Source organism: Actinoplanes sp. CA-142083, from assembly GCF_050942195.1.
Classification (GTDB): Bacteria; Actinomycetota; Actinomycetes; order Mycobacteriales; family Micromonosporaceae; genus Actinoplanes.
This window is the reverse complement of the sequence record NZ_CP192076.1, coordinates 10,478,612-10,705,320: the sequence shown is the minus strand read 5'-3', so window position 1 is coordinate 10,705,320 and position 226,709 is coordinate 10,478,612. Positions and strand designations below refer to the sequence as shown.

The following is a 226,709-nucleotide window of genomic DNA, read 5'->3' as shown; positions in this document are numbered from 1 at the left end:
GAAGAAGAAGGTGAACCCGCTCGACAAGGACGGGATCACCTACATCGACTACAAGGACACCGCGCTGCTGCGGAAGTTCATCTCCGACCGCGGCAAGATCCGCGCTCGCCGGGTGACCGGGGTGACCTCTCAGCAGCAGCGGCAGATCGCCCGCGCGGTCAAGAACGCCCGCGAGATGGCGCTCCTGCCGTACACGGCCACGGCGCGCTGAGGAGGATCCGCGACATGAAGATCATCCTCACCCAGGAAGTGTCGGGTCTCGGCACTCCCGGCGACATCGTCGAGGTCAAGAACGGCTACGGCCGTAACTACCTGCTGCCGCAGGGCTTCGCGATCCAGTGGAGCAAGGGCGCCGAGAAGCAGGTCTCGGTCATCAAGCGGGCTCGCGATGCCCGTGAGATCCGCGACCTGGGCCAGGCCAACGAGGTCAAGGCGCAGCTGGCCGGCCTCAAGGTGACGCTGAGCGCGCGCTCCGGCAACGGCGGCCGCCTGTTCGGCTCGATCACCCCGGCCGAGATCGTCGACGCGGTCAAGGCCGCCGGCGGTCCGGTGCTCGACCGGCGTCGCCTCGAGCTGCCGGGTCACATCAAGACCACGGGCGCGTACAACGTCCAGGTCAAGCTGCACCCCGAGGTGACCGCGACGTTCCCGGTGAACGTGGTGTCCGCCAAGTAGGTTCCGACTTACGTGCTGACGGCGCGTCGGGCTTCGTGCCCGGCGCGCCGTTTGTGTTGTGACAAAGCAGGCGATCTGTCCGCCTTAAGGATGGGCTGCGCGGCGACTTCAATTCGAATCGAGACCGACCGTGGCACGCCCCAAGTTGACCGGCTCGGATCAACCGCGGCCGGGTGTGCCAATCTCCGGTCGAGGTTTCTGCCCGCGACGACGGGTGTCCTGAAATGTCTCTGATGCTCGCTAAGCGACGCTCACGCTGAGCCGGCCGCTCGCCTTTAACTGTCGGGGGGTTCTGCGATCCTCCTTCCAGGTCGGAAGGAGGTGAGATGAGAAAAGATCTAGTCGTCCGGGCAGACTCAGCGCCCTCGGAAGAACAAACCAGGGCGGAGGAGGTTCCGGAGTCCCATGGGCGCGGATCCCATTGGTCCAGCATCCTCGTGAACGTGCTCTACGCGATCGCGGCGCTGATGGGTTCCGTCGCCGCGGTGATTACGGCCCTGAGTGGATGGGACCACCTCTAGCGCCTGCAAGCTGCGGTCCCATCCAAACGCCTATCACTCCTACCTAGGCAAGTCGGCTCGCTTTCCGCTCTTCGCAGGATCCGGGGAGCGAGGCCGTCTTTTCTTGATCAGGCGTGACTTGCTGTCACGACAGTAGTCCTCAAGTCTGACAACTTCGCGGGCGCCCAAACTCAAATCTAGGCTCTGACCTGCAAGGAAACAACCTCCGCAAAGTGGATCAAGGCTGGCGGCGGCGGCGCTGTTCGAGGCGGCGACGCGGCCGTCAGCCTGATTAGCTCAGGCTGTTGCCGGTGATGGCGGAACTGAGCACTGTGGCCAGTCCGCCGCCGACGACCGCGGCGGCAAGGCCGACGCTGATGGCCTTCCAGGAGCTGCTGAACTTTCGCAGGCCGAGTGCCACGATCACGCTCAGGACCAGCGAGATGATGAACTGGGGGGCCGCCTTCGCGAGGGTGTCGAGGGCGTGCGACTGCGAGCCGGTGTTGACGACCAGCATGTACACGACAAAGAGGACAATCGGCACGCCGTACCAGATCACGGTGTAACCGACCGCGGCGAGTGGCCCGCCGGTGTCCTGATCATCCTCCGCATCGTCCGGATCGAGCAGGTCGCTCCTCCGGCTCGTCGGGAAGCCGCCGGTGACCGGCCGGCGCTCGTAGGAGCCGGTGAGACTCTGCTGCATGCCGTTGCCCGCACGCTGCGGGCGGACCATCGGATCGCGCTGCTCGCGGGGAACCGGCGAGATCAGCGACGTCGACGTCATCGATAGGTTCGAGGATCGCGGGGCCTCTGCCGCCCCGCTCGCCCGAAAGGGCACGAAATCCGAGGTGCCGAAGCGCCGGGATTCACCCTCGGCGAGATCGCTGCTGTCCGACAGATCCCGCCGCCAGTCGTCGCCGCCGCTCTCGCGATAGGTGGCCGAGCCGCGGCCGCCTCCCTCGCTCTCGGCGGGTTCGGCGAACTCGCTGCGCCAGTCGCCGGGCTCGGGCCGCTGCCATGCGTCGGACGCGGCCCCGCCGGCCCAGGGTGGGCTTTCGGGCGCTGCGCCGAGGGCCCGGCTCTGCCACGCGGGCCCGGTGCCGGGATCGCGGCCCACCGACTCGTCATAGTCCGTGGCGGCGCGGCGGCGACCACCCCCCAAGGGCGGATCGTCATCGTCGCGGCGACGGACGCCGGCACGGTAGTCGGACGGGCCGCCGTAGGGCGTGCCACTGCGGGGAGAGCTGCTGGGGTCTTCGCCGCGGAGCCCGCCGCGCCCACCGCCGGGACCGTCGCCGTAGGGACCGCCACCGGGACCATCGCCATAGAGGCCGCCGGCGGGGCTGTCGCCGTAGAGGCCGCCGCCGCGCGGCGCGCCTCCCGGACCGTCGCCGTAGGGTGCGTCACGGCCGTCACGGTTGCCGTAGGCCGGGCCGCTGCCCGGGCGCTCGCCGAAGGGCCTGCTGCTGCGAGGGGCGTTGCCGGGGGTGTCGCCGTAATACGGATCCTCGCCGGGGGCACCGCCGCTGCGGAAGTCGGTCGCGTCGTCCGGCCGGGAGCGGCCGCTCGGAAGCGCACGGCGGGCGCCGTAGGCGGGACCGCTCGGGGAGGCGCTGCCATAGGCCGGACCGCTGGCCGGGGCGGCGCCGAAGCCGTTGTCGTCCGGTCGGGCGCGACCGCTCGGTAACTCGCGGCGAGGGCCGCCGTAGGCGGGACCGCTGGCCGGGGCATTGCCGTAAGCCGGGCCGCTGGCGGGACGGTTGCCGTAAGCGGGACCACTCCCGGGGCCGTCGCCGTATGCCGGGCCACGTCCGGGGCCGTCGCCGTATGCCGGGCCACGTCCGGGGCCGTCGCCGTAAGCGGGGCCGCTCGCGGGGGCGGCGCCGAAGCCGGTCTCGTCGGGGCGTGCGCGGCCGCTGGGGAGCTCTCGGCCGCTGGGGAGCTCGCGTCGGGGCGAGCCGTAGGGAGTTCCGCTGCGTGGCGCCGGGCCGGGCTCCTCGTCGGGCCGGTTGCCGTATGGCGTGGCGCTGCGCGGAGCGTTCGACGGCATGCCGCTGCGCGGTGCGGCGGGCATGGCGCTACGCGGCGAGCTGGACGGCGGGGTGCGCCAGTCGTCGGCGGGCGCCTCGGGCTTCGCGGGGCCGGCGGGAAGCTCGCGCCGCACCGGGGCGGCCTGGCCCATCGCTTCGCGCCGGGCGGCCTCGTCGCGCCAGGCCTGCACGCGGGGATCGTCGTCGGAGCGGCTCCACTGGCCGGTGTCGGGATCGCGCACCCAGCTGCTGGTGTCGGGCTCGGCCACCCAGGAACCGGTGTGCTCACGCCAATCGTCGTCGTGACCCTCGTTGTAGCGGGCCTTGCCGCGACCGGACCCGCGCTGCTCCTCGCCACGGCCACGACGACCACCACCGGCCGCCGCACCGCGGTCATCGCGTGCGCCGCCGCCGAGTGCGCCGGGCGTGCTGCGGGCATCATCACCGAACGCGCGGGCGTCGTCACCGAATGCGCCAGGCCCACTGCGGGCCCCGCGCGCCTCATCGCCGAATGTTCCGGGTGCGCCGCCGAACGCGCCGGGACGCCCGCGCCCACCTGCGCCGCGGCCGTCGTCACCGATCCCGCCGCGGGTGCCTGTGCTGCGGGGGTCGGCGCCGGGTACGCCGCGCATTCCTGCGCTCCGCGGGTCAGCGCCGGGCGCGCCGCGCGTGCCGGTGCTGCTGGGGTCGGCGCCGAACGCGCCAGGTGCGCCGCGCCCACCTGCTCCGCGGCCGTCGTCGCCGAACGCGCCAGGTGCGCCGCGTCCCCCTGCCCCGCGGGGGTCGTCGCCGAATGTTCCGGGTGCGCCGCCGAATGCGCTCGGCCCGCCGCGGCGCGGGTCGTCGCCGAATGTTCCAGGTGCGCTGCCGAAGGCGCCGGGTGCGTTGCGGGCGTCCTCGCCGAAGCGGCCGGGCGCCTCGGCGTCCGCGCGGCTGCGACGGCGGCCGGCCCCGGGAGGCGGCTGGTCGGTGGGGTAGGCCGCGCCCCGCCCGAAACCAGCGGTCGGAGAGGCCGCCGGCGGCTCGGTGCCCCGCCCGAAATTGGTCGAAGGGTCGGCCAGACCGGCGCCGCGCCCGAAGCTCGAGGTAGGTGCGGCGGGTGGCGGCTCGGCGGCACCACGGCCGAAGCCGGGAGCCGATGGCTCGGCCGGACCGGCGCCGCGTCCGAAGCTCGACGTGGGTGCGGCCGGCGGCCGCTCACCCCGGCCGAAGCCGGTGGTGGGCGCGGAGGCCGGCGGCTCGACGGGGTAGCCGGAAGCCGCGCCCCGCCCGAAGCCGGACCCGGACGGCGCCTCGGGAGGGTAGGCCGCGCCGCGCCCGAAACTCGATGTCGGAGCGGCAGGTGGCGGCTCAGCGGGGCGACCGAAACCGGAGGCCGGCGCGGCGGACGGCGGCTCGGCCAGGCCGGACCCGCGACCGAAGCCCGAAGCCGGCGCGGCCGACGGCGGCTCGGCGTAGTTGCCACGGGTGAAGCTCGTGGTCGGCGACTCGCCCGCATACCCGCGCGGGGTCTCGACCGGCGGCGCGTCGTCGGCATAGCGGCCGCGACGGGGGCCGGGCGGCGCGGGATCGGCGGCGTGGCTGCCACCGGGACGGGTGTCGTAGCTCAGCGGCATCGGGGCCGACGCGCCGCCGCTAGGGCGGGTGTCGTAGTTGAGCGGCATCGGGGCCGACGCCGCGCCACCGGGCCGGGTGTCGTAGTTGAGGGGCGCCGACGCGGCGCCGCCAGCCGCCGGGTCGATGTGCCGACTGCGACGGCCAGGCTCTTCGTAGGGCGCGGAACGGCGCGAGGTGTCGTCGTAGCCGCCACCCTCATACGGGGTGGCCGGGAGCGCCCTACGACCCGTGGAGTCGTCATGGCGGCCGCCGGTGCCGTCGTCGTAGCGCCGGGCGGCCGGGTCGGCTCCGGCCCACGTGGGCGTGGTGGGCGCGGCCGGGTCGGCGAAGAGCGGGATGTTGCCCGTGTCGGTGTGACCGGCCCAATGATCAGGATCGGAGCGCGTGGCCCAGCCCGTACCCCCTGATGGTCTTGAAGATCCACCCTCGGGAGCCCGGCGGCGGCCGACCGGCGGTGACCCACCACCCAGCTCGGCGTCGCGTCGCCAGGCGGCGCGGTCGTCCTCGCGGACCAGATGGCGTCCGTCGTCGCGCGGCGTCTGCCAGCTCGGGGTCTCGGCCGGATCCTCCATGCGCAGCCAGCTCGACATGGACTCCGGATCCTTTGTGGAGCTGCTGGCCGCGGCCGAATCGTTCCAGGTCGCGGTGCCCTCGATGGCGTCTCGCTGCCAGGGCTGCCGGGCCGGTTCGGTGGCGCCGCCGTCGACGAGCTGCTGCCAGGAGGCGTTGCTCTCGGCCGGTGGACGCGGGGCGGGCTGCTGCCAGCTCGGCGTGGATTGTTGCTGCTCCCAGGGCTGCGCCGGCTCGGTGAACTGCTGCCAGGCGGGCCGCGAGTCGTCGGCGGCGGAGGCGGACGCGGACGGGGAGGCGGAAGCGGGCGAGGACCAGGCCGTGCTGGAGATCGCCGGCTGCGAGTTGGGCGTCTCGTCCGACGGCGTGTACGAGCTGTTGCCGCCGGTCTGCCAGGCCTCGGTGGTCGAGCGCCAACCGTGCGAACCGGTCGTGGAGCGCCACTCGGTGGTCTGCCGCCAGCGCGCGCCGGTGGCCCGCCACTCGGCCGTCTCGGTGCGCCAGCCCACGCCGTCGGCCGGGAAGGTGGGGCGACCGGTCGAGGCCACGTCGGACCATCTGTTCGCGGGCTCGACCGCCTGCGAGTCGGACTCGGCCTGCTGCGCCCACGCGTCGGCGCGCTCCTGCCAGGCCTGCGCCTCGGGGCTGGGCTGCATGCTGCCGGTGTCGGTCAGGGACGCCCATTTCGGTTCGGGCTCGACGAAATCGGTACGCTCCGGACTCGGGGATGGCCACGGCTGCGCAGCGCGCCTGTCGCGCGGCATGCGTGTGCCGTAGTCCCATTCCCGTTGGTCCACCCAGAAAGCGTGACGTGCAAGAGACCGAACCGCAACGCCTCCGGGCGATGGCTTGCTCACGCGGGGCAGCTTTTTCTTTTCTCCACAGGTGTTGATGACGTTATTCCTGCTGGATAAGGCACACGTCAGCGGTTGTGCACAGGCTGTGCACAGGGCTGTCCCCAGGATGTGCCGAGATGTCCACAGGTTGTCCAAAGGCTCGTCCACCGGGCTGCTTGGGCAGGTGGTGCGGCTCTTCGTAGAGTGATCCCGCCTCGTGATCGGGCCAATTTTTCGATCATGGGTCTGGTTCAGCCAAAAGTGTCATACCCGGGCTGTTGGATCACGAGATAGACGTACGGCGAGCGGAGGGGGTCCGGGTGTCGATCACCGACGACGCGCGGCCGGAGTCGCGGCCGCCGGCCCAGCCATCGGCCGGTGGGCCGCCGCGCGGGGGCGGCGGCGACGGGCCGGGCGGCGGTGCCGGCAGTGGCGGCTTCGACCGCTCCCCGCCGCAGGATGTGGCGGCCGAGCAGGGCGTGCTCGGCGGCATGCTGCTCTCCAAGGACGCGATCGCCGACGTCGTCGAGATCATCAAGGTGCAGGACTTCTACCGTCCGGTGCACGCCACGATCTACGACGTCATCCTCGATCTGTACGGGCGGGGCGAGCCGGCCGACGCGCTGACCGTGGCCGCGGCCCTCTCCGATGCCGGTGACCTGCAACGCATCGGCGGCGTTCCGTACCTGCACACCCTGATCGAGAGCGTGCCCACCGCGGCCAACGCCTCCTATTACGCGCGCATCGTCTCCGAGCGGGCGATCCTGCGCCGGCTCGTCGAGGCCGGCACCAAGATCGTGCAGCTCGGCTTCGGGGCCAACGGCAATGGCGGCCGCGACGTCGACGACATCGTCGACCTGGCCCAGCAGGCCATCTACGACGTCACCGAAAAGAGGGTGAGCGAGGACTTCGCCGCCCTCGGCGACATGCTGCAGCCCACCCTCGACGAGATCGAGGCGGTCGGCGCTTCCGGCGGCATGATGAGCGGTGTGCCGACCGGCTTCGGCGACCTCGACCGCCTGCTCAACGGCCTGCACCCCGGTCAGCTGATCATCGTCGCGGGCCGCCCCGGTCTCGGTAAGTCGACCGCGAGCATGGACTTCGCTCGTAACGCCGCGATTCGCCACAACTGCGCGAGTGCCATCTTCTCGCTCGAAATGAGCAAGATCGAGATGGTCATGCGCCTGCTCTCCGCCGAGGCCCGGGTGCCGCTGCACGTCCTTCGCTCCGGCCAGCTCACCGACGACGACTGGAGCAAGCTCGCCCGCCGCATGGGCGAGATCAGCGAGGCCCCGATCTTCGTCGACGACACCCCGAGCATGAACCTCATGGAGATCCGGGCCAAGGCGCGCCGCCTCAAACAGCGGCACAACCTCAAGCTACTGGTGATCGACTATCTCCAGCTGATGACCTCGCCGAAACGCACCGAGAGCCGTCAGCAGGAGGTCTCCGAGCTCTCCCGTGGCCTCAAGCTCCTGGCCAAGGAGATCGAGTGCCCGGTGATCGCGGTGTCCCAGCTGAACCGTGGTCCCGAGCAGCGCACCGACAAGCGCCCCCAGCTGTCCGACCTGCGCGAAAGTGGATCTATCGAACAGGACGCCGACGTGGTCATCCTGCTGCACCGTGACGACTACTACGACAAGGAGTCACCGCGGGCGGGTGAGGCCGACTTCATCATCGCCAAGCACCGAAACGGCCCCACCGACACCGTGACCGTGGCCGCCCAGCTGCACCTCTCCCGCTTCGTCGACATGGCGATCGTCTAAACCGCCGCTGTCCACTGGCCGGGGCCGTGGTAGGGCAACGGGGCCGGGCGGCCCCGCGCGTCCACGACCAGGGCGTCCATCGAGACGACATTGCCGGCCGACGCGGCGCCGCGGTGGTGATAGAGCGGCTCGTCCTCGCTCAGCAGGCCCATCTGCGGGTCCAGAAAGAGGATCGCGTGGCTGTGGTTCACCGCCGCCCAGACGTGGCAGCCACCGCCGGCCAGGTCGGTGAGGATGACGGCGAAGGCGCCGTGGCCCGAGTTGTGCAGGTGATTCGCCAGGTTCCGCATGGCGGCGTCGACCGCGGGCTTGGCGGTCTCAGGGCCGGCATCGCCCAGGAAGGGACACAGGTTCTGAAAGGAAGCGCCGGTCGCCTTCTCGATGCGCCGCACACCCAGCCACTCGCCGCCGATGGGCCGGTCGGGCTCGCCGTGGGCATAGGAGTCGAAGGTGCGCGGGGCAGCCACCCGCCGCCTGCCCTGCAGATAGGTGTCGTAGAGGGCCAGGACGGCGTCGACGCAATTGAGGCCGCGGGTGGGATCGGATTCCGGTCCGCCGCCGTTGATCAGCGCAAACCAGTCGCCGTGGCGCGGATCGGCCAGGCGGGACGCGCCCGGCGGCATGGCGTTCTCCAAAGCCTTCTGGTGTACGGCCAGGGGCGCGCGCTGCAACGGCACGGTGGGCCGCCCGCGGGCCGGGATGATGACGGTCCGCGTCCCGGGCTCCGCCCGCTTCGGCCGCGGCGCCCCGCCGAGCTCCGCCACCAGCCGCCCGAAGATCTCCAGCACGGTGATTCGGGTGGACGCGACCAGCCCGTCCGCCGCCGGCGTCGCGGCACCCATCGACAGCGCCGCCGCGACCCGCATCCCGGTCAACTCGGTCAGGAACAGGCCGATCTCGATCCACGCCCGGAGCTTCGCGGCTTCGAGCGCCCGGCCACAGTCCTCGACGAGCGCCCCCAACGAGTCCGCGATCTCGACCAGCGCGTTCAGCGGCGCCGTGGAATCCCCGGCCAGCTGCCGCCACGCGTCCCGGAAGCCCTGGTTGTCGATCTGCCCCGCCGCGGCCACCGCCTCGTCGTGCGGCCCGGCTAGCGCCCGCGCCGCCGCGTACCAGCGATCCGCGATGTCCCAGATTGCGACCTCGTCCCCGGTCGGCCACTCGCGGCCGACCACCGAGGAGAGCACCTCGGGAAGGCCGAAGTCGAGCGGGTGCGGAACGGGACTCGGCAGGACCGTCACCGAGCATCGTCCCCGAGGCGCTCGACGTACTGCGCGAGCTGCTCCCAAGCGCCCAGGACCTGCGACTCCACCTTGCGGTAGCGGCCCTCGAAGGCCCGGCCGGCCTCGTCGTCGCCCCACGGTCGCGTGGCGGACGCGGCGGCCAGCGCAGCCCCGGCGTTGTCGCGCTGGACGCCCAGCATCCGGCCGGCCTCGCTGATCCGCCGCCCGGGCTCATCCCGCGTCATGGTGGCCCAGCAGCGAACGAAGCTCGTTGTCGCGAAGGAACTTCACCGTGCCCGACTCGGCCGGCAGATAGCCGGAGATCATCTCCTCGATCTGCCCGGCCGTTCGCGCCGCCGCCTCCCGCGTCGTCGCGACGATCGTGCGGGCCAGCCGATCGCTGTCGGCTTCCCGATAGATGCCCCGATCGAGGCTCAGATCGACGAGTTGACCGCGCGGCCCGACCGTCGCACGCACCAGCCCGTCGTCGGAGACGCAGCTGACCCGCAGCGAGGCGAGCCGTCTCTGCAGATCGTCCAGATCGGACCGCAGCCGGGCATATTGCCCGTAGACCTCGGCCAATCGGTCCCGTAATCCCTGGTTGGCATCGCGGTCCGCCGTTTCTGCCACCGTTGCCACTCCGTTCGCCGCCATCGAACTTCGTGACAATACCGGGCTTCGCCACGAAGCGTGGTTCGGTAACTTCATTCCGCACAGAGGAGGCGAAAATCCACGATGATCACGCGGGTGGAGGCCGAGGCGATCGCCGCGCGCTGGGCGCGTGGCGAGAGCGAGCAGCGGGGGTACGGGTGTGCGCCCGCGATCGCGGAATTCGACCTCGGCTGGGTGATCTGGACCCGCCCGCCACCCGGTGTGCTGCCGCTCCCCGGCGACGGCGCCCGCACGGTGATCGACCGGGAGACCGGCGCGCTCTCGACGTGGCCCGCCATTCCGTACGAGACGATCGCCGCCCTCTACCGCACGCGCCGTCCCCGGCGGTCCGCGACGGTCGATCCCGCGGTGGCGTTGCGCCGCGCGACCCGTCGACGTCCCAGCCCGACCACGGCGGCCGAGGTCTTCGTCGAGGGCCGGCTGTTCCGCGCACAGGGTGCCAAGGGCGATCAGCAGATCAACCTTCATCCGCGGGTGGCAGCGGCGCTGGCCGGGCTGCCGCCGCCCGCGCGGGTCCGCGGCGCCGACCGGCACGCCGAGATCATCGCGGTTTCCGACGCGCTGCACGAGACGGGCCAGGTGGGTGGTGGGTTCCGCGCCTTTCGCGTACGAGAACAGGCCGATCCCGAAGCCGGCAGCCCGTCCCCACCCTGCGAGTCCTGCCTGGCCGTCCTCGTGGATCTCGGTGTTCTGCCCCGGTCCGAGTTGACCTACGCCTCCGATTGGCGTCCGGGCCACGGCCCTGTCGCCGGTCGGTTTCCACCCGAGGTCGGTGAGGTGCTCGCCGATGGCGGCTGGCTCGGCGTGCAGTCGCCGGACGTGCCGGCCATGGTGGAGGCGTCGCGCGTTTCGGCCCTGCCCACATTCGAGGCCGCGCGGCGTGCCCTGGCCGAGTTCGCCGGTGTGCGCTGCGCGCGGCGTGGCCCGGGCCGGCGACGGGCGATCCGGCCGCTGACTTTCGATCCGCTTCCCGGTGCTCGTCAGGCCGGCGCGCTCACCGAGTTCGCCGAGCTGCTCGGCGTTCCGGTGTTCCCGCTCGGCATCGAGGCCGGCGACGCCTACCTGGTGATCGACGAGCCCGGCCGAGTGTTCCTGCTGGACCAGGCGGGCGAGTGGTTCGTCGGCGCTTCGCTCGACGAGGCCGTGACCGCCCTGCTGACCGGCGACGGCCCGGCAGAGCGCCTCCACGACGACGGCTCCTGGCCCTCAGCAGCCGGCTGAGGCAAGCACCAGGCGCGACCGTGCGCGCGACGAGCCAGGCGTGACCGTGCTCGCGACGCATCGAGCGTGACCGTGTCCGCGCGTTGCGGGCGGTCGGTGGCGGCCTACGCGGGCACGGCGACGCCTGCCTGCCGTGGCCTGCGCGGTGCGGGCGCGGCGAGCCTCTTGCGCGTCGTCGGCATCGGCGGAAGACAGGCGCGCCCGCCGTCTGCGCCCGCAAGCGGAGACGGCGGGCGCCAAGCCCGTCAGTCGAACAGGTCGTGCAGGAAGCTCTTACGCCGGCGGTAGTGGCCGTGGTGGCCGGCGCCATGCGCCCGGTAATGGCCGTGGTAGTGCCCGTGGTGGCCGTACGCAGGGGCCGGGGGATATCCGTGGGCGACCGGCGCGCCGTAAGCCGGAGGCGGCGGAGCCGCGTAACCGCCGTGGGCCGGAGCGCCGTGGGCGGGCGGGGGCGGCGGGGCGTAAGCGCCGGGCGGCGGGGTGGGCGCCGCGGGGCGGGGCGGGGCCTGCCGCGTGTTGAAGTTCGCCTCGGCCTCAAAGAGTTTTTCGAGCTCACCGCGGTCGAGGAAGATGCCGCGGCATTCGGTGCACTGATCCACCGTTACGCCGCTGCGCTCGTACACCCGCATCTCGCCGTGACACTTCGGACAGGTCATCTGCATCTCACAGACGGTACAAGGCCGTGTCACTCTTCCGGGCTTTGTCAGGCTGTGTGCTTGCTGAATGCTCGGTGGGAAACGTCGGACTTCAAGGCCGGCGCCCAAGCCAGGAACGCGATCGGATAGAGCAGGTAGCCGAAGCGGGTCGACGGGATCAGCAGGATCGCCGCGAGCAGCCCCCAGCCGCAGATCAGCGCCGCGCTGGTGGCCGTCCGCGGCGGCCGCCGAACCAGCTGCACCCCGATCACGACGGCCGTCGCAACAAGCAGCCCGGTAGCGAGGAGCCGGCCACCGGGCAGGTTCTGAGCGATCAGATAACCGGGAAACGGTGACTGCGCCGGGCTGGTGACCAGACCATGCCCGAGCGGAAAGCGCACGACGTTCTCGAGAAAAGCGTCCGCGTCCACGAGAAACGGCGGAATCAGCACAAGAACCGGCAGCCCGATCGCGCCCGGCAGGAACGACCGCCATCGCCCACTGACAACCGCGAAGACCAGGAGCACCACCACCACCGGAAAGGCGAACGGCTTGCAGGCCGCCGCCGCCCCGACAGCCACACCCGCCCATCCCCACCGGCCGGTCGCCGCGAGCGCCAGGGCGAGCAGGCAGAGCGCCAGCACCGGCAGATCATCGCCTCCGGTGGCGAGCGTCAGCGCGCAGATCGGCACCACCGCGACCGCCTGCACGGCCCGCACGAGAGGCGGCGGCATGACCGCAGCGTCCGCCATCAGCAGCCGAACCGCCACCGTCAACGCCCCGACGGTCACCACCGCGAACCACACCCGCGCGTCCGTCCACCAGAAATCTCCGAAAGCCGCCCGCGGCAGCCCGAAAACCGCCATCCCCGGCTGGTAGGGGCTGTATCCCATCAGCCGCTCATCCACCGGCAGCGCCGCGATCGCGTCCCGGCCCAGATAGGGCGTCCCGTCGTGCAGCAGCCGTTCGCCCATCCGCTCGACGACCAGCACTTCCTCCTGCGCCCGGTCGCTGCGCCCGCCAGCACGCTGCGCCGCCTCCACCACCAGCGGCAACAGGGCCGCAAAAACCCCGGTGGTCCAGGCGAGCGTTCCCCTCCCGCTCACCGAGCGACGCATTATCTGTACGACGACCAGCACGGTCGCCGCGGCATACGGCCACATCGCGATCGCGCCCCAGGCCCGGTGCGGCAGCAGCGTGGAGGTAAGCGCCGTGATCAACGCAAAGGCAGCCGCGATCGCGTAGAGGAAGAGGTCGGCAGTCAGCCCCCCGCCCGCCCGATCAACGCGCTGAAGCAGGCGAACGGCACGCTTGGTCACGCGCGCAAGTGTGGCAGAGCACCTCAGCCCCACCCCCACGCCCGCCGCAAGCAACCCGCCACGCAATGTCGACACCCCGCGACCCACCCCCGCGACGCTGCCCCGCGACGGAGCTCGGCGACGCTACCCCGCGACGCAGCTCGGCGACCCAGCTCCGCGACGCCGATCCCGCGCGTCATCCATTCAGTGCGCCGTCCCGCGCCGGCCAGTTGTCCCGCGCGGCCCCATTCCGGTGGCCCATCCACGGCTCAATTTCGCGTGCGGTGAACGGCGTGCGGGGCCGGCGCATGTGGCGGGCAGCGCCCGGCGGTAAGACGCGCCTGACCGGACCGCGCGTCATGGCGCGCGGCGCGGAGTGGGTCAGCTCGACTGGTGGGGCAGGGCGGAACGGCCCGTGCCGGGTGGGCGGCGGCGTGGCAAGCGCACCACCGAGCCGGCGTCGTGCAGGGCGGCGGCCAGTGCGCCGGGACGGCCGCCGGAGCCGCGCTGGAGGGTGCCCAGCAGGCGGGCCGACGACATCGGGCGGGCGAAGAGGTGGCCCTGGCCGGCGGCGCAGCCCAGTTCCCACAGGGCGTACCGCTGCGGCTCGCTCTCGACGCCCTCGGCGACCACCGTGAGGCGCAGGCTGCGGGCCAGGTCGACCGTTGAGCGGATCACGGCGGCGGCCTCGGAGGACGTCTCGACGGCGGTGACGAAGTCGCGGTCGATCTTCAGCTGGTTGATCGGGATGTGCGAGAGGACCGAGAGCGACGAGACGCCGGTGCCGAAGTCGTCGAGGGCCAGGCCGACGCCGGCGTCGCGCAGTTCGGTGAGCGCGCGGCCGACCGTGTCGAGCTGGCTGATCGTCAGGGTCTCGGTGAGCTCGAGCACCAAGCGGTCGGCGGGCACGTCGTGGCGGGCCAGGCTGGCGAGCACAGTGGACGGGAAGCGGGCGTCGAGCAGGCTGCGGGGCGACACGTTCACCGCGACGGGCAGGTCGAAGCCGGACTCGCGCCACACGCCCGACGCGGCCAGCGCCTGGTCGAGCACCGCCTCGGCGAAGGCCGGCAGCTGGCCGGAGCGCTCCACCGTCTCGAGGAACTGCATGGGCGTGAGGTAGCCGTGCTCGGGGTGCTGCCAGCGGGCCAGCGCCTCGGCCGAGATGATCTCGCCGCTGCCCAGGTCGACGATCGGCTGGAAGTCGACCACGAACTCCTGCTCGGCGACCGCGCGCTGGAGCTCGCCGCCGAGCATCAGGCGGCCGACGTCGGCGGTGTCGAGCGAGTGCGCGTACGTCGCGGTCGGCTGGCCGGCGCGCTTCGCCTGGTACATCGCGACGTCGGCGCGACGCATCAGCTCGTTGATGCCGCCGCTGCCGGGCGCCAGCGCGATGCCGCCGGCCGCCTCGACCGTGATCTGCATGCCCTCGACCTCGAGGGTCGCCTCGAGCGCGCTGAGCATCTGCTCGGCGCGGTGGGTGGCCAGGGCGGGGGTGACCAGGTTGACCAGCAGCACGGCGAACTCGTCGCCGCCGAGCCGGGCCACCAGGTCGCCGGGGGCGGCCGCGTCGTCGAGCCGCCGGGCCACCTCTTGCAGCACCGCGTCGCCGGCGCCGTGGCCGAGCGTGTCGTTGACTTCCTTGAAGTGGTTGAGGTCGATGAGCAGCAGCGCGACGACGCCGTCGTCGGTGCGGCCCGCGAAGTACTTCATCGCCCGCTCGTACAGCTCACGGCGGTTGGCCAGCCCGGTCAGCGGGTCGTGTGCCGCCTCCCACGCGTTCTGCTCGTTGAGCCGCTGCAGCTCCGCGTACGCGGTGGCGTTGCGGATCGCGGTGCACAGCGCGGACGCGAACGTCTTGAGCTTGTACCGCTCGAACTCGGTGAGCTTGATCTTGCCGTTGAAGTCGAGTACGAGCGCGCCCGCCTGGTAGCTGCGGTCGCGGGTTTCCAGGTCGGTGGTGATTGCCGTGTCACCGCCGAACTTCCGCGGGCCGGGGCCGTCGTAGGTGACGCCCTCGGCGCGCGCTCGCACCACGCGGTCGACGCCGGTCGCGGTCAGGTCGATCTCCACCTCGTCCGCCGAGAAGAGCCGCGCACCCTGCTCGGCGGCGTGGTAGAGCACCTGGTTGAGGTCGACCGAGCTGAGCTCGTCGGTGGTGTCGGCGAGCCGCCGCCAGGACTCGCGCTCCTCGGCCGTGCGCAGCCGCCGCGAGTGCCACAGGTGCAGGCACGCGACCACCAGCGGCACGAAGCCGAGCAGCAACGGGCTCGCGCCGCTGACCAGCACGCCGACGATGTAGACGATCGTGGCGAGTTTGGCGGCGATGTCGAGCAGATCGGAGACGAGGGTGGGAAGTAACAACTGCCGGATGCTCGAATGCGACGCGACCGCGATGATCGGGAGGAACAGCATCTGGTCGACGACGTTCATGGCGAGATAGGCCAGCGCGACCGCCCAGACGGCGACCTCGGGATGCATCAGGTCGGGATGGGCGCCGGAGAGGATCAGCACGGCCCCCGCCGAGCTGACCACAAGAACGAGCTTGGCCAGCGCGAACATTGACTTCTGCGCCGACCGTTGGGTGGGAATCTTGGCGACCGCCATGCCGGCCGTGGCGCACAGCACGACCCACGGCATCGGGGCGAGGACCAGCCCGATCATGATCGGGATCTCGCTCCAGTTCGTGGCGTTCCGACTGGACTTGACGCGTACGTAGATCTTCACGCGTTCGCCGACGATCGTGCCGAGGAAGATCAGCAATAGCAGGGCGGGTTGTGGCGTCGGCTGGTCGGTGGTGATCGCGTACCAGACGTTCAGGAAAGCGGCCCCGCACGCCAGAACGACGACGAGACCGATGAGCAGCCAGAGCTGCCGATCGGTCGCGTCGTCGTTGGAGCTTCGTACGGTTGACACCGGATCATCCTGTCGCCGAGCTCAACGGGTCGTCATCCCGGGCTCAAGCGTATGCAAGGGGCGCCCATAGGCGCACTGCCTCTTAGTCCCAGTCCTTGAGCCGCATTGCTCACTCCTCGCGTCGGAACCCGGCCCAGTCCGGGTCCTAAATGATCTTGTTGCGTCGCGACGAGCCGAACGTTATGCGATGATCCGCGCAGCGGTAACCCTTTTGTGTCGGTATGCGCAGAAAGCGATAATCGGGCGAGCGGTCGTTACTCGCTGTCCAAAGAACGAAACTCTGTGCAATGTGATTAGTCGATTTGGACGCAGTGTCCGTATAGCAGAGGGTGCCGTTCTTATAACGCAACGGATTGACAAAGCAACTCGCTTATCCGTAACGTCGGCAGGCTCCTGAGCAGCGGATAGATCATGAACATTGAACAACTTTCAATGGTGAACCGCATGTCTGGATTGCGCTGCAGGACGCCTTCGGCGAGCGTTCTATAAACTCCCGTTATGCCCGAGAAATCGCTGCTCAGTCACGTCGACGAGACAGGCGCCGCGCGCATGGTCGACGTTTCCGCGAAGGCGGTCACGACCCGTCTCGCGGTCGCCGCCGGCCGCGTCGTCACGACCCCCGAAGTCATCGCGTTGTTGCAGGCTGAAGGCCTGCCGAAGGGCGATGCGGTGGCCGTCGCGAGGCTCGCCGGCATCATGGGCGCCAAGCGGACTCCCGACCTCATCCCGCTCTGCCATCCGATCGGCTTGCACGGCGTCGTCGTCGACCTCGAGCTGACCGCGAATGCGATCGAGATCACGGCCACTACCAGGACCGCAGACCGCACCGGCGTCGAGATGGAGGCGCTCACGGCGGTCGCGACGGCCGGCCTCGCGATGATCGACATGATCAAGGCCGTGGACCCGGCCGCGAGCATCGAATCGGTCCGTGTGCTGCGAAAAGAGGGCGGCAAGACCGGCGACTGGGTACGCCCTGAGGACCGCCCGTGAAGGCCCGGGTGATCGTCGCCAGCAACCGCGCTGCCGCCGGCGTCTACGCCGACACCAGCGGCCCGCGCCTGGTCAGCGGCCTGCGCGAGCTCGGCTGCGAGGTGGGCGACCCCATCGTGGTGCCGGACGGCGACCCGGTCGAGCGGGCGCTGCGCGAGGCGGTGGCCGACGGCGTCGATGTGGTGCTGACCAGCGGCGGAACGGGTGTCACGCCCACCGATCGCACGCCCGAGGCAACCCGCGGCGTGCTCGATTTCGAGATTCCCGGCATCGCCGAGGCCATCAGGGCGTACAGCCGGGACAAAGTGCCGGCCGCGGCTCTGTCCCGAGGTATTGCGGGAGTAGCGGTACGAACACTTATAGTGAACTTGCCAGGATCGACCGGCGGAGCCAAGGACGGCCTGGCGGTACTCGCGCCCCTGCTCAGGCACACGATTGAGCAGATCAACGGCGGGGATCACCCGCAGGTGTAGCCCGCGAGTACTAGACCTGCGGGCGTACACAAAAAGTCCTAGACGCATGGTGCAAAGTCGGACACTGCTCGGCGTCCACATTGTGGGAAACTTGGCGCCCGGATACCTGGGCGGGGCGCGCGACGATCGCGCTGGATAGGCTCGGGCGGTGAGCGAAGAGATCCCGGTCGACTGGGAGCAGGCCCGCGCCCTTGCCTACGAGGCGGGCCGGCGCGCCGCCGGGCCGGCCGAGTCGATCTCGCTGCTCGACGCCGACGGCCGCACTCTCGCCGAGCCGCTGCGCGCGCTCACCGACCTCCCCGCGTTCCCCACCTCGAGCATCGACGGCTGGGCGGTGCGCGGCCCCAAGCCGTGGCGCGTCGTCGGCCGCGTGCTGGCCGGTGGCGTGGCCGGCCCGCTCGACCAGGACGGCACGTGCGTCGAGATCGCGACCGGCGCCATGGTGCCGGCCGGCGCCGACGCGCTGATCCGGGTCGAGGAGTCCACACGCGACGCCGACGGCCTGGTCAGCGGCGAGCCCCGGGCGATCCCCGAGTGGCGGCTGCCAGGCGAGGAGGCGCACCAGGGCGAGGAGCTGCTTCCCGCCGGCACGGCCATCGACCCGGCCGTGATCGGTGTCGCCGCCACTTGTGGATACGAAACGCTGGGCGTGCGCCCGCGTCCCCGGGCCGCTTTGCTGGTCTTCGGAGACGAACTGCTCACCGCGGGCACGCCGGGCGCCGGCCGGGTGCGCGACTCGCTCGGTCCGCAGGTGCCGGGCTGGCTGCGCCGCGGCGGCGCGGTTGTCGATCCGGGCGCGGTTGCCGGCCCGGTTCAGGACACTCTTGAGGCGCACCTCGAGGCGGTGCGGGGCGCGCTGGCCACGGCCGACCTGGTCTGCACGACCGGCGGCACCATGCACGGCCCGGTCGACCACCTGCACCCGACGCTCGCCAAGCTCGGCGCCGAGTACGTGGTGAATACCGTCGCCGTCCGCCCCGGCTTTCCGATGCTGCTGGCCCGCGTCCCCGGCCCCGACGGCCGCACCCGATTCCTGGCCGGGCTGCCCGGCAACCCGCAGTCCGCCGTGATCGCCCTGATCACGCTGGTCGCACCCCTGCTCGCCGGGCTGCAGGGCCGCCCCGCGCCCAAGCTCACGATGGTCGAGGCGTCCGCCGCCGTACCGGGCCGCGGCGCCTTCACCCACCTGGCGCTGGCCCGCCTCGACCACGATGGACGGTCGGCCACTCCGGTCGGCCACGTCGGCTCGGCGATGTTGCGCGGCCTCTCCAACGCCCACGGTTTCGTCGTCGTGCGCCCCGGCGCGCAGGCCACGCCGGGCGATCTCGTGCCGTTCCTTCCGCTGCCACTCGTCGCCGGGGAGCGCCCATGACCGGGGTTGTCGTGACCGCCGAAGTGCGGGACGTGCCGCTCGACCTGGCGGCTCACGAGAAAGCGGTGTCCGAGGCCCGGGCCGGCGCGGTCGTCTCCTTCCAGGGCGTCGTCCGCGACCACGACCACGGGCGCGGCGTGACCCTGCTCGAATACGAAGGTCACCCCACCGCCGGCGCGATCCTGCGAGAGGTGGCGGCGGAAATCGCCGAAGACCCCGACGTGTACGCGGTGGCGGTGTCGCACCGGATAGGCACGCTGGCGATCGGCGACGTCGCGCTGGTGGCGGCGGTGAGCACGGCTCACCGGGCAGCGGCGTTCGCGGCATGCGCCCGCCTGGTCGACGAGGTGAAGGCCCGCCTCCCGATCTGGAAACGCCAGGTCTTCACCGACGGCACCGACGAGTGGGTCAACTGCCCCTGAGCGGTAAATGCCGAAATTTCGGGCATGGCGCGGCGATGCCGGGCGGCGAGCCGCAGCGGCAACAGACCGCGGAAAGCCGCTCACCAGCCGTGGGCGGGGATGGGGCGGAGGGCCGCCGATCGCCTGTGGGCGGGGAATGGGCGGAAGGCCGCTCATCGGCCGCGGGGGCCGGGAATTGCCGGGGCCTGGCGTATCGGCTGCGGCCGACGGCGCACGGGCACCGCTGGAGCGACTCCGGGCCGCCACGGCAGGGAGTTCAGCAGCAGGATCAGGATGAAGGCGTAGCCGTTCCAACCGACCATCCATCGTGGACCGGCCACCAGCATCACGTAGGTGAGCAGCGCCGCGGCCGCGAAGCCGGCGCCTGGGAAACGGCGCGTCTGGGGGCGGCGGATGATGACCCAGCGGCGGGCCGCGGCGTCGACCAGGATCAGCACGGCCGGCAGCAGCCAGATCAGCGAATGGACCCGGCTCACCGGGCCTACGGCGGCGCCGGTCAGGCCGATCAGTGTGAAAGCGGTGATCTCGTCGCCGTCGGTGTGTGCGGAGCGGGCGCGGATCATGCCGACCGCGATCAGGAGGCCGGCGAACGAGAGCCAGATCAGGACCGGGGTGCTCGTCGACTCGTAGAGGCGGGCCAGGACGCCGGCCAGCGACTGGTTGTCGGGCACATCGAACGGCCCGGAGCGGGCCAAGCCGGGCAGGATCGGCGCCGGGCCGGGCGCCACCAGCAGGGCGGCGCCCAGCAGGGTGAGGGCGGTGACGGTCGCGGTCACGGCGGCTCGCCATTGCCGGGTGACCGCGAAATACACGATGAACAGGCAGGGGCCGATCGCCACGGCGGTCGCGATCCCGGTGCCGAAGCCGGCCCAGGCGCCGGTCGCCCAGATCTTGCGCAGGCGGGACGATGAACGGTCCGGCCACCAGGTGGCGCGGCTGCGGGCCCAGGCCGAGCGGCGCAGGGCGATCACGTCGGCGGTGATCAGGCCGAACAGGATCAGGTCGAGGCAGCCCAGGCCCAGCGTGGCGCGAACGGGGGCGGCGAGCAGGGCCAGGGCCAGCGCGGCGAGGACAGCCGGGAAGCGGGGGCGGCCGTATCGGCGCGCGACCGGGCCGGCCAGCGCGATCAGCGACAGGAGCAGCGACATCACGCCGGTCGCGGCCACCAGTAGGGCCGCGGCACCGAGCGGGAGCAGGCAGAGCGGAGACACGAGTACGGCGGCGGGGGCGGTCAGAGGAGCGGTCAGCCGGCCGCCCGCGTGCCAGTCCCGGACGGCCGCCAGCGACGCGGCGAGCGTGCTCACCCCGTACGCGCGCTGAAGTAAAAGGCCGGCGGCGACGCACGCCAGAATGACCACAACGGACCTTGCGTGCTTCGCCGGCATGGCGCGACCCCCGTCGCTCTCGGAAGGCGCAGACCAGCCGCGCGGCCCTCGTCCGCTTTAACGCGGAGACCGCGACAAGGTCACCCGGAGGATCAGCCGGGCATCTTCCGGGCGGCGGCGGCCGACATCGCGGCGATCTTGGCGTCGCGCTTGGCGGACCTGGCGGCACGCTTCACGGCGCGCGACGAGCGATCGACCGCGTGCGTCGTGCGGTAGCGCAGGCTCGGCCGGCCCTGCGTGTCGGCCGCGGCCAGCAGCAGGCCGCCGATGAGACCGAGATTCTTGAGGAGATCGGCCGGCTGCTTCTCCTTGGCGAAGCCGGCGGCCGTCGTCGGCACGAGACCGGCGGCCAGCAGCGCCGCGGCGGGCCGGGTGAAATGCCCGGTCGCCAGCGCCAGGCCGGCCACCACATCGGTCGCCGCCTTGGCCCGCACGACCGTCCGCGGGTCGGTCGGGATGCGCGGATCGGCCTTCTCGAGCTGGGGGCCGACCTTGTCGAGGACCCACCGCGCCGTATCGATCTTGAGCTCCGGGTTCATCAGGTGGCGGATGCCGTCGACCACGAAGATCGAGGCGAGCATGGCACGGGCCGCGGTGCGTACGGGTCTCATGAAAATGGTTATACCCGCCGGGCGGGCCTCATACCGGCTGGGTGCGCAGGTATCGGCCGAAGTGCGGCACCGTGAACGCGACCGTGCCGCGCTCGCCGGAGTAGATCAGGCCCTTTTTGATCAGGGCATCGCGGGCCGGGGAGAGGCTGGCCGGCTTACGTCCGAGGGCGGTGGCGATCTCGGCGGTGGGCACCGCGGCGTCCATGTCGTTGTCGGGCTCGCCGGAGAGCGCGGCCATGGCGCGCATGTACTCCCGCTCGGCCGGCGTGGCCCGCTCGAACCGGGAGCCGAAGAATCCGACCGCGAGCTCGGCCTCGGCCTCGGGGGCGGCGACCCGCACGTCGGCGTCGGTCACCGGGGATTGCGGCGCGTGATCCCAGGTCGCCTTGCCGTAGGCCTGCACGAAATACGGATAGCCGCCGGACTTCTCGTAGAGCAGGTCCAGGGCCTTCGCCTCGTACTCCACCTCCTCGCGGGCGGCGGGCGCGCTCAGCGCCAGGTCGGCCGAGACCCGGTCGAGTCGGTCGATCCGCTGATAGCGGAAGAGGCGCTCCGAGTACGACTTCGCCGCGGACAAAACGGCCGGCAGGTGCGGCAGGCCCGCGCCGACCACGATCAGCGGCGCGCCGAGCTGCGACAGCTCGTGGCAGGCGGCGCAGAGCGCGGAGACGTCGGCCGGCCCGAGGTCTTGCATCTCGTCGATGAACAGGGCGATGCCGGTGCCGACGTCGGTGGCGATCGACGCCGCGTCGGTGAACAGCTCGACCAGGTCGATCTCGATGTCGCCGGAGTCGGCGCGTCCGCGGGCCGGCGGCACGTCGATGCCGGGGGACCAGCGGTCGCGGATCTTGCCGTTCGGATCGTTGACCCGCAGCGCGAACGCCTTGAGCACGGCCAGCACCTCGTCGACCCGGTCGGGGTCGCGGTGGTGGGGCGCGAGCTCGCGGATCGCCATGTGCAGGGCGGCCGAGACCGGGCGGCGCAGCGACTGGTCGGGACGGGCCTCGATCTTGCCGGTGCCCCACAGCCGGCCGATGGCGGCCGAGCGCAGGGTATTGAGCAGGACGGTCTTGCCGACGCCGCGCAGGCCGGTCAGGACGAGGCTGCGCTCGGGGCGGCCGCGCGCGACCCGCTCGAGCACCACGTCGAAGGCGTCGAGCTCGCGGCCGCGCCCGGCCAGCTCGGGTGGGCGCTGGCCGGCGCCGGGGGCGTAGGGATTCCGGACCGGATCCACGCATTGCACCGTATCGGGTCATCTAGCGAAATAGCTAGAGTCCGCTAGCAAAACCTCGCGAGTGTCTTCTACACCAATCTTGGAAAATTCCTAGAAGACTCTAGAGCGCCTTATGCTCCTTCAGGCAGAGCACGAAGTCGAGGTCGTCGAAGGGGCTGTCGTAGAAATACCACTTCGTGTAGCCCTGGACCTTGGCGCACTTGGCCTCGGCGTCCTTCTCCCCCGTCGTCTTGCCGTCGACGCGCTTGAGCACCTGATACGTGCCGGAGATGCAGGCGGTCGCGCGCATCTCGGGCTGCTCATCGGTGCCCTGGTTGACCACGCAGTCGCCCTGCTTCACGTTGAACCGGGCGTCCTCACTGCCCAGCGGCACCGGCCCCGGATTCGTCGCCGCGTCGGACGGCGACGGTGACGCCGCCGGCCGGTCGGCCCGCTCCTTGAGCAGCCACGCCGTCGTGCCGAGGCCCACGCAGATCAGCACGCCGAGCGTCACCACGAGCGCGACGATGGGCGTGTTCCTTTTCGGCGGCGAGGGTGGCGGCGTCGGCTGACTCCACAGCGACGAGTGGTACGACGACTGCTGCTGCGGAATCGACTGCCCGCCCCACGACGGATCGGGCGGAACGGCGGCACCCTGATCACCCCAGGGATCGGCCGGTTCGCCATAGGACTCGTCGGAGCTCCCGTGCGACCATGGCGGGCCGGAATGGGGGCCGTTCTGCGACATGGGGGATTTTCCTCCCGATGCGGTCTGCGCTGCCTGCCACCGTAGCGTGCGGGGGTGACACAAACCCGCACGGAATCGCCGCGGTTGTCGGCAACACGACCCGCGGAGCGTGCCGCCGACCGATACGGTCCACGGTCGTGTCACCAGTCCTCGTGATCTTCGCGGCCGCCTTCGGGGCCACGTCCGCAGCCTTTCTCCCCCGGCTCGCCCACCGTCTCGCTGTCGGCTACGCCGACGAGCCTCGACGCGACTGCGCGGTTTGCTCACGGCCGTTCAACCCGGGCTTTCCAGGATGGGTACGGGTCGGAGCGGCGTGTTCCTGCTCGGGCGGCTCCGCGTGGATCGTCCTCGCCGGAGCAGCGGCGGCCGGGGCATTGGCGGTCGTGATCGGGCAGTCGCCGCTGCTCCCGGCCTATCTGCCGGCGGCCGTCCCGGGGGTGCTCCTTGCCGTGATCGACCTGCGCTGCCTGCGACTGCCCGATCCCGTGGTGGGGCTCGTCGCGGCGACGGCAGTGCCGTTGGCCGTGCTGAGGCCGGAGCGGATCGGGACGGCGCTCGCGGCGGCGGGTGCCGTGCTCACCGCGTACGGAATCATGGCTCTGCTCGGAGGTCTTGGGCTCGGCGACGTGAAGCTCGCCGCGGTGCTCGCCCTCGTCCTGGGTTTCGCCGGCTGGCCGGCGGTGATCGCCGGCGTGCTCGCGCCCCACCTGATCAATGGACCAGTCGCGCTGTTCGTGCTGGTCACGCGGCGGAAGAGGGTGCTGCCGTTCGGTCCGGCGCTGCTCGCCGGCGCGCTGATCGGGCTTACAGCAGCCTGAGCTGGCGGTCCTTCGGGCGGGCCGGGACGGTGTCGCCCAGGCGCTCGAACAGCCCCGAGTCGATCGCCTCGAGGAACGGCGTCGGGCTCTGCTCGCGCTCGCTGCCGTGCCGGAACCGCCGCGCCGCGTGGCTCACGTAGAGGCGGTCCTGCGCGCGGGTCAGGCCGACGAAGAACAGGCGTCGCTCCTCGGCGATCTCGTCGTCCGCCGGCTTGCTGCCCGGCCAGCGCATCGGGAGCAGGCCGTCCTCGCAGCCCACCAGGAAGACGACCGGGAACTCGAGGCCCTTGGCGGCGTGCAGGGTGAGCAGGTTGACCGCCTCGGCCCGCGGATCCAGCGCGTCGACCTCGGCGCCGGTCTCGATCTCCTGGAGCAGGCCCGGGAAGTCGTCGCCCATCCGATGGGCCAGCGGCATGAGCAGGTCGGCCGCGGTCCAGATGTCCTCGGGCGCGAGCTGCTCGGCGTCCAGGGTCGGCGCCGCGAAACGCTGGGCCAGCACCTGCGCCGTCAGCTTGACCCGGGCCGCGAGCGAGCCACCGAGGCCGCCGGCGTGCCGCAGCTCGCGGGCGATGACCTGCACGCCGGCGCGGTCGCGGAGGCGGTTGTGCGAGCGCTTCTGCACCGGGACGCCGGCCCGGGACAGCGCCTCGACGATCGGGCCGGACTGGGCGTCGGTGCGGTAGAGCACCGCGATGTCCGAAAAGGACAGGTTGCCGACGGGGGCCGACCGGGAGTCGACGCGGCCCGAGTCGAGCGAGCGGTGCGATAGGCCGCCGACCAGCTCGTCGATCGTGCGGACCACGAAGTCGGCCTCGTCGGCGACGCTCCCGGCCGGGTAGCGGCCGACCAGCGGCGACTCGGGGTCCAGCCGGGCGGGATCGAGGCGGCGGCCGCTGACCAGGGTCGACGGGGCGATGGCCTGGACGGCGGCGGCGAGGATCGGGGCGCTCGAGCGGTAGTTGCGGGTCAGGCGGACCAGCCGGGCGTCGACGAAGTCCTCGTTGAAGCGCAGGAAGTACTTCACGTCGGCGCCGCGGAACGAGTAGATCGCCTGGTCGGGGTCGCCGATCGCGCAGAGGTTGCCGTCGGCCGGGCTGAGCAGGCGCAGCAGCTCGTACTGGACCTCGTCGACGTCCTGGTACTCGTCCACGAAGATCCACTGCCATTGCCTGCGGTACTTCTCGGTCAGCGACGGCTCGTCGCTCAGCAGGTCGACGGGCAGCTTGATCAGATCGTCGAGGTCGACCAGGTCCTGCTGGCGGAGCAGTTTCTTGTACGCGAGGTCGTCGTCGCCGGCCTGCTCGCGGGCGGCCTTCTGCTCGGCTTCCTCGGCGATGCGCCAACTCGGGCCGAGGCCGGCCGCCTTGGCGTTCTCCTTGAGGATGGCCAGGCCCACCGAGTGGAAGGTGCCGACCGTGATGTCCTCGGCGCCGTCGCCCAGGAGGGCGTCCAGGCGCTCCTTCAGCTCCGAGGCGGCGCGCCGGGTGAAGGTGATGGCGAGGCAGCGGTGGGGGAAGACGCCCAGCTCGGCGCAGAGGTAGGCGATCCGGTGCGTAAGGGTCCGGGTTTTCCCTGTTCCCGGGCCCGCGACGATGAGGAGGGGTCCGCCGGGGGCGCTGGCCGCCACGCGCTGCATGGCGTCGAGGCGGTCGAGGAGGCCGGTGCCTACCTCTTCCATGCCGGCCAGCATCGGCTCGAACGGCTCGTGCGGGCTGGGTGGGGTGGCCAGCGGTGGGGCGGGCGGGGGCCACGCCGCCGGCCCGGCGGCTCCGCCCGCTCCTCCCGCCGGATTTTTCGTGTCTTTGGGCGATTTGAGCGGCTTCTTGACTGCCTTTTCCGGCCGGCGCTGCTGAGGGACGTCGAACATCGCGAGGTCGAAGAGCGCCTCGGTCTGCGGGGCCGACGCCTTGTTGCGCAGCTCCCCCGGCTCGAAGAGGGTGATGACGCCGTACTCGCCGTCGTAGCCGGGGATGCGGCGGACCTCGCCGCGGCGCAGCCGGCCGATCGCCTCCTCGAGCTCGTCGCCGCCGGCCTGCCCGATCTCGTCGAGCGGGATCTTGCGGAGGATGTCCAGCTCGGCGCCGAGCGTCGCGACCAGGTGGTTGAGCTGCGCCTCCACCGTCTTCGACTTCGGGCCGACCCCGTTGATCTCGCCGAGGATCTCGTGCAGCTGGATGAGGTGCTCGACGTGGCCGTCCCGGTGGTGGCCGACCGGCCGGTCGGCGAGATCCTCGACCCGGCTCAGGACGCCCACGGTCAGCGGCTTGCCGCACTCGGGGCAGCGCCCGCCGGCCTCCCGGGTGCGCTGCGGCTCCCAGTTGACCCCGCAGGCCCGGTGGCCGTCGGCGTGGTACTTGCCCTCTTCCGGGAAGAACTCGAGGGTGCCCTTGATCGTGGCGCCGCTCTTGACGGCCTCGTAGTCCGGTTCGCCGGTGAACAGGGTCGCCTCCCGGGCCAGGGCGGCCGGCGAGTGGGCGTCCGAGTTCGAGACCAGGCGGTATCTGTCCAGGCTGGACACCCGCCAGTTCATCTCCGGGTCGGAGGAGAGGCCGGTCTCGACGGCGGTGACATGGTCGGCGAGGTCGGCGTAGCAGTCGGCGATCGCGTCGAAGCCCGACTTCGAGCCGAGCGCCGAGAACCACGGCGTCCAGATGTGCGCGGGGATCAGGTATCCGCCGGCCTCGAGGGTGATCTCCAGTAGATCGCGGGAGTCGAGCCCGAGGATGGGCCGGCCGTCGGCGGTGAGGTTGCCGATGCGCCCCAGCGCGGTGTTGAACCTCGTCGCCGCCGCGAAGTCCGGCATGTAGATGAGGTGGTGCACCTTGCGGGTGCGGTCGTCGCGCTTGTAGATCGTCGAGATCTCGACGCTGAGCATGAACTTCGCTTTTTTCGCGGACTGGAGCGAGCCCGGCAGGCGCTGTGTGACCTCTTCCTCGTCCCGGTATCTGAAGAGGCCGGCATCGTCTTCCACCAGGCTCTCGCGCAAGTGGTCGAACCACGCCGGGTGGGTGAAGTCGCCGGTGCCCAGCAGCGCGATGCCCTTGCGGCGGGCCCACCAGGCCAGGTTGGGCAGCGTCAGGTCGCGGCTGCAGGCGCGCGAGAACCGGGAGTGGATGTGCAGATCCGCGACGTATGTGTCCGCGGCGACCGAGGACCCTGCGTTGTCCGAGGGCACGCGCTGCATCCTGTCATGCCCTCCGGTTCCACGACCAATCGCCACGCGCTGACAAACTTACGGATCTTGATGCCTGGTTTTTCACACCGCCCGCAATTCGACGACTGTCACTTGCGGCGGCGCGCCCACCCGTACCGGCGGGCCCCAGAACCCGGCGCCGTTGGTCACGTAGACCGGCACGCCGTCCACGTCCCCGTAGCCGGACACCACCGGCTGCTCCAGCTTGACCAGCAGGTTGAAGGGTGCCATCTGACCGCCGTGCGTGTGCCCGGAAACTTGCAGATCGACCCCGAACGGGGCAGCGTCGCGCGCCGCGGCGGGCTGGTGCGCCATCAGGACGACGGGTCGTAAGGGGTCGCGGTCGCCGAGCGCCTTGGCGAAGTCGGGACCGTCGTCGTACTGGGCGCCGCCGAGGTCGTTGACGCCGGCCAGGTCGAGGCCGTTGATCTCGACCCGCTCGTTGCGCAGCGGCCGCAGGCCCAGCCGCGTGACCTCCTCGATCCAGGGCTCGTACCCCGAGTAGTACTCGTGGTTCCCGGTCACGAAATACGCCCCATACCGCGACTCGATGTCGGCGAGCGGTGTCGCGAACCGCCCCAGCTCCGCCACCGTCCCGTCAACCAGATCTCCGACGACGCACACCATGTCCGCTTGCACCGAATTGATCAGCTCGACGATCCGGCCCACGTGCCGGGTGCCGGTGAGCGGGCCGAGGTGGATGTCGGAGACCACGGCCAAGCGGGTGCCGTCCATCGCCCGCGGGAGCTTCGCCATCGGCATGCTCCAGCGGTCGAGCCGGGGTGCGCCGAGGGCCGTCCTGACGCCGTACCCGGTGATGCTTGCGGCAGTGAGGCCCGCGAAGATCGCGGTTCCGCGGGCCAGGAGCAGTCGCCGCTCGATGCCTTCTCTGACTGGGGGCTCTTCGGCCTTGGGCGCTTCTTTTTCCGTGGACCGCCACCACAGGCGGACGCCCGCTCGTGGGATCTCCAGGACCGCCAGCGTCACGAGCAGATAGAACATCAGCGCCAGCCAGAGGTAACCCGGCCAGGCGAGCCACTCCGCGTGTCCCGTCCGCGTGCCGATCAGCGTGGCCGGCACGAGCAGCGCTAGGACAACGGCGACGATCGCGCCCGCTCGCCGCGCCTTGCCCGGCCGGAGCGGATCCCGGGCGAGCCTCTTCCACAGATAGAAATGAATCAGGCCGATCACGACGAAGATCAGCCCTACGAAGACCAGCAAGCCGTCTCCTCGCGGCTCAGCCGCCCGCGAACGGCGGCAGCACGTCGACCGTCACTCCGGCCGGAAGCGGTCCCTGGCGATCATGGCAGGCGAGACCGTCGACCAGGAAGCTCGCCGACTTCAGCACCAGCCCCAGCCGCTCGCCGTGACGGTCGGCGAGCAGCTGGATCAGCTCCTCGATCGACGCCGCGTCGGCCGGCTCGGCGGACACCCCGCCCACCGCGGCACGCGCTCCCGCGAAATAGCGCACGGTGATCACGTCAGCCCCCGATCGCCGACATCGGCCGCGCCGGCTGCAGGAAGCTCGGATCGTCTATCCCGTGGCCCGCCCGCTTGCCTCTCATCGCCACGCGCCACGCCTCCGCGATCTCCGCATCCGATCCGCCCGAGCGCAGCAGCTTCCGGAGGTCGCTCTCCTCGGTGGCGAACAGACAGTTCCGGATCTGGCCGTCCGCCGTCAGCCGGGTGCGGTCGCAGTCGCCGCAGAACGGCCTGGTCACGCTGCCGATGACCCCGACCCGGGCCGGCTCTCCGGCGGCGTCGACGTGCCCCGGAACCAGCCAGGTCTCGGCCGGCGCTGTTCCACGTGAAACAGGGTCGGGCCGCAGGCCGAAGGGCTCCAGCGCCGCCAGGATCTCGTCGGCGGTCACCATCGTGTGCCTGTCCCACTGGTGCTGAGCGTCGAGCGGCATCTGCTCGATGAACCGCAGCTGATACCCATAGGTCAGCGCGAACTTCATCAGCTGCGGCGCCTCGTCCTCGTTGATCCCCCGCATCAGCACTGTGTTGATCTTCACCGGCGTCAGGCCCGCCGCGGCCGCCGACTCCAGCCCGCGTAGCACGTCGTCCAGCCGATCCCGCCGGGTCAGCGCCTTGAACCGCTCCGCGTCGAGCGTGTCCAGCGAGACGTTGATCCGATCGAGGCCCGCCTCCTTGAGCGCGCCCGCGACCTTTTCGAGCCCTATCCCGTTGGTCGTCAGCATCAACGAGGGCCGGGGCGTCAGCCGCGCCGCCGCCTCCACGATCCCGAGCAGTCCCCGACGCAGCAGCGGCTCCCCGCCCGTGAACCGCACCTCACGGATCCCGAGATCCTCCACCCCGATCCGGATGAGCTGGCCCACCTCGTCATCGGTGAGCTGCTCCTCCCGGGGCAGCCAGGCCAGCCCCTCGGCGGGCATGCAGTAGCTGCACCGCAGATTGCATCGATCGGTGAGGGAGACCCGAAGATCGGTCGCCACCCGCCCAAATCGGTCAACGAGCCCAGTCACCAGCGACTCCCCGCCGCCGAGTCCAACCTCGTCACATCTGCCACCTCACGAATCTATCCGTTCCCGCTCCGAGTCGCCGCAAGCGTTTTTGCTCACGGGACTTCGGGCGGAATTGGGTTGATCGTCATGGGCGGCATTGGGAGGGTTCGGGCATGGCGACATTCGAAGAGCTCGTGGCGGAGGGACTGTCGGTCCCGGTGGAGGGCTGGGACTTCTCCTGGTTCGCGGGCCGGGCCACCGAGGAGCGGCCGTCCTGGGGTTATGCCCGTCTGATGGGCGACCGGATGGCACAGGTCGGCCGGGCGCTCGACCTCCAGACCGGCGGTGGCGAGGTGCTGGCCTCGATGCGGCGCGCCCCGCAGAAACTGGTCGCCACCGAGGGCTGGCCGCCGAATGCCGAGCTGGCTCGCAAGCGCCTGGCGCCGTTGGGCGGGCGCGTCGTCGAGGCCGGCGAGGACGACGACCTGCCGTTCCCCGACGGCTCGTTCGACCTGGTCGTCAGCCGCCATCCGGTGACGGTCCACTGGTCCGAGATCGCGCGGGTGCTGGCCCCGGGCGGCACCTATCTGTCGCAGCAGGTGGGCGCCGGATCGCTCCGAGAACTCATCGACTTCATGATGGGCCCGCAGCAGGTCGGCGACGCCCGCGACCCGGAACGCGCCCGCCGCGAGGCCACGAACGCCGGCCTGACCGTGGCTGACCTCCGCAGTGAGGCCCTCCGCATCGAGTTCTTCGACGTGGCGGCCGTAATCGTCTTCCTGCGAAAAGTCATCTGGACGGTGCCGAACTTCACGGTCGACGCCTACCGCGACCGGCTCGAGGCCCTGCACACCCAGATCGAATCGACGGGCCCGTTCGTAGCCCATTCCCAGCGCTTCCTCATCGAGGCCCACAAGCCTTCTTGACCACCCAACCCCACTTCGTCGCCGTGCCCCAACTCCGCCGTGCCCCAACTCCGCCGCGACCCAGCCCCGCCGCGACCCAGCCCCACTGGGCGTCGCCCCACTGGGCGTCGGCCCGCTGGGCGTCGGCCCGCTGGGCGGCGGCCCGCTGGGCGGCGGCCCCGCTGGGCGGCGGCCCCGCTGGTCACGTCCGCTGGGTGGCGGCCCACGCTGGGCGGCGACGTGCGGGTTGCGCGAGATCCGGCCGGCCGCGACGCACTAAGCCCGCGGTGGTGGGACGCGCGAGCTGAGCGGCGACGCGCAGGGGCGGCTACCCCGCGCGACCTGCGTCGGGTGGGACCGCGCCTGCTGGACGTCGGCCCAAGCTCACCGGCGACCGGCGACCGGCGACCGGCGACCGGCGACCGGCGACCGGCAACCGGCGACCGGCGACCGGCGACCGGCGACCGGCAACCGGCGGGCGTCGGGAGGCGGGAGGCGTCGGGCGGGAGGCGTCGGGCGGTCGGCGTCGGGTGGCGTGCTCGGCGCGGGTGGCCTTTGCCCTTTGGGGCGCTGGGCCGGTCGGTCGCGGACGGCCTTGTGTTGCAGTAGCTGGGGCGCGGCGGCGGGTTCGGGGCTTGTGTGGTTGGGGGCCTCTTTCCTCGTACGTTATGGGGGTCTCAGGTAATCGCTCGCAGTGCTGCCTCGGCGGCCGTGACCACCGCGTTTCGATAGGCGGCGCCGAAGGCGGCGGTGTGGACCAGCAGCAGGTGCAGCTGGTGCAGCGGGACTCGGGCGCGCCACCCGTCGGCGAGGGGATAGGCCTCGTCGTAGGCGGCCAGGATGCGGTCCAGGTGCGGGGCGCCGCCGAAAAGCGTCAGCTCGGCGAGGTCTGTTTCGCGGTGGGCGCCCTGGGCGGCCGGGTCTATGAGGTAGGCGTGGGTGGAGGACCACAGGATGTTGCCGGGCCACAGGTCGCCGTGGGTGCGGCTCGGGGGCTCGGGGTCGCGGTATCGGGTCAGCGCGGTCAGGACGTCGTCGAGCAGTGCGGCGTCGGCGAAGCTCAGGGCGGCTCGGTCGACGGAGAGTCTGAGGTAGGGGAGCAGGCGGTAGGTCGCGAACCATGAGGGCCACGGGCCGGCGGACTCGGTGTTGTCGAGCGGGAGCGGGCCGATGAAGCCGGGCCACGGCGCGCCGAAGGAGGGTGCGCCGGTGCGGTGGAGGGCGGCCAGGTCGCGGCCGAGGCGGTCGGCGGACTCGGGGGTGGGGTCGCCGTGGTCGATCCAGGCGGTGGCGAGCAGCTGGGGGAGGGCGACGAAGAGCTCGGGGACGGGTGCTCCGGCCTCCGCGAGCCATCGCAGGCCGGCGGCCTCGGCCTCGAAGAATCCGGCGGGGGGATCGCCGGCGGGCCAGGTCTTGGCGAAGAGCGAGGTGCCGTCGTCGAGCGTGAGCCGGCTCGCCGTGGAGACGCTGCCGCCGCCCACCGGAGTCTCGCGGATGCGCTGGTGGGTGAGAAATGTCGGGAGATGCTCGGGGTGCGCGCGTAAGTACGCCTGGTCCACGGGCTTATCTTCCACTTCGGCTTACGGACGTCCGGAATCGGAGTCAAAATGTCGGCATGAGCCCTGTCACAGTGCGTTCGTACCGTCCGAGTGACCACTCCGCGGGTCGTCGACTGTGGGCCGACCTCACCAACCAGCACAACCGGATGTACGGCGAGCCCACCGAAGACGCCGGCGAAGGCTTTGAGGAATACCTGACTCGGCTCGATCTCTGCGGGCTGTGGGTCGCCGACCATGCCGACGACGGGGTGATCGGGCTGGTGGGTCTGACCATCCGGGGGCGGACCGGCGTCGTCGAGCCGATCGTCGTGACGATCTCTCATCGGCACAAGGGGGTCGGGCGCAAGCTGCTGCGGCACGTGGCGACGGAGGCGCGCAAGCGGAACATGACCGCGCTGACGGTCTCGCCGGCCTCGCGCAACGTGGACGCCATCCGCAGCCTGCACGCGGCGGGGTATGACGTGGTGTCGTCCATTGAGCTCACCCTCGATCTGGAGCGGAACCCGCACGAATGGCAGGAGGACGGGTTGGAGCTGCACGATATGCAGTTCCGTTCCTAGATCGGGCAAGTTTTCCGCCGCCTGTGGATAACCGGGCTTCATCCACAGGCGGGCGAATTGGCACTCGCGCCGAGCGCCGGCGCGGCCACCATCTCGGGCATGAACCAGCACTGCTCGATCACCGCATCCTCCCCGGCCGAGGCCGTCGCCGTGGCGCCCTACCTGCTGGGGTTCCATCCCACCGAGAGCTTCGTCGTGCTCGGCATGGTCGATGGCACTGTCGACTTCGCCGTGCGCTACGACCTGCCGCCGCCGGGGCCCGTCGACTTCGACGAGGAGGCCGTGCTGATCGCCCGGCAGGGTGTCCAGCGGGTGATGCTCCTCGGGTACGGCTCGCCGAAGCGGGTCACGTCGGCGGTGCTCCAGGTCGGGTATTCGTTGCGCGTGGCCGGCGTGCGGATCGCCGACGTGGTCCGGGTGGCGGACGGGCGATGGTGGTCCTATCTCGGCGGGCCGGCCGACGGGACACCGTGCGCGCCCGGGCTGGCCGCCGAGGCGGTCTACCAGGGCATGGTGGCCCTGCCCGACCGGCGGGCGCTGGTGGCCAAGGTGGCGTCGGTCGGGGGTGAGGCCCGCGAGCAGATGGTGGCGGCCACCGGGCGGGCCCGGTCGCGGGCCACCGATCTGGCGGCCGGCGATCTGGAGGCAGGGCGGTCGGGGCTGTGGATGCGGCGTGCCGGGCGGGAGGCCGTGCGGCAGGCGGAGAAGACGGCCCGGGCGGGGCGTGCGCTCGGCTCCGATCAGGTCGCCTGGCTGGGCGTGCTGCTGGTCAACCAGGTGGTGCTCGACTATGCGATCGACCGGTCGGGTCCGGAGCCGTGGCGCCTTCGGCTGTGGACCGAGGTGACCCGCTGGGTGGATCCGTCGCTCTCGGCGGGGCCGGCGTGCCTGCTCGCGTTCGCGGCCTGGCAGGCCGGGGACGGGTCGCTGGCGCGGGTCGCGGTGGATCGGGCCCTGCGGGAGGACGTCGCCCATCGGCTGGCGGGGACGCTCGATCGGCTGCTGGCGGCGGGGATCCGGCCGCGTCCGCTGGTGAAGCTCGTGCTGAGGCCGCATGTCGCCGGCGCAAGCAAGAGACCTGGCACCGGTCGGGGTCGTGACAAAGCCCGCCGCCGGCCCAGGTGAGGAACCGGAGGTGGCGGGATGCTCAGACGGTGACGCGCTCGGCGGCGGTGTAGACGTTCATGGTCTCGCCACGGAGGAAGCCGACGAGCGTCATGCCGGCCTCCTCGGCGAGCGAGGCGGCGAGCGTGCTCGGCGCCGACACGGCCGCGAGCATCGGGATGCCGGCCATCCACGCCTTCTGCGCCAGCTCGAAGCTCGCCCGGCCCGAAACCAGAAGCACATGCCCGGCCAGCGGGAGCCGGCCCGCACGCGCGGCCCACCCGATCACCTTGTCGACGGCGTTGTGCCGCCCGACGTCCTCCCGCAGCACCACCAGCTCGCCGTCCGCCGTGAAGAGCCCGGCCGCGTGCAGACCGCCGGTGCGGTCGAAGGTGCGCTGCGCGGCCCGCAACCGGTCCGGCAGCTCGGCGAGCACGCGAGCCGGCACCGAAAGGGGGTCACCCGCCACGTCGAACGCCGATCGGGTGCGCACGGCGTCGATGCTCGCCTTGCCGCACACCCCGCAGGAGCTGGTCGTGTAGAAGTTGCGGGTCGGATCGGTCACCGGCGGCGGCACCGACTCGCCGAGCACCACGTCGACCACGTTGTAGGTGTTGGGTGTGTCCGTTCCCGCGCACAGCTGGGCGGTCACCACGTCGCCGGCCGACGTGATGATCCCCTCGCTGAGCAGGAAGCCCATGGCGAGGTCGATGTCGTGCCCGGGCGTGCGCATGGTCACCGCGAGGGGCTGCCTGCGCACCCGGATCTCCAGCGGCTCCTCGGCCGCCAGCTCGTCCGGCCGCCGCCGGGGCTCCCCCGCCGCGAGGTTGATCTTCAGGACCGGTCGCCGGGTGGTGGTGCGCGCCATGACGGAAGCGTATGCCCGCGACCAGGAAACGGCCCACGGCCGATAGTGATCTGCGTCCGTGAAGTGAGCGCGCGGTCACGCTCGACACGCGGTCGGGATACGGTACGTACGTGGGAGGGTTTGCGGCGGTGGTGCTGGCCGGTGGTGCGGCACGGCGGATGGGCGGCGCGGACAAGCCGACGCTGCCCGTCGGTGGTCAGTCCATGCTGACCCGTGTGCTGGCCGCGGTGCATGACGCCGATCCGCGCATCGTGGTCGGCCCGGTGCCGCCCGATCTGCCGGTGCCCGTGCACTCGACCCGTGAGGAGCCGCCCGGTGGCGGTCCGGTGGCGGCAACCTCGGCCGGGCTCGCGCTCGTGCCGGACGACGTGACCTTTACCGCGCTGCTCGCCGCCGACCTGCCGCTGCTGACCGGCGAGGCGATCGACGTGCTGCGGCTGACGGCCGAGTCCGCGCCGATGCAGGGCGCGGTCTATCGCGACGCCGAGGGCCGCCGGCAGATGCTGTGCGGGGTGTGGCGCACCAAGGCGTTGCGCGAGGCGGTCGATCGCCTCGAGGAGCGGCGTGGCGACCTGCGCGGCGCGTCGGTCCGCGAGCTGATGGACTTCCTGCGGGTGGCCGAGGTGTCCTGGCGCCGCCCGGGCCCGCCGCCGTGGTTCGACTGCGACACCGACGACGACCTGCGCGCGGCCGAGGAGTGGGCCCGATGAGCGAGAAGCAGACTGACGACGACCTGCTCAAGGCCTGGGTCGAGGCGGCCGGCCGCGAGCTGGGCCTGGACCCCGCCGAGGTGCCCACCAACGCCGTCCTCGATCTCGCCCGCGACGTGGCCCGGGGCGTGGTCAGGCCGGGCGCGCCGGTCTCGGCGTACCTCATGGGGGTGGCCGTGGGCCGCGGAGCGGACCCCGCGGATGTAGCCGATCGTCTCAGTGAGCTCGCGTTGTCGTGGCCGACACCGGCGCCCTGACGAAGCTCGATAGGGTGACGGGGACGGAGGTGCGATCATGACGGCAACCAGCGCCGCGGGCGAGTCGAACGACAACATCCTGCTCGACGAGCCGACCACGGCTGACCTGCGGGCCAAGGTGACCGAGGCCTGGCGGGAGTTCGCCGGCGCCCTGGCCAAACTGCTGCCCACGCTCACGCCGGGCGCGCACATCGACCTGACGCTCGACCCGACCGCGTCGGGCACCGGCATGGCGGTCTACTCGGTGAGCATCCGGGTGCTGCCCGACGGCGTGGTCGAGGCGCTCGCGGTCGGCAACGCCGGCCTCCCCGAGGGGTACAGGATGGATCGCGCCGCGGTCGCCGACCTGGTGGCGCTCGGCTGGTCGCCGCCCGGCGTGCTGGCCGGCTCCGGCGACTCGTTCGGCCTGCGTTCCAGCCAGGACAAGGCCAACAGCCTGGCCACCGTCGTCTCCCGCACGCTGCGCGACGTCTACGGCGCGCCGCACCCCGCCTTCCTGGTCTACCTCGTGCACGACGAGGAGGACGAGCCGATCGAGACCGCGCCGCTGGCCACGGCTCGTCACGAGCCGGGCCTCGACCTGGACGATCTCGACGACCTCGACGCCGACGGCGAGCTGACGGCCGCGCTGGCCTCGGCCGCCGAGGACGTGCCGCTCGAGGAGCGCGTGCGCACCGTGGTCGCCACCATGACCAAGACCGAGGTCGACCAGCTGCAGGTCGACACCGACGGCGACATCGGCATCCGGGCCGGCTCGGCGATGGTGTTCGTCCGGGTTCGGGAGAATCCCCCGCTGGTTGACGTCTTCTCGCCGATACTCACCGAGGTCGAGCCGACCGAGGAGCTGTACGTGAAGCTCTCGGAGCTGACCAACCGCATGCCGATCGGCCGCCTCTACTGCGCGAAGGACACGGTCTGGGCGTCGATCCCGGTCTTCGGCCGCAACTTCCAGGCCACCCACCTCATGCTCGCCGTGCAGGTGATGACCGGCCTCGCGGACGAGCTCGACGACCGGCTGCACGGTGAGTTCGGCGGCAAGCGCTTCTTCGGCGAGGGCGACAAGCCGACGCCGGCCAAGCAGGACACCGACGATCACCGCACCGGCATGTATCTCTAGTTGAGAGATAGCCACCCGATCCGCTCCAAGGTGGACAGGTTCGCCACCCCGAGGCCGGAGTCGCCGAGCGTCCAGAGCTGATCCCCGATCACCAGCGATCGGCGGATCGGCTCGCCGGCGAGGTTTCCGGCCGGTTGGATCGTCCGGTTCCGCACGTGCACGGCCACGGCGCCGTTGGCGTTGCCGCTGACCGGCACCACCAGGAGCTCCGTTTCGGGCCACCACAGCAGCGCGTGCGGGTCGAACTCGGCCTCCGATGTGGAGTCGGCCACCACGTGCTGGGCGAGTCGCCTCGGGTCGGCCGGGTTCTTGACGTCGAAGAGCGAGATCAAGAGTCCTTCTCGTACGCCTTGAGCACTGGCCTCCTGGCCCACGCCGACCACGAGATCCTCCCCGACCGGCTGCAGGTGCGCCGAATAGCCCGTGATCTTGAGCTCGCCGGTGACCGCCGGCCGGGACGGCTCGGAGAGGTCGAGGGTGTACAGCGGATCGACCTGCCGGAAGGTCACCACGTAACCGCGGTCCCCGATGAAACGTACGGCGTAGATCCGCTCGCCCTTGCCGAGCCCTTCCACCTTGCCGATCTCGTCGAGCTTCCCGCCGCGCTGTTCGAGCACCCGCACCGCGGACTCCCGCTCGGCCAGGTCGGTCGTCGCCACCCGCAGGCGGCCGTCCCATTCGGACATCGAGTACTGGTTGAGCAGCCGGCCCGGCACCGCGCCGCTCGCCTCGAACACCGGCTTGCCCGCCGCCGGCAGCGCGAACTTGAAGATCTCGGTGTCCGGGGGGTTCTTCTCGCCGAACGCCTCGATCCGCCAGCGCTGGTCGTTCGCGATGTAGAGGCTGCTCGGCGTGCCGTAGACGATGTCGCCGTCGGCCACGACCGAGACCGGGCTTCCGTCGGTCAGCGCCGGCGCCGCGAGGTCGAAGGTGAGCACGGTCAGCATCGCGGAGCCCGTGAACGAGTCCGGCCGGCTGACCGCGCCGCAGTCGACCTGCCCCTCGGTCGTGGTGCCGCCGGTGGTGACCTCCCACGACGGCAGCCACGCGTCGACCTTCGCCCGGTTCACCACCTGCTTGTTCAGCTGGAGCCGGCTCTTGTCGTCGCCGTCGATGTACGGGAAGTCGAGCTTGGTCGCGCTGCTCAGCACGACCCGTGCCACGCTGCCGGTCTGCCGCGCGTCGACCATCCGCCCGTCGCCGCGGTACCGGCTGATGATCCTCGGCGGGCCCGACAGGTCGACGAGAACCACCCCGGCGCCGATGGACGGGTACTTGGGCGCCATCCGCGTCGTCGCCGCCATCGACACCGCGCCGTAGCCCAGCACCAGCGCGCGATCGCCGGAGAGCAGCAGCTGGGCGCCGCCCTCGACGCCGAGCGCGAGCCGGCCGGTCTCGCGGCGGCTGGCGGCGTCGATCACGTGCAGCGTGCCACCGGTGATCGTGACGATCCGGCGTCCGTCGGTCTTCACGATGTCCGGCTCGTCGGCGCCCTGCTCGTGCACGTTGGTTCCGGAGTACTTCGGCGCCGCGGCGGCGGGCGGGGCCGCGACATCCGCGGCGCCGCCGGCCATGCTCCGGGCCGCCGCCGCCTCGGGCACGGCGTTGTGCAGACCGTACGGGGTGAGCCCGCGCAACGTCGCGGCCCGCAGCTCCTTGAGCAGCTGAGCGCAGGAGTCGAAGGCGACGAGCTTGAAGGGCGGAGCCGCCACGGGTTTCTCGACGGGTGGAGTCGTGGGCTTTTCCGTGGCGGAGGTGCAGCCGGCGAGCGGCAGCACGGAGAACATGACGCAGAGCCAGAGACGACGGCGCATGTGCGGTTGGACGGCGCCTTTCGCGAGCCGGTTCCCTATGTCGGCGCCGGGACCACCGTCGGGGTCTCGACCAGCCGGGACAACACGATCATGCTGCGCGTCGAGGTCACGAACGGCTCGGCGCGCAGCCGTTCGAGCGCCTGCTCGAGGTGTGCGATGTCGGCCGCCCGCAGGTGCACGAGGGCGTCGGCCTCTCCCGAGACCGTGTACGCCCCCACCACCTCGGGGTGCCGCCGGGTCGCCACCGTGATCTGGGCCGGCGTGGTGCGGCCGGTGCAGTACAGCTCGACGAACGCCTCGGTGGTCCAGCCGACGGCGGCCGGGTCGATCACGGCGGTGAATCCCTTGATGATCCCGCTCGATCGAAGGCGATCGACGCGTCGCTTCACCGCGGGCGCGGACAACGCCACCTTTGACCCGATCTCCGCGTACGACGCGCGAGCATCGGCCACCAGTAGCGCAACGATTCGCTGGTCAACCGCGTCCATCTGCAACGATTCACCTCCAACACACAAGATTTCTTGCTGTTTCGTGCACCGAAGCCTACCTACGCTCTACCTCATGAGCGACACGGAGCGCATGCCGCGAGTCAGGACATATCTGATGTGTCCCCCGGAGCACTTCACTGTCGAGTACGCCATCAACCCGTGGATGGACACCACTGTCCCGGTCGACGCGGCGCTCGCGGTGAAGCAGTGGGAGCTGCTGCGCACCACCCTGATCGACCTCGGACACACCGTGCACCTGCTCGACCCGGTCGTGGGCTTGCCCGACATGGTCTACGCGGCCAACGGCGCCTTCTCGGTCGACGGCCGCGTCTACGGCGCCCGCTTCCGCTACCCCCAGCGCGCCGCCGAGGCCGTCGCCCACCGTGGCTTCTACCGGAGCTGGCAGTTCGCCGACCCGGAGCACGTCAACGAGGGCGAGGGCGACTTCGCCTACCTGCCCGGCGCGCACGGCGGCCTGATCCTGGCCGGCTACGGCTTTCGCACCGAGCCGTCGGCACACGCCGAGGCCCAGGAGGTCCTCGGCCGCCCGGTCGTCTCGCTCCGCCTGGTCGATCCGGCCTTCTACCACCTCGACACGGCGCTGGCCGCGCTCGACGACCACAACATCACGTACTACCCGGAGGCGTTCTCGCCCTCCGCGCGGCGGGTGCTCGCTCAGCTCTTCCCCGACGCGGTGATCGCCGACCGGGCCGACGCCGAGGCCTTCGGTCTCAACCTGGTCAGCGACGGCCGGCACGTGATTCTCAACACCGAGGCCCTCGCCATGGGCGAAAAGGTACGTGCCGCGGGATATACACCGGTGCACGTGGAGCTCACCGAGCTCAAGCGTGGTGGCGGCAGCGTCAAGTGCGCGGTGGCCGAGCTACGCGCTTGACGGCCCGTGCGGGAAGATGGACCGCATGACCGACGACAATCGCAACCCGGAGAACGAGCAGGACGGCTCCGTCATCGTGGTCGGGCCCGACGGGCGTCCGATGGGCACGGTCGAGCCCGACGGTTCGCTGACCCCCGAGGAACCGGGCAACCTGATCGAGCAGCCGGCCAAGGTCATGCGGATCGGCAGCATGATCAAGCAGCTCCTCGAGGAGGTGCGGGCCGCTCCCCTCGACGAGGCGAGCCGCGGCCGGCTTCGCGAGATCCACCAGCGGTCGATCGTCGAGCTCGAGGACGGCCTCGCCCCCGAGCTGCGCGAGGAGCTGGAGCGGCTGTCGCTGCCGTTCGAGGGCGACGCCCCGCCGAGCGAGTCCGAGCTGCGCATCGCCCAGGCCCAGCTGGTCGGCTGGCTCGAGGGCCTGTTCCACGGCATCCAGGCGGCGCTGGTCGCCCAGCAGATGGCGGCCCGGCTCCAGCTCGAGCAAATGCGTGGCGGCGGCGGCCGGCCCGCGCTGCCGATGGGCCCCGGCGGCTTCGGCCAGAGCCTGCCCGGCCAGCCGGGCCAGGGCCAGGGCGGCCCCGAGGGCCGCACCGGGCAATACCTCTAGAGCCCGAAGACTTCCTGCAGGTAGATGGCCACCCCGTCCTCGTCGTTCGTGCGGCCGATCTCGTCGGCCACCTCGCGAACGGCGGGGTGGGCGTTGCCCATCGCCACCGAGTGCCCGGCCCAGGTGAGCAGCGGGATGTCGTTCGGCATGTCGCCGAAGGCGATCACCTCGCTCGCCTGGATGCCCTGCCGCTCGCAGAGCCAGGCCAGCCCGGCCGCCTTGGTCACGCCGGTCGCCGAGATCTCCACGAGCGCGCTCTTCGACGAGTGGGTCGTCTCGGCCACCCCGGCCAGGGTTTGACTGATCAGCTCGAAGAACGGGCCCGGCTCGTGGTTGGCCGAGCGGGCCAGCAGCTTCACCGCCGGCGCGGAGGTCAGCTCCTCCGGGGTGGCGAGCACGCGGACGTTGTCGTTGTCCGCCTCCCAGCGGACCGGCCAGGTCTCCTCGTACCAGAACTTCCGGCCGTCCTCGACCTCCACGGCCAGCGCGATGTCGGGCACCGCCTCGCGGAGCCGCTTGCTCACGTCGAGCAGCAGGTCGATCGAGAGCGGATCGGCCCGCAGGATCTCGTCGGTGTCCGGGTCGTAGACGACGGCGCCGTTGGCGCAGACCGCCGGGACCGGCTCCGGCATCTGGTCGTAGAGCTGCCGGAGCCAGCGCACCGGTCGCCCGGTCACGAGCACGAGCGGCACGGGAAGGGCGTGGATGACGTCGAGAGTGCGCCGGCTGAGCGTCCCGTCTTCACGGATCAGCGTGCCGTCGATGTCGCTGGCGACAAGGCGATAGGGAGGCATCACCTCGACAGTAACTTGTCGAGGTACACCGCCACCCCGTCCTCGTCGTTGGTGAGCGTCACCTCGTCGGCGACCGCCAGCAGCTGCGGGTGTGCGTTGGCCACGGCCACCCGGCCCCACCCGGCCCAGGCGAACATCGGCAGGTCATTGGGCATGTCGCCGAAGACCAGCACGTCCTGCGGGTCGACGCCGACCGACTCGGCGACCACCGCGAGGCCGGTGCCTTTGTTCACATTCGCCGGGCAGATCTCCACGTAGTTCAGGCCGGCCTGGGTGACCGATGCCACGTCGGCCGGGACGATCCGGCGGGCCACCTCGAGCAACTCGTCGACGTGGTAGTCGAACGAGCGGGCGAACGCCTTGATCACGTCGCCGGTGAGGCACGCGGCGCGGGGGCGCCGCTCGACGACCACCGGGTAGCGCCAGGTGGGGTCGTAGTCGCCCCACAGCGGCGCGTCGTCGTGCTCGAGCGCCTCGACCATCACCGACAGGCGGCCCACTTCGGCCTCGAGGCGGGTCAGCGCGTCGGCGAGCATCGGGCCGGGCAGCCGCGACTGCAGCAGGTAGGACGACTCGGCCTGGTCGAGGACCCAGCCACCCTGGGCGAGGACGAGGAAGTCGGCGACCCGGATGTCGTTACGCGTGAGCGACGTCAGGCGCGGGCCGCGCCCGGTGGCGCCCACGATCCGGATGCCGGCGGCCCGGACCCGATCGAGGACCTCGTGGGTGTACGCGGACACCGTGTCGTCGCTGCGGACGAGGGTGCCGTCGAGATCCGTCGCGATCAGCTTGGGCAGTCCAGGCTTGACCATCGATACCTCCGAGGGTGGGGCTGACCCCCGCGGAGGGCGGAAGGAAAACGGTACACCTGCCCAACTACCTGCGGCTATGACTTCTGGTAGCGGGCAGATGTATTACCCGTTAGCGGACCGGTTCGAGAACGTCACGGCCACCCACGTAGGGCTGAAGCGCCTTCGGCACCCGCACCGAGCCGTCCGGCTGCTGGTGATTCTCCAGGATCGGAATCAGCCAGCGGGTGGTGGCGAGCGTCCCGTTCAGCGTGGCGGCGGTCTGCGGCTTGCCGTCCTCGTCCCGGTACCGGATGTTGAGCCGGCGGGCCTGGAACGTCGTGCAGTTCGACGTCGAGGTGACCTCGCGGTAGCGGCCCTGCGATGGCACCCACGCCTCGCAGTCGTACTTCCTCGAGGCGCTCGAGCCGAGGTCGCCGGCCGCCACGTCGATCACCCGGTAGGGGATCTCGACTTTGGCGAGCATCTCCTCCTCCATGGCCAGCAGGCGCAGGTGCTCGTCGGCGGCGTTCTCCGGCTTGCAGAACGAGAACATCTCGACCTTGTCGAACTGGTGCACCCGCAGAATGCCGCGCACGTCCTTGCCGTACGACCCCGCCTCACGGCGATAGCACGACGACCATCCGGCGAAGCGTTCCGGTCCCGCGGCGAGATCCAAGATCTCATTCGAGTGGTACGCCGCGAGCGCGACCTCCGAGGTGCCGACGAGGTACAGGTCGTCGGCCTCGAGGCGGTACACCTCGCTGGCGTGCGAGCCGAGGAAGCCCGTGCCCTCCATCGACTCGGGCTTGACCAGGGTCGGGGTGATCGACGGGGTGAAGCCGTGCTCGACGGCCTGGGCGATGGCCATCTGGAGCAGGCCGAGCTGGAGCAGCGCGCCCACCCCGGTCAGGAAGTAGAAGCGCGAGCCCGACACCTTGGCGCCGCGCTCGGTGTCGATCGCCTTCAGGCCCTCGCCGATCTCGAGGTGGTCCTTCGGGTTGTCGATCGAGGGGCGGTCGCCGACCTCGCGCAGCACGATGAAGTCGTCCTCGCCGCCGGGCGGGACGCCGTCCTGCACCACGTTGGGCACCGCGAGATGGGCCTCGCGCAGCGCCTCGTTGGCCGCGCTCGCCGCCGCCTCGGCCGCCTTGACCTCGGCCGCCAGCTCCTTGGTGCGGGCCAGCAGGGTGGCACGCTCGTCGGGCGACGCCTTCGGGATGCGCTTGCTCAACGCGTTCTGCTCGGACCGGACGGCCTCGAACCGCTGGGTCGCGGCCCGGCGCTCCTCGTCGGCGCGCAGCAGGGAGTCGACCGCCTCGACGGGTTCGCCGCGCAGTCGCTGGCTGGCGCGGATCAGCTCGGGGTCCTCGCGGAGCAGACGCAGGTCAATCACGTTGAGGAGCCTACCGGCGGGCCTGGACCCACTTCACCCGGATATCCCTCGGCGTCACGAAGAGCCGGGCTTGTCGCGGTCGTCCCCGAGCGACGTGAACGGCTTCGCCGGGCCGACCGTCAGCTCGAGCGGCTGGTCGGCGGGCCGCTCCTCCTCACGCGGGGACGGCGGGCGCCGCCAGCGCCAGGCCGACTCGTCACTCGCGGCGGGCGGCTCGGCCGGGGTGTAGGCGGCGGGTGGCGCGGGCTGATGCCGCTCGGCGAGGTAGAGGGCGGCCATCGCCAGCAACACCCCGGCCACGGCGCACCACAGCCCCCGCCCGTACACCACCTGAACTTGATCTTTGTCGAACTGGAGTGTGTAGAGGTTGGGAACCGTGCGGCTCTGACCGCCCAGCGACGAGGCGGTCGCGAAGAGCAGGGCCAGCATCGTGCCGGCGACGCTCATGCCGGCGAGCCGTGCCCAGCGCCGGCCCGCGGCCGGGCCGAACATGGTCAGCACCACCGCGCACACCAGCGGGAAGAATCCGACCAGGTAACCGGTGCCGAGGGCGCCGAGGTCGGTGACGTCGGTGGCGAGCGGATGCGCGCCGACCTCGCCGCCGAACACCTCGGAGTCCACCGTGGTGACCTGCCACTCGGAGATCAGCGAGGCGAGCAGCGCGACCGCGCCGAGAACGGCAGCCAGCGGCACGACGCGGCGGTCGGTGATCAGGGACCGGCTGAGCCCGGCCGTGCTCCAGCGACGCCGCGCCGGGCGTGCGTCGCCGCCGAACTCGACCACGTCGTCGGCGGGCGGGACAGCGGGCGGTACGTCGAGATCGATCGGCCGATGCTCGAGGGGCATGTGACCCATGATGACCGGTGCCCGGTCGCCCGGCCAGCGGGCGTCCGATGGACTAGCGTTCTGGACATGCCTATTCGCACCGCTACGGCCCGCTGGGAAGGGAACCTCACCGAGGGTTCCGGCACGATCAAGACCGGTAAGGGCGGTTATCAGGGGAACTACTCGTTCAAGTCGCGCTTCGAGGAGGGCGAGGGGACGAACCCCGAGGAGCTCATCGCCGCCGCGCACTCCGGGTGCTTCTCGATGGCGTTCTCGAAGGGCCTCGCGGACGCCGGATTCACCCCGACCTCCGTCGAGACCGTCGCGAAGGTCCACCTCGACAAGGGCGACGCCGGCTTCGGCGTGACCCGCATCGACCTCGAGACCGTGGGCAACGTCCCCGGCATCGACGACGCCACCTTCCAGAAGATCGCCGAGGGTGCCAAGGAGAACTGCCCGATCTCCCGGCTGCTCTCCCCCGGCGCCCAGATCACGCTGAGCGCCAAGCTCGCCTGATCCGCACCGCCTGCAAGCCGATGCGGCCGGGACCCGACCACCCCGACCGCGTCGGCTCACCCGGTTGCGCCCCGGTGTGGGCACAATGGTCGCGTGCCGGTCGAGATGAGTCGTGAACGCTTCGAGGAACTCGTTGGCGAGGCGCTCGACGAGGTGCCGGTCGAGCTGATGTCGATGATGAACAACGTGGTCGTGCTCGTCGAGGACAAGCCGCCGGACGGCAGCGACGACCTGCTGGGCCTCTACGAGGGCACGGCGCTGACCGACCGCGGGTGGGACTACGCCGGCGTGCTGCCCGACCGCATCACGATCTACCGGCTGCCCACGCTGCGCATCTGCGAGACCGAGACCGACGTCGTCGACGAGGTCGCCATCACCGTGGTGCACGAGATCGCCCACCACTTCGGGATCGATGATCACCGCCTGCACGAGCTGGGTTGGGCCTGACCTCTACCCTGAGATCACATCTGATTCAGGAGGACAGGCTTCATGCGCAGCGAACTTTTTTCGGCTGAGAACCTCGAGAAGGAGTCGGCCCAGCCCGGTCTTCGGCTGCAGAACTCCAAGCTGCTCAAGGCCGAGCTGAACGGCGAGTTCATGGCTCGGCAGGGCTCGATGGTTGCCTACCAGGGCAACGTTCAGTTCGAGGCGCTCGGGTCCGGCGGTTTCGGCAAGTTCATCAAGCAGAAGCTCACCGGCGAGGGTGTGCCGCTGATGCGCGTCCGCGGCCAGGGTGACGTCTTCCTCGCCGACCGGGCCGCCGATGTCCACCTCATCGACCTCGAGCAGGGCGACGCGCTCTCCATCAACGGGACGAACGTCCTCGCGTTCGACTCGACCCTGCAGTACGACATCAAGATGGTCGGCGGCGCCGGGATGATGTCCAACGCCGGCCTGTTCAACTGCGTCTTCAGCGGGTACGGCCGGATCGCCGTCACCACCAAGGGCAGCCCCGTGGTGCTCACCGTCGACCAGCCCACGTACGTCGACCCGCAGGCCGCGATCTGCTGGTCGGCCAACCTGCAGACCGGTTACCACCGCGCTGAGCAGCTCGGCCTCGGCACGCTGCTGGGCCGCACCACCGGGGAGCGCTACACGATGAGCTTCGCCGGTCAGGGCTTCGTCGTCGTGCAGCCCTCCGAGGAGTTCATCGGCGGCATCGCCGGCGCCGGCGCGGGCCAGCAGTCCGGCCAGAGCGGTGGCCTGCTCGGCAACCTGCTCGGGAACTGAGCCAGCTGGCTCCGCTTCGCTCCGCGGGCAATCGCCCCTTCGAGGCAGATGAGGAGCCAGGCGATTTTCCGGCGCCGCAAACCCCCGCGGCGACGAAAAACCGACTGTCTCCTCATCTGCGGGGCGATTGCGGGCAGTTACCTGATTCCGCGCTCACCTCAATGTGCGTCTCCGGCTCGGAGGCGTGCCAGCCACGCCGCCGAGTCGGCGAAGTCGGCATCGGTCAGGCCCGGGACGCCCGGGGCCGGCTCCTCGTGGACCTGCTGGTGGCGGGGGTAGCTGCCGAGGAAGCGGACCTCGGCGCAGATCCGGCGCAGGCCCTGCAGCGCCTCGCCCATCCGGGTCTCGGCCACGTGGCCGGTGCAGTCGAGGAAGAAGAAGTACGTCCCCAGCTGCTCGCCGGTCGGGCGGGACTCGATGCGGGACAGGTTGATGCCGCGCACGCTGAGCTCGGTGAGCACCGCGAGCAGCGCGCCCACCTGGTCGCGCCGGATCGAGACGGCCAGCGAGGTGACGTCGTCGCCGGTCGGCTCGCCGACCGGGCCGGGCCGGCTGAGCAGGGCGAACCGGGTCACCGCGTCGGCGTGGTCGGCCACCTTGTCGGCCAGCACGGTCAGCTTGTTGCGCGGCACGCCGATCGGCGCGCACAGGGCCGCGTCGTGCTCCCCGGCGGCGGCGCTGATCGCGGCCGCGGCGTTGGAGAGCACGTCGACCACCACCGCGTCGGGCAGGTGGGCCAGCAGCCAGTTGCGGCACTGGGCGGAGGCCTGCGGGTGTGCGGCCACCGTGCGGATCGAGGCGAGCGGGGTGAGCTCCCGGGCGGCCAGCACGAACTCGACCGGGATCACGACCTCGCGGGTGATCACCAGCGGGCTGCCGGTGACCAGCTCGTCGAGGGTGACCGGGACGGCGCCGCCCACCGAGTTCTCCAGCGGGACCAGGGCCGCGTCGGCGTCGCCGGCGCGCACCGCCTCGAGCGCCTCGGGAACGCTGCGCGCGGGCGTACGGATCCCGCGCTCGGCGGCGGGCAGGGTGCGAAGGGCCGCCTCGGTGAAGGTGCCCTCCGGACCGAGGTAGACGAAGCGTGACGGCGGCGTTCCCGGCATGGGCGCAGTCTAAGCCGTCAGTAGCCGCAGGCCAGGACTCGGATCCCCGGCGGCGCGGTGGTCTGCACCCGGTTGATGCAGACGTCGGAGCCGGCCGTGACGAACGCCAGCGTCGCGTCCTTGCCGGTGGCGACCACCATCAGGGGCTCGAGCTGGTCCTCGTTCGAGCCGGCGACCTCGACCGTCGTGAACGACCAGTCGCCCGAGCAGTAGGGCCCGGAGTCGACCTGGAGAGTCACCTTCGGGACGCCCTTCTGGTTCTTGATCAGCGCGAGGATCTGCGGGCCGGTGGGCGAGCCGCTGCAGAGAGCGGCGTGCGATGGGGTCGGCGTCGGTGACTTGGTGGTCGCCGGCGTCGTGTAGGTCGGGTAGGCATACGTCGGGTATGTCGGATAGGCGCCGAACGTCGGAGTGACCGCCAGCGTCGGGGCGGTCGTCGTGGCGGGCAGGCCGGGCAGGACGGACGGCGGGAGCGACAAGGGGGCCGCGCTCTGGCTGACGAGGGGCGGCGACTTGAGCGGCGGCTGTGGTGGGGTGCCACAGGCGCTCAGTAGCGTCAGGGCGCCGAGAAACAGGGCGCCCAGGGGGATGAGGAGCGTGCGGGGGGACACGCCGCACATGGTAGGCGTGCCTGGGTCAGGAGGCGATGCGGTGCCCGGCGGCGAGCAGGGTGTCTACCGCCTCCGACAGCCGCACGGAGGGCACCAGAAGGTAGTCGGTCGAGTACGTCGAGAAGGTCACGATGTTGACCCGGGCGTCGGCGAGCGGCTTGATCAGCGAGGCGAGCACCCCGGACAGCGCCAGCTCGACCTGACTGGCCACGCGCAGGCATCGCCAGGCCGTGTCGGCCACCGCGCCGTCCGGCACCCGGTCGGCCGGGCAGATGATCGACAACTCGTCGGGCGCCCAGCTCAGCGCGATGACGCTCTTGTCGTCCGGACCCGCGGCCAGCGAAGCCGGAATCGGCGAACCGGCCGGCAGCCGGCACACCGCGTACTCCTCCGGTAGCAGATCTAGATCGAGCATGAGGGCAGACTACGGTTCGAGATCAGCCCTTGCCCAACCCCTAGAGGTGCGGTAAACGCCACATCGGCGGAAATCAGCGCACGGAAGCAAAGAAAGTCAGCGAACCGGCGACTCTCTCGGCGTTCAGGAGTGGCGTGGTGATGGCGTCGACGGTCAGCGGGGGCTCGCCGGGGGTGGGCACCGTGCGCAGCAGACCGCGGGCCAGCCGCTCGCTGCGGATCGCCAGCAGCGGCGGGATCTTTTCCACGTCGGTCTCGTCGAGCTCGCCGGCGCCGGCCGTGAAGTCGATGAGCCGCAGGGCCGAGCCGAGCGGCTGCCCGGTCACCTCGGCGGGCTTACCCAGGCCGAACAGCTCGCAGCACGAGGCCGACACGGCCAGGATCGTGGTGGACGTGTCGATCACCAGACACGGCTCGGCGGCCTCGGCCACCGCGACAGTCCACCGTTCGAGACTGGTAACGAACTCGGCCTCGGCCGGTGTGCGCGCCTGGGGCACGAACGCTCCCGACAGGGAGAGCTCGACGTGTGCCACCCGGTCCTCCTCGCTCCTTCGGCTCGGCGGGCGACGCCGCCGCGTCAGCGGCGGCGACCCGTCGAGTACACCGGAAGGAACGTTACCGGCGTGCTGTCCGCTTGTCAGCGGCCGTTTGTCCGTCGGGGTGCCACCGGTAGTCACCGGCCGGGCGATAGGGCGCGTTTGCCCAGGTACCAGGGTGGTTGGCGACGGCTGAGAGCTTGCTGGCGGTGGCCGGCGAGATGCGCGCGCCACCCGCGATGAGCAGGCGGTCGAGCTCCTTGTCGGTCGAGACCAGGACCTCCTTGGGGAGGCCGTGCACGCTGATCACGCCGTTGCCGACGAAGGTCAGCACGGGGGTCACCGGCACGCTCAGACCGACGGCGGCGGACAGCGCCTTGCTGGCGCGGCGGGCCTCACGGCGAGCCTCCGCGATGTACTGCGGGCGCTTGCCGTTGATCTGGACGACGTCGCCGGCGATCAGCACGCGGGCGCGGCCGTGGTCGGCCACGGTCACCGCGTACACACCGCCGGGGCCGATCGCGAGGAAGCCGGCACGGTCGTCGGCGAGGTCGGGCTCGTAATAGCCCTGCGCATCGGTGCGCGGCCAGTCGACGATGTGCCAGTTGGGCCCCAGCCGGTCGAGCCGGGTCAGCGCGCGGTTTCCGGCGGCCTCGAGACGGCGGGCGTCTCGTTCGGCACGGCGGCGGCGGGCCCAGTCGGCGGGCGTGGTGCGGGAAGTGTCAATAGCGGTCGCGGCCGCGGGGCGGCGGCTTATCGCGGGTGGCGCCTTGACGGGTACGGGCAGAGCAGGGCGCGGGAAGACAGTCACTGCGACCTCCGGCAAAAGGTCTCTTCGGGCTCTCTAGTCACTACCGTACGTGCTCGCCCCCACACGGAAGCAAGACATCGGGGTGAAAGAGAGGCGAGTGAGTGGGGATGAATCAGACATTCATGCACCGCGACTTCTTGCGGATGGTGCATCTTGCGTCGTCTCCCCGGTTCGGCAGCTTCAAGCACAAAGTTAGCCTCACCTTCGCTCTCGTGCACCGATGTCCCATGATCTAGTCAGAACGTCATCGGTCAAACGCGAGGAGTACCGAGATGGTTCACTACGTCGACAGTGAAGTGAGCCCTCTCCGGACCGCCCTGCTGCACCGGCCCGGAGCCGAGCTCGCCCGCCTGACACCCCGGAACAACGACTCCCTTCTCTTCGACGGCATCCCCTGGGTGGGACGCGCGCAGGAGGAGCACGACGCGTTCGCCTCGGCCCTGCGCGAGCGCGGGGTCGAGGTGCTCTACCTCGGCGATCTGCTGTCCGAGACCCTGACCATCCCCGAGGCGCGGGACGAGCTCACCGAGGCGGTGCTCGACGACCGGCGGCTCGGCGACACCCTGCGGAGCGGCGTCCGGAGCTACCTCGCCGACCAGGATCCGAGCCGGCTCGCCGAGGTGCTGATGGCCGGCCTCGCGCACGGCGAGCTCAAGCCGGGTCCGCGAGGGCTCGTGTACGAGCTCATGGACCCCCACGACTTCGTGATCGACCCGCTGCCCAACCTGCTGTTCACCCGCGACTCCTCGGTCTGGGTGCGCGACCGGGTCGCGGTCACCAGCCTCGCCATGCCGGCCCGCGCCCGGGAGACCACGCTCACCAGGGCGATCTACCGCTACCACCCGCGCTTCGCCGGGGTGGAGCTGCTGTACGAGCCGTCGCTCGAGCACGTCGAGGGCGGGGACGTGCTGGTGCTGGCGCCCGACGTGCTGGCCATTGGGGTCGGCGAGCGCACCACCCCGGCCGGGGCCGAGCGCCTCGCCCGGCGTGTATTCGAGGTGGCGGCGATGCGCACGATCCTGGTGGTGCCGATCGCCCAGGAGCGGGCGACCATGCACCTCGACACCGTGTGCACGATGGTCGACGTCGACGCGGTCGTGATGTATCCGAACGCGGCCGACTCGCTGCGGGCGTACACGGTCATCGCGGACGCCGACGGTGAGCCGCACGCCGGACCGCCACGCCCGTTCCTGGAGGCCGCCGCCGATGCCATGGGCATCGAGCGGCTGCGCACCATCGAGACCGGCCTCGACCCGGTCACGGCCGAACGGGAGCAGTGGGACGACGGCAACAACACGCTCGCCATCGCGCCGCGGCTCTGCGTCGCCTACGAGCGGAACATCGAGACGAACGCCCAACTCGAGCGGGCGGGCATCGAGGTGGTCCGCATCAGCGGCAGCGAGCTGGGCAGCGGCCGGGGCGGCCCGAGATGCATGAGCTGCCCGATCGAGCGAGCACCCCTCACGCGGGCCGCGTAACGGCCGTCTATTTGCGGCCGAGGACGATGGCGACGCCGAGCGTCAATGCCGCCACGGTGGCGATGATGGTCACGAGGACGGACCTGGTTGCCAGGAACACTCCGCTGACACCGACCAGCATGCCGTTCACCGACGTGGCGACGCTCCGCGTCGACCATTGGTCGCGGGCCGGGCGCGCCTTCTTGCTGGTGCGCTTGGGTTTCGGGCGGGGGTCATTTTGGGAGAGCGCGAGAAGACAGTCACTGCGACCTCCGGCAAAAGGTCCTTCCGGCTCTCTTGTCGCTACCTTATGTGCCTGATCCGCTACGGAAGCAAGACGCCGACAAGGAGAAGAAACGGGTATTGGCGGACGAATGCCACATTCACCCACCTCTTGTCTTGCGAATGGCGCATCTCGGATCGCCGTTCCCCGCTGTCCGGGACTTCACCGACGAAGTTAGCCGAGCCTTAGCCGGCACGCACCGACGTCCCATGATCTACCGTGACGTGCGAGACGATCAGCTCGGGGGTCGGAGTTTCCCCCGGGACCGCTTTGTCGGGAAAGTCGAAGACCGCGATCTCCAGCTGGACCGGGTAGTCGGGCGCCTGCGGCACCTCCTTCACCACCGAGCCGTCGACGGTGAAGGACAGGTGATCAGGGCGCCAATCCACGCCGTACGTGTGAAAGGCCTCGACGTCGATCGCTAGATCGACCACCGACCAGTCCTCCGTGAGCCGGGGATCGCGGAAGCGGTGCAGGCCCATCCCCACGCCCTGGGGACGGGTGCCGAAGACCTCCATCACGCAGATCTCGCCGGAGCGTTCGGGGAGGTCTTCGATGCCGGAGAGCCAGAACGCGACCATCGAACGGGGCGTGATGATGCCGCGCATGCGGATCTCGATGTGGCCGTAGAGCGGCGTGCATCCCCAGAACTCCGGCTGCTCCTCGCGGACCTGCTGGTTGTCGAGGAACGGCTGGCCGCCGATCGTGCTGCCGACCGGGCCGGAGAAGTTGGCGCTCTGGATGGCGGAGACCCGTAACGGTGTCTCGTGCACGCCCTCGGCCCACAGCGGCTGATCAGGCGGAATGCTGAGGCGCATTTCGCCCGCTTCGATCCGATATGTCGCTGCGGAAGCGGCTCGCGAGCTCCAATGTGGCAGGTACCAGGGCACCCAGACGGAGCGGTCCAGCTCATCGGAGGTGAACCGCTCCGCGAGGATCATCGCAGCGTCAGCTGCCGGCCGATCAGGCCCTGCTTGGCGCGGCGGGCGTCGGCGTCGAGCGGGCCGGTCTCGGCGAGGATGTCGGCGTAGCGCTTGGCGAAGTCGGCCAGCGGCGCCTCCCAGTCGGGCGCCTCCGGCTCGCCGGGGATGTCCCAGACCGGCACCAGCAGGCCGTGCGCGCGGAACATGCCGGCGAACTTCGTGTTCTCGCCCAGCAGCAGGTCTCCCGAGGCCGAGAGCCGCGCCAAGGCGTCCAGCGCGCTGTCCTCCGGCTCGGGCAGCACCCAGCGCACGTGGCCCTTGTCCGGCGCCACCCGGCACCAGTACGCCGCCCGCGCCGCCGCCAGACGCACGGTCGGGTAGATCGACGCGTTCGCCCGCTCGAGGGACGCCTTCACGGTCGGGTCCTCGGCCTGGTCGGCGTCGAGCCAGTACTCGAAGCCCTCCTGCATGGTCACGTCGAGCGGGCCGTCGACCAGGATGTCCTGCAGGCGCGGGCCCTCGCCGGGCAGCGCGGGGACCGACACGGTGTCGCCGGGCTCGGTGCGCAGCGCGCTGAGGATCGCCACCGCCAGGTCGCGGGAGACATCGCCGGACTGCACGTGCCGCTGAAGGCCGATGAAAACCCGCCCATCCGTACGCGTCATCGCGGGCCACGCCATCGGCAGCACCGTCGACAAGGTGATCGGGCGGTCGCCGTACTCCTCGAGGATCTCGGGCTTGAGGGTCAGCGGCGCCGAGGCGGCCGGGACCAGCTCGCGCAGGGCGATCCACTCCGGCTCGTCGGCCAGGCCCTCGAACGGCCGGGCGACGAAGATGTCGCGCACCTTCTCGCGCTTCGGTGCGGTTTGGCGTTGGTTGCGACGCTTGCTCACGGCGAGACAGCCTAGGCGGTGTTTTCGGCTTCGGGCCACTCAGGCGCGCGGGAGACGCACCTCGGCTGTGGTGCCGCCGCCGTCCCGCGGCCGCAGCGAGACCCACCCCTGCTGCCGCTCCACCAGACGGCGTACGAGGTAGAGCCCCAGCCCCGCACCGGGATGACGCCGCCGGTCGCCCGCCTCGGCCTGCCAGTACCGCTCGAAGGCCCGCTCGACGTGCTCGGGCCGGATGCCGATGCCGCGGTCGGACACCCGGAAGCGCAGGGTCTCGCCGTCGGCCGCCGCGCACAGCTCGATCGGGGAGTCGGCCGGCGAGTTCTTTTCCGCGTTCGTGGCCAGCTCGGTGAGGATCGTGGCGATCGACTCGCGTTCGCCGTACGCCTTCGGCAGCTCGGCCGGCAGGTTGCCCAGCACGATCCGGCGGCGCAGGTCTTCCGGCAGCTCCTCGACGGCGTTGCGCAGCGTCTCGGGCAGCTCGAACGGGCCGGGCGTGCCGCCGCCGACCTCGCCGTCGTCGCTGGTCGCCGACAGCAGGCGGTCGACCAGCCGGGCCAGCTCGCCGGAGCGAGCGCCGATCACGCGTACGGCCTCCTGGCGACCCTGCTCGCCCAGCGACTCCCAGTGGTTGGCGAGCGTGTCCGCGTACCCCTTGATCACGGTCACCGGGGTGCGCAGCTCGTGGCTGGTGACCGCGAGCCAGAGATCGCGATTTTCCTGCCGGCGGGCCTGATCGGGGTCGCGTCGCTGCATCGCGTAGATGTGGCCGAGGTAGCCCGCTAGGAGCTCCAAAACCTCTTCGTACGAACTGTCCGCTTTGTCGGGCAGATACACATGGATCGAGCCGCCCTCGCTCCGCGCGCCCAGCACCCGGTGGATGTCCCCGCCCGCGACCTGCTTCGCGAAGATCTCGTTGAGCTCGTGCAGGGGCGCCGGATTTCCGGAGACCCGGCGGCCGATCGCCTGGACGCACGCCCCAGTGGCGGCGACCACCCGGCCGTGGTCGGCGGCGTACTCGACGAAGCCCGCGCCCTCTGCGCCCAGCACCTCCTGGGCGAGGCGGACGATTCGCTGCACCAGGGGCAGCCCCACCTCGCCGGCTTTGAGCCGATCCAGGACCGCGATCTGACCACGGGTCAGCGCGGCGTAGTCGGGACGCTCCGGCATGTCTGCGAGTCTGCCTCGCTTCCTGTGTTTTGGGCAGATGGTTGCATGCGGATCTTGGTGCGATTCACCGTACCGTGTGTGACGTCACATCTCGGCCAGGCGTTCCAGCACGAACTTCGGGCGGTCGGTGATCACGCCGTCCACCTGGTGCTCGAGCACCATCTCCAGGTCCGGGGGCTCGTTCACGGTCCACACGTACACCTGGTGGCCGGCCTGCTTGATCGAGGGCACCAGGGCCGGCCGGGAGCGGACCAGGCCGACGCCGGGACCGGCGATGCGCGCGCCGAACGGAAGCCGCCCGCGTCCCACCCCGGGCGGCGGGATCTCCAGCAGGTAGACCGTCGGCACCTCCGGCGCCTGGGCGCGGATGCGGCGCAGGGCGAGCGCGGCGAACGACATCACCGTGACGTGCACCCGCTCGTCGGGCAGGTGGTGCCGGCGCAGCGTCTCGACGAGCTTGCGCTCCACCTCGGCGCCGTACCGTGACGGATGCTTCGTCTCGATGAGTAGCCGCACCGGCCGGCCGCAGTCACGCAGCGCTTCCAGCAGCCGGTCGAGCGTGAGCAGCCGGCTCAGGTCGGGCAGCTCCTCGTCGCTGGGATAGCCCGGGTGCCAGGAGCCGAAGTTCAGCTGGTCGAGCTGCGCCAGGGTCTTGCTGCTGACCAGGCCGCGGCCGTTGCTCGTACGGTTGAGGTTGCGGTCGTGCACGCAGACGAGATGCCCGTCGCGGGTGAGCCGCACGTCGCACTCGAGCCCGTCGGCGCCCTCCTCGATCGCGCGGAGGTAGGCGCCGAGCGTGTGCTCGGGAAGCGCGTCCGCGCCGCCGCGGTGCGCGAAGACCAGGGGCCTCTTCATAGAACTTGAGCGGGTTTCCCGTTCTCGCTGACGACGTCGCGCCCGACGGCGGCCCACACCTGCATGCCGCCGTCGAGGTTGCGTACGTTGTCCCATCCGTTGCCCATCAGGTACGACACCACCTGGCCGGAGCGGCCGCCGGAGCGGCAGACCACGACGACCTCCTGGTCGGCGGGGATCTCGGCCAGCCGGGCCGGGACCTCCATCATGGGCAGGTGGTGGGCGCCGGGGGCGTGGCCGGCCTCCCACTCGTCGGGCTCGCGCACATCCAGGAGGTACGCGTCGGGGGAGACCTCATCGGGGGTCACGCTGGGAACCTGTGGTCCGAACACGGCTCTCAGCTTACGAGGTCGGCTTTTTGAGGTTCGCCGCCATCCACTCGCTCATCTTGTCGTCCTTGACCGCCTTGTAGAGGGCGATCGCCTTCTCCCGGTCGGAGACGACCACGGACTGTCCCGAGATGGTCTCGCTGCCCTTGTTGGGGCTGGTGATGAAGGTGAGGTTGCTGCCGCGGATGCTGCGCAGGTTGACCGCCATGTCGCTGAGCGAGAAGTCCTGGTCGACGGTGACCGCGGCGGTGACCGACTTGAGGAACTTGTCGAGCTTGCCGGGGTTGGTGATCGTGCCGGTGCTCGCCGCCTTGTCCATCAGGGCCTTGAGGAACTCCTGCTGGTGCCGCACGCGGTCGAAGTCGCCGCGGGGGAACTGGTAGCGCTGGCGCACCCAGTCGAGCGCCTGCGCGCCGTCCATGTGCATCATGCCCTTGGTGAACACCCGGTGCGGCTTGTGGATCGACGTGATCGTCTTGTCCACGTAGAGGTCGACGCCGCCGAGCGCGTCGGTGACCTCTTTGAAGCCGCCGAAGTCGATGGCCATGACGTGATCGACTTTCACGTCCGTGAGGCACTCGACCGTGTGCACCGCCCGCGGGAGCCCGCCGAAGGCGAACGAAGCGTTGATCTTGGCGCGGCTGCCGTCGCTGCACGCCGCGCTGTTGCTCTTGGGGACGACCACCCACAGGTCACGCGGGATCGACACCAGCTGAGCCGATTTGTGGTCGGCCGGCACGTGCATGAGGATCAGCGTGTCGGCCCGCCAGGCGTTGGCCTCGTCCTCCTTGGCGTCCGGGTCACGCGAGTCGCTGCCCACCAGCAGGATGTTCAGCGCGCCGTCGACCGCCTTGGCCGGCCGGTCCCCGGTGATCCCGGAGAACGCGTTGGTGCGCTTGAGGTCCTTGTCCAGGCCGTTGGCGTACCCGTACAGCGAGATACCGGCGATCACCGCGATGATCAGCACGGCCAGGCCGCCCAGGAGAGCGATGCGGCCCCAGCGTGGCTTCAGCCGGGGCCGCTTCGCGGGTGGCGGACCGTATGAGGGTGGTTGCACCGAGGCTCGTCCGACGGTCGTAGACATGGAATCCAGGTTACGGAGCGTCGGCCATCGCGCCCGGGTATCAACACCCGTTCGGCACAAAGAGGGGAGTAATCCTCCTAGTGCGCTCCGTAGCCGGTCAGGGACCGGACCTCCAGCTCGGCGTACTTCTCGGTGTCGTCTTCCTTCGAGATGATCGTGCCGATGTAGCCGCAGAGGAAGCCGATCGGGATCGAGATGATGCCCGGGTTGGACAGCGGGAACCAGTGCCAGTCGCTGTCCGGGAACATCGCGGTGGGGCTGCCCGAGACGACCGGCGAGAAGAAGACCAGCACCACGGCCGAGATGAGGCCGCCGTAGATGGCCCACATCGCGCCGGAGGTGTTGAACCGCTTCCAGAACAGGCTGTAGAGGATCGCCGGCAGGTTGCCCGAGGCGGCCACGGCGAACGCAAGCGCCACCAGGAACGCCACGTTCAGGCTCTGCGCGAAGATCGACAGCACGATCGCGACGGCGCCGATGACCAGGGCGGAGATCCGGGCGACCCGTACCTCGTCCCGCTCGGAGGCGTTGCCGCGCTTGATCACGTTGGCGTAGAAGTCGTGCGCCACGCTCGACGAGGACGCCAGCGTCAGGCCGGCCACCACCGCGAGGATCGTGGCGAACGCGACCGCCGCGATGATCGCCAGCAGCACCGCCCCGCCGGTGTCACCGCCGAAGTAGTCGATGCCCAGCGCCTGCGCCAGCTGCGGGGCCGCCGTGTTGCCGGCCTTGTCCTGCGCGGTGATCGCCTTGCCGCCCACCAGGGCCGCCGCGCCGAAGCCGAGGGCCAGCGTGAACAGGTAGAACGTGCCGATGATGCCGATCGCCCAGAGCACGCTCTTGCGAGCGATCTTGCTGGTCGGGACCGTGTAGAAGCGGGTCAGGATGTGCGGCAGGCCCGCCGTGCCCAGCACCAGCGCGATGCCGAGCGAGATCAGGTCCATCTTGCTGTAGAACGTCTTGGCCGCGTCGCCCGCCGTCTCGACGCCGTAGCGCAAGCCGGGTTCGAGGAACGCCGAGCCCTTGCCGGACTGTGCCGCGGCGTCCCCGAGCAGCGAGGACAGGTTGAACTTGTAGTGCCAGAGCACCAGGAACGTCATGACCAGCGCGCCGAGCATCAGCATGAACGCCTTGACGATCTGCACGTAGGTGGTGCCCTTCATGCCGCCGACCACCACGTAGACGATCATCAGGGCGCCGACCAGGATGATCGTGGCGACCTTCGCGGTGTCGGCGTCCATGCCGAGGAACGTCTGGCCCGGCTTGATCCCCAGCAGCAGCGAGACCAGCGCGCCCGCGCCGACCATCTGCGCGATCAGGTAGAAGATCGACACGACCACGGTCGACAGGCTGGCGGCCGACCGCACCGGACGCTGGCGCATCCGGAAGGCCAGCACGTCTGCCATCGTGTACCGGCCCGAGTTGCGCAGGTACTCGGCGACCAGCAGCAGCGCCACCAGCCACGCGACCAGGAAGCCGATCGAGTAGAGGAAGCCGTCGTAGCCGAACAACGCGATCAGGCCTGCGATGCCCAGGAAGGACGCGGCCGACATGTAGTCGCCGCCGATCGCCATGCCGTTCTGGAAGCCGGAGAACTGCCGGCCGCCGGCGTAGAAGTCGGTGGCGGTCTTGGTCTGGCGGCTGGCCCAGATCGTGATGCCCAGCGTGATGGCCACGAAGATCAGGAACAGCGTGATCGTCAGCCCGCGGGAGGTGGAGGTCGAGGCCTCGGCGGCCAGCAGGTGCGACTCCATCACTCAGCACCCTCTTCCATCTTGTTGCGGATGCTGTCGGCGATCGGGTCGAGCTCGCGGTTGGCGTACCGCGAGTAGTACCAGGCGATCAGGAACGTCGAGACGAACTGCAACAGGCCGAAGATCAGCGCGATGTTGATGTTGCCGACGACCTTGGTGCTCATGAAGCCGCGCGCGTACGCGGACAGGATCACGTAGAGCAGGTACCAGAGGAAGAACGCGACGGTCATCGGGAAGATGAAGCTGCGCACCTTGTGGCGCAGCCGCTGGAAATCCTCGGACCGCTGGACGGCCTGGTATCTCTCGGTGGAGGACTCGGAAGGCACTTCTGTCGTCACCGGGATTCACCACCTTCGTGGGGATGGGCTTTTCCGGCAACGTACGAAGCCGCGGATCCCGGCGGAGGCGCCCGGTCGGACCCTGCGCCGAGTGGCGGTCTGACTGCGCCCAGTGGGTCAGCGGTCGATGTATCGACCGCGATAGTGGATCAAGGGCGGGGTGTTCCGATCGAAGGAAATCGTTTCGATCACGCCCTCGACGAGCAGCGCCCAGCCACACTCCCGGCTGCTCTCCAGCCGGCAACCGGCCCACGCGCCGGCCGAGGCGAGCACCGGACCGTACGCAGTGGACACCCACTCGCCCGACGCGAAGAGTCCGCCCGGCGCCGGCATCAGACCGGCAAATCGGTCGGCGAGCCGGCGGTCGTCCGGCTCGAGCGGCATGACGGCGAAACGACCCGATTCGGAGATGGCGTCCCAGAGGTCGCTCTCCTCGTCGATCAACCCGAGCACCCGCCCGGGATCGCCGTCCGCGACGAGCATCGACGACACGGTCAGTCCCCGCGGCCCCGGCGCCGTCCAGAGCGTGACGGGCGCCGCCAGCCGGCCGCGCAACCGCCGGACCGGGGACCGCTCGTCCTCCGGGGTGGCGAAGGGGTCGCTGGAGTGGATCCGGCCGCCGGGCGCGTCAGCTGTCACGGTCATCATTCTGGCCCGTCACCTTTCGGGTACAAGCCATAACGCAACTTGTGTAACGTAATCCGATCCGTAGTCGTGCACGTACAGGGCGATATGGAAAGGGATGCGGATGGCTGAGGCGTTGCCGCAACCCGGCGACGTCCTCTACGTGGGAGGTGCGGCGAGCGTCCAGTTCCAGGGCGACCGCGCGCTGACCTTCCGGGTGATCCGCATCGACCCCCGACGCACGTACGACGGTTGGTTGTGGATCGACGGCTACGTGCTGGGCCCGTCCGGCGAGGCCATCGAGCGCCGCGTCATCTTCGTCCGCCGCGACGGCTTACGAAAAAAGCGATGAACGCTCACGTACGCGGTCCGTTGTGCTTGCCGACGTAGCCGGACCGCCGCCGTACCAAGAAGAAGAACGCCACCAGCAGAACCAGGCCGCCCACCAGGAGGAGCAGGTTCGTTCCACCGCTCTTTCCGGTCTCGGCGGCGGCGGCGGATTTTGTGGACTCGGGTGTTGCCCGACGGGAAGCCGGTGACGCGGCGAGGGCCGAACGCGAAGGCCGCGGCGTGGCCGTAGAGGTCAGAAGCCTGAGGTAGACCGCACCGACGGCCGCGCCGCTCAGCTTGGCCGGCGTCAAGGCCAGCGTGCTTCCACTGCCGGCCGTCCCGATCTGCGCCGGAGCCGACGACTTCGGGTGCCATTCGAAGACGACCGGCGACACCCGCTGCGCGGTGGCCGACGCCGCGATGTGGAAGCCCGAGAGCGCGTACGTGGCTCCCGCATCAACCCGCTGTGGCAGCGAGCACCAGGCTCCGGCCAGGATGCCGTCCTTGTAGTACCGGCAGTTGGTGAACTCCCGCGGCAGGGTCAGCCCACCCGACACCCGGATGTTGACGACGACCCCGTCCACCGCCGATCCGCCGGTGTTCCGCACGCCGACCGTCAGCGGGATCGTCTGCCCCGGCTTGATGGACGGCGCCGTGGACGAGGAAACCGTTATGAGAGCCGCAAAGAGGACAAAAGCCAGCACTCACCCGAATCTAATCAACATCCGAGTCCGGCGGAGGGTTAATGATCATCTGAGGACCGGCGCCGCGCGACGCCAGCCGGTCGGCCGGGTTGATCAGATTGCATCGCTGCAGCGAGAGGCAGCCGCATCCGATGCACCCGGTGAGCTGGTCGCGCAGCCGCTGCATGAGCAGGATCCGTTCCTCCAGCTTGCCGCGCCACCGCGCCGACAACCGCGCCCAATCCGCCTTGGTCGGCGTCCTACCCTCCGGCAGCTCCGAGAGCGCCTCGCGGATCTCGTCCAGCGACACCCCGACCTGCTGGGCGATCTTGATGAAGGCCACCCGCCGCAACTCGGAACGCAAATAGCGGCGCTGGTTGCCGGTCGTCCGTGTGGACCGGATCAAACCCTCGCGCTCGTAGTAGCGCAACGCGGAAGGCGCCACGCCGCTGCGCGCCGCGAGATCACCGATGGCTAGCGTCGTCTCCATCACAAGCCTTGAGTTGAAGTGCACTTTAAGTTGCAGCCTATCGGCATGACCGTGACAGCACTCCCCACCGACGCGCTGCTGAGCCTCATCGCGCGCATGACCGGGGACGAAAAGCACGCGCCCAGCTCGTACTCGACGCTCGACGTGCTCTGGGTGCTCTACGACCGAATCCTGCGGATCGACCCGGCGTCGCCGGACGCCCCGGACCGCGACCGCTTCCTGCTCTCCAAGGGCCACGGCCCGGCCGCCTACTACGCGGTGCTGGCCCGCAAGGGCTTCTTCCCCGAGGACTGGCTCGACGACATGGGCGGCTGGAACAGCCGGCTAGGCAATCACCCCGACCGCGCGAACGTGCCAGGCGTCGAGATCGGCACCGGCTCGCTCGGCCACGGCCTCGGCATCGGTGTCGGCATGGCGCTCGGCCTGCGCGCCCAGGGTTATCTCGAGCCGCGCGTCTTCGTGCTCCTCGGCGACGCCGAGCTCGACGAGGGCTCCAGCCACGAGGCGATCGCGTACGCCGCCGCCACCCACCTCCCGATCACCGCGATCGTGATCGACAACCAGTCGGCGACCCACGGATGGCCCGGCGGGATCGCCGCGCGCTTCCCCGGATGGATCACCTCGGTGATCAACGGCCGGGATCACGAGCAGATCGAGCACGCTCTGGCACGCCGCCATGCCGACCGTCCGAACCTGGTCGTCGCCACCGTCGAACCGAAATGGGGCTGAGCACGATGATGCGGGAAACGTTCGTCGCCACCACCACCGAACTGCTCGCCGAGAATCCGCGGACCGCGCTCGTGCTCGCCGACATCTCGGCCGACGCGTTCGAGCCGGCCATGCGCCGCCACCCCGACCGGGTCGTGAACGTGGGCATCCGCGAGCAGCTGATGACCGGAGTCGCCGGCGGGCTCGCGCTCACCGGCCTGCGTCCGATCGTGCACTCGTACGCCCCGTTCGTGGTCGACCGGGCCTACGAGCAGATCAAGCTGGACCTCGGCCACCAGGACGCCGGCGCGGTGCTGGTCAGCATCGGCGCCTCCTACGACGGCGCCGCCTCGGGATACACCCATCAGTCCCCGGGCGACGTCGAGCTGCTCGACACGCTCGAGGGGTGGACCGTGCACGTCCCCGGCCATCACGACGAGGTGGCCGCGTTGCTGCGCGATGCGGCCCGCCACGACGACCGGGTCTACGTCCGGCTTTCGCTTCAAGAGAATCGGCACGCGTACGGCGACAGCACACGTCTCCGCGTCATCCGGCGAGGCGGTCCCCTGATCGTGGCGGTCGGCCCGATGCTCGACCCGGTCCTGGAGGCCACCCGCGACCTGGACGTAACGGTGGCGTACACCAACACACCGCGGCCACTCGACGCCGAGGGCCTGCGCGCGCTGGCCGAGGGCGAGGTCGTGATGGTCGAGCCGTACCTGAGCGGCACCTCGGCCCGCCAGGTCGCCGAGGCGCTCGGCGGCCGCCCGCACCGGGTGCTGCACCTGGGCGTGGGCCGCGAGGAGGTGCGCCGCTACGGCTCGTGGGAGGACCACGCCCGGGCGCACGGCCTCGACGCGGCCGGTCTGCGCGGCCCGATCAGTGAGTTCCTGTGGTGATCAGGCGGCGATCGCCGGACGCGGCGTCCGGAACACGTGCTCGAGCAGCGAGTCGAAGTGCCACACCGCCTCCGGCTCGCCGACCCGCAGCCGGAACCGCTCGCGAACCCCGTCCACCGCCGTGGCCGCCACCTCGACGGCCGTGCGGGCCACGTCCGGGCTCCAAGTCACGTTGCTCAGGTGCCGCAGGTTGGCGTTGAGGTGCAGCCGCAGCCGGTGGAAGACCTTGGTCTCCTGGGTGACGACCAGCCGGCGGTAGGTGAGCAGCAGCAGGTACTCGCCGGCCATCGGGGCCTCGGGGCGGTGGCAGCGGCTGACCAGCACGGTGGTGTCGTCCGGCTCCACACAGCGCCGGAAGATCGGCATGTGGCGGCTCACGGTCGGGATGGCCACGCCGGCTTCGGCGGCGGCGGGCAAGAACGTACGGGAGAACACGTCCATGTGGCGTTCAACGGAGGCCCCCGCCGAGAGGCATCGGCCGTCACCCGATGAATGTCGAATTACATCGGCTCGACAAATGTTGCGTGTTCCATTCCCCTGCCATAGTTGGTGCGTGCAGTGGCGCATCAGGCCGGTCCTGCCGGTCACCAAGCTGATGGGCGCGGTCGCCGTCGTGGTGCTCGCGGTCGCCTTCGCGGGCAACGACGCGATCCGGTGGGCGATCGCCGGGCTCGCGGCGATCCTGCTGGCGTTGTGGGCGCTGCGCGACCTGATCGCGCCGGTCCGCCTGGCGGCGGACACGACGGGCGTCACGGTGGTCGCGGGATTCGCCCGCCGCCGGCATCTGTCGTGGTCGGAGATCGAGCGCGTACGGGTCGACCGGCGCACCCACCGGGGCCTGCGCAGCGAGATCCTCGAACTGGACACGGGCGACGCGATCTACCTGCTCAGCGCGAACGATCTGGGCGCCCTCCCCGAGGATGTGGTCGCCACCCTCGCCGACCTGCGCTCCGGCTCGCCTGCCTGAATGACGATCGAGCTGGTGACCCGCTTCCACGTCGACGACCGGCAGCTCAGTGCTTTGCATGCCCGAGCGTTCGGCGGCGAGACGAGCGTCCTCCAGCCGTGGTCGCGGCGTCTGGAACGGCACGCGCTCACCTGGGTCGGCGCCTTCGACGCCGATCGGCTCGTCGGCTTCGTCCAGGTCTGCTGGGACGGCGGCAGCCACGCCTTCATCCTCGATACCGCGGTCGACCCGGACCGGCAGCACCATGGCCTCGGCACCCGCCTGGTCGGCGCGGCGGCCGACGAAGCCCGCGCCGCCGGATGCGAATGGCTGCACGTCGACTTCGAGCCGCACTTGGAACACTTCTACCTCGACAAATGCGGCTTCCGCAGCACCGCGGCCGGCCTGATCCACCTGTCGCCGTCTCCGTAGCCCGCCGCGCGAGATCCGGTACGCCCTCGCCGCCGGTTGTGAGGGCGGCGAGGGCGTCGAGGCTCATGAGCCGACGTGGATGATCTTTGCGACGCTGGGCACGCCCTTCGCGTCGAGCGCGAAGAGCATCCAGTAACCGGGGATCGCGACGCCGCTGTCGGCCGGGATGGTCAGCGTGTAGGCGCCGTCGTTGCCGGTGGACGGGGCCAGCGACAGGCGGCGCTGGTCGGTGTCGACGGTGTGGGTCGCGGTGCCCATCCGGATGATCGAGAAGGCGGTGACGGCCCGGTCGGTGGTGATGGTGACCTTGCCGCCGTTGGCGACCGCCGAGTCCGAGATGCTGGTGATCGACGGGCGGGAGGCGGCGGTGCCGTCCTCGTTGAGCAGGTACGGCGGGGTGAAGGTCTGGCCGTCGAAGTGGTTGGTGGCGCAGCCGGTGCCGCAGAGGCCGCCGCCGGCGCTGAGGACGCGGCCGTCGGGCAGCAGCAGGGCGACGCTGTGGTACGTCCGCGGCACGGCCATCGAGGCCATCGTCGTGAACTGCTCGCTGACCGGGTCCCACAGCTCGGCGTTGAGCACCGCGGTGTTGTCCGAGAACGGCACCGCGAAGTTCTCGCCGCCCATCACCAGGACCTTGCCGTCCGGCAGCACCACGCTGTTCTGGAAGCTGCGCGTGTTCGCCATCGACCCGACCTGCCGGCTGGTCACCGTGTTGTCGGCGTTGATGGTCAGCACCCGCGCGTCGGCGGTGGCCTCGGACTGCTCGTAGCTCGGCGAGCCGCCCAGCGTGAGGATCTTGCCGGTGTCGTACATGACGGCGCTGCCGTTCATCGCGTCGTCGCCGCCGCGGTTGCCGGCCGACTCGGTCGAGCCGTCGCCGTCCACCGAGTACCAGTTCATCTTCTTGCTCGGGCCGGCCTGCAGCACCTTGTTGCCCGACCACGCGAACAGCCAGGCGTGGTTGTCCTTGCGGTAGTCGCCGAGCTGGTTGGCGTCGGCGGTCAGCATCGGCGCCACGTCGGCGCCGGGCAGCGCGCGCCAGCCGGAGTCGGCCGACCAGACCTCGCCGCCCTTGTGACCGACGCCGTCGGTGCCGCCGACCGGGCCGCTCCACGAGCCGCCGATGGTGAAGATCTCGCCGTTGCCGAGGGTGACGCTGGACTGATAGCCACGGCCGACCGTCATGTCGGCGCCGGCGGTCCAGGCGTCCGTGGCCGGGTCGTAGATGCTGGTCTTCTTGTTGGTGTTGCCGCCGGTGACGACCACCCGGCCGTCCGGCAGCACCGAGATGCCGGGGCAGAACATGTCGTGCCCGGTCTCGGTGACCTCCCGCTGGGTGACCACGCCGGTCGCGGGGTCGTAGGTGGCGGTCATGGTCAGGACGTGGACGCCGGGGTCGGCGTTGGAGAAGGCGTCGGTCTTGTACGCCGACCAGGTCAGCACCTTGCCGTTGGGCAGCAGCGCCGCCGCGACCGGGACGAGCGGGAACCCGACCGGCGCGCTCCACGAGCCGCGCTTGGGGGAGACCGAGCCGCTCGCGCCGAGCACGTTGAACTCGGCGACCGACGTCCAGGGGCCGCGGTTGCCGGCCTCGCTGGTCGCGATCAGCCGCACGTACTTCGCGTCGACCGGCGGGAAGACGACGGTCTGGAGGGCGGCGCTGTCGGCGAACTTGCCGTCGGTGATCTGGTAGGTCCAGTGCGTGCCGTCGACCGAGGTTGCGATCTTGTAGTTGCCGATCCGTCCGTTCTTGGAGGCCGACGGGCGCGGCAGGACGGATACGCCGCCGACCGCCTGAACCTTGTCCATGGTGACGTGGAGCGTGTGCGGCAGCGGCTTGGCCGGGGCCGGGTTGTACTGGCTGTGGAAGAACGTGGAGTAGTTGCCGTCGATCGCGAGGGCGGCCCGGCCGTCCGCGCTCTTGGTCTCCTGCGAGTCGGCGGCGGCCCACCAGCCGGTGCGGCTCAGCGTCGGGTCGGTCCGGCCCAGGACGTTGATCTCGGCGGCGCTGCTCCACGGGCCGCGGTTGCCCGCCTCGGAGAGCGCGGTGAGTCGCACGTACCGCGCGATCTGCGGGGCGAAGGTGACCGACTGCGCGGTCCTCTTGGTGGTGCTGAAGGCGCCGGTGGCCACGACCGGGGACCAGATCGTGTTGTTGAAGCTGGTCTCGACCCGGTACTTGCCGATCATGCCGTTCGGCGAGGTGTCCTGGCGCGGCAGGTAGCTGAGGCCGGAGACCAGGTTGACCTTGTGCATGTCGATGGTGATCCAGTGCGGCAGCGGCTTCGGCGGGTTCGAGCTCCACGCCGAGTGCCAGAACGACTTGGTGTTGCCGTCGATCGCGTTGATCGCCGCGGCCGGCTGCTTCGCCGTCTCCTGGCTGTCGGCGGCGACGGTCCATCCCGTACGCGGGAGGGCCGGGTCGGTGCCGCCCAGCAGGTTGATCTCGGCGGCGGAGACCCAGTTGACCCGGCCGCCGGCCTCGCTGATCGCGGTCAGCCGCACGAAGCGCGTCACCACGGTGTTGACGGTGATCGTCTTGACCAGCTCGTCGTCGGCGAACGTGCCGGTGGCGACGTTCGCGCTCCAGGTGGTGCCGTTGTCGCTGATCTGCACGGAGTACTGGCCGATGCGGCCGTTCGCGCCGTCGGAGGGGCGGTAGGTGAGGCCGCTCAGCGCGATCCGGTTGTGCGTGTCGATCGTGATGGTGCGCGGCAGGCCGGCGGCGCTCTTCCAGGAGCTGTCCGGGTCGTTGTCCAGCACGTTGGAGGCGGGGGACTGCGCGCTCGCGTCGGTCGCCGTCCAGCCGCTGCGGGGCAGGGGCGCGGCGGTGGTCACCGCGACGGGCACGGCCTCGGCCTCGGGCATGATGTGGCCGAGATGGGGGTCGGCGGCCGCGCCGGTGGCAGGCGCCCCGGCGCTTCCCGAGTGCTGCTGGTGGAGCACGACGGCAGTGCCGGTGAGGACACAGAGGACGGCCGTCGCCGCAGCTCGGGACCAGTGGTGGCCGCGCAGGTGCATGCTTGTTCCCCCATGAGGATTTCCGCCGGAGCGGAAACACTCAACGTGGAACCATCGATCGACAACATCGACCCGACGACATGAGAAATCCGCCGTACGGCCTAGTTACGGCGGTCTGTGCGGCGGATAAAGTGCCGCACTCGATTCGGATGTTTCCGGCCTTGCCCTGAGAAATCGGGTTTATCCGGCTAGGTGATGTAGCCGCATTCGTCGGCCTAGACCGGATTTGCGGATTAGGCCGCGTTTCATGGAAAACGTGTGACGATTTGATTACGACGACGCAACGTAAGCGCAAGTGCGGCGTGGCGTCACAATCTCGACATTCCAGATAGGACGATGCGGAGACCGTACTCGAAATTCGCGTCGGTGTCCTCGTCGTAGAGATCGCCCGCCACGCCCGCGGTCAGCGGATAGCGTTCCGCGTCCACCCGCAGGCCCCCGGCGTACGGATTCCGCTCGTAGGCCGTGCCCGCCCGCGCCTGCTCCTCGATCGTGAAGCCGATCGTGTAATGCAGGATCACCGGGAACGCGCGCGCCGCCGTCGCCGGCTCGAAGCCCGCGTCCTGAAGCGTGCGCAGGATGAGCTCGATCGTGCGTAGGACGGCCGGATGCGCCGAATAAGCGCCCGCCGCCACCCGCGCCCCGTCCCGATAGCGCAGCAGCGTGTGCCGGTTACGGACGGCCATCGCGATCAGCCACTCCTGCCACGTCTCGTCGCGCCGCGGCGCTTCGAGGCCCTCCGCCGCCTCGGCCGCGAGCAGGTCGGCCATCGCGTCGAGCAGCTCCTGCTTGTTTTTCACGTGCCAATACAGCGTCGGGGCCTGAACGCCCAGCTCCTTGGCGAGCACCCGCATGGTCAGGCCGTCCAGCCCGACCTCGTTGAGGGCCTTGAGCGCGGCGCGGGCGATGGCGTCCGGAGTGAGCTTCACGGTTGACAGCCTACCAAAGTTCGAGGTATCCCTAACTTAGTTAGAGAGAAACCGGAACTTGGTTAGGGAGGCGGGGGAGCCATGGAGCAAGTAGTGATCGTCGGAGGCGGCCCGACCGGGCTGATGCTCGCCTGTGAGCTGCGGCTCGGCGGGGTCGACCCGCTCGTGCTCGAGCGGCTGGCCGGCCCGAGCGGCGAGTCGCGCGCGGGCGGCATCCACGCCCGCACCATGGAGATCCTCGACATGCGCGGCATGCTCGAGCCGTTCCTGGCCGAGGGCCGCCGGCTCCCGCGTGGGCATTTCGCGGGCATTCCGCTGGATTTCTCCGGCCTGCCGACCCGATACCCGTTCTTGCTGAACATCCTGCAGCGCCGCATCGAGCGGCTCCTCGAGGCGAGGGCGCGCGAGCTGGGCGTCCGCGTGCGGCGCGAGATCGCGGTGACCGGCCTGCGCCAGACCGCCGACCAGGTGACGATCGAGACCACCCAGGGTGAGTTCGCCGCCCCGTTCGTGGTCGGCTGTGACGGCGGGCGCAGCACGGTCCGCAAGCTCGCCGGCATCGACTTCCCCGGCACGCCCGCCACGATGACTGCGATCCTCGGCGACGTCGAGCTCGCGTCGCCGCCGGCCGATCCGGTCTTTCAGCAGCGAACGCCGTACGGCAACTGGTCGGTGCTCAACTTCGAGCCCGGGTGGTACCGCGTGATGACCAACGACTTCGACCACGTGGCCGACCGCGACGCGCCGATCACCGTCGAAGACCTGCGGAAGTCGCTGCTGCGGCACGCCGGGACGGACTTCGGCCTGCACAGTCCACGGTGGATCTCGCGGTACAACGACGCCGCCCGGCTCGCGTCCCGCTACCGGTCGGGCCGGGTGCTGCTGGCCGGCGACGCCGCGCACATCCACTACCCGGCCGGCGGCCAGGGCCTCAACACGGGGGTTCAGGACGCGTTCAACCTGGGCTGGAAACTCGCTCGTGCGGTCCTTCACGACCAAGATCTTCTTGACACGTACGAGTCGGAGCGCCGGCCCGTGGCGGAACGGGTCCTCGCCAACACCCGCGCGCAGACAGCGCTCACCCGGCCGGACGCGCAGACCTCGGCGCTACGCGGGGTGCTGACGGACCTGAGCGCGCTCGGTGACGTGAATCGCTCGTTGAGCGAGATGCTGGCCGGGCTCGACATCTCCTACGCCGGCGTCGGTCCCCGGGTCGCCGACCGGGATCTTCCCGACGGCACCCGCCTCTACCAGCACTTCCACTCGGGGCAGCCGGTTCTGCTGGGTCGCGACGACTCGGTCGCGTGGGACGGCCCGGCCATGCTGATCCGCCCCGACGGACACGTGGCGTGGTCGGAGTCGATGGGCGAGCCCGCCCTCCGGGAGGCGCTCGACCGCTGGCAACTTTAACGAGTAAGTTCGGAGGCGTGACGACAACCGACCTCGACCTTGCCCGGATCGAGCGGGCCAAGGTCGCGGTCGCCGCCACCTTCGTGACCAACGGGCTCGCCTTCGCCGGCTGGCTGGCCCGCGCCCCCGCCGTCCGCGACGACCTGCACCTGTCGGCGGCCGGCTTCGGCCTGCTGCTGCTCTGCATCTCGGGCGCCGCGATCGTGTCGATCCCGCTGTCCGGGCCGGTCGTGCAGCGGCTCGGCCCCGCCCGCACGATCATGGTGGCCAGCAGCGCCATGGTGCTCGGCCTGGCCGGGCTCGGCACCGGCACGCTGACCGGCTCGGTCCCCGTCGCCGCGGCCGGCCTGGTGCTGGTCGGGGCGGGCAACAGCGCGTGGGACGTCTCGATGAACGTCGAGGGCGCCGACGTCGAGCGCCGCCTCGGCCGCACGATCATGCCGCGCTTCCACGCCGGCTTCAGCCTGGGCACGGTGCTGGGCGCCGGCATGAGCGCGCTGGCGGCGGCCTCCGGCCTGCCGATCTGGGCGCAGCTCTATCTCACCGCGACGCTCACGGCCGTGGTGACCTTTCCGACCGTACGGGTGTTCCTGCCGCACACCCCGCCCGCCGAGGACGAGCCGCGCCCGGTCAGCGTCAGCCAGGCCTGGCGGGAGCCTCGCACCATCCTGATCGGCCTGATCATGCTGGGCTTCGGCTTCACCGAGGGCACCGCCAACGACTGGTTCGCGATCAGCCTCGTCGACGGCTACGGCGCCAGCGAGACGGTGGGCGCGATCGGCTACGGCACGTTCGTCACCGCGATGACCCTGTCCCGCCTCTTCGGCGGCGAGGCCCTCGAGCGCTGGGGCCGCGTGCGGGTTCTGCGGGCGACGGTTGTCTGCGGCCTTGTGGGCCTGCTGCTGGTGGTGGCCGGCATAGCCGTTCCGCTGGCCCTGCTCGGCGGCCTCCTCTGGGGCGCCGGCGCTTCCCTGGGCTTCCCGGTCGGCATGAGCGCCGCCGCCGACGACCCGGTCCGGGCCGCGATCCGCGTCTCGGTGGCCGGCTCGATCGGCTACGCCGCCTTCCTGGCCGGCCCGCCGTTGATCGGCGTCCTGGCCCAGCACCTGGGCGTGCTGCACGCCCTCTTGTGCGTGCTCGGCGCCCTCTTGATCGGCCTCCTGGCCTCAGGCGCCGCCAAGCCCTTGCCCACCCGCTGACCCTCCACCAGCCTTGATGACTTCCCGCGCGCCCTCAACGCCAAGTCATCAATGATGAGTTGCGGCGCGCTCCGAGCGCCAAGTCATCAGCGATGAGTTGCAGCACGCTCCGAGCGCCAAGTCATCAACGTTGAGCTGCAGCACGCTCCGAGCGCCAAGTCATCAGCGATGAGTTGCAGCACGCTCCGAGCGGCAAGTCATCAACGTTGAGCTGCTGCGCGCTGCGGGCGCTAAGACGCTCCTATAGATGTCAAGCGGCGGGTTCGTGGGTGTTGGTGGTGATGAGTTGGTAGAGCTCGCGGGCTATGTAGCGTTTGAGGCAGCGGATGATTTCTTTTTTGGACAGGCCGTCTTTGGTGCGGCGTTGCGCGTAGGCGCGGGTGTTGGGGTCGCTGCGGAGCCGGACGATGGCGACGCGGTGGAGGGCGGCGTTGGCTTGGCGGTCGCCGCCGCGGTTGAGCCGGTGCCGGCGGGTTTTGCCGGACGAGGCGGGGATCGGCGCGACGCCGCAGAGCATGGCGAACGCGGCTTCGCTGGTGAGTCGCTGGTGGTTCTGGCCGACGGTGACCAGTAGTTGACCGGCGATGTCGGTGCCGACGCCGTGGGCGGCGGTCAGGGCCGGGTTGATCGCGGCCACCAGGGGTTTGAGCAGGCTGTCCAGGTCGGTGATCTCGGCCGTCAGGTGCTGGTGGCGGCGGGCCAGCGAGCGCAGGGCGATTTTGGTGGCGGTGGCCGGGCTGGCGGCGTCGGCTCGGTCCGGCCGCAGGTTCGCGCAGGTGCCGATCAGTTCTTTGACGCTCAGCTCGCGGAGCCGGGCGCGCAGCTGGTCGTCGGCGGTGACGATCAGGGCTTTGATCTGGCGTTGGGTGTCGGCGCGCTGGTCGATGGCGCTGCGCCGGGCCAGCCGCAGGTGGCGCAGGGCCTCGACTGGCCGTCGCGTTGTTTCGGCAGGCCGGTGCGTTCGCCGGCCAGGGCGGTCTTGGCCGCGGCGATGGCGTCGATCGGGTCGGACTTGCCCTGTGACCGGCGGGTCTTGCGGTCCGGGCGGTCGACCTCGATCACCTCAACGGCCGCGGCGCGCAGCCGGCGGGCCAGCCCGGCACCGTAGACGCCGGTGCCCTCGACGCCGACCCGCCACAGCCGGCCGTGCCCGCGCATCCAGGCCAGCAACGCCTGATAGCCGGCCGCCGTGGCCGGGAACTGCTCGGTGCCCAGGACCCGCCCGACCAGGTCGATGACCGCCGCGGTGTGAGTGTCCAGGTGGGTGTCGACGCCGCCGACGACATCGAAAAGGGCCGGGTCAGGTGTAATGGAGGGCATCGTCGTCCTGTCGTTCGTGACTGTGGGCAGGGCGGCACGCACCGGCCGGGCAACGATGGACAAGACAGAGATGGGGCCTCTGGCCAGGCTCCTATGAAGTCACAACGCCACGACCCGGCACGTGCACGAGCACCTCCCGACCGGAGCCGACAAGTCTTACGAAGGACCCGAAGTCAGTCATCAAGCGGGTCAGACCCCGGCGGGAGGTGCTCACCCACCATCATCTCTGTCATCAAGATTGGCGTGCGGCGGGGCCGGGCGGGAGGGCGCGGGCGTCGGGCCGGGTCAGGCGAGGATGGCCTGGGTGCGGATCACGGCCGCTATCAGGAGGATCAGGAAGAAGGCGCCGGAACCTGCCGCCTGGACGAAGGTTCGGCGGTTCGCCGGGGCGTACGCGATGATGATCGCCACGATCGCGCCCCCCACCAGACCGCCCAGGTGGCCCGCCACCGAGATGTTGGGCACCGTGAAGGTGAACAGCAAGTTCACCACCAGCAGCGGGATCAGCGTGCTGATGTCCAGCTTCAGCCGGCGGTTGATGATGATCGCCGCGGCGAAGAGGCCGAAAACCGCGGTCGAGGCGCCGGCGGCCGGCTGGTTGGGGGCGGTGAAGACGTAGGCCGCCACGTTGCCGGCCAGGCCGGCCAGCACGTAGAGGCCGATGAAGCGGATCGGGCCCAGCCGGGTCTCGAGATAGCGGCCGAGCTGCCACAGCACCCACATGTTGAGCAGCAGGTGCAGCACGCCGTAGTGCAGGAACATGGCGGTGAACAGCCGCCACCACTCGCCGGCGGCGATGCCGTGGACCTCGCCGCCGATCGTGTACGGCGCGTAGCCGAGAACCTCACCCCAACGGGTTACCGCGGTCTGGTCGCCGAGCAGGCCGAACCACCCGCCGGAGCCGCCGATCGCCCGCGCGCCGCCCACGATGGCCGACAGGACCATCACGGCGACGTTGATCGCGATCAGGGTGCGGGTCGCATAGCCGGCGTGGCCGGCGCGGCTGCCCCCAAAGGCAGTCCGCGCCGGACGCTGGCTGCGCTTGCCCTCCGCGACGCACTCGGGGCACTGATGGCCGACCGACGCCTCGTGCATGCAGTCGGGACAGATCGGCCGGTCACACCGGGTGCAGCGGATGTAAGTCTCCCGCGACGGATGGCGGTAGCAGACCGGAGCCGTCGAGGGAGCCTCACTCATACATTCAAAGGTACCTTCAGTCCTGGACGCGCTCGATTTCCACGCGCTCGATGACGACGTCCTCGACCGGGCGGTCGCCGCCGGCGGTCTTCGTGGTGGCGATCGAGTCGACGACCTTGGCGGACGCCTCGTCGGCCACCTGGCCGAAGATGGTGTGCCGGCGGTTGAGGTGCGGCGTCGGCGCGACCGTGATGAAGAACTGCGAGCCGTTGGTGCCGGGGCCGGCGTTCGCCATGGCCAGCAGGTACGGCCGGTCGAACGACAGCTGCGGGTGGAACTCGTCGGCGAACTTGAAGCCCGGACCGCCGCGACCGGTGCCGGTCGGGTCGCCCATCTGGACCATGAAGCCCGAGATCACGCGGTGCGAGATCGTGCCGTCGTAGTACGGCGTGCCCTTGCCGGGCTGGCCGGTGCGCGGGTCGACGTAGTCCTTGGTTCCCTCCGCGAGCTCCACGAAGTTGCGCACGGTCGCCGGGGCGTGGTCCGGGAAGAGCTGGAGCCGGATCGGGCCGTGGTTGGTGTGCAGGGTGGCGTAAAGCTTCTCGGCCACGGGTACTCCTGTCTGTGTCGCGGTCGCCCCTGGTGTACCTCGTAGGGGCGATGGGACAGTTTCTTTTGTAGTTCGGATCCTCCCCCATGTGTCTGATCCGGCCACGCCGGGGTACCAGTTGAAGGCACGATGACGGTGGGAGAGAACCACAGGAGGTGGGCACTGGTGTTCGCAACGATGCGCCGCAGGAGCCGGAGCCGGCGGATGAAGAACGAGCTCGGCCAGAGCGTTGACCACTTCAAGCGCGCGGCATCGCTCGCGGCTCAGGAGACCAGCGCGACCGTGGGCCCCCGTGTGGCCGCCGCGGTCGACAAGACGCGCCCCGCGGCCGTGAAGGCCAAGGACGCCGCGTCGAGCGGCTGGGACAGCGCCCTGGCGACGATCACGCCGCTGGTCAGCGCCGCGACCGACAACGTGCGGCAGACCGGCAAGGTGAGCAAGCGGCAGGCGAAAAAGGCCGCGAAGCAGAACAAGAAGTACGCGAAGCAGCTGCGTAAGAAGGTCGACAAGCGGTCCGACAAGCGCCGCGGCTCGCGGATGCTGGGCTACGCGCTCATCGGCACGGCCGTGGGCGTGGGCGCGGCCTACATGGCCAAGCGCCGTCGGGCCAGCCAGTGGGACGAGTACGACCCGGCCGCCCCGACCAGCTCGTCGTCGCAGGTCGGCGGGGCCGACGACGCAGCGTTCGAGCCGACGGAGCCCTCGGCGTTCACCTCGCCGAACGGCACCGTGCCGGACTCGGCGCCGCAAACCCCTCGGTAGTAGCGACCGAACACCGTACGGGCGGGCAGGCCGAGAGGCGGCCCGCCCTGAGGTGTGTCTACTGCGCGTCGGCCTGGCGGGCGCGAGCCGGGTCGAGCGAGGGGCCACGCGGCAGCATCGAGACGAGCTCGGACGGGATCTGGGCGAGCTTGACCCCGCCGTACCCCAGTTTGGTGATCAGTGACCGGTTGGCCAGCGGGAAGCTCTGCCCGGTGTCGGTGACGATGCTGACCGTGCCGGTGCCGGCGGGCGCGCTCGGCGAAGCCGCGGCCGTGGCGAGGACGCCCTTGCCGCGCGCGATGTGCACGTAATCGGCGAGCACGGCGTTGGGCGGGGCGGCGCCGGCCTTGACCGCGACGCCGGACGGCACGGTGGGGTCGATGCGCAGGCCGTCGCCGGATTTCGTGTCGACCGGCAGCGTCATGCAGGCCTGGGCGGGTGTCGAGTCGTGCAGCTTGGGCACGGTCACCGGCAGGCCGTTGGGGTCGCCCTCGTCGCTGACCCGCTTTTTTGACGGCGGCACCCGGATGAAGGCGTTGCCGATCGCCTGCGGCTTCTCCACACCGGGGACGGTCTGCAGCAGCTTCGCCTGCACCTCGGTGATGGCGGCCGACCCGTCGGCGAGGATCACCGCGAAGTTCTGCCCGGAGTCGGTGATCAGGTCGCCGATCTTGAAGCCGTCGATCGACGACGGGCCGCCCATGTCGGCAATCTTGGGGGCGACCAGGTCGCTCGCGAGCGGGACCGCGTTGGCCCAGGCGGTGGCGACGGTCCAGGGCTCCTTGGACGCCCAGCCGAGCACCCGCTGCGTGGCGACCAGCTGGTCGGCCGGGATCGGATACCGCTTGTTGCCGAAGACCAGCGCGCTGCGCCCCTCGGGCTCGCGGATGAGCAGCGCCTCGCCGATCTTGGCCGAGACCGTGCCGTCGGTGAGCTTGTCGCCGATCAGCAGCGTGCTGCGGGGAGTGTTCTCGTCACCGCGGTTGTCGGTGCAGATCGACCAGCGCTCGGTGACCAGCGCGTCCTTGGCCGGTAGCGAGTCGGGCGCGTCGGGGATGCCGAGCGGGGGGCCGAGCGGCACCGAGGCCAGCTTGTCGGACGAGATGCTCTTGAGCTCGGGCGCCTCGGCGTTGGCCAGCAGCAGGCCGGACGCGTAGTTCAGCACCGGGTGGAGGTTCTTGTCGGACTCCAAGTAGACGAACCGGGCGCCGGTGCCCTTTTCCTGGAACACCACGTTGGGGTTGCGGGGATCCACATTGCTGTGTCCGGTGAGGAGGCCGTAGATCGCGGCGCCGCCCACCGCGAGGCTCGCGATCAGCAGGCTGATCAGGGCCGTCGTGCCGGCCCGGCGCAGCGGTGAGCGCGACGGGTCGGGGTCGTGCGTGACCAGCGCGGCCACCACCCGCTGAAGCGAGTACTGGTACGAATGCAGCTGGTCCTGACGCGACGGCACGCTGTCACTCTAGAGCCAGCCGTTGCGGCGGAATGCCCGGTAGAGGACGAAGGAGATCAGCAGGATGATCGCCCACCACGCCGGATAGCCGTACAACCAGTCCAATTCGGGCATGTGCGTGAAGTTCATGCCGTAGATGCCGGCGCCGGCGGCCCAGACCGTGGCGATGCCGGCCCACGCGGCGATCTTGCGCATGTCGTTGTTCTGATCGACGGTGACCTGGGCGAGCCGCGCCTGGAGGATCGAATTGAGCAGGTCGTCGTAGGAGGAGACCTGCTCGACCGTACGCGTCAAATGGTCCTGGACGTCGCGGAAGTACTTGCCGATCCGCTTGGGCACGATGGCGACGATCGTGGCGAGCGGCCGCTGCAGAGGCACGACGGCCCGGCGGAACTCCACCAGTTCCCGCTTCATCTGGTAGATGGCCTGAATCGGGCTGCCCGCGCCGCGCGAGAACACGCCCTCCTCGATGATGTCGAGGTCGGCCTCGACCTGGTCGGCGACCAGCACGTAGTGGTCGACCACCCGGTCGGTCACCGCGTACGCCACCGCCCAGGGGCCCTGCTCGAGCAGCGCGGCCCGGCCGTTCTCCAGGTCGGCGCGGACCGAGCCCAGCTCCGACGCGTCGCCGTGGCGCACGGTGATCACGAACTGCTCGCCCACGAAGATCATCATCTGGCCGGTCTCGACGACCTGGGACGTCTCGGTGATCTCGCTGTGCGGCACGTAGCGCGCGGTGCGCATGACCAGGAAGTGCACCGAGCCGAAGTTCTCCAGCTTGGGGCGCTGCTCGGCCTTGACCGCGTCCTCGACGGCGAGCTCGTGCAGCCCGTACGTCTGCGCGATCGCCGTCATCTCGCTCTCGCTGGGCTCGTGCAGGCCCAGCCAGACGAAGCCGTCCTCGTGCGAGCAGGCCTCGCGCAGCGCCTCGTCGGGGGAGAAATCGCCGGCCAGGCGCTTGCCGGCCACATAGACCCCGCAGTCGACCACCGAGCTGACGGTGGTCCGGGTGCGGGGGCCGTCGAGATGCTCGCCGGGGGTGGCGAAGATGCGATTCATCGCGCGCCGGGGCGCGGCGAACGCTCGTGACAGCGGCTTGTTCCGGCTCCACGTGCCGGGCTCACGCTCGCTCATGACAGACCTCCCCACAACCGCACCGCATGACGGGCCCGCAGCAGGCTAGCTCACGTCACGCGGCACGCCGGACGGGATCGGGCGAACCCGTCCGGCGTGGCGAGAACCCTAAGCGCGTACCTCGTCGATGGCCGCGGCCAGACGTCGGACACCCTCTTCGATCTGGTCGACCGTGACAGCGGAGAACGCCAGGCGAACCGAGCTCTTCCCGCCGTCGAGCAGGAAGTCCGTCCCCTTGACGATAGCCACGCCCTTCTTCATCGCGGCGGGGAAGAGCTTGTCGACCTCCACGTCCTCGGGGAGGTCGACCCAGAGGAAGTAGCCGCCGTCCGGCTCGGTGAAGGTCGCGCCGGGGATGTGCTTGCGCAGCGAGTCGGCCAGGACCGAGGCGCGCTCGGCGAGGGCGGTGCTGACCGTCTGGACGGACCGCTCGATGTCGCCCGAGACACAGAACTGGTGGACGATCGCCTCGGACACCATGCCGGGCGAGATGTAGAGGTTTGTGGCCTTCTTGGCGATCGCGTCGATCAGCGCGGCCGGGCCGACCAGGTAGCCCACGCGGACGCCGGGGCACACCGTCTTGGTGAAGCTGGAGGCGTGGACCACGACGTTGTCAGAGTCCATCGACAGCATCGAGGGCAGGGCGTCGCCGCGGAACCGGATGTCCACGTACGGGTCGTCCTCGAAGATGGTGAAGCCGTACTCGACGGCCAGGGCGAGCATGTCACGCCGCTTCTGCTCGGAGAGCGTGATGCCGGCCGGGTTCTGATAGTTCGGGATGATGTGGGCGAGCTTGGGGCGGACGCCGGACTCGAGCAGCCCACGCAGCTCGTCGACGTCGATGCCGTCCTCGCGCAGCGTCACCTGATGCACCTTCGCGCCCAGGTTTTGCAGGCTCAGCAGGGTGCGGTCGTAGGTCGGTTTTTCGACGACGACCGTGTCGCCGGGCTGCACGAGGTGGTTGAACAGGAAGGCGTCGGCCTGCAGTGAGCCGTTCGTCACGATGACCTGGTCGGCGGAGACGCCGTGCTTCTTCGCGATCCACTGACGCAACGGGACATAGCCGACGGAGGTGCCGTAAGCGGTCATGCCGGCGGGGTCGGCGTCGAAGGCGCGTGCGGCGGCGGCCTTCAGGCCCTTGACGTCGATGATGTCCAGCGACGGAGCGCCACGGGCGAAGGAGATCAGCTGCTCAGCGGTCATGGCATTCAGCTTACGAGCCGCCTCCACGGAATATTCGCGCGCCTCCGCCGGGTAAACGAACGGAAAACAAGAGGTTATCCTCGCGGGGCACATCCCTTGATAGGAGGCACTACTCCATGATCGGACTCGTACTCGCCGCCGGCGCCGGCCGCCGGCTTCGTCCCTACACGGACACGCTGCCCAAGGCACTCGTCCCGGTGGACGGCGAAACCACGATCATGGATATCTCGCTGCGCAATCTGGCCGCGGCCGGACTCACCGACGTGACGATCGTGGTGGGTTACTGCGCCCGCGCGGTCGAGGAGCGGGTGCCGGCTTTCCAGGAGAAGTACGGCGTCAAGATCAGCCTCGTCCACAACGACAAGGCCGAGGAATGGAACAACGCGTACTCCCTGTGGCTCGCCCGTGACCACTTCGCGCAGGGCGCGTTGATGGTCAATGGCGACACCGTGCACCCGGTGAGCGTCGAGCACACCCTCCTGGCCGATCGCGGCCCGAGCATCCTGCTCGCCATCGACCACCTGAAGAAGCTGGCTGACGAGGAGATGAAGACCGTCTTCGACGACAACGGACAGCTGACCAGGATCACCAAGCTGATGGAGCCCGCCGACGCGTTCGGCGAGTACATCGGCGCCAACATCATCGAGCCGTCGACCGCCGGCAAGGTCGCCGACGCGCTCAAGGCGACCTGGGAACGCGACCCCAACCTCTACTACGAGGACGGCTTCCAGGAGTTCGCGAACCGCGGCGGCGAGGTCCGCGCGTCGACGATCGGCGAGGTCAGCTGGGTCGAGGTGGACAATCACGAGGATCTGGCCAAGGCGCGGGACATCGCATGCCGCTACTAGCCCGCACCATCCAGACGCCGCTGCACTTCGACGTGCGGCGCGGCGCGGTCGCCGACCTCGCCCGCATCCTCGCCGACGGCCGGATCTCGGCGGGCGGTGACGTCGCGGTCGTCGTCGGCCCCGGTCTGGGTGAGCGGGTGGTCAACCTGATCCGTCCGAGCCTCGGCTCGGCCGACGTCTACACCACCGCCGGCGGCACCCTCGACGCCGCGCTCGAGCTCTCCGCCAAGCTGCGCGCCCGCAACTACGACGCGGTCGTCGGCATCGGCGGCGGCACCACGATCGACACCGCGAAGTACGCGGCCAACCGCTGGGGCCTGCCGATGATCTCGGTGGCCACCAGCCTCGCCAACGACGGCATCGGCTCCCCGGTGGCAAGCCTGATCAACGACGGGATCAAGGGCTCCTACGGCGTCCACATCCCGTTCGGCGTGATCGTCGACCTCGACTTCGTCGACAACGGGCCCGAGCGCGTCAACCGCGGCGGCATCGGCGACGTGATCAGCAACATCAGCGCGCTGGCCGACTGGGAGCTCGCCCGCGAGGTGCGCGGCGAGCCGGTCGACGGCCTGGCCGCGTCGCTGGCCCGGATGGGCGCCGAGGCGATGCTGACCATGCCGGGCGACATGAGCGACGACGCGTTCGTCACCGTGCTCGCCGAGTCGCTGATCTCCAGCGGCCTCGCCATGGCGGTCTGCGGCAGCAGCCGGCCGGCCAGCGGCGGCTGCCACGAGATCATGCACGCCATCGACTCGCTGTTCCCCGGCACCGGCTCGCACGGCGAGCTGGCCGGCCTCGGCGCGCTGTTCTGCACCTTCCTGCGCGGCGACGAGCGGCGCTTCGGCCAGATGGCCGACTGCCTCGCCCGGCATCAGCTGCCCCGCCTCCCCGAGGACGTGGGCCTGACCGGCGAGCAGTTCGTCGAGGCCGTCTCGTTCGCGCCGCGCACGCGACCCGACCGCTACACGATCCTGGAGCACCTCGCCATGACGCCCGACGAGATCAGCCGAAAGCTGGCCGAGTATGCCGAAGCCGTCAAAACCCGCGCCTGATCAGGGCATTGTGTCCGAGCCGCCGGCGTCCGGCGGCGCCGATAGTGGTTCCGGTCACTTTGCGGGTACGCCGAAAGCAGCCGACTATTACGCGGTGAATCGCGGGGGCGGACTGTTCAGCGAGGCCCTGAGCCAGCGGCTCGGCGCCCGGATCGCGGTCGGTGCGCACAAGCGCGGCCTGGTGCCGACGGTGCTGACCGTGGTCAACCTCGGTCTCGGCTGCCTGGTCTCGTTCGTGGTGATCGCCGCGGCGGGCCCGGTGGCCGACGGCGAGATCTGGGCCTGGCCGATCGGCCTGCTCGCCCTGATCGGCTGGCAGTTGGCGTACGCGTTCGACTGCTCCGACGGCCAGCTGGCCCGGGTCACTCACCAGGCCAGCACGGCCGGCGGCCGGCTAGACGTGCTCTGCGACGTCGCCGTGCAGATCTCGCTGGTCGCGGCGCTGGCCGCCACGGCGAACGCGCAGGTGCCCGACACTCCCGCCTGGCTGCTGGCGGCGTTCGCCGGCACCTGGATGGTCAACCTGGTCACCTCGGTGATGCAGGGCGGCGAGCAGGCCTCCAGCATGGTGACCAGCCGATCCTTGCCGGTCCGGCTGGTCAAGCTGGTCCGCGACTACGGCGCCGTGATCGCCCTGGCCGGCGTCGTGCTGACGATCGCGCCACAGTGGACGATCTGGTTCATCGGGCTCTTCACCCTGGTCAACGCCGGCTTCCTGGCCGCCAGCGTGGTCTTCACGGCACGCCAGGCGCTGCGCGGCTGAGCCGCGGTTCACGGCGCGCTAGATGCTGCTGAGCCCGGATGGTTAGGCCGGTGATGCCCGTCTGGGCTGCCCGTGGCCCGGATTCGTGCGTGCTCACGGCGAGTGCGGCCGTTGCGCTCGGGCGCCGGCCGGCCCGGCTGTCCAGGGCGGAGCCCGATGCGTGGTCACCGGGAGTGCTGTCATCGTGGCCGCTGGTTCGCGCTTCGGTCGCGTCCTCGGCTCGCCCTCCGGCCGCCATGACGGGGCCGTCGGCCGCGGTCAGCCGCCCGGCCTCCGCGCACGACGCTTCTTGATGAGTAGCGGTTAGCTGCGAGCCTGTTGCTTTTTCGCTGGCTGGCTGTCGGTGCGGGACGTCCGGGCCCGGGGCTGGGCCTGGGTGGTGGCTGGAGGCCCCCGGGGGTTTGGGGTTATTCGGTGGTGAGGGTGTGGATGCGTAGGAGGTTGGTGACGGCGGCGGCGAAGCGGAGTTCGCTGTTGGTGGCGGTGAGGCCGCGGCGCAGGAATTGGCGGAGTCCGCGGCGGTCTTTGAGCCAGCTGTTGGGTGCTTCGACGAGTGGGGATCGGCGTTTGTAGAGGTTGCGGCCTGCGGTGGTGCGTAGCCGGTGGTTCATGGCTTGCCGGATGGTGGCGTGTTCGGGTGGCTGGCCGGTGGCCGGGTTGGTGGTGGCGTGGTCGCCGAGTTGGCGGCTGGTGGTGCCGGCGATGAGCCGGTCGGGGCCGTGGCAGGTGAGGTTGTTGATGCTGTCGTAGCCGGCGTCGCCGATCATGACGCCGATGGTCAGGTCGGTGCGGCCGGTGTGTGCGGTCAGGTGCGCGGCGAGGTCGGTGATGGCGGTGCGGGTGGGTTCGAATTGCTGGACGTCGTTGGCGTCCTGGGTGGCTTGGGCGTGCAGGAAGAACTGGTCTTCGCTGACGGCGGTTTGGCAGTTGTAGCCCTGCAGCCAGCCGTTACGGGTTTTCAGTAGCCGGGAGTCGGGGTCGGTCAGGTTCACCCGTGGCCCTGGCGTGTCGGTTGTGGTGGGGTCCTCAGCGGCGCCGGTCCCGGCGTCGACGGCTGCTGCGTCGTAGGCGGCTTTCGCGGTTTTGACCCGGCAGTGCTGGTCGGCGGGCAGTGGCGGGCGTCCGTGGGGCTGGTTCCCGGCGGCGCGGGTCCGTGCGGCCCGTTCGTGCCAGGCGTCGGCGCGGCGCTGGATCCGGGCGCGTTCACGCTGCCAGCGGGCCCGGGCCGCGGCGACCGGGTCCGCGGTCTTCGGCGGCGGCCCGAACACGCTCAGGTCCGGGTCGGCGAGGTTGCGTTCGTAGTCGGCGCCGGCCTGCTCGGCGGCGTCCCGGCGGGCCCGCTCGGCCGCGCCCGCTTTCTCGGCCTCGGCCAGGGCCTGCCGGATCCGGGCAGCCCGCCCGGACCGGTCCCGCAGCCTCGGCGGCAGCTCATCACCCCGCTCGTCCCCGCCGAACTCGGTGTCCTCGGCCGCGTCGGTCGCCGCGGTGTCGGCCAGATACTGCTCGGCCAGGCGCCGCAAGCCCTGCTCGCTGCGGTTGGCGTCACGGGCCGCGTTCCCGGCGATCTTCGTGCCGTCGAACGCGACCACCCCGAGCCGGACCATGCCCAGGCGGGCGGCCAGTAGCAGCGTCGCGGTCAGCAGGTCAGCCAGCGCCGTCTCGTGGTCTTGCCGGAACCGGGCGAGGACCGTGTGGTCCGGCACATCGGACGCGCAGATGACCCGGAACGCGACATCGGTGTGACACAACCGCTCGATCTGCCGCGACGAACGCACCCCGTGCGCCATCGCATACACCAGCAGAGTGAGCAGCATCTCCGGGTCATAGCCACGCCGGCCGACCCCGCCGAGCCGGGCCCGGGCGTGGAACGCGGCCGTGTCCAACTCGCCGACCGCGTCGATGACGAACCACACCAGATGATCCGCGGGCAGCCAATCCATCATCGACGGCGGCAACAGAAACACCTGATCACGATCCACCGGCCGATACCGTTTCGCCACCAGTAAATGGTGACAGGCATGGATCAATCAGGCCAGACCCGCCACCACCCGAAGCCAAAAAGCAACAGGCTCCTGCGAGCGGCTACTCGTCATCCTTGGCCGCCCTCGATCAACTACTGGTATACATAGGTGCATATTTCCGGCAAGGCTTCCACATTGTGGGCCGGTCGTTCAGTCACTAGGACCCGCCGCCGGGATGTGGGACCGGATCCCGCGAGTTGGGAGCACACGCCGCATTGTGGGATCCCACCGGAGCTGCGCACCCGGCGCACCCGCCCGGCCTCGGCGTCATGGCAAGCCCGACCCAACCCTCGATCACCGCAAGATTTTGATCTCCGCGGCGCCCACAGGCCATCCCCCGCCCCGGCGGGCGGTTTCTGGGGGTCGTTGCAACACTGCTGGTCAGTTGGCTTGGGTGAGGAGTTTAGCGAAGCGTTCGGCGGGGTGTCCCAGCCGAGGGTTTTGCGGGGCCGGCCGTTGAGTTGGACCGCGACCGCGTCGAGGTGTTCACGGCTGTGCACGGCTAGGTCGGTGGATTTCGGGAAGTACTGCCGCAGCAGGCCGTTGGTGTTCTCGTTGGTGCCGCGTTGCCAGGGTGAATGCGGGTCGCAGAAGTAGACGCTCATGTCGGTGGCCAGGCTGAACTGGTGGTGCAGGTGCATCTCGCTGCCCTGGTCCCAGGTCAACGACCGGCGCAGATGCGCGGGCAGAGTGGTGATCGTGGTGATCAAGGCGTCGCGGAACACGTCCGGGGTCCGTCGCCCGTCCGGCAGGTGCACCAGCATGAGGTAGCGGGTGTGCCGTTCGACCAGGGTGCCGATCGCGGACTTGTTGCCCTTGCCGATGATCAGATCACCTTCCCAGTGCCCGGGCACCGCCCGATCCTCGATCTCGGCCGGCCGCTCACTGATCATGATCATGTCGGTGGCCATCCGCGGGGTGCGCTGCCCTGCGCTGCGGTGGGGGCGGCGCATCACCCGCCCGGTGCGCAGCGCGGCCGCGACCTCGCGGCGTAAACCGCCGCGGCCTTGCAGGTAGAGGGCCTGGTAGATCGTCTCAGGACACACGGACAGCTCCGGCCGGTCAGGATGGTCGCGGCGCAAGCGTCGCACGATCTGCTCCGGACTCCACCGCAGGTCCAGGCCGTCCTGAATCAGCGCCCGCAGTTGCGGGCTAGCGTCGATCTTGCGGGGTTTCGGGCGGGGTCGGCGGGCCTCGGCCCGCCGCTGCGCCGCATACGGCCGGTAGCTCCCGCTGTCCGGATGGGCGTTGCGGCGCAGTTCCCGGCTGACCGTGGACGGATCCCGGCCGAGCTCCGCGGCGATCTGCCGGACCGACGCCTGCTCCCGGCGGCGGTCAGCGATATGGATACGCTCGTCAGCGTTCAGATACCGGCCCCGCACCGAACGCTCAGCGGCCGACCTGATCGGCTTCGGCCCGTTACGCCAGCGTTTAGTCAGCCGATAGGAAACCCCGACAATCCGAGCCGCCCGCCGGAACCCCATGCCTTGATCCACCAGAGCAAGGTAGGCCTCCCGCCGCAACAACGACCGACCGGCGTAGTCGACCGACCCATCCCGGACCACCTGCTCCATCACACAAACCCCTCAGAACGAGGTGTTGCGACGACCCCTGGAATCCGGGGCGCTGGGCGGGGCCGAGTAGAGCAGGTGGGTACGACAAAAATGCGTCGTTGTCCACAGGGCAGGGCGGGCCGGAGGGACGTCAGACGCGTACCGGGATCGCTGAGGAGGCGCCGAGCAGGGTGCCCTTGGCGTCCAGTGCCTCCGCCACGACGTACTCCGGAGTGCCCTGGACCGTGAGCCGCGTCTCGAAGCCCGTGCGGTCACCGTCGACCGGCGCGTTGCTCAGGGCGCCGGGCTGGGCGCCGGAACGGGCTCGCCACTTGCTGACCTTGGTGGTCCCGTTCCAGCTCGCGCTGACGATGACGTTGCCGTTCTCGACGTGCAGGCCCAGCGCGGGCTGGTCCAGGGGGACGCCGGTCCAGTCGGACTTGTAGGCCCGGTAGGACTGGTTGTCGAGGGGCAGGTGGCCGGCCAGCCGGACGGTGGTGTCGGCGTTGTGCTCGGTGAAGTACGGCATCTGGCCCCAGCCGATGAACGAGCCGCCGTCGGCCAGCTCGCGGAAGCTGCCCTGGGTGGGGGCCGAGAGCTTGTCGGGGTGGACGTACTCGGCCACGAAGGTCGCGGTGCGGGCCGCCTCGTCGAGCTTCATCACCAGGCCGCGGGAGTAGTCGCGGACCTTGGTGACGCCGGCGCCGTTGTCGAAGACGCTGTAGGTGCCGTCCCGCCGCTGCCGGAAGTCGTGCTGCCAGGCGAACTTGGACTTCTCGTCGATCGTGAAGTCGGATTTCTTGCCCCCGAGGCGCCACATGACCTTGCCCGAAGATTTATTGATCTTGTACGTCGTCCAGGTGTGCCGCGCCGAGATGATGATGTTGCCATCGGCCGCCAGTCCCACCGAGTTCGCGTGCAGGAAGTCGTACGGCAGGTGGGCGGAGTCGCCCTGCGGCAGCGGCGCGTAGGACTCGTCCAGCCCGACGTGCTCGTGCGCCCGCCACTGGAACAGCAGCTTGCCGGTCGCGATGTCGATCTCCTGGATCACGCCGTCGTGCAGCACGCCGTCCTTCGGCCCGCCCTGCGCGGTCAGGTCGTACGGCACCGGGTCGTACACCCAGAACAGCGCCGTGTCGCGGGCGGTGATCACGAAGTCGTGCTGGTCGGCCTGCTCGGAGCCGGCTGCCCGCACCCGGGTGATCTCCCGGTACGACTGGTCGGCGATCACGAACTCGCCCTGGCCGACGCCCTGTCCGCCGGTCCCCCCGATCGTGCCCTCCCACCAGGTCAGGACCGGCTGGTTGCGGTACTGCTGCACCTTGAAGTCGATCGCCACGGTGGCCGGGTCGGGCACCTTCTTGAACCAGATCGGCGAGCCCTTCTCGTCGACCATGAGCGGCCCCCACAGGCCGGTGCCCGAGGCCGGGGTGAGACAGATGTAGCCGCCGGAAGTCCCGTTCGCGGCGGTCGTGATCGTGACATCCGGCAGCGTGCGCAGATCGGGGCGGGAGCGGTACTTGGGCGGGCCGGCCTGGGCGGCCTCGGTCGCGCCGGCGGTCCCTTCCGTCTTGGCGGAGCCGTTGTCGTGTCCCAGGGCGTAGCCGAGGCCGCCGCCGGCCACGCCGACCAGGGCGGCGCCACCGACGCCGAGCAGCAGGTTCCTTCGGGAGACGCGAGAAGTTTCCGTCACGGGCCAAGCATTCCCCGGGCCGGCCGAAATCTATCTCGGCGTATGGTCAAAGTTCGCTGAAACTTCCCGGTATATGTCCAGGAGCCGCGCGGTGAGCACGTCGGGGTGGAAGTCGCGCAGGTAACGGGCCCGGGCCGATTTTGCGCGCGCGGCGGCCTCGTCGCGGGCGACCGGCAGGGCCTCGGCCAGCGCCGCCGGTTCCGGCTCCACCAGCCAGCCGGCCTCGTCGCCGACCAGGTACGGGATGCCGCCGACCGCGGTGCCCAGCACCGGCCGGCCGTTCGCCATCGCCTCCAGGATCACCGTCGGCAGCACGTCGTTCCAGGTTGGCGGCGCGATCACGACGGCCGACTCGCGCCGGACCTCGTTCATCTGGTCGCGGTCGAGCACGCCGAGGAAGGTGACGTCCTCCCGCTCGGCCGCGGCCTGCTCGGCCAGCGGCCGCAGCTCCCCGTCCCCGGCGATCCGCAGCGGGCCCAGCGAGCCGTCCGGATGCCGCCGCCACGCGTCCAGCAGTAGCGCCAGACCCTTCTCCGGGGACAATCTGGCGCCGTACACGAAACCCTCACCCAGCGCGGAGGGCTCGCCCGGATCGGGAAGACCGTTGGGTTTGACCACGATCCGCTCGTCGGGGATGCCGTAGTCGCGCAGGTGCGCCGCGATCCGGTCGGTCAGCGCGATGAACCGGTCGACCGAGCGCCAGGTGGGCCGGTGCACCGCCAGCGTGGTGGCCATCAGCGCGCTCTGCGCCGCCGAGCCGCGGTAGCAGCGGTGCTTGACCGCCGGCCAGCCCAGCAGCTTGCCCCGGCAGTCCTGGCAGTTGTGCCCGTCCCGGAAGTACAGCCCCGAGGAGCAGACCTGGCGGTAGTTGTGCACCGTCTGCACCACCGGGACGCCGTGAGCGTGCGCCGTGCGGATCACCCAGGGCGACAGCAACGGGTAGGGGTTGTGCAGGTGCAGCACATCCGGCCGTTCGGCCGCCAGCAGCCGCGAGAGGTCCTGCTGAGCGGCACGGCCGTAGATGGGCGACAGAGGCAAAAGCGCTTTCTGTACGGCCGGGAGCTCGCCGATCGAGTCGGAGCTGCGCTGGAACGGCAGCACCTCGGCACCGGCCGCGCGCAGCTGCGCGATCTCGGTGTCCACGATGACGTTCTCGCCGGAGGGGATGGCTTCCCGGTACCGGTTGTGCGCGACGACCACCTTCACGGCAGGAAACGCTACCTTTGAGGGCGTGCCCGAACTCCCTGAGGTCGAGGCGCTCGCGGCCTATCTGCGTGAGCGCGCGGTCGGCCACACCGTGCAGCGCCTCGAGGTGTCCTCGTTCAGCGCGCTGAAGACGTACGATCCGCCCGCCTCCGCCGTCGCCGGGATGAAGGTCCGCGACGCCGGCCGGCACGGAAAGTTCCTGGATATAGGCCTCGGCGACGACCTGCATCTGGTGGTTCACCTGGCGCGGGCGGGCTGGCTGCACTACCGCGACTCGTTCAAGTCGCCGGCGCCGCTCAAGCCCGGCAGCGGGCCGATCGCGCTGCGGATGCGGCTCGACGACGGCTCCGGCTTCGACCTGACCGAGGCCGGCACCCAGAAGTCGCTGGCGGCCTACCTGGTGCGCGACCCGGCCGAGGTGCCGGGCGTGTCGCGGCTGGGTCCCGACGCGCTGGCCGTGTCCGAGGAGGAGTTCGCCGAGCGTGTTCGCTCGCGCAACGGCCAGATCAAGGGCGTGCTCGTCGATCAGGAGGTGCTGGCCGGCATCGGCAACGCGTACTCCGACGAGATCCTGCACGTGGCCAAGATGTCCCCCTTCGCACTCACCGGGAAGATCACCGACGAGCAGATGCACGCTCTGTACACGTCGATGCGTGAGGTCGAGACCGACGCGGTGGCCCGTTCGGTGGGTCAGAAGGCGGCCGAGCTTAAGGGCGAGAAGCGCGCCGGCATGCGGGTGCACGCGCGCACCGGCCTGCCTTGTCCCGTCTGCGGCGACACGGTGCGTGAGGTGGCCTTCGCCGACAAGAGCCTGCAGTACTGCGCCACATGCCAGACGGGCGGCAAACCCCTGGCAGACCGCCGTCTCTCCAAGCTGATTCGATAGCGCCCTTCATAACCCTGCGTGTTCGAACAACTCGGAGCGGTATAGCCCCCGCGACGTACGCTCGCTTACCCGGTTTCCATCGGTATAGTGGCCCGGTCCCAGGCAACCTTCGCGGTGCGGCAGGGCGACGGTCACGGCGGCCGAGACCCGAAGGATCGTGGCGGTGCGTAATCTTTTCCGGATGCGGGAGGACGTAGGCGACGTGACGACCAGCCTGCATCGCCCGGTTACCGACAGCAGCCGGAGCAAACCCGTGCCGTACGACAGCTTCGAGTGGCAGCAAGAGCAGCCGCCGAGCAATGGCGTACCGCGATCAGCGTGGAACCGGACCCACAAGCGCCTTTCGCGCTGGCACCGGCCGTACACGATGGTCCTGGTCTTTTTGGATTTGATCTCGATCTTGTCGGCGAGCTATCTCGCCGCGACCTCGCTGGAGAAGGCGAAGACCGGTTTCCGCAACCGCGACTGGCTCTTCCTGCACGACGCGCAGCTGTTTTATTTCTTCGCCTACGTGGTGCTGCCGCTCGGCTGGCTGATCTTCCTCTGGGCCAACGGCACCTACGACCGGCGCTACCTGGGACTGGGCAGCGAGGAGTTCAAGCGCATCGTGCGCTGCTCGGTCACCGTCGTGGCCTGCGTGTCGCTGCTCGCGTTCGCCACCAAGACTCAGCTCTCCCGTGGCACGGTCGCCCTCGTCTCGGTCAGCGCGGTGCTGTTCCTGCTGCTCGGGCGGGTGCTGGCCCGGCAGGTGCTGCATTTCGCGCGCCGCCGGACCGGGCACGGCGCCCACCGGATGATCCTGGTCGGCACGCTGCCCGAGGCGCTCGAGGTCTACACGGCGGTCACCCGCAGCCCGGCGGCCGGCCTGATCCCGGTCGCCATCCACCTGACCGACGGCTTCGCGGCGGCCCGCGGCATCGAGACCCCGGTTCCGGTCTACGCGGCGCGGGACGTGCTCTCGCTGGTGCGCGAGGTGGGCGCCGACACGATCGCGGTGTGCGGCTCGGCCAGCGCCGAGCCCGGCGAGCTGCGCCGCCTGGCCTGGCAGCTCGAGGGCACCGGCGTCGACCTGGTGGTGGCGCCGCAGCTGACCGACATCGCCGGTCCCCGGGTGCACATCCGCCCGATCGAGGGCCTGCCGCTGCTGCACGTCGAGGAGCCGACCCTCTCGGGGCCCGGCTGGCTCGTGAAGAACCTCCTGGACCGGGTCGCGGCCGGCATCGGCCTGCTGTTCCTCAGCCCGTTCCTGCTGTTGATCGCGATCGGCATCCGCCTCTCCGACCCCGGCCCGGTCTTCTTCCGGCAGCCTCGGGTCGGCCACGAGGGCCGCACGTTCCGGGTGTGGAAGTTCCGCACCATGTACGTGGACGCCGAGGAGCGCAAGGCGACGCTGGAGGAGCTCAACGAGTCCGACGGCATGATGTTCAAGATGAAGCAGGACCCGCGGATCTTCTCGTTCGGGGCCAAGCTTCGTAACAGCTCGATGGACGAGCTGCCTCAGCTGATCAACGTGCTCAAGGGCGAGATGTCCCTGGTCGGCCCGCGGCCGCTGCCGGCCGAGGACGGCGACTACCTCGGCGACGTCCGGCGGCGGCTGCTCGTTCGCCCCGGCATGACCGGCCTGTGGCAGGTGTCCGGCCGCTCGGATCTCTCCTGGGACGAGGCCGTACGCCTGGACCTCTACTACGTGGACAACTGGTCCCTGACGTACGACCTCGGCATTCTCTGGCGGACGATCTGGGTCGTGCTCAAGCGCAAGGGTGCCTACTAGCTGTAGGGGCAGTTGCTGCGCCACTCCTGGCTGTGCCGGACGGGTTGTTACCGGCCGGTAATCCCAGCAGCCCCTACCATCTGCGCATGGCCGGACAGGTGGGCAGCGTCCTAGCGGTCATCGCGGTGCTCGCCGGCTTGGCCGCCGCGGTGGTCGCTGTCGTCCGGCTGCGCGCCCGCCGCGGCATCGCCACCGCCATGCAGCGGGCCACCTACGACGTGCTGCACACGGCCGCGCTGGCCGCCGAGCCGCTGCGGGGCGGCCTCACCACGGCCAGCGCCGGCAAGGCCATCCGGCACCTGCGCTCGCTGGTCGGCGCGGTCGGCCTGACCATCGACGACGGCGAGCGGTGCCTCGCCTTCGACGGCAGCGGCAGCCACCACAGCGCGCAGTTCACCGCCGCCGCCCGGCGGGCGCTGACCACCCACCGCTCGGTCGTGCTCACCGCCGGCGACCTGCCCTGCGACCGGGTCGACTGCGTGGTGCGCGGCGCGGTCGTGGCGCCGCTGGCCGGCCCCGACGGCCGTGCCACCGCCGCGCTGGTCGCGATCGCCGACGACCAGCCGGTGCCCGGGCTCGTGCAGGCCACCGCCGAGGCCGCCCGCTGGGCCGGGTCACAGATCGCGCTGGCCGAGCTCGACTCGTCCCGCGAGCGGCTGGCCCGCGCCGAGGTGCGTGCCCTCCGAGCCCAGATCAGCCCGCATTTCATCTACAACGCGCTCACCGCGATCGCGTCGTTCGTGCGTACCGACCCCGAGCGGGCCCGCGAGCTGATCCTCGAGTTCGCCGAGTTCACCCGCTACTCGTTCCGGGCGCACGGCGAGTTCACGACGCTCGCCGAGGAACTGCGCTCGATCGACCGCTACCTGACCATCGAGCGGGCCCGCTTCGGCGACCGCCTCCAGGTACGCCTGCAGATCGCGCCCGAGGTGCTGCCGGTCGGACTGCCCTTTCTGTGCCTGCAGCCGCTCGTGGAGAACGCCGTACGCCACGGACTGTCCCGCAAGCCGGGCGTCGGTATGGTGAGCATCGAAGCTCGTGACGCGGGCGCCGAATGCCACATCACGGTCGAGGACGACGGCGTCGGGATGGACCCGGCGGTCTTCGCGCCCGGCCTGCCGGAAACCGACGACGGCCAGCACGTCGGCCTCACCAACGTGGACGAGCGGTTGCGCTCGGTCTTCGGCGACCACTTCGGGCTCGTGGTGGAAACCGCGCCCGGCGCGGGTACGAAGGTGAGCATGCGGGTGCCGAAATTCCATCCGGGGGTACGAGCGTGAGCCTGGTTGTCCTGGCTGTGGACGACGAGCCGCCCGCGCTCGACGAGCTGGCCTACCTGCTGAACGCGGACGTGCGGGTCGCGCACGTGCACCGGGCGGGCGACGCCACCGAGGCGCTGCGGGTGCTGCGCGACACCGAGGTGGACGCGGTGTTCCTGGACATCCGCATGCCGGGCCTGGACGGGATGGAGCTGGCCCGCATCCTGCGGCGCTTCGCCCGGCCGCCGGCGATCGTCTTCGTGACGGCGTACGACGACGGCGCGGTCGACGCGTTCGACCTCGGCGTGACCGACTACGTGCGCAAGCCCGTGCGGGCCGAGCGGCTCGGCGAGTCCCTGCGCCGGGTGGCCGGCTCGCGTCCGGTGCCGACGACGGCGCCCGCTGCCCCGATGGACGAGCCGGCGATCCCGGTCGAGCTGGCCGGGACGACGCGGATGCTGCCGCGCTCATCGGTTCGGTGGGTGGAGGCGCAGGGAGATTACGCCCGCCTGCACACTTCCGACGCCTCACACCTCGTGCGGGTCTCCCTGGCGACGCTGGCCGATCGGTGGGCGGATGCCGGGTTCGTCCGCATTCACCGGTCCTATCTGGTGCAGATCCGGCTGATCGCCGAGCTGCGCCTGACCGGCTCGGGCTATGTGGTGGCCGTTGATGGCGTCGAGCTGCCGGTTAGCAGGCGGCACACCAGGGAGCTCAAGGACAAGCTCATCAGAGCCGCCAAACACGACTGGACCCGCTGAGGCCGACCGCGCGCATGCCGTTGACTTTAGAGTCGCCGGGGCACCTAGCTGGGGTTCGCCTCGGTGTGATCGCCGACAACGGGCTGAACTCTGCCGTGTGGAGCACCAGCCTGCACTTCACGCGGCCGGGAGCTCAGACGGTCACGGCGCGAGCGGTCGACGCGGCCGGGAACAGGTCGGCGCTGAGCAACGCCGACGTGATTACGGCGTACGGCTGCTGAAGGAACGCGTCAGCGACCGCGGGCCCGGTTGACGCGGGCGCCCCGCAGTGGCCGTACGCGTGGATGCGGGTTTCTTGGCTCGGGCAGGCGGCCCCAACCCGGGCGATCGGGCTGGCCGGTGGTCAGCGCGCCGGCAGCAAGCAGGGCCATGCCGTGGGCGCGAAGGTGCATCTTCACGTCAAGATCTCCCCGTAGATATTGAACGAGCGAGGACGCTACCGGATCTGCGCCGCCTTCGTGGGGGTGTCGGCCGTCACGTACGTCCACAGCGTTGTCCACAGGCCCGCAGGTTTCTCCACAGGGTTATCCACAGGCTGCCCTCCGAAGGAGGCATCTCCACAGGTCGTTCACAAACTCACCGCCCTGTCTGCACGGGTGATCTCTAGGCTCCTCGACCGAAGGCCAGGCCGGTGAGCCACGGGGGCGCACCGGCGGCCTTGCCCACGCCCGGTTAGATGCTGGTGGGGGCGAACCGGGAGGTGGCGGCGTGGACACAGCGCAGCGGCGGGTGCTCGTCGTGGAGGACGAGCGGACCATCGCCGACGCCGTGACGGCTCGGCTGCGGGCCGAAGGGTTCGCGGTGGAGGTGGCCGTGGACGGGCCGTCGGCGGTGGACGCCGCGCGCCGGGTGCAGCCGGACGCGATCGTGCTCGACGTGATGCTTCCCGGGTTCGACGGGCTCGAGGTGTGCCGCCGCATCCAGGCCGAGCGGCCGGTGCCGATCCTCATGCTCACCGCCCGCGACGACGAGACCGACCTGCTGGTGGGGCTGGCGGTCGGGGCCGACGACTACATGGCCAAGCCGTTCTCGATGCGGGAGCTCGCGGCCCGGGTGCACGCGCTGCTGCGGCGGGCGGCCAAGAGCGCGCCGGCGCCGGCCGCGCCGCCGACGCTGCGGTTCGGCGACCTCGAGATCAACCAGGCCGAGCGGCGGGTGCTGCGCGGCGGGGTCGAGGCGCACCTGACGCCGACCGAGTTCGACCTGCTCGTCCATCTGGCGGCGCATCCGCGTACGGTGCTGCCGCGGGAGCGGCTGCTCGCCGACGTGTGGGGGTGGGCGGACGCGTCCGGCACCCGGACGGTGGACAGCCACATCAAGGGGCTACGCCGTAAGCTCGGGCCCGATCTGATCCGCACGGTGCACGGCGTCGGCTATGCCCTGGAGGTGGAGCGATGATCCGGCTGCCGCTGCCCCGGCCGCTCGATCCGGTGCGGTCCATCAAAATCAAGATCGGCATGATCCTGATCGGGGCGGGCGCGGCCGGGATGGCCTGGTTCACGCTCTGGCTCGGCTGGTTCCCGCTCTGGACGTCCGTCACCGCGATCGTCGTCGCGCTGACCACGCTGCAGTTCCTCGCGCACGGCATGACCTCGCCGCTGCGCGAGATGACCACGGCGGCGCGGGCGATGGCGCGCGGCGACTACAGCCGGCGGGTGCGGGCCACCTCGCAGGACGAGGTGGGCCAGCTGGCCGAGGCGTTCAACCAGATGGCGGCCGACCTGCAGGCGGCCGACCGGCAGCGGCGCGAGCTGATCGCGAACGTCTCGCATGAATTGCGTACGCCGATCACGGCGCTGCAGGGGCTGCTGGAGAACATCGTCGACGGGGTGGCCAGCGCCGAACCCGAGATGATGCAGACCGCGCTCACCCAGACCGAGCGTCTCGGCCGCCTGGTCACCGAGCTGCTCGACCTGTCGCGGGTGGAGGCGGGGGTGGCGCGGCTGGCCCGCAACCCGATCGACGTGCCCGCCTTCCTCGACGACGTGGTCGCGGAGGCCCGGGTCAACGCGGCCGGCGCCGGCCGCGAGGTGCACTTCGAGATCAACGCGCCGGCCGTGGTCGTGCCCGGCGACCGGGAGCGGCTGCATCAGGTCTTCGCGAACCTGCTGGACAACGCGGTCCGGCACAGCCCGCCCGGCGGAACCGTGCTGGTGCGCGCCGAGCGTCGCGACGACCACCTGCTGCTCGCGGTCGCCGACGACGGGGTCGGCATTCCGCCGGCCGAGCGCGACCGTGTCTTCGAGCGGTTCACCCGTGGCGAGCGCTCGGCCAGCGGCGGCACCGGGCTGGGGCTGGCGATCGCCCGCTGGGTGGTCCAGCTGCACCGCGGCACGATCGCCGTGGTCGACCCGGACCGCGACCGCCGCGGCTGCCACATCCACGTGACGCTGCCACTTCAGGCCGCCTGATCTAAAAACCTGTCCGAAGCAGGCTTTTCGTACCCCTCTATGCCCGGAATATGGAGATATCTACCTATGGAAAATCCCAAGATCCAGGCGTACGGCCGACCAGCCGGGCCGGGCACGCTGGCGCCGCCTCCTCAACGGCCGCCCGGCCAGCCGTTGAATGTGCACGGGCCGTGGCCGTCCCTCGCGCCCTGGGGACGCTACTGGTCGGGGGCCAGCCGCCCGGCCGGCGCGGTCACCGCCGTCGCCATCGCGGCCGCCGGCGTGGTCGCCGCGGTCAGCCTGCCGCTCGACCGGGCCGGTGTCGGCTGGCTCGTCACCGCGCTGGCCGGCACGGTCGCGCTGATCGTGGCCGGCGCCGTGCCGGTCCGGCCGCTCCCGGGCGCGCCGGCCCCGCTGGTCGTCCGCCCGCCGATGCGCCTCGGCGCCGACGCGTACGCGTGGGGCGCCGCCACCGTGGCCCTGCTCGGGGTCGGCACCGTCCGCGCGGCCGGATGGCTGTTCCTGCTCTGCCTCGCGACCGCGACGCTGACCGGCGCGCTCGCCCTCACCGGCGGGCGCTCGATGCGCAGCATCGCGGTCGGCTACACGATGCCGGTCTTCGCCGCGTTCCGCTCGCTGTCCTGGCTGGCTCGCGGCACCGCCCGTCTGCGCAAGCCGGCCGAGTCCGCCGCGAACGTGCGGGTGGCGGCCACCGTCGCGGTCTCGATCGCGCTGCTCGTTGTCTTCGGCGCGCTGTTCGCCTCGGCCGACGCCGCCTTCGCCCAGGCGATCGGCAGCCTCGCGCCGCGGATCAGCGCTCCCACCGTGTCCCGCTGGATCCTCGTCTTCGCCGTGGCGGTGTTCGCGCTCGGCGGCGCGGCGTTCCTGCACGCCGGGCCGCCCAACTTGTCCGATCTGGACGCTGCCGAGGCCCGCAAGGTCCGGCGCTTCGAATGGGCGTTCCCGCTCGGCCTGCTCGTAATGCTCTTCGCCGGCTTCGTCGCGGTGCAGCTCGCCGTGCTGTTCGGCGGCAACCGGCACGTCCTGGAGACCGACGGGCTCACGTACGCGGAATATGCCCGCAGCGGCTTCTGGCAGCTCTCCGTCGTCACCGCGCTCACCCTCGCCGTGCTGGCCGGCGCGGCCCGCTGGGCGCCGCGCACCGCACCCGCCGACCGCACGCTGATCCGGGTGGTCCTCGGGGCGCTCGCGGTCCTCACCCTGATCATCGTGGGCTCGGCGCTGCACCGGATGTACCTGTACGCCGACACGTACGGCCTCACCCGGCTGCGGTTGCTGGTGGCCTGCTGCGAAGCCTGGTTCGGGCTGGTCCTGCTGCTGGTGCTGGCCGCCGGCGTACGGATGAAAGGTCTTTGGTTGCCGAGGGTCGCCATCGCCGCGGGGGTGCTGGCGCTGCTCGGTCTGGCCGCCGCGAACCCGGACCGGGTGATCGCCGAGCACAACATCAAGCAGAGCCGGACGGTCGACCTCCTCTACCTGGGCAACCTCTCGCCGGACGCGGCGCCGGGGCTGGACGGCCTCGACCCGCAACGACGGGCCTGCGTGCTCGGCCGGATGAGCTTCGCGCTCCGCACGCACCCGGACGACTGGCGCGACTGGAACCTGGGACGCGAGCGAGCGCGCGAGATCATCGCGGCGGATCCGCAAGCCAATAAAGCGGGTGCCTCGACCAACTGCCGGCCCTAGATTGCGTCGGGTGGACCTTGCGCATCTCGGCACCCCGATCGGTCCGATGGTCCGTGTCCACGGCGGGTTCGCCAACCGGATGTATCGGCTCGACACCGACCAGGGGTCGTTCGCGGTGAAGGAGTTGAACCTGCTCGATCGCCGCTCGGCCTACCGCGCTTCGGACGTGTTCAGGTTCGAGCGGGCGGCCTTCGCCGCCGGCATCCCGATGCCGGAGCCGATCTCGGCCGACCGGGACACGCTCGTTCACCGGTGGGTCGAGGGCGAGAAGGTGCCCGAAGCACCCGTGTCGCCGGCGTACGCGTTCGAGATCGGTGAGATTCTTGCCCGCATCCATGCGCTCGACGTCACGGGGACTGACGTCTCGGCCGACGAACCGGCGTCGCGGGACTGGGCCGAGCTCGCCGAACGTTCACGCGCGACCGGACAGCCGTGGGCCGGCGAGCTCACCGCCCAGGTCGAGACTTTGCTCGCGATCGCCGAGTTCGTCGACACCTGCGAGCGGCCGGGGCCGGTCGTGCTGACCCACCGGGACATCCAGCCGTGGAACCTGCTCGCGCGGTCGGGTCGGCCGGTCGTGCTCGACTGGGAGCTCTCGGGGATGCTCGATTTGTCCGGTGAGCTCGGCTCGACCGCGTTGAGCCTGGCCAAGGGGCCCGGTTTCGACGACATCCGGCCTGCCATCTTCCGGTCGGTGCTCGACGGCTATGTCGCAGCGGGAGGGGCGCTGCCGGCGTGGGGGCCGAGCTGGTTCGTGTTTTTGATCGGGGGCTGGCTGGGGCACGTGAGGTGGAACATCCTGCGCTGCCTGGCCGGTGTCGAGGCCGGTGCTGGGCCTGAGCTCGCGTTGTCGCAGGAGTCCGCGCGCAACGGGGTGCGCGGGCTGCCCGAGCTGTTTCGTCGGCTTCCCGAGCTCGAGGGGCTGCTCGGATAACAGCGACCGGCTCCTGCGCCGGGGCGCGGCGCGAACGCGCGTTCCGATCTCGCCCACCAGCTTCGAACCGTCCTCTAAGTGGTTGGCTCGATGCGGTCCGACGGATGAGTTGAAGACGCGCTCTGCGCGGCCGAGTTGCGCGCCGTCGAGAGTGCGGCACCCACCCGATACGGCCGAGAGGTCATCGTCGCCGCACGCCAGGCCGGCCTACCCGTGGCAGAAGTCAGGAACGACTCGGCCGGCGCGGTGACTGCTTGTGTCACCACCCACCGACTCGCCCCCTACATCTCGTCAATCGTCGGCCGCGCACACGCCAACCCAAGCCGGATGAGACCCAACCCCGAGCCGATCTTGCGAACCGTACAAGCTCGTGAAATCGCGCCGGCCCGCGGTGCTCGTCGGCGACTCTCAGTCAGACATCTAGGGCGGTGCCGCCGCCGGCATCCGAGCGATCGGGTACGCCAACCGGCCGGCCAAGGTCGGAGCACTACGGCAAGAGGGAGCCGACGTGGTGATCGGCGGCACGGCCCTACTCGCCGACGCATTGATCGAGAGGACAAGCGACTGAGCCGGCCACCCGCCTCTACGATTTGCCAGGTGAGTCCCGGACGAGCACACCGACACCCGCCAGCGTCTCGGTAATCCCCTTGATCCTCAGCACCTGGGATCGCACGGCGCGACAACGCAGGCCCGATCCCAACGTTCGTGCAGGTCAGTGTCTTGTAGCGGCCGGTATTGAAAACCGGTACGGGAAACTCATCGTGGGTTCGAATCCCACGCCCTCCGCTCGATTACGAGCAGTGAAGACTCCCGCTGACTGCGCGAACGCAGGCCTGCGGGGTCACCGGTCATTCAACTCGATCTCGCGCGCGAGTGGGCCTTCTCCGGCGGTGGACGTCTTGTCGCAGGTCTAGCGCCGCGGCTTCCGTAGCTTGGCCAACTCCTTGACGGTGTGGGAGTGGTGATTCTGGCCGTCAATGAGCTCGACAGGCGGTGAAACCTCGACGTGCGACGGCAGCGCGAACAGCACGCCGAGATCGCCGTCATCGATCGCCACATTGTTGAGGCTGAGGTCTCGCAGGCTTGGCAACCGACGCAGTGGGTGCAGCGACCGTATGGTCCCCGCGTTGATCAGCCGAAGGCTTCGCAGGTGCCGCATGGCCGTCAGGTCGTCGAGGTTCAGGTCGTTGTCCGGCGGGAGGCGTCGGGGGCCGCTCAGCAGGATCCGTTCCAGAGCGGTCAGCGTCCGGAGCGGTGTCAGCGTCGGCAGCCGGTAATCGAGCACCTCAAGCTCTCGTAACGTCGGGCATTGTTCGATTCCGTCCAACGCGAGCCGGCCGGGCCGGCCATCGAGCCGTAACGACTCCAGCGCCGGCTTGGTGCCTAGGAAGGTCAGGTCGGCGCCTTGCCAGCCGGCTATGACCAGCCGCTGCAGGCCGATCAAATCCTGCATGCTCCCCAGGTCTTTGCGGGCGGTCACGCCGAGGAACTCGAGGTGGTGCAGCTGGTCGACCGCCAGCGGCACCTTCGACCGGGTCAACAGCGTGAGGCTTTCCAGCGATCCGATCTGGTTCACCGCGGAATCGTCGGCCACTTTCCCGTGGACGCTGAGATATCGCAAGCCCGGTAGGGAAAGGGCGAAATCCAGGGAGGCGTGCGTTGTCCCGCGCGGGATGCGGTAGTTGACGCCCTCATATCCACCGGCGATGTATCGCCGCGCGGCATCATCGGACCACGCGCCGTCCATGTCCGGTGTCCAGTGCAGCGTTCGATAGTGCCGGTGATCTTTCCCGCCCACAAGGTGACGGTAGCGACTTGACATCCCGGCCAGGGTCGGAAGACTCCGGACATGGGTGGGGACGGGTCGCCGGAGCGTACGCGGGTGGTGCTGGGGGAGATCGCCGCCCGGCGCCGGCCCACCGACCGCACGCGGGCCGACCTCGCGGAGCAGACGCCCGTCGGTGAGGCGCTGGTCAAAGGGCTGGTCCGTGCTCAGCTCGCGCTCGCCCTGCGCCTCGCGCTGGTGGTGGTCACGGGGCTGGGTGCGCTGCCGCTGCTGTTCGTGGCCGCGCCGGGGGTCGCGTCGGTGAAGGTTCTCGGGGTCAACCTTCCGTGGGTGCTGCTCGGGGTGCTGTCGTTTCCGTTCCTGGTCGGGGTGGGCTGGGCCTACGTGCGCTGGGCGGAACGTAACGAGCAGGACTTCATCGCGCTGATCCGGAAACCCGAGCAGTGAACCCGTACGTCGTCCCGGGCCTCGTTCTCGTGGTGTTGGTGACCGTCGGCATCGGTGCCTACGGACTGCGGTTCGCCCGCACCACCTCGGACTTCCTGGTCGCCTCGCGCTCGGTGAGCCCGTCCTGGAACGCGGCCGCGATCAGCGGCGAGTATCTGTCGGCGGCGTCGTTCCTGGGTGTGGCCGGTCTGATCCTGCGCTACGGCGTCGACGTGCTCTGGTACCCGGTGGGGTTCGCGGCCGGATATCTGGCGTTGCTGCTGTTCGTGGCCGCGCCGCTGCGCCGGTCGGGCGCGTTCACTTTGCCCGACTTCTGCCAGGTGCGGCTGCGCTCCACCCTCCTGCGGCGGCTGGCCAGCATCTTCGTCGTCTTCATCGGCTGCCTCTACCTGGTGCCGCAGCTGCAGGGAGCGGGGCTCACCTTCACGACGGTCACCGGCGGCTCGTACGTGTGGGGTGCGCTGCTGGTCGGCGCGGTCGTCACCGCGAACGTGGCGCTGGGCGGGATGCGGGCGATCACGTTCGTGCAGGCGTTCCAGTACTGGCTCAAGTTGACCGCCCTGGCCGTACCCGTCATCTTTTTGGCCCTGCAGTGGCAGTCGGACGGACGCCCGGCTGTCAACCCACCTGCCGGCGCCGTTTTTCCGGCCGCGACCGCGGTCGTCGTGGAGCAGGACGCGGTGATCGACGGCGTCGAGGTGCACAAGGGCGAGGAGCTGCACTTCGACCAGGGCGATCCGGTGCCGCGGGTCAGCACCGTCGACGCGCATTTCGGGCCGGAGTGGCTGCTGCCGGGCGGCGACCGGAGCCTGTTCGCCACCTATTCGCTGATCCTCGCGACGTTCCTCGGCACGATGGGGTTGCCGCACGTGCTGGTGCGTTTCTATACCAACCCCGACGGCGCCTCGGCGCGAAGAACCACGCTCGTCGTGCTCGCGCTGGTGGGCCTCTTTTATTTACTTCCGACGCTGTACGGGGTGCTCGGCCGGGTCTACACACCGCAGTTGCTGATGACCGGGCACACCGACGCGGTCGTGCTCACGTTGCCCGAGGCGGCGCTGGGCGGCGGGCATCTCGGACGGCTGCTGGGCGCGCTGGTCACCGCGGGCGCGCTCGCCGCCTTCCTCTCCACCTCGTCGGGGCTGCTCACCAGCGTGGCCGGGGTGGTCTTCACCGACGTGCTGCGGGCCGGGCGCGGCGGTTCGGTGCGCGACTTCCGGCTGGCGACGCTGCTGGCCGCGATCGTGCCGGTCACGCTGTCGCTGTATGTCTCCAACATGGACGTTTCCCGGGTGGTAGGGCTGGCGTTCGCGGTGGCGGCGTCGAGCTTCTGCCCGCTGCTGGTGCTGGGGATCTGGTGGCGCGGGCTGACCGACCTGGGTGCGGCCGCTGGCATCCTGATCGGCGGCGGCGCGTCGATGGCGGCCGTGCTGATCACCGTGCTCGGGCCGCCGCTGAGCGGATGGCCGGCCCAGTTGATCGGGCAGCCGGCGGCCTGGACGGTGCCGCTGGCCTTCTTCGTGATGGTTATCGGGTCGCTCCTGACCAGCCGCCGCGTGCCCCACGACGTGGGCGCGACCATGCTGCGGCTGCACGCTCCGGAGTCGTTGCGCATTTAAGGATGTTTAAGGTCAACCCCCGATCCTTCGCGTACGGGTACCGCGTACTTCTCGGCAGCCACCGAGCAAAGGAGCGGGTTGATGAAGCGGTACCGGCGGAACAACATGTCCGGGCGTACGCGGAAGCTGCTGATCGGCGGGGTCGCGCTGGCGATCGCCGGTGGGGGCATCGCGATCGGCACCGGCGTGAGCAGCGCCGGCGAGAACTGTGTCGGCCTCGACCAGGCCCTGCGGCAGAACCTGCAGTTCATCGCGGGGCAGCGGGCGAACCCGGACGCGCTCTCGGACGCGCGCATCGCGAACCGCCAGGCCGTGGTCGACCTGATCAACCAGCGCCGGGTCGTGGCGGGTTGCAACGCGAACGTGGCCGCCGAGGTGCCGGGCGCCGCAGCTCCGGCCGCGCCCGCCAAGCCGCCCGCCAAGCCGCCGGCGAACACTGCGCCCGCCAACAACGGCGGAAATGCTGGCGCGGGCGAGGTCGTCTGCAAAGGCTCGACCGTCACGCTCTCCGGTGAGGCCGGCGCGCCCTTCGCGTCCAGCGGCACGTTCCCGATCGGCACCGTTCTGAAGGTGACGAACCTGGACAACAACAAGAGCATCACGGTGAAGGTGGCCACGCCGTCGGGCAGCTGCGTGCTGCTCAACAACGCGGCGTTCGAGCAGGTCCGCGAGCCGGGCAAGTTCCTGATCCGGCGCGCGGTCATCGAGCGGGTGGGCTGAGGGGGTTACCCGATCGGAGCCCGCCGGCTCCTCCCTGGCTGGCGGGTTTCCGTTACCTTCGGGACATGACGGTGCCGGGGCAACGCCAAGAAGAGCAGGTCGCGGCCATGTCGCTGCGGGGCCTGGTCAAGCGGTTCGACACCAAGCTCGCGGTCTCCGGCGTCAGCCTCGACGTGCCGGCCGGCTCCTTCTATGGGCTCCTCGGCCCTAATGGGGCCGGCAAGACCACGACGTTGTCCATGGCCGTCGGCCTCTTGCGGCCCGATGAGGGTCGCGCTTTCCTGCTCGGGTACGACGTTTGGGCCGATCCCGCGGCGGCGAAGGCTCGCCTCGGCGTTCTTCCCGATGGCGTACGCCTTTTCGACCGGCTCACCGGGCCCGAGCTGCTGGCCTATCACGGGCTGCTCCGCGGCATGGACGCGGCGACCGTCGACCAGCGCGCCCGCGAGCTGCTCGACGTGCTGGAGCTCGGCGTCGGCAACCGCACGCTGGTCGTCGACTATTCGGCCGGCATGAAGAAGAAGGTCGGCCTGGCCTGCGCGCTGCTGCACGGCCCGCGCCTGCTCGTGCTGGACGAACCGTTCGAGGCCGTCGACCCGGTCTCGGCCGCGCTGATCCGCGACATCCTGCAGCGTTTCGTCGCCGGCGGCGGCACGGTCGTCTTCTCCAGCCATGTGATGGAGGTGGTCGAGCGCCTCTGCGACCACGTGGCGATCCTCTCCGACGGCGTGCTCCGGCTGAACGGCACGCTCGCCGAGGTGCGCGGCGACCGCTCGCTCGAAGAGGTGTTCGTGCAAGTCGTCGGCGGCCGGGTCGCCACCGGCTCCGAGCTGGCGTGGCTGTGACCAGCCCTCCCGGCATCTCGGCCTTCGTCCGACTGAAGTTGCGGCTGATCGCGAACGGGCTGCGCGGCCGCCCGGCGCGTGTCGCGATGTTCGTGGTCGGCGTCTTGTTCTCCGGCTTCTTCGCGATCACCGGGTACGCGATCTTCGCCATTCCCGGTGTAGCCGACGACGCGCACGCGGCCGGCATCCTGCTGCCCCTCGGCGGCGCGGCCATCGTGCTGGGCTGGCTGTTCCTGCCGCTGGTCTTCTTCGGCGTCGACGAGTCGCTCGACCCGGCCCGCTTCGCGCTGCTCCCGCTGCGCCGCCGCACGCTGATCAAAGGTTTGTTCGCGGCCGCGCTCACCGGCCTGCCCGCGGTGGCCACGCTCGTCGCCACCGCCGGCATGGTGCAGACCGCGGCCCGGCTGGGCGGCCCGTTCGCGGCTCTGGGCCAGCTCGCCGGCATCGTCTGCGGACTGCTGCTGTGCGTCGCCGTGAGCCGGTCGGTCACCAGCGCGTTCGCCACGGCGCTGCGCTCGCGCCGGTCACGTGACCTGGCCGCGATCGCGCTCGCCCTGCTCGCGGCCGCGATCGGTCCGCTGCAGTTGGTGGTGCTCGCCGGCGCCCAACGCGCGGACTGGGACACCGTGGCGACAGTCGCGGATGTGATCGGTTGGACACCGCTCGGTTCCCCGTACACGATCGGTTTGGAAATCGCCGCGGGGCGTGCGTGGATCGCCCCGCTGAAGTTGCTGATAGCCCTCGCCGCCGTCTGCGGCCTGCTCTGGTGGTGGAGCAGGACCCTCGAGAACGCCATGCTCGGCACGGCGGCCGAGGGCGGACGGCGAGCCACCGGCGCCGACCGCGCGCCCGTCGATCTGCTGCTGTTCCGGCGGCTGCCGCGCTCCCGGTTCGGTGCGCTGGTGTCCCGCGAGGTGCGGTACTGGTGGCGCGAGACACGGCGGCGCGCCAGCCTGATCACCTTCTCGATGGCGGCGCTGTTCCTGCCGGTGAGCCTCACGATCAGCTCGGGCTCGCCGAGCAGCATGGTCATTTTCGTCGGCGGGCTGGCCGCCCTGGCTCTGGCCAACCAGTTCGGCTTCGACGGCAGCGCCTACGCCGCGAACATCACCGCCGGCGTCCCCGGCCGCGTCGAGATCAACTCACGCGCCACGGCCCACGCGATCTACACGGTCCCGCTGCTCGTGCTGGTAGCAGTGCTGGTGGGCCTGCTGTCCGCTTCGCCTTTTAACATTCCTGCGACCTTCGGACTGCTGATCGCCGCCTATGGAGTCGGACTTGGCCTGGTGCTACCGGTTTCGGTGCGGGCCGCGTACGACTTCCCGCAGTCGACAAATCCGTTCGCCATGTCGTCGGGCGGCGGGCCGGCGAAGGGGCTGCTCGCCTTCGGCGTGCTGATCGGCTCGGTGGTGGTCAGCCTGCCGCTGCAGATCGTGGCGCTGGTGCTCGGGCCGGTGTGGCTGTGGATCGGGCTGCCGGTGGGGATCGCGTACGGCTTCGCGGCCTATCTGATCGGGTCGGGGGTCGCGGCGGACCTGCTGGACAGGCGGGGGCCGGAGTTGCTCGCCGCGGTGACGCCTCAGCGCTGACCCTTGGTCATGTCGAGGATGCAGATCGGGTTGCCGAAGGGATCCTCGAGAACCGCGCACCAGCCGATGGCAATCTCGAACGGCGCCTTCCTTACCGTGTGCCGCCAGGTTTTCAGCGCGGCGCGGACGTCGTCGACGAGGTAGTGGACTTCGTACTCGAGGTCGGTGGTGTGCAGGACGATCTCGGCGTCGGTCTCCGGCATCGCCAGACCCGCCGACGTCTCGTCCCGCCAGATCTCCGAGAGGCCGAGCGTTCCGGTGTAGAACGCGACCCCCGCCTCCAGGTCGTCGACCCGGACCATGACGCAGTCAACCTTCCGCAACATGATCCGGTATTCTCCACCGTCGATCACAGACAACGGGGAGATTCGATGGTATTTCGCTTGATCGGCGCGACCCTGCTCGCGGCCAGTGCCTTGACGATTCCGACCGCCGCCCACGCCGCCGAGGCTGGTTCGGGCCTGGTGCCGCTGGTCGAGCGCGAAGCCGACGGCAAGACCGTCGTCTACCCCGCCCGCCAGGGCGAGACGGTCCCGATCGTGCTCGGCGTCAAGAACACCGGCGCGGAGGCGCTCAAGGGCATCGTGGTGAACGTCCGCGTCCTCAACGAGGTGGACCTGCCCAAGGAGTTCACCAACTGCGTGTACTACGTGGACTCCAACCTGCGGGGCGCGTGGTGCTCGATCGACGCCGAGGTCGCGGCGGGCGGGACGTACAAGCTTTCGCCGTTCCGCGTCACGGTGTCCACCAAGGCCGAGAAGATCTCGGCGGCGGTCATCTTCCAGTGGGCCACCCTCGAGTACGCCGAGTCGAAGGGCGGGATCGAGGCCCTGGCCAAGGCGGACAGCGGCAAGGGGACCACGCCGGCGGCCGGGGCCGGGGAGAAGCTCGGCCTCGCGACGGCGGAGCTGCCGGTGCCGGCCGAGCCGGCGGGCGTCGGGTTCGCGTACCTGAAGCTGGTGACCCCGCCGACGACCCCACCGACCGCTGTTCCCACTACCTCGCCGGCTGCCACTGCGTCTTCTTCTGCAACGGCGGCGCCGACGGTCACAGCGACCGAGGCCGGTGGCGGCGGCGGTGGGCTGCCCGTGACCGGCAGTAAGACCGCTGCGGTGGCCGGGATCGGCGCGCTGTTGCTGGTCGCGGGCGCCGTGGGTGTGCTTCTCGTGCGGCGCCGTCGCACGCGTTTCGTCGCCTGACCCTTCTTTCCTGTTGCGGGCCGCTTCCTTGCTTCGTGCGGAGGCGGCCCTTACAGGTCTTTGGCCATGTTGCGGCCCGTCTCGGTGAATCCCAGCTGCTCGTAGAGGGCTCGCGCCCCGGCGTTGTGAGCGAAGACGTGCAGACCGATTCTGGTCAGCGCGTTGTCGTGGCACCAGCGCTCGGCGGCCAGCATGATCGCGCGGCCGTAGCCCTGGCGGCGCAGGTCGGCTTCGACAGCCACGTTGTAGACGAACGCGGTGCCCTGGGTGACCTTGACCCAGAGGAATCCGACCCGGCGATCGCCGTCGTAGGCGTACCAGAAATGGTGGTCAGGGGTGGCAAATTCGTCGGGAAGCAGCTGCGCATAGGTGTCGGCGGCGGTGCGAGCAGCCTCCTCGGCCGACCGCCCTGACTTGGTGAGGCTCTGCGCGTAATGCGCTTCGGCTGCGACCCGCCACGGCTAGTACTCGTCCTGGGTCATCGGTTCCAGCCGCACGTCGGTCATGACCACCAACCTATCGAGCAGCGGCGGCTCGGTAGCGCGCCCACTTCGTACGTGCTGCACGCCGAAGACAACCCGATCAGCCAGGCGGTCTCGGCATGGTCGCCCGTGGACATCCGCTTACATGGCGATCGGCCCAGTCAATGCGGTCGCCACTTCAACCGGTTGTGGACTTACGATCATGACTTTTCTGTGGGCAGGATGACCCCTGCGCCGAAAGCATTGACGCTCGGCGACATGAAGGGCGGCCGAGGCATGTTGGTCTGGTATGTAGCGCTAGGAATCATAATGGCGCTGACCGCCTGGCTTGTTAACCGGCTCACGCACCATTCCTGGTTCACGACTCCAAGAACGATAGCGCTCATCCTGGTCACGATCATAGCTGCGGCGTTCATGCAGAATCGGATCTCTACAGGAACTTCGGCGAAGGGCAGTGAGGTCTCTCCACGGCCTGAAAGCTCGGAAGGCTCCTCAGCCGTCCATGCGCCGGGCTCTCCGAAGACAACATCGCCGGCGAAGCCGGCCATGGTCACGCGAACGCTCGCGAGCTCGGACTCCAGCGGTTCGCTGGACGACGCCAACAGCATTCCGTACTTCGCCGGCTACGTCGAGTCCAACAGCCCTCAGGACGTCAACGGGGACAGCTTCGCCCAGAACTTGAATTTCCCACTTGTATGCTCGGACACCTCAGATAAATTCGTCGATTACAATCTGGGGCGCGACTACGAGACATTTACTGCCACCATCGGGCCGAGCGACATTTCTAAAAGCAAACGGTATAGTTTCGAAGTTTGGGTCGACAGCGAGCGTGTGTTCTCGAAGTCTCTTTCACACGGACAGTCGAAGAAGCTGAATCTCTCGGTCCACAATGGCTTGAAGTTGCGACTCGCCGCTTGCTCTCTCGATGAAACTGTCATCATGGAGAGGGAGGGGGGCGGAATCTTTGGTGATCCACAAGTGCATGGATACGCCGACAAGGTTCCCGGAGGGCGGTAGTGAACCGCTGCCGCGGCAGCACCTGCATCGCCGGGCCCGCAAGCCCGATAGCCTAACGTCGACTCGTTGCCCCGCACCCTGTGCGACCGGCTACGGCACGAGCATCCCGGAGCCATCCACGAACCTGACCCTCAACACGTACAGGTCACCTGGATACATCATCTCCGCCACCGCGTATGACACCCGGCGCCTGCGTGTGCTCGCCGGCCATTCTCCGACCACATGACGCGCGACAACCGTCGACCGACTGCCCACTAGAACCTCGCCGAGTTGCGACGCCCCCTTCGGCTGCTCTTCAGGGTGGACCAGATGACAGGAGGCAGCGGCTACAACGCGGGATGAGGCCGCCGTCACCCAAGCACTTGCGACAGCCCGACGGTCTCCTCTGCAACAACGCGAGAGGCTCCTCTCGCGTGGCCTGCCCGCACCGGGGTAGGTCGCCCTCGACCGCCGGAGGGTTGGACCGGCAGCTCGACGAGACGGCCTGCCTCCGGCCAACGCAGATCGCCGCTGGCGAAAAACCGTACGACCTGCGGCACGCTGCAGTCTCGCTCTGGCTCAACGAGTGTGTACCGGCAACCCAGATCGCCGAGCGGGCGGGACACAGCGTTCACGTCGTGCTCAAGGTCTACGCGCGAAGTGCATCGAGGGGCAGGACGAGGCAGCGTGCCGTCGCATCGCCAGCGCTCTCGGCGGAATCGACGACCAGGGCTAACGTCGGGGCCTCGTGGTCGCATTATGGTCGCGTCGAGTGAGATCGAGCGGTCCACGACGAGATCGAGTGAGACTCGCGGCTGAGTGTTGATGACCCCCGCTGGCCTGCGTCCGCGCAGGTCGGCGGGGTTTTTGCTGCTTGTGATCGAGCGGAGGGCGTGGGATTCGAACCCACGATGAGTTTCCCCATACCGGTTTTCAAGACCGGCGCCATCGGCCACTAGGCGAGCCCTCCCGGTGGTGCGCTTCCAGTCTGCCAGACCGGATCACGGGGTTTGGCATCACCTCTTGACCGAAACTTGTATTAAGACCTTTAACAGGGGTCTGAGCTGCGCAAACGCGGCCCTCAGCGCAACTGTTGCTGCTTGACAAGGCATCGATGCGGGTGTTTATTGTTCAGCGTCCTTACCAATCCCGGCCAAGGCCCCCACCTACGGCAAGGGAGATCCCCGCATGTCCATCCCCAAAGTTCCCAAGAGATGGGTCGCGCTGTCGGCGTTGACCCTGGTCGGCGGCGTTCTGATCGCTCCGGCCGCGTATGCGGCGGGCGAATCCGTGAACGTGTACCTGACCACGACCAGCGACTCCGGCGGCCGGACCGTTACCCGCGGACTCCAGCAGCAGACGCCGGTCGCGTTCGCGAGCAGCAGCGGTAGCGCGAACCAGACGATCACCGTCAACGAGAACACGACCTACCAGCCGTTCGAGGGCGCCGGCGCGTCGATGACCGACACCGCCGCCTTCGATATCAAGGGCAGCGGTGCGCTTTCCGCGGCCACTCAGAACGACGTCATGACCAAGCTGTTCAGCAACAGTTCCGGCATCGGCGTCAGCGCGCTGCGCAACGTCATCGGCTCGTCCGACCTGGCGCAGAACAGCTACTCGTACGACAACACGTGCTGCGACGTGAACGACTTCTCGCTCTCGCGCGACGCCGACATCATGGCGCTCACCAAGCAGGCGTACGGATTGAATCCCTCGATGTTTGTCATGGCCTCGCCATGGTCGGCGCCGCCGTGGATGAAGGACAACAACACCTACAGCCAGGGTTTCCTGCAGTCGCAGTACTACGCCGCCTACGCCCAGTACTTCGTGAAGTACATCCAGGGGTATCAGGGGCAGGGCGTGCCGATCCGGTACGTGACCGAGCAGAACGAGCCGACCTGCTGCGCGGGCTATCCGTCGATGCAGTGGAACACCTCGGGACTCCAGTACTTCGCCAAGACGAATCTGCTGCCGGCTCTGCAAAGCGCGGGACTGAGCACCAAGCTGCTCGTCGGGGACTGGAACTTCGACACGTACGCGACATGGGTTGCGCCTTTGCTTGCCGACACCGCAATCCGTAACCATCCGAACTTCGGCGGCATCGCCTGGCACGACTATGGGGGCTCGCCGTCGACAGCGACCACGGTGCATAACCAGTACCCGTCGGTGAACGCCTATATGACCGAGCACTCCGGCGGCACGTGGGTGGGCAATCAGCAAGCCGAAGACATGGGCGACCTCATCGACTACTTCCGCAACTGGGGTCGTAGCTGGACCAAATGGTCGCTGGCCGTGGACGAGGCGATGGGTCCGCACAACGGCGGCTGCGGCACCTGCACCGGCCTGGTCACCGTGCACCGCAACGACGGCCGGCGCGGGCAAGTCGACTACACGGTCGAGTACTACACGATGGGTCACCTCACCAAATTCGTGAAACCCGGCGCCGTACGGATCGACTCCAGCGCCAATTCGACGGTGCCGAATGTCGCGTTCAAGAACAGCGACGGCTCCAAGGCGCTGATCGCCTACAACACGAGCGGCTCGACCCAGTCGGTCAAGGTGAACTGGGGTGGGCAGTCCTTTACCTACTCGCTCCCGACCAAGACCAGCGCCACCTTCACGTGGAGCGGCTCGCCAAGCGGCGGCGGCGGAACCGGCGACAAAACGGGCACGATCACCGGTCTCGGCGGCAAGTGTCTCGACGTCACCAACGGCTCGACCGCCAACGGCAACCAGCCCCAGCTGTGGGACTGCACCTCGGGCAACGCCAACCAGCAGTGGACGATCGGCGCCGACGGCACCGTCCGCGGCCTCGGCAAGTGCCTCGACGTCGCGAACAACTCCACCTCGGACGGTGGGGCCGTGCACCTGTGGGACTGCATCTCGACGGTCGCCACGCAGAAGTGGACCGCCTCCGGCGGCACTCTGATCAACTCCGCGTCCGGCAAGTGCCTGGACGTCAAGGACAACAACACTGCCAACGGGGCGAAGCTGCAGATCTGGAGCTGCACCGGCGCCGCCAACCAGAGATGGACGGTCCCGGCATGAAGCGCCTTCTGGCTATCGCAACGGGGGTCGTGGTCGTCGCGACCATGGGTATCCTCGGCATCACGAACGCGTCGGCGGCCAGCGCCGGCGCCCTGGTGAGCTCGCTGAACAACAAGTGTCTCGACCTCACCAACGGCTCGACCGCGAACGGCAACCAGCCGCAGCTGTGGACCTGTTACTCAGGGTCGGCCAACCAGACCTGGACGCTGGCCGACAACGGCTCGGTGCAGATCCAGGGCAAGTGCCTGGACGTCGCGAACAACTCGGCGACGGACGGCGCGGTCGTGCACATGTGGGACTGTTTCGACACGGTGGCCACGCAGAAGTGGAGCCTGTCCGGCGGCTCGCTGATCAACTCGAACGGCAAGTGCCTGGACGTCAAGGACCGCAACACCGCGGACGGCGCGAAGCTGCAGCTGTGGTCCTGCTCCGGCGGCACCAACCAGAAGTGGACCTTCGGCGGGGGCTCGACGCCGCCCACGACCACGCCGCCTCCCTCTGGTGGTGGCCCGGGCATCAAGGCGGTCGCGCCGTACTACTACACCGGCTGGGGCAACCCGCCGAACCTGACCACGGTCACCCAGTCGACCGGGGTCAAGTGGTTCACGATGGCGTTCATGCTGAACAGCGGCAACTGCGACCCGAAGTGGGACGGCAGTCGCGCGCTGACCGGCGGGCAGGACCAGACCGCGATCAACACCATCCGGGCCAACGGCGGCGACGTGGTCATCTCCTTCGGCGGGGCGTCCGGGCCCTGGCTCGAGCACTACTGCTCGAGCGCGTCGGCGCTGGCCGCGGCCTATCAAAAGGTCATCAACGCGTACGGGTTGAAGGCCATCGACATCGACATCGAGGGCACCCCCTACAACACGCCGGCCGACCAGCAGAAGACGGTCGACGCGCTGAAGACCATCAAGGCCAACAACCCGGGCCTCACCATCTACATCACGCTCGGCAGCGGCACATCGGGGCCGGACGCCTCGCTGATCAACCGGGCGGCGGGAGCCGGTCTGGTGATCGACGGCTGGGGCATCATGACCTTCGACTGGGGCAACACGAGCGGCAACCAGGGTCAGCTGACCATCCAGGCGGCGGACGGGCTCAAGAACAGGCTCAAGACGGCGTACGGGTGGTCCGACGCGGACGCGTACCGGCACGTCGGCATCTCGTCGATGAACGGGATCACTGACGAGCACGCGACGGTCACGCTTGCGGACATGCAGGCCATTACCTCGTACGCCCAGCAGCACACGATCGCGCGTCTGACGTTCTGGTCGCTCAACCGGGACCGGCAGTGCCCGGCTGGATACCCGAACGACGACACCTGCAGCGGGGTGTCCCAGTCGGCGTACCAGTTCACGAAGATCATCGGCGCCTACAAGGGCTGATCTTCCCTGATCAGGGGGCTCGCGAGCAGCGGTGGGTGCTGCTCGCGGGCCTCCCTCGTTTTTGGGTCTCACCCGGCGGATTTTTGTCGTACCCCTCGGGCAAGCTAGTCCCATGCAGGCGATCGTGATCGAAGACAAGCGGCTGGTGCTGCGCGAGGTGCCCGACCCGGTGGCCGGCGAGGGCGAGGTGGTCGTCGACGTGACGGCGGCCGGGGTCAACCGGGCCGACGTGTCCCAGCGACAGGGCTTCTATCCACCTCCGCCCGGCGCCTCGGAGTTTCCGGGGCTCGAGTGCGCCGGCGTGATCAGCTCGGTCGGCCCCGGGGTGGCCGGGCACCATGTGGGTGCGCGGGTCGCGGCGCTGCTGGCCGGGGGTGGCTATGCGGAAAAGGTGGCGATCCCCGCGGGCCAGCTGCTGCCCGTGCCGACCGGCCTGTCCTTGCAGGAGTCGGCGGCGCTGCCCGAGGTCTCGTGCACGGTCTGGTCCAACATCGTGGACATCGCTCGCCTACGCAAAGGCGAGACGCTGCTGGTGCACGGCGGCGGTAGCGGCATCGGCACGTTCGCGATCCAGCTGGGCAAGGCGCTCGGCGCGACGGTAGTGGTCACGGCCCGCGCGTCGAAGCACGACCGGTTGCGCTCGCTCGGCGCCGACCACGTCATCGACTACACGACCGACGATTTCGTGGCGGCCACAAAGGACTTCACCGGCGGCCGCGGCGCCGACGTGGTGCTCGACATCATGGGCGCGAAATACCTGGCCCGCAACGTCGAGGTGCTCGCGCCGGACGGGCGGATCGCGGTGATCGGCATGCAGGGCGGCCGCAAGGGCGAGCTCGACCTCGGCATGCTGATGGGCAAGCGCGGGCGCATCTCGGCGACCGGGTTGCGGGCGCGGGCACTCGACGACAAGGCGCGCGTCGTGGCCGGCGTCCGCCGCGAGGTCTGGCCGCTGGTCGAGGCCGGCGCCATCAAGCCGATCATCCACACCACGCTGCCACTCGCGGCGGCGCAGGAGGCGCACGACCTGATGGAGTCGAGCGACCACCTGGGCAAGATCCTGCTGCTGCCGTGAGGCGAACGTAGCACTTTCGAGTGTACGGAGAGGGGGTTTATGCGGGGATAGGTCCGATATGCGGCGCGTCGACGCCCCGAAGCGCGGGCCGCCACCCAGCATGGTGCGGCGACCCGGGCCGCGGCCGGGGGCCCGGCGTCGCGCCATGCCGCCGATCCGGCCTAGGGAGCCCCGATGACCCACACGCCGCGCCCCACCGCCAAGCCCGGCCCCGGCTCGAGCGCGGCGGGTGGCGCCCGCCCAGGCCCTCACGCTGGTCTCGCGGTCGCTGCCGGCCCCGGCTCCGGCGACGGGCGTGGGTCGAGCGCGGCGGTTGACGGCGGGTCCGGCTCCGGCCGCGGGGGTGGGTTGGGCGCGGCGGTTGACTGCGGGTCCGGCTCCGGCCGCGGGGGTGGGTTGGGCGCGGCGGTTGACGGCGGGTCCGGCTCCGGCCGCGGGGGTGGGTTGGGCGCGGCGGTTGACGGTGGGTCCGGCTCCGGCCGCGGGGGTGGGTTGGGCGCGGCGGTTGACGGTGGGTCCGGCTTCGGCCGCCGGGGTGGGGTGGGTGCGGCGGTTGACGGCGAGGCTGGCGTCGGCCTGGGCCTGAGCGTGGTGGCCGATGGCTATGCGAGCCGCGGGCTGATGGGCGGCGCGGTGACGCGGAAGCCGGGGCGCTGGTTGTGGGTGGTTGCCGGCGGGCTGGCTGCTGTGGCGTTGGGGTTCGGGGCGGTGGCGGTTGTCGCGGGGATTGGCGCGAACGCGGTGGGTGGTGGGCGCGCGGGCTTGGACGGCGGTGCCCTGAGGGAAAGTCGCGTTGCCGAGCAATCGCGCGGTTTGAAAGCGGGTGCTGCGGGAGTGGGTGCTGCGAAGGGCCGGGCGGTGGGGGCGCGGAGTGAGGCGGTTCGCGTTTCGGAGGCTCGGGGCGCGGAAGGCCGGGCCGAGCGAGATCTGGGTGCGGGAGATCTGGGTGCGGGAGATCTGGGTGCGGGAGATCTGGGTGCGGGAGATCTAAGCGCTGGGGATCTGGGCGCTGGGGATCGGGGTGGGGATCTGACCTCGGGGGATCGGGGCGCGGAGTTTGCCGCTATTGAGCGGACGGGGGCCGATGGGGCGTTCATTGTGACCGTCGCCGGGGTGCGTTGTGCGGGGGTGCGCGAGCGGGGCCGGGGGCGGTTCTGCCTGGTCAACCTTGTTGTGGAGAACGCTGGGCGGGAGGCGCGACTGTTTGACGGCGGGGCTCAGCGCGCCGTCGGGAGTCGTGGGCGAGCCTATGCGGTCCTGAGGACTGGTGCGGGTAATTCGGGAGAAAGCGGGCCTGGGGCGGAAATTCCGGCGGGGGTTACGGTGCGGCGGGTGTTGCGGTTCGGCGTGCCTGTGCGGGAACGTCTTGTGGCGCTGATCGTGCACGAGTCTGCCGGGAGCCGGGGGGCGCGAGTCGCCCTTTCGTGAACGGGCTCGGCGGTGGCGACACGCCCGAAGTGGGTGGCAATTTTTTAATCGAGCGACGGCTATTTACAGCTCAAAACGCATTCCTTTCCGCGATGCGGCGAGGGTGATTGTGCGAATTCGCCCGCGAGGGAATCGGGTTGTGTGTTGGCATGGTCGACGGAAATGACGAGTTGTCCGGGTTCCCATTGCCGTCCATCGACGGGCGGTGCGGGCGCGACTGAACGTTATGCCGTGCTGATGGGATTCGCGCGAGTGCCCCGGGCCGATTTCGGAGGCAACGCTGCACCGTCCGTCCGCGTGCCGGGCGCTGACCGCCGGCGCCATCGCGCTGGCCGTCGTCACGCCGGCCCTAGATACCGCCGAGCAGGCCAATGCCGCCCTGCCGGCCACCCCGGTCACCAGTGAACCGGCCAGTCGGGCCGTCCAGCCCGACGGCGTCGCCCGACTCGACCCCGAGTCGGCCTTCGCCACCCGATCCCAGCTCGCCGAGCGCGCCTCCCGGGCGACGACACGAGCGAGGACCACGACACGAGCGAGGATGACGACAGGGGCGAGGACCACGAAAGGGACGAGGACCACGACAGGGGCGAGGGCCACGACAGGGGCGGGAACCGCAACACGGGCGGGGACCACTGGGCCTGCCCGCGTAGCCGGCCTCTCCAGGGCCGCCGGCCGTGCCGAGGGCCGTGCCCCCGCCGTACGGGATGGGGCGAAGCGTGACGCGCAGCGTCAGATGAGGCGGCTGATCAAGATCAAGAGAGCCCGTGTTGCCCGGATCGTCACCCGCCGCGCGACGCCGCGTGTCCAGCGCGTGATGCGGCTCGGGAACATGACCGCGGTGATCGCCTACGCCCGCTCGCAGGTCGGCAAGAGCTATGTCAGCGGCGGCGAAGGGCCGGGCGGATTCGACTGCTCCGGCTTCACCAAGAGCGCCTACGCCCGGATCGGCATCCGGCTGCCGCATTCCTCCAGCGCCCAGGCGGCCCGCGCCCGCCGCATCTCGCGCAGCGCGGCCCGGCCCGGCGATCTGGTCGTCGGCCCCGGGCACGTCGGCATCTACATGGGCCGCGGGATGATGATCGATGCGGGTAACCATCGCACCGGAGTCGTGTATCGCAAGCTCTATTCCGGGCTCCAGGTGGAGCGTCTGTAAATCCTTTGATCGATGCCGCGGCGGCCATGGACAATCGCGCCTATGATTGCCGATCAATGGCCGCTGTTCGGTCTCGTGCTGCGCACTCCCCGGCTCGAATTGCGGCTGCCGGATCTGGAACGTCTCGCCGAGTTGGCCGAGTTGGCCAAGGGCGGGGTGCACGATCCGGCGGTGCAGCCGTTCGTCGCGGAATGGACCGACGCGACCCCGGAACGGGTCGCTGCCAGCGTGCTGCAGTGGAGCTGGAACAACTGGGCGAGATGGCAGCCGGAAAGCTGGTCGCTCGGCCTGGTGGCGATCGCCGGCGGCCGGGTGGTGGGCACGCAGAGCGTCGAGGCGAACAGGTTCGCCGGCCTGCGTGAGGTCGGCACCGGCTCGTGGCTGGGCCGCGCCGAGCACGGCCGGGGCTACGGTACCGAGATGCGCGCGGCCGTGCTCGAGCTGGCGTTCACCGGGCTGGGCGCCCAGTTCGCGACGTCGGAGGCCTTCGAGGACAACCACGCCTCGTACGGGGTGTCGCGCAAGCTCGGCTACGCCGACGACGGCATCTCGCGGCACGTGGTGCGGGGCGCGCCGCTTGTCAGCCGGCGCCTGCGGCTGGACCGCGCCGGGTGGGAGAAGGCCCGCACGATCCCCGTGACGATCGAGGGCCTCGACGGCTGCATGGGGATGTTCGGCGTGTGAGACCTCAGCGGTTCGGCAGGATCAGCCGGACCGTGGTGCCGACGCCCGGCTCGCTCTCGAGGTGCACGCTGCCGTGGTGCGCGTCGATGATCGATTTGACGATCGCGAGGCCGAGGCCCGGCCCCTGCGCGGCCATGACGTCGGCCGACGCGCAGCGGTAGAAGCGGTCGAAGACGTGCGGCAGGTCCTCCTCGGCGATGCCCACGCCGTTGTCGGTGATGATCAGTGAGGGTTCGCCGTTGGCGGCGCAGTCGACGGTGATCTCGCCGCCCGCGCCGGTGAACTTGATCGCGTTGACCACGAGGTGGTTGAGGGCCTGGTGGAGCCGTTTGGTGTCGCCCCGGGCCGGCGCCGGCCCGCTCGTACGGTCGCGCAGCTTGACGTGCTTGTGCTCGGCGAGCGGCCGGCACCCGGTGGTGACCTGGTGGACGAGGTCGGCCAGGTCGAGCTCGACCACGTCCAGCTCCATGCTCTCCTCGGTGAGCCGGGCGACCAGCAGCAGCTCGTCGATCAGGCGCAGCAGCCGGTCGGAGTTGCGGGCCATGACCGAGAGGAATCGCCGCGAGGTCTCGCCGTCGAAATCGCCCTCGAGCAACATCTCCAGGTATCCGCGGATGGTCGACAGCGGTGTGCGCAGCTCGTGGCTCACGGTGGCCAGGAACGAGTCCTTCATCCGGTCGAGCTGGCGCATCCGGTCGGCGATCTCCGCGGCGTGCCGGGCGTACCGGCGCAACTCCAGCTGCACGGCGGCGTGCCGGGCCAGGCTGCGCAGGGCGCGCCGCTGCGCGTCGGTGAGCTCGCGTGGCTTGTGGTCGACGACACACACCGTGCCGACCGAGTACGTGCCGTCCAGCACCACCGGCGCGCCCGCGTAGAAGCGGATGCCGCCGTCGGCCATGTACGGGTTGTCGGCGGACCGGGGATCGATCGTCGTGTCCGGCACCTCGAGCAGGTCGTGCCCCCGGATCGCGTGCGCGCACAGCGACACGTCGCGGTGGGTCTCGGAGGCGTCCAGGCCGACCTTGGCCTTGAACCACTGCCGGTCGGTGTCGACGAGGCTGACCAGGCCCACCGGCGTGCCGCAGATCTCCGCGGCGAGCCGAGCGATGTCGTCGAAGTCCTCCTCGGGCGCGGTGTCGAGAACGCCCGCGTCGTGCAGCGCGGCGAGCCGGTCCGGCTCATCGACGGGCACGGTGGCTCTCATCCCCAAATGCTCTCATTCCGGGCGAGCCGGGATCGGAGGTTCCGGATACAGCAGTCGGCACCCGCCTGAGACGGGTGCCGACTTGCTGATCGCTGTTCGGCGATCTATCGCCATCGAGCACGGGGATCTCTGCCGCACGCACCCGATCGGATGTCAGACAGAAGCATCGCCCTGTAGTCATGATTGTCTACGCACCGGCTGTGCGGCTCCCCGATCGGGTGACCTCAGCCGGACCGGTTACTCTCGGCTTGGTTTGGGAAAGCGGAGAAGGTTTTCACCATCTCGCCGGAGGACATCGTTATGAGTCTCGACCGCCCGGTTGCCCCGGATCCGTACGACCACCTGCCGTCGGTCCCGTCCTTCACGGTGACCAGCACGGACATGACGGACGGACAGCCGCTCGACGACATGTTCACGCACCCGAGCGTGGGCGGAAAGAATGTGTCACCACAGCTCGCCTGGTCGGGCTTCCCGGCCGAGACCCGCGGCTTCGTGGTGACCTGCTTCGACCCCGACGCGCCGACCGGCAGCGGGTTCTGGCACTGGCTGGTCGTCAACCTGCCGGCCACCGTCACCGAGCTCGAGCGCGGCGTCGACCCACTGCCCGGCGGCGCGTTCTGCGTGCGCAACGACTACGGCGAGCGCAACTACGGCGGGTCCGCCCCGCCGCCCGGCGACCGCCCCCATCGGTACGTGTTCGCGGTGCACGCGCTCGATGTGGACAAGCTCGAGGTCGGCCCGGACGCCTCACCGGCGTACGTCGGCTTCAACCTCGCCTTCCACACCCTGGCCCGCGCCACCATCCGCCCGATCTACCAGGTCAAGGGCTAGACCAAACGCCAAAGGCCGCCGGTGTGAACCGGCGGCCTTTGTTGTCCCGCGTTTTGCAATGGGTCAGGCCGGCGTGCGCGCCACCACGAAGACGGACTGGCCGAACGGCGGCTTCACGATCTGCTCGGCGAACTTGGTCACCGGGAGCACGAGCGAGTCGTACACCTTGACCATCGGGCCCTCCTTGGGCGCCAGCTTGAAGATGCTGGTCGCGCCGTAGTACCCGATCAGGCCGAGCGCGTTCGCGTAGTGCAGCTTCTCGATCTTCAGGCCGGCCTCGCTCATGGCCGCGCGCATCGACTTCTTGGTGTACCGGCGGATGTGGCCGGTGGCGATGTCGACCTGGCTCATCGCGAACATGAACGCCGGCACGATCAGGATGATCCGCCCACCGGGGCGAACCAGCTCGGCCATGCTGCGCAGCGCCCCGACGTGGTCCTCGATGTGCTCGAGCACGTTGTACGACACGGCGGCGCTGTACTCGCCGTTCGCGTCGGCGGCGGGCAGCAGCATCTGCCGGACGTCGATGTTCGCGTGGTTGGCCATGCGCTCCTTGAGCTGCACGAGCCGGTCGGGGTCGGCTTCGGTCGCCGTGAACCGCGGAAGGTGCTCAGCCCACTCGATCGCGTAGTCGCCGAGACCGCTGCCGATCTCGATCGGGTTGTCTCCCAGGTACGGAAGCGCGAGCTCGACGAACCACCGGCGGTGGTTCACGGCCGTGGCGAGGCCCTCGAGCACTTCGGACTGGATCCGCTGGTCTCCAGTGATGTCTGCCATAAGTAAGGTTCCCTCGTCTTGCCGATCGAAGCTGACAGCGGGACCGAACGAGTTAACCATCCGGGGCCCGGAACCGAAAGTTGAGCGGCAGGGGGCCGCGCATTATTTGCCTGATTGAGACATAGGTGGACGGGGTACAGGGTGTGGTTGGCGCGGATGTGGGCCGAGCTGCCGATGCCCGGAATACAACGTTCATATCGGCTCGATCACGCATGGCCTGCTCGACACAACACCGTTACCAACCTCGGTTAGGCTCGCCGATGCTATGACGATTACGGGTATTGACTCCACAGGCCAGTCGGCCGGCGGGAACGTTCTGCCGCCCCGTCAAGTGACCGACCCCGAGGACCTGGACGCGGAGCTGCTGACCCTGGGCACGGCGGTTGAGACGGCAGCGCCGGTCTCCCCCGTACCCGACATCGAGGCCGCCCCTGAGCAGCAGCAGGAGCCCTCTCGCCGCCTCCGGGTGTGGCGTCGGCTCAACTGGCGGGACGTTCTTGCGATAGCGACATTCGTCGCTGTAGCGCTCTACCTGACCATGCCGCTCTGGCTCAATCTTGATCATGGGTCGGCCGACGATCCGCAGGATCAGGCTTTCTTTGAGTGGATGCTCGCGCATGGCGCGAGAGTCATCACCGATGGCGCCTATCCGTTCTTCTCGGATCGCATGAATTACCCCGATGGGGTGAACATGATGGCCAACACCTCGGTGTTGGCCGTTTCACTGCCGATGACGCCGGTGACCCTGCTCTTCGGTCCGCATGTGGCGTTCAACGTATTTCTCACTCTCGCGTTGTCGCTCACCGGTATCTCGTGGTATTTCGTGCTCTCCCGGCAGTTCGTACGTTCTCGGCTCGCCGCCTGGGTCGGCGCTCTCTTCTGCACATTCGCGCCGAGCATGGTGTCGCACGCCGGCGGCCACCCGAACATCGTCACGCAATTCCTGGTTCCGCTGATCATCTGGCGCACGCTGCGGCTCCGCGACCACGGACGCGCCCTGCGCAACGGGCTCATCCTCGCCGGCCTGCTGATCTGGCAGGCCTTCATGAACCTCGAGATCCTGTTCATGACCGCGGTTGGCCTGGGCGTCTTCTGCGCCATCATGGCGATCGCCCGCCGCAAGCAGCACCGCGGCGAGGCCCGCACTTTCCTGCGCGGCCTGCTCGTCGCGGCTGCGGCCACTCTCGCCGTGCTTGCCTATCCGCTGTCCGTTCAGTTCTTCGGGCCGCAGAGCTATCACGGCCTGCCGCAGTTCGTCCGTAACTTCGGCGCCGACCTCGGCTCGTTCACGGCCTATTCGAGTCGGTCGGTCGCCGGAAACTCGGTCGTCGCCGAGCGCCTCGCCCAGAATCCGCAGGAAGAGAACGCATTCTTCGGCTGGGGACTGGTCATTCTGTTCTTCGGCCTGCTCGTCTGGATGCGACGTTCGATCGTCGTTGTCGCGCTCGGCGTGGTGGCCCTGCTCTACGCCGCGATGTCACTCGGTCCGCGAATTTTCCTCAACGGGATCAATACCGGTGTTCTGGGCATCTGGGCGGTTCTGCACAGCGTTCCGGTGCTCAACTCGGCCGTGCCGACCCGGTGGGCCATGGCCATCGCGCCGGCCGTCGGCATCCTGCTCGCCATCGGTGTCCAGCGCGCCTTCGACCTCGTCAAGGCGCAGCCGTCGGCCCGCGGTCCGGTCCGCGTCGCGATGATCACCGCGGTCGCCATGGCCCTCGTGCCGCTCGTGCCGACCCCGCTCAAGACCGCGCCGATCGAGCCGACCCCGACGTTCGTCAGCTCCGGCGCCTGGAAGCAGTACGTCGACGACAACCACACCGTCGTCACGCTGCCGCTGCCCGACTCGGGCTACCCCGACCCGCTGCGGTGGAGCGCGTCGACCGGGCAGGACATGCGCATCGCCGGGGCGTACGCGCTGCTGCCCAACGAGAACCCGCTGAACCCGAACGACCGCACCGCGCTGTTCTCGCCGCCGTGGCGGCCGACCAGCGGGCTGATGGCGTCGATCAAGCAGGGCAACCCGATCCCCGAGGTCAACGACACCCGCCGCGAGATGACCCTCGCCGACCTGCGCTACTGGAAGGCCGGCGTGATCCTGCTCACCCCGCAGGTCCGCGACATCGAGATGCTGCGGGTCATGTCCGACCTGGTGGGTTTCGAGCCGACCTGGACCGGCGGCGCGTGGGTGTGGGACGTGCGGCAGCTCGTCGACGACCCGAACGCCGTGCTCACCGGCCCCGACATCCCATAATCGCGGGGCGGTCAGAAGGCCGCCCCGCGGCGTTGGCCCGCCGGTCATCAATGCTCGTGAGCATCAATGAGTGCCGCGCCTCGCCACGCTCCGATACACCGGCCTCGCCGCCGCCGTGCTTCTCGCCGTCGTCGGATGGCTCGGCGGCGCGCTCCCGCACGGCGATCTGGCGTCGACGCCGCTGACCATCGCGCGCGGGCCCTTCGGGCCCTTCATCCTGTGCGGGTGGGCGGTGGGCACGGCGCTTCTCTCGTACGTGTGGTGGGCGGCCCGCGACCGGGTGTCGAGCGCTCGGTGGTCGCTGGGCACGGCCGCGATCTGGGCGGCGCCGTTCCTGGTGACGCCGCCGATGGGGAGCCGCGACCTCTACTCGTACGCGTGCCAGGGCGTTCTTTATGTGAACGGCCTGAGCCCGTACGAGAATGGCGTCGGTGCTCTTGAATGTCCCTGGATCGATGGCGTCTCGCCGATCTGGCGCGACACGGCGGCGCCCTACGGACCGCTGTTCGTGATGCTGTCGGCGGCCGGGGTGCGCTTCAGCGGCGGATCGTTCGTGCTGATCGTCGTGTTCTTCCGCGTGCTGGCGCTGCTCGGGCTCCTCGCGGTCGCGGCCGGTCTGCCGGTGCTGGCCCGGCGCTGCGGCATCTCGCCGGCCCGCGCGTGGTGGGTGGCGCTGGCCGGACCGCTCGTGGGTGCGCACCTGATCGCCGGGCCGCACAACGACGCGCTGATGGTCGGGCTGATCGTGGCCGGGCTGGCGCTGGCGGTGCTGGGCTCGCACCCGGGCGGTTGGGCGTGCCAGGTCGCGGCGGGGCTGCTGCTCGGCTTCGCGGTGGCGATCAAGGTGACGGCGATCGTGGTGGTGCCGTTCGCGGTGCTGATCGTGGTGGCGCGGCCCTATCGGTGGCGTTCCGGCGGCGTGCTGTTCCTGTCGGCGGTGGCGGCCATGGTCGGGGTGACGGCGGCCTCGGGTCTCGGGTTCGGCTGGATCGGCGCGATGGTCAACACCAAGGACCTGGTGCAGTTCACCTCGCCGCCGACCGCGATCGGGATGACGCTGACCTACGCGGGGCAGCTGGTGGACCCCGGCTTCGACGCTGTGCCGGTCGTGCGGGTGCTGGCGCTGGTGCTGTTCGCGCTGGTCGTGGTCGCGCTCTGGTGGCGCAGCGCGGCCTGGGGCCGGGCCAAGCAGCCGCCGAACCCGCTGGCCGCCCTCGGGCTGCCGGTCACCCGCGCGGCCGACCCGGTCGCGTCGGCGCTTCGCGGCGCGGCGCTCGCGATGGCCGCCACGGTGGTGCTTTCGCCCTACTTCCATCCCTGGTACGCGTTCTGGGCGCTTGCGCTGCTGGCCGCCACCACCATTCGGACCGACCTGGTCATGGCGGCGGCGACGGCCGGCCCGCTCCTCGTGCTCGCCGACGGCGGCGGCCTGGCCCGGTTCGTGAAGTTCCCGGGCGCGCCGCTGATGACCCTTCTGCTGATTTTCGTGGTGGTGCGGCATTTCCGGCCGGCGATCCACGTGATGGCGGCGCCTTCCCGCCGCGAGCGCACGGACGTGACCTCGCGCGGGTGATCACCGCATCTCCACAGCCTCTCCACCAACCGGCCGCGATCGTGTGTTTGCGTGGAGCGATGACCGATCAGATCACGTACATGGACGTAGCCGCGGCCACCCCCGCCGGCCTCGACTACAAGCGGCGATCGCTGGCGGCCCTCGACGTCCGTCCTGGTCAGACTGTGGTGGACATCGGCTGCGGGCCCGGCACCGACCTGGGGCGGCTCGCCGAGGCGGTCGGGCCGGACGGGCTGGTGATCGGGATCGACCGCGACCCGTCGATGCTGGCCGAGGCGCGCCGCCGCTCCGACGCCCGCGTCCACGAGGGCGACATCCACGCGCTTCCGCTGGCCGACGGCTCGGTCGACCGGGCGCGCGCCGATCGGCTGCTTCAGCACGTGAGCGATCCGCAGGCCGCGATCGCCGAGGTGCGGCGGGTGCTGCGGCCGGGCGGGCTGTTCGGGATGGCCGAGCCCGACTGGGACACCCTCGCGGTCGCCGACGACGATCCGGGGGTCAGCCGGGCCTGGTCCCGCTTCGTGGCCGGCCGCGTGCGCAACCCGACGATCGGCCGTGAGCTGCCCCGGCTGTGCGCCCGCGCCGGGCTCGAGGTGCGTTCGGTCGAGCCGGTCGCCGTGGTCTTCCACGACTTCGAGACGGCCGATCGCATCCTCGGCCTGCGGCGCAACACCGACCGGGCGGTCCAGGCAGGTGCGTTGCTCGCGGCCGTCGGCGATTCCTGGGTACGCCGTCAGCAGAGCGGCCCGGTCCTGGCCGGCTTCACCTGTTACCTGGTCACCGCGTCTCACTAAATGGGCCGCCGGCCATTGGTCACTTGATCGTTACCGGGTCGTGTCCGGGCGATGGTTACCGTCGATGACCAGGGGGAATGTCAACGGCCCTTGATGATCTTTGGGGGAGGATCAAGTGACTGCCGTGGCGGAAACGGATGTTTTGCGGGGGCGCAAGGCAAAAATCCGGCAAAGGGAACTGCTCCTGACCTTGGAGCAATGGGGGCCGGCGTATCGGGACGTGGCGGGCGAGCGCCTGCACTACGTCTTCGAGATCGCCGCCGCCACTGACGAGGAACAAACCTGGCTACGGGAACACATCGCCAAGAACGGGATGCCGGAGTCGGGTCGCAGCGCCGAGGAGATGCGGGCGGAAGGTGGGCGCGCCAACGCGTCGGCCAGCGCCGCGTTTCTCGCCGGCGACTACGAGCGGGCCCGCGACCTGATCGATGAGGCCCGTGCGTACGGGGCGCTCTTCGAGGGGGAGTGGGAGCGCCTGCACGAGTTCATCGCGAGCAAGGTGTCGTCCGACGAGTAGGTCCCTTGTGGACCGTTTGAGACCGGGTCACGCCGCGCGGCCGCAGGGATACGGGCCGTAGCCGAATCGTGAACGGAAAGAGTCGGGCAGGGTTCCCGGCGGTGAACATCGACAGCGCTGTCCACCGCCGGGGTCGCCCTGTGAGCGGCCCATGGGTATCTTGTGCGGCGATTGTGAATCGCGCTCGGACTCGGACGGCGCTCAGCGACTGGAGTTGCCCCACCATGGTGTCCAGCACCATCGACGTCCGGGATGCCCCGGCCACCCCGCCCGCTCGGCGGGCGGAGGGCGCCCACATCGGCTTCCGGCCGGACATCGAGGGCCTGCGCGCCATCGCCGTGACGCTCGTCGTGCTCAGCCACGCCGGGCTCAGCAGGTTCGCCGGCGGCTACGTCGGCGTGGACGTGTTCTTCGTCATCTCCGGCTTCCTCATCACCACGCTGCTGCTGAAGGAGCTGACCCGGACCGGCAAGATCTCGCTGCCCGGCTTCTACGGCCGCCGCGCGATCCGCCTGCTGCCGGTCTCGACCGTCGTCGTGGTCGCCACCCTGGTCGCCACCTGGCTCTTCGTGCCCGCGACGCGGTTCAAGTCGATCTCGCTGGACGCGCTGTTCAGCACCTTCTACGGCATCAACTGGCGATTGGCGTACGAGGGCACCGACTACCTCAACGCCACCGCCGCGCCCTCGCCGCTGCAGCACCTGTGGTCGCTCGCGGTCGAGGAGCAGTTCTACCTGGTTTGGCCGCTGCTGCTGCTCGCCGTCTGGGCCGGCCGCCGGGCGCACCGCCGCGCCGCGATCGCGCTGAGCATCCTCGTCGTGGTTTCGCTCGCCGTCAGCGTCCAGCAGACGACGGCGGCCGCACCATGGGCGTACTTCGGCTCCCACACGCGCGCCTGGGAGCTCGGCATCGGCGCGCTGGTCGCGATCGCGGCGGGTCGGCTCAGCCGTACGCCCAAGGCCCTTGCCGCCGCACTCACCTGGGGTGGCCTGGCCGCCGTGATCGTCGCCGCCCTGCGCTACGACGAGTCGACGGCCTTCCCCGGATACGCCGCGCTGCTCCCGGTGCTCGGCACCGCCTCGGTGATCGCCGGCGGCAGCGCCGCGGCGGGCTGGGGCGCCGGCAAGCTGATCGGCACCGCGCCGTTCCGGTTCATCGGCAAGCTCTCGTACGGCTGGTACCTGTGGCACTGGCCAGTCCTGATGATCTGGCCGCTGGCGTTCCTGCGCGACCCGAGCATCAAGACGAACCTGGTGTTCGCGGCGGGCGCGCTCGGCCTCGCGTTCGTCACCTACCACCTCGTCGAGAACCCCGTCCGCACGCGGCCCTGGCTGCGCTCGCGAGCCCGCCGGGGCCTGGCCCTCGGCCTGATCCTCTCGGCCTCGGCCGCCGCCCTCGCCCTGATCGCCGGGCAGTTCACCCCGCCGATCCCCACCGGTCCCGACAAACTGGACCTCGCGGCGGAGCTCAAGGCGGCGGACAACCCACAGGCCCGGCTGGCCGAGCTGATCGGCGGGTCGGTCCACGGCTCCAAGCTGCCGGGCAACCTGACGCCGAAGCTCACCCGTGCGGGCAAACTGAACTCGCGCCTCTACGACGACAACTGCTTCCTCGGCTATTGGACCGACAAGCAGGAACAGCCTTGCGTGTACGGCGACCCGAGCGGAACCAAGACGATGGTCCTGATCGGCGACTCGCACGCGGCCGCATGGTTCCCGGCGCTAGACGAGGTCGCGCGCGACCACGGCTGGAAGCTGCTTCCCCTGGCCAAGGCGGCGTGCCAGGTGCCCTCGGTGCTGAACTACAACACCGTGCTGAACAAGCCGTACACCGGCTGCGTCCAGTTCCGCGACCAGGTCCTCACCCGGATCCGTGCCGAGAAGCCGGAAATGGTTGTCATGTCGTCCAACGACACCGAGAACGGCGGCATCTACGACGACAACAACCAACTGCGCCGGCCCGGCCCGGAGAACGACCAGGCCTGGATCGACGGCTGGCAGAAGACCTGGACGATGCTCGCAGCCGTACCCAGCAAGATCCTGATCCAGGACACGCCGTACCCCACCGGCACCGCGCCCGAGTGCGCCGCGACGAACCCGCGCCAGCTCTTCAAGTGCGACCGCCCGCAGGCCAAGGCGATCCTCGCACCCCGGCGCCGGGCATCGGTCGCCGCCGGCGCCGCCAAGAACGGCATCAAGGTGGTCAACGCGACGCCATGGTTCTGCGCCAAGTCGACGTGCCCGATCGTGGTCGGCAACACCCTGGTCTACAAGGACAACAACCACATGTCGGTCGCGTACTCGATGGCACTGGCGCCGGTGCTGGACAGGGTGCTCTTCCCCGCGGGCGGCTAGGAGCCCTCCCCGCTGGTCGGGGCGCGAGTCGGGATGTCACACGACGCTTGTTCAAGCACGTGCTGCGGAGATCGCCGCGAATCAGACCGAGAAGGCGTCCAGGCTGCTGAACCGGCATCGCCCGCGGTGCTCACGACCGGTGAGCGATCTGTGAGCAATGTGTGAGCAACGATCCGTCACCCGCGTCACGAGCCGGTGGTCGACCGCTGCCGCCAGCCGGCCAGCAGCACGCTGCACGACTCGGGGGACGGGTGCGCAAACCGGAAGTAGTCACGAACCGCCCGGTTGGAGGTCGTCTCGCACCGATCGATGCCCGACACCAGGTCCTGCGGAACCACGTAATGGAAGCCGCGTTCCTCGGCTCCCAGCACCGCATGCAGCACACAGCACTGCAGTTCTACCCCGCCGATCACCAAGCCGTCGATGTCCCAGTCCGCCAGGACGTCGAGGAACTGCTGACTCTGCCAGATGTCGAACCGGTGCTTGACCACGACTTGCGCACCCGAAACTGGTGGCACGAACAATTCGGCCCCGGCCGACCCTGCCAAACACAACGTGCTGTCGGCTTCCCACCGCCTCTGCCGCTCAGTCAGCCGATCCACGTCCAGCACCTGCTGGGAATAGATCACCCGCACGCCCAGCCGCGCCGCTTGCGCCGCGAACTCGTTTGCCCGCAACGCCGTGCGCGCATTCGCATCCGTCCCGGCCTGACCCGACTCGACCCCCGGCGGTTCGCAGAAGTCGCGTTGAAAGTCGACCAGCACGACCGCAACCCGCTCCGGATCGAGATCGAGCAGCTGGTCCACCCGGCGGACCACGTCGGCTTCGTCCACGTCGTCCATCCTCGCGCACGCGCAACCACGCCGGGCCGCCCAGCCCCGCGTTCGCGACGGCCGGCAAGGCGCCGCCCACCGCGGGGGGATGCGGTGGGCGGCGCTTGCGGCGTGACCTCAGCTGAGGGCTATGCCGCTGTAGTAATGCCGGAGGATTGTCTGGTAACTGTCGCCGGCGTTGGCGAGGTCACGGGAGCCGTACTGGGACATCCAGTTTCCGTCGACCCAGGCGCCGCAGGCGGTTGTGGTTGAGCAGTAGTGCGCTTGCAGGATGTTTCCGCTCCTCGTCATCCGGGCCGACCAGGTGCTGTCTACCGCGGCTGAGGTGGAGGACAGGGCCGACGACGGCTTGTAGACCTGGTCGCCCGTGTCGTCGCGGACGTCGTAGCACAGGCCGCCCGCTGTCTTGCGGGTTGAGTGCAGCGCCCAGTACCAGGCGTAGCTCTTGACCGCCATGGCGCCGGCCTGCAGTGAGGCGGACGGCCAGCTGCTGATCCATTCGTTCGGCAGGACGTTCTTGACGTACGTCTTGAAGTCGACCCGGTCGACGCGCCCCAGGCTGACCCGGTAGACCAGGATCGTGGTCGGGAGCTTGCTGTTGGTGCCGTCGGTGCTGCAGCCCGTCGGTGCCGACGACAAGAACTCGTGCGAGGCGTTGTTGTTCTTCAGCGTGGCGTTGAGGTTGCCCTTGGCGCCGGCCGCGAAGTCCTGGCTCGCCCCGGCGTTGTTGCTGTTGTAGTAGACCCGCACGGTCTTGCTGGTGCGGTTCCACACCGACGCGGCGTTGTTCTTCACGCACAGGCCCTGTCCCGCGCCGGCGCCCTTGAACTCGTAGCAGGTCGGCTGGGTGGTGCCATAGTCGTCCACCGAGTCGGTGAAGTCGGAGACCGAGCCGGCCTCGTTGCTGTTGTAGTAGTAGCAGAACTCGCCGCTGTCACAGGTCCCGTCCCGGCCGGCGGCCGACGCCGCGGCCGGCGCCACCAGGACTCCCACGAGCACCGAGACCACGAGGACGATTCTTTTAAGCACGGGTCACCAGCCGCTCGGGACGTACGCCCAGCCCAGGTAGTCGGACCGCTGCCGGAACGTGCTGGTCTGGTAGACGCTCGGCCCGGTGCTGATGGCGCTGTTGCCGCCGATGGAGAGCATCACGTGGCCGGCCGACGTGGTGGAGGTGAAGAACACCGCCGCTCCGGCCGGCGGCACCGAGCCGGTGTGGATGCGCCCGCTGTTCTTCTGCCACTGGTAGTGCGCGGTCGCCGTGGCGAACCGGCCGCTGGTGCCGAAGGCCCGCTCGACGAACAACTCGCACTGGTTGTTCCAGTCGGTGTGCCCGAGCCGGGCCTTCGCGAACGCGACCGCCTCGGAGGCGCGCGGGTCGGCCGGGAAGCTGCCGCCGGCGCTGCCGATGGTGTGGGAGGCGTTGTTGTTCTTCAGGGTGGCGTTGAGGTTGCCCTTCGCGCCGGCGGCGAAGGTCTGGCTCGACCCGCCGAAGTCGCTGTTGTAGTAGACCGTCACGGTCTGGCTGGTGCGGTTCCACACCGACGCGGCGTTGTTCTTGATGCACAGGCCCTGGCCGTTGCCGGCGCCCTTGAACTCGTAGCAGCTCGGCTGGGTCGTGCCGTAGTCGTCGACCGACTCGGTGAAGTCCGAGATCGAGCCGGCCTCGTTGCTGTTGTAGTAGTAGCAGAACTCGCCGCTGTCGCAGGCCCCGTCGCGGGCGGCGGCCGACGCCGGCGCGGCGACGCTCAGGATCGAGGTGGTCAGGGCCAGCGCGATGCCGGTCACGGCAAGGCTCTTACGCAGATGCAGCATGGTGTCCTCTTCGGTCGGTGGTGCGGGAGGGATGGCTACGCGGATCAGCGCCCGCGCTGGTACTGCTCCCAGGTGCGGATCGGGACCTTCGGTCCGTCGTCCGCGGCCCGGTTGGCCAGGCCGTTCAGGCCGAGGTAGTAGTCGCCGACCTGGTGCTGGGCCTGGCTGGACAGGTCGGTGTCGTTGATCGCCGCGGCGTGGATGTGCCACGGCCAGTCGCCCTGGCTCGGGTCCCGGACCCAGGCGGCGAAGCCCACCTGGCGCAGGGCGCGGGCCACGGCAGTGCGCTTGGCCGCGGTCATACCGTCGACCGAGATGTCGACCACGCCGCCGCCGTCGTGCGTGCCGGCCGACGTCGGGTCGCCGCCAGGGTTGTAGGAGCCCTGCTCGAGGGTGAGCGTGTAGCCGAGCAGGCGCTCGGCGGCGGTGAGCATCGCCTGGGTGCGGGCGTCCACGACGTACCCGTCGCGCTGGACCTTCGCGCCGGGGCCGATCGCGTTGCTGACCGTGAACCGGTTCTGCCCGAGCTTGGTCAGCGACGTCGTGCCGGGCAGCCCGTTGGCGGCCAGGCCGGAGTAGCCGAGCGAGCTCTGGTAGGCGGCATACGCGGCGATCGTCGTGGTGCCGAAGTAGCCGTCGACCCACTGCGGGTCCAGCAGGTCCAGGTCTTCGAGGGCCTGTTCGACGGCCAGGACGGAGTCCTTCGCGCCCGGCGTCAGCGTGTGATCGGCCCGCCGGGGGTCGATCTGGGCCGCCAGGACAGTGGCTTCCATGTTCACGACTACGGCGGGCGCGGCCCACGCATGGGCCGGGACGCCGACGGCCATGCAGAGCGCGGCCAAGCCGGCGGCTAGGAGGGGACGGCGCATGGTCGATCCTTCTCGTCGGTGGTGCGTCCCGTTCGGAACGGACACCACCTTGGGAGAAGGAATCCGGTGTTCGGTACCCCCGCTCACCTGTCAGATCTGTAAGACAGCGACTGACCTCTGTGGATACGAGTGTTGTCAGTTTCAGTTGGTGACGTTGACAAGGAAGTAGACCGGCCGGCGGGTGGGAAAGAAGGGCCGCCCTTGCTCGTCGACCATCTTCCAGCTGACCCAGCACCGCCCGGGCGTGCTCGACGCGACGACCGGAACGCTGATCATCACCTGCTCGCCGGGCAGCGTGTCGCCGATCTCCACGCGGCTCGGCACCTGGCAGCCGTCTTCGGCGGCGGGCTGCGCCCGGGCCAGGTAGCGGTGGTGCCAGCCGACCGTTCCGACGTTCGCGATCGCCCACACCTTCACGAAGTGGGACTTCACCTTCACCTTCGTGCCGTCCGGGATGGTGACGTCGCCGACGAACCGGCTCGCGTCACCCGGGACCAGCGCGTCGGACGAGCTGGCCGACGGCGCCTCGGCGCCGGGTTCCTGCCGCGCCCGGCTGCGATTGGTGAAGCCCACGACCGCGACGATCGCCACCACCGCCGCGACGGCGGCCCATGGCCACCAGCGCCGCCGCGCGATGGTGATGACGGGCCGGCGCGGGACGACCTCCAGCGCTCGCGAGGGCGCCGGCACGAATTCCGACGGCGTCACGACGGTGTCCACAATGTGCGGTGGGGCCGTGCCTTGAGCCTGCTCCCATCGAAGCCGCCACTCGGCCTCGTCCGCCTCGCATGCCCGGACGAACTCGCGCGTCGTCTCCCAGGACGGGAACCTGGTCCCGGCGGCCGCCTCGTGCAGCGTCGTGTGTGAGATCCGCCCCGATCGCCCGGCCATCTTCCGGAACGACGGATCGCCCACCCCGGTACGCAGGGCCCGCAACTGTCCGGCGAAGCGCTCGGCGGCCGTGACCTGCGGTTTTGGCTCGGTGGCGGCGCGCTGAGCTTCCATCCATCCCCCTGTCAGACCCCGTTGTCAGGCGTGTCAGAGGCTATCGAAGGCCGTCAACGTCAATCAATGTGACGGCACTCGATGGTTCACCGATGTGACCGAGAACCCACCGTGACCCGCCCCCGGTGTCGGGGCCAGGGTCCGGGCCAGGGTTGTGCCCTGGCTTCACCGGGACCGTCGCCGTCCGAGGGTGTGGGGCATGAAGCGACGCATGATCTTCCTGATGGCCGCGGTGGTCCCGGCCGCGGCAGCTCTTCTGCCGGCGACCGCCGACGCGGCCACTCGCGACAGCGGCACGCCCGCCGCTACGACCTGTGCCGCCGTTCCCGTCTCCGCGCCGTCCGGCACCAAGGTGGTGTCCGTCAAGGCGGTCGCGCGGGCCGGGGGCAACTTCTCCTTCCCCACCGCCTACCCACCCCACGCGGACATCACCGACGTGCCGGCCTGGTGCGACATCAACGTCGTGGTGAGCCACCCGGGCGCGAACGACACCGTGAACATCAAGATCTCGCTGCCGCAGAACGCGAAGAACTGGAACGGGCGCTTCCAGGCCACCGGGGGCAGCGCGTACTCGGCCGGTGACATCAGCGACGAGAGCATCGCGCTGATCGGGGCGGTCAAGGACGGGTACGCGGGCGGGGCCACCGACGCCGGCGTCAAGGGCGGGCTGGACGCCAGCTGGGGCCTCACCGCCGACGGCAAGGTCAACACGGGTCTGCTGACCAACTTCGCGTCGCGGTCGATCCACGACCTGGCGGTCATCGGCAAGGACGTGACCAACCGGTTCTACAAGCGGGCGGCGAGCTACTCGTACTTCACCGGCTGCTCGACCGGCGGCCGCCAGGGCTACGCGGAGGCCCAGAACTACCCGGCCGACTTCGACGGCATCCTGGCGAACGCGCCGGGGATCGAGTGGAACCGGTTCGAGATCGCGACGCTGTGGTCGCAGGCCGTCTTCAACGAGGAGAAGGTCGCGCCGACGGACTGCGAGCTGACGGCCTTCAACACCGCCGCGGTCGCCGCCTGCGACACCCTCGACGGGGTCAAGGACGGCGTCATCGACAACCCGCAGGACTGCAAGTGGGACGCCCGCCGGCTGGTCGGCACGAAGGTCCTCTGCGCCGGCGCCGAACTCACCATCACCAGGGCGCTGGCCGACGCGGTCAACAAGATCTGGGCCGGCCCGACCACGACCTCCGGCAAGAAGCTCTGGTACGGGCAGAACAAGGGCTCGATCTTCACCTTCATCGCGGCGTACGACAATCCGTTCCAGGTGCCGGAGCTGTGGGCCCAGTACTTCGTGACGAAGAACCCTTCGTTCGACGCCACCAAGCTGACCTACAAGTCCTTCGAGCAGCTCTTCAACTCGGCGGTCAAGCAGTACGACGGCATCATCGCCGACAACAACCCGGACCTGTCGAAGTTCGCCAAGGCCGGCGGCAAGCTGCTGACCTGGCACGGCCAGTCGGACCAGCTGATCCCGACCCAGGGCACGGTCGACTACCGCAAGCGGGTCGAGGCGAAGTTCGGCGGCGGCAAGCGCGTCGACGACTTCTACCGCGTGTTCCTGCTGCCCGGCGTGGACCACTGCGGGACGGCGATCTTCAGCACCGGCGGGCTGGTGAACCCGGGCGCCGACCTGACCGCCCTGGTCAACTGGGTCGAGAAGGGCAAGGCTCCGGCCACGCTGCCGACCGCCACCGGCGACGTCGCCCGGTATTCGTCGGCGAACTGCCGCTGAACCACGGCGCAAAGGCGGCCCCGGCATCCAGCCGGGGCCGCCTTCTTGGTTTTGACCCGTTTTTGACCCGCCGGGACAGCCCGGCGGCCGCGCGCGGAGGGTGACCAACGACGGCGCGTGGCGCCGCGGCGGGTGCTTTGCCGATCTCGTACGCGTCAGGGTCTGTTATTTGATGCAGCAGCCGCGGCAGACCTTGGGCTGAGGCAGCGTGAATGCCAGGCAGCAGGTCTTGCGCTGGACGTCGAGCTTGCCGAAGGGGTCCGGGACCAGCTCGATGAGGTCTTCGACGCCGAGCGCGTGCAGGAGCCGGGCGATCGTCTCGGCGGAGGAGCCGGGCAGGACGTCGGCGCTGCGCAGGACGCCGTAGGCGACACCCGACGAGAGGGAGCCCAGCAGGGTGCGCTTGCCCAGGCGGAGCCGGTCGTGAATGGCGTCGAGCAGCGGCGTCAGGTGCTCGTCGAGCAGGGAACGGCGCAGCTCGGCCAGCAGGGCATCCTCGTCGGCGACCACCCTGACCTGCGGAAGCCCGGCGAGCGCCAGCGGGTCGTTCGGCAGGACCGCGATCGGGGTGGCGGGGTGCAGGCCCAGGGTGACCAGCGGGCGCGGATCGCGGAAGTGCATGAGCACGTTGGCGCCGGTCATCAGCGGAATGCGGCGGGCCGAGGCGTAACCGAGGACGGCCGGAAGGGCCAGCCAGTACGTGTACGCCTTCCAGGCCAGCGCGGCGGCGGCGTGGGGCTGCGCCTTCCAGCGGGTGCCGGCGGCCTCGAGCAGCAGGTCAAGCGCGTCGCCGGCCAGCAGGGACGCGGGGCGCCAGGCCGCCGGATCGGGCACCACGAGGTCGGGGGCAAGGCCGGGGATCTCGGTGCTCGTGCCGAACATCGCCCTCAGCGTCGCGGTGATCGGGGAGAGCGGGCGGGCCTCCAGAGTGGTGGTGGTCGTCACGGACGGCTACCACTCCGCGGTGACGCATAGACCCTTGCCACCGCTCTCACCTCGCCATACCTCGTCGATATAACCGTGCGTCCGGAGCTTCAAGACGACCCACCGTACACCTCTAAGGCTAGCCTAACCAACGACGCCAACCCGATCTTTCGGACGAATACCCACGGCGAGGGTTGCCTAACTACGCGTTTACGCGTTGCCGGATTCGTCAAGGTATCTGTCGGCTACGCGCTACTAGCACCTTGCGGACACGAGACGGCGGTGACACTTAATTTCTCGTCGCGAAGGGGACATCGATGATGACCACCTCGCCCGTCGAGCGGGCCGCTGACCAATTTGTGACGGCGCTGGCCCACTGGCGGGTCGAGCGCGGGATGAGCAAGAAGCAGCTTGCCGCGCGTATGGGATTCGATCCCTCCTATGTGAGCCATGTCGAGGGGCGGCGACATAAGCCGACCGAGGACTTCGCCCGGCGGGCGGAAGCAGTCCTCGGCGCCGGCGGGGTGATTTGGCAGCGCTTCCAGGAGTACGACGAGCTTCGCCACGCGCGAGGAACGACATTGCACCGCGATCCGCCCGTGCCGGTGCAGTGGCTGCCGCCGGGCACCGGCCTCATCGTCGAGCAGGAGGTCGCCGAGCTCCGGTACGAGGACGGGCTGTACCGCTGCCGGGTGCGCCGCAACCTCTACAACGCCGGCGCCGAGCCGGTCACGCGGTACCTCGTGAAGATCGCCGTGGACCGTTACCCGCACGACCCGTCCGGCTCCAACCGGCACCACCGCGACCACCCGCTGACCTTCGAGGAGATGGCCCTCGTGGCCGTGGCCGGCGAGGGCGACGCCACCGAGGCGATGCAGTGGCGGGTCAAGCTCGACCGGGACGCGGCCAAGGAGGTGTGGCTGCTCTTCGCGAACGAGAAGGGGCAGTTCCCGCTCTACCCGGGCGAACGGACGGTGATCGAGTACTCGTACACGGTCGGCGTCGAGAAGTGGGGGCAGTGGTTTCAGCGCGCGATCCGGCTTCCGACCCGGCGCCTGACCGTGCGGCTGGACTTCCCGAACGGGTTCGACCCGCAGGTCTGGGGCGTGGAGACGTCGCTGGCGGCCGAGGTGCCGGTGCGGACCCCGCTCGAGCGGCTCGACTCGGTGGATCGAGCCATCTTCGAGTGGTCGACCGACTCGCCGCAGCTCAACGCGCGCTACCGGCTGGAGTGGCGGTTCCGGGGAGTGGGCGCTCCGTCGTACGCGGAATTCGCCCCCGCCCAGCTGAACGGCCGCCCCCGGGCCTCGCGGCAGATGCGCGGCATCGGCATCGTGCAGCGCGGCTCCGACCTGCTGCGGCAGCGGGCCCGGCACTTCCAGCTGCCACGCGAGGACGTGGCGGCGCGCGAGGCGGTCAACGCGCTGCTCGCGGCGCTGGGCCGCCTTTCCGAACTGCACGACTTCGACCACGGCGTCGGGCTGTCCGCGCCGCAGATCGGCCGGTCGGTGGCGGCCGCGGTGGTGCGCCTCGGTTCGTCACCTCTGGTCCTGCTCAACCCGCGGGTGGTGGGCGAGTCGACCGAGCGGGACGAGCAGTACGAGGGGTGCCTGTCGTTCTTCGACTACCGCGGGCTGGTGCGCCGCCCGCTGCGGATCGAGGTGGAGCACGCCCGCTACGACGGCGCCCGGGTGATCACGTCGTTCGACGGCGGGATGGCACGCCTGGTGGGCCACGAGATCGACCACCTCGAAGGACGGCTCTACGTCGATCGGATGGATGCCGAGTCACACCTGGTGCCGGCCATCAAGTCATATCCGTGAAGCTGTCGTATTTTATCCGGATCGAGGGGACCTGAAGCTCCGAGAGCGTCTTGAGGGTCGACCGCACCATCGGCCCCGAGCCCGAGACGAAGAAATCGTGGTCGTTCCATGGGCCATACCGGGCCACCACCTCGGAGATGTTGCCGTGCTCGCCCGGAAACGTCGGGTCGTCGCTGCACGCGGTCACCACCGACAGCCACGGATAGCGGGCCGCCAGCCGGTTCAGATCCGCCAGATCGTAGAGGTCCTCGCGATTCCGCGCGCCGAAGAAGACGTGCACCCAGCGGGTCCGGTTGTAGCGGGTCAGCTCCTCCAGCAGCGACTTGATCGGCGCCAGCCCGGTGCCGCCGGCGATGAACACCGCGTCCCGCGTCGAGCGCCGGTCCAGGTTCATCGTGCCCATCGGCGCGGCCAGCTTGATCATGTCGCCAATGGCCACCCGGCGCACCAGCGAGCTCGACACCCAACCGGCGCCCACCGCACGCACGTGGAACTCCAGCGTGTTGTCTCGGCGGGGCGCGTTCGCCACCGAGTAGGTACGCCAGAGCCGCGGCTGGTACTTCGGGCACTCGAGGCTGAGGTACTGGCCGGCGCGGAACTCGAGCGGCTGGAGCGGCTGGACGGTGAAGACGGCGATGTCCTGCGACCGGCGCTCGTGCGCCACCACCTCGGCGTACCAGTAGGGCGGGTTCGGGTCGGCGTCGGCGCCCGCCATCATGCGGGAGGCGATCACCGCGTACGCGTCGGCCCAGGCCTGGTCGTACTCGATGCCCCACTGCTCGCCGGCGTACGTCCGCATCGCCTCGATCAACGCGCCCCCCACCACCTCGTAGTGTTCCGGTTCCACGTGGAACTTGCGGTGATCCCGCCCGAGGCCCCGCAGATAGTCGTCGAACTTCTCCGGATCGTCGAGGGTCTGCACCGCGGTCACGATCGCGTTCAGCAGGCGCGACCGCTGCATGTCCATGTGCACCGGGAACAGGTCCCGCAGATCCGGGTAGGACAGGAACATCCGGGCGTAGAAATAGCCGGCGACCTTGTCCTGATGCTCCTCGACGAGGCTCCAGCTCTCCTTGAGCATGCGTGCGAGGTCTCCCATGACCTCAGGGTGGTCACGTCAGTCGCCAATGCGACGCACGAAAAGTGCGACTCGTCTCAGTGTGTGGCGCGTCGCTTGCCCGGATAGGTCCGTTTGTGCTTATGCGGGCGGTCTCTTTCGAGCTTTTAAAGTGGTCGCGTGACTCTTGATCGAGTTGTTCCCGGGCGTCGCGTCCTCACCGTAGAGATCGTCATCGTGCTGCTGCTGTCGCTCGGCCAGTCGGCGATCTACGCGGTGGTGTCGCTGATCGCCAAGCTGACCGCGGGCAAGCCGCTGTCGCAACAGGCCGCGGTGCTCAACGCGTCGCAGTCGCCGCGGCCGTACCTGGACCTCACGTACCAGCTGCTCGGGATCATCTTCGACCTGGTGCCGGTGGCACTGGCGCTGTATCTGCTCATGCGCGACCGCATCAACGTGCGGCAGACGCTCGGCCTGACGGCCTCACGACCGGGCTTCGACGTGGGCTGGGGCGCGTTGCTGGCCGCCTGCATCGGGATTCCCGGGCTGCTTCTCGTGTACGTGGCGCAGCTGCTCGGCCTGAACGCCAGAATCATCCCCGCGGCCCTCAACCCGGTGTGGTGGGCGGTGCCGGTGCTGATCCTCTCCGCCATCCAGAACGCGATCCTCGAAGAAGTGATCGTCGTCGGATACCTGATCACCCGGCTCAAGTCGATGTCGCTGCCACTCGGCTGGATCGTGGTCGCGTCGGCGGTCCTGCGGGGCTCGTACCACCTGTATCAGGGGTTCGGCGCCTTCGTCGGCAACGCGGTCATGGGAGTGGTGTTCGCGCTGTTCTTCCTCCGCTTCAAGCGCGTGATGCCGCTGATCGTGGCGCACAGCCTGCTCGACATCACGGCGTTCGTCGGATACCAGTTGCTGCCGCACTCGTGGCTTACCTGGATTTAGCGCGGTAGTAGGTCTCCGCTCGAGCCGCGACGGTCTGCGCCGAAGCCGTGCTGGTGAGGACGGCGGCGAGCAGGCTTGTGCCGGGGAAGTAGCGGTTCACCAGGCGCAGGGCCGCCCAGCCGCCGGTCTGCACGGCGAGCATGCGTCCGAGCCGCCAGACCGCGGCGCTGAGGCCGCCGTCCTCGTAGGCCGGGCGGGCGGCGGAGCTGAGGGCAGCCTCGGCGTCCGACTTCGTCGGGTGAACGCGGGTGATGAGCAGAAGGTCGGTCGCGCGCTGCGGGTCGGTGGGATCCAGGCCGTAGGCCGCGGCCACGTGCAGGATCAGCTCGGCGTGCGTGATCGCGGCGGTGCCGAGGAGGGTGATCGGCGCGTACGTGCCGGCCACCGCGCCGAAGATGCTGCCCAGGCTGCCGAAGCGGGTGAATTGCTGCTTTGCCAGGCGGGCGAGGGCTTGGCTGGAGGCGGTGGGGTAGGAGTCCCGGGTCTGGGCGGCCCAAGTCTGGGCCCGGGGGCCGAAGGTTTGGACGGCGGCCAGGGCCAGAAGCTCGGGGGCGTGGCCTGGGTCGGCTATGAGCTTGGACCAGGGGTCGGGCTTGGTGGTCGGCTGCTCGGGAGCTTTCTCGGCCTGGGGCGTGGGTTTCTCGGGCGCGATTGGCTCTGTTGCCGCCGTCGGGGTTGGGGTTGGCTCGGCGACTGGGGTGGCTTTGCGTGGGGCCCTCTTGGCGGGGGCGGCCTTCTTTATAGGGGCTGCCTTCCTGGCGGGGGCGACGCGCTCTGCGGAGGCGGCCTGCGCTGCGGGGGCGGCGGCCCGCTCTGCGGGGGCAGCGGCCTGCTGCGTGGCAGCGGCCTGCTCTGCGGGGGCTGCCTTCTTGGCGGGAGCGGCCTGCTCTGCGGGGGCTGCCCTCTTCGCGGGAGCGGCCTTCTTTGCCGGGGCTGCCTTCTTGGCCGGAGGGCGCTTGGCCGGCTCCGCTGCCTCGGCTTTTTCGGCCGGGGCGCTCTCGGGCGCGGTGGCCTGGCTGGGGATCTCGGGCGCCGGCGTTGCCTTGCGAAGCGCGGCCTTGCGGGGAGATTCGTCGGCTGTGCGGCGAGGCGTACGGGATGGGGTTTTTGGGGTAGATGCCCGACCCTCGTCAGGGTGATTCTCGGCACTCGGCGCTTGAAACGTCACCGCCGGCGCCGCCTTGGCGGCACGACGCGGCGCCGGCGCAGGCGGCTTCTCCTCGGGCGTAGGTTGCGCGGGCGCGCTGAACGCGGGCCGCGCGGTACGACCGCGACGCTCGGTGGGCGGCTTCTCCTCCATGCCGTGGCAGCCTAGTCGCATAACCGGCGTTTCACCTGCTGGAGTCAGTTGCGCAAGCCCGCCGCGCGCGAGGAGGGCAACCTCTTTGTGTGGCCCTGACCGGGTCCGGTATCCTCAAGCGTCGGCAGCTCGAGGGCTGCCGTGGAGACTTCGCCTAGTCTGGTCTATGGCGCCGCACTGCTAATGCGGTTGGGGTTTTAAAGCCCCTCCCGGGTTCGAATCCCGGAGTCTCCGCGTGTAAGGCCGGTGTGTATGCTGGCGGAGCACTGAGCGCCCGTAGCTCAATGGATAGAGCATCTGACTACGGATCAGAAGGTTAGGGGTTCGAGTCCCTTCGGGCGCGCCGAGTGGCTGAGTGGCCCCTGTCCGCGGAAAGCGCGGACCGGGGCCACTCGGCATTTCTGCTCCGGGGGCCGGGCCCCCGGAAACCCCGCGGTGCGGTGGGCACCCTCCCAGGCCGGGTCGCGCTTAAACCCCAGTCGGCCCTCTGTTGTGGGAAGCGTGCGGGGTTTAGATCATGCGGCGTAGGGCTGTTTCTACGGCGTCTATCAGCGGGTCTCCTGCTGCTCTTGGGTGTCTTGCCAGGCCCAGCTCCACGTCGGGGAGGGTGGGTAGGGCGTTCGGGTCGTGGCAGGCCATCTGTGGGTCCACGTTGGCGGGCATTAGCGCCGCCACGCCCAGGCCGGCGCGTACTGCGGCCAGCACGCCTAGCAGGCTGGTGCTTTCGAACGCCAACCGCCAGGGTCTATCGGCTTTTTCGAGGGTTTCCAGGACTGCTGTGCGCCAGAAGCATGGGTTGGAGAAGAGCACGACGGGCAGCGGGTCGGCGTTCAGGTCTACGCCTGGGCCGATTGCCCAGACCAAAGGGCGGCGCACCGTCCAGCGTGGGTGTGCGGGCAGGTAGGGCACCTCGTCCAGCACTAGTTGGACACGGCCTGCGTCGTAGGCCTCGCGCATCGCGGCGTTGGCGAAGGTGAGGACCTCCAGCGTCGCGTCGGGGTGCAGGCGGGCCAGGTCGGCCAAGGCCTGTGCCAGGTGGGACGCGGCCAGGTCTTCCAGCAGGCCGACGCCGCAGCGGCCGGTGAGCGTCCGCCTGGTCTCGGTTAGTGCCTGTGCGGAGAGGGAGAGTATGCGTTCGGCGTACGGCAAGAGCTCTTCGCCCGCTCGGGTCGGCGAGACGCCGGATGCCGATCGGTAGAGCAGCGGGCGGCCGACGGCGCTCTCGAGTTTGCGCAACTGCTGGCTGAGCGCCGGCTGGGTATGTCCCAGCGCGGTGGCGGCGCGGCTGATGCTGCCCGTCCGCACGGCGGTGACGAACGACCGCAGCAAGGCGGTCTCCAGATCCCTGGCCATAAGCAATTATTATGGCCGGTCCAAGAAGTTGGCCAGTTCCTATGGCCCGGGTGCTCATCTAGCGTCGGCACGTGACCAGATATCGGCAGGTGCTCGCCGTGCCCGGGATGGCGCCGCTGCTCGGCGTCTCGCTGCTCGCCCGGGCCGCGATCACGGCCGACGTGATGGCGGTGACGTTGTATGTCGTGCTGGGTCTGGGCCTGAGCTACGCGGCGGCGGGTGGGGTCGCGGCGACTCTGACGGCCGGGATGGCGCTGGGCGGGCCCCTGCTCGGCCGGATGATCGACCGGCGTGGCCCGCGCACCGTGCTGCTGGCAACTGTCGTCATGCAGGTCGCGTTCTGGCTGAGCCTGCCGTTCCTGCCGTACGGAATCCTGCTGGTTGCCGCCTTCGCGGCGGGCCTGCTGATGGTGCCGGGGCCGTTGGTGACCCGGCAGGCGATCGCCGCGATGACGACCGCTGGGCAGCGTCACGCCGCGTTCGCGCTGGAATCGGTGCAGGGCGAGCTGTCGTACATCGTCGGACCGCCGCTGGTGATCCTGGGCGCGGCGACTTTGTCCCCGAGCGCGATGGCGTGGGCGGTCGGCGCCGCCATCGCGGCCGGCGGAGCCGGTCTCGCCCTGCTCAACCCGCCGGTGCGGGCCAAGGACGAGGCGGATGCCGGCGTGGCCGCGCGGCCGCCACGCCGGGAATGGCTGGGCGCCCCCATGATTGCCGTGCTGGCGATGGCCTTCGGCACCACGACGCTGCTCAGCGGCATCGACCTCGCCATCGTCGCCACGCTCCGCCAAGCAGGTCAGGTGTCCCAGGCCGCGGTGGTCGTGGCAGTGCTCGGCGTGGCCTCCGTCACCGGCGGGCTGATTTACGGCTCGCGGTCCCGGCCACTGCCCACCTGGCTGCTGCTCGGCTTGCTGGGGCTCATGACGATTCCGGCCGGCCTCGCGCGTGACTGGCCCTGGTTGTGCGTGGCCGTCGTCGGCGCTGGGCTTCTCGCGGCGCCCACCCTTTCGGCGGTGGCCGAGACGGTGAGCCGGCTGGCGCCGGCCGGCGTGCGGGGCGAAGCGACGGGTATGCAATCCGCGGCGCTCAGCGCGGGTTTCGCGTTCGGATCCCCGATCGTCGGGCTGGCGATCGACGTCTCCGCGCCGGCCGGCGGCTTCGCGGCGGCCGGGCTGGCCGGCCTCGCGGCCGCGCTGACCGGATACCTGCTGTCCCGCCCCCGCGTGGTCCGAAGCCCGGCTCCGCTCGGCGCGGCGCAGGAGGTGCGTTCAGAGGCTTGTTGCGGCGCCTGAAGGGAATCGACCGGCGCGAGCCGCTGGCATCCCTCGCCGGCGGACTCGCCCCCACCGCCGAGGTCCTCATCGTCGCCCGCGTCCTTCAAGGACTCGCGACGGCGGCCGCCACCCCGGCCGGCCTGGCCCTGCTCATCACGTCCTTTCCCGAAGGGCCGCTGCGTCGCAAGGCCCTGGGGCTCAACGGCGCGCTGATGTCGGCCGGGTTCACCACCGGCGCGATCCTCGGCGGCGTCCTGACCGACCTCCTGTCGTGACGGTGGGCGTTCTTCATCAACGTTCCCGTCGCCCTGGCCGTCGTGCTGATCGTGCCCGCCGTCATCGCCGAGTCCCGCCCGGCCGGACGTCCCCGGATCGATCTGCCCGGCGCCCTGTCCGTCACCCTCGGCCTGCTCGCCCTCGTCTACGGCCTCACCCAGGCCGGTGAGCACGGCTGGAGCCACCCCGCCGCCGCCGTCGCGTTGCTTGCCGGCGCGGTCCTGCTGGTGGTCTTCTACCTGATCGAGCGGAGAACCACCGAGCCGCTCGTCCCGGTGCACGTGCTGAAGAAGCGCACCGTCGCCTGGGGCAACGTCCTCGGCCTACTGGCCTTCGTCACCGAGACGTCCCTGGTGTATCTGCTCACCCTCTACATGCAGAAGACGCTCGGCTTCTCCGCGCTCGTCGTCGGGATCTCCTTCGCCCTCCTGGGGCTCGGGACCGTGACCGGCGGCCTGATCGCCCCCCCCCGGGTCATCGCGCGCACCTCGGCCACGACCGCGTTGGTCGCCGGTGGGCTGCTCCAAGCGGTCTTCACCGCCCTCCTGCTCCTCCTCGGGGACTCGGCCTCCTCCATGGGGGCTGCTGCTGCCGGCCACCTTCCTGGGCGGCGTGGGCAACATGCTGGTCATCGTCGGATTCATGGTCACGGCCACCACCGGGCTGCCCGACCACCAGCAGGGCCTGGCCACCGGCCTGGCCTCGATGTCCCAGCAGGTCGGTATCACCATGGGGACCCCGATCATGTCCGCGATCGTCACCGCCGTGACCGGCGGCGCGGTCACCGCCGCAGCGATCCTGCACGGCGTCGGTGTCGCCATCGCGGTCAACGCCGCCCTCGTCCTGCTCGGCGTCCTGATCGCGGTCAGCTTCCTGGGCGCGCGGCAAGTTTTCTCGCGGGGAGTGTCTGATCCGGGGTAGGTCGTTCGTGGTGTGGATGAAAGCCCACGACACAGAAAGGCAACTGTCATGACCGCGCTCTACACCTGGGACGTCTTCTCCACCCTGGACGGCTACGGCTCCTTCGGCGAAGGCGCCGACTGGGGCGGCTACTGGAGCAAGCAGGGCCCCGAGCTGCTCGAGCACCGCGCCGCCCTCTTCGACACCGACCAACGCATGGTGTACGGGGCCACCACCTTCCGGGAGATGGCTTCGATCATGTCCTCGGGGATCGACCCCAACGCCCTCGACGAATGGAACATCCGGACGATGCGCTCACCGGCGACGGTGATCTCCTCGACCTTGCAGGACACCCTCGGCTGGCCGGACGCGACCATCGTCAGCGGCGATGCCGTGGACATCGTCACCCGGCTCAAGGAGCAGTCGGACGTGCCGCTGCGCTCGCAGGCGAGCCTGTCGCTGAACTGGGCGCTGATGGCCGCCGGCCTGGTCGACCGCATCCAGGTGACGATCTTCCCGGTCATCACCGGACGCACCGGGACGAGCCCGATTCTCGGCGGCGCCGGCGACTTCGACCTCGAGCTGCTCGAGAGCCGGACGCTCGACGGCCACACCCAGGAGCTGGTCTACCGCCCCACCGCCCACTGACCGGCGCGGGCCGGCGTCAGCGGCGGTAGGTCAGCTTGCCGGTGTAGCGCACGTTCCCGGCCCTGTCGTACGCGCGCAGCTGGACGGTGAAGGTCTTGCCGTACTTCTTCGGGTTGAGGGCGAAGCTGTACGCCGTCCGGCTGGCGGTGGCGACCACCTTGCCGTTGACCAGCAGCTGAATCCGGGCGACCCCGTTGCGATCGCCGGCCGCCGCCGCGATTCGGGTCGTCGTCTTCAGCATGGACTTGTTCCGGGGCGCCTTCGTGAGCCGCAGCGTCGGGAGAGTGTTGTCGACGATGACGTCACGCGAGTACGTCGTGTAGTTGCCGAGCCGGTCGATCACCAGCCAGGTGAACCGGCGGGTCCCGTCCCGGCCGCTGGCCAGCGACACGGTGGTGAACTTGCCCGGCTCGACGTTCCGATAGTCGGCGCCCTGCAGGTTGGAGTAGGCGAGCCCGTTCGGGTCGGAGACCCTGATCGTCGTGGTGAACCTGCTGCCGCGGATCAGCGCGTGGTGGGCGGGAGTGATTGAGCCGAGCGCCGGCGGCTTGTTGTCGATGTTCACCACGTACGAGCGGGAGGCGGAGTTGCCGACCGCGTCCCAGACCTTGAGCTCGACGTTCGCGGTGCGTGCGGTCATCCCGGTGGTGCGCCAGTAGAAGTACTGCCCGGTCGACTTGAGCGCGCCGTCGACCCACCACTCGTACCGCAGCGGCGAGGCGTCCTGGACGGCCGCCGTCAGCGTCCCGGCGTCGCCGACCCAGCCGGCGCCGCCGTCGAGGACGGTGTCCATGTACGTCGCGAGGCTGACCGCGCTCTGGATGACCGGCGCGTCGTCGTCGACGATGTAGCCGGTGGCGAGCGTCGTCTTGTTACCCGCCTGGTCGTACAGATCGAACGACGGTGATTTTGCCCGGTTGACCGCCTGCCACGGGAAACTCCACGGCGCCGCGGTGAGCTCGGCCCCCTCCGACGACACGACCCGCACCACGTCGCTCGACACGTCGGTCAGGGTGATGGCGACCGTCCCGCTGTGCATCGAGGTGCCCCGCACCGGGGAGACCGCGCCGGTCGGGGGCGTGTTGTTGGCGCGTACCCGGGTGGTCGCCTCGGTCTTGTTGCCGGACGCGTCGGAAGCGCGCAGCGTGATGTCGATGGGCGTCTCGTCGGGGACGATGGCGCTCGTGAGCACGGCCCGGCATTGCCACAGCCCGTCGGTGCGGAGCTGACAGCCGCCCTGGATGTACCCGCGGATCAGCACGAGCACCGACGAGACCCGCACGTCGTCGGTGACGGTCGGGGTGAAGAGGAAGACCGCCGGCGCGAACTGCCCTTCCGTCATCCCGGTGCTGACGATCGTCGGCGGGGTCGTGTCCGGCGCATCGGCGTCGGCCCACGCCGGCGTCCCGCCGGCAACAACAAGAGACCCGCTGAGTACGGCGGCAGTCAGCCCCCGGCGCAACGACGCACGTCGCATCGACATCCCCCATGATCAATGTTGCGCACAGAGTAGCTTGCCGTCGGCCGACGTGCGGCAGGACATCACCTACTCTCTGCGTCGGCCGGGAGACCGTCGAGCATGAGATTGAGAGTGAAGTCGAAGCGGTCGTGGACCGTGCCGGCGGTCAGCTCGGCGGCGTAGCGCTTGGTCTGCGGAAAGGTATCGGGCAGGGCCGCGAAGCGGGTCATCAACGCCTCGCGGCTCACCACCCAGCCGTCGTCGGCGCGGCTCTGCCGCCTGGTCGCCAGCGAGACCTCAAGGCTGTACGCGTTGACGTACAGCGTGAGGGAGTCGATGGCCCAGGCGGCGGCCTGCGGGGGAACGCCGGCCAGCAGGATGGCCAGCATGCCCTCGCTGACCCGCAGGATGTCGAGGTTCGACGGCGCGGCGGCGAAGGCGGCCTGGGAAAGGCCGGGATAGCGCAGGTACTGATCGCGTAGCTGGGTGCAGACGCTGATGAGCTGCTGCCGCCAGTGGGCGGGGTCGGGCTCGGGAAGGGCGATCTCGGCACACAGCCGGCCGATCAGCAGCTCGTCGAGGTCTTCCTTGTTGACCACGTGGGCGTACAGGGACGACGAGCCAGTTTCGAGCGCGGTGGCCACCCGCCGCATGGTGAGGGCCTCGTATCCCTCATCCGCCACGATGCCGAACGCGGTCTCGACGATCGCCTCGACCGTGATCGGCTTTTTGTGCCCGCGGGACGGGCCGCGCCGGCCCGCGGGTGCGCTCGGGCCGGCGCCGAGCTGGTGCCGGGCGGCGCGGCGTTCTTGCGGGGTCGGCGACATGTGAGCAGTCTAGCGGCGGAGGAACAGTGTTCTGCATCATACGAACGCCGCTCGTATTAATACGAGCGCTGCTCTACTCTGGAACGGTGCTCGTATCTACTGAAATGCGCAAACCCGAATCCCTCCGGGCCGCCTGGGTGGCCCTCGCCGGGCTGTCGTCGGTCTTCCTCTTCGAGATGCTGGACAACTCGATCCTGAACGTCGCGCTGCCCACGATCGGGCGCGAGCTGCATGCCTCGACCGTCGCGCTGCAGTGGGTGACCGGCGCGTACGCGGTGGTCTTCGGCGGTCTGATGCTCGTCTTCGGCGCGATCGCCGACCGGTTCGGCCGGCGGCGGATCATGCTCGTCGGCCTGGCGCTGCTCGGCATCGCCAGCCTGGCGACCGCCTTGGTCTCCACGGCCGGGCAGCTGATCGCGGTGCGTGCCCTGATGGGTGTCGCGGCGGCGATGACCACGCCCGGGTCGGCGGCGCTGGCCTTCCGGCTGTTCGAGGACGACGGCCTGCGCGTCCGCGCGATGACGCTCATCTCGACCGTCGGCCTGGCCGGCCTCGCGATCGGCCCGACGACCGGCGGCCTCGTGCTCGCGATCGCGCCGTGGCAGGTCCTGCTGCTGGTGAACGTCCCGATCGCGGTGTTCGCGATCATCGCCATCCGGGCCGGCATCGCCGCCGACGACCCGGCCGGCCTGCACCGCGACCCCGTGGACGTGCTCGGCGCGCTGCTGGGCACGGCGACGATCGTGTTCGCGCTTCTCGCGCCGACGCTGTTCGTCAACGAGGGCGGCGGCTCGTGGGCGCCCTGGACGGCGACCGCCGGTGCCCTGGCGGCGGGGCTGCTCTTCGTCCTACGCGAGCGCGAAGCTCGCTACCCGCTTCTCGATCTGAAGCTCGTCGCCCGTCCGCTGGTCGCGAGCGGCCTGGCATACAAGGCCGCGGCCGGGCTGGCGACCGCCGGCGTCGGCTACATGGTGACGCTGCAGCTGCAGCTCGACTGGGGCTGGACGCCCACGCTCGCCGCCATCGGGCTGTTGCCGCAGGTCGTCGTGCTCGTGGCGGGCGGCGCCTTCGTCAACCCGTTCGTGCGGTGGGCCGGTCTCGAGCGGGCCGCCTGGCTCAGCGCGTCCTCGGTCGTGGCCGGCCTCGCCATTTACGCCCTGCTCGGCCGGCTCGGCTATGTCTGGGTCGCGATCGCCCTGGTCTTCGTTGCCGCCGGGATCCGGGTGGTCGGTGTGGTCGCCGGGGTCAACGTGCTCCGTGGGCTCCCGGAGAACCGCACGACGATCGGCGCGGCGCTCACCGACACCGCCACCGAGGTCGCCTCCGGCACCGGCGTGGCCGTCACCGGCACCATCCTGGCGGCGCTCTTCACCGGCAGCATCGCCACGTCGCACTGGACCGCGTCCCAGTCCGCCGAGTTCGAGCACGCGGTCACGATCGCCGGCCTCGTGCTCACCGCCGTGGCCGCGACGCTGGTCGGCTGGGCCTTCCGCCACAGCAAGAAGTCCATCCGCCACAGCAAGAAGGCCTAGGTCAGTCGTCGACCTCGGCCATCGAGCGCGGCGCCGGCACGTTCTCGAAGCGGATGTTGCCGGCCGGCACCATCCAGGTCATCACCTGCACCGCCAGGCGGCCGGCCCGCACGGCGGGGTCGGCGTTGCTCAGCTCGCGCGCCGTCGCCGGGTCGCAGGACATCACCGAGATGCCGCGCAGGCGCTCGTCGTCCTGGTCGAGCAGCGGCCCACCCCCGATCAGGTACCCCCGATCGCGCAGGTCGGCGCGGAACGCGAGGTGGGCGTCCTGCGCAGCCTAAGCCGCGCAAGGATCTGACGGTCCATTCCGGTGACTAAGTGGATGATGGACGCGCCTTGACAGCCACCGATATAACTCGTGGGACACGGTCCGCGACAGGTGGTGATCAAGTGGCGACGGGCTTCTCCGACCGTGAGCTGAGGGAGCTTTCGCGGATCTTTCCGCTCACGCGTGCCACGCCCTTGATCCTCGCGCGTCTCGGATTCGATCGCGCGATGCTGCCCAACATCCAGAGCGTCGAGCACGCGTACGAGTACTGGCTGCTGATCAACGAGAAGATCGACGCCGGCGAGGTGCCGCAGGGCCGCGACCTGGTGCTGCGGGCGGCTCGCGAAAGGGCTCCGTACAACGATGTGCTCTTCGGCGACGAGCCGCCCGACGTCTGGGACGTGCTGTTCCTCGGCTCCTCGCCGGCCGGGCTCGACCCGCTGCGGTTCGACACCGAGTACCGCAAGCTCCTCGACGCCGGCGCCCACCTCCGCGCCGACTACCGTCCGATCGCGACCGTCCGTGATCTCTCCGAGCTGCGCGACGGCAAGTATCACCTGCTTCACCTCGCCTGCCACGCCCGCGGGGACGACCTGTTCTTCACCGACCGCGACGGCGCGTCGGTCGTCGTGCGTGCCGACGACCTCGTGGAGCTGATCCGCCCGGCCCGGCTGCTCGGGATCATGCTGAACGCGTGCACCAGCGTGCCCGCCGCCGAGATCCTGCGGACGACCGCGAGCGTCACGATCGCGCACGAGGACGAGCTGGCCGACGACGACGCCGCGCTGTGGGCCTCCTATCTCTATGACGCTCTCGGCCGCTCCCGCGATCTCGGCGAGGCGGCCGACCGGGCGCGGCGCGAGCTGGTCGCCGAGCACGGCGGCAAGCGCTCGATGGCCGAGGGTGTCGTGGTGCTGCGGGGGCGGCCGTGACCGCCCCGGCCTGGACGCCGGCGCTGCTGTCCACCGCGCTCGGCGACGACCGGCTGCGGTGTGACCTGTGCCCGCATCGCTGCGAGCTCGCCGAGGGCGAGACCGGCGCGTGCCATGTCCGGCGGCATCACCGCGGCCGGTTGGAGACGGCGTCCTTCGCGACGACCGTGACCCATCTCGACCCGATCGAAAGAAAACCCCTGTTCCACGTACGGCCGGGGTCGCGCGTCCTGACGCTGGCCGCACCCGGGTGCACATTCCGGTGCAACTACTGCCTCAACCACGCGATCTCCCAGTACGGCCGGGAGGAGTCGGTGCCGTGGAGCGCCCGGCCGGCCGACGTGGCGGGGCTGCGCGCGCGAGCCGTCGCCGAGCGGGCCGCGGTCGGTTTCTCGTACACGGAAGCCGCTCTTGCCCTGGAATTATCGCTGGCGATCGCCGAGGAACCGGGGGTGAGCCTGGTCTGGAAGAGCAACGGGTTCCTGACCCCGGAGGCGATCGACCTGATCGCCCCGCGACTGCTCGCGATCAACATCGACCTGAAGGCGGCGGATGAGCGCGGGCACCGGCAACTGACCGGAGCGCCGCTGGCCCCGGTGCTCGCGGCGATCGAGCGGTTCCGTCGGCTGGGCGTCTGGGTCGAGGTGGCCAGCCCTTTGATCCCGGGCATCGCCGACGAGCCGCGGCACTGGCGGTCGATGGCCGGCGCGCTGGCCGACATCGACCGCGACATCCCGTGGCACCTCGTGCGTTTCACCCCCGACTTCCGGATGGGGCGCTTCGCGCCGACGCCGCCATCGTCGCTGGCCGAGGCCGCTGCGGCGGGCCGGGAGGTGGGTCTGCGTTTCGTGTACGTCGAACGGGCGCTCGGCGCCGAGGGACGACGCACAAGGTGTCCCACTTGCGACGCAACCGTGGTTGATCGTGGGGTCTGGCAGACGATGGAGGTGGCCGTCGTGGCCGGCTCCTGTGCGGGCTGCGGGACCGACATTCCTGGCCGATGGGAGCACCCCGATGACTGAACGCGAGTTCGTCCAGGACCTGCCGGATCTGATCGACGCGACGGAATACCCCGCTCATCCGCAGGGCCGCCTGGTCCGGCTGCGTATCACTGTGGACGAGAACGGCGTGTCCGTGCTGGCCGACGCGTTCCGCCCGCTCGAGGTCGAGCGGCTGATGGACGAGCTCGGCGGCGGCCCGGTCCAGCAGATGCTGTGCGGGTGATCGGGTGAGCGACGACGACCTGTTCGACGCCGGGCGGGAGAACGCCGCCGATCCGCCGCCGCAGCTCGACACGGCTCAGGACGGCGCGGCGATCACCGGGGTCACCTCCTGGTGGCACAACGATCGCTGCTCGCAGTGCGGACACACGTTCCGCCGCAACGACGTGGTGCAGGTCGACAGCCGTACCCGGACCGTCGCCCACCTCGATCCGGTGCTGTGCTGCGCGGTCGAGGGCGAGCCCGGCACCGACGACGCCGACGTGAGCGCCTTCGTCAGCGGGCTGCTGGCGGCGTGGCCGCCGGCCGGCGAGGCCCGGATGGTCAGCACCGACGAGGCGTCCTACCTTCTGAGCCCGCCGGATCGTGGGTTCCGGCGGCGCTCGTGCCTGGTCTGCGCGCACTCCTTCCGCCCCGCCGAGATGGTGATCATCTGCCCGTGCGCGCCGGCCGAGCGCCGCTGCCGGGCCGCGGTGCACCGGGATCCCGCGCAGGGCCTGGTGTGCTGGGAGGCCTGGCTGCCCGCCCGCGAGCTGCGGGCCTGCCCGGTGACGACGCGAAACCTGGGTCAGTGATGACGAGCCCAGTGATGACGGGTCCGGACAGGCACGACCGGCAGCGGCTGATGCCCGGCTGGGACCAGGCGCGCATCGCCGGCGCGACCGCGGTCGTGGCCGGGGTCGGCGCGCTCGGCAACGAGGTGGCCAAAAATCTGGGGCTGCTCGGCATCGGCCGGTTGATCCTCTGCGACCCCGACACGGTGGCGGCGCACAACCTGAGCCGTACGGTCCTGTTCGACGACGGAGACCTGGACCGGCCGAAGGCCGAGGCCGCGGCCCGCACGCTGGCCCGGATGGCGCCCGGCACGGTGGTCGAGACCCGGGTCGACGATCTCGTGCGCGGGGTCGGCATCGGCGAGCTGGCCGACGCCGACGTCGTGCTCGGCTGCCTGGACACCCGGTGGGCGCGCCTGCAGCTGCTCGAGCGCTGCACGATGGCCGGAACCCCGCTGGTGGACGGCGGCACCCATCCGTGGGGCGGCGAGGTGCGGCTGCGCGTCGACCCGGCCGAGCCCTGCTACGGCTGCACGCTCACCGCCGCCGAGCGCTGGGGCTCCGACGTGCCGGCGAGCTGCGCCGAGCTCGGCGACCGGCCCCTGCCCGCGTCCATCCTCTCGTCGTCGCTGGTGGCCGGCTGGATGGCGGCGACCGCGGCACGGGAAGTGCTCGGCGTGCCGGTGCCCTGGCGGTTCCTCTCGGTCGACATCGCCACCGGCGACACCGCGCCGGTGCTGGTCGACCTCGACCCGGAATGCCCCCACCACACGGCGGTCGGCGCGCCGGCCCGGGCGACGGTGTCCCGCGACGACACCGTGGGCGAGCTGCTCGCCGCCCTGCCGCCCGGCTCGGAGCCGCTGGCCTGGGCCGAGTTCCCGCCGCCGCAGGAGTGCTACAGCTGCCACCGCGTCTGCGAGCCGGGCTACGGCTACCGCGAGCCGACGATCGCCTGCCCGCACTGCGGCGACTGGCTCCGGCTCGCCCGCACCACCCGCGTTCGTGAAGCCTCGGCCGGCACGAAGCTGGCCGAGCTCGGCATCGCACCGCACGAGGTCCTTGCCGTCCGATCACCAGATGGGGAGTACTCATGGCTCAGGCTCGGATGAGGACCGGCGGCCCGGGCGAGGAGGAGCCCGCCCGCGAGCGGCCGGACGTGCGGATGACGGCCGAGGACCGGGACGCGTTCATCCAGGTCATGACCCGGCTGGCGGCGAACCGCGAGGCCGGCGCCCGGTGGCTGCGCCGGTTGAGCTTCCCGGCCGACCATATCCCGCAGCCCGCCGAGGACGCGGAGAGCTGGTGGTGGCTCGCCTTCGACCAGCTGGATCTCGGCCGGGTCCAGCGGCCCTACTCGCGGCTGCTGCGGGCGGTGCACGAGGAGTTCCCGTACAACCCCGACATCACCCGCCTGCACGACCGCTACCTGGCGGAGACCGCCGACACGCCGCGCGACACCGCGGTGGTCGACCAGGCCGCGCAGGAGGCGACCTGCCGGGTCATGGTGAGCGTGCGGTCCGAGGCCGAGCGGGAGGACGCCGAGCGGCAGCTGCGCGAACTGGGCCTGGCGCCGGAGTTCCGCTGGGCGTCCACGTACACGACGTCGTTCGCGGTCAACAGCCCGGACGTCGCCCGGGTCTCGTCGCTGCTCGACCGCACCGAGCTGGGGTGGACGGTCGCCGGCCCGGGCCAGCCCGACTACGTCTTCTCCGCCCTGTCGCTGCAGGGCCCGGACGGTTCCCGGTTCATCGCCCGGGACACCCCGTCGCAGCGGACGTTCCGGGACGTGGCCGAGGACGTGATCAGCGAGCACTACCCCGGAACGGTCTCCGGCGAGACGGTCAACAACGCGATCGTCGACCGGATCGCGCCGAGCGGCGAGCGGCACCGGGCCAACCCCGACCAGACCCTGCACGAGGCCGGCGTGCAGGACGGCGAGCAGATGCGGATCGGCTTCGAGGGCCGGGCCGGCGCGGTCAACCCGATCATCCGGGAGGACGCGCTCCAGCGGGTGCACAAGCAGATCCGCAACTACGTGGGCGCGCACCCCGGCATGCGGCTGACCGCCAACGCCGAGACGCTCCCGACCGTCTACGACCTCGAGTTCGAGGAGAACAGCTTCGGGCCGCCGGGCGCCGACGGCGAGCCCACCTTGATCCAGCGTCACCAGGTGCGGATCCAGCTCGGGCCGGATTTCCCCGAGCGGCATCCCGACGTGTTCTTCCTCAGCCCGATCTTCCACCCGAACGTCTACCCGATGTACGACAACCCCGACCTCGCGACGCGGTACCGCAAGGAGCTCCGCGGCCTGGTCTGCCTGGGCGAGCTGGACGACACCTGGTACCCGGGCATGGACATGGGCGAGGTCTGCCAGATGGTCGTGGAGATCGCCGGGTACCGCAACTACGACCTCATCCACGTGACCGGCGACCGGGCCAACCCGGAGCTGCACGCGAACTTCTTCGACCAGCGGGCCGCGAGCTGGGCCATGCAGAACCAGGAACTGATCAAGGGCAGGGGAGGGGTCCCGATTGTCCGGTCCGCCGCCATCCGACCTCGGGTCTCGCGAAGTGTCATCGATCGCGTGGACTGACGACCGCGAGACGGTCGGCATCGACCTCTACCGCACCGACGACTACGTGTTGCAGGGCCGCGTCGACCTGTTCCCGTTGCTGCGCAGCGTCTTCGGCGAGGCGCTGGGCCGGCCGCTCGACGACGCGCTGTTCGCGCTGAGCTTCCACCAGGTGGCCGACCTGCGCGAGAGCAGCGGCGATCCGGTCATGGTCAACCTGCGGCCCAGCCACAGCTACCTCACCATCCGCATCCTGGTCGGCGACCGGCTGATCTACCGGCATCCGCACTCGGTCCGTGAGGTCTTCGCCCGGCCACTGCAGCGTCTGCTGGGGACCGCCTTCCCGGACGACAAGCATTGGGGGTACGCCCCCGCGGGTCCCGGCCTCGAGAAGATCAGCCTGGAACGGCCGGCGCCGCGGATGGAGGGGACCATCGACGTACGGCTGCGCCGGGGCCGCACCAGCCGGTTGAACCTGGAAGAGGTGGCCGAGCCGGAGCCGCCGCCGGCCCGCCTGGCCGACCTGGGCGTGCCGGAGCCGGGCGAGAACGGCCTGCGAGCCGAGGACGACGTCGCGGTCGTCTTCGGGCCCGAGGCCGGCAAGGCGCTGCGCCACGAGCTGCCGTTGTCCGAGGAGATCGAGGAGGGTGGCTTCCTGGTCGGGAACGTGCACCGGGACGCCGACCACCCCGAGCGGTACCTGGTCGAGGTCGTGCACGCGCTGCCGGCCGAGCGGACCGGCGCCTCGATGCTGCAGTTCACCTTCACCGGGGAGAGCTTCCTGCGGGCCAACGACGCCGTGCACCGGCTCGGCGGCGACCTGCAGCTGGTCGGGTGGTACCACACCCACCTGTTCCCGGCGACCGAGCGGCTCGGGCTGTCGAGCAGCGACGTCGAGCTGCACAGCCGTACCTTCCGGCGGCGCTGGCAGATCGCGGGACTGCTCAACTTGGACGGCGGGGAGCGGGTGCTGCGGGCGTACGGCTGGGACGGGCGCAAGATGCGCCGTCTCCCGCAGTGGGTGGTGGACGGATGAACGCCCTGACCACCGCCCGCCGGGTGCTGCGGTGGGCCGCCGAACCGTCCGGTCCGGTGCCGTCCGGGATCCTGCGCGGCGCCGGTTCGCTCGCCGAGGCCGGCGAGTGCGTCCCCGACGTCTGCCGGCTGGTGTCCTCGGCCGGCGCCCTGTTCGCGGCCGGGGATCCGCCGTGGGCGGACGCCGAGCCGGTCGGGCCGGGCGTGGTGCTGATGGCCGCCGCGGTCGGGGTGCGGGCCGACGAGCGGGCCGCGCAGATCCTCGACCTCGTCCCGGAGCTCTCGCCCCGGCGGGACGGCCGCTGGGCCGAGGCGCTGGCCCGGCATGCCCTGGTCGCGCCGGTGCTCGGCGCCTCCGCCGGCGGCGTCCCGGCCGGCCTGGCCGACCGGCTCCGCGCGATGTCGCCGCTCACCTCGATCTTCGGCCGCCCGTCCACCAACCCGGCCGCGCGTACCGCCGCCCTCGACCTGAGCATGCGCCTGCTGGCACGGCCGCACGGCACGGCCTCGCTGACCGCGGTGCTGGCCCGGCCGAGCGAGGACCCGCTGGTGCTCGACTGGCGGGCCCGGCTGCTGCGCATCCTCCGCGAGCAGCGGCCCGGCCTGATGCTCGACGTCTACCTCGCCGCCCGGCTGCGGCACGGCGCGGCCTGGGACGCGCGGATAGCCGCCGCCGACGCCGAGATGACCCGAGTCGCCGGGCCGAGCCCGCTGGCGCTGGCCACCGTGCGCTTCTGGGGCCCGCTCGCCGACACCGAGCGGGCCGAGACCGAGGCCGGCACGATGGCGGGCCGCATCGCGGGCGTGACGATCGACCCCGCCGCGTCGATCCGGGCCCGCACCTATCTGACGTACGCGGAGTACGGCCGCGCCGTGCGGCTCTTCTCCCGGTACCGCGACGTCCTCACGATCGGAGACCGCTGATGAGCAGAAGGCCGCGGGTGGCGCTGGTGGCGCTCGGCGATCCTCAGCCGCTCAGCGACCGCTGGCTGATGGCCGACCGGGAGCCGGAGCTGACGCTCGGCCAGGCGCTGGCCGAGATGCCGGCGCTGTCCACCACGCCGCTGTCGGCCGAGACGCTGGCGATTCCGCTGCACCGGTTCAGCCTGAGCTTCACGACGCCGGAGCCGGAAGCGCCGCTCTACTGGCCGCCGGGCATGACGGTGGCCGGTGCGAAGGGCGCCCCGGAGCAGGTCGTCGAGGCGCCGGCCGTCGTCAAGCCCGCGGTGATCGCCACGGCCGGCCACCCCGAGAAGATCGACGAGGCGGCGGCCGTCCGGATCGCCCACAAGCCGGACATCGAGAAGGCGGCGCAGTACCTCGACGCCGGTCTCTCCGTGGTGGTCCAGTGCGAGAAGCTGCTGGTGGAGTACCTGGCCCGGGAGATCACCTCGGGCTCGGGCCGGAAGCCGGTGATCGTCCGGCCGGATCCGGCCGCGGCGCAGAAGGACTTCGGCGGCATGCAGGGCGGCCGCCGGCAGCAGTCCCTCCAGGCGCTGCAGGAGGCCGTCCGGCACGCCAAGGAGGACGACGTGGTCGTCGTCCCCCACCTCGACCTGCTCGCCGGCGGCAGCGACGCCGCGCTGAACAGCGAGGCCCGGGAGCTGACCGACGTCCTGTACGACTCGAGCTCCTGCGTGCTGCTGGCCTTCGTGGACCCGTCCCTGGTGATCCCCGAGGTGCTGGCCAACCGGTTCGCCGTCCGGATCGCCATCGACATCCTGCCCCGCGAGGTCCGCGACGGCGACGGGAAGACGCCGGTGGGCACCGCGCTGGTGACCGCGGGCGAGGCCGCGATGTTCTCCGGCTTCGACGAGGTGGGCCTCTACAAGCACATCGCCGGCATGAACGCGGTCCGCTTCCGGCACGCCATCCGGTACGCCCAGCACCAGCACCGCGAGGGCGCGACCTTCGCCGGCCTGCTCGACGAGCTGCGCATCTTCAAGGCGACCACCTCGAACGACTTCGACCTGCCCGACGTGACCTTCGATCAGATCGGCGGGTACCAGGCGGTCAAGGACGAGCTTCAGCACGCGATCGATCTGATCAACGGCGGGGCCGGGATGCCCGAGCACCTGCACCGCGAGCTGATCCCGCGCGGCTTCATCTTCCACGGGCCGCCGGGCACCGGGAAGACGCTGTTCGCCAAGGCGCTGGCCACCGCGTTCCAGGCGACGATCAACGTGGTGTCCGGGCCCGAGGTCACCGACATGTACGTGGGCGAGAGCGAGCGCAAGGTTCGCGAGATCTTCGCCGAGGCCCGCCGGAACGCGCCCGCCGTGGTCGTCTTCGACGAGTTCGACTCGATCGCGACGCAGCGGTCGGGCCGCGAGGACGGCGGCAGCCGGGCCGGCAACGCGATCGTCGCGCAGCTGCTGACCGAGATGGACGGCTTCCGGCCGGCCGTGCCGGTGCTGATCGTCGGCACCACCAACCGGCTCGACATCATCGACGAGGCGCTGCTGCGGCCGAGCCGGTTCCGTCCGATCCGCATCGACCTGCCCGACCTCGAAGCCCGCCGCCGGATAGCCGAGGTGCACGCCGAGCACTTCGGGATCCCGGTGACCGACGCCCTGCTCAACCGCATCGCCGCCGCCACCAACCTGATGAACGGCGACGACATCCGCTCCATCTTCACGACCGCCCGCGGCGAGGCGGCGGTCAACCGGACGGCGCCGGTGAAGGACCCCTACCGGCTCGGCCAGCTGGTGGGGCGCCTGCGCCGCACGATCCAGGAACGCGACGCCGACCGCGACCAGCGGGCGGGCCGCCGTCCGCCGGCCGCCGGGGGCCACCGTGCCGCCGGCGACGACCCGATGATCTCCCAGACGCCCGAGGAACCGAGCCAGTCATGACTGCACCCAGCCCGGACGCCCTGCGCAAGGGGCGCGCGTTCGCCCACGTGATGGACGACTTCAAGAGCGAGTTCGTGGATCGTGACGTCGCGGTCGATGTGATCTCGCTGGCCGTGCTGTGCCGGGAGCACGTGCTCCTGGTCGGGCCGCCCGGCACGGCGAAGACGTCTCTCATCGAGCGGTTCAGCAAGCTGCTCCAGACGTCCTACTTCGGGTACCTGCTGACCCGCTTCACCGAGCCGGCCGAGCTGTTCGGCGCGATCGACGTCGAGGCGTTCCAGCGGGAGAACGTCTACCGCATCAAGACCGAGGGCATGCTGCCGACGGTCGACATCGCGTTCCTCGACGAGATCTTCAACGGCAGCAGCGCGATCCTCAATACGCTGCTGACGCTGGTGCACGAGCGGACGTTCGTGAACGGCTCGCACCGGGAACGGGCGGCGCTGATCTCGCTGTTCGGCGCGACCAACGAGCTGGTCGACGACCCGGTGCTCCAGGCGTTCTCCGACCGGTTCCTGTTCCGCTGCCGGCTCGGCTACGTGGCCGACGAGGCCCTGGAAGAGGTGCTCGACAGCGGCTGGGAGGCGGAAAGCGCGCTGCTCGCCGGCGGCACGCCGACCGCGGTCGCGCCGCAGTTCAGCCGGGCCGACCTGATCGACCTTCAGGCCGCCGTGGCCAAGGTCGACCTCGCCCCGGTACGGCCGGAGCTGGCCTCGATCCTGCGGTCGCTGCGCGAGGACCGGATCACCTTCTCGGACCGCCGCGCGGTCAAGGCGCAGAAGGCGATCGCGGCCAACGCGCTGCTGCACGGCCGGCCCACGGCCGGGCTCGAGGACCTCTCGGTACTGGTCCACCTGTGGACCAGCGAGTACGACGAGAAGATCATCCGCCAGGTGGTGGCGGCGCACGACGTGCCCGTGGACACCGGCGATCCGGCCCGGCACGTCAGCGAGGTCGTCGCCGACATCAAGGAGCTCGCCCGCGCGGTCCAGCACGTCACCGCGATGGAGGACCTGAACGAGGCCCAGCGGCGGGCCGCCCGGCTGCTCCGGGAGATCCGCACCGGCCGGCTCGAGGCGGGCGACTCGCTCGCCCTGCTGCGCGAGGTGCAGCTCGGCGTCGTCGAACGACTTCAGGAGCTCAGGAGGGACGGCTAGACATGTGCAATCCCCGACGCATCGATGTCACCGCGACGCAGCACCTGCGCGAGGCCTGGGAGGACGAGGTCCGGCGGGTGGCCACGCTCAGCGGCGCGGCCACCGGGCAGGCCCGGATCACCGAGTCGCTGGAGGACACGCTCGGCGCGCCGACGCTCGCCGCGCTCGCCCGCACGCTCGACGAGGCCGAGGGCTGGGTCCTCGACGGCGACGTCTACCGCTACGCCATGGAGGGCGGCTATGTCGCCTACCACGCCGACACCCGCGAGCTGGAGATCGTTGCCGAGCTGGCCGAGCAGGTCAGCGCGACCGGGGAAGCGGCGCAGACGATCAGCGGCGAGATCGACCAGGACATCACCGCGGCCGGGTCCGGCACCCACTACGACGACAACTGGGGCGGCATCACCGCCGAGGACGCCCGCCGCGAGGCGGAGCGGCAGGCGCAGCTCAACCTGGCGGCCGCCCGCGAGGAAGCGTTGCGAGCGGCCCGGGGCGAGGCCGCCGAGCAGCACCTGGCCGGCCTGGACGCCACCGCCCGGGCGGCGGCCGCCGCCGAGCTCGATCGGATCCTCGGCGAGCGCTCGGCCGCGCTGGACGTCGCCGCGGCCGAGGTGCTGGCCACGATCGGCGTCCGCGGGCGCAACGAGTTCCACCGGGTGCTCGCGGAGGCGTACCGGGAGGCGGTCCTCGCCTACGCCCGGATGCGCGGCGCCGACGGTGTCCAGGTCGTCGAGTCCGGCGGCGTGCTGGAGATCGAGTTCGAGATCCAGGCCTGAGGAGGTCACGATGCGGCTACGTGTGCGATTCCGGTACCGCACGGACACCGGCGAGGTGGAGGTGTTCACGGTCGACGACGTGGACGGCGGTCCCCGGGCGGCCGACCACGATGCCCGGCACGACGCGGCGACGCGGGACGTGGCGCGGGTCGTCGACCCGTACGCGTCGATCCACGAGGTCGGCGGCGCGGCGCCGGAAGTCGAGCCGCCGTTGACGCTTCCGCCCGACGACGAGCAGCGCCGATCGGAGCCGATGCGTGACTAGCCCGTACGACGCGGACTGGGCGTGGAACCAGGCCGCGCACTGCTACGAGCTCGACGGCCAGCTCGAAGAGGCCGGCCGCTGCTACGCCAACGCCCGCCAGTTCCGGCAGGCCGCCCGCGTCTTCCGGGCCGCCGGAAACGTGCGGGCGACGGCCGCGATGGAGTCCCGGGCAGAGCGGTACACCGTTGCGGCCTGGATCTACGTGCACGAGCTGGGCGACGTCGACGCGGCCCGGACGTCGTTGCAAGCCGACCCGCTTTCGCTCACGCCGACCGCCGGAACCGAACTCCTGCTGGGCCGGCGGCTCGTGGAGGTCCGCTGCGACCTGGCCGCGGGCGCCCCGGCCGAGACGGCGCTGCCGGTCCTCGCCGATCTTCAGAACTACCTCGCCACCGAGCAGCCGCCGATCCGGGCGCTCCACGTCGAGGATTGGGGGATCGCGATCGCCGAGGCCGCGAACCGGTTCGACCAGGTCGCGCTCACCTTCGCGGCCGCGCTGCGCGGCGGCGACCCGGCCGCCGGCGAGCGCTGGCGCCGATGGGCGCAGGACCGGTACGGCCAGCGGATCGTCATCCCGCAGGCGACGCCCGCGGCGACCCGAGAGGCGGCGTGAGGATGTTCCGACGACGCCGGCCTCCGGAGCCCACGCCGCCGCCGGTCCCGCCACCGGTCCCGCCGGCGGCGCCGCAGCCGCGTACCCACCGGGCCGGCGGGCCGATCGAGCGGATCCCGCCCGACCCGCCGCCGGCCGTCCCGGTCCGGCCGGCGCCTCCGCCCGCGTCGCCGACGGTTGTCGTCCCGCCACCACAGCCGGTGGCGCCGTCGCCCGACGACATCATCGTGTGCCTGCCTGACGCGAGCCGGGCGTTGCGCTGCCTGTCCGTGCTGGGCGGCGCGGAGATCCGGATCCACCGCCGCGACGGCGAATGGTGGCTGCGCGCCGAGGCCGAGCCCGATCTGGTCCGGACGGCCGCGCACAGCGCCGGCGGCCGGGTCTACGCCCGGCACGGGGACCTGCTGTTCCTGTCCCGGCCGTTCGGCGGGCCGGTCTCCGGCGACCGCGGGATCGCGGTGACGGCCCTGGAGCCCAGCGATGTCACCGATCTGATCCGGCACGCGCCACTGAGCCGTACGCGTAAAGCACCCCTGCATGACGCCGCCGTCCTCACGCCCGGGGTGACCACCGAAGAGCTGGTACGCCGTGCCCTGGAACTGGACCTCGACGTCTGGCAGCGGCCGGTACGCCTGCACCCGCTCGACGGCGACCGCGAGGCCGGCGGCGAATCGGTGCTCCTGGAGGTCACCGTGCACGCCGCCGGCGCCCGGACCATCCCGGCCGCGCTCTTCGCCGCCGCCGAGCGCCTCCCGCTGACCACGGTGTTCCGGCGCGCCGGCGACCAGGGCGAGCTGCTCGTCCAGCACGGCGCGAGCCTGCCGATCGCGGACTACCAACTGTCCACTTTGCTGCCGTCCGGCGGCTGGGCGCTGGCCGACGAGGCGTTCGGCTCCTGGCGGGTCGAGCCGCTGGGCGACCACCAGCCCGCCGCCTCCCTGATCAAGGTCGCGACCGGTTTCGTGCCGCAGCCGCAGACCCCGCTCGGCGACCACCGCGAGACCGCGAACGCCGAGCTGCGGGTGGTGCCGCGGCGCAGCCCCGGGCAGCGGGTCGACGCGGTCCTGCTGGACGACATGGACCTCGTCCTCGTGCCGCTGCTGCTGGAGGGGCACCCGCTCGCCGAGTCGGCGCTGATCATCCGCGGGCGCGACCGGCACCTGCTGGTCGCCCCCGGCGGCCTGCTGGTCAACGTCGGCGTCGGCACGCCGCTCACCTGCCTGGGACCGGGACCGCTCTACCTCCCGATCGGCTCGGCGCTCAGCCCCGAACTGCCGCCGGCCGCCCGGCAGCGCCTGTTCCTGCCGGACGACCGGCACATCGTGGTGCTCGCCGACGCCGCGGCCCTGCACTTCCCGATCGAGCGGCGGCAGCCGGTCTGGGAGCTGTGGGCCCCGGCCCACCCGCGAGTGGACCTGCAGGTGCCGCGCGCGACGGCCGATGCCCTGGCCGAGCTCACCCGCGAGCAGGACGCGCCACGGCCCGGCACGCCGTCGATTCCCCAGCCGCGGCCGTTCCCGTCCCGGCCCGCCACGCCGCTCGACGCCTGGCGCAACGAGGCCTGGCAGGCCGAGACGAGCGGCGACCTCGGCCGCGCGGCCGAGCTGCACCGCGCCCACAACCAGCCGCGCGAGGCGGCCCACCTGTTCGAGCGGCTCGCGCAACTGCGCGACGCCGAGCGCCGGCCCGACCGGCCGCCCACACCCCGATCCCCGGAGGGACCATCGTGACCGAGATCAGCCCGCCCGCCCTCGACGCCGGCCCGCTGCAGCTCGACCTCGAGTCCACGGTGGTCCGTGGGTCGGACGGGGTTCTCCCGGAGCCGCCCGACCTCTCCGGCCGGGTGTTCCTCGGCGGTCCGGTGTCGATGCCGATCACCGCCGACTCCGCCGGCGACCCCGGCCTCGCGGCCTGGCTGAAGTCCCAGCAGGACCGGTACGCCTTCTGGCGGCTGCACCTGGAGGCCACGTTCCAGACCCGCGACGGGGAGCCACCGTTCGAGTCCGCCACCGTGCAGTTGGCGCTGGCCTCGCCGGACGGGTCCGGCGAGGCGCCGATCACCTGGTCGATGGCGCCGCGCCGGCTGACCGACGACGTCGAGGTGGTACGCCGGTGGCAGCTGGGGCCGGAGCTCGGGCTGGCCGACGTCACCGCGACCGTCGGCTCCGTCGGCGGCGAGACGAAGTCCCGCCAGAGCGCCATCTACCTGGAGGCGGTCCGGTTGCTCCGGCCGGACGCGGGCTGGGAGTTCCGGCGCACCAAGCAGCGGCCGCTGGCCGGCCTGCCCGAGCCGCTGATGGCGATCGTGCGCGCCCCCGCCGGGGGAACGGTCCAGCTCGTCGTCTCGGTGCGGGCGACGGTGCGCGAGCGGCAGCTGTTCCGCTACCGGTCCCGGTCGGCCACGCCGGTCCTGTTGAGCGCCGAGCTGTGACCTCGGCCGGGCCCATGGACGGGCTGCGCGCGTGGGCCGAGGCGCACGCGCGGACGGTGGGCCGGGCGGGCGCCGCGAACGGCGGCTCGCGACGCCCGGCGCCGTCGGTGGCCCGGCCCGCGCCCGACCCGGAGCCGCGGATGGTCCGCAGCTTCGACACGCCGTTCATGGCGATGGGGATCGACTCGATCGTGCTGCCCGACGGCCGGACGCTGATCGCCTGCCTCGGCGACGCCGGCGAGCTGCGGGTGTGGGACGCCCGCACCGGTGAGCTGGGGTGTGAGCGGGAGGAGTCGGTCGCCGGCGCGGCGTTCGGCCGGACCGCCGACGGCAATCCGATGCTGTTCATCGGATCGGAGGACGGCTCGGTCGATCTCTGCGACCCGTTCACCGGGGCGCCGCGCCGGAGTCTCCGGGCGGCTGGTGGCCCGGAAGCCACCGCGCTGTCCGCGTACTGCGAGCCCGGCGTGGAGTTTCTCGCCGTGGGCGACAGCAGTGGCGGCCTGCGGGTGCTCGACATCCTCGACGGCACCGTCCAGTTCGAGACCGATACGTTCGAGACGGACCTGCGAACGGTGGCCTTGACCCGATCGCCGGACGGCCGCACCGTCTGGGTGATCGGGGCGGATTACGACGGCGCCGTCACCGTGTACGACGTCGCCAGCCGTACCCCGGTGGGCTCGCTGGACGCGCACGAGGGCACGGTCATCGGTCTCAAGGTCGTCCCGGGCCCGGCCGGCGTCCCGGTGCTGGTCATCGCCGGCGACGGTCCCGAGGCGGTCAAGGTGTTCGACCTGATCGAATTCACCCACCGCGTGGCGGTCATGGAACCGGAGATCGAGGTCGACGGATCGGTCGGCATCGTCCACCGGGCCGGCGAGACGCTGGTCGTGCTGCCCGTCCGCCGCGGCTACGACCTGTGGAGCATCGAGAAGGGGCGTCGCATCGCCCGGGTCGATGTCGACTTCGGCCTGTACGAGCTGGCGTTCGCCGAGGTCGACGGCCGGCTCATGGTGATCTCGGAACACCTGAGCACCTCCATCGACCTCTGGGACGTCGGGGCCGCCGAGCCCGAACCCGAGCCGGCGCCGCTTCCGCAGCCCGGCGAGGACGGCCCGTTCCGAGCGGAGGTCGAGTCGACCGTCCTCAACAGCCAGGCCCGTGACCTGTGGACGACCTCGTTCCTCCCCGCGGCGGGTCATCCGGCGCTGCTGGCTCTCGGCAGCACGAGGGGGCAGTACGAGATCTGGGACCTCGACTCCCGCCGGGTGCTCGCCGCGGCGGAGGCCGTCGAGCAGGACGACGATCCCTATCTGACCTTCTGCAACGTCGCCCTGACCCGGCTGGACGGCCGGCCGGTCGCCCTGATCGCCCGGGACGGGTCACCGTTCCTGGCGATCGACGCGGTCACCGGCGCCCCGGTCTGCGAGGTCCCGCACGCGATCGACCTCTATGGACTGCCCAACACCGAGCTGGCCGACGGGCGGACCGTCGTCGCCATGGTCGGTGACTCGGAGATTCCGCTTCTCGAGCTGCCCTCCGGCCGGCAGATCGCCACGATCCGTACGCCACTGCCGAGCACCCGGATCGGGCTCTGGCTCCCGCGCGCTGGCCTCGATCCGCTCTTCCTGGTGTCCAGCCGCGAGGACGGCCGGGTCGAGCTGTGGGATCCGCTGGCCGGCACCCTCATGCGGGAGATCGACCACCAGGACATCATCCAGGCGATGGCCTGGACCCGCCTGCCGGACGGCCGGTCGTGCGCCGCCGTGGGCGCCTGGGAGGGCAGGGTGACGCTGTGGGACATCGAGCGGGCAGAGCGGATCGGGGAGCGGGTTCTCGCGCCGACGGATCCGATCTCGGACCTCCACTTCGTCGACGTCCGGCCCGGTAAGACTGTGCTGCTGGCGGTGACCCAGGCCGGCAAATGCTTCCTCTGGGACGTCGGCGACGACGCGATCCTCAAGGAGTTCGAGGGCCGGGGCCAGCCGCCGTCGCTGCGGTCCGGCTATCTGCGCGGGGGCGACTCCCTGATGCTGGCGGGCCGGGGCGCGTTCGGCGACGACGGCGTCGAGCTGATCCGGCTCGGGCTGCCGGGGCGACGGCCCGCCGCGATCGGTGAGATCACCGCCGCCGGGCCCGCCGAGGTGCGGAATCTCGGCACCACCGGCGAGGAGCCGCTGCACGCCGTGGCCGGCATCCGCCTCGACGACGGCCGCCTGCTGGCCGTCGCGGTGGGTATCGAGGACCGGATTCAGGTCTGGGACGCGAGCTCCCGGCAACTGCTCGCCGCGATCGAGCGCCCGGTCACCAACGCCTGGGCGGCCGAGCTGGTGCGGATGCGCGACGGCGAAGTGCGGATCGCCGTCGGCGTCGGCCAGGGGGTGACGATCTACTCGCTCGACGGCCAGGAGCTGGTCACCCTGACCGATTCCCGTGCCGCCGGCGGCGGCGCCTTCTACTCGGTCGACTTCGTCGAGATGGCCGACGGCACGCTCCTGCTGGCCGGGGTGAGCAGCGGTGTCGGCGTCGTCCTGTGGAACGCCGAGAGCGGGGCCCTGATGCACCAGATCGACAAGGCGGACGCGACCTCGGTGGCGCTCGGCCGGCGATCGTCCGGCCGGACCGTCCTGGCTGTCGGCGTCAGCGGGGGCGAAGTGACGGTGTACGACGTCGACCGTGGCATGCAGCCGTGGTCCGTTTTCCAGACCGACGCGAGCAGCGAGATCCTGTCGGCGGCGCTCACCGTGACAGCGGACGACCAGGTGCTCGTCGGTGTCGGGCACGACTCGGGCGTGGGCATCTGGGACGGCGCCACCGGGACCCTCCTGCACGACCATCAGTCCGGCGGTGACGAAGGGCCGCATTTCGCCAGCCACGCGGACAACCACCCGCTCATCGTCGTGGTGAGCGAGCCCGGCGAACGGGGACTGCTCGAGATCCTGCACGCACCCACCGGCCGGGTGGTGGCCTCCGTCGAGATGCCGCGGATCGGCCGGTCCCAGCCGGACAAGCTGTTCGCCCGGGTCGAGGGGAACACTCTCGTCGCGCTGGTTCCGGCGTCGGGCGCGGCCTACCTGGTCCGGCTGCCGCTGGTGGTGAGCGAGGCGGTCGAGGCCGAGGAGGCCGAGCCGATCGCGGAGAGCCTCCCGGCCGGCGCCGACGCCCTCATCGGACTGGCCGGCATCGGCTTGCAACCTCCGCTCAGCCTCCTGCAGGAGACGACCCGGCTCATCGGCGGCGCGAGCGGGGCGCCCGCCGAGCTGACCGGTCTCGCCGACCATCCCGGCATCGTCCGGCTGCGCGCGCTGGGCTGGCCGCCCGCGGCCCGCGCCGGGCTCGCGGCCCTGCTCCTGCGCGATCTTCCCGCGGACCCCGCGTACGACGCGCCCGACCACTCCCGGGCCGAGCTGCGCACGGCGCTGCTGCGGGCGCTCGGCGGCCGGCCGGTGCCGCCCGAGGCGCCGCCGGCCCCGCTGGCGCTGCTGCGCGCCGGGGCCGACCGGGTGGACTCGGGCACGATGACGCTCCTCAACATCCTGGGACCGGAAGCGGTGGCGGCCGACCCGGGACTGCCGCTGCGGATGGAGCAGCACAGCGGCTACTTGCCGGCGCTCGACCTCGACACCCGTACGCTGCTCGCCCGCGACGTCCGGGACCTGATCTCCGAGTCCGGCGCCCATTCGCCCACCCCGCGGGTCACCGGGGAGCTGGCCGGAACGAGCCGCCACGGCTCGATCTCGAACCTGCTGCGCTTCCAGCTGGCGCTGCCGCCCGACCTGTTCCGCATGCAGCTCGCGCAGGACAACCTGCTGTACCGCCTGCACGTGGCGTCGACCGAGACCGAGTACCCGTCGGTCGCGATCGTGCTGGACACCTCGCCGGCGACGTTCGGGCCGGTCGAGGCGGTGTTGCGCGCGGTCGGTCACCTGCTCGGGCTGATGGTCCAGCAGGTGTGCCTGATCCGCACCGACGAGCCGGGGCAGGCGCAGCCGCTGGCCGACCGGACGAGCCTGCTCTCGATGTGGCTGGGACGCGGTCTCGACCGGCCCGACCTGCCGGCGGCGATGTCGACGGCGGCCGGCTGCGGCATGGAGATCGTCGTGGTGCTGACCGACCACCACGCGGCGCGCGAGCAGCGGCTGCCCGCCGACCCGAAGACAAGGCTGCTGACCACGCACGTGACCGGCGATCCACCGGCCCGGCGGCCGCGCACGCCGTTCCATGTGCACCTGCCGCCCGCGCCGGCGCCGGCCACTTTGGTCCGGGCAGCGATGAGCCTGATAGTTCCCGACCCGCCCTGGACCGGCGAGGTGCGCGCCGCCTAGGGGCCGCAGGTAGTCGTCGGACCTGGTGGCCGGGCTGTCGAGACCCGTAAAGTGATTGCACTGGTGCAATCAAATCGGGAGACGGAGTTCGCATGCCCAACGCCCTGGCGGATCCGGAGTTCCGGGCCATGTACAGCCGGCTGCGGCCGGTCGGCCGGGAGCAGCCGCAGAGCGTCGACTGGAACGCCTACGGCGACGCGCTGCGCGTCGCGGGGCTGACCACTCGCGGGATCCGGACCATGACCTGGGCGCGGTTCAGCGAGGCGCCGCTCGGGACGCTGACCGAGGGGACGTCGCTGATCGGCGTCTTCTCCGACGGCATCTTCGAGTGCCTGGGCCGCAAGCGACAGATGAGCCGCGAGCCCAAGTACCGGCTCATCGACTTCAGCGACGTGAAAACGATCGGTGCAGTCGAGCACGCGATCGGCGACCACCGCATCTTCACCTTCGGCGTCGAGTTCACCGGCTACGGCGGGGTGCTGCTCGGCCGCCTCGAATGGCACGCCCAGGCGCAGCGCCTCGGCGACAACCGGCCGGCCATTCTCACCACCGAACGGGAGCGCGACCGCGTACTGGGCATGATCCGCGGCATCGTCGCGCGCTGAGACCACAACCCCGGGGGGCCGATTGCGGCGCGGCGGTGGGCGGACCGCCGCGCCGCCCGTCGGCCTCTCACCAGGCGAAGCGCTCCCGGTGCAGCCTCGACTCGGGCACGCCCAGCTCCCGGGCCGAGCGCAGCACCGCCGCGGTCCAGGGGTCGGGACCGCAGACGTACACGTCGTGGCCGGCGATCTCCGGCGCGAGCGAGCGCAGCGCCTCGGTGTCGGAGTACTCGGCAAACGCCATCGGCAGCCATGACCCCTCGGCCAGCCGCGGGCCGACCAGCGGGACCACCCGCACGCCCCGATCGCGCTCCAGCCGCTCGAGCTCGGACAGGAACACCACCTCGTGCGGGTGCCGGGTCCGATAGACCAGCATCGCCTTGCCGTAGTCGTAGGGCAGGTCCCACAGCAGCGCCAGCAGGGGCGTCACGCCGATCCCGCAGGCCAGCATCGTGACCGGGCCGCCGGAGTAGTTGGCGGCGGTCATCCGCCCGTACGGTCCCTCGATCAGCGCGCGCGTGCCGGGCCGCAGCGTCGCCACCCGGGCGCTGCCGTCGCCGACCGATTTCACGGTGATACGCAGGCGGTCGCCGTTCGGGCGCCCGGAGAGCGAGAAGGGGTTGCCGTGCAGGACGCGCGAGCCGTCGAGGAAGCGCCACACGAAATACTGCCCGGCGCGCGCCGGCAGGTCGTCGAGATGGTGGCCGCGCAGGTAGACCGAGACCAGGCCGGGCGCCTCGGTCACCACCTCGTCGACGGTGAGCCGGTGCCGCAGCGTGCGCCGGACCGGCAGGCCGATCCGGAAAATCAGGGTGGATGCGGCCGCGATCGCATAAAGACCCCACCAGTACGCCTTCGCCGCGCTCGCCCGGAAATCGCTCCCGAGCAGCAATTCGTGGGGCAATGCGAAAAGCACCCCCAAATAGGCATAGAGATGCAGCAGATGCCACGACTCGTAGCGCAGCCGGCGCCGCACCCGGCGAACCGAGGTCACCACGACCAGGATAAAGGCAAAAAGCGACAAAAATGCAAAAACAATGCTCTTGTACGTGGTCAGCAGCGTCCACGTCTCGGCGAGCGGCCCGGTGCCCTCGCGCCCGGCCCGCCCCGCGATCGCCAGCACCACATGCAGGAGCAACAGGTGGAACGACGTGAAGCCGGTCCACCGGTGCCAGGTGGCCAGCGTGTCCTGCCCACAGGTGCGCTCGAGCCACGGAATGCGGGCCATCAGCACGACCTGGATCAGCAGCAGGTCGGCCGACCACAATGCGACGAGCCGACCGGCGGCCGCGATGCCCGAAGGCGCGTCGCCGAGACCGGCCAGCCAGAGCGCGGTCACGACGAACAGGCTGAATGCCACCGTCATTCTCGCCGCAAGCCGCACGGCGAATGAAACTACAAAGGAAAACGGTCGTCGTGCAGGCGTTGTGATTATTTAGACGCTTATCGGGAAAATCGTTATCGCACTTCGGGCTCCGAAAGTTTCGGCCGTGAGGACCGGAAGTTTCCGAGAGGTATTGACTCGTTTCGATGCTGGGCCGGAGACTGGGGCGAGTTCGCCCCGGGAGCGCTCCCATGGTTTCGGGGCGGGATCCCCCTCACTCCGGAAGGAGAATCCCCAGTGACCACCGACTCGGGCCGCTCCATCCGCCGTACGACGATCGTCGCCCTCGCGGCGGCCCTCGCGATCGGCGGAGCGGTAACGGCAATTCCCCACAGCACACCGGCGTATGCGGCGGCCGGCGTCGAGGACGAGGGCGCCGGCTGCGCGGTGCCCGCCCTCCCCGACGCGGGCTCGCTGCCGACCAACGCCAAGCTCCCCGACCCCTTCAAGAGGCTCGACGGAACGCGGATCACGACCACCGCGGACTGGACCTGCCGGCGCGAAGAGATCAAGAAGCTGTCCGAGAAGTTCGTCTACGGCGAGAAGCCCGGCAAGCCGCAGACCGTCTCCGGCACGGTGTCCGGCACCAACATCACCGTGAACGTCTCCAACCAGGGCAAGAGCGCCAGCTTCTCGGCCTCGGTGAGCCTGCCCAGCGGCACCGGCCCGTTCCCCGTCGTCGTCGTCCTCGGCGGCTTCGGAGCGGACACCGCGACCATCAAGGCGGCCGGGGCCGCGGTCATCAACTACGACCCGTACGCGGTCGGCAAGGAAGGCACGCCGCGCAACAACAAGCAGGGCGCGTTCTACACCCTGTACGGCTCGTCCAGCACGACCGGCCTGCTCATGGCCTGGGCCTGGGGCGTCAGCCGGATCATCGACGTGATCGAGCAATCCGGCGGCACCGTCCTGAAGGCCGGCGCGACCGGCGTGACCGGCTGTTCGCGGTTCGGCAAGGGCGCCTTCGTGATCGGTGCGTTCGACCAGCGCATCGCCCTGACCATGCCGATCGAGTCGGGCAGCGCCGGCGCGCCGATCTTCCGGGGCATCCCCGGCGAGGGCGCGCAGAGCCTGAGCAGCGCGTACGGCGAGCAGCCGTGGCTGGGCGACGCGTTCGGCACGTTCACGAGCGCGCCGAACCGGCTGCCGGTCGACACCCACGAGGTCGTGGCGATGTTCGCGCCGCGCGGCCTTTTCATCATGGACAACCCGCACATCGCCAACCTCGGCCCCAAGTCGGCGAGCGTGGCGGCCCTGGGCGGCGCCGAGGTGTACAAGGCGCTCGGGGCGGGCGGCAACATCACCTACTGGTCCGACATCGCCGACGGCACGCACTGCGCGAACCGGCCCGAGTGGCGCGACCCGCTGACCCAGAACATCAAGAAGTTCCTGGTCGGCAACGGCAGTTACACCGGCCAGATGCGGATCTCCAGCAAGGCGCAGGGCCGGCTGGCGGACTGGGCCGACTGGACCACCCCGGTCCTGGGCAACCAGCCGACCACGCCGCCGACGACCACGCCGACCACGCCGCCGACCACGCCTCCGACGACCCCGCCCACCACGCCGCCGACAACCCCGCCGACGACGCCGCCCACGACCCCGCCGACCGGCGCGTGCTCGGCCTCGGTGGCGCTCAACTCGTGGACCGGTGGCTTCGTGGCGACGGTCCGGGTCACCGCCGGATCGTCCGCGGTCAACGGGTGGCACGTGGGCCTGACGCTCCCGTCCGGCGCCACCATCACCAACGCCTGGAACGTCAACCGCAGCGGGAACAGCGGTCCGGTCCAGTTCACCAACGTCGCCTACAACGGCCAGATCCCGGCCGGCGGCTACACCGAGTTCGGTTTCCAGGCGACCGGCAACAGCGCCGCCATGACACCGACCTGCACGTCGCCGTAGAGCACCTGTCGCCGTAGAACACCCGTCGCCATAGAACACCTAGAGATCGAGCACGAGGCGCGGGCCGCGCGAGCGCGAGACGCAGATGAACATCGTGTCCTGCGCGGCCTGTTCCTCCTCGGTGAGCAGGCTGTCCCGGTGGTCGACCTCGCCTTCGAGGACAGGCGTCTCGCAGGAGCCGCACGTTCCCTCGGCGCACGAGAACGACACCGGGACACCCGCGTCGTCGGCGACCTCCAGGATCGACCGGTCGGCCGGAATGGTCAGCGTGATCCCGCTGCGCACAAGCTCGACCTCGAAGGGCTCCTCGGTTGCCATGACAACCGAGTCTGCCCAGCCGCGGGCAGCGCGACATCGCCTCGGCATGCAACCTCAGCTTGCCGATCGCGCGGCCCGGATTCCCTTTTCGGCAAGGGGCGAAACCACCGGATCGCAGGCGTCACGGAATCCGCGAATTCGCGTCACGCGGCGCTCGCCGCTGCCATACGTTGGGCCGGTTCGGACAGGTCGAACCCCGAAACGGAGACCGGAACAATGTCCTACCGCACCCGGGCGAAGGGCTGCATCCTGACCGTCGCCCTCTCACTCGTCGCCGTCGCCACGCCCGGAATCGCCCTCGCCGACGGGCCGCCCACGACGATCGACTATCCCGCGTTCCTCGACGCCGGCACGCTGAGCCTCAACGGCACGGCCGCGATCGAACCGCAGAGCCAAGTGCTGCGGCTGACCGGCGGCGGATACCGGCAGGAGGGCTCGGCCTGGGCCGGACAGCAGATCGACCTCACGCGGTCGTTCGACACGACCTTCCGGGCATACCTGCACGCCGGGACCAACCGGGCGGACGGCATCGCTTTCCTCGTCCAGTCGGCCGGCCCGCTGGCGCTCGGCAGCTGGGGCGGCGGCCTCGGCTACCGCGGCATCCGGCAGAGCGTGGCGGTCGAGCTCGACGACTACCCGAACCCGGGCGATCCCGCCGGGGACCACGTCGGCGTCGTGCTCCGGGGCAATCCGGACTACCACCTCGCGACCGCCCCGACCGGGACTCCGTTGTACGGCAACCCGTTCTCGGTGCGAGTCGCCTACGACGCGCCCACCCACGGCCTGACGGTTTACGTCAACGGCGACCAGCCGACCCTGAGCACCACGGTCGACCTGGCCGGCGAGGTCGGCCCGCGGGCGTGGGCCGGATTCACCGGCGCGACCGGGAGCGTCACCTCGACCCAGGACATCCTCTCCTGGAGCCTTACGTCCTGATCAGCGCCCGCCGGCGATCGGCGCCACGACCAGGGTCCCGGCGCCGGCGTCGAGGACGGCGCGCACGCCCAGCCCCACCGCCGTCTGCCGCACGCCGTGCCCGATCGGCAGGCCGCCCAGCACCGGGATCCTGCCGCCCAGATGCTCGGCCAGCACCTCCTCGGCCGTCCGCGGGTAGCTCTCGTCGACACACCGGGTGAACTGTCCGATCGCGACACCCGCGAGCCCGTCCAACCAGCCGGCCCGCCGCAGCTGCACGAGCGACCGGTCGATCCGGTAGGGCGCCTCGTTCACGTCCTCGATCAGCAGGATCGCCCCGCGCAGATCGGGCTGGTGCCGGGTGCCGGCGGTGGCGGCCAGGATCGTGAGGTTCCCACCGACAAGAACGCCTTCGGCGACACCATCGACGCGTACGGGAAAAGTGCTCTCCGCCGGGTCAGCGGCCACCTCGATCGGCTCGCCGCTCATCAGCGCCCGCCGCGCTTCGCCGGCGCCCCGGGACAGGTGTCCCGCGGTAGGCCCGTGCACGCTCGGGATGCCCGCTTGGCACCAGAGCGCAAGATGCAGAGCGGTGATGTCGGAGTAGCCCATCACCGGCTTCGGATCGGCCCGCGCCGCCCCGAAGTCCACGTCGTCGACGATCCGCTGCAGCCCATAGCCGCCGCGCAGGCACAGGATCCCTCTTGCCTCCGGGTCGCGCAGAGCCTCATTGAGGTCGGCGAGCCGCTCGGCGTCGGTGCCGGAGTGAAACGAGTGCCGGCCGAGCGCATGGCGCCCCACCCGCGCTTTAAGCCCCCAGCCCTCGACCACCCTGATGGCCGCCGCGACCTCACCGGCCCCGATCGCCCCTGACGGTGCAATCAGCGCGACCAGATCCCCGACCCGCAGCCTCTCCATGATCGGAGCGTAGGCCTGCCCCCGCCCACCAACGACAACGTCCCGGATCACTGCTTCGGGCGCGTCATGCGATGGCCCGGACGCCCATGCCGAGGCCGACCAGGACGACCAGGGCGGCGGTGGCGGTGGGTGCTCCGGCGGAGACGCGGCCGGTCAGGCGGGTGAGCAGGCCGCCGAGGCGCGCCACACGGGAGCCGCGGGTGGCGAGGTCGCCCAGCTTGCGCTGAGCCACGACCAGCAGGAGACCGACGGCCGTGAGGGTGCCGGCCATGCCGATCCCATACGCGAGGACGAGCAGCACGCCGAGTCCCGCGCGCCCCAGGCCGATCGCGCCGAGCAGCACGACGAGCGCCGAAGGGCTGGGCACGAGACCGCCGGCCAGGCCGATCCCCGCGAGCCCGAGCCGCCCGCCCGGCCGGTGGTGATGGTGATGATGCCCGTGGCCGTGGGTGTGCCCGTCTTCGTGACTATGACTGTGTCCGTCACTATGACTGTGTCCGTCGCCGTGATGGTGATGGCTCGCAGGGGAGCGGCGGGCGCGGTGGGCCGAAATCAGCATTCCGATGCCGACGGCTATGACCAGGACGCCGCTCAGGGCGCCCAGCCAGGACAGCAACTGCTCGCCGGCCAGGGCTGTTGACGTGCTCAGCAGGAGGCCTACGGCCAGGACGCCGCCGGTGTGCGAGAGCGTCACCGTGCCGCCCACTGCCAGGGCGTCGCGGATGCGGCCCCGGCGGCCGGCGAAGTAGGCGGCCATGACGGTCTTGCCGTGGCCGGGCAGGGCCGCGTGCGCGGCGCCCAGCAGCAGCGCCAGCAGGAACGCCAAGGCCACCACGACCGGGGTCAGGTGGCCGCCTACCAGGGATTCGACGCGCGTCTGGGCGGCGGTGAGCCAGGACGGGCCGGCGACCTTGGGCCGCTCGGGAGCGTCGGCCGCGGTGGCCGCCCCGGCCGCGTCGCCGACCTTGATGGTTGCGGTGCGGACGTCGGGGACCGACGTGAGCAGGTCGCGGGGATAAGAGGTGAGACGATCGCTCACGCTTTCCGTGGGAAGGGCCGTCTCCATCCGTACGCCATCGGCATGTGCGGTGAGCTCGCGCCAGCCCACCCGGCCGGACCGATAGTGGTTGTCGACCTGCAAGGTTGTCGCGGTCGTCGGGGCCGCCAGCGAGCAGGAGAGCCGGCTCGTGGACAGGCCACCGACGCCCGGCACGACCTGATAGCTGGGCGCGGTGACCGTCCAGGTAAGACGGTCGCCGTCGGCGGTCACGGCGAACGCGTCGGCGTAGCGGCCGCATTCCGCGGTGGCGTAGGCGGACCGCTCGGCGTCCGACAGCGTGCCGTTGTGGTCGGTGTCGATGGCCGGCTTCTCCTGCAGCGTCGGGATCTCGGCGACGTCGGCGAGGGCCAGCACCTCGACCCGGTCGGCGCGCACGGTCAGCTCGGCGTACTGGTTGATCGAGAAGTTGTTGATCGGGTGGGCGAGCACGCCCGCGACGAGGGGCACGACGAGCTGGATCATCGGGAGCTCCGGAGGGCGGCGAGCGCGCGGCGGGCGTTGGGACCGTCGACGGGCGAGAAGTACGGGTTGGTGTCGAGCGCGCGGGTGAGCTCGGCGCGGGCCTCGGCACGATGGCCGAGGGACAGCTCGATGACGCCGAGGTGATAGGCGTACGCGGACGGGTGCGCGCCGCCCGAGATGGCCTGCTTCGCGTAGGTCAGCGCCTCCGTGTCGCGGCCGGCGGTGTGCAGCGACCAGGCCAGGGTGTCGGCGACGTCGGGGTGGTGGCGGCGCTTCCACTCGGCGCGGGCCGCGGTGACGGCGTCGGCGGGGCGGCCGGTCGCGATCGCGAGGGCGGCGGTCGCGAGGCCGTCCTGCCCGCCGTTCGCGGTGAACAGCTGCTGCGCGGCGCTCGCCAGCGACAGCTGCTCGTCGGCCTGGGCGGTGCGGCCGGCGACGTTGAGCAGCTCGGCGTACTCGATCAGGTAGGACGGCCCGGGCAGGCGGGCGGTGAGGTCGGCGTAGTCGCTCAGCGCGCCGGGCAGATCGCCCTGAGCGGCGCGGACCCGCGCGCGGCCACGCTGGGCGGCGATCGAGGTCGGGTCCGCGGCGAGGGCGGCGGCGTAGTCGCCGGCGGCGGCACCCAGGTCGCCCCGGCCGAAGGCGAGGTCGCCGATCTGGGTACGGCAGAACGCGGCGTCGTGCGGATCGACCGCGTCGTCCAGGGCGCGCCGCATCAGGGCGGTCGCCTCCGGGATGCGGCCGCGCAGCTCCAGGTCGTAGGAGGCGCGGGCGTACGCGGCGAGGCCGGGCTTGGTGTCGAGCATGCTCTGCACCGCGGCGGTGGCGCCGCGGGCGTCGCCGAGCTGGGTCAGCGCGTCGGCCAGCACGCCGTACGCGTCGGCGTCGGCGCTGTCCACGCGCAGCGCGGCGCGGGCCTGGTCGCGGGCGGTGGCGAAGTCGTGGCGGGCGTTGGCGAGCGCGCCGAGCACGACGAGCGCGTCGCCGTTGCCGTCGCGCCGCAGCGAGAGGGACTTGCGGGCGGCCTGCTCGGCCTGAGGGTAGAGGCCGGGATCGGCGGTGACCCGGGCCTGCTCGAGGTAGGCGGCGCCGAGCGCGGACCAGCCGGACCAGTCGCCGGGCACGTCGCGCAGGTGCTGCTGGGCGCGGGCGACCCGGTCGGCGAGCAGATCGGCCTGCTGGGCGACGGGCTGCGCGGCCGGCGCCTCGGTCCGGGGGCGGAACGCGACGTTCGCGACGGTGAGCACCGCGGCCGCGAGCGCGGCGGCGATACCCAGGCGTATCAGGGTGCGGCGCATGGTGCTCCTCCTTGATCATGCCGGCGGGTGGGCGCGCCGATCGGCGCGCCCACCCGTGCGGGGTTACATCCGGGTTGTCTGCTCGGGGTCGAAGATGGGCTGCGGCTGGGCCGGACGACGGCGGCGCCGCATGAAGGCGAAGAGACCGAAGGCGAGGATCAGGGCGCCGAATCCGGTGATGCCGGTCGCGTACGCCACGGGTTTGGTCATCCAGCCACCGGTGTCGGTGGTCGACGCCTTGTTCTCGGCGTTGATGGTGTTGTCGGCGGCAGGAGCCCCGGCCGCTTCGGACTGGTCGGTGTCGGGCTGCCCGGCGCCGGCGGCGCCGGTGTCGTCGGACGGCGACGGGTCGGTGGTCGGCGCGGCCGCCGGCGGGGCGGCCTGCGGGGCGGCGGCGCCACCCTGCGAGTTCACGGCCACGGCGTTGGGCAGCGCGACGTACGGGAACTTGCCGAGGAACTGCTGGTTGTTGGCGTCGACCTTGTCGCCGGTGGCGAGCGCGTCGACCAGCTTGCCGGTCTGCGCCGCACCGACCAGGGCCTGCAGCTCGATGTCGACCACGTCGTCGGTCAGCCGCCGCCCGTTCGGGAAGCCCTGCAGGTCACCGCCGAGCACCCCGAGCCGGTTCGGCTGCGCGGTCACCGGCACCGACAGGTTCAGCCGCAGCTGCTCCGACGGCGTGAACTTGCCGGCCGTCACGTCGGCGTTGTTGAGCTGCGAGTTGAGGTCCGCCTTGATCGGCCCGCCGGCCTTGGTGGTGATGCCGGTCAGGAAGATCTCCACCAGGTCGTTCCGCGGTGTCGCGGGCGCCGGGATCTGGTAGATCTGCTGGAGCAGCTGCGGAACCTCGGGGTTGGTGACCCGTTTGACCAGGGCCGGGATCTTCGCGTCCTTCTCGGGCGGGGTCGCGTTGAAGGTGTCCTTCAGCCCGGCCGGCACGACCACCTCGTTGACCAGCGGATTGCCCAGGCGGGACACCTGCACCTTGCCGCCGTACGAGGAGCCGTCGGCCACCCGTACGCGATCGCGCTCTGTCGTTGTCCAGACGCCCACCACCGGGTTGCGTTTCGCGTCGCCCTTGAGTGCCACGTCCTTGAACGGCACCTGGATGGCGATGGTGTTCACGTTGTACCCGGAGAGGGTGTCCTGGCCCGTCTCGCTCAGATCTCCGCCGTAGAGCAGGTCGAAGACCCGCAGGTCGAGGAAGAACGGGTCGTCGGCCTGGCCGGCGAAGATCTTCCAGCCGCCGGGCAGCGTCCGGGTGGCCTGCGACCGCAGGGTGCCGTAGTCGGGCATCGACGCCTGACCGACCCGCGACGGCGCGACGGGCACGCCCTGCGCCCGCGTCTTGAACGGCTGGCCGTTGAACGACGACTCGAGCGTGTACGTCTGCCGGAACAGCAGGTTCTCGTCGTCGAGCGAGGTGACCGGACCGTTGTTGTAGAGGAACGTGTTGTTGCCGCGCTTGTCCTGGTTCTGGAACTTCCAGCGGAACGTGGCGTCGGGCTTCGCGTCGCCGTCGTTGTCGACCTTGATCGTGTACGTGGCGTCGGTCGCGAACGGGTAGAAGTTGGGGCCGCCGTTGGGCTCCTCGAACGGCTGCCAGTTGGCGATGAGCGTGAGGTAATCGGGGCGCTCGGGGCTCACGAACGCGTACAGGTCGGTGTTGTCGATCGCCGGGTCGGCGGCGACCAGCGGCGCTTCCCGGTGGCTCGACGCCGTGGCGGCGCCGGGACCGAGCGCGTACACCGAGCCGGCGAGCAGCACGCCTACCGCGAGCCAAGCCGCCTGCTTGACGGTCATGTCGATTCCTTCCGTGCCGGTGAGTTCTCGGCACGAGTTCGCGCCCGCAAGGCCGTCGGCTCGGTGGTTGTGAGATTCCTGTCGCGCACCCATCCGAGGCGCGCCGGGCGACGAAGCTAACCTCAAGGCCGTGCGCACACTCCTGGTCCGCGCCCGTCGTGCCATCGACGGTCTTGAGCATCTGGTCGGTGGCCTGGGCACCGCCGTGCTCGCGTTCGCCGCGCTGGCCTGGGTCGTGATCGTGGCGCTGCTCTGCCTGACCGGGGTGGGCCTGCTGCTGGTGCGCGGCTCCCTGCGGCTGGTGCGGTCGGTCGCCGATCGGGAACGCGCCCGGCTGACCCGGTGGGGTCCCGAGGTCGTCCCGCCCGACCCGCTCCCGGAGGGCCGCCTCGCCGGGCTGCGCGATCCGGCGGTGCACCGGGAGCTCGCCTGGCTGCTGACGCACGCCACCGCCGGCCTGGTCCTCGGGCTGCTCGGCGTCGGCCTGCCGCTCAACGCGGTGCAGGATCTGAGCTACCCGCTGTGGTGGCGGCTGGTCCCGCCCGGGGAGAGCCCCGGCATCCCGCTCTGGTTCGTGCGCACCTGGCCCGACGCGCTCGCGGTCGGCCTGCGCGGCGTCGTCTGGCTCGTCGCCGGTCTCCTGCTGCTGCCCTGGCTGGCGCGCCTGCAGGCGTGGCCCGGGCGGCAGCTGCTCAAGGTCTCCGCCGACGTCGACCTGTCGCTGCGGGTGGCGCAGCTGACCGCCACCCGGGCCGCCGCGCTCGACGCGCACGCCGCCGAGCTGCGCCGCATCGAGCGGTACCTGCACGACGGCACGCAGAACCGCCTGGTCGCGGTCAACGTGCTGCTCGGCGCGGCCCGCCGGCAGCTGGCCCGGGACCCGTCCGGCGCCGACGAGATCCTCGCCCGCGCCCAGGACGCGACCGAGCAGGCCCTCGCCGACCTGCGCTCGGTCGCCCGCGGCATCCTGCCGCCGGTGCTGGCCGACCGCGGGCTCACCGCGGCGATCGCGGGCCTCGCGCGGGACTGCGGGGTGCCCTGCGCGGTCGACGTGCAAACGCCGGGGCGGTGCGCCGCTTCGGTCGAGGCGACGGCGTACTTCGTCGTCGCCGAGGCACTGACCAATGTGGCCAAGCACAGCGGCGCGTCGCGGGCCACGGTCGAGGTCCGGCTGTCCGGCGCCCGGCTCCTGCTGCGCATCGACGACGACGGGCACGGCGGCGCCGACGAGAGCCGGGGGTCCGGGCTCGTCGGGATCCGGCGGCGGGTCGAGGCGTACGACGGAAGCCTGTCCCTGACCAGCCCGGCCGGAGGGCCGACGACCATGCGGGTGGAGCTGCCATGCGGATCGTGATCGCCGAGGACGACGCGCTGTTGCGGGAGGGCCTGGCCCTGCTGCTGCGGGCCGAGGGAATCGAGGTGGTGGCCGCCACCGACTCGCCGGCGCCGTTCCTGGCGGCCGTCGAGGAGCACCGGCCGGAGGTGGCGATCGTCGACGTGCGGATGCCGCCGACCCACACCGACGAGGGCATCGTCGCCGCGGTCGAGGCCCGGCGGCGTCAGCCCGGGCTGGCGGTGCTGGTGCTTTCCGCGTACGTCGAGCAGGCCTTCGCCACCGACCTGCTGGCCGACGGCGCGCACGGCCTCGGCTACCTGCTGAAGGAAAGGGTCGGCCGGGTCGAGGAGTTCCTCGGCGCCCTGCACCGGGTCGCCGACGGTGGCACGGCCATCGACCCCGAGGTGGTCGCCCAGCTGATGAGCCGCAGCCGGCCCGACGGCGCGCTCGAGCGGCTGAGCCCCCGCGAGCGCGACGTGCTGGCGCTGATGGCCGAAGGCCTGGGCAACACGGCGATCGCCGAGAAGTTGGTGGTCACCGAGGGCGCGGTGCACAAACACATCCGCAGCATCTTCGCCAAGCTCGACCTGGCCCCCGACGACCGGGCCGACCGCCGCGTCACGGCGGTGCTGCGCTACCTGGAGTACGACAGCGCCCGGCGATGAAGCCCTCGACTAGATCCACATCACCGTGCAGAATGCCGGTTGAGGTGCAGTACGGGGGTGGCCCGAGCAGGGCCACCCTCTCACCTTCTCTGGGCGGGTAGGGACCATGCGGCGCCGGTGGGGATGACCAGCAGGGCGGCCAGCAGGACCGTGCCGCCCAGGGCGGCCAGCATCGTGACGCGGTCGAACGTCGAGAACATCGCCAAGTGGGTGGCGTGGAAGGCGAAATGCAGCACCCCGAAGATGAGCCACGCCGCGCCCGTCACGCGGAGCAGCTCCTCGGTGGGGCGCAGCGCCGCCCACGCCGCCAGCACCAGCAGGGCCAGGTACAGGCTGCCCACGTCGCGGACCAGGTGCTCGTTGTATGGGCCCAGGCCGCTCACCCACGCGCGGCCGGGCAGCGGGAAGTCGCGGTAGAAGGACAGCGGGGCGAAGGCCGCCCAACCGCCCACGAACAGGGCCGACAGGGCCAGGACGGCCGCCGCGAGACGTTTGATCAGCAGGGTCATGTGGTGGGGACGAGCGAGCACCCGCAACCGTGACGGGACCCCGGTCACACCGGTGCGGGAGCGGGCCGCGGAATGCGAAGAGCCGGGAGCGCCGCCGCGCCGAAGCCGGCCGCCATCAGCAGGGGGCCGACCGCCGCGACAGGGCCCGCCGGAGTCGCCAGGAAGGCTACGACCCCCGCGCCGACCAGCACGGGCACCCACCAGCGCACCACGCCCTCGACGGCCGCGGCGATCGGCACGGCGGCCAGGCCGAGCAGCGTCAGCACCATCCCGGGCAGCACCCAGCCCAGAGAAAACGTCAAATATCCGCCCATAGCGGCGTCGATTCGCTCCACTGTGGCCGCGTCCAGCACCGCCCGGTTGGCCACGTCGACGTAGTCGCCCACCATCAAGCCGCTGAAGTTGACCAGCCCGAGGACGGTCACCGCCGCGGCGATCCGGGTGAGATGCCGGCCCCGTTCGGCCAGCGCCAGCACCGCGGGAATGAACAGCACCCAGCCCAGGTGCAGGAAGAACGCCGTACCGATCGCCAGGGACAGCGGCGCCGCGACCAGCGCCACCGTTCCCGCCCGGCGCCGGAAGGCGCCGAAGACGTCCGGCTCGACCGGGGATTTGTGGGTGATCAGCTGCCGGGCGCCCATCCCGTACGCGACGACGAGCAGCGCCGGCCCGATCAGGCACAGGGGCACCGGCTCGATCGCGAAGAGGAAATACAGCGCGGCCCCGGCCAGCGCCAGACCCGCGACCCACCAGCTGATCACCCGGGCCCGCGCCGCCGCCACCGGCACGAGCACCAGCGACAGCGCCCAGCCGAGCAGCCCGGGCGCCTGCCAGCCCCAGGTCGCCCAGCCCAGCGCCCCGAACCGGTCGTCGACGGCGGCCAGCTGCGCGTCGGTGAGCCCGGCCTGCTCGCGAGCCAGAAGCGCGAAGTCGGAGGCCATCAGCGCCGAGAACGTGACCAGCCCGAGCACGACCGCCACCCAGGCGACCGCCGCGAGCACCGCGCCGCGCCGGCGTACCGGAAGCAGCAGGCCCAGGAAGCCGGGCACGAACAGCGCCCACGCCCAGTGCAGCAGGAGCGAGTGCCACTGGATGGCATCGGGATGCGCCCGGTAGATCCCGTACCCCTGGTTGTCCCCGAGCGCCGGGTCCAGCCCGGTCGCGACCGTCAGCGCGATCGGGGCCAGCACCAGGGCAAGAGCGGCTGCCTTACGCCACATCGTCGTTCCCTTCCATCGGAGTGATGGCCGGGGACGCTACGGAGCGTTGGCCGGGCGGTAACCCGTACGCGGAATGAGGTCTTATCCGCCGCGAGGCGGACCCCCAAGTCATCCCCGCGAGGGGTTCGGAGGGGCCGCCACAGGCCTTACCGTCGGCGCGTGATCCATAAGGCGGACGTCGCGCTGGCCGCCGGTTTTGTGGCGTTCGCGCTGGCCGAGGAGTACTTCATCCGGATGCCCGGCGGCTGGTGGCCGTTCGTGCTGGCCGGCTGCACGGTGCTGATCCTGATGCGGCGGCTGATCCCGTTGCTCGCGATGCTGCCGCACGTGATCGCGCCGCTGAACTTCCTCTACGTCGACACGGTCGTAGCGGGGGAGAAGACGGTCAACTTCCGGCTGTGGCAGCTCGTCGCCATGATGATCGCGGTCTACACCGTCGGGCGCTATGTGCCGCCGCGGGCCGGGCTTCGCGGGGCCGCCGGGGCCGCGCTCGTGCTGGCCACCGCCCTCTGCTACTGGTCGTCGAACCCGGGCGACCCGATGGGCGCGGTGTTCTTCCCGCTGGCGCCCTACGGCCTGGGCGTGGCGGTGGGGATCCAGGCGCGCCGGACGGCCGAGGCGGCGGCGGCGCGCGCCGAGATCCGCGAGCGGCAGGCCCGCGAGGCGGTGATGGAGGAACGGGTACGCATCGCCCGGGAGCTGCACGACATGGTGGCGCACAGCGTGACCGTCATGGTCATCCAGGCGGGCGTGGTGCGCCGCCGGCTGGCCGCGGGCCTGCCGGTCGACCCGGAGCTGCTGCTGGGCATCGAGGGCTCGGGCCGGGAGGCGGTCGGTGAGCTGCGGCGTACGCTCGGCCTGCTGCGCGGCGAGGGCGCCGAGGCGCCGCCGTCCGGGCTGGACCGGCTCGACGACCTGATCGCCCAGGTGCGCGAGGCGGGCCTGTCGGTGGCGGTCCGGCGCGAGGGCGACCCGGTGACGCTGCCGCCGGCGATCGACCTGTCCGCGTACCGCATCGTCCAGGAGGCGTTGACCAACGTGCTCAAGCACGCCGGCCCGGCCCGCGCCGAGGTGGTCGTCGGTTATCGCGCGGACGGCCTGCACCTGCGGGTGACCGACGAGGGCGGTACCGCCGCGCCTGCTTCGGAGGGTGGTCAGGGCCTGATCGGCATGCGTGAGCGGGCGGCCCTCTTCGGTGGCGAGCTCACCGCGGGTCCCCGGGCGGGCGGCGGCTTCGCGGTGGAGTGCCGGCTGCCGGTGGCGGCGGCATGACCGACGACGCGCGCATCAGCGTCGTGATCGTGGACGACCAGCGGATGCTGCGGGCCGGGCTGCGGATGGTGATCGAGACCGAGCCGGACATGACCGTGGTGGGCGAGGCCGGTGACGGCGCCGAGGCGGTGACGCTGTGCCGGCGGTTGCGGCCGGACATCGTGCTCATGGACATCGCCATGCCCCGGCAGGACGGGCCGTCGGCCACCAGCGCGCTGCTCGCGACCCCGCACCCGCCGCGAGTGATCATGCTGACCACCTTCGACACCGACGAGAACCTCTACCGGTCGCTGCGGGCCGGGGCCAGCGGCTTCCTGCTCAAGGTCTCCTCGCCCGAGCACCTGATCACCGCGATCCGGGCGGTGGCGGGCGGCGAGGCGCTGCTCGACCCGGCGGTGACCACCCGGGTGATCGCGGCCTTCGCGGCCCGTCCGGCGCCGCGCCCGCCGCGCGAGCTGGACGATCTCACCCCGCGCGAGGCCGAGGTGCTGCGCCTGGTGGCGCGGGGCCTGTCGAACGCCGAGATCGCCACTTCGCTCACCGTCGGCGAGGCGACGGTCAAGACCCACGTCGCCCGGGTGCTGATGAAGCTCGGGTTGCGTGACCGGGTGCAGGCGGTGGTTTTCGCGTACGAGTCGGGCCTGATCCGCGCCGGCGAAGGCGCATGAAATCGTGGGTCCATGCGTATCTGCCTGGCCGGCGGCACCGGCGCGGTCGGCCGTCACCTGATTCCCGCCCTGCTCGACGCCGGTCACCAGGTCACCGCGCTCGCCCGCAGCAAGCGGGAGATCCCCGGCGCCACCGTCGTGGTGGCCGACGTGTACGACCGGGACGGCCTGGCCGGCGCCGTGCGCGCGGCCGAGCCCGACATCGTCATGCATCAGCTGACCAACCTCGCCGGCGGCGACCGTGCCGCGAACGCCGAGTTCCGCAAGGTCGTCACGCCCAACCTGGTGCACGCGGCCCTGGCGGCGGGCACGCGCCGGGTCATCGCGCAGAGCCTGGCCTTCGCCTACGAGCCGGGCGACACCCCGGCGACCGAGGAGGTGCCTCTCGACTTGGGCGCGGCCGAGCCGCGACGCTCCAGTGTGGAGGGAACGGCCGCTCTCGAGGCGGCGGTGCGCGAGGCGCCCGAGTGGGTGCTGCTGCGGTACGGCATGTTCTACGGCCCCGGCACCTGGTATGCCCGCGGCGGCGCGATGGCTCAGCCGGGCAGCCTGGTCAACAACGGCGACATCACCAGCTTCGTGCACGTCGAGGACGCCGCCTCGGCCGCGGTGGCGTCGCTGACCTGGCCCACCGGCGCGGTCAACGTCGTCGACGACGAGCCGGCCCCGGCGTACGAGTGGGTGCCGGCCTTCTGCGCGGCGGTCGGCGCTCCGGTGCCGCCGCGGGTCGACGCCCGCGCGGGCTGGGCTCGTGGCGCGAGCAACCAGCACGCACAGGACCTCGGCTGGACGCCGCGCTTCGCGTCGTGGCGTACGGGATTCCGCGCTCTTTAGATTTTGCGAGACAACAGGGCGAGCAGCAGCGCGGCCCGGTCCTGGGCCGACTCCAGGTCGAGACCGGTCAGCTCGGCCACCCGGGTGATCCGGTGCCGCAGCGTGTGCCGATGCACCCCGAGCGCCCGGGACGCCGTCTCCCACACCCCGTTGTGCTGCAGGAACACGTCCAGCGAGCGACTCAGCAGCGGCTGGTCGGCCAGCGGCGCGAGCAGGTCGTCGGCGAGGTGTCCGACCGCGCTGCGCACCGCCTCCTGACCGAGCAGCGCCGGCAGCCGCTGCTCGCCGAAACGCGCCACCCGCCGCCGATGCGAGCGCGCGTCCGCCGCCGCCTGCACGGCCGTGCGCAGCGCCGCCGGCAGCCCACCGGCGGTCGTGACACCGCTGACCCCGAGCGTCACGTCGGCCGACTCCAGCGCCGCGATCACCGCTTCCTGGTCCTCGGCGCGCACCACGACGGCGGTGCCCTCCGGGCGCACGGTCAGCAGATAGGGAATGCCGCCCAGGTCGTGTTCCTTCGGCGCCGGATGGGCCAGCACCACGACCAGCCGGTCGGCCGGGGCAAAGCCGAAGAAGCGCATCGGCCGGTGCGCGACCTCGGCCGGCAGGTCGCCGCCGAGCAGCACGCCGAGCACCGCCGAGCGCAGGCCGCGGCTCGCCTCGACCACCTCGCGCGGCCGTTCCAGCTCCAGCGAGAGCAGCGACGCCGCGTGGGTGAGCAACAGCTGGTCGAGGTGGTGCAGGTGGTGGTGGGTGGCGACCGCGAGCAGGCCCTGCCGGGTGCCGCCGATGCCGAGCGACCGCACGATGAGGTGCTCGTCGCCGGCCGAGACGCTGAGGCCGAGCGGCCCGCTCGACCGTGCCTCGGCGCCCAGCTCGGTGGTGGCCCGGGTGAGCAGGTCGGCGCCGTCGCCCGGCGCGGCGGCCAGCAGCTGGTGGTGGGCGTCGGTCACCACGACCTCGGCGTCCAGCGCCCGAGCGAGGCTGCGCACGATGCCGGCGACGCCGGCGTTGAGGGCGGCGCGCGCCAACGTCTGCTGATGTTCGAGCGTACGGCGGACGGCGGCGCTGGCCTGCTGGGCGAGCGCGTCGGCGACCGCCTCGCTGATCGCCAGGAACGGCGTGGGCAGCGGCACCTCGACCAGCAGCAGCCCGCGGACCGTGCACTGCCGGACGAGGGCGGGCGGGATGCGGTCGTGACCCAGCCCGACGCCGAAGCCGATGCCGGTGATCCGCGCGTCGGCGAGCCGGTCGACGTACAGCCGCTGGCCCTCCGCCGATCGGGGCAGCCGTAGCCCGGTGGTGAGCACCAGCTCGCCGCCGGCCAGCCACGGCGCCGGGTCGAGCAGTTCGACCGCGTGCGCCCAGCGGATCGTCGCGGCCGGGTCGCCGGTGACCAGCCGGAGGCCGAGGGCCGGCATCTCCAGCAGCTCCGCGGCGGTCACCGACATGGACGGATCGTAGTGTCCGGCGCCCCCGGATTCGACATTCCGGCGTGTCTATGTCGACAGCGCGCGAACTTAGCATGACTGCACTTCAGCGGGGTTGTGGCCCGCTTCCTCCAGTTCCCCGGATTCAGGAGGCACCCCCATATGGCCGGAACCGAATCAATTACGCAAAGCGGAAGTGGCGACGACGCCGCCGCTCTCGCCGCACTCGGATACACCTCCGAATACCGTCGCGAGATGAGCACGTGGGGCAACTTCGCCCTCGGCTTCACCTATCTCTCGCCGGTCGTCGGCGTCTACACGCTGTTCGGCTTCGCCCTCGGCACCGGCGGCCCGCCGATGATCTGGGCGATCGTCATCGCCGGCCTCGGCCAGTTGCTGGTCGCGATGGTCTTCGGCGAGGTGGTCTCGCAGTTCCCGGTCTCCGGCGGCATCTACCCCTGGGCCCGCCGCCTCTGGGGCCGGCGCTGGGCGTGGCTGGCCGGCTGGGTGTACGCGCTCGCGCTGCTCGCCACGATCGCCTCGGTGAGCTACGGCGCCGGCCCGTTCGTCGCGCTGATGCTCGGCTTCGAACCCTCCACCACCGGCACCGTCATCTGCGCGCTCGTGGTCGTCGCGATCGCCACCCTGCTCAACCTGGGCGGCACCAAGCTGCTCGCGAAGGCGGCCATCTTCGGCTTCGCGGCCGAGCTGGCCGGCGCGGTCGTGGTCGGGATCTGGCTGCTCACCACCCATCGGGAGCAGAGCTTCAGCGCCATCTTCCACACCTTCGGGGCCGGCTCCGGCGGCTCGTACGCGTCGGCGTTCCTGGCCGCGTCGCTGATCGGCGTCTACCTCTACTACGGCTTCGAGGCGTGCGGCGACGTCGCCGAGGAGGTCGCCAACCCGGGCGGCCTGATCCCGCGCTCGATGCGGATGACCATCTACGTGGGCGGCGCGGCCTCGGTCTTCGTGGCGCTGGCGCTGATCTTGGCGGCGCCCGACTTCGGCAAGGTGATCAGCGGCGAGGACGCCGACCCGGTCTACACCGTGCTGCAGTCGGCGTTCGGCAGCGTCGGCACCCGGATCGTGCTCGCCGTCGTGCTGATCTCGTTCCTGTCCTGCGCGCTGAGCCTCCAGGCGGCCGGCAGCCGGCTCCTCCAGTCGTACGGCCGGGACAAGATGATCTTCGGAAGCCGCTACCTCGCGAAGTTGTCACCGATCCGGCACGTCCCGCCGTTCGCCCTGGTCGTGACCGCCGTGGTTCCGGCGCTGGTCATCCTCGGCTCGACGCTGTCGGCCAGCGCCCTGACCCGGATCGTGTCGTTCGCGGCGCTCGGCATCTACATCGGATTCCAGATGATCGTGCTGGCGGCGCTGCGGGCGCGGCTCCGGGGCTGGGTGCCGGCCGGCAAGTTCAGCATGGGCCGGTGGGGGTTGCCGGTGAACATCGCGGCCCTGGTGTACGGGGTGCTCGCGGCGATCAACATGGCTTGGCCGCGTACGCCGGATGCCTCCTGGTACGACAACTACCTGGTCATTCTGTCGGCCGTGCTGGTGGTCGGCGTCGGGCTGGTGTACCTGTTCGTCGCCAAGCCGGCCGATCGCAGCGATGCTCCGGCCGGCGACGCGATCCCGGCGTCGGTGGCGGCCTCGACCGACTGACGGGGTCTGGGCTACGGCCGGCGCCCAAGCTCCGGCCGTGGTCCCGGCCTCCGGCTCCCGGCTCCGGCTCCGGCCGTGGCTCAGGCCGTGGCTCCGGCTCGGGCCGTGGCTCCGGCTCGGCCGTGGCCCAGCTCCGGCCGTGGCCCAGCTCCGGCCGTGGCCCAGCTCCGGCCGTGGCCCAGCTCCGGCCGTGGCCCGGTTCCGGCCTTGGCGGCGGCTCGGGCCTTGGCGGCGGCTCGGGCTCCGGCCGTGGCCCTGGCCCTGGCTCCGGCTCCGGCTCCGGCTCCGGCTCCGGCTCCGGCTCCGGCTCCGGCTCCGCAAGATCTTGATGAAATCTCGTCCGCGGCGAACAGCAACTCATCACCCTCAGCCGATCACCGGTGACTCCCGCCGGAGATAACGCGATATTTCCGGTGGGAGCGGCAGCACTTTCCCACGAGATGGGCAGTGCGACCAGTCACCGGGACGAATCGCCGCACCCAGCGCAATCAGACCAGCCACTGATCACCGCAACCGACCAAATTGTTGATCACGGCGGGACCCCGGCCCACCCCCACCCCGTAGGGAGGGGCCCATTCAAGCACCCGCGTATGACAATTTCTCCGTGATGTCCACAGGCTGAAGCCCCATAGGAGAGCAGATGCAGAACTTCATCGCAGGGTCGTCCGTCGACGGCGTGGACGGCAAGACCACCGACGTCATCGACCCCAGCACCGGCGAGGTCTATGCGCAGGCGCCGCTCTCCGGCGCGACCGATGTGGACAACGCCGTAAAAGCGGCCCGCAACGCCTTCGAGACCTGGCGCGACACCACCCCGAGCGAGCGCCAGCGAGCCCTCCTGAAGATCGCCGACGCCCTGGAGACGCGGGCCGAGGAGATCGTCGCGGTGGAGAGCCGGAACACGGGCAAGCCGATCCAGCTGACGCTGGACGAGGAGATCCCGCCGATGGTCGACCAGCTCCGGTTCTTCGCGGGCGCGGCGCGGGTGCTCGAGGGCAAGTCGGCGGGCGAGTACCTGGCCGGGCACACCTCGATGATCCGGCGGGAGCCGATCGGGGTCTGCGGGCAGGTGGCGCCCTGGAACTACCCGATGATGATGGCGGTCTGGAAGTTCGGGCCGGCGATCGCGGCCGGCAACACGGTGGTGCTCAAGCCCTCGGACACGACGCCGGCGTCGACGCTGCTGCTGGCCGAGATCGCCAACGAGTTCCTGCCGCCGGGCGTGTTCAACGTCATCACCGGCGATCGGGACACCGGGCGGGCGCTGGTCGACCACGAGGACGTCGACATGGTGTCGATCACCGGCAGTGTGCGGGCGGGCATGGAGGTGGCCGGCTCGGCCGCGCGTGATCTGAAGCGGGTGCATCTCGAGCTGGGCGGCAAGGCGCCGGTGATCGTGTTCGACGACGCCGACCTGGAGGCGGCGGCCGAGGCGATCGCGATCGGCGGCTACTTCAACGCGGGCCAGGACTGCACGGCGGCGACCCGGGTGCTGGTCGCGCCGGGGCTGCACGACGACTTCGTGGCCGCGCTGGCGGAGCAGGCCAAGAACACCAGGACCGCGCCCCCGGATGATGCCGATGCTCTTTACGGGCCCGTCAACTCAAATGCTCAGCTCGCCAAGGTCACCGGCTTCATCGATCGGCTGCCGGACCATGCGTCAGTGAACGCGGGCGGCAAGAGAGTCGGAAATGTCGGTTATTTCTTTGCGCCCACAGTCGTTTCAGACGTGAACCAGGACGACGAGATCGTCCAGAACGAGGTGTTCGGGCCGGTGATCACCGTGCAGCGGTTCACCGACGAGGCCGAGGCGCTGCGCTGGGCGAACGGTGTGAAGTACGGCCTGGCCTCCAGCGTCTGGACCAAGGACCACGGGCGGGCCATGCGGATGGCGAAGCGGCTCGACTTCGGCTGCGTCTGGATCAACACGCACATCCCGCTGGTCGCGGAGATGCCGCACGGAGGTTTCAAGCACTCCGGGTACGGCAAGGACCTCTCGATGTACGGCCTGGAGGACTACACCCGCGTCAAGCACGTCATGTCGAACATCGAGGCCTGAGCCATGAGCATCGAGCAGCGTCGCATCGTCCGCACCGAGATCCCCGGCCCCCGATCGCAGGAGCTGCACGCGCGAAGGCAGCGGGAGGTCCCGCCCGGTTTCGGCATCACGCTTCCGGTCTTCGTCGAGCGGGCCGGCGGCGGCATCGTCGTCGACGTCGACGGCAACCATCTCGTCGACCTCGGCTGCGGGATCGCGGTGACCAGCGTCGGCGCGTCCGAGCCGCGGGTGGTCGACCGGGTCCGCGAGCAGGCCGGCCGCTTCACCCACACCTGCTTCATGGTCACCGAGTACGACGGGTACGTCGAGGTGGCGGCGAAACTCAACCGGCTCACGCCGGGAGACCACGAGAAACGTACGGCGTTGTTCACCACCGGCGCCGAGGCGGTCGAGAACGCCGTCAAGATCTCCCGGGCGTACACCGGACGGCCGGCGGTCGTCGTCTTCGACCACGCCTATCACGGGCGCACGTCGCTGACCATGGCGATGACCGCGAAGCAGATGCCGTACAAGCACTCGTTCGGCCCGTTCTCCCCGGAGATCTACCGCGTGCCGACGGCCGATCCGTTCCGGGGAACCGGCACCGAGACAGAGCGGTTCATGGACGTCCTGCGCACCCAGATCGGCGTCGACCGGATCGCCTGCGTGGTGGCCGAGCCGATCGCGGGCGAGGGCGGCTTCGTCGTGCCGGCGCCCGGTTTCCTCCGCCAGGTGAGCGAGTTCTGCCGGGAGAACGGCATCGTCTTCGTCGCCGACGAGGTGCAGACCGGGCTGGCCCGCACCGGCGACATGTTCGCCGTCGAGCACGAGGGCATCGTGCCCGACCTGATCTGCACGGCCAAGGCGCTGGGCGGCGGCCTGCCGCTTTCCGCGGTGACCGGCCGCGCCGAGATCATGGATTCCGTGCACGTGGGCGGGCTCGGCGGCACGTACGCCGGCAACCCGGTGGCCTGCGCGGCGGCGCTCGGCGCGATCGAGGCCATCGAGGAGCAGAACCTGGCGGCCCGGGCCGCCGAGATCGGCGAGCGGGTGTTGCCGCGGCTGCGCGAGCTGGCCGGGACCGTGCCCGCGGTCGGCGACGTACGTGGTCGCGGCGCGATGCTGGCCCTGGAGTTCGTCGAGCCCGGCGGCAAGACGCCGTCGCCCGCGACGGCCACCGCGGTGGCCCGCTACTGCCACGAACGGGGCGTGCTCGTGCTGACCTGCGGCACCTACTCGAACGTGATCCGGCTGCTGCCGCCGCTGGTGATCGACTTCGCGCTGCTCGACGACGCGGTCGACGTGCTGGTGGAGGCCGTGCGCAAGGTGGCCGGATGAGCTTCGATCCGCGCACCGGCGCAGCCTGGGAGACGCCGCCCGACTCCACTCCGGACGAGGTCGACGACACGGTGGCCGCGGCGGTCGCGGCGGCCGACGACCTGGCCGGGGCGACGCCCGACGAGCGAGCGGGCTGGCTCGAGGCGATTGCCGACACTATAAAAGACCACAAAGGCGAATTAGCTGATAAAGCCGACGAGGAGGTCGCGCTCGGCCTCCCCAGGCTCACCGGCGAATGCGGACGGGCCGCCGACGCCATCCGCTTCTACGCGAGCGTCGTCCGCGAAGGTGGCTGGCTCGACGCCGCGATCGACCACGGCCCGCCCGACCTGCGCCGGGTGAATGTCCCGCTCGGCCCGGTCGCGGTCTTCGGGGCCAGCAACTTCCCGTTCGGCTTCGGCGTGCTCGGCCACGACACCGCGACCGCTCTCGCCACCGGCTGCCCGGTGATCGCCAAGGCGCATCCGGCCCACCCGCGGCTCTCCGCCGCGCTCGCCGGGCTGGCCGTTCGCGCCCTCGACGAGGCGGGCGCGCCGGCCGGGTCGTTCGGGCTGGTGAGCGGCTTCGCGGCCGGTCAGCGGCTGGTCGGGCATCCGGGCATCCGGGCGGTGGCGTTCACCGGCTCGCAGCGCGGCGGGCTGGCCCTGTGGCGGCAGGCGGCCGAGCGCGACGAGGCGATCCCGGTCTTCGCCGAGATGGGCACGGTCAACGCCGCCGTGGTCACGCCGAATGGCACCGATAAATTTGATGAAAACGGATTTGTCGGATCCTTCACCCTGGGAATGGGTCAGTTCTGCACCAAGCCGGGCCTGCTGATAGCGCCCGAAGGGGTGGCAGAGCGAGTCGCGGCCGCGCTGGAAAACAACCCACCGCACGGCTGGCTGCTGACCGAGCAGATAGCCGAATCCTTCACCGGCGGAGTGCGCGAGCTGGAGAAGGCCGGCGCGCGGCCGATAGCGCGTACGCCGGCGAGCGGAACCGGATGGCAGGCGCAACCGGCGATCCTGGCCGTCACCCCCGCCGAGCTGCGCCGCAATCCCGTCCTGCTGGAGGAGCTCTTCGGCCCGGTCGCGCTGGTGGTCGAGTACGCGAGCCGGGCGGAGCTGGACGAGGTGATCGCGATGCTGCCCGGCAGTCTCGCCACCGCCGTGCACGGCGACGAGGGCGACCCCGACCTGCCCGGACTCGTCGGGAAGCTGTCCCGGCGCTGCGGACGGGTCGTGGTCAACGGCTGGCCGACCGGCGTCGCGATGGGCTGGGCGCAGCAGCACGGCGGTCCCTGGCCGGCTACCACCTCGCCGGCGCACAGCTCGGTCGGAGCGGCTGCCCCGCGCCGCTTCCTGCGGCCGGTGACCTTCCAGGGCGTACCCGATGCGGCATTGCCTCCGGCGGTGCGAAACTCCAATCCGTGGCATCTCCCGCGCCGGGTCGACGGGGTCCTCGAACAGTGACCGCGCCGCTCGACGGGATCCTGGTGGCCGACTTCAGCCGGGTGCTCGCCGGCCCGCTGGCCACCATGACCCTCGCCGACCTCGGCGCGACGGTGATCAAGGTGGAGCGCCCCGGCGCCGGCGACGAGACCCGCTCCTGGGGTCCACCGTGGACGGCCGACGGCACCGCCGCCTACTTCGACGGCGTCAACCGCAGCAAGAGGAGCGTCGCGCTGGATCTCACGGCGGAGGGCGACCGCGCGACGGCGTTCGAGCTGGCGAGCAGGGCCGACATCCTCGTGCACAATCTCAAGGCCGACCGCTTCGGCCTCGACTACGAGTCGGTCCGGGAAGCCAACCCCGGCGTCGTCTACTGCGAGATCACCGGCTTCGGCCCCGGCAACGACCAGCCGGGGTACGACTTCCTGGTGCAGGCCGTGGGCGGGCTGATGAGCATCACCGGCGAGGCCGACGGCGGTCCCCTCAAGGTTGGCGTGGCGCTGGTCGACGTGCTCACCGCCAAGGACGCCACCATCGGCATCCTGGCCGCGCTGCGCCGCCGCGATCAGACCGGCCGCGGCGACCTCGTACGCGTCAATCTGCTCTCCAGCCTGCTCGGCGGCCTGGTCAACCAGGCGTCGAGCTATCTGGCGACCGGCGTGCCGCCGCGCCGGATGGGCAACCGCCACCCGTCGATCGCCCCCTACGAGACGCTGCGTTGCGCCGATGGCCCGATCGCCGTGGCCTGCGGCAACGACCGCCAGTTCGCCCGCCTCTGCGAGGTCCTCGAGATCGAGCCGGACAGCCGGTTCGCCGACAATCCGTCCCGGGTAGCGAACCGGGACGACCTCATCGCACTGCTCGAAAGCGAGCTGAAGAAGAAACCGGCCGCCGAATGGGAGAAACTACTCGCAGCGGCCGGCGTTCCCGCCGGCCTGGTCGGGGACATCGGCGAGGCCATCACCCGGGCGACAACGCTCGGCCTTGATCCTTTGGTCGCGGTGGGCGACGGTGCACAGGTACGGCATCCCGTCCGTTACGCCGAGGCCACGACCGCACCCGCCGCCCGTCCGCCGAAGTTGGGCGAGCACACCGCCCAGATCCGCTCCTGGCTGGAGGAGACCCGATGACACCCCCTGTGTCCACCTGTAGATCGGAATTAGGCCGCGAGCTGTTGTTCGGTGCTGTGCCGTGCGTTCCCGTGCAGGGCCGGGTCGTAGGTGGTGTTGTTCTGCCAGCAGCGCCAGATGATGCGGACCCAAGCTCGGGCGAGGATGCGGGTGGCGTGCGGGTGGTCTTTGCCGCTGGCGCGGGCCCGGTCATAGATGTCGGCGGCCCAGGGGCTGGCGTGGCGGCTGTTGTCGGCGAACGTGGTGATGGCCTGGCGGAGCCGTTTGTTGCAGGCCCAGCGGAACGACACGCCGCGTTGTTTGCCGGATGCCTTGGTGACGGGGGTGATCCCGGCCAGCGCGGCGATGGCGTCGGGATGCTCGAACGCGGCCCTTGCGTCACCCCATTCGGCCAGGATCTGGGCGGCGTTGACGGTCCCGGCGCGGGGGAAGGACTGGAAGATTTTCCCGTCGGGGTGGGTGTCCATCTTCTCGGCGATGGCCCGGTCGAGGTCCTTGATCGCGGTGTTGAGCGCCTTGATCACGCTGACCTGGGCCAGCACCGCCGCACGGACTCCCGTGCACAGGTCAGGATCGGTGGTGCCGGCCGGCGCCGAGCGCAGGCGGGTCAGGAGAACCGCCGCGGGCCTTTTGCCGGAGTAACTCTGCTTGGTGCAGAACGCGGCGAGCCGGGCCTCGGTCAAGGGGGCTGCCGACACGGCGGTCGGGTATTTCGTGAGGAAAGCCAGCGCAATCGCCGAGGACAGGCTGGCGAAGATCGCCTTGCCTCCGGGCCAGTGCGCGTCCAGCAGCGCGGCGAGCTGGTTGACCGCGGCCACCCGGGCCTCGACCAGGTCACCGCGGCTGCGGGTCACCGTCCGCAAAGCCTTGGTAGGCCCCGAATACGGGACCGCCGGCCGCAGCCGGTGGATCCGCACGCGCAGGTAATCAGCGATCACCTGTGCGTCACCTGGGTCGGATTTGGCGCCGGAGAGAACCTCGGCCTCACGCCAGGCCTTGATCGCGTTCGGCTTGACCGGCATCACCGGATGCCCAGCCTCCAGCAGAGCGTCCACCAGACGCCCATCCGGACGCTCGATCGCCACCGGCGTCAACTCGGTGTCGCCGAGCTTGCCCAGCCGCACGACCAGCCTGGCGAACCCGGCAGCGGTGTGCTCGACGGTGAACGCCGCGACCTTGCGGCCACCCTGGTCCAGCACACACACGGCATGCTCGGTGGTCGCCCAGTCGATCCCGACGAAGAACAACGGCCCCTCTTGCAGCGACAACCTCGTCGCCTTCCCGTTCGCAGCAACAGGCAGGAGCCAGGCGGAGGCGAAGGAACCGATTGTCGAGCGGTCACTAACCGGCGCTCTGCGGCGCGTCCCTCTGTCATCGATCAGCGGTTCCGGGGAAGCCGGGGGCGGCAGTGTCATCGAAGCCCACAAGGGGCAACCATCAAAGGCCGTCACCCCGACTTCCGCCTAGTTCCTACCACAAGCCCCATCCAGGGGCCCGCACGGAAGAGGGTGCACTAGTGACCATCGACCCGCTCGACCCCGCCGGCATCGACCAGGTGCTCACCGAGGAGGAGCGCGCGGTCCGCGAGACCGTCCGCGACTGGTGCGCCGACCGGGTCCTGCCGCACGTCGGCGACTGGTTCGAGCGAGGCGAGCTGCCCGACGTCCGGAGCCTCGCCCGTGAGCTCGGCAAGATCGGCGTGCTCGGCATGCACCTGACCGGCTACGGCTGCGCCGGGATGAGCGCGGTCGCCTACGGCCTGGCCTGCCTCGAGCTGGAGGCCGCCGACTCGGGCCTGCGCTCGCTGGTCAGCGTGCAGGGCTCGCTCGCCATGTACGCGATCCACCGGCACGGCAGCGAGGAGCAGAAGCAGCGGTGGCTGCCGTCGATGGCCGCCGGCGAGGCGATCGGCTGCTTCGGCCTCACCGAGCCCGACGCCGGCTCCGACCCGGCCTCGATGCGCACGAGCGCGCGCCGCGACGGCGACGACTGGGTGCTTTCCGGCCGCAAGATGTGGATCACCAACGGGAGCGTCGCCGACGTGGCCGTGGTCTGGGCGCAGACCGAGGACGGCATCCGTGGCTTCGTCGTCCCGACCGACGCCAAGGGCTTCGCGGCGCCGCTGATCAAGCACAAGGGCTCGCTGCGCGCCTCGATCACCAGTGAGCTGGTGCTCGACCAGGTGCGGCTCCCGGCCGACGCGGCGCTGCCCGAGGTGCGCGGCCTCCGCGGGCCGCTCTCCTGTCTCAACGAGGCGCGCTACGGCATCGTCTGGGGCGCGCTCGGCGCCGCCCGCAGCTGCTACGCCGCGGCCCTCGACTACGCCGGCAGCCGCACCCAGTTCGGCAGCCCGATCGCGTCCTTCCAGCTCACCCAGGCCAAGCTGGCCGGCATGGCGGTCGAGCTGGCAAAGGGCGGCCTGCTGGCGCTGCACCTGGGCCGGCTCAAGGACCGCGGGACGCTGGCCCCCGAACAGGTCAGCCTGGGCAAGCTCAACAACGTGCGGGAGGCGCTCGAGATCTGCCGCGCGGCCCGCACGATCCTGGGGGCCAACGGCATCTCGTACGAGTATCCGGTCATGCGCCACATGGCGAACCTCGAGTCGGTGCTCACCTACGAGGGCACCACCGAGATGCACACGCTAGTGCTGGGCCAGGCCTTGACCGGCCATGCTGCTTTCCGTCATTAGGGCGCCGGCGAAGGTGACCTCGATGCGCAGGCCACCGTCCGGGTCCGGGGTCGCGGCGACGGCGGCGTCGTGCGCGGTCGCGATGGCCCGCACGATCGACAGCCCCAGCCCGTGGTGCCCGGCCCGGCCGGCGGTGCGGTCGAGCCGCTGGAACGGCTCGAACAGCGCGTCGACTCGCTCACGGGGGATCGGCGCGCCACTGTTGGTGACAACCAGCACGGCGCACCCGTCCCGCACGCCGGTGCTCACCTCGACCGTGCCGCCCGGGACGTTGTAGCCGATCGCGTTGTCGACCAGGTTCGCCACCAGGCGCTCGACCAGGGCCGGATCCCCGGTGGTCCAGGCCGAGTCGATGTGTTCCGCCAGGCGCACACCCTCGTGCAGGGCTGCCGCCTGGTAGGAGGACACAGTCCGCTCGGTGATCGCCGAGAGGTCGACGTGGTCGCGCTGCGAGAGGCCGCGCTCGCTGCCGGCCAGGGTGAGCAGCGACTCCAGCATCGCGGCCTGCTGGTGGCGCAGCTCCAGCAGGCGCTCGCAGAGCGCGCGGTACTGCGGCAGCGTGGCCGTGCGGTCGGTGAGCATCTCCTCGATCAGCGCGTGTTCGAGGGTGAGCGGGGTGCGCAGCTCGTGCGCGGCGTTGGCGACGAACCGCTTGTGCGCGTCGAGCGCGGTCTCCAGCCGTTGCAGCAGGCCGTCCACGGTGTCGGAGAGGTCCCTGAGCTCGTCGCGGGGGCCGGTCGCGGCCAGCCGGTCGTGCACGTTGCGGCCCGAGATGCGCTGGATCGAGGCGATCATCGAGCGGAGCGGGCGCAGGATCCGGCCGGCCATCAGCCAGCCGAGCGCCAGCGCCAGCACCGTCATGATCGCCAGCGCGACGCCCGAGTAGGTCAGCAGCGAGTGCAGGGTCTCCTGGTGCTGCCGCTCGGCCTCGGTGCGGGCGCGCTCGGTGAGGTCGTCGAGGAAGTCGGGCGATGGGAGCGGGCTGCCGTCGGCGTTGAAGTTGCGCAGCACCACGTTGCGCTTCGTCTGGGAGACCAGCAGATAGGTGATGGTCAGCAGGGCCGCGCCGCTGACCACGAACAGGCCGCTGTAGAGCAGGGTGAGGCGGGCGCGCACCGTCTTGAGGATGGGCATGGTCAGATCCGGTATCCGGCGCGGGTGACGGTGGCGATCAGCGGTGGCTCGCCGAGCTTGCCTCGCAGCCGGTTGATGGTCGCCTTCACGGTCGTGGTGAACGGGTCGGCGGCCTCGTCCCAGACCCGTTCCAGCAGCTCCTCGGCCGACACCACCCGATGGTCGGCGGCCAGCAGGTATTCCAGCACCGCGAACTCCTTGGGGCTCAGCGCCAGCCGTGCCCCGGCCCGGGTGGCGACCCGGGTGGCGGGATCGAGGTGGAGGTCGCCGTGCGCGAGCACGGCCGGCACGGCGGGCCGGGTGCGGCGGGCGATGGCGCGCACGCGAGCGATCAGCTCCGCGTACGCGAAAGGTTTGGGCAGATAGTCGTCGGCGCCGAGATTGAGCCCCTCGACCCGGTCGGCCAGCGTCCCGGACGCGGTGAGCATCAGCACCCGCGGGCCGGTGAGCTGCCGGCAGACGTCGTCGCCGTGCACCACCGGGATGTCCCGGTCGAGCACCAGCACGTCGTAGTCGGTCACGCCGGTCCGGTCGAGCGCCTCGCCGCCGTCGTACACCACGTCGACGGCCATGCCCTCGCGGCGCAGCACCCGCCCGATCGAGTCGGCCAGCTCGGCCTGATCCTCCACCACCAGTACGCGCATAGGCCCAGCCTGCCCGATCCGATGTCACACGGAGGTCACCATCGCGCGGACCGGCCTGTGACTGCCCGGCTCGTAGAAACGTCGCCATGCGAATCAGAACTGTTCTTTCGACCGGCCTGCTGGTGCTCGGGCTCAGCCTGGCCGGATGCGGCGGCGGCAACGGCGACGAGCCGGCCGCGCAGCCGTCGACGACCAGCACCGAGTCCAAGGCCGTGAAGTACTCGGAGTGCATGCGGCAGAACGGCGTGCCCAGCTTCCCCGACCCGGACGCCAACGGCCGGATCCTGCTGCAGGCCGGTCCGGGCAGCGACCTCAACCCGGAGAGCGCCGCCTTCAAGCAGGCGCAGGAGAAGTGCAAGGAGTTCGCGCCGGAGGGCGCCGGGCAGCAGGGCAGCGCCCAGCAACAGGCCGACATGCTCAAGTACGTGCGGTGCATGCGGCAGAACGGTGTGCCGAACATGCCCGACCCGCAGCCCGACGGCAAGATGATCATCGGGCAGGGCTCCGGCGCCGACCCGAGCTCGCAGGCCTTCAAGGACGCCCAGGAGACGTGCCGGGACCAGCTTCCCGGCGGGGCGGCCGGCAGCTGATGGGACGCCTTCTCACGTACGGCGGAGCACTGCTCGGCGTGGCGGTGCTCGCGGCCGGCGGGGTGTTCTGGTCGCGCTCGGCATCGGGCGGGACCACCCCGCCCGCGACCGGGACCACCGCCGCCGGCGTCGCCTACGCCCCGGTCAAGCAGGGCTCGCTCAACGGGCAGGTCAGCCTGACCGGCACCCTCTCGTACGCGAAGCGGGCCGACGGCAGCGACTACCCGATCCTCAACCAGGCCGCCGGCACCTACACCAAGCTGCCGGCGGCCGGCCAGGTCGTCTCCTGCGGCCAGGTCCTCTACTGGGTCGACGACGAGCCGGTGCGGCTGCTCTGCGGCAGCCGACCGTTCTACCGCGACCTGTCCCGCGGCGATGAGGGCTGGGACGTCGCCATCCTCAACAAGAACCTGCGCGACCTGGGCTACGACGCCGACGACGGCGACGATTTCACCTGGGAGACGGCGGCGGGGCTCGACGACCTGCTCGACGATGACGATCTGGAGAAGGCCGACGCCGTGGTGCTGCCCGGCCCGGTGCGGATCTCCGGCGTGACCGCCCAGCTCGGCGGCCGGGCCGCTCCCGGCAGCCCGCTCGGCTCGGCCGTCACCACCCGCCGCGAGGTCGAGGTGAAGCTGAACGCGTCGCAGCAGGCCCAGGTCAAGGCCGGCGACAAGGCCCAGATCACGCTGCCGGACAACCGGGTCACCACCGGCAAGGTCAGCCGGATCAGCTCGGTCGCCGAGATGGACAAGGACGGCGCCGTCACGATCCCGGCCTACCTGACCCTCGACAAGCCGAAGGACGCCGGGGCGCTGGACGCCGCGGAGGTGCGGGTGAGCGTCACCACGGCCGGGGTGAAGAACGCCCTGTACGTGCCGGTCACCGCGCTGGTCGGTACCGACGGCGGCGGGTTCGCGGTCGAGAAGGCCGACGCCGCCGGGGCGCATCGGCCGGTGCCGGTCAAGCTCGGCATGTTCGACGACTCGGCCGGGACGGTGCAGGTCACCGGCGACCTGAAGGCGGGCGACCGAGTGGTGGTGCCGTCGACATGAGCGAGCCGGTCCTCGAGCTGGTGAACGTGGTCAAGGCGTACGGGGAAGTGTCCGTGCTGCACGGGATCGACCTGCGCGTCGACGCCGGCGAGCTGGTCGCGGTGGTCGGGCCGTCCGGCTCCGGCAAATCCACGCTGCTGCACATCATGGGCACGCTCGAGCGCCCGACCAGCGGCGTGGTGCGGATCAACGGGGTGGATGCGGCCCGACTCGGCGACCGGCAGGTGGCCGACGTCCGGGCCCGCGACATCGGCTTCGTCTTCCAGCAGTTCTTCCTGGCCGCGCACGCCACGGCCCGGGAGAACGTGGCCGACGGCATGCTCTACGCGGGCGTGCCGGCCCGGGTCCGGCGGCAGCGCGCCGCCGAGGCCCTCGAACGGGTCGGCCTGTCGCACCGCGCGCATTTCAAGCCGGCCAAGCTCTCCGGCGGCGAGCGGCAGCGGGTGGCGATCGCCCGCGCGCTGGTGGGCCGGCCGGCGATCGTGCTGGCCGACGAACCCACCGGCAACCTCGACTCGGCGACCGGCGCCGGAGTCGTCGAGCTGCTGCACGAGCTCAACGACTCGGGCGCGACGATCATCGTGATCACCCACGACAACGACCTGGCCGCCGAGCTGCCCCGGCAGATCCGGGTGCTGGACGGCCGGATCGTGCGGGAGGACCAGCATGCGACTCCGGTTCACTGACCAGGCCCGGGTGGCGAGCGTCGGGGTGCGCGCCCGCAAGGTGCGCGCCGCCCTCTCCGGGCTCGGCATCGCCATCGGGGTCGCGGCGATCGTGGCGGTGCTCGGGCTCTCGTCGTCGTCGCAGGCCGGTCTGCTCGCCGAGATCGACCGGCTCGGCACCAACCTGCTGACCGCGGGCGCCGGTCACTCGTTCGGCGGCGAGCAGGCCCAGCTCCCGGTCGAGGCCACCGCCCGGGTCGGCAACCTGGACGGGGTCGAGGCGGTCGCGCACACGGCCGCGGTCGACGACGCCAAGGTCTACCGCAGCCCGCTCATCCCGGCGGTCAGCACCAACGCGCTCACCGTACGGGCGGCCAGCCTCAACCTGCTCGACGTGACCGCCACCTCGACGGCCGCCGGGCGCTGGCTGAACGCGGCCACCGCCACCGAGCCGGTCGCGGTGCTCGGCGCGTCGGCCGCCAAGCGGCTCGGCTTCGACCGGGTCGCGCCCGGCCGGCGGGTCTGGCTCGGCGGGCAGTGGTTCTACGTCGCCGGGATCCTCGCGCCCTCCGCGCTCGCCGCCGAGCTGGACAGCAGTGTCCTGATCGGATACACGGCGGCGCAGCGCTACCTCGGCTACACCGAGATCGTAGCCGGGAAGGCGGCGGCCGGGCCGCCCGCGGCGCTCTACGTGCGGGCCGGAACCGACCGGGTCGACGCGGTGCGCGGCGTGCTCGCCCAGACGGCGAACCCACAGGCGCCCAACGAGGTCGACATCAGCCAGCCGTCCGACGCGCTGACCGCGCGGGCCGCCGCCGAGGGCGCGTTCGACAGCCTCTTCCTCGGGCTCGGCGTGGTGGCGCTGATCGTCGGCGCGGTCGGGGTCGCCAACATCATGATCATTTCGGTGCTGGAGCGGCGGTCGGAGATCGGCCTGCGGCGGGCGCTCGGCGCGACCCGGCGGCAGATCCGGGCGCAGTTCCTCGCCGAGGCGGTGCTGCTGACGGTGCTGGGCGGCGCGGCCGGGGTGGCCGCCGGGCTGATCGCGACCGTCGTCTATGCCCGGAACAAGGGATGGCAGGTGGTGGTGCCGGTCGAGGCCTGGGCCGGCGGGATCGTGGCGGCCATCGTGATCGGCGCGATCGCCGGGCTGGTGCCGGCGCTGCGAGCGGCCCGGCTCTCGCCGACGGAGGCGCTGCGGACGGTGTGATGGGGGCTATCCGGTCACGTTACTCGTTGGTAACGTGACCGGATGTCACCCTCCGAGCGAGAAATGACCGCCGCCGTGCGCGGTGGCTTCATCCTTCCGCTGGCGTATTGCGCCGGCCTTCAGGTGCTCGTCCTGCTGGTCCTCAGTGGACAGGGATCCGCCTGGACCTTCCGGTCGCCGCTGTCCGCGGCGACGATGGGAGCGGGATATCTGGGTGGGTTGGCCATGCTCGTCGCCGCCGCACGCCTGCGTCGATGGATTGACGTACGCGTCGCGTACGGCAGCACGCTTTTGCTCCTGGTTTTGATGCTCGCGGTGACGCTGCGGTATCGCGGGGACACCCACCTCGGCGGCGGCGACATCGTGGCCTTCCTCTACGCCTGGGGCTGGCTGCTCGTGCACGTGGTGGCGGTGATCGCGGGCGTGATCCTGCTGATCGGGCAGTTGCGGGCGCCGGGCCGGCCCTCGCCCCGGACCGAGCCCCGGCACTGGTTCACGGTGCTGCCAGTGGCCCTGGTGGCGGCGATCGGCGGTGTGACCGGCCTGCTGGCGCTGGCGTTCCCGGGTTTCGTCGCCGAGCTGTGGCCCTGGCCGGTGTCCGAACTGGACGTCTCGGCGCTCGGCGTGTGGGCGCTGGTCTTCGGCTTCGGCTCGGTGCTGGCGATCCGCGAGGGCGATCCCGACCGGCAGCGGGCCGGCGCGATCAACTACCTGGTGGCGGGTCTTGCGGCGGTGGTGGCGGTCCTAGTGCACGCGGGCGAGGTGGACTGGGCATCGCCGTACGCGTGGGTCTATCTGGTTTTGATGGCCGCGCTCGCCTTGACCGGCGCGGTCGGCTGGCTGATGGCCGGTCCGGCCGAGCTCTGGACCTCGCCGCGGCTCTACGCCGGGTCGAGGCGGCCGCTCGCGTAGGCCCGCGCGATCAGCGTCGTCCACCGGTACACCGCGTCCTCGTTCGGGGCGAGCGGACCCGGCCGGAAATGCGGCGAGCCGACGCCGCGCTGGACGGACTCGCACGCGGCCCAATCCTGGCGGTTGGTGAGATCCCAGAAATCCACCGCGTACGACGGATCGGTGATCGCCTCGGGGAAGTACCACCGGCACTCGACCTCGGTCATGCCCGGCTCGACCGGCCACAGGCGATGCGTCATCACGTAGTCGGGGTGGGCGGAGACCAGCAAGTTGGGGAACACGGCGATGTAGCGCACGGTGCGTTGCGGCGCGCCGTCGATGAACACTCCCGCGCCGTGCCCGTCGACCGACATCGTCTCGGCGTGCTCCCGCAGATCCATCGACCCGCCCACCCACGCGCCCGGCAGATCCCAGTTGCTGCCCGAATTCGGTGGGGAGACGCGGCACAGCTCGGGATGGATCTGCGGGCAGTGGTAGCACTCCTGGTAGTTCTCGACGATCACCTTCCAGTTGGCGGCGACCCGGTAGTCGTGCGCCGCCCGCAGCCTCAACTCGGCCGGCCGGTACGGACTCAGCAGGCCGCCCAGCTCGCCGAGATGCCCGGCGAACGGCGGCGCGTTGCCGTCCGCGTTGACGAACAGCCAGCCCTCCCACACCACCGCGGGCAGCTCGACCAGCCCGTGCTCGGCCGGATCGAAGCTTGCCACCTCGCGCATCGCGGTGGCCGTGCTCAGCGTGCCGTCGAGGCGGTAGGCCCAGCCGTGGTACGGGCACACCACGGCGCTCCGCTCCGCCGCCCCGCCCTCCGGCAGCAGCTCATGCCCGCGGTGCCGGCACACGTTGGCGAAGGCCCGGACCGTGCCCTCAGGTTCATTGGTGAACGTCAGCAGCACGCCGATGCCGCCCACGCTCAGGGCGCGCTGGCTCGCCTCCTGCCGGACCTCATCCGTACGCCCCAGGCAGGTCCACGTGCCGGCGAACAGGCGGCGCTGCTCCCACGCGAAGACCTCGCGGCCGGTGTACGCCTCGGCGGGCAACATGCGTGACCGGCCGAACGGCCGCAGCGCCGCGTCGAGCGCGACCGGATCGATCGGTGCCTGCTCCACCACTCGACCATAGCCGCGCTCGCTCACGGCTTCTGGACGAGATCGGCCAGGAGCGCCTCGACGCGGGTCCTGATCTCGTCGCGGATCGGGCGGACGGCCTCGACGTCCTTGCCCGCCGGGTCGTCGAGCTTCCAGTCCTCGTAGCGCTTGCCCGGGAAGACCGGGCACGCGTCGCCGCAGCCCATCGTGATGATGACGTCGGAGTCCTCGGCGGTCTCGTACGCCAGCTTCTTCGGCGTCTGGCCGGTGATGTCGATGCCGACCTCACGCATGGCCTCGACCGCGGACCGGTTGATCTGCTCGGCCGGTTCGGAGCCGGCCGAGCGGACCTCGACGGCGTCGCCGGCCAGATGACGGAGCCAGCCGGCGGCCATCTGGGAACGGCCGGCGTTGTGCACGCAGACGAACAGGACGCTGGGCTTGTCACTCATCGGCCGGCAGGCGCCGCTAGGCGTCGGCGTCCTGCGGGGTGAGCAGGGTGGCGAGCTGCCGCATCAGGCCGGGCCGGGGGCGGTAGTAGACCCAGCTGGCGCGGCGCTCGGCGTCGACGAGGCCGGCGTCACGCAGCGTCTTCAGGTGGTACGAGATGGTTGACGGCGACACCTCGAACGCGGGAGTCAGATCGCAGACGCAGATCTCCCCACCGGGCGCCGACGCGATCATCGACATGAGCTGGAGCCGAACCGGGTCGGCCAGGGCCTTGAAGGCCACCGCCAACGTTGCCGCGGACGCGGCGTCGACCTGTTGCTGCGCCATCGGTGGGCAGCACGACGCGGCCTCGGGGGCGAGCAGGTTCACCGATGCGGATGGTTTCGACACACGTCGAGCTTGACATGTATCGAATCCGCGTGCAAACGTCGGATTCGACAATCGTCGAATCCGATGGTTATCGAATCCGCTCTCACGCTTCGCGAAAGGAGACTTCTTATGACCGACACCGACGCCGCCGCCCGTGGTGGCTTCGCCGGCGATCCCGCCGAGGCTTTGACCGTGGCCGGTACCGGTGGCTGCTGCGGCAACCCGCCACAGAGCGCTCTCGCGCTCCCGGAGCCGGGGCCGTGCTGCGGGACCCAGGCCGAGGCCGCGGCGGAAAGCTCGTGCTGCGGCAGCGCCGCGAAGTCCACGGCGGTCGCCGCCGGCCAAGGCTGCTGCGGATGAGTACCGGCCTCGACGCCCTGCTCGCCCAGGTCGACCCCGCGCGGCTAGGCTCTCATCGTTGATCGGCGATAGACGATGAAGAGGATGGATGGTGGCCGACCTCCTCGACCGCGCGACCGCGGAGACCTACGCGTCCTGGTTCCGGGCCCTGGCGGACCCGTCGCGGGTGCAGATCGTGGAATACCTCGCGAGACAGGGGCGGCCGATGCCGGTGGGCGAGATAGTCGCCGCGGCCGGGCTGGCGCAATCGACCGTCTCGCAGCACTTGAAGATCCTCACCGAGGTGCGGTTCGTGCTCGTCGAGGCAGTGGGCAACGCCCGGCACTACCGGATCAACACGAACTGCATCGACTGTTTTCCGTCCGCCGCCGACGTCGTCATGGGCCGGCCCGCTCCGGCCGCGCCCGGGGTCTGCGCATGAGCGACCTGACAATCCGGCCGATGACGCCGGCCGACGCGCCCGCGGTCCTGGCCATCTACCAGGCCGGGATGAACGGCGGGGACGCCAGCTTCGAGCACACCGCACCCACCTGGGCCGCGTTCGACGCCGGCAAGCTTCCCGGCCACCGCTTCGTCGCCGTCGACGACCGCGGCGCGGTGGTCGGCTGGGTGGCGATCTCGGCCGGCACCAGACCCGGAACAACCGCTGGCGTGACGTCGTCCTCATCGAACGTCGCAGCCCGGTCATCGACTGATCAGGAGACACCCGTGGCCACCCAGCTCGATCACCTGCCCATCGCCGTCATCGGCGCCGGACCCGTCGGCCTCGCCGCCGCCGCTCATCTCGCCGAGCGCGGCCTCTCCTTCGTCGTCCTCGAAGGCGGCGATTCCCCGGCCGCCACCGTCCGCGAGTGGGGCCACGTCCGGTTCTTCTCACCCTGGCGGTACAACATCGACAGCGCCGCCGCGAAGCTCCTTGCCGACGCCGGCTGGGCCCGCCCGGAGGACGACCGGCTGCCCACCGGCGCCGAGCTCGCCGACGACTACCTGCGGCCCCTCGCCGAGCTGCCCGCGCTTCGGCCGCACATCCGCTATGCCGCGCGCGCGGTTGCGGTGACCCGCCTCGGTCTCGACCGGATCCGGACCGCCGGTCGCGAGAGCACGCCGTTCCTGATCCGCCTGGCCGGCGGCGAGGACATCCTGGCCCGCGCGGTCCTCGACGCCTCCGGCACCTGGAACACCCCGAACGTGCTCGGAGCCTCGGGCATCCCCGCGTACGGCGAGACGCGCGTTTCGCCGTACGTCAGCAATGCTCTGCCGGACGTCTTGGGTCGCGACCGCGACCTTTTCGCCGGCTGCCGCACTCTCGTCGTCGGAGCCGGGCACTCCGCCGCCAACACGCTGCTCTCCCTGGCCGAGCTCGCCGAGCAGGCGCCGGGCACCACCGTCACCTGGGCGATCCGCTCGGCGTCGGCGGCACGCGTCTACGGTGGCGAGACGGCCGACGCCCTGCCGGCCCGTGGCGCGCTCGGCACCCGGCTGCGCCAGCACGTCGAATCCGGCGCCATCACGGTGCTCACCGGGTTCAGCATCCGGCGCCTCGACGAGACCGCCGGCCGGGTGGAGGTGTCCGACGGCGCCCGCACGGTGGTCGCGGATCGGATCGTCTCCGCGACCGGCTTCCGGCCGGACCATGGCATCGTGTCCGAGCTGCGGCTCGACCTCGACCCGATCCTCGGCTCGACCCGCGCGCTCGCCCCGCTGATCGACCCCAACGAGCACTCCTGCGGGACCGTCCCGCCGCACGGCGTCGACGAGCTCACCCATCCCGAGCCTGGCTACTACGCGATCGGCGTCAAGTCCTACGGGCGCGCGCCGACGTTCCTGCTGGCCACCGGATACGAGCAGGCCCGATCGGTGGTCGCGGCCCTGGCCGGCGACTGGGCCACGGCCCGTGACGTGCAGCTGGATCTGCCCGAGACCGGCGTCTGCAACAGCAACCCGATCCTCGGCGAAGACACCATCGGCACGGCCTCGGGCAGCTGCTGCGGCTGACCGGGTGTGGACCGGGCAGAACTGGCGGATCGTGGCGGTGTTCGCGATCACGCAGACCGTCGGGTACGGCTGTCTGTACTACAGCTTCGCCGTCCTGCTGCACCCGATCGCCGCCGGGCTGCACGCGTCGCCGGCGGCGGTCACCGGCGCGTTCACCACCGCGGTGCTCGCCTGGGCGGCCATGGCCGTGCCGGTGGGCCGCTGGCTCGACCGGCACGGCGGCCGCGCTCTGATGACTCTGGGCGCGGCCGCCGGCGCCGCGCTGCTGGTGGCCTGGTCGCAGGTGCAGGCGCTGTGGCAGCTGTACCTGGTGTTCGCCGGCCTCGGGGCGGCCATGGCGATGGCCCTCTACGACGCGGCCACCGCCGTGGTCGTGTCCTGGTTCGACACCGGCCGGCGGCCGCGTGCGCTCCTGACGATGATCGTCGTGGCCGGGTTCGCCAGCACGATCTTCATGCCACTGACCGGCCTTCTTAACGACCGCTACGGCTGGCGGGCCACCCTGCTGCTGCTCGCCGCCGGCTATGCCGCGATCGCCGTGCCACTGCACGCCGGCGTGGTGCGCCGCCCGCCGCCGGGAACGCTTCCGGCCGGGCCGGCGACCCCGGCACACCGGCGCGGTCTGGTCCGCGCGGCCCGGCGCGACGTCCGGTTCTGGTGCCTGGCCGTCGCGTTCGTCGCGCACGCCGCCGCGATGAGCACCATGACCGTCCATCTTGTCGGCTACCTGGTCGGCGAAGGCCACTCGGCGACGTTTGCCGCGACGGTGGCCGGGCTGCTCGGCGTGCTGTCGGTGACCGGCCGGCTCGTGCTCACCGCCGCCCAACGCCGGCTACGCCTGTCCCATGTGGTCGCCGTCGTCTTCACCATCCAGGCCGCCGCCGCGCTCGCCCTGCCCTGGGCGGCCGCGACCCGGCCCGGCGCGATCGCCGCGGTCATCGGGTTCGGCATCGGGTTCGGCGTGGCCAGCCTCGCCACCCCCGCGCTGCTGGCCGACCGGTACGGCACCACGGCCTACGCCAGCATCGCCGGCACCCTCGCCGCGCCGGTCACCCTCGCCAAGGCCACCGCGCCGCTGGCCGCCGCGGCTTTGTACACCGGCACCGGCGGCTACCTGCCGGTCCTCGTCACCGTCGGCGGGCTGTGCCTGCTGGCCGCGGCCGGGATCCTCGCCCAGGCGGGCACACCGTTCCGCGGATCGGCCCTGGAAAGCGAAACAATCCGGCGATAGGTTGACGCGGCTGACCCACCACTCTGGAGGAAGCCGCATGTCGCACCCCCTCGCCCGGCTCACCGCAGAAGAGATCCATGCCGCCCGGTCGCTCCTCGAGAAGGCCGGCGCGCTCGCCGAGAGCACCCGCTTCGCCTATCTCGGGCTGATCGAGCCGGAGAAGAGCCTGGTGCTGGCCGGCGGGACCGTGCCGCGCGAGGTGCGCGTCCTGCTGCTCGACCGGGCGACGGGCCTGGGCCGGGACTGCCGGATCGACCTCAGCGCCGGCGCGATCGTCGCGATCACCGAGCTCGACGCGGCGGCGGGCCAGCTGCCGATTCTCGATGAGGAGTTCATGGTCATCGAGGAGATCCTGGCCGAATCGCCGGAGTGGCTGGCGGCGCTCGAGAAGCGGGGTCTGCCGGTCGAGGAGGTGCGGGCCTGCCCGCTCTCGGCCGGCAACTTCGACTACGCCGACGAGGCGGGGCGGCGGATGATCCGGGTGCTGGCGTTCCATCAGCCGGACCCGAAGGAGCTCGTGTGGGCGTACCCGATCGACGGTCTTGTCGCCTATGTGGACCTGACCGGGCGCATCGCGCTGGCCGTGCACGACCATGAGCAGCACCCGATCCCGCGGGAGAAGGCGGAATGGGAGGTGCCGCCGCGCGAGACCCTCAAGGCGATCGAGATCACGCAGCCGGACGGTCCCAGCTTCACCGTCGAGGACGACGTGGTGACCTGGGAGAAGTGGCAGCTGCGGATCGGCTTCGACATGCGCGAGGGGCTGATCCTCAACCAGATCTCGTTCGACGGGCGGCCGATCGTCTACCGCGCGTCGATCGCCGAGATGGTGGTGCCGTACGCCGACCCGTCGCCGGCCCGGTTCTGGCAGAACTACTTCGACACGGGGGAGTACCTGTTCGCGCGGTACACCAACCCGCTGGAGCTGGGCTGCGACTGCCTCGGCGAGATTCACTATTTCGACGCGACGCTCATCGACGAGCTGGGCGCGCCGCGGGTCATCCCGAACGCGATCTGCATGCACGAGGAGGATTACGGCGTGCTGTGGAAGCACACCGACCTCTTCAACGAGATGTCCGAGACCCGCCGGCAGCGCCGCCTGGTCGTCTCGTTCTTCGTGACGATCGGCAACTACGATTACGGCTTCTACTGGTATCTCTACCTCGACGGGACGATCCAGCTCGAGGCCAAGGCGACCGGCGTGGTCTTCACGTCGTCGTATCCAGGCGCGGGTTATCCGTACGCGACGGAGATCGCCCCCGGGCTCGGCGCGCCTTTCCATCAGCACCTGTTCTCGGCGCGGCTGGACATGACAGTGGACGGCGTGCGCAACGCGGTCGACGAGATCGACGCGGTGCGGGTGCCGGTCGGGCCGGACAACCCGTACGGCAACGCCTTCGCCCGCCGCGCGACCCGGCTCGCCAGCGAGTCGGAAGGGCAGCGGCTCGCCGACCCGGCGGCCGGCCGGGTCTGGCAGGTGGTCAACCCGGAGGTCACCAACCGGCTCGGTCAGCCGGTCGGTTACGCGCTGCACCCGGCGGGGCTGCCGCTGCTGCTCGCCGACGAGTCGTCGTCCATCCACGCCCGCGCGGCCTTCGCCACCCGGCACCTCTGGGTCACCCGGTACTCGCCCGACGAGCGCTATCCGGCCGGTGATCTGGTCAACCAGAGCCCGGCCGGCGCCGGGCTGCCGGCCTGGACGGCGGCCGACCGGCCGATCGACGGCGAGGACATCGTCCTCTGGCACACGTTCGGCCTGACCCATTTCCCGCGCACCGAGGACTGGCCGATCATGCCGGTCGACTACGCCGGGTTCACGCTCAAGCCGTCCGGGTTCTTCGATCGGAACCCGGCGCTCGACGTTCCGAAGTCGGCGGCGCGGCACTGCCACTGACCGGAAGCCTGCTGTTCACTCGCTGTGCGTCGGCTGTGTACGGAAGGCCGCCACGGTATGGGGCGCGCGATGATCTCTCTCGCGCGCCCCTCAAGGAGATCTCGTGGCAGCAGCGCGCTTTCGCATACTTCGGCACCGGGTGGACGGCTCGATGAGCTGGCGGCTGCTGGCCACCAACAACCGTGACCTGGGCCGGGCGCCCGTCGGCTATCCGGACGCCGAGGCCTGCCAGGCCGCCGTGCTCCGGCTCCAGCGCGACATCGCCAGCCTGCGGGTCGTCATCGTCCGCGCCGGGCCGTCCTCGTGGAGCTGGCGGATCCTGGCCGGCGAGGCCGTCGCCGCCGTCTCCAGCCGTGACTATCAGCGGCGCATCCAGGCCGAGCAAGCTGCAACGATAGCCCTCGATCTGATCCCGTCCGCGGAACTCGTGGGGCTCGACCCGCGCCGGTGAGCGTTGCACACCCTCTCGTCCGTTCCCGCGCCAAACCATGGCGCGCATTCGTCCGTCGTTAACCGAACCCCGGGTCTGCCGAAAGCCAACATCGTTTCTCTGAGCGCGCACGGAGTTACCCCAGAGTCACGTCAGGCAGGGGACGGGTATGACGAGCGCGCCGCTCGAGGCTGTGGCGGCGCCGGAGCGGCGGCGCCGGCTCCGGCCGTCCGGCGGACAGGACAAGGTGTTCCGCATCGTGCTGCGCTGTGCCGGCGCGGCGGTGCTGGTGCTGATGGCGATGGTGGGCGCCTTCCTGTTCAGCAAGGCCATCAACGCGTTGCGCCTGGCCGGCTGGTCGTTCCTGACCACCGAGGAGTGGGAGCCCGACTCGGGCCACTTCGGCATCGCCGCCGTGCTCACCGGCACCATCCTGATCGCGACCGTGGCCATCAGCATCGCGGTGCCGCTGGCCACCGGGATGGCGCTGTACGTCTCGGAATACGCGCCGCAGCGGCTGTGCCGGTGGCTGATCAACATGATCGACCTGATGGCCGCGGTGCCGAGCGTCGTGTACGGCCTGTGGGGCTTCGCGTTCCTGCAGGGCCACGTGATCGGCCTGGCCCGCTGGCTCTCCACCTACCTGGCCTGGTTCCCGCTGTTCAAGGTGACCGGCTCGGACCCCCGCGACCCGCTGGCCACCGAGACGGTCTACACGTCGTCGACGTTCATCGCCGGGATGGTGGTCGCGATGATGGTGGCCCCGGTGATCTGCTCGATCATGCGGGAGGCGTTCTCCCAGGCGCCGATCGGTGAGCGCGAGGGCGCGTACGCGCTGGGCGCCACCCGCTGGGGGATGATCCGCTCGGTCGTCCTGCCGTTCGGCAAGGGCGGCATGATCGGCGGAACAATGCTCGGCCTGGGCCGGGCGCTCGGCGAGACCATCGCGGTCTACCTGATCATCTCGCCGGTCTTCGTGATCCAGCCGCACATCCTGCAGAACGGCGCCAACTCGGTGTCGGCGCTGATCGCCCTGCGCTACGGCGAATCCGGGCCGGTCGCGCTCTCCGCGCTGATGGCGGCCGGCGTGGCGCTGTTCCTGATGACGCTGGTCGTGAACTTCGCGGCCGGCTCGATCGTGGCGCGCAGCCGGTCCGGCGCCGAGAGCGAGGCGTGATGACGGTCGTCCCGGGCATACAGCCCGAACCCCTCGAGCCGGAGGTCCGCCGCGTCACCGCCACGGTCTCCAGCGAGGACCGCGCGCTCGTCTTCGGCGCCCTGGCCGCCGGGATCAGCGCCACCGCGCTGATCTTCTACTGGCTGGCGCCGTTCTCCGGGCTGCTCGGCTTCGTGGTCGTCTCGTTCCTGATGTTCCTGGCCTTCTACGCCGTGCTGGTCTGGCTGGACGGCGACGGCCCGGCGGTGCGCGACCGGATCGTCGGCGCGATCGTGCACGGGCTGGCCGCGCTGCTGTTGCTGGCCCTCGGCTTCGTGGTGGCGTTCACGTTCATCAAGGGCTGGTCGGCGTACACGCACCTGAACTTCTTCACCCAGGACCTGACCCGGGCCGGGCCGCTCGAGCCGCTCACCACCGGCGGCGCCCTGCACGCGGTGGTCGGCACGCTCGAGCAGATCGGCCTGGCGCTGTGCATCACGGTGCCGCTCGGCCTGCTCTGCGCGCTGTTCCTCTCCGAGCTGCGCGGCGGCTTCACCCGCTTCGTGCGCACGATCGTCGAGGCGATGACCGCGCTGCCGTCCATCGTGGCCGGTCTGTTCATCTACGCGACCGTGCTGCTGATCCTCGGCTTCGAGAAGTCCGGCGTCGCGGCCTCGCTGGCGATCAGCGTGATGATGCTGCCGATCATGATTCGCGCCGCCGACGTGGTGCTGCGGCTCGTGCCCGGCAACCTCAAGGAGGCGTCGCTCGCGCTGGGCGCCAGCCGGTGGCGCACGGTCCGCACGGTCATCCTGCCGACCGCGCGGCCCGGCCTGGCCACCGCGATCATCCTGGCCACCGCGCGCGGCATCGGCGAGACGTCGCCGGTGCTGCTGACCGCCGGGTATTCGGCGGCGCTGAACGCCGACCCCTTCCACGGCCCTCAGGTCTCCCTGCCGCTGGCCACGTTCACGCTGGTCAAGTCGCCGCAGCCGACCGTGGTGGCGCGCGGGTTCGGCACCGCGGCGCTGCTGCTCCTGCTGGTGCTGCTGCTCTTCGTGATCGCCCGGCTGATCGGCGGGCGCGGGCCGCAGGACCTCTCGAACCGGCAGCTCCGGGCGCGGGCCCGGGCCTCGGCGCGGGATCTGGCGCGGTTCAACCGACGCCACGTACCCCAGCCGATCCTGCCCGGCGTGAACCTCTACGCCGAGCAACTGCCACCAGCGATGAGCACCACCAGCACCACCGGAAATGAGGAACAGTGATCATGCTGAGGCGCGTCACCCGCGCCGTTGTCGCGGCCGCGGCGGCCCTGGCGCTGGTGCTGGGCTACCAGCTGCCGGCGGCGGCCGCCTACGTGCCGGTCAACGGCGCCGGATCGACCTGGAGTGAGAACGCGATCCGGCAGTGGGCGTCCAACGTCCAGCAGTACGGCATGCGCATCGACTACGCCGGCACGGGCTCGACCGACGGCCGCAACCAGTTCGCGAGCGGCCTGACCGACTTCGGCGTCTCGGAGATCCCGTACGGCAAGGACGACAACGCCGCCGCCGAGGCGCGCCCGAAGTTCCCGTTCGCCTACATGCCGATCGTCGCCGGCGGCACCGCCTTCATGTACAACCTGAAGATCGGCGCGAACAAGGTGACGAACCTGCGCCTCTCCGGCGACACGCTCGCCAAGATCTTCACCAACGTGATCACGGTCTGGAACGACCCGGCGATCAAGCAAGACAACCCCGGGCTCGCCCTGCCGGCCCGCAAGATCGTGCCGGTCGTGCGCTCCGACGGCTCCGGCACCACGGCCCAGTTCACCACCTGGCTGAGCAACCAGTACCCGTCGATCTGGAACGCGTACTGCGCCAAGGCCGGCCGCAAGACCCCGTGCGGGATCACCTCGATCTACCCGACGATCCCGGGCAGCGCGACGACCGCGCAGTCCGGCTCGCAGAGCGTCGCCGGCTACGTGGCCCAGGACGCGGGGCTCGGCGCGATCACGTACGTCGAGTACTCGTACGCCCTCTACGCGCACTTCCCGGTCGCGAAGATCCGCAACAAGAGCGACTACTACATCGAGCCGACCGCGCAGTCGGTGGCGGTGGCGCTGCTCGCCGCGAAGATCAACACGAACAAGAGCTCGCCCGACTACTTGACCCAGGACCTGCGCGGCGTCTACGCGTACGGCGACCCGCGCACGTACCCGCTGTCCAGCTACAGCTACATGCTGCTGCCGGTCGACCAGGAGAACACCCGGTTCAAGAAGGCCAAGGGCAAGACGCTCGGCGACTTCTCGTACTACTTCCTCTGCGAGGGCCAGCAGCAGGCGGACAAGCTCGGCTACTCGCCGCTGCCGATCAACCTGGTGCAGGCGGGTCTCGACCAGGTGCGCCGCATCCCGGGCGTCGACGCGCAGAACGTCAACATCAAGAAATGCAACAACCCGACGTTCTCCACCGACGGCACGAACACGCTGGCCAAGAAGGCGCCACAGCCGAAGGCGTGCGACAAGGTCGGCCCCACGCAATGCACGACCGGGACAGCGGGCGCCACGAGCGACACCCCGACCACCGGGACCAAGAACAACAACACCAGCAAGCCGACGAGTACGGCCACGCGGGGCCCCAATCCCACGGCGTCGTCATCGTCGGCGGCCGCCGGTGGCGCAGCGACCGGGGGTGACACGGGCGGGGCGATCGACCCGGACACCGGCCAGGTGGTCGGCGGCGCCGGCGGGGGCGGCGTGGACAGCGTCTCGGCCATCCCGGTCTCGCTCTCCAACCAGCTCGATCCCACGCTCAAGCTGGTCCTGATCATCGTGGCCTGCGGCCTGCTGCTCGGCCTCACCGTCGGCCCGCCGCTGATCGCGCGCATGCTCAACCGGGGTGATCGGCGATGAGCCGCAAGTGGGCCGCGGCGCTGCTCGCCGGCGTGCTGGCCGCGCTGACCGCGCTGGTGTACCCGCAGGCCGCGGCGGTCGCCGCCGACGAGGGCTCGGCGGTCACCGTTTCGGGCACCGGAGAGTTCAAGGACCTCAAGGTCACCGTCAGCCAGACCAGGAACCTGATCAACCAGGTGATCACGGTCTCCTGGACCGGCGGAACGCCCACCGTGGACACCGGCGTCTTCACCGACTACCTGCAGATCATGCAGTGCTGGGGCGACCTCGCGACCGGCCCCGACCGCACCCAGTGCCAGTACGGCGCGCTGTTCACCGACAACCGCGGCGGCCAGTGGACCGGCAGCCGGCAGATCAACTACGGCAGCAACTTCGGCTCGGTCAAGCAGCCCGACGGCAGCGTGAAGGACTGGGTCGACCCCAACGAGCCGATCAAGCCGCACACCGACGGCACGCCGACCTACGTGCCCTTCTCCTCGGTCACCGGCGTCACCAACGACGCCGGCGGCGGTGGCGAGTTCTTCGACAACACCACGACCAACGAGATCCCGTACGGCCGCACGCTCGCGAACGGCACCGGCGAGGAGTTCTTCGAGGTGCAGACCGGAGCCGAGGCGCCCGGTCTGGGCTGCGGCGAGGAGATGACCGACGGCACCTCCCGGCCGTGCTTCCTGGTGATCGTGCCGCGCGGCAAGACCGAGATCAACGGCAAGTCCGGCGACGGCCTGCTGCACAAGTGGCTCGACTCGTCCCCGCTCGAGAAGACCAACTGGGACAAGCACCTCACGGTCCCGCTGAACTTCCAGACCATCGGCAAGCCCTGCCCGATCGGCACGGCTGAGCGGCGCACGGTCGGCGCCGAGGCGATGACCGAGGCGATCCTGCGCTGGCAGCCGGCGCTCTGCGACGACGGCGGCCGGGTGTACGGCTACTCCCAGGTCACCGACGACCTGGCCCGCCTGAGCCTGACCAGCCCCGACCCGGGCATGGTCTTCGTCGACGACCCGGCGTTGCCGAATCCCCAGGCGCCCCAGGTGTACGCCCCGGTCGCGGTCTCCGGGCTGGTGATCGCGCTGAATGTGGAGTGGCAGTCCAACATCGACGCCACCGACGACGACCGGCTGCACGAGGGCCGGCGAATATCGGATCTCAAGCTGACCCCGCGCCTGATCGCCAAGCTGCTGACCCAGTCATACCGGTCGGGCGCCGACTTCACCCGGGAGACGGTGCAGGACAACCCGCAGTCGATCGGCAGCGACCCCGAGTTCACCGAGCTCAACCCGGACTTCAAGAAGCAGCTGAACCTGCCGATCGGCGACATGCTCGTGCCGCTCGGCCAGAACGACCTGGCGACCCGGCTGTGGCAGTGGATCCTCGCCGACGACGAGGCGCGGAAGTTCCTGAGCGGCACCCCCGACCCGTGGGGCATGAAGGTCAACCCGGTCTACAAGGTGCAGACCTGGCCGCGGGACAACTTCCCGAAGAGCGACCTGTACTGCATCAAGCTGCGGGCGGACGACCAGAAGGACCACGACTGGTGCACGCTCGACATGCACCCGTACGCGAACAACATGCACGACGCGGCGCGCTTCGCGGCCCGCGGCGACACGCTGGTGCACAACGCCACCTCGCGGGACGCGACCGGCGCGGTCATCGGCTGGAAGAAGGGCCCGCCGCAGTCGCCGGGCAAGCGGGCGGTCTTCGCGGTCACCGACGTGGCCACCGCCGACCGGTACGGCCTTCCGGTGGCCCAGCTGCGCAACAACGCCAAGCAGTTCGTGGCGCCGAACAACGCCGGCCTGCTCGCCGGGGTGGGCACGATGCAGCAGTCGAAGACCGTGCCGGACGTGCTGCTGCCCGACGCGAACACGAAGAACCCGTCGGCGTACCCGCTGACCACGGTCGTCTACGCGGCCACCGTGCCGTCGGCGATCACGACCGACGCCGGCAAGGACTACGCCGACCTGCTGCGGTACGCCGCGGCCGACGGCCAGACCCCGGGCGTCGAGCCCGGCACGCTGCCGTTCGGGTACGCCCCGATGCCGGAGGGCCTGCGCGCCGTCACGCTGCGCGCGGCCGACACGATCGAGAAGGACGCCGGCCAGATCGTGACTCCGGTCACCACCGCCACGACGACGCCCCCGATGGGCGGCGGCACCGCCACCGGGGTGCCGGCCACGCCCAAGCCGACCAAGGCCTCGGTGCCCGCCGCCGGCGCGGCGCCGAGCATGGCGCCGGCGGCGCCCACCCCGTCCGGCCACGGCTCGCCCGTGCCGGTCGCCCAGACCAACCCGACACCCGGGCATCCCGTCGGAAACCTGCGGTACGCCCTGATCACGGCGCTGCTCGTCGGCCTGGTCGCGGCGCTCGCCGGCCCGATCATCCTGCTCCGGGCCCGGAGAGGGGGTCGGTAGCGAACCGACTCTGAGACGTCTGTGGCCAGGAGCGGGAACTCCTGGCCACAGCACCGGCAGCCGGTAGCTGCCGGGAACGGGCCGGGCGCCAGCCCGACTCGCATTCGCACAGAAAAGGATAGCCGCAGTGAACAAAAGGTTCCTGGCTGTCGTCGGGGTAGGCCTGGTAGGGGCTCTCGCCTTCACCGCCTCCCCCGCGTCGGCCGACCCGACCGGGTCGCCCACCTACCGCACCCTCGCCGGTGTCGGCTCGGACACCACCGAGGGCGTCATGAACGGCCTCTCCCAGGTGGTGACGATCAACGGCGTCAAGGTGATCGGCTCCTACGACGCCTTCGGCAGCGCCACCATCCAGACCAAGGAGACCGGCTGCGTCATCAACCGGCCGGCCGGCTCGGGCAACGGTGTCACCGCCCTGGTCGCGTCCCAGGACGCCGCCAACGGCTGCCTCGACTTCGCGCGCTCGTCGAGCAACAACGCGTCGTCGTACGCCGGTAAGAACCTCGCCTACATCCCGTTCGCGGTGGACGCGGTCACCTACGCCGTGCGCAGCGACAGCGGCATCTCCCGCACGCTGAGCAAGGCCAACCTGACCACGATCTACAACTGCGGCGCCGGCGCGAACTACCAGCCGCTGCTGCCCCAGTTCGGCTCGGGCACCCGCAGCTTCTTCCTGAAGTCGCTCGGGTTCACCGACGTCGCGGACTTCACCTCGCAGCCCAACCACACCTGCATCAAGCAGGTGGACGCGACCAACCAGCCGCTGCAGGAGAACAACGGCGCCCTGGTCACCGACGTGAAGCAGGTCGTGCCCTACTCGATCGCGCAGTACCTGGCGCAGACCACCTCGGTCGTTCCGGACGTGCACGGCAAGGTCGTGCTGGGCCAGATGGACGGCATCGCGCCGACCGTGCTCAACACCTCCTCGAGCATGATCCGCGACGTCTACAACGTCGTCCCGGTCAACAAGCTGGGCGACTCGACCGTTTCTCAGGTCTTCGTCGGCTCCAACTCGCTCGTCTGCACCAACGCCAACACGATCAAGAAGTACGGCTTCGCGCCGAACGCCTCGTGTGGTGACACCACCCTCCGCACGCCCTGATCGACTCGAAGGCGAGTTAGATAAATGCGTATCAAGTCCCGCATCGCCGGCGGCGCGGTCATCACCGCTGTGACCGCCGCGACCGTCCTCGGTGTCGGCGTCGGTGCCGCGCAGGCCGCTCCGCCGGCCGGCACCCTTGGCTCCCTCACCAACAGCCCGGCCACCGGCACCGACCTGACCGCTGCCAAGGTGCACACCTCGGCCGGTTGCTCCACCGACTCCGACTCCTACCGTGGCGTCCTGACCGGCCCCGGCGCGTTCGCCGCGGGCACCCAGGTCGTCAAGCCGCAGACGGTCAACTTCTCGACCGACGACGGTTTCGACGTCCAGGTCGAGAACACCTTCAAGGACATCGCCGAGGAGCTGGGCACGACGATCGTGGCCGGCGAGTACGACCTCACCATCTACTGCATCGACGGGTTCTCGCAGGATGTGAAGGGCACCTTCACCGGCGCCTTCTACTTCACGTCGGCGACCGCCTACCAGTCGACCGACCCGGCCGCGTCGCAGCCCTCGAGCACCGCGCTCGAGATCACCCCGGCCGGCCCGGTCGACGCCGGCACGAGCGTGACCCTGAAGGCGACCGTGGCCCCGGCCACGGCCACCGGCACGGTCCAGTTCAAGGACGGCGCCAACAACCTGGGCGGCGTGGTCACCGTCAGCGGTGGCGTGGCCACCCTGACCACGGCGGCGCTGACCGCGGGCTCGCACTCGATCACCGCCGCGTTCACCAGCACCAGCTCCGGGATCAACAGCTCGGTGTCGGCGGCCTCCACCCTCGTGGTGAACGCCGCGCCGGCCACCGCGACCACCACCGCGCTGTCGGTCAACCCGAGCGGCTCGGTCGAGAAGTTCACGCCGGTCACCCTGAGCGCGACGGTCACCCCGTCGGGCGCCCCGGGCAAGGTGCAGTTCCTCGACGGCGGCCAGAACCTGGGCGCCGCCGTGACCGTGTCCAACGGCGCCGCCACGCTCACCACGAGCAGCCTCGCCGAGGGCTCCCACTCGCTGGCCGCCCGTTTCGTCCCGGCGAACTCGGGTGACTACGCGGCTTCCGAGTCGCCGGCCTTCCCGCTGACCGTCTCGCCGTTCACCGGCGGCGCCGCGTCGCAGACCATCTCCACCACCGTGGAGAGCGGCGCCCTGACGATCAGCGTGGCCAACACCGACGCGGTTGTGCTCCCGGCCCCGGCCCTCGCGGCCGACGCGTCGAAGCTGACCACGGGCGGCAACCTGCACCAGCTCACGGTCACCGACACCCGTGCCGGCAACCTGGGCTGGAACGTCGCGGGCCAGGTGTCCGACTTCTCCGACGGCAACAACCACTCGATCAACGCGGCCAACCTCGGTTGGTCCCCGAAGGTCGACGACAAGTCGCCGTCGCAGACCGTCGCCGCCGGCCAGCAGGTCGCCCCGGCCGACGCGATCGCGCCCGGCGCGTCCGCGCCGAACGGCGTCGGCCTCGCCAGCAGCCGCACCCTCGCCTCCGCCGCTTCCGGCGCGGGTGTGGGCACGGCCCACGTGAGCGCCTCGGTCTCCCTGCAGGCGCCGACCACCACGGTGGCCGGCACCTACTCGGCGACGCTCACCATCACCGCCATCTGATGCACCGGTGCGGGGCGGACCGCCATCCGTCCCGCACCACCCTTTCCCTTCGCGAAGGACGGTCCACAATGCGGCGAGCCACTGCGGCCACGGCCCTGCTTGGCGTACTGCTCGGCCTCGTCTCCGGCGCACCCGCCGAAGCCGCGCCGGGCGACTCCAACGGCGGCGGGCGAGCCACCTTCGGCTTGCGCCCGACCGGGAAGAACGGCCCGGACGACCGGCCCACCTTCGCGTACGGCGCCACGCCCGGCGGCGTCTTCAACGACCAGGTGGAGATCTCCAACGCCGGCACCAAGCCGCTCACCCTCAAGGTGTACGCGAGCGACGCGTTCACCCCGCGGACCGGCGGCTTCGACCTGCTCGCCGCCGGCGGCAAGTCGGACGACGCCGGCAGCTGGGTCAGCGTCTCCCGCCCGTCGGTGACGGTGCCCGCCCGCGGCCGGATCATCCTCCCGTTCACCCTCAAGGTGCCGGCCGGTGCGACGCCCGGCGACCACGCCGCCGGCATCGTCGCCTCGCTCACCTCGATCGGCAACGATGCCAAGGGCAACAAAGTCGCCGTCGACCAGCGCGTCGGCGCCCGCATCTACCTGCGGGTCAGCGGCGCGCTCGAGGCCCGGCTCGCGGTCGAGGGGCTGACCGCGAAGTACCACCCGAAGGCCAACCCGTTCTCGTCCGGCACCACCACGGTGACCTACCGGGTGCGCAACACCGGCAACGTGCGGCTCGGCGCCCACCAAAAGGTGACGGTCAAGTCCTTCCTGGGCGGCAAGAAGACCGCCGACGCCATCGCCGATGTGCCCGAGATCCTGCCCGGCGACGCCGTCGACATGACCGCCGAGGTCAAGGGCGCGTTCCCGGCCATCTGGCTCACCGGATCGGTGACCGCCGACCCGCTCGCGCAGAAGATCGATCAAGAGCTTCCCGTGTACGCGGTCAAGCGCGACCACGGATTCTGGGCCGTCTCCTGGACGCTGCTCGCCATCGCCGGCGGGATCCTGCTGATCGCCGGCGCCTTCTTCGGCACCCGCTACCTGCGCCGCCGCCGGGCCAAGGGGGTGGCCGGTGCGACCGCGTGACCTGATCCTCGCGACCGCCGTCATCCTGTTGGCGACCCCCGGTGCCGCGCAGGCGGCGCCCAGCGGCACCCTGGACTTCTTCCCGTCCAACAGCATCGACGTGGCGGCGATCAAGGCGCGGACGTCGGCCGGCTGCCCCTCGGAGGCGGACAGCTACTTCGCGGTCGCCAAGGGCCACGGCTTCCCGGCGGACGGCCAGATCGTCACCACGCCGACCGCCGCCGGGATGTCGCGCACCCAGGGCTTCGACGTCTACTTCGCGCAGACGATGAAGGACTTCGCGGCCGACAACAAGACCACGCTCAAGGGCCGGTACGACGTCGCCGTCTACTGCATCGACTCGTTCCTCGGCACCAAGTTCGCGCAGTTCACCGGCGCGCTGACCTTCACGTCGCCGACGAAGTACCAGGCGTCCGGCAAGAACACGATGACTTCCGCGCCCGCCGCCGCGCCCACCACCGCGGCCGCGGCGCCCACGCCGGCGCAGACCGCCGCCTCGCCGGCGCCGCCGCCGGCGCCGGCCGGCGATGTGCCTCAGGAAGCGGAGCCGACCACCACCGAACTGGTCGCGGCGCCCGCTGTCACGTCCGAGGACGACGGTCTTCCGATCGGCTGGATCGCCGGGATCGCCGCCGTCCTGCTGGCCTTCGAGATCGGACGGCGTTTCGGGCGCCGGTCCGCGGATTCCGGGAGGAACTGACCATGAAGCGAACCCTCCGGGCATGGACGACGGCGCTCGGCCTCGTCCTGATGGCCGCCGGAGCAGTGGCACTTCTGGCCGCGTCTCCCGCACAGGCGGCGGACAACGAGACCACGCTGACCTTCAACCCGGCGAAGGGCGTCGACACCACGGTGCCGAAGGTGACCACCTCCGCGCAGTGTCCGACCGACGCCGACGAGTACATCGCCTACGTCATCGGCCCGGAGAGCTGGAGCAAGGACCCCGTTCTGATCACCAATCCGACCGACACCGGCCTCTCCTACGAGGAGCCGTTCGAGGTCCAGCTGGGCCAGAGCATCCGCGACCTCACCTTCGACGACCTCGGCCTCAAGGCCATGGTCCTCGGGTACTACAAGATCGAGGTCACCTGCCGGGAGAAGGTCCTGCAGACCCCGTTCAAGGTCTTCTCCGGGTACATGCATTACTACTCGGCGACCGCGTACCAGGCCGGCCCGGACGTCTATCCGGGCAGCACCACCGAGGTCATCCCGTCGGCGTCGCCCTCCACGTCCACCTCCGCGTCGCCCTCGACGTCGGCCTCCACCTCGGCCACGCCCGACCCGACGGCCACCACCGACCCGACCACGGATCCGACGACCGACCCCACCGGCACGACGTCGCCGACAGCCACCCCGACGCCGACCACCTCGACGTCGCCGGTGTCCTCGTCGGGCACGCTGCCGGTCACCGGCCCGCCGGCCGGCGGATTCGTCATCCTCGGCATCGTGATGATCATCCTCGGCGGCTGCGTGGTCCTCGGGACCATGAAGTTCGACCGGCCGCAACCGGCCCGGTGGTGAGCACCATCAGCGCTCCGACCGCCGAGACCAGCACGCTGCCGGCCGCGCCGGCTGTCCCGGACATCGCCGTCGACACCGCGCCGCCGGCGTCGCCCCCGCCACCCCCGGCGCCCTCGTCCCGGCCCGAGCCGCGGCGGCGCACGACCGCGCTGCCCCAGCGACCCCGCTTCTCCGCGTGGTCGCTGTCCGGCACGGCGATCACCATCCTGGCCGCGATCTCGCTCGGCTTCGTGGCGCAGATGACCGTCCTGGGCTCGCTCTCGCACGCCCGCGCGCAAAAGGTCGCCTATGCCAACTTCCGAGCCGAGCTCGCCCAGGCCACCGCGCCGGTCAGCCACTTCGACGCGAGCGGCAAGGACGCGCTGCCTGAGGGCGTCGCCGTCGCCGTGCTCAGCATCCCGAGCATCGGTGTCAAGGAGGTCGTCTTCGAAGGCACCGACAGCGGCGTGCTGATCAAGGGGCCCGGCCATCGCCGCGACACCGTCTTTCCCGGTCAGGAGGGCGCCAGCGTCATCATGGGCCGGCGCGCCGCCTTCGGCGGACCCTTCGCCCGGCTCAGCGATCTCAACGGCGGCGACAAGATCACCGTGATCACGGGACAGGGCGAGCAATCGTACGATGTCATCGGCGTGCGCCGGACCGGTGAACCGCAACCATCGCCGCTGAACGCCGGTGAAGGCCGGCTGACGCTCGTCACCGCCGACGGCGGGGCCTACCAGCCCACCGACGTGCTGCGGGTCGACGCGAAACTCACCTCGCAAACGCAGGAGACGCCGCGGCTGGCGATCAGCTCGGCGATCCTCCCGCACCGCGACGGCGTCATGGAGATCGACCTCATGGCGCTGGTCCCGCTCGTCCTCTGGGGACAGCTGCTGGTGGCCGCGGCCCTCACCCTCACCTGGGTGCGGCACCGCCTCGGCCCCTGGCACGCCTGGCTGATCGGCCTGCCCGTCCTCTCCCTGCTCGGCATCCTGGTCGCCGGACAGTGCGCCCAGCTAGTGCCCAACCTGATCTGAGCTCCGTTAACCCGCGGCGGAAAACCCCAGAGAAAAACCGTAAATGGAGAGCCCCTCATGACCGAAACCCTCGTCATGCCTCCGGTGGGCGAGCCGGCCTACGACGCGGTGGCGCTGGACGCGCAATCGATCTCCGCCTGGTTCGGCGAGCACAAGGTGCTCGACCGGGTGTCGCTGAGCATGCCGGCCAAGATGGTGACCGCGCTGATCGGGCCGTCCGGCTGCGGGAAGTCGACGTTCCTGCGGATCCTCAACCGGATGCACGAGCTGATCCCGAGCGCGTCGCTGGCCGGCGAGGTGTGGCTCGACGGCGAGGACATCTACGACCCGAGCGTCAAGGTCACCGACGCCCGCAAGAAGATCGGCATGGTCTTCCAGAAGCCCAACCCGTTCCCGGCCATGTCGATCTACGACAACGTCGTGGCCGGGCTCAAGCTGACCGGCATGCGGGTGTCCCGCGGCGACAAGGACGGCCTGGTCGAGGAATGCCTCACCAAAGCCGGACTGTGGAAAGAGGTGCGCGAGCGCCTGCGGTCGCCGGGTGGCGCGCTCTCCGGCGGACAGCAGCAGCGTCTGTGCATCGCGCGCTCCCTCGCCGTACGCCCGCAGGTGTTGCTCATGGACGAGCCGTGCTCGGCGCTGGACCCGACGTCGACCCGCCGGATCGAGGAGACGATCGGGGAGCTGGCGCACGAGGTGACCATCGTGATCGTCACGCACAACATGCAGCAGGCGCAGCGGGTATCGCAGCAGTGCGCGTTCTTCCTGGCCGAGCAGGGAACGCCCGGGCACATCGTCGAGCACGGGCCGACCGGCAAGCTGTTCAACGAGCCGATCGACCCGCGCACCGAGGACTACGTCAACGGACGCTTCGGCTGAGCTCTACTGCTTTATTGCAGCTTGAAGCTCTGGGCGCCGGTGCCGTTGCAGGAGTACTGCACCAGCTGGACGCCGTCGGCCAGGCTCGCGGCCGGTACGTCCAGGCATTTGCCGCTGTTGCGGTTGACGAGGTGGTAGTAGCCGTTGCCCTCCGGGACGGGCTGCCACTGCTGGTTGGCGCCGCCGCCGTACGTCCAGGTCTGAATCTTCGCGTTGTCCGCCGGGGACACGCCGGTGACGTCCAGGGCCTGGGCGCTGTTGCCGCGGTTGTTGACGCGTACGTAGCCGTCGCTGGTCGGCACGAGCTGGTATTGCTGGGCGTTGGTGGCGTTGCAGGCGTACTGCTGGATCGCGGTGCCGTTGGTGGTGCCGGCGCCCTTGGCGTCAACGCACTTCCCGCTGTTCTTGTTGACCAGCGTGTACCAGGCAGTGGGGTCCGGCCCGGTCGACGGCGGTGGCGTTGTCGGGTTTGTCGGACTACTGCCTCCGAGCCACAGCAGCCCGTTGATCAGCCATTGGTTCTGCTGGGCGCTCTCGAACGTCGACGACATCCGCGTGTTGGTGTCGTAGTTCATGCCGTTGTGGCCGAAGTTGGCGTACAGCATCTTGTAGTTCTTGTTCGTCCACATGATCGGGTAGAAGCCGCTGCGCCACTGCTGGTTGGGGTCGCTGCCGACCGGGAACGTCGACGCGTCGAGCGACGCCAGGATGTCGATGTTCGAGTTCTGCCGCAGGTCGTTGCTCCACGAGTACCACTCGGAAACCGACGACTGGATCGTCGCCGGCAACCCCGCCGTCGACGGGTGGTTCCGATCCTCGATCTTCAGCGTCTCGGCGGTCGGCCCCCACGTGTTGGAGACGAAGTTCCCCGACCCGAGGAACGAGTTGTAGTACCAGCTCCAGTCGCCCGCGCTGGTCGTGAACGCGCTGACGTGGAACCCCAGGAACCCGCCGCCGTTCTGCATGTACTGCTGGAACGCGGCCCGCCGCTCGGCCGGCGGCCCGTCGTCGAGAAACATGATCACCTGATACCCGGCCAGCCCCGACGCGCTGAGCCGGCTCCAATCGGTGGTCGCCTCCCAGCTGAAGCCGTACTGCGCTCCCGCCTTCGGGAACCACTCCTTGGCTTCCTTGTCGAAGTCGATGTGGGCCGCGTCCCAGGTGCCGTTGTAGAACGCCAGCACTTTGAAGCTCACCGCCGCCGCAGCTTGCGCGGTATGCACAGCAAGCCCGGCGGCCAGTGCCGTGAGCAGGGCAATGATCGCCACGAGGGCGCGTCTGAACAGTCTTATCGCCACGATCCGATACCTCGGGGATGAGTGCGGTAGGGGAGCGCGGCGCCGCTGGCTCACATCCTCAGGCATCGATGCGTCTGGGGACAAGGTTAAGAGCCTTAATAGTTAAACTAACTTCCGAAGGAATCCTCGGCCAGCAGCTCCGCCCGCCACTCCGCAAACCGTTGCCGCATGGCGGCGAGGGTAATCAGCGGAGGTCCCGTAGGCGGCGAAACGTCGATCCGGATAGCGGGCCAGCGTCTTGAAGAGGTCGGCCAGGACGCGCCGGTCGAACCCGGCGTCGCTCTGCTCGGCGAGCTCGCACAGGCGGGCTCTGCTATAGCGACCGCTGACGATCGCGGCGTCAACGTCGAGGAAGTCGCGTGGCTCGGCCCTCGTGTACAGGGCGGACATCTTTCCGGCGACCACGTCGTCCACGTGCAGGACCGGACCTATCTCCATCGCGACCGGCGGCAATGCACGCCAGTTCGCCGCGAGTTCGACCTTGCCAGGCTTCTCGGGTAGCGCGGGGTCTATGACGATGAGCCGGGCGAAAGTGTCGAACTGTTGCACGATCTCGACCGTGAATCCGCAGTCGCGATATTCGGCGACGACCGCGCTCACGGCGGCATCGAACTCGTCGCGGCGTTCCCACGCGGTGAACAGGTCAACGTCCTCGCTCGGGCGCGTCAGAATCCCGTGCGCCTGCACCGCGTACCCGCCGGCCGGGGCGAAGCCGTAGCGTGCGGCGGCTCGTAGGCCGACCTCGGCCAGCCTGGCGTGGGTCGGATCCACTATCAGCCGGCCATCGCCTGCGGCGGATCGGCCAGCTCCGGAAAGCGCGCGCGCCACAGCGCGCGAAGGCGGCCGGGTAGCCACAGCGTCGGCCAGACGCGGCGCAACGTCTCGGCGTCGAGCCATTTCGCCAGGTCGGCTGGGCTGGCTGCCTGGTTCAGCACGGTCTGATACATGAGCTGGAGGTCGCCCGGGTCGTCCAGGTCGTAGGTGCTGTCACCCGACCAGTCGAGCCAGTGATCGAGGGTTGCGAGACCCCCGATCGGTCCGCGCAGGTCGGCGAGGCTCGCCGGCACGACGTAGTGCCGCTGGTCGACATAACGCGAACCAGCGGGTGCCCTGTCCGTCTCGGCCATGCCTAGATTCTATGAGGCGCGGGGCCGGTGGAGTCGCGGACTATCAGCTCGGTGGCCAGCTCTATGTGCAGGGCGTCGAGGCGGTGGCGGTTGAGCAGGCGCTGCAGGAGGCTCACGGCTATGCGGCCCATCTCTTGCAGGGGCTGGCGGACCGTCGTGAGGGTGGGGCGGGTGGCCTGGGCCAGGTCGATGTCGTCGAAGCCGGCTATCGACAGGTCTTCGGGGACGCGCAGGCCCTGCTGGGCGGCCGCGGCCAGGGCGCCCGAGGCGGCCTTGTCGTTGAAGCCCAGCAAGGCGGTGGGGCGGTCGGGGCGGGACAGCAGGTGAGTCGCGGCCTCGTAGCCGAAGCGGACTGTGGGCTCGCCGGGGAGGGCCAGCGCGGGGTCGGGCAGCACGCCGGCGTCGGCGAGGGCGGACACGTGGCCGGCGCGGCGGGCGGTGCTGGCCAGCCAGTTGTCGGGGCCCGCGATCAGGCCGATGCGGCGGTGGCCGAGCTCGACCAGGTGGCCGGTGAGGCTGCGGGCGCCGGCGAAATGGGCGGCCGACACGGCGGCTATGTCGCGGGGGACGGTCTCGCGCGGGTCGACGACGACGAACGGGAAGCCGGCCTCCTGCAGGGCGACCAGCTCGGCGCCGGGCTCGGGTGGCAGCACCACGATCGCCCCGGCTATCCCGGCGCGGGTGGCGAGCGTGGGCAGCACCTCGTGCTCCTGGGTGGCTTCGCCGGCGTTGAGCACCACCTGGCGGCCGTGCAGGTCGAGGGTCTCGGCGATGGACGAGACGATCAGTCCGAAGTAGTCGGTGAGCAGGTACGGGCAGCGCAGGAAGATCGCGCCGGTGTCGCTGGGCCGCCGCCGGGGTGTCCCGCCGCCGAGGCGCTCGATGGTGCGGTGGACCAGGTCGCGGGTCTCGGGCGCGACGTGGGCCTGTTCGTTGAGCACGCGGGAGACGGTCGCGATCGAGACTCCGGCGTGCGCGGCGATGTCCCGGACCGTGACCTTTTGTTTCATGTGCGAAGCATAGACATTGACACCCGCCGGGGTCGCTGGTTACCTGACCGATAGCAGAAACGTTTCGGTGTTGTTTCAGGTTGTTACATCGGGAGACGCCCATGGCCAGCTTCGGAACCGCCGCCCTGACCGCCCTTCTCATCGCAGCCGCGCCGGCGCCGGCGCAGGCGGAGGCGCACACCAGTACGGCGCATGTCTGGCTGACCACGCCCGACGGCGCTTATCGCATGGCCGACGCCGGATTTGTCCAATTTGGGCGAGCGGGCGACACGGCGACTCCGACGGTGGTCGTCGACCCGAATCGTAAATTTCAGACGATGACCGGCTTCGGGGCGTCGATCACCGACTCCTCGGCGGCGGTGCTCTACCGGCTCGACGCGGCGAAACGAAACGACGTCATGGTCGACCTCTTCGCGCGCGACCGGCTCAACTTCCTGCGGCAGCCGATCGGCGCTTCCGACTTCACCGACGAGCCGGCCTACACGTACGACGACGTCCCGGCCGGCCGGACCGACTACGCGCTGCGCCACTTCAGCGTCGCCCACGACAAGACCCAGATCCTGCCGCTGCTACGCGCGGCGAAAAAGCTCAACCCCGAACTGCAGATCATGGGTACGCCGTGGTCGCCGCCCGCCTGGATGAAGACCAACGAGTCGCTGGTCGGGGGCCGGCTCATCGACTCGCCCGCCATCTATCAGGCGTACGCGTCATATCTCTTGAAGTTTGTGCAGGCCTACAGGAGCGAGGGTGTCCGGGTCGACTACCTCTCGATTCAGAACGAACCGCAGAACCGGGCGCCGAGCGGGTACCCCGGCATGGATCTGCCGTCCTGGCAGGCGGCCAAGGTGATCGAGCGGCTCGGCCCGATGCTGCGCGCCAACCACCTCGACACCAAGATCCTCGGGTACGACCACAACTGGTCCGAGCACCCCAACGATGCCGCCAACACGCCGCCCGACGAAGTGGCCGACATCGACCACTACCCGCAGGAGCTGCTCGAGTCGCCGGCCGCCCGCTGGGTCTCCGGCACCGCGTACCACTGCTACTACGGCGACCCGAGTGCCATGACCGCGCTGCACAACGAGTTCCCGACCGAGGACATCTACTTCACCGAGTGCTCGGGCAGCCAGTCGGGCGACCCGACGATGACGTTCTCCGACACGCTCAAGTGGCACGCCCGGAACCTGATCATCGGGAACACCCGGAACTGGGCGAAGACGGTCGTGAACTGGAACCTCGCGCTCGACGAGACCAACGGCCCCCACACCGGCGGCTGCGGCACGTGCACGGGAGTGGTCACGGTCGGGGACGAAGTCACCTATAACGCCGAGTTCTACACCCTGGGCCACCTCGCCCGGTTCGTCCGCCCCGGCGCGACCAGGGTGGCGAGCACGTCCTTCGGCACCACCGGCTGGAACGGCCAGGTCATGGACGTGGCGTTCGTCAACCCGGACGGCAGCACGGTCCTGGTCGCGCACAACGAGAACGACAACCCGCAGGCCTTCGCGGTCCGCTTCGGCGACCGGCAGTTCAGCTACACGCTGCCGGGAGGCGCGCTCGCCACGTTCGTCTGGCGCG

205 protein-coding genes, 3 tRNA genes and 3 pseudogenes (2 of these 211 running past the window's edge) are annotated in these 226,709 nt (G+C 70.6%); 122 read left to right on the top strand and 89 right to left on the bottom strand.

Annotated features, from left to right (window positions below):
• Both rpsR and rplI read left to right on the top strand, forming a co-directional pair.
• Positions 1 to 211 carry the 3' portion of a 30S ribosomal protein S18 gene (gene rpsR / locus ACQPZX_RS49545; RefSeq protein ID WP_007073789.1) on the top strand. It extends 29 nt beyond the left edge of the window, so 211 of the gene's 240 nt are visible here — the last part of the coding sequence; its start codon lies beyond the left edge, outside the window; its stop codon occupies positions 209 to 211.
• Positions 212 to 225: 14 nt separating this feature from the next.
• Entirely contained in the window at positions 226 to 675 is a 450-nt protein-coding gene (rplI, locus tag ACQPZX_RS49540) for a 50S ribosomal protein L9 (RefSeq protein ID WP_433372479.1), read from the top strand.
• Positions 676 to 1,467: 792 nt separating this feature from the next.
• Here rplI and ACQPZX_RS49535 read toward each other — a convergent pair.
• Complete coding sequence (locus ACQPZX_RS49535; protein ID WP_433372476.1) at positions 1,468 to 6,189, bottom strand: hypothetical protein; 4,722 nt, start codon at positions 6,187 to 6,189, stop codon at positions 1,468 to 1,470.
• 359 nt (positions 6,190 to 6,548) lie between these two features.
• Between ACQPZX_RS49535 and dnaB the strand changes: the two genes are divergently transcribed.
• Positions 6,549 to 7,994 (top strand): replicative DNA helicase, encoded by a 1,446-nt coding sequence (dnaB, locus tag ACQPZX_RS49530; RefSeq protein ID WP_433372473.1) that lies wholly within the window; start codon positions 6,549 to 6,551, stop codon positions 7,992 to 7,994.
• Here the strand turns inward: dnaB and ACQPZX_RS49525 are convergent.
• Genes ACQPZX_RS49525 through ACQPZX_RS49515 form a run of 3 tightly spaced genes read right to left on the bottom strand, consistent with a single transcriptional unit; the run spans position 7,991 to position 9,847 of the window.
• Complete coding sequence (locus tag ACQPZX_RS49525) at positions 7,991 to 9,235, bottom strand: toxin glutamine deamidase domain-containing protein (protein WP_433372470.1); 1,245 nt, start codon at positions 9,233 to 9,235, stop codon at positions 7,991 to 7,993. The two genes, dnaB and ACQPZX_RS49525, sit on opposite strands and share 4 nt — an antisense overlap.
• Positions 9,232 to 9,462, bottom strand: coding sequence for a hypothetical protein (locus tag ACQPZX_RS49520; protein ID WP_433372467.1), 231 nt, complete (start codon positions 9,460 to 9,462; stop codon positions 9,232 to 9,234). The genes ACQPZX_RS49525 and ACQPZX_RS49520 overlap by 4 nt, the downstream gene beginning before the upstream one ends.
• Positions 9,449 to 9,847 (bottom strand): YbaB/EbfC family nucleoid-associated protein, encoded by a 399-nt coding sequence (locus ACQPZX_RS49515; protein ID WP_433372464.1) that lies wholly within the window; start codon positions 9,845 to 9,847, stop codon positions 9,449 to 9,451. The genes ACQPZX_RS49520 and ACQPZX_RS49515 overlap by 14 nt, the downstream gene beginning before the upstream one ends.
• A 105-nt stretch (positions 9,848 to 9,952) precedes the next feature.
• On the opposite strand from ACQPZX_RS49515, the gene ACQPZX_RS49510 reads away from it, so the two are divergent.
• Positions 9,953 to 11,110 (top strand): SUKH-3 domain-containing protein, encoded by a 1,158-nt coding sequence (locus ACQPZX_RS49510; RefSeq protein ID WP_433372461.1) that lies wholly within the window; start codon positions 9,953 to 9,955, stop codon positions 11,108 to 11,110.
• 245 nt (positions 11,111 to 11,355) lie between these two features.
• Here the strand turns inward: ACQPZX_RS49510 and ACQPZX_RS49505 are convergent, their stop codons facing one another.
• The 3 genes from ACQPZX_RS49505 to ACQPZX_RS49495 all read right to left on the bottom strand — a co-directional run bounded on the left by ACQPZX_RS49505 (position 11,356) and on the right by ACQPZX_RS49495 (position 15,956).
• Positions 11,356 to 11,772 (bottom strand): zf-TFIIB domain-containing protein, encoded by a 417-nt coding sequence (locus tag ACQPZX_RS49505; RefSeq protein WP_433372458.1) that lies wholly within the window; start codon positions 11,770 to 11,772, stop codon positions 11,356 to 11,358.
• Between the two features lie 41 nt (positions 11,773 to 11,813).
• Positions 11,814 to 13,064, bottom strand: coding sequence for a glycosyltransferase 87 family protein (locus ACQPZX_RS49500; RefSeq protein WP_433386009.1), 1,251 nt, complete (start codon positions 13,062 to 13,064; stop codon positions 11,814 to 11,816).
• Between the two features lie 360 nt (positions 13,065 to 13,424).
• Positions 13,425 to 15,956, bottom strand: coding sequence for a putative bifunctional diguanylate cyclase/phosphodiesterase (locus tag ACQPZX_RS49495; RefSeq protein WP_433372455.1), 2,532 nt, complete (start codon positions 15,954 to 15,956; stop codon positions 13,425 to 13,427).
• 498 nt (positions 15,957 to 16,454) lie between these two features.
• Here ACQPZX_RS49495 and moaC point away from each other — a divergent pair, with 498 nt between their 5' ends.
• The 4 genes from moaC to ACQPZX_RS49475 all read left to right on the top strand — a co-directional run bounded on the left by moaC (position 16,455) and on the right by ACQPZX_RS49475 (position 19,213).
• Positions 16,455 to 16,946: a cyclic pyranopterin monophosphate synthase MoaC gene (gene moaC / locus ACQPZX_RS49490; RefSeq protein WP_433372453.1), complete on the top strand. Its 492-nt coding sequence runs from the start codon at positions 16,455 to 16,457 to the stop codon at positions 16,944 to 16,946.
• Positions 16,943 to 17,419 carry a MogA/MoaB family molybdenum cofactor biosynthesis protein gene (locus ACQPZX_RS49485; RefSeq protein WP_433372450.1) on the top strand — a complete coding sequence of 159 codons (477 nt, stop codon included), beginning with the start codon at positions 16,943 to 16,945 and terminating at the stop codon, positions 17,417 to 17,419. The genes moaC and ACQPZX_RS49485 overlap by 4 nt, the downstream gene beginning before the upstream one ends.
• A 148-nt stretch (positions 17,420 to 17,567) precedes the next feature.
• Positions 17,568 to 18,791 (top strand): molybdopterin molybdotransferase MoeA, encoded by a 1,224-nt coding sequence (locus tag ACQPZX_RS49480; protein WP_433372447.1) that lies wholly within the window; start codon positions 17,568 to 17,570, stop codon positions 18,789 to 18,791.
• Positions 18,788 to 19,213, top strand: a complete 426-nt coding sequence (locus tag ACQPZX_RS49475) for a molybdenum cofactor biosynthesis protein MoaE (RefSeq protein WP_433372445.1) — start codon at positions 18,788 to 18,790, stop codon at positions 19,211 to 19,213. The genes ACQPZX_RS49480 and ACQPZX_RS49475 overlap by 4 nt, the downstream gene beginning before the upstream one ends.
• A gap of 152 nt (positions 19,214 to 19,365) precedes the next feature.
• Here the strand turns inward: ACQPZX_RS49475 and ACQPZX_RS49470 are convergent, their stop codons facing one another.
• From ACQPZX_RS49470 to ACQPZX_RS49455, 4 genes are all read right to left on the bottom strand, one after another.
• Positions 19,366 to 20,571, bottom strand: coding sequence for a glycosyltransferase 87 family protein (locus ACQPZX_RS49470; RefSeq protein ID WP_433372442.1), 1,206 nt, complete (start codon positions 20,569 to 20,571; stop codon positions 19,366 to 19,368).
• A 119-nt stretch (positions 20,572 to 20,690) separates the two neighbouring features.
• Positions 20,691 to 21,209, bottom strand: coding sequence for a DoxX family membrane protein (locus ACQPZX_RS49465; RefSeq protein WP_433372439.1), 519 nt, complete (start codon positions 21,207 to 21,209; stop codon positions 20,691 to 20,693).
• Between the two features lie 28 nt (positions 21,210 to 21,237).
• Positions 21,238 to 22,443: an AAA family ATPase gene (locus tag ACQPZX_RS49460; protein WP_433372436.1), complete on the bottom strand. Its 1,206-nt coding sequence runs from the start codon at positions 22,441 to 22,443 to the stop codon at positions 21,238 to 21,240.
• Positions 22,444 to 22,543: 100 nt separating this feature from the next.
• Positions 22,544 to 23,170 (bottom strand): LppU/SCO3897 family protein, encoded by a 627-nt coding sequence (locus ACQPZX_RS49455; protein WP_433372433.1) that lies wholly within the window; start codon positions 23,168 to 23,170, stop codon positions 22,544 to 22,546.
• A 137-nt stretch (positions 23,171 to 23,307) separates the two neighbouring features.
• On the opposite strand from ACQPZX_RS49455, the gene ACQPZX_RS49450 reads away from it, so the two are divergent.
• Entirely contained in the window at positions 23,308 to 23,988 is a 681-nt protein-coding gene (locus ACQPZX_RS49450; protein WP_433372430.1) for a prepilin peptidase, read from the top strand.
• On the opposite strand, the gene ACQPZX_RS49445 is transcribed toward ACQPZX_RS49450, so the two are convergent.
• The 4 genes from ACQPZX_RS49445 to moaA all read right to left on the bottom strand — a co-directional run bounded on the left by ACQPZX_RS49445 (position 23,975) and on the right by moaA (position 29,670).
• Entirely contained in the window at positions 23,975 to 27,163 is a 3,189-nt protein-coding gene (locus ACQPZX_RS49445) for a UvrD-helicase domain-containing protein (RefSeq protein ID WP_433372427.1), read from the bottom strand. The two genes, ACQPZX_RS49450 and ACQPZX_RS49445, sit on opposite strands and share 14 nt — an antisense overlap.
• Positions 27,164 to 27,244: 81 nt before the next feature.
• A complete protein-coding gene (locus tag ACQPZX_RS49440) occupies positions 27,245 to 28,402 on the bottom strand; it encodes a metallophosphoesterase (protein ID WP_433372424.1) in 1,158 nt (385 codons plus the stop codon).
• 16 nt (positions 28,403 to 28,418) lie between these two features.
• Positions 28,419 to 28,661, bottom strand: a complete 243-nt coding sequence (locus tag ACQPZX_RS49435; RefSeq protein WP_433372421.1) for a MoaD/ThiS family protein — start codon at positions 28,659 to 28,661, stop codon at positions 28,419 to 28,421.
• 1 nt (position 28,662) lies between these two features.
• Positions 28,663 to 29,670, bottom strand: a complete 1,008-nt coding sequence (gene moaA / locus ACQPZX_RS49430) for a GTP 3',8-cyclase MoaA (protein ID WP_433372419.1) — start codon at positions 29,668 to 29,670, stop codon at positions 28,663 to 28,665.
• 152 nt (positions 29,671 to 29,822) lie between these two features.
• Between moaA and ACQPZX_RS49425 the strand changes: the two genes are divergently transcribed.
• The gene (locus ACQPZX_RS49425) at positions 29,823 to 30,575 is read left to right on the top strand and encodes a class I SAM-dependent methyltransferase (protein WP_433372416.1); all 753 of its coding nucleotides are present in this window, start codon (positions 29,823 to 29,825) and stop codon (positions 30,573 to 30,575) included.
• A gap of 656 nt (positions 30,576 to 31,231) precedes the next feature.
• On the opposite strand, the gene ACQPZX_RS49420 is transcribed toward ACQPZX_RS49425, so the two are convergent.
• Positions 31,232 to 32,113: a fructosamine kinase family protein gene (locus ACQPZX_RS49420; protein WP_433372413.1), complete on the bottom strand. Its 882-nt coding sequence runs from the start codon at positions 32,111 to 32,113 to the stop codon at positions 31,232 to 31,234.
• Between the two features lie 56 nt (positions 32,114 to 32,169).
• Between ACQPZX_RS49420 and ACQPZX_RS49415 the strand changes: the two genes are divergently transcribed.
• Together ACQPZX_RS49415 and ACQPZX_RS49410 are read left to right on the top strand one after the other, a co-directional pair.
• Entirely contained in the window at positions 32,170 to 32,673 is a 504-nt protein-coding gene (locus ACQPZX_RS49415; protein WP_433372410.1) for a GNAT family N-acetyltransferase, read from the top strand.
• A 99-nt stretch (positions 32,674 to 32,772) separates the two neighbouring features.
• Entirely contained in the window at positions 32,773 to 33,798 is a 1,026-nt protein-coding gene (locus ACQPZX_RS49410; RefSeq protein ID WP_433372408.1) for a DUF4192 domain-containing protein, read from the top strand.
• Between the two features lie 22 nt (positions 33,799 to 33,820).
• Here ACQPZX_RS49410 and fdhD read toward each other — a convergent pair whose 3' ends face one another.
• Entirely contained in the window at positions 33,821 to 34,645 is an 825-nt protein-coding gene (gene fdhD / locus ACQPZX_RS49405) for a formate dehydrogenase accessory sulfurtransferase FdhD (RefSeq protein ID WP_433372405.1), read from the bottom strand.
• Positions 34,646 to 34,803: 158 nt separating this feature from the next.
• Between fdhD and mobA the strand changes: the two genes are divergently transcribed.
• The 3 genes from mobA to ACQPZX_RS49390 are packed head-to-tail and all read left to right on the top strand — an operon-like array spanning position 34,804 to position 36,729.
• Positions 34,804 to 35,355 (top strand): molybdenum cofactor guanylyltransferase, encoded by a 552-nt coding sequence (gene mobA / locus ACQPZX_RS49400; RefSeq protein ID WP_433386006.1) that lies wholly within the window; start codon positions 34,804 to 34,806, stop codon positions 35,353 to 35,355.
• Positions 35,352 to 35,612: a DUF6457 domain-containing protein gene (locus ACQPZX_RS49395; protein WP_433372402.1), complete on the top strand. Its 261-nt coding sequence runs from the start codon at positions 35,352 to 35,354 to the stop codon at positions 35,610 to 35,612. Before mobA ends, ACQPZX_RS49395 begins: the two co-directional genes overlap by 4 nt.
• A 37-nt stretch (positions 35,613 to 35,649) precedes the next feature.
• Positions 35,650 to 36,729 (top strand): T3SS (YopN, CesT) and YbjN peptide-binding chaperone 1, encoded by a 1,080-nt coding sequence (locus tag ACQPZX_RS49390; RefSeq protein WP_433372400.1) that lies wholly within the window; start codon positions 35,650 to 35,652, stop codon positions 36,727 to 36,729.
• Here the strand turns inward: ACQPZX_RS49390 and ACQPZX_RS49385 are convergent.
• On the bottom strand, positions 36,726 to 38,516 hold the full coding sequence (locus tag ACQPZX_RS49385) for a beta-propeller domain-containing protein (RefSeq protein ID WP_433372397.1): 1,791 nt from the start codon (positions 38,514 to 38,516) through the stop codon (positions 36,726 to 36,728). The genes ACQPZX_RS49390 and ACQPZX_RS49385 overlap by 4 nt on opposite strands.
• A 62-nt stretch (positions 38,517 to 38,578) precedes the next feature.
• Positions 38,579 to 39,037 (bottom strand): Lrp/AsnC family transcriptional regulator, encoded by a 459-nt coding sequence (locus ACQPZX_RS49380; protein ID WP_433372395.1) that lies wholly within the window; start codon positions 39,035 to 39,037, stop codon positions 38,579 to 38,581.
• A gap of 67 nt (positions 39,038 to 39,104) precedes the next feature.
• On the opposite strand from ACQPZX_RS49380, the gene ddaH reads away from it, so the two are divergent.
• The gene (gene ddaH, locus ACQPZX_RS49375) at positions 39,105 to 39,926 is read left to right on the top strand and encodes a dimethylargininase (protein ID WP_433372392.1); all 822 of its coding nucleotides are present in this window, start codon (positions 39,105 to 39,107) and stop codon (positions 39,924 to 39,926) included.
• 25 nt (positions 39,927 to 39,951) lie between these two features.
• Positions 39,952 to 40,533, top strand: coding sequence for a bacterial proteasome activator family protein (locus ACQPZX_RS49370; RefSeq protein WP_433372389.1), 582 nt, complete (start codon positions 39,952 to 39,954; stop codon positions 40,531 to 40,533).
• Here the strand turns inward: ACQPZX_RS49370 and ACQPZX_RS49365 are convergent.
• The 4 genes from ACQPZX_RS49365 to ACQPZX_RS49350 all read right to left on the bottom strand — a co-directional run bounded on the left by ACQPZX_RS49365 (position 40,530) and on the right by ACQPZX_RS49350 (position 44,357).
• On the bottom strand, positions 40,530 to 41,327 hold the full coding sequence (locus ACQPZX_RS49365) for an HAD family hydrolase (RefSeq protein ID WP_433372387.1): 798 nt from the start codon (positions 41,325 to 41,327) through the stop codon (positions 40,530 to 40,532). The genes ACQPZX_RS49370 and ACQPZX_RS49365 overlap by 4 nt on opposite strands.
• Entirely contained in the window at positions 41,327 to 42,139 is an 813-nt protein-coding gene (locus tag ACQPZX_RS49360) for an HAD family hydrolase (RefSeq protein WP_433372384.1), read from the bottom strand. The genes ACQPZX_RS49365 and ACQPZX_RS49360 overlap by 1 nt, the downstream gene beginning before the upstream one ends.
• A 109-nt stretch (positions 42,140 to 42,248) precedes the next feature.
• Entirely contained in the window at positions 42,249 to 43,511 is a 1,263-nt protein-coding gene (gene serS / locus ACQPZX_RS49355) for a serine--tRNA ligase (RefSeq protein WP_433372381.1), read from the bottom strand.
• A 54-nt stretch (positions 43,512 to 43,565) separates the two neighbouring features.
• The gene (locus ACQPZX_RS49350) at positions 43,566 to 44,357 is read right to left on the bottom strand and encodes a hypothetical protein (protein WP_433372379.1); all 792 of its coding nucleotides are present in this window, start codon (positions 44,355 to 44,357) and stop codon (positions 43,566 to 43,568) included.
• Positions 44,358 to 44,423: 66 nt separating this feature from the next.
• On the opposite strand from ACQPZX_RS49350, the gene ACQPZX_RS49345 reads away from it, so the two are divergent.
• From ACQPZX_RS49345 to ACQPZX_RS49335, 3 genes are all read left to right on the top strand, one after another.
• A complete protein-coding gene (locus tag ACQPZX_RS49345; RefSeq protein WP_433372376.1) occupies positions 44,424 to 44,852 on the top strand; it encodes an OsmC family protein in 429 nt (142 codons plus the stop codon).
• Between the two features lie 105 nt (positions 44,853 to 44,957).
• The gene (locus tag ACQPZX_RS49340; RefSeq protein WP_433386003.1) at positions 44,958 to 45,299 is read left to right on the top strand and encodes a metallopeptidase family protein; all 342 of its coding nucleotides are present in this window, start codon (positions 44,958 to 44,960) and stop codon (positions 45,297 to 45,299) included.
• A gap of 42 nt (positions 45,300 to 45,341) precedes the next feature.
• Positions 45,342 to 46,082, top strand: coding sequence for an AIM24 family protein (locus tag ACQPZX_RS49335; protein WP_433372373.1), 741 nt, complete (start codon positions 45,342 to 45,344; stop codon positions 46,080 to 46,082).
• Between the two features lie 158 nt (positions 46,083 to 46,240).
• Here the strand turns inward: ACQPZX_RS49335 and pheA are convergent, their stop codons facing one another.
• From pheA to ACQPZX_RS49310, 5 genes are all read right to left on the bottom strand, one after another.
• On the bottom strand, positions 46,241 to 47,188 hold the full coding sequence (gene pheA, locus ACQPZX_RS49330; RefSeq protein WP_433372371.1) for a prephenate dehydratase: 948 nt from the start codon (positions 47,186 to 47,188) through the stop codon (positions 46,241 to 46,243).
• A gap of 17 nt (positions 47,189 to 47,205) precedes the next feature.
• The gene (locus ACQPZX_RS49325; RefSeq protein ID WP_433372368.1) at positions 47,206 to 47,799 is read right to left on the bottom strand and encodes a hypothetical protein; all 594 of its coding nucleotides are present in this window, start codon (positions 47,797 to 47,799) and stop codon (positions 47,206 to 47,208) included.
• A 25-nt stretch (positions 47,800 to 47,824) separates the two neighbouring features.
• Positions 47,825 to 48,214, bottom strand: a complete 390-nt coding sequence (locus tag ACQPZX_RS49320; RefSeq protein ID WP_433372365.1) for an ACT domain-containing protein — start codon at positions 48,212 to 48,214, stop codon at positions 47,825 to 47,827.
• A 73-nt stretch (positions 48,215 to 48,287) separates the two neighbouring features.
• Positions 48,288 to 48,746 carry a hypothetical protein gene (locus tag ACQPZX_RS49315; protein WP_433372363.1) on the bottom strand — a complete coding sequence of 153 codons (459 nt, stop codon included), beginning with the start codon at positions 48,744 to 48,746 and terminating at the stop codon, positions 48,288 to 48,290.
• A gap of 82 nt (positions 48,747 to 48,828) precedes the next feature.
• On the bottom strand, positions 48,829 to 49,506 hold the full coding sequence (locus ACQPZX_RS49310) for a hypothetical protein (RefSeq protein WP_433386000.1): 678 nt from the start codon (positions 49,504 to 49,506) through the stop codon (positions 48,829 to 48,831).
• A 326-nt stretch (positions 49,507 to 49,832) separates the two neighbouring features.
• On the opposite strand from ACQPZX_RS49310, the gene ACQPZX_RS49305 reads away from it, so the two are divergent.
• The gene (locus tag ACQPZX_RS49305) at positions 49,833 to 51,038 is read left to right on the top strand and encodes an arginine deiminase (RefSeq protein WP_433372360.1); all 1,206 of its coding nucleotides are present in this window, start codon (positions 49,833 to 49,835) and stop codon (positions 51,036 to 51,038) included.
• A gap of 447 nt (positions 51,039 to 51,485) precedes the next feature.
• Here ACQPZX_RS49305 and ACQPZX_RS49300 read toward each other — a convergent pair whose 3' ends face one another.
• The 9 genes from ACQPZX_RS49300 to ACQPZX_RS49260 all read right to left on the bottom strand — a co-directional run bounded on the left by ACQPZX_RS49300 (position 51,486) and on the right by ACQPZX_RS49260 (position 59,288).
• Positions 51,486 to 52,118, bottom strand: a complete 633-nt coding sequence (locus ACQPZX_RS49300; protein WP_433372359.1) for a glycoside hydrolase family 16 protein — start codon at positions 52,116 to 52,118, stop codon at positions 51,486 to 51,488.
• 119 nt (positions 52,119 to 52,237) lie between these two features.
• Positions 52,238 to 53,116 (bottom strand): DUF5926 family protein, encoded by an 879-nt coding sequence (locus ACQPZX_RS49295; RefSeq protein ID WP_433372356.1) that lies wholly within the window; start codon positions 53,114 to 53,116, stop codon positions 52,238 to 52,240.
• 39 nt (positions 53,117 to 53,155) lie between these two features.
• Positions 53,156 to 54,283 (bottom strand): sensor histidine kinase, encoded by a 1,128-nt coding sequence (locus ACQPZX_RS49290; RefSeq protein ID WP_433372354.1) that lies wholly within the window; start codon positions 54,281 to 54,283, stop codon positions 53,156 to 53,158.
• Positions 54,284 to 54,367: 84 nt separating this feature from the next.
• On the bottom strand, positions 54,368 to 55,138 hold the full coding sequence (locus ACQPZX_RS49285) for a glycerophosphodiester phosphodiesterase (RefSeq protein WP_433372352.1): 771 nt from the start codon (positions 55,136 to 55,138) through the stop codon (positions 54,368 to 54,370).
• Positions 55,135 to 55,470 carry a rhodanese-like domain-containing protein gene (locus tag ACQPZX_RS49280; protein ID WP_433372350.1) on the bottom strand — a complete coding sequence of 112 codons (336 nt, stop codon included), beginning with the start codon at positions 55,468 to 55,470 and terminating at the stop codon, positions 55,135 to 55,137. The genes ACQPZX_RS49285 and ACQPZX_RS49280 overlap by 4 nt, the downstream gene beginning before the upstream one ends.
• 10 nt (positions 55,471 to 55,480) lie before the next feature.
• Positions 55,481 to 56,551 carry an LCP family protein gene (locus ACQPZX_RS49275; RefSeq protein ID WP_433372348.1) on the bottom strand — a complete coding sequence of 357 codons (1,071 nt, stop codon included), beginning with the start codon at positions 56,549 to 56,551 and terminating at the stop codon, positions 55,481 to 55,483.
• A gap of 77 nt (positions 56,552 to 56,628) precedes the next feature.
• Positions 56,629 to 58,305, bottom strand: a complete 1,677-nt coding sequence (locus ACQPZX_RS49270) for a solute symporter family protein (protein ID WP_433372345.1) — start codon at positions 58,303 to 58,305, stop codon at positions 56,629 to 56,631.
• On the bottom strand, positions 58,305 to 58,643 hold the full coding sequence (locus ACQPZX_RS49265) for a DUF485 domain-containing protein (RefSeq protein WP_433372342.1): 339 nt from the start codon (positions 58,641 to 58,643) through the stop codon (positions 58,305 to 58,307). Before ACQPZX_RS49265 ends, ACQPZX_RS49270 begins: the two co-directional genes overlap by 1 nt.
• Positions 58,644 to 58,760: 117 nt before the next feature.
• On the bottom strand, positions 58,761 to 59,288 hold the full coding sequence (locus ACQPZX_RS49260; protein ID WP_433372336.1) for a flavin reductase family protein: 528 nt from the start codon (positions 59,286 to 59,288) through the stop codon (positions 58,761 to 58,763).
• 103 nt (positions 59,289 to 59,391) lie between these two features.
• Between ACQPZX_RS49260 and ACQPZX_RS49255 the strand changes: the two genes are divergently transcribed.
• The gene (locus ACQPZX_RS49255) at positions 59,392 to 59,619 is read left to right on the top strand and encodes a hypothetical protein (protein ID WP_433372333.1); all 228 of its coding nucleotides are present in this window, start codon (positions 59,392 to 59,394) and stop codon (positions 59,617 to 59,619) included.
• A gap of 4 nt (positions 59,620 to 59,623) precedes the next feature.
• On the opposite strand, the gene ACQPZX_RS49250 is transcribed toward ACQPZX_RS49255, so the two are convergent.
• Entirely contained in the window at positions 59,624 to 60,301 is a 678-nt protein-coding gene (locus ACQPZX_RS49250) for an LPXTG cell wall anchor domain-containing protein (protein WP_433372331.1), read from the bottom strand.
• Between the two features lie 10 nt (positions 60,302 to 60,311).
• A complete protein-coding gene (gene soxR / locus ACQPZX_RS49245) occupies positions 60,312 to 60,770 on the bottom strand; it encodes a redox-sensitive transcriptional activator SoxR (RefSeq protein WP_433372328.1) in 459 nt (152 codons plus the stop codon).
• A gap of 45 nt (positions 60,771 to 60,815) precedes the next feature.
• On the opposite strand from soxR, the gene ACQPZX_RS49240 reads away from it, so the two are divergent.
• A complete protein-coding gene (locus tag ACQPZX_RS49240) occupies positions 60,816 to 61,499 on the top strand; it encodes a transketolase (RefSeq protein ID WP_433372325.1) in 684 nt (227 codons plus the stop codon).
• An 8-nt stretch (positions 61,500 to 61,507) separates the two neighbouring features.
• On the top strand, positions 61,508 to 62,377 hold the full coding sequence (locus ACQPZX_RS49235; RefSeq protein ID WP_433385997.1) for a transketolase family protein: 870 nt from the start codon (positions 61,508 to 61,510) through the stop codon (positions 62,375 to 62,377).
• On the opposite strand, the gene ACQPZX_RS49230 is transcribed toward ACQPZX_RS49235, so the two are convergent.
• Positions 62,378 to 62,818 (bottom strand): hypothetical protein, encoded by a 441-nt coding sequence (locus ACQPZX_RS49230; protein ID WP_433372323.1) that lies wholly within the window; start codon positions 62,816 to 62,818, stop codon positions 62,378 to 62,380. It abuts the gene before it with no gap.
• A gap of 112 nt (positions 62,819 to 62,930) precedes the next feature.
• Between ACQPZX_RS49230 and ACQPZX_RS49225 the strand changes: the two genes are divergently transcribed.
• Together ACQPZX_RS49225 and ACQPZX_RS49220 are read left to right on the top strand one after the other, a co-directional pair.
• On the top strand, positions 62,931 to 63,344 hold the full coding sequence (locus tag ACQPZX_RS49225) for a PH domain-containing protein (protein ID WP_433372320.1): 414 nt from the start codon (positions 62,931 to 62,933) through the stop codon (positions 63,342 to 63,344).
• Positions 63,345 to 63,755 (top strand): GNAT family N-acetyltransferase, encoded by a 411-nt coding sequence (locus ACQPZX_RS49220; protein ID WP_433372317.1) that lies wholly within the window; start codon positions 63,345 to 63,347, stop codon positions 63,753 to 63,755.
• A gap of 63 nt (positions 63,756 to 63,818) precedes the next feature.
• On the opposite strand, the gene ACQPZX_RS49215 is transcribed toward ACQPZX_RS49220, so the two are convergent.
• The gene (locus ACQPZX_RS49215; RefSeq protein WP_433372314.1) at positions 63,819 to 66,776 is read right to left on the bottom strand and encodes a discoidin domain-containing protein; all 2,958 of its coding nucleotides are present in this window, start codon (positions 66,774 to 66,776) and stop codon (positions 63,819 to 63,821) included.
• Positions 66,777 to 67,084: 308 nt separating this feature from the next.
• Positions 67,085 to 67,705: a TetR/AcrR family transcriptional regulator C-terminal domain-containing protein gene (locus tag ACQPZX_RS49210; RefSeq protein ID WP_433372312.1), complete on the bottom strand. Its 621-nt coding sequence runs from the start codon at positions 67,703 to 67,705 to the stop codon at positions 67,085 to 67,087.
• Between the two features lie 81 nt (positions 67,706 to 67,786).
• On the opposite strand from ACQPZX_RS49210, the gene ACQPZX_RS49205 reads away from it, so the two are divergent.
• Both ACQPZX_RS49205 and ACQPZX_RS49200 read left to right on the top strand, forming a co-directional pair.
• Positions 67,787 to 69,115, top strand: coding sequence for an FAD-dependent monooxygenase (locus ACQPZX_RS49205; protein ID WP_433372309.1), 1,329 nt, complete (start codon positions 67,787 to 67,789; stop codon positions 69,113 to 69,115).
• A gap of 17 nt (positions 69,116 to 69,132) precedes the next feature.
• Positions 69,133 to 70,314, top strand: a complete 1,182-nt coding sequence (locus ACQPZX_RS49200) for an MFS transporter (RefSeq protein ID WP_433372306.1) — start codon at positions 69,133 to 69,135, stop codon at positions 70,312 to 70,314.
• A gap of 250 nt (positions 70,315 to 70,564) precedes the next feature.
• Here ACQPZX_RS49200 and ACQPZX_RS49195 read toward each other — a convergent pair.
• The 3 genes and pseudogenes from ACQPZX_RS49195 to ACQPZX_RS49185 all read right to left on the bottom strand — a co-directional run bounded on the left by ACQPZX_RS49195 (position 70,565) and on the right by ACQPZX_RS49185 (position 73,381).
• Positions 70,565 to 71,634 (bottom strand): annotated as a pseudogene (locus tag ACQPZX_RS49195) (IS110 family transposase).
• A gap of 285 nt (positions 71,635 to 71,919) precedes the next feature.
• On the bottom strand, positions 71,920 to 72,831 hold the full coding sequence (locus ACQPZX_RS49190; RefSeq protein WP_433372303.1) for a rhomboid family intramembrane serine protease: 912 nt from the start codon (positions 72,829 to 72,831) through the stop codon (positions 71,920 to 71,922).
• Between the two features lie 16 nt (positions 72,832 to 72,847).
• Positions 72,848 to 73,381 carry a peptidylprolyl isomerase gene (locus ACQPZX_RS49185; protein WP_433372301.1) on the bottom strand — a complete coding sequence of 178 codons (534 nt, stop codon included), beginning with the start codon at positions 73,379 to 73,381 and terminating at the stop codon, positions 72,848 to 72,850.
• Positions 73,382 to 73,585: 204 nt separating this feature from the next.
• Here ACQPZX_RS49185 and ACQPZX_RS49180 point away from each other — a divergent pair, with 204 nt between their 5' ends.
• Complete coding sequence (locus ACQPZX_RS49180) at positions 73,586 to 74,143, top strand: hypothetical protein (protein WP_433372298.1); 558 nt, start codon at positions 73,586 to 73,588, stop codon at positions 74,141 to 74,143.
• Between the two features lie 58 nt (positions 74,144 to 74,201).
• Here ACQPZX_RS49180 and eccB read toward each other — a convergent pair whose 3' ends face one another.
• From eccB to ACQPZX_RS49165, 3 genes are all read right to left on the bottom strand, one after another.
• Positions 74,202 to 75,596 carry a type VII secretion protein EccB gene (eccB, locus tag ACQPZX_RS49175; protein ID WP_433372295.1) on the bottom strand — a complete coding sequence of 465 codons (1,395 nt, stop codon included), beginning with the start codon at positions 75,594 to 75,596 and terminating at the stop codon, positions 74,202 to 74,204.
• Positions 75,597 to 75,605: 9 nt separating this feature from the next.
• Positions 75,606 to 76,730, bottom strand: a complete 1,125-nt coding sequence (locus ACQPZX_RS49170) for a magnesium and cobalt transport protein CorA (RefSeq protein WP_433372292.1) — start codon at positions 76,728 to 76,730, stop codon at positions 75,606 to 75,608.
• A 108-nt stretch (positions 76,731 to 76,838) separates the two neighbouring features.
• Entirely contained in the window at positions 76,839 to 77,933 is a 1,095-nt protein-coding gene (locus ACQPZX_RS49165; protein WP_433372290.1) for a PLP-dependent aminotransferase family protein, read from the bottom strand.
• A gap of 116 nt (positions 77,934 to 78,049) precedes the next feature.
• On the opposite strand from ACQPZX_RS49165, the gene ACQPZX_RS49160 reads away from it, so the two are divergent.
• The 3 genes from ACQPZX_RS49160 (at position 78,050) to ACQPZX_RS49150 (ending at position 80,596) form a co-directional block, all read left to right on the top strand.
• The gene (locus tag ACQPZX_RS49160) at positions 78,050 to 78,781 is read left to right on the top strand and encodes a sugar phosphate nucleotidyltransferase (RefSeq protein ID WP_433372287.1); all 732 of its coding nucleotides are present in this window, start codon (positions 78,050 to 78,052) and stop codon (positions 78,779 to 78,781) included.
• Positions 78,769 to 79,833, top strand: a complete 1,065-nt coding sequence (locus tag ACQPZX_RS49155) for an iron-containing alcohol dehydrogenase family protein (RefSeq protein WP_433372284.1) — start codon at positions 78,769 to 78,771, stop codon at positions 79,831 to 79,833. The genes ACQPZX_RS49160 and ACQPZX_RS49155 overlap by 13 nt, the downstream gene beginning before the upstream one ends.
• Positions 79,834 to 79,927: 94 nt before the next feature.
• Complete coding sequence (locus tag ACQPZX_RS49150) at positions 79,928 to 80,596, top strand: CDP-alcohol phosphatidyltransferase family protein (protein ID WP_433372282.1); 669 nt, start codon at positions 79,928 to 79,930, stop codon at positions 80,594 to 80,596.
• Between the two features lie 407 nt (positions 80,597 to 81,003).
• On the opposite strand, the gene ACQPZX_RS49145 is transcribed toward ACQPZX_RS49150, so the two are convergent.
• The 4 genes and pseudogenes from ACQPZX_RS49145 to ACQPZX_RS49130 form a co-directional block, all read right to left on the bottom strand.
• A complete protein-coding gene (locus ACQPZX_RS49145) occupies positions 81,004 to 82,596 on the bottom strand; it encodes a transposase (RefSeq protein WP_433366032.1) in 1,593 nt (530 codons plus the stop codon).
• Positions 82,597 to 82,998: 402 nt separating this feature from the next.
• Positions 82,999 to 84,101, bottom strand: a pseudogene (locus tag ACQPZX_RS49140) (IS30 family transposase).
• A gap of 220 nt (positions 84,102 to 84,321) precedes the next feature.
• A complete protein-coding gene (locus tag ACQPZX_RS49135; RefSeq protein ID WP_433372280.1) occupies positions 84,322 to 85,863 on the bottom strand; it encodes an arylsulfotransferase family protein in 1,542 nt (513 codons plus the stop codon).
• A gap of 30 nt (positions 85,864 to 85,893) precedes the next feature.
• On the bottom strand, positions 85,894 to 87,069 hold the full coding sequence (locus ACQPZX_RS49130; protein WP_433372277.1) for a glycosyltransferase family 4 protein: 1,176 nt from the start codon (positions 87,067 to 87,069) through the stop codon (positions 85,894 to 85,896).
• A 25-nt stretch (positions 87,070 to 87,094) separates the two neighbouring features.
• Between ACQPZX_RS49130 and ACQPZX_RS49125 the strand changes: the two genes are divergently transcribed.
• The 9 genes from ACQPZX_RS49125 to ACQPZX_RS49085 all read left to right on the top strand — a co-directional run bounded on the left by ACQPZX_RS49125 (position 87,095) and on the right by ACQPZX_RS49085 (position 96,777).
• Positions 87,095 to 87,955 carry an Fpg/Nei family DNA glycosylase gene (locus ACQPZX_RS49125; RefSeq protein WP_433372274.1) on the top strand — a complete coding sequence of 287 codons (861 nt, stop codon included), beginning with the start codon at positions 87,095 to 87,097 and terminating at the stop codon, positions 87,953 to 87,955.
• Positions 87,956 to 88,136: 181 nt separating this feature from the next.
• Positions 88,137 to 89,726: a sugar transferase gene (locus ACQPZX_RS49120; protein WP_433372272.1), complete on the top strand. Its 1,590-nt coding sequence runs from the start codon at positions 88,137 to 88,139 to the stop codon at positions 89,724 to 89,726.
• 86 nt (positions 89,727 to 89,812) lie between these two features.
• Positions 89,813 to 91,006 carry a sensor histidine kinase gene (locus ACQPZX_RS49115; protein WP_433372269.1) on the top strand — a complete coding sequence of 398 codons (1,194 nt, stop codon included), beginning with the start codon at positions 89,813 to 89,815 and terminating at the stop codon, positions 91,004 to 91,006.
• Positions 91,003 to 91,746, top strand: coding sequence for a LytR/AlgR family response regulator transcription factor (locus ACQPZX_RS49110; RefSeq protein ID WP_433372266.1), 744 nt, complete (start codon positions 91,003 to 91,005; stop codon positions 91,744 to 91,746). Before ACQPZX_RS49115 ends, ACQPZX_RS49110 begins: the two co-directional genes overlap by 4 nt.
• A gap of 65 nt (positions 91,747 to 91,811) precedes the next feature.
• Positions 91,812 to 91,967, top strand: coding sequence for a hypothetical protein (locus ACQPZX_RS49105; protein WP_433372263.1), 156 nt, complete (start codon positions 91,812 to 91,814; stop codon positions 91,965 to 91,967).
• A gap of 487 nt (positions 91,968 to 92,454) precedes the next feature.
• Complete coding sequence (locus ACQPZX_RS49100) at positions 92,455 to 93,144, top strand: response regulator transcription factor (protein WP_433372260.1); 690 nt, start codon at positions 92,455 to 92,457, stop codon at positions 93,142 to 93,144.
• Entirely contained in the window at positions 93,141 to 94,157 is a 1,017-nt protein-coding gene (locus ACQPZX_RS49095) for a HAMP domain-containing sensor histidine kinase (protein ID WP_433372257.1), read from the top strand. The genes ACQPZX_RS49100 and ACQPZX_RS49095 overlap by 4 nt, the downstream gene beginning before the upstream one ends.
• Positions 94,158 to 94,223: 66 nt before the next feature.
• Positions 94,224 to 95,843, top strand: coding sequence for a DUF4153 domain-containing protein (locus ACQPZX_RS49090; protein ID WP_433372254.1), 1,620 nt, complete (start codon positions 94,224 to 94,226; stop codon positions 95,841 to 95,843).
• 10 nt (positions 95,844 to 95,853) lie between these two features.
• Positions 95,854 to 96,777 (top strand): phosphotransferase family protein, encoded by a 924-nt coding sequence (locus ACQPZX_RS49085; protein ID WP_433372251.1) that lies wholly within the window; start codon positions 95,854 to 95,856, stop codon positions 96,775 to 96,777.
• Positions 96,778 to 97,687: 910 nt separating this feature from the next.
• Here ACQPZX_RS49085 and ACQPZX_RS49080 read toward each other — a convergent pair.
• The gene (locus ACQPZX_RS49080; protein WP_433372248.1) at positions 97,688 to 98,575 is read right to left on the bottom strand and encodes a hypothetical protein; all 888 of its coding nucleotides are present in this window, start codon (positions 98,573 to 98,575) and stop codon (positions 97,688 to 97,690) included.
• 51 nt (positions 98,576 to 98,626) lie between these two features.
• On the opposite strand from ACQPZX_RS49080, the gene ACQPZX_RS49075 reads away from it, so the two are divergent.
• The 5 genes from ACQPZX_RS49075 (at position 98,627) to ACQPZX_RS49055 (ending at position 103,783) form a co-directional block, all read left to right on the top strand.
• Positions 98,627 to 99,010: a hypothetical protein gene (locus ACQPZX_RS49075; protein WP_378971249.1), complete on the top strand. Its 384-nt coding sequence runs from the start codon at positions 98,627 to 98,629 to the stop codon at positions 99,008 to 99,010.
• Positions 99,007 to 100,629, top strand: a complete 1,623-nt coding sequence (locus ACQPZX_RS49070; RefSeq protein ID WP_433372245.1) for a cation acetate symporter — start codon at positions 99,007 to 99,009, stop codon at positions 100,627 to 100,629. The genes ACQPZX_RS49075 and ACQPZX_RS49070 overlap by 4 nt, the downstream gene beginning before the upstream one ends.
• 81 nt (positions 100,630 to 100,710) lie before the next feature.
• Complete coding sequence (locus tag ACQPZX_RS49065; protein ID WP_433372242.1) at positions 100,711 to 101,349, top strand: hypothetical protein; 639 nt, start codon at positions 100,711 to 100,713, stop codon at positions 101,347 to 101,349.
• 65 nt (positions 101,350 to 101,414) lie between these two features.
• Positions 101,415 to 102,194, top strand: a complete 780-nt coding sequence (locus ACQPZX_RS49060) for an ABC transporter ATP-binding protein (protein ID WP_433372240.1) — start codon at positions 101,415 to 101,417, stop codon at positions 102,192 to 102,194.
• The gene (locus tag ACQPZX_RS49055; protein ID WP_433372237.1) at positions 102,191 to 103,783 is read left to right on the top strand and encodes an ABC transporter permease; all 1,593 of its coding nucleotides are present in this window, start codon (positions 102,191 to 102,193) and stop codon (positions 103,781 to 103,783) included. Before ACQPZX_RS49060 ends, ACQPZX_RS49055 begins: the two co-directional genes overlap by 4 nt.
• On the opposite strand, the gene ACQPZX_RS49050 is transcribed toward ACQPZX_RS49055, so the two are convergent.
• The gene (locus tag ACQPZX_RS49050; protein ID WP_433372235.1) at positions 103,774 to 104,109 is read right to left on the bottom strand and encodes a VOC family protein; all 336 of its coding nucleotides are present in this window, start codon (positions 104,107 to 104,109) and stop codon (positions 103,774 to 103,776) included. The two genes, ACQPZX_RS49055 and ACQPZX_RS49050, sit on opposite strands and share 10 nt — an antisense overlap.
• A 45-nt stretch (positions 104,110 to 104,154) precedes the next feature.
• On the opposite strand from ACQPZX_RS49050, the gene ACQPZX_RS49045 reads away from it, so the two are divergent.
• Complete coding sequence (locus tag ACQPZX_RS49045) at positions 104,155 to 104,982, top strand: LPXTG cell wall anchor domain-containing protein (protein ID WP_433372232.1); 828 nt, start codon at positions 104,155 to 104,157, stop codon at positions 104,980 to 104,982.
• Positions 104,983 to 105,032: 50 nt separating this feature from the next.
• Here the strand turns inward: ACQPZX_RS49045 and ACQPZX_RS49040 are convergent, their stop codons facing one another.
• Positions 105,033 to 105,341: a GNAT family N-acetyltransferase gene (locus ACQPZX_RS49040; protein WP_433385994.1), complete on the bottom strand. Its 309-nt coding sequence runs from the start codon at positions 105,339 to 105,341 to the stop codon at positions 105,033 to 105,035.
• A 198-nt stretch (positions 105,342 to 105,539) separates the two neighbouring features.
• Between ACQPZX_RS49040 and ACQPZX_RS49035 the strand changes: the two genes are divergently transcribed.
• The gene (locus ACQPZX_RS49035; RefSeq protein WP_433372229.1) at positions 105,540 to 106,481 is read left to right on the top strand and encodes an NPCBM/NEW2 domain-containing protein; all 942 of its coding nucleotides are present in this window, start codon (positions 105,540 to 105,542) and stop codon (positions 106,479 to 106,481) included.
• A gap of 864 nt (positions 106,482 to 107,345) precedes the next feature.
• Here the strand turns inward: ACQPZX_RS49035 and ACQPZX_RS49030 are convergent.
• Positions 107,346 to 107,430 (bottom strand) — tRNA-Ser (locus ACQPZX_RS49030).
• Positions 107,431 to 107,648: 218 nt separating this feature from the next.
• On the opposite strand from ACQPZX_RS49030, the gene ACQPZX_RS49025 reads away from it, so the two are divergent.
• The 5 genes from ACQPZX_RS49025 to ACQPZX_RS49005 all read left to right on the top strand — a co-directional run bounded on the left by ACQPZX_RS49025 (position 107,649) and on the right by ACQPZX_RS49005 (position 115,236).
• The gene (locus ACQPZX_RS49025) at positions 107,649 to 109,508 is read left to right on the top strand and encodes a ricin-type beta-trefoil lectin domain protein (RefSeq protein ID WP_433372226.1); all 1,860 of its coding nucleotides are present in this window, start codon (positions 107,649 to 107,651) and stop codon (positions 109,506 to 109,508) included.
• Positions 109,505 to 110,896: a ricin-type beta-trefoil lectin domain protein gene (locus ACQPZX_RS49020; RefSeq protein WP_433372223.1), complete on the top strand. Its 1,392-nt coding sequence runs from the start codon at positions 109,505 to 109,507 to the stop codon at positions 110,894 to 110,896. The genes ACQPZX_RS49025 and ACQPZX_RS49020 overlap by 4 nt, the downstream gene beginning before the upstream one ends.
• Before the next feature lie 112 nt (positions 110,897 to 111,008).
• Positions 111,009 to 111,971: an NAD(P)H-quinone oxidoreductase gene (locus ACQPZX_RS49015; RefSeq protein ID WP_433372220.1), complete on the top strand. Its 963-nt coding sequence runs from the start codon at positions 111,009 to 111,011 to the stop codon at positions 111,969 to 111,971.
• 2,161 nt (positions 111,972 to 114,132) lie between these two features.
• Positions 114,133 to 114,552: a C40 family peptidase gene (locus ACQPZX_RS49010; RefSeq protein WP_433372217.1), complete on the top strand. Its 420-nt coding sequence runs from the start codon at positions 114,133 to 114,135 to the stop codon at positions 114,550 to 114,552.
• Positions 114,553 to 114,594: 42 nt separating this feature from the next.
• Positions 114,595 to 115,236: a GNAT family N-acetyltransferase gene (locus tag ACQPZX_RS49005; RefSeq protein WP_433372215.1), complete on the top strand. Its 642-nt coding sequence runs from the start codon at positions 114,595 to 114,597 to the stop codon at positions 115,234 to 115,236.
• Between the two features lie 4 nt (positions 115,237 to 115,240).
• Here ACQPZX_RS49005 and ACQPZX_RS49000 read toward each other — a convergent pair whose 3' ends face one another.
• A complete protein-coding gene (locus ACQPZX_RS49000; protein WP_433372212.1) occupies positions 115,241 to 116,440 on the bottom strand; it encodes a GAF domain-containing sensor histidine kinase in 1,200 nt (399 codons plus the stop codon).
• A gap of 300 nt (positions 116,441 to 116,740) precedes the next feature.
• Between ACQPZX_RS49000 and ACQPZX_RS48995 the strand changes: the two genes are divergently transcribed.
• The gene (locus ACQPZX_RS48995) at positions 116,741 to 117,271 is read left to right on the top strand and encodes a YbhB/YbcL family Raf kinase inhibitor-like protein (protein WP_433372209.1); all 531 of its coding nucleotides are present in this window, start codon (positions 116,741 to 116,743) and stop codon (positions 117,269 to 117,271) included.
• A gap of 63 nt (positions 117,272 to 117,334) precedes the next feature.
• On the opposite strand, the gene ACQPZX_RS48990 is transcribed toward ACQPZX_RS48995, so the two are convergent.
• On the bottom strand, positions 117,335 to 118,048 hold the full coding sequence (locus ACQPZX_RS48990; protein WP_433372206.1) for a class I SAM-dependent methyltransferase: 714 nt from the start codon (positions 118,046 to 118,048) through the stop codon (positions 117,335 to 117,337).
• Between the two features lie 265 nt (positions 118,049 to 118,313).
• Here ACQPZX_RS48990 and ACQPZX_RS48985 point away from each other — a divergent pair, with 265 nt between their 5' ends.
• The 5 genes from ACQPZX_RS48985 to ACQPZX_RS48965 all read left to right on the top strand — a co-directional run bounded on the left by ACQPZX_RS48985 (position 118,314) and on the right by ACQPZX_RS48965 (position 125,540).
• Positions 118,314 to 120,302 carry a hypothetical protein gene (locus tag ACQPZX_RS48985; protein ID WP_433372203.1) on the top strand — a complete coding sequence of 663 codons (1,989 nt, stop codon included), beginning with the start codon at positions 118,314 to 118,316 and terminating at the stop codon, positions 120,300 to 120,302.
• Between the two features lie 70 nt (positions 120,303 to 120,372).
• Complete coding sequence (gene mptB / locus ACQPZX_RS48980; RefSeq protein WP_433372200.1) at positions 120,373 to 121,875, top strand: polyprenol phosphomannose-dependent alpha 1,6 mannosyltransferase MptB; 1,503 nt, start codon at positions 120,373 to 120,375, stop codon at positions 121,873 to 121,875.
• A gap of 59 nt (positions 121,876 to 121,934) precedes the next feature.
• Positions 121,935 to 122,669 (top strand): methyltransferase domain-containing protein, encoded by a 735-nt coding sequence (locus ACQPZX_RS48975; RefSeq protein WP_433372196.1) that lies wholly within the window; start codon positions 121,935 to 121,937, stop codon positions 122,667 to 122,669.
• A gap of 115 nt (positions 122,670 to 122,784) precedes the next feature.
• Positions 122,785 to 123,186 (top strand): hypothetical protein, encoded by a 402-nt coding sequence (locus ACQPZX_RS48970; RefSeq protein ID WP_433372193.1) that lies wholly within the window; start codon positions 122,785 to 122,787, stop codon positions 123,184 to 123,186.
• A gap of 224 nt (positions 123,187 to 123,410) precedes the next feature.
• A complete protein-coding gene (locus ACQPZX_RS48965; RefSeq protein ID WP_433372191.1) occupies positions 123,411 to 125,540 on the top strand; it encodes an acyltransferase family protein in 2,130 nt (709 codons plus the stop codon).
• Positions 125,541 to 125,725: 185 nt separating this feature from the next.
• Here the strand turns inward: ACQPZX_RS48965 and ACQPZX_RS48960 are convergent, their stop codons facing one another.
• The 5 genes from ACQPZX_RS48960 to ACQPZX_RS48940 form a co-directional block, all read right to left on the bottom strand.
• Positions 125,726 to 126,373: a cysteine hydrolase family protein gene (locus ACQPZX_RS48960; RefSeq protein ID WP_433372188.1), complete on the bottom strand. Its 648-nt coding sequence runs from the start codon at positions 126,371 to 126,373 to the stop codon at positions 125,726 to 125,728.
• A gap of 117 nt (positions 126,374 to 126,490) precedes the next feature.
• The gene (locus ACQPZX_RS48955; protein ID WP_433372185.1) at positions 126,491 to 127,381 is read right to left on the bottom strand and encodes a SpoIID/LytB domain-containing protein; all 891 of its coding nucleotides are present in this window, start codon (positions 127,379 to 127,381) and stop codon (positions 126,491 to 126,493) included.
• A 24-nt stretch (positions 127,382 to 127,405) separates the two neighbouring features.
• Positions 127,406 to 128,188, bottom strand: a complete 783-nt coding sequence (locus tag ACQPZX_RS48950; RefSeq protein WP_433372182.1) for a peptidase inhibitor family I36 protein — start codon at positions 128,186 to 128,188, stop codon at positions 127,406 to 127,408.
• 44 nt (positions 128,189 to 128,232) lie between these two features.
• Positions 128,233 to 129,057, bottom strand: coding sequence for a peptidoglycan-binding domain-containing protein (locus tag ACQPZX_RS48945; protein WP_433372179.1), 825 nt, complete (start codon positions 129,055 to 129,057; stop codon positions 128,233 to 128,235).
• Between the two features lie 141 nt (positions 129,058 to 129,198).
• Positions 129,199 to 130,062, bottom strand: coding sequence for an NBR1-Ig-like domain-containing protein (locus ACQPZX_RS48940; RefSeq protein WP_433372176.1), 864 nt, complete (start codon positions 130,060 to 130,062; stop codon positions 129,199 to 129,201).
• Positions 130,063 to 130,261: 199 nt separating this feature from the next.
• Here ACQPZX_RS48940 and ACQPZX_RS48935 point away from each other — a divergent pair, with 199 nt between their 5' ends.
• Positions 130,262 to 131,803 (top strand): tannase/feruloyl esterase family alpha/beta hydrolase, encoded by a 1,542-nt coding sequence (locus ACQPZX_RS48935; RefSeq protein WP_433372174.1) that lies wholly within the window; start codon positions 130,262 to 130,264, stop codon positions 131,801 to 131,803.
• 165 nt (positions 131,804 to 131,968) lie between these two features.
• Here the strand turns inward: ACQPZX_RS48935 and ACQPZX_RS48930 are convergent, their stop codons facing one another.
• A complete protein-coding gene (locus tag ACQPZX_RS48930) occupies positions 131,969 to 132,685 on the bottom strand; it encodes a hypothetical protein (protein WP_433385991.1) in 717 nt (238 codons plus the stop codon).
• 362 nt (positions 132,686 to 133,047) lie between these two features.
• Here ACQPZX_RS48930 and ACQPZX_RS48925 point away from each other — a divergent pair, with 362 nt between their 5' ends.
• Positions 133,048 to 134,550: a peptide deformylase gene (locus tag ACQPZX_RS48925; RefSeq protein WP_433385988.1), complete on the top strand. Its 1,503-nt coding sequence runs from the start codon at positions 133,048 to 133,050 to the stop codon at positions 134,548 to 134,550.
• Here ACQPZX_RS48925 and ACQPZX_RS48920 read toward each other — a convergent pair.
• Complete coding sequence (locus tag ACQPZX_RS48920) at positions 134,534 to 135,649, bottom strand: globin domain-containing protein (protein ID WP_433372171.1); 1,116 nt, start codon at positions 135,647 to 135,649, stop codon at positions 134,534 to 134,536. The genes ACQPZX_RS48925 and ACQPZX_RS48920 overlap by 17 nt on opposite strands.
• A gap of 138 nt (positions 135,650 to 135,787) precedes the next feature.
• On the opposite strand from ACQPZX_RS48920, the gene ACQPZX_RS48915 reads away from it, so the two are divergent.
• Entirely contained in the window at positions 135,788 to 136,555 is a 768-nt protein-coding gene (locus tag ACQPZX_RS48915) for a CPBP family intramembrane glutamic endopeptidase (RefSeq protein ID WP_433372168.1), read from the top strand.
• On the opposite strand, the gene ACQPZX_RS48910 is transcribed toward ACQPZX_RS48915, so the two are convergent.
• A complete protein-coding gene (locus ACQPZX_RS48910) occupies positions 136,542 to 136,940 on the bottom strand; it encodes a hypothetical protein (RefSeq protein WP_433372165.1) in 399 nt (132 codons plus the stop codon). The genes ACQPZX_RS48915 and ACQPZX_RS48910 overlap by 14 nt on opposite strands.
• Before the next feature lie 1,058 nt (positions 136,941 to 137,998).
• Here ACQPZX_RS48910 and ACQPZX_RS48905 point away from each other — a divergent pair.
• Both ACQPZX_RS48905 and ACQPZX_RS48900 read left to right on the top strand, forming a co-directional pair.
• Positions 137,999 to 138,089, top strand: a tRNA-Ser gene (locus ACQPZX_RS48905).
• Positions 138,090 to 138,125: 36 nt separating this feature from the next.
• A tRNA-Arg gene (locus ACQPZX_RS48900) sits at positions 138,126 to 138,198 on the top strand.
• 167 nt (positions 138,199 to 138,365) lie between these two features.
• Here the strand turns inward: ACQPZX_RS48900 and ACQPZX_RS48895 are convergent.
• Entirely contained in the window at positions 138,366 to 139,208 is an 843-nt protein-coding gene (locus tag ACQPZX_RS48895) for a LysR family transcriptional regulator (RefSeq protein ID WP_433372163.1), read from the bottom strand.
• Positions 139,209 to 139,279: 71 nt separating this feature from the next.
• Here ACQPZX_RS48895 and ACQPZX_RS48890 point away from each other — a divergent pair, with 71 nt between their 5' ends.
• The 4 genes from ACQPZX_RS48890 to ACQPZX_RS48875 all read left to right on the top strand — a co-directional run bounded on the left by ACQPZX_RS48890 (position 139,280) and on the right by ACQPZX_RS48875 (position 142,306).
• On the top strand, positions 139,280 to 140,500 hold the full coding sequence (locus ACQPZX_RS48890) for an MFS transporter (RefSeq protein WP_433372160.1): 1,221 nt from the start codon (positions 139,280 to 139,282) through the stop codon (positions 140,498 to 140,500).
• On the top strand, positions 140,485 to 140,757 hold the full coding sequence (locus ACQPZX_RS48885) for an MFS transporter (RefSeq protein WP_433372157.1): 273 nt from the start codon (positions 140,485 to 140,487) through the stop codon (positions 140,755 to 140,757). The genes ACQPZX_RS48890 and ACQPZX_RS48885 overlap by 16 nt, the downstream gene beginning before the upstream one ends.
• 622 nt (positions 140,758 to 141,379) lie before the next feature.
• The gene (locus ACQPZX_RS48880) at positions 141,380 to 141,679 is read left to right on the top strand and encodes a hypothetical protein (protein WP_433372154.1); all 300 of its coding nucleotides are present in this window, start codon (positions 141,380 to 141,382) and stop codon (positions 141,677 to 141,679) included.
• A 48-nt stretch (positions 141,680 to 141,727) separates the two neighbouring features.
• On the top strand, positions 141,728 to 142,306 hold the full coding sequence (locus ACQPZX_RS48875; RefSeq protein ID WP_433372151.1) for a dihydrofolate reductase family protein: 579 nt from the start codon (positions 141,728 to 141,730) through the stop codon (positions 142,304 to 142,306).
• A 16-nt stretch (positions 142,307 to 142,322) separates the two neighbouring features.
• Here ACQPZX_RS48875 and ACQPZX_RS48870 read toward each other — a convergent pair whose 3' ends face one another.
• Positions 142,323 to 143,789 (bottom strand): Ig-like domain-containing protein, encoded by a 1,467-nt coding sequence (locus tag ACQPZX_RS48870; RefSeq protein ID WP_433372148.1) that lies wholly within the window; start codon positions 143,787 to 143,789, stop codon positions 142,323 to 142,325.
• Positions 143,790 to 143,848: 59 nt separating this feature from the next.
• A complete protein-coding gene (locus ACQPZX_RS48865) occupies positions 143,849 to 144,592 on the bottom strand; it encodes a TetR/AcrR family transcriptional regulator (RefSeq protein ID WP_433372145.1) in 744 nt (247 codons plus the stop codon).
• A gap of 104 nt (positions 144,593 to 144,696) precedes the next feature.
• Here ACQPZX_RS48865 and ACQPZX_RS48860 point away from each other — a divergent pair, with 104 nt between their 5' ends.
• Complete coding sequence (locus ACQPZX_RS48860; RefSeq protein WP_433372142.1) at positions 144,697 to 146,124, top strand: MFS transporter; 1,428 nt, start codon at positions 144,697 to 144,699, stop codon at positions 146,122 to 146,124.
• A gap of 1 nt (position 146,125) precedes the next feature.
• Here the strand turns inward: ACQPZX_RS48860 and ACQPZX_RS48855 are convergent, their stop codons facing one another.
• Positions 146,126 to 146,344, bottom strand: a complete 219-nt coding sequence (locus ACQPZX_RS48855) for a hypothetical protein (protein WP_433385985.1) — start codon at positions 146,342 to 146,344, stop codon at positions 146,126 to 146,128.
• A gap of 98 nt (positions 146,345 to 146,442) precedes the next feature.
• Here ACQPZX_RS48855 and ACQPZX_RS48850 point away from each other — a divergent pair, with 98 nt between their 5' ends.
• From ACQPZX_RS48850 to ACQPZX_RS48770, 17 genes are all read left to right on the top strand, one after another.
• On the top strand, positions 146,443 to 147,324 hold the full coding sequence (locus ACQPZX_RS48850; protein WP_433372139.1) for an effector-associated domain EAD1-containing protein: 882 nt from the start codon (positions 146,443 to 146,445) through the stop codon (positions 147,322 to 147,324).
• Entirely contained in the window at positions 147,321 to 148,346 is a 1,026-nt protein-coding gene (gene amrS / locus ACQPZX_RS48845; RefSeq protein WP_433372136.1) for an AmmeMemoRadiSam system radical SAM enzyme, read from the top strand. Before ACQPZX_RS48850 ends, amrS begins: the two co-directional genes overlap by 4 nt.
• Positions 148,339 to 148,548: a radical SAM-modified peptide, FtsH ternary system-associated gene (locus ACQPZX_RS48840; protein ID WP_433372133.1), complete on the top strand. Its 210-nt coding sequence runs from the start codon at positions 148,339 to 148,341 to the stop codon at positions 148,546 to 148,548. Before amrS ends, ACQPZX_RS48840 begins: the two co-directional genes overlap by 8 nt.
• 4 nt (positions 148,549 to 148,552) lie before the next feature.
• Positions 148,553 to 149,119, top strand: coding sequence for a hypothetical protein (locus ACQPZX_RS48835; protein ID WP_433372130.1), 567 nt, complete (start codon positions 148,553 to 148,555; stop codon positions 149,117 to 149,119).
• Positions 149,120 to 149,133: 14 nt separating this feature from the next.
• Positions 149,134 to 150,207, top strand: a complete 1,074-nt coding sequence (locus tag ACQPZX_RS48830) for a HesA/MoeB/ThiF family protein (RefSeq protein ID WP_433372127.1) — start codon at positions 149,134 to 149,136, stop codon at positions 150,205 to 150,207.
• On the top strand, positions 150,189 to 151,691 hold the full coding sequence (locus ACQPZX_RS48825) for an effector-associated domain EAD1-containing protein (protein ID WP_433372124.1): 1,503 nt from the start codon (positions 150,189 to 150,191) through the stop codon (positions 151,689 to 151,691). The genes ACQPZX_RS48830 and ACQPZX_RS48825 overlap by 19 nt, the downstream gene beginning before the upstream one ends.
• Positions 151,669 to 152,706 carry a JAB N-terminal domain-containing protein gene (locus ACQPZX_RS48820; protein ID WP_433372121.1) on the top strand — a complete coding sequence of 346 codons (1,038 nt, stop codon included), beginning with the start codon at positions 151,669 to 151,671 and terminating at the stop codon, positions 152,704 to 152,706. Before ACQPZX_RS48825 ends, ACQPZX_RS48820 begins: the two co-directional genes overlap by 23 nt.
• Positions 152,703 to 153,629 (top strand): hypothetical protein, encoded by a 927-nt coding sequence (locus tag ACQPZX_RS48815; RefSeq protein ID WP_433372118.1) that lies wholly within the window; start codon positions 152,703 to 152,705, stop codon positions 153,627 to 153,629. The genes ACQPZX_RS48820 and ACQPZX_RS48815 overlap by 4 nt, the downstream gene beginning before the upstream one ends.
• Positions 153,629 to 155,560 carry an ATP-binding protein gene (locus ACQPZX_RS48810; RefSeq protein ID WP_433372115.1) on the top strand — a complete coding sequence of 644 codons (1,932 nt, stop codon included), beginning with the start codon at positions 153,629 to 153,631 and terminating at the stop codon, positions 155,558 to 155,560. Before ACQPZX_RS48815 ends, ACQPZX_RS48810 begins: the two co-directional genes overlap by 1 nt.
• Positions 155,557 to 156,717, top strand: a complete 1,161-nt coding sequence (locus ACQPZX_RS48805) for an AAA family ATPase (RefSeq protein ID WP_433372112.1) — start codon at positions 155,557 to 155,559, stop codon at positions 156,715 to 156,717. The genes ACQPZX_RS48810 and ACQPZX_RS48805 overlap by 4 nt, the downstream gene beginning before the upstream one ends.
• 2 nt (positions 156,718 to 156,719) lie before the next feature.
• On the top strand, positions 156,720 to 157,493 hold the full coding sequence (locus ACQPZX_RS48800) for a molecular chaperone DnaJ (RefSeq protein ID WP_433372109.1): 774 nt from the start codon (positions 156,720 to 156,722) through the stop codon (positions 157,491 to 157,493).
• Between the two features lie 10 nt (positions 157,494 to 157,503).
• Positions 157,504 to 157,758: a hypothetical protein gene (locus ACQPZX_RS48795; RefSeq protein WP_433372106.1), complete on the top strand. Its 255-nt coding sequence runs from the start codon at positions 157,504 to 157,506 to the stop codon at positions 157,756 to 157,758.
• Entirely contained in the window at positions 157,751 to 158,371 is a 621-nt protein-coding gene (locus ACQPZX_RS48790; protein WP_433372103.1) for a hypothetical protein, read from the top strand. The genes ACQPZX_RS48795 and ACQPZX_RS48790 overlap by 8 nt, the downstream gene beginning before the upstream one ends.
• Positions 158,372 to 158,373: 2 nt before the next feature.
• Positions 158,374 to 160,101, top strand: a complete 1,728-nt coding sequence (locus ACQPZX_RS48785) for a hypothetical protein (protein ID WP_433372100.1) — start codon at positions 158,374 to 158,376, stop codon at positions 160,099 to 160,101.
• Positions 160,098 to 160,802: a hypothetical protein gene (locus ACQPZX_RS48780; protein WP_433372097.1), complete on the top strand. Its 705-nt coding sequence runs from the start codon at positions 160,098 to 160,100 to the stop codon at positions 160,800 to 160,802. Before ACQPZX_RS48785 ends, ACQPZX_RS48780 begins: the two co-directional genes overlap by 4 nt.
• Positions 160,799 to 165,127, top strand: a complete 4,329-nt coding sequence (locus tag ACQPZX_RS48775) for a WD40 repeat domain-containing protein (protein WP_433372094.1) — start codon at positions 160,799 to 160,801, stop codon at positions 165,125 to 165,127. Before ACQPZX_RS48780 ends, ACQPZX_RS48775 begins: the two co-directional genes overlap by 4 nt.
• Before the next feature lie 92 nt (positions 165,128 to 165,219).
• Positions 165,220 to 165,732, top strand: a complete 513-nt coding sequence (locus ACQPZX_RS48770) for a hypothetical protein (protein WP_433372091.1) — start codon at positions 165,220 to 165,222, stop codon at positions 165,730 to 165,732.
• Positions 165,733 to 165,799: 67 nt separating this feature from the next.
• On the opposite strand, the gene ACQPZX_RS48765 is transcribed toward ACQPZX_RS48770, so the two are convergent.
• Positions 165,800 to 167,095: a ferredoxin reductase family protein gene (locus ACQPZX_RS48765; RefSeq protein ID WP_433372088.1), complete on the bottom strand. Its 1,296-nt coding sequence runs from the start codon at positions 167,093 to 167,095 to the stop codon at positions 165,800 to 165,802.
• A 255-nt stretch (positions 167,096 to 167,350) separates the two neighbouring features.
• Here ACQPZX_RS48765 and ACQPZX_RS48760 point away from each other — a divergent pair, with 255 nt between their 5' ends.
• Positions 167,351 to 169,012: a glucuronyl esterase domain-containing protein gene (locus ACQPZX_RS48760; RefSeq protein ID WP_433372085.1), complete on the top strand. Its 1,662-nt coding sequence runs from the start codon at positions 167,351 to 167,353 to the stop codon at positions 169,010 to 169,012.
• Positions 169,013 to 169,051: 39 nt separating this feature from the next.
• Here ACQPZX_RS48760 and ACQPZX_RS48755 read toward each other — a convergent pair whose 3' ends face one another.
• A complete protein-coding gene (locus tag ACQPZX_RS48755; protein ID WP_433372082.1) occupies positions 169,052 to 169,330 on the bottom strand; it encodes a 2Fe-2S iron-sulfur cluster-binding protein in 279 nt (92 codons plus the stop codon).
• A gap of 216 nt (positions 169,331 to 169,546) precedes the next feature.
• On the opposite strand from ACQPZX_RS48755, the gene ACQPZX_RS48750 reads away from it, so the two are divergent.
• Positions 169,547 to 170,266, top strand: a complete 720-nt coding sequence (locus ACQPZX_RS48750) for an L-type lectin-domain containing protein (protein ID WP_433372079.1) — start codon at positions 169,547 to 169,549, stop codon at positions 170,264 to 170,266.
• On the opposite strand, the gene ACQPZX_RS48745 is transcribed toward ACQPZX_RS48750, so the two are convergent.
• From ACQPZX_RS48745 to ACQPZX_RS48730, 4 genes are all read right to left on the bottom strand, one after another.
• Positions 170,267 to 171,163 carry a S66 peptidase family protein gene (locus ACQPZX_RS48745; protein ID WP_433372076.1) on the bottom strand — a complete coding sequence of 299 codons (897 nt, stop codon included), beginning with the start codon at positions 171,161 to 171,163 and terminating at the stop codon, positions 170,267 to 170,269.
• Between the two features lie 64 nt (positions 171,164 to 171,227).
• A complete protein-coding gene (locus tag ACQPZX_RS48740) occupies positions 171,228 to 172,685 on the bottom strand; it encodes a hypothetical protein (protein WP_433372073.1) in 1,458 nt (485 codons plus the stop codon).
• Positions 172,682 to 173,983, bottom strand: coding sequence for a hypothetical protein (locus ACQPZX_RS48735; RefSeq protein ID WP_433372070.1), 1,302 nt, complete (start codon positions 173,981 to 173,983; stop codon positions 172,682 to 172,684). The genes ACQPZX_RS48740 and ACQPZX_RS48735 overlap by 4 nt, the downstream gene beginning before the upstream one ends.
• A 63-nt stretch (positions 173,984 to 174,046) precedes the next feature.
• Entirely contained in the window at positions 174,047 to 175,786 is a 1,740-nt protein-coding gene (locus ACQPZX_RS48730; protein ID WP_433372067.1) for a DUF4331 domain-containing protein, read from the bottom strand.
• Between the two features lie 130 nt (positions 175,787 to 175,916).
• Between ACQPZX_RS48730 and ACQPZX_RS48725 the strand changes: the two genes are divergently transcribed.
• Positions 175,917 to 177,140 carry a sensor histidine kinase gene (locus tag ACQPZX_RS48725; RefSeq protein WP_433372064.1) on the top strand — a complete coding sequence of 408 codons (1,224 nt, stop codon included), beginning with the start codon at positions 175,917 to 175,919 and terminating at the stop codon, positions 177,138 to 177,140.
• Positions 177,128 to 177,787, top strand: a complete 660-nt coding sequence (locus tag ACQPZX_RS48720) for a response regulator (protein WP_433372061.1) — start codon at positions 177,128 to 177,130, stop codon at positions 177,785 to 177,787. Before ACQPZX_RS48725 ends, ACQPZX_RS48720 begins: the two co-directional genes overlap by 13 nt.
• A gap of 80 nt (positions 177,788 to 177,867) precedes the next feature.
• Here ACQPZX_RS48720 and ACQPZX_RS48715 read toward each other — a convergent pair whose 3' ends face one another.
• Together ACQPZX_RS48715 and ACQPZX_RS48710 are read right to left on the bottom strand one after the other, a co-directional pair.
• Entirely contained in the window at positions 177,868 to 178,317 is a 450-nt protein-coding gene (locus tag ACQPZX_RS48715; protein ID WP_433372058.1) for a hypothetical protein, read from the bottom strand.
• 23 nt (positions 178,318 to 178,340) lie between these two features.
• Positions 178,341 to 179,516, bottom strand: coding sequence for a hypothetical protein (locus ACQPZX_RS48710; protein WP_433372055.1), 1,176 nt, complete (start codon positions 179,514 to 179,516; stop codon positions 178,341 to 178,343).
• A gap of 159 nt (positions 179,517 to 179,675) precedes the next feature.
• On the opposite strand from ACQPZX_RS48710, the gene ACQPZX_RS48705 reads away from it, so the two are divergent.
• The 3 genes from ACQPZX_RS48705 to ACQPZX_RS48695 are packed head-to-tail and all read left to right on the top strand — an operon-like array spanning position 179,676 to position 182,290.
• Positions 179,676 to 180,788, top strand: a complete 1,113-nt coding sequence (locus tag ACQPZX_RS48705) for a sensor histidine kinase (RefSeq protein WP_433372052.1) — start codon at positions 179,676 to 179,678, stop codon at positions 180,786 to 180,788.
• A complete protein-coding gene (locus tag ACQPZX_RS48700) occupies positions 180,785 to 181,456 on the top strand; it encodes a response regulator (RefSeq protein ID WP_433372049.1) in 672 nt (223 codons plus the stop codon). Before ACQPZX_RS48705 ends, ACQPZX_RS48700 begins: the two co-directional genes overlap by 4 nt.
• Positions 181,457 to 181,468: 12 nt before the next feature.
• Entirely contained in the window at positions 181,469 to 182,290 is an 822-nt protein-coding gene (locus ACQPZX_RS48695; RefSeq protein WP_433372046.1) for an NAD-dependent epimerase/dehydratase family protein, read from the top strand.
• Here the strand turns inward: ACQPZX_RS48695 and ACQPZX_RS48690 are convergent.
• Entirely contained in the window at positions 182,287 to 183,741 is a 1,455-nt protein-coding gene (locus tag ACQPZX_RS48690; RefSeq protein WP_433372043.1) for a PucR family transcriptional regulator, read from the bottom strand. The two genes, ACQPZX_RS48695 and ACQPZX_RS48690, sit on opposite strands and share 4 nt — an antisense overlap.
• Positions 183,742 to 183,975: 234 nt before the next feature.
• Here ACQPZX_RS48690 and ACQPZX_RS48685 point away from each other — a divergent pair, with 234 nt between their 5' ends.
• The 5 genes from ACQPZX_RS48685 to ACQPZX_RS48665 all read left to right on the top strand — a co-directional run bounded on the left by ACQPZX_RS48685 (position 183,976) and on the right by ACQPZX_RS48665 (position 191,318).
• Positions 183,976 to 185,382, top strand: coding sequence for an APC family permease (locus ACQPZX_RS48685; protein ID WP_433372040.1), 1,407 nt, complete (start codon positions 183,976 to 183,978; stop codon positions 185,380 to 185,382).
• A 640-nt stretch (positions 185,383 to 186,022) separates the two neighbouring features.
• Positions 186,023 to 187,441, top strand: a complete 1,419-nt coding sequence (locus tag ACQPZX_RS48680) for a gamma-aminobutyraldehyde dehydrogenase (RefSeq protein WP_433372037.1) — start codon at positions 186,023 to 186,025, stop codon at positions 187,439 to 187,441.
• A gap of 3 nt (positions 187,442 to 187,444) precedes the next feature.
• Positions 187,445 to 188,758, top strand: a complete 1,314-nt coding sequence (gene gabT / locus ACQPZX_RS48675; RefSeq protein ID WP_433372034.1) for a 4-aminobutyrate--2-oxoglutarate transaminase — start codon at positions 187,445 to 187,447, stop codon at positions 188,756 to 188,758.
• Entirely contained in the window at positions 188,755 to 190,209 is a 1,455-nt protein-coding gene (locus ACQPZX_RS48670; protein ID WP_433372031.1) for an aldehyde dehydrogenase family protein, read from the top strand. Before gabT ends, ACQPZX_RS48670 begins: the two co-directional genes overlap by 4 nt.
• Positions 190,206 to 191,318 (top strand): CaiB/BaiF CoA transferase family protein, encoded by a 1,113-nt coding sequence (locus ACQPZX_RS48665; RefSeq protein ID WP_433372028.1) that lies wholly within the window; start codon positions 190,206 to 190,208, stop codon positions 191,316 to 191,318. The genes ACQPZX_RS48670 and ACQPZX_RS48665 overlap by 4 nt, the downstream gene beginning before the upstream one ends.
• Before the next feature lie 29 nt (positions 191,319 to 191,347).
• On the opposite strand, the gene ACQPZX_RS48660 is transcribed toward ACQPZX_RS48665, so the two are convergent.
• Positions 191,348 to 192,586: an IS110 family transposase gene (locus tag ACQPZX_RS48660; RefSeq protein WP_433361267.1), complete on the bottom strand. Its 1,239-nt coding sequence runs from the start codon at positions 192,584 to 192,586 to the stop codon at positions 191,348 to 191,350.
• Between the two features lie 254 nt (positions 192,587 to 192,840).
• Between ACQPZX_RS48660 and ACQPZX_RS48655 the strand changes: the two genes are divergently transcribed.
• Positions 192,841 to 194,007 carry an acyl-CoA dehydrogenase family protein gene (locus tag ACQPZX_RS48655; protein ID WP_433385982.1) on the top strand — a complete coding sequence of 389 codons (1,167 nt, stop codon included), beginning with the start codon at positions 192,841 to 192,843 and terminating at the stop codon, positions 194,005 to 194,007.
• On the opposite strand, the gene ACQPZX_RS48650 is transcribed toward ACQPZX_RS48655, so the two are convergent.
• Together ACQPZX_RS48650 and ACQPZX_RS48645 are read right to left on the bottom strand one after the other, a co-directional pair.
• The gene (locus ACQPZX_RS48650) at positions 193,960 to 195,141 is read right to left on the bottom strand and encodes an ATP-binding protein (protein WP_433372025.1); all 1,182 of its coding nucleotides are present in this window, start codon (positions 195,139 to 195,141) and stop codon (positions 193,960 to 193,962) included. The two genes, ACQPZX_RS48655 and ACQPZX_RS48650, sit on opposite strands and share 48 nt — an antisense overlap.
• 2 nt (positions 195,142 to 195,143) lie before the next feature.
• On the bottom strand, positions 195,144 to 195,785 hold the full coding sequence (locus tag ACQPZX_RS48645; RefSeq protein WP_433372022.1) for a response regulator transcription factor: 642 nt from the start codon (positions 195,783 to 195,785) through the stop codon (positions 195,144 to 195,146).
• 86 nt (positions 195,786 to 195,871) lie between these two features.
• Here ACQPZX_RS48645 and ACQPZX_RS48640 point away from each other — a divergent pair, with 86 nt between their 5' ends.
• The 5 genes from ACQPZX_RS48640 to ACQPZX_RS48620 are packed head-to-tail and all read left to right on the top strand — an operon-like array spanning position 195,872 to position 200,217.
• Positions 195,872 to 196,375 (top strand): hypothetical protein, encoded by a 504-nt coding sequence (locus tag ACQPZX_RS48640; RefSeq protein WP_433372019.1) that lies wholly within the window; start codon positions 195,872 to 195,874, stop codon positions 196,373 to 196,375.
• Entirely contained in the window at positions 196,375 to 197,430 is a 1,056-nt protein-coding gene (locus ACQPZX_RS48635) for an efflux RND transporter periplasmic adaptor subunit (protein WP_433372016.1), read from the top strand. The genes ACQPZX_RS48640 and ACQPZX_RS48635 overlap by 1 nt, the downstream gene beginning before the upstream one ends.
• Positions 197,427 to 198,116, top strand: coding sequence for an ABC transporter ATP-binding protein (locus ACQPZX_RS48630; RefSeq protein WP_433372013.1), 690 nt, complete (start codon positions 197,427 to 197,429; stop codon positions 198,114 to 198,116). The genes ACQPZX_RS48635 and ACQPZX_RS48630 overlap by 4 nt, the downstream gene beginning before the upstream one ends.
• Positions 198,097 to 199,305, top strand: coding sequence for an ABC transporter permease (locus ACQPZX_RS48625; RefSeq protein ID WP_433372010.1), 1,209 nt, complete (start codon positions 198,097 to 198,099; stop codon positions 199,303 to 199,305). Before ACQPZX_RS48630 ends, ACQPZX_RS48625 begins: the two co-directional genes overlap by 20 nt.
• 42 nt (positions 199,306 to 199,347) lie before the next feature.
• Positions 199,348 to 200,217 (top strand): hypothetical protein, encoded by an 870-nt coding sequence (locus tag ACQPZX_RS48620; RefSeq protein WP_433372007.1) that lies wholly within the window; start codon positions 199,348 to 199,350, stop codon positions 200,215 to 200,217.
• Here ACQPZX_RS48620 and ACQPZX_RS48615 read toward each other — a convergent pair.
• From ACQPZX_RS48615 to ACQPZX_RS48605, 3 genes are read right to left on the bottom strand one after another with little or no spacing between them, the layout of a single operon-like run.
• A complete protein-coding gene (locus ACQPZX_RS48615; RefSeq protein ID WP_433372004.1) occupies positions 200,187 to 201,323 on the bottom strand; it encodes an aromatic ring-hydroxylating oxygenase subunit alpha in 1,137 nt (378 codons plus the stop codon). The genes ACQPZX_RS48620 and ACQPZX_RS48615 overlap by 31 nt on opposite strands.
• Positions 201,324 to 201,346: 23 nt before the next feature.
• Complete coding sequence (locus tag ACQPZX_RS48610) at positions 201,347 to 201,754, bottom strand: arsenate reductase ArsC (protein WP_433372002.1); 408 nt, start codon at positions 201,752 to 201,754, stop codon at positions 201,347 to 201,349.
• 16 nt (positions 201,755 to 201,770) lie between these two features.
• Positions 201,771 to 202,079, bottom strand: coding sequence for an ArsR/SmtB family transcription factor (locus ACQPZX_RS48605; RefSeq protein ID WP_433385979.1), 309 nt, complete (start codon positions 202,077 to 202,079; stop codon positions 201,771 to 201,773).
• A 171-nt stretch (positions 202,080 to 202,250) separates the two neighbouring features.
• Here ACQPZX_RS48605 and ACQPZX_RS48600 point away from each other — a divergent pair, with 171 nt between their 5' ends.
• From ACQPZX_RS48600 to ACQPZX_RS48520, 17 genes are all read left to right on the top strand, one after another.
• On the top strand, positions 202,251 to 202,481 hold the full coding sequence (locus ACQPZX_RS48600; RefSeq protein WP_433372000.1) for a hypothetical protein: 231 nt from the start codon (positions 202,251 to 202,253) through the stop codon (positions 202,479 to 202,481).
• 88 nt (positions 202,482 to 202,569) lie between these two features.
• On the top strand, positions 202,570 to 202,902 hold the full coding sequence (locus ACQPZX_RS48595; RefSeq protein ID WP_433371997.1) for an ArsR/SmtB family transcription factor: 333 nt from the start codon (positions 202,570 to 202,572) through the stop codon (positions 202,900 to 202,902).
• A complete protein-coding gene (locus ACQPZX_RS48590; protein WP_433371994.1) occupies positions 202,899 to 204,476 on the top strand; it encodes an FAD-dependent oxidoreductase in 1,578 nt (525 codons plus the stop codon). The genes ACQPZX_RS48595 and ACQPZX_RS48590 overlap by 4 nt, the downstream gene beginning before the upstream one ends.
• A 4-nt stretch (positions 204,477 to 204,480) precedes the next feature.
• Positions 204,481 to 205,707 carry an MFS transporter gene (locus ACQPZX_RS48585; protein ID WP_433371991.1) on the top strand — a complete coding sequence of 409 codons (1,227 nt, stop codon included), beginning with the start codon at positions 204,481 to 204,483 and terminating at the stop codon, positions 205,705 to 205,707.
• A 37-nt stretch (positions 205,708 to 205,744) separates the two neighbouring features.
• Positions 205,745 to 207,601 (top strand): primary-amine oxidase, encoded by a 1,857-nt coding sequence (locus ACQPZX_RS48580; protein WP_433371988.1) that lies wholly within the window; start codon positions 205,745 to 205,747, stop codon positions 207,599 to 207,601.
• Between the two features lie 103 nt (positions 207,602 to 207,704).
• Positions 207,705 to 208,052 carry a hypothetical protein gene (locus tag ACQPZX_RS48575; protein ID WP_433371985.1) on the top strand — a complete coding sequence of 116 codons (348 nt, stop codon included), beginning with the start codon at positions 207,705 to 207,707 and terminating at the stop codon, positions 208,050 to 208,052.
• Between the two features lie 148 nt (positions 208,053 to 208,200).
• Positions 208,201 to 209,208, top strand: a complete 1,008-nt coding sequence (pstC, locus tag ACQPZX_RS48570) for a phosphate ABC transporter permease subunit PstC (protein WP_433371982.1) — start codon at positions 208,201 to 208,203, stop codon at positions 209,206 to 209,208.
• Positions 209,208 to 210,452 carry a phosphate ABC transporter permease PstA gene (gene pstA / locus ACQPZX_RS48565; RefSeq protein ID WP_433371979.1) on the top strand — a complete coding sequence of 415 codons (1,245 nt, stop codon included), beginning with the start codon at positions 209,208 to 209,210 and terminating at the stop codon, positions 210,450 to 210,452. Before pstC ends, pstA begins: the two co-directional genes overlap by 1 nt.
• Positions 210,453 to 210,454: 2 nt before the next feature.
• A complete protein-coding gene (gene pstS, locus ACQPZX_RS48560; protein ID WP_433385976.1) occupies positions 210,455 to 212,080 on the top strand; it encodes a phosphate ABC transporter substrate-binding protein PstS in 1,626 nt (541 codons plus the stop codon).
• Positions 212,077 to 214,494, top strand: a complete 2,418-nt coding sequence (locus ACQPZX_RS48555) for a hypothetical protein (protein ID WP_433371976.1) — start codon at positions 212,077 to 212,079, stop codon at positions 214,492 to 214,494. The genes pstS and ACQPZX_RS48555 overlap by 4 nt, the downstream gene beginning before the upstream one ends.
• Positions 214,495 to 214,621: 127 nt before the next feature.
• Positions 214,622 to 215,596 (top strand): hypothetical protein, encoded by a 975-nt coding sequence (locus ACQPZX_RS48550; protein WP_433371973.1) that lies wholly within the window; start codon positions 214,622 to 214,624, stop codon positions 215,594 to 215,596.
• Between the two features lie 24 nt (positions 215,597 to 215,620).
• Positions 215,621 to 217,201, top strand: a complete 1,581-nt coding sequence (locus tag ACQPZX_RS48545; RefSeq protein WP_433371970.1) for an Ig-like domain repeat protein — start codon at positions 215,621 to 215,623, stop codon at positions 217,199 to 217,201.
• Positions 217,202 to 217,269: 68 nt separating this feature from the next.
• Positions 217,270 to 218,280 carry a WxL protein peptidoglycan domain-containing protein gene (locus ACQPZX_RS48540; RefSeq protein WP_433371967.1) on the top strand — a complete coding sequence of 337 codons (1,011 nt, stop codon included), beginning with the start codon at positions 217,270 to 217,272 and terminating at the stop codon, positions 218,278 to 218,280.
• The gene (locus ACQPZX_RS48535; protein ID WP_433371964.1) at positions 218,267 to 218,980 is read left to right on the top strand and encodes a hypothetical protein; all 714 of its coding nucleotides are present in this window, start codon (positions 218,267 to 218,269) and stop codon (positions 218,978 to 218,980) included. Before ACQPZX_RS48540 ends, ACQPZX_RS48535 begins: the two co-directional genes overlap by 14 nt.
• 2 nt (positions 218,981 to 218,982) lie before the next feature.
• Positions 218,983 to 219,801, top strand: coding sequence for a hypothetical protein (locus tag ACQPZX_RS48530; protein ID WP_433371962.1), 819 nt, complete (start codon positions 218,983 to 218,985; stop codon positions 219,799 to 219,801).
• Positions 219,798 to 220,817: a sortase gene (locus ACQPZX_RS48525; protein ID WP_433371959.1), complete on the top strand. Its 1,020-nt coding sequence runs from the start codon at positions 219,798 to 219,800 to the stop codon at positions 220,815 to 220,817. Before ACQPZX_RS48530 ends, ACQPZX_RS48525 begins: the two co-directional genes overlap by 4 nt.
• A gap of 57 nt (positions 220,818 to 220,874) precedes the next feature.
• Complete coding sequence (locus ACQPZX_RS48520) at positions 220,875 to 221,696, top strand: phosphate ABC transporter ATP-binding protein (RefSeq protein ID WP_433371957.1); 822 nt, start codon at positions 220,875 to 220,877, stop codon at positions 221,694 to 221,696.
• 11 nt (positions 221,697 to 221,707) lie between these two features.
• Here the strand turns inward: ACQPZX_RS48520 and ACQPZX_RS48515 are convergent, their stop codons facing one another.
• From ACQPZX_RS48515 to ACQPZX_RS48500, 4 genes and pseudogenes are all read right to left on the bottom strand, one after another.
• Entirely contained in the window at positions 221,708 to 222,892 is a 1,185-nt protein-coding gene (locus tag ACQPZX_RS48515; protein WP_433371955.1) for an RICIN domain-containing protein, read from the bottom strand.
• Positions 222,893 to 223,101: 209 nt separating this feature from the next.
• A pseudogene (locus ACQPZX_RS48510) lies at positions 223,102 to 223,765 on the bottom strand (nucleotidyl transferase AbiEii/AbiGii toxin family protein).
• A gap of 2 nt (positions 223,766 to 223,767) precedes the next feature.
• Positions 223,768 to 224,121, bottom strand: a complete 354-nt coding sequence (locus ACQPZX_RS48505) for a hypothetical protein (RefSeq protein WP_433371952.1) — start codon at positions 224,119 to 224,121, stop codon at positions 223,768 to 223,770.
• 2 nt (positions 224,122 to 224,123) lie between these two features.
• Positions 224,124 to 225,131, bottom strand: coding sequence for a LacI family DNA-binding transcriptional regulator (locus ACQPZX_RS48500; RefSeq protein ID WP_433371948.1), 1,008 nt, complete (start codon positions 225,129 to 225,131; stop codon positions 224,124 to 224,126).
• Between the two features lie 101 nt (positions 225,132 to 225,232).
• Between ACQPZX_RS48500 and ACQPZX_RS48495 the strand changes: the two genes are divergently transcribed.
• Positions 225,233 to 226,709 carry the 5' portion of a discoidin domain-containing protein gene (locus ACQPZX_RS48495; RefSeq protein ID WP_433371945.1) on the top strand. 410 nt of this gene lie beyond the right edge of the window, so the window shows 1,477 of its 1,887 coding nt (coding positions 1–1,477); the start codon lies at positions 225,233 to 225,235; its stop codon lies beyond the right edge, outside the window.

Bases quoted from the DNA above. Each gene is read 5' to 3' on its own strand.
- ACQPZX_RS48600 (WP_433372000.1), top strand. From the start codon at position 202,251: ATGACCGACACCGACGCCGCCGCCCGTGGTGGCTTCGCCGGCGATCCC.
- rplI (WP_433372479.1), top strand. From the start codon at position 226: ATGAAGATCATCCTCACCCAGGAAGTGTCGGGTCTCGGCACTCCCGGC.
- ACQPZX_RS48985 (WP_433372203.1), top strand. From the start codon at position 118,314: ATGACGATTACGGGTATTGACTCCACAGGCCAGTCGGCCGGCGGGAAC.
- ACQPZX_RS48870 (WP_433372148.1), bottom strand. From the start codon at position 143,789: ATGTCGATGCGACGTGCGTCGTTGCGCCGGGGGCTGACTGCCGCCGTA.
- ACQPZX_RS49010 (WP_433372217.1), top strand. From the start codon at position 114,133: ATGAGGCGGCTGATCAAGATCAAGAGAGCCCGTGTTGCCCGGATCGTC.
- ACQPZX_RS49050 (WP_433372235.1), bottom strand. From the start codon at position 104,109: ATGTTGCGGAAGGTTGACTGCGTCATGGTCCGGGTCGACGACCTGGAG.
- ACQPZX_RS49335 (WP_433372373.1), top strand. From the start codon at position 45,342: ATGCGCAGCGAACTTTTTTCGGCTGAGAACCTCGAGAAGGAGTCGGCC.
- ACQPZX_RS49370 (WP_433372389.1), top strand. From the start codon at position 39,952: ATGACCGACGACAATCGCAACCCGGAGAACGAGCAGGACGGCTCCGTC.
- ACQPZX_RS49230 (WP_433372323.1), bottom strand. From the start codon at position 62,818: ATGGACGTGTTCTCCCGTACGTTCTTGCCCGCCGCCGCCGAAGCCGGC.
- ACQPZX_RS49090 (WP_433372254.1), top strand. From the start codon at position 94,224: ATGGAAAATCCCAAGATCCAGGCGTACGGCCGACCAGCCGGGCCGGGC.
- ACQPZX_RS48505 (WP_433371952.1), bottom strand. From the start codon at position 224,121: ATGGCCGAGACGGACAGGGCACCCGCTGGTTCGCGTTATGTCGACCAG.
- ACQPZX_RS48800 (WP_433372109.1), top strand. From the start codon at position 156,720: ATGTGCAATCCCCGACGCATCGATGTCACCGCGACGCAGCACCTGCGC.
- ACQPZX_RS48840 (WP_433372133.1), top strand. From the start codon at position 148,339: ATGACTGAACGCGAGTTCGTCCAGGACCTGCCGGATCTGATCGACGCG.
- ACQPZX_RS48530 (WP_433371962.1), top strand. From the start codon at position 218,983: ATGAAGCGAACCCTCCGGGCATGGACGACGGCGCTCGGCCTCGTCCTG.
- ACQPZX_RS48610 (WP_433372002.1), bottom strand. From the start codon at position 201,754: ATGAGTGACAAGCCCAGCGTCCTGTTCGTCTGCGTGCACAACGCCGGC.
- ACQPZX_RS48925 (WP_433385988.1), top strand. From the start codon at position 133,048: ATGACCACCTCGCCCGTCGAGCGGGCCGCTGACCAATTTGTGACGGCG.
- ACQPZX_RS48815 (WP_433372118.1), top strand. From the start codon at position 152,703: ATGAACGCCCTGACCACCGCCCGCCGGGTGCTGCGGTGGGCCGCCGAA.
- ACQPZX_RS49285 (WP_433372352.1), bottom strand. From the start codon at position 55,138: ATGAAGAGGCCCCTGGTCTTCGCGCACCGCGGCGGCGCGGACGCGCTT.
- ACQPZX_RS48545 (WP_433371970.1), top strand. From the start codon at position 215,621: ATGCGTATCAAGTCCCGCATCGCCGGCGGCGCGGTCATCACCGCTGTG.
- ACQPZX_RS48630 (WP_433372013.1), top strand. From the start codon at position 197,427: ATGAGCGAGCCGGTCCTCGAGCTGGTGAACGTGGTCAAGGCGTACGGG.
- ACQPZX_RS48555 (WP_433371976.1), top strand. From the start codon at position 212,077: ATGAGCCGCAAGTGGGCCGCGGCGCTGCTCGCCGGCGTGCTGGCCGCG.
- ACQPZX_RS48920 (WP_433372171.1), bottom strand. From the start codon at position 135,649: ATGGGAGACCTCGCACGCATGCTCAAGGAGAGCTGGAGCCTCGTCGAG.
- ACQPZX_RS49165 (WP_433372290.1), bottom strand. From the start codon at position 77,933: ATGACCGCTGAGCAGCTGATCTCCTTCGCCCGTGGCGCTCCGTCGCTG.
- ACQPZX_RS49180 (WP_433372298.1), top strand. From the start codon at position 73,586: ATGAAGAACGAGCTCGGCCAGAGCGTTGACCACTTCAAGCGCGCGGCA.
- soxR (WP_433372328.1), bottom strand. From the start codon at position 60,770: ATGGAGACGACGCTAGCCATCGGTGATCTCGCGGCGCGCAGCGGCGTG.
- ACQPZX_RS49290 (WP_433372354.1), bottom strand. From the start codon at position 54,283: ATGCCGGAGCGTCCCGACTACGCCGCGCTGACCCGTGGTCAGATCGCG.
- ACQPZX_RS49505 (WP_433372458.1), bottom strand. From the start codon at position 11,772: ATGCAGATGACCTGTCCGAAGTGTCACGGCGAGATGCGGGTGTACGAG.
- ACQPZX_RS49395 (WP_433372402.1), top strand. From the start codon at position 35,352: ATGAGCGAGAAGCAGACTGACGACGACCTGCTCAAGGCCTGGGTCGAG.
- ACQPZX_RS48730 (WP_433372067.1), bottom strand. From the start codon at position 175,786: ATGACCGTCAAGCAGGCGGCTTGGCTCGCGGTAGGCGTGCTGCTCGCC.
- ACQPZX_RS49075 (WP_378971249.1), top strand. From the start codon at position 98,627: ATGGGTGGGGACGGGTCGCCGGAGCGTACGCGGGTGGTGCTGGGGGAG.
- ACQPZX_RS49120 (WP_433372272.1), top strand. From the start codon at position 88,137: ATGCGGGAGGACGTAGGCGACGTGACGACCAGCCTGCATCGCCCGGTT.
- ACQPZX_RS48695 (WP_433372046.1), top strand. From the start codon at position 181,469: ATGCGTATCTGCCTGGCCGGCGGCACCGGCGCGGTCGGCCGTCACCTG.
- ACQPZX_RS49465 (WP_433372439.1), bottom strand. From the start codon at position 21,209: ATGAGACCCGTACGCACCGCGGCCCGTGCCATGCTCGCCTCGATCTTC.
- ACQPZX_RS48995 (WP_433372209.1), top strand. From the start codon at position 116,741: ATGAGTCTCGACCGCCCGGTTGCCCCGGATCCGTACGACCACCTGCCG.
- ACQPZX_RS49475 (WP_433372445.1), top strand. From the start codon at position 18,788: ATGACCGGGGTTGTCGTGACCGCCGAAGTGCGGGACGTGCCGCTCGAC.
- ACQPZX_RS48755 (WP_433372082.1), bottom strand. From the start codon at position 169,330: ATGGCAACCGAGGAGCCCTTCGAGGTCGAGCTTGTGCGCAGCGGGATC.
- ACQPZX_RS48770 (WP_433372091.1), top strand. From the start codon at position 165,220: ATGCCCAACGCCCTGGCGGATCCGGAGTTCCGGGCCATGTACAGCCGG.
- ACQPZX_RS49360 (WP_433372384.1), bottom strand. From the start codon at position 42,139: ATGGTCAAGCCTGGACTGCCCAAGCTGATCGCGACGGATCTCGACGGC.
- ACQPZX_RS49160 (WP_433372287.1), top strand. From the start codon at position 78,050: ATGATCGGACTCGTACTCGCCGCCGGCGCCGGCCGCCGGCTTCGTCCC.
- ACQPZX_RS49020 (WP_433372223.1), top strand. From the start codon at position 109,505: ATGAAGCGCCTTCTGGCTATCGCAACGGGGGTCGTGGTCGTCGCGACC.
- pheA (WP_433372371.1), bottom strand. From the start codon at position 47,188: ATGCCGGGAACGCCGCCGTCACGCTTCGTCTACCTCGGTCCGGAGGGC.
- mobA (WP_433386006.1), top strand. From the start codon at position 34,804: ATGGGCGGCGCGGACAAGCCGACGCTGCCCGTCGGTGGTCAGTCCATG.
- ACQPZX_RS48500 (WP_433371948.1), bottom strand. From the start codon at position 225,131: ATGAAACAAAAGGTCACGGTCCGGGACATCGCCGCGCACGCCGGAGTC.
- ACQPZX_RS48805 (WP_433372112.1), top strand. From the start codon at position 155,557: ATGACTGCACCCAGCCCGGACGCCCTGCGCAAGGGGCGCGCGTTCGCC.
- ACQPZX_RS49455 (WP_433372433.1), bottom strand. From the start codon at position 23,170: ATGTCGCAGAACGGCCCCCATTCCGGCCCGCCATGGTCGCACGGGAGC.
- ACQPZX_RS49025 (WP_433372226.1), top strand. From the start codon at position 107,649: ATGTCCATCCCCAAAGTTCCCAAGAGATGGGTCGCGCTGTCGGCGTTG.
- ACQPZX_RS48540 (WP_433371967.1), top strand. From the start codon at position 217,270: ATGCGGCGAGCCACTGCGGCCACGGCCCTGCTTGGCGTACTGCTCGGC.
- ACQPZX_RS48785 (WP_433372100.1), top strand. From the start codon at position 158,374: ATGTTCCGACGACGCCGGCCTCCGGAGCCCACGCCGCCGCCGGTCCCG.
- ACQPZX_RS49190 (WP_433372303.1), bottom strand. From the start codon at position 72,831: ATGAGTGAGGCTCCCTCGACGGCTCCGGTCTGCTACCGCCATCCGTCG.
- ACQPZX_RS49095 (WP_433372257.1), top strand. From the start codon at position 93,141: ATGATCCGGCTGCCGCTGCCCCGGCCGCTCGATCCGGTGCGGTCCATC.
- ACQPZX_RS49255 (WP_433372333.1), top strand. From the start codon at position 59,392: ATGGCTGAGGCGTTGCCGCAACCCGGCGACGTCCTCTACGTGGGAGGT.
- pstC (WP_433371982.1), top strand. From the start codon at position 208,201: ATGACGAGCGCGCCGCTCGAGGCTGTGGCGGCGCCGGAGCGGCGGCGC.
- ACQPZX_RS48685 (WP_433372040.1), top strand. From the start codon at position 183,976: ATGAGCACGTGGGGCAACTTCGCCCTCGGCTTCACCTATCTCTCGCCG.
- ACQPZX_RS49300 (WP_433372359.1), bottom strand. From the start codon at position 52,118: ATGCGCCTCAGCATTCCGCCTGATCAGCCGCTGTGGGCCGAGGGCGTG.
- ACQPZX_RS48680 (WP_433372037.1), top strand. From the start codon at position 186,023: ATGCAGAACTTCATCGCAGGGTCGTCCGTCGACGGCGTGGACGGCAAG.
- ACQPZX_RS49320 (WP_433372365.1), bottom strand. From the start codon at position 48,214: ATGCTCGATCTAGATCTGCTACCGGAGGAGTACGCGGTGTGCCGGCTG.
- pstS (WP_433385976.1), top strand. From the start codon at position 210,455: ATGCTGAGGCGCGTCACCCGCGCCGTTGTCGCGGCCGCGGCGGCCCTG.
- ACQPZX_RS49305 (WP_433372360.1), top strand. From the start codon at position 49,833: ATGGTTCACTACGTCGACAGTGAAGTGAGCCCTCTCCGGACCGCCCTG.
- ACQPZX_RS48700 (WP_433372049.1), top strand. From the start codon at position 180,785: ATGACCGACGACGCGCGCATCAGCGTCGTGATCGTGGACGACCAGCGG.
- ACQPZX_RS48875 (WP_433372151.1), top strand. From the start codon at position 141,728: ATGACCGCGCTCTACACCTGGGACGTCTTCTCCACCCTGGACGGCTAC.
- ACQPZX_RS48935 (WP_433372174.1), top strand. From the start codon at position 130,262: ATGAAGCGACGCATGATCTTCCTGATGGCCGCGGTGGTCCCGGCCGCG.
- ACQPZX_RS49215 (WP_433372314.1), bottom strand. From the start codon at position 66,776: ATGCACCTGCGCGGCCACCACTGGTCCCGAGCTGCGGCGACGGCCGTC.
- ACQPZX_RS48595 (WP_433371997.1), top strand. From the start codon at position 202,570: ATGGTGGCCGACCTCCTCGACCGCGCGACCGCGGAGACCTACGCGTCC.
- ACQPZX_RS48625 (WP_433372010.1), top strand. From the start codon at position 198,097: ATGCGACTCCGGTTCACTGACCAGGCCCGGGTGGCGAGCGTCGGGGTG.
- ACQPZX_RS48865 (WP_433372145.1), bottom strand. From the start codon at position 144,592: ATGTCGCCGACCCCGCAAGAACGCCGCGCCGCCCGGCACCAGCTCGGC.
- ACQPZX_RS49385 (WP_433372397.1), bottom strand. From the start codon at position 38,516: ATGTTCTCCGTGCTGCCGCTCGCCGGCTGCACCTCCGCCACGGAAAAG.
- ACQPZX_RS49065 (WP_433372242.1), top strand. From the start codon at position 100,711: ATGAAGCGGTACCGGCGGAACAACATGTCCGGGCGTACGCGGAAGCTG.
- ddaH (WP_433372392.1), top strand. From the start codon at position 39,105: ATGAGCGACACGGAGCGCATGCCGCGAGTCAGGACATATCTGATGTGT.
- ACQPZX_RS48765 (WP_433372088.1), bottom strand. From the start codon at position 167,095: ATGACGGTGGCATTCAGCCTGTTCGTCGTGACCGCGCTCTGGCTGGCC.
- ACQPZX_RS49240 (WP_433372325.1), top strand. From the start codon at position 60,816: ATGACCGTGACAGCACTCCCCACCGACGCGCTGCTGAGCCTCATCGCG.
- ACQPZX_RS49365 (WP_433372387.1), bottom strand. From the start codon at position 41,327: ATGCCTCCCTATCGCCTTGTCGCCAGCGACATCGACGGCACGCTGATC.
- ACQPZX_RS48645 (WP_433372022.1), bottom strand. From the start codon at position 195,785: ATGCGCGTACTGGTGGTGGAGGATCAGGCCGAGCTGGCCGACTCGATC.
- ACQPZX_RS48895 (WP_433372163.1), bottom strand. From the start codon at position 139,208: ATGGCCAGGGATCTGGAGACCGCCTTGCTGCGGTCGTTCGTCACCGCC.
- ACQPZX_RS49270 (WP_433372345.1), bottom strand. From the start codon at position 58,305: ATGGAGTCGCACCTGCTGGCCGCCGAGGCCTCGACCTCCACCTCCCGC.
- ACQPZX_RS48740 (WP_433372073.1), bottom strand. From the start codon at position 172,685: ATGATCCAGCTCGTCGTGCCCCTCGTCGCGGGCGTGCTCGCCCACCCG.
- ACQPZX_RS48945 (WP_433372179.1), bottom strand. From the start codon at position 129,057: ATGCGCCGTCCCCTCCTAGCCGCCGGCTTGGCCGCGCTCTGCATGGCC.
- ACQPZX_RS49220 (WP_433372317.1), top strand. From the start codon at position 63,345: ATGACGATCGAGCTGGTGACCCGCTTCCACGTCGACGACCGGCAGCTC.
- ACQPZX_RS48810 (WP_433372115.1), top strand. From the start codon at position 153,629: ATGAGCAGAAGGCCGCGGGTGGCGCTGGTGGCGCTCGGCGATCCTCAG.
- ACQPZX_RS48620 (WP_433372007.1), top strand. From the start codon at position 199,348: ATGTCACCCTCCGAGCGAGAAATGACCGCCGCCGTGCGCGGTGGCTTC.
- ACQPZX_RS48965 (WP_433372191.1), top strand. From the start codon at position 123,411: ATGGTGTCCAGCACCATCGACGTCCGGGATGCCCCGGCCACCCCGCCC.
- ACQPZX_RS48580 (WP_433371988.1), top strand. From the start codon at position 205,745: ATGTCGCACCCCCTCGCCCGGCTCACCGCAGAAGAGATCCATGCCGCC.
- ACQPZX_RS49260 (WP_433372336.1), bottom strand. From the start codon at position 59,288: ATGACCGTGACAGCTGACGCGCCCGGCGGCCGGATCCACTCCAGCGAC.
- ACQPZX_RS48750 (WP_433372079.1), top strand. From the start codon at position 169,547: ATGTCCTACCGCACCCGGGCGAAGGGCTGCATCCTGACCGTCGCCCTC.
- ACQPZX_RS49390 (WP_433372400.1), top strand. From the start codon at position 35,650: ATGACGGCAACCAGCGCCGCGGGCGAGTCGAACGACAACATCCTGCTC.
- ACQPZX_RS49060 (WP_433372240.1), top strand. From the start codon at position 101,415: ATGACGGTGCCGGGGCAACGCCAAGAAGAGCAGGTCGCGGCCATGTCG.
- ACQPZX_RS48745 (WP_433372076.1), bottom strand. From the start codon at position 171,163: ATGGAGAGGCTGCGGGTCGGGGATCTGGTCGCGCTGATTGCACCGTCA.
- ACQPZX_RS48710 (WP_433372055.1), bottom strand. From the start codon at position 179,516: ATGTGGCGTAAGGCAGCCGCTCTTGCCCTGGTGCTGGCCCCGATCGCG.
- ACQPZX_RS48975 (WP_433372196.1), top strand. From the start codon at position 121,935: ATGACCGATCAGATCACGTACATGGACGTAGCCGCGGCCACCCCCGCC.
- ACQPZX_RS49005 (WP_433372215.1), top strand. From the start codon at position 114,595: ATGATTGCCGATCAATGGCCGCTGTTCGGTCTCGTGCTGCGCACTCCC.
- ACQPZX_RS49520 (WP_433372467.1), bottom strand. From the start codon at position 9,462: ATGACGCGGGATGAGCCCGGGCGGCGGATCAGCGAGGCCGGCCGGATG.
- ACQPZX_RS48690 (WP_433372043.1), bottom strand. From the start codon at position 183,741: ATGTCGGTGACCGCCGCGGAGCTGCTGGAGATGCCGGCCCTCGGCCTC.
- ACQPZX_RS49235 (WP_433385997.1), top strand. From the start codon at position 61,508: ATGCGGGAAACGTTCGTCGCCACCACCACCGAACTGCTCGCCGAGAAT.
- ACQPZX_RS48650 (WP_433372025.1), bottom strand. From the start codon at position 195,141: ATGCCCATCCTCAAGACGGTGCGCGCCCGCCTCACCCTGCTCTACAGC.
- gabT (WP_433372034.1), top strand. From the start codon at position 187,445: ATGAGCATCGAGCAGCGTCGCATCGTCCGCACCGAGATCCCCGGCCCC.
- ACQPZX_RS49350 (WP_433372379.1), bottom strand. From the start codon at position 44,357: ATGCCCCTCGAGCATCGGCCGATCGATCTCGACGTACCGCCCGCTGTC.
- ACQPZX_RS49410 (WP_433372408.1), top strand. From the start codon at position 32,773: ATGAACCAGCACTGCTCGATCACCGCATCCTCCCCGGCCGAGGCCGTC.
- ACQPZX_RS49015 (WP_433372220.1), top strand. From the start codon at position 111,009: ATGCAGGCGATCGTGATCGAAGACAAGCGGCTGGTGCTGCGCGAGGTG.
- ACQPZX_RS49425 (WP_433372416.1), top strand. From the start codon at position 29,823: ATGGCGACATTCGAAGAGCTCGTGGCGGAGGGACTGTCGGTCCCGGTG.
- ACQPZX_RS48795 (WP_433372106.1), top strand. From the start codon at position 157,504: ATGCGGCTACGTGTGCGATTCCGGTACCGCACGGACACCGGCGAGGTG.
- fdhD (WP_433372405.1), bottom strand. From the start codon at position 34,645: ATGGCGCGCACCACCACCCGGCGACCGGTCCTGAAGATCAACCTCGCG.
- pstA (WP_433371979.1), top strand. From the start codon at position 209,208: ATGACGGTCGTCCCGGGCATACAGCCCGAACCCCTCGAGCCGGAGGTC.
- ACQPZX_RS49000 (WP_433372212.1), bottom strand. From the start codon at position 116,440: ATGAGAGCCACCGTGCCCGTCGATGAGCCGGACCGGCTCGCCGCGCTG.
- ACQPZX_RS49115 (WP_433372269.1), top strand. From the start codon at position 89,813: ATGGCCGGACAGGTGGGCAGCGTCCTAGCGGTCATCGCGGTGCTCGCC.
- ACQPZX_RS48940 (WP_433372176.1), bottom strand. From the start codon at position 130,062: ATGGAAGCTCAGCGCGCCGCCACCGAGCCAAAACCGCAGGTCACGGCC.
- moaC (WP_433372453.1), top strand. From the start codon at position 16,455: ATGCCCGAGAAATCGCTGCTCAGTCACGTCGACGAGACAGGCGCCGCG.
- ACQPZX_RS48520 (WP_433371957.1), top strand. From the start codon at position 220,875: ATGACCGAAACCCTCGTCATGCCTCCGGTGGGCGAGCCGGCCTACGAC.
- ACQPZX_RS49345 (WP_433372376.1), top strand. From the start codon at position 44,424: ATGCCTATTCGCACCGCTACGGCCCGCTGGGAAGGGAACCTCACCGAG.
- ACQPZX_RS49510 (WP_433372461.1), top strand. From the start codon at position 9,953: ATGATCACGCGGGTGGAGGCCGAGGCGATCGCCGCGCGCTGGGCGCGT.
- ACQPZX_RS48990 (WP_433372206.1), bottom strand. From the start codon at position 118,048: ATGGCAGACATCACTGGAGACCAGCGGATCCAGTCCGAAGTGCTCGAG.
- ACQPZX_RS49275 (WP_433372348.1), bottom strand. From the start codon at position 56,551: ATGTCTACGACCGTCGGACGAGCCTCGGTGCAACCACCCTCATACGGT.
- ACQPZX_RS48670 (WP_433372031.1), top strand. From the start codon at position 188,755: ATGAGCTTCGATCCGCGCACCGGCGCAGCCTGGGAGACGCCGCCCGAC.
- ACQPZX_RS48640 (WP_433372019.1), top strand. From the start codon at position 195,872: ATGCGAATCAGAACTGTTCTTTCGACCGGCCTGCTGGTGCTCGGGCTC.
- ACQPZX_RS48930 (WP_433385991.1), bottom strand. From the start codon at position 132,685: ATGTTCGGCACGAGCACCGAGATCCCCGGCCTTGCCCCCGACCTCGTG.
- ACQPZX_RS48880 (WP_433372154.1), top strand. From the start codon at position 141,380: ATGCTGGTCATCGTCGGATTCATGGTCACGGCCACCACCGGGCTGCCC.
- ACQPZX_RS48735 (WP_433372070.1), bottom strand. From the start codon at position 173,983: ATGCGCCGCACCCTGATACGCCTGGGTATCGCCGCCGCGCTCGCGGCC.
- ACQPZX_RS48950 (WP_433372182.1), bottom strand. From the start codon at position 128,188: ATGCTGCATCTGCGTAAGAGCCTTGCCGTGACCGGCATCGCGCTGGCC.
- ACQPZX_RS48860 (WP_433372142.1), top strand. From the start codon at position 144,697: ATGCGCAAACCCGAATCCCTCCGGGCCGCCTGGGTGGCCCTCGCCGGG.
- ACQPZX_RS49205 (WP_433372309.1), top strand. From the start codon at position 67,787: ATGGAGCAAGTAGTGATCGTCGGAGGCGGCCCGACCGGGCTGATGCTC.
- ACQPZX_RS49170 (WP_433372292.1), bottom strand. From the start codon at position 76,730: ATGAGCGAGCGTGAGCCCGGCACGTGGAGCCGGAACAAGCCGCTGTCA.
- ACQPZX_RS49045 (WP_433372232.1), top strand. From the start codon at position 104,155: ATGGTATTTCGCTTGATCGGCGCGACCCTGCTCGCGGCCAGTGCCTTG.
- ACQPZX_RS48720 (WP_433372061.1), top strand. From the start codon at position 177,128: ATGCGGATCGTGATCGCCGAGGACGACGCGCTGTTGCGGGAGGGCCTG.
- ACQPZX_RS48635 (WP_433372016.1), top strand. From the start codon at position 196,375: ATGGGACGCCTTCTCACGTACGGCGGAGCACTGCTCGGCGTGGCGGTG.
- ACQPZX_RS48830 (WP_433372127.1), top strand. From the start codon at position 149,134: ATGACGGGTCCGGACAGGCACGACCGGCAGCGGCTGATGCCCGGCTGG.
- ACQPZX_RS49415 (WP_433372410.1), top strand. From the start codon at position 32,170: ATGAGCCCTGTCACAGTGCGTTCGTACCGTCCGAGTGACCACTCCGCG.
- ACQPZX_RS48590 (WP_433371994.1), top strand. From the start codon at position 202,899: ATGAGCGACCTGACAATCCGGCCGATGACGCCGGCCGACGCGCCCGCG.
- ACQPZX_RS48605 (WP_433385979.1), bottom strand. From the start codon at position 202,079: ATGGCGCAGCAACAGGTCGACGCCGCGTCCGCGGCAACGTTGGCGGTG.
- ACQPZX_RS49340 (WP_433386003.1), top strand. From the start codon at position 44,958: ATGAGTCGTGAACGCTTCGAGGAACTCGTTGGCGAGGCGCTCGACGAG.
- ACQPZX_RS48825 (WP_433372124.1), top strand. From the start codon at position 150,189: ATGGCTCAGGCTCGGATGAGGACCGGCGGCCCGGGCGAGGAGGAGCCC.
- ACQPZX_RS49155 (WP_433372284.1), top strand. From the start codon at position 78,769: ATGCCGCTACTAGCCCGCACCATCCAGACGCCGCTGCACTTCGACGTG.